The organism is Dyadobacter sp. HNCC25DJ187, from assembly GCF_056895255.1.
Map to the genome: position 1 here is coordinate 749,729 of NZ_JBXHAT010000002.1, position 230,686 is coordinate 980,414.

A 230,686-nucleotide genomic window follows, 5' to 3' on the forward strand; every position below is an offset into this window, starting at 1 on the left:
TAAACTTCCCAAATATTTGATGGAAATATTTAACTCTTCCGCTACGTATTGAACTGTCGGCAATCCTTTCGACATTAAATCTCTGTTGTTAAAATAATCGGTCAGTACTTCTTCTACACGGTTTAAAATTTTACTACTGGTTATTTTTCGTGTGATAAACTGCCTTTCGTAAAAACGCTGTGCATAGGTAAACAATACTTCTAACTGTGCTATGATTACATCCTGACTGAACTTGTCAATATTGGAACTGTACTCGTGTCGGATATTATCAATAATGGTATTGACAACTGCTTCTTCTTTATCAGAAAGGAACAACGCCTCATTTGTTGAGTAGCTGAAGTATTCGTACTGTCTGATTTTTTTTGCCAGCGATGTGTTCCATAAAAAGTCGGGATGGATGAACAGCATCCAACCGCTCAGATTATCCGGCATACCACTTTCTTCGCCACGCAGTATTTGCCCCGGAGCCAGAAAAGCCATTACCCCTTCGTCAAAATCATATTTCTGTTGCCCGTAAAAAAGCTTATTGCACCCCCGCTTCATGGACACGACATAAAAATCAAATATTACAGACGTAATTTCTGTGCTATTGGACAAACCTTCCAGGTTTAAAATACTGATGAGTGGATGATGCGGCTTGGTGTATCCTGCTACGCGGTGCAGTTCTGAAATGGATTGTAATCTGTATGGAGTGGAATTTTTCATCTGTAAAGTCAATTTAATTTCTTCAAATACATGTTCCACCCGCATGAATGGTCGCTTGTCTATAAAATTAGTCAATCCAAAATAACTGTTTCTCCGGTTTTACCATTTTTAGCTGTTGCTTTACTTTGTTTTCCTCATCCACGGTACGCAAAATAGTATTCGGTTCCTACAAGGTTCGTCTGCCATATCGAACTTGCCGTAATAGAATCGTCATTCTTGCCCGTGTATCAACAAATGCATTATCATCGAGCTTGTATTACACATACCAAGCTTATTTAATGTTTACCCAAAGTTCTTCAACGTTGAAACTGATGAGAGAAATCTTGGTTTTATCGGGCATCTCAATAGCTGTGGCGCTTCCGTCTTTGATAATCTTCGTGTATTTTATTAATTCTTCAAGACTTATCTTGTCTTCTTTTGTCCATTTCCCCTTGCCGAAATCCAGCACTTTTTTCCTCTCTATCCGTAACCCATTCAAGGAATCCTTAAAAGCCGCCGGATGGTTATTTTGATAAGAACTGTCCACCAGTAAAGTAATGGGGCTATCCGTTTTGTTACTGATGTATACTGTTTTGGGGGCATTACAAGATAAAAGCATCATTGCGAATATTGAGATGAAAAATACTAGTTTCATGGCTTATTTTTAATTCCAAATATGGTAATGGAGAATTTAAAAAGGTCTGTATTAATCAAATGAAAGCTTGAAAATGCAGGCGCTAAAATTCAACTTTGGCCAGCACTTGTGATATCTCCCATAATTTTAAAGAGGCATTCAGGTCCTCTGCCTGTCCGGGCATCTTTGCTACAGTCGGAAAACCCCTTGTTTCACTCATCTTATCCGGACCGTAATATTGGCCACCTTTAGCCTCTGGAGAAGTGGCTGCATATAATGTTGGCAAGGCCCCTTGTGCAGATGGCTGGAACAAAAACGGAAGAAAAGTTCTCGCCATTCCTGCTACACTCCATCGCCCTGCACCGGTAATAAGCAGATTTGTTCGGGAAACACCTGGATGGGCGGCCATACTCGTAATACCCCAACCGTGCTTTTCACTTTTTCGCTGAAGTTCGGAAGCAAACATCAGGTTCGCCAATTTCGCCTGACTGTATGCTTTCCCCGGAGCATACGAGGACTTTGACTGAAGATCATCAAAATTGATTATGCCTTCACGATTCGCTATACTTGAAACGGTTACAACACGAGCATCTGGTGATTTACGTAATAACGGAAGCAATTGTGCTGTCAATGCGAAGTGACCAAGATGATTTGTACCAAACTGTAACTCAAAGCCATCAACCGTTTCAAGCCGCTGTGGTGGCGTCATTACACCCGCATTATTGATCAGAAGATCAACAGCTTGCCCATTTGAAATCATTTTTGAGGCAAAGGTTTTGATTGATGACAGGTCTGCAAGGTCTATTTTTTCAAAACTTACTTTTGCCTTTGGGATTTTCTGTTGAATTCTGGCCATTGCGTCAGCTCCTTTTTCAGGATTACGCCCCATCATGATCACACTCCATCCTGCGGATGATAACGCCAGTGCATCTTCATATCCAATACCCTCTGTACTACCTGTAATGATAGCTAAACCACTATTCCTTAGAGGAATATCAGCTGTTGTCCAATTTTTCATTTGCTTTCGTGTTCTAATGTTTTTGATAATGCAAAGATGGACAGCAATTAAAAACCGGATGTAGCCAAAAATCGCATTGTTGTAGTGGAAAGTAATGTATCCACAAAAACAGTCAAGTTTTTGAGTTGGTGTGTGGGTTGGAATGAAGCTAATCTATGCGGTCATTTTTACTTTTTTGCAGGTATGTAAATGTCTACAATTATTCCATCAGGTTCAGACCTGGTAGGATACCACCGAACTGATTCAATTGCGCATCATCCCGCAATGAACTCGACATATGTAGCGTGGGAATTCATCTTTACAAATCTGGAATAAGAAGCGTAAAGGTCGTACCATCTTCTGCTGTACTATCCAGATTCACAACGATATTTGCTGATGCGGCAAACCTGGCTACCAACCTTATACCAATTGTGTTGAGATCAGAGGGTTCATTTTGCAGACATTGCTTTACTAACTGCTGCGTTTGCGGCAGCATAGCCGGGCCACTGTTATGAATCAGAAACGAATTCAATTCCTGTTGTTTACAGAACATCAAGCTCACCTGACCGTTATCCGGAGCATTTTTTATAGCATTGTCCAGCAGATTCCTGACAATGACTTCGAAGGCATGTTTTTGTGTTTTTAACATGAGTTCTTTTGGAATATCAATGATCAGGTCAATTTGTCGTGATAGGGCAATAGTACTGTAAACATTCAGTATTGGCTTTAAGAGATCATCAACATTAAATATGGACGGAGTATATAAATGTTCAGCACTACTTTTTTCACTTTCCAATAAATTTGTCAAAAGTCGTTGCGTATCGCTCAGGGATCTGCTCAGTTCCTCTTCAAAGTACTTCCGGTCATTTTCTCCAAGTCCGTACTGTCGCACAATTTCCAGATATTTTTTAATGCCCAGCAAAGGGGATTGAAAGTCATGAGCTACAATCCTGAGCAATGTAGACTTTTCATCATGTAAACGGTCAAGTTCAATTACCCAGGATTCTACTTTTTCCCGTTCTTTCCGGTAGTTACTGATAATGTAAGTGATACATGCGAAAAGCAAAACCATTGTGACCACATACGTCGATACCCAGTCTACGATACGTTGTTCTTTGTTTTCGTACGTATTAATGACCAGTTCGGGCCAATGATACTGCAGCAGCACAACTGCGCTAATAATTAAAAGATTAATTAGTGACCATATAACGTAGTGCCTTTGTTCCGAAACGGCCAGGCTTAGAAAATAAACACTTAAAAAAGACAACAGTGACGGCCCCTCCAGACCACTGTTCCAAATAAAGTTCCACCCAAAAAACACATACACCACCAAAGTATAGACTGTAAATGATAGATAAGTCAGCTTTTTGAAGCGGGATAAATAAAACAAAATCAGTTGTAACGGAACAAGGCCTGTCGCAATCAACCCGGCAATGAACAGATGGTTGGCATAACTGAATGCCGCGACATACACCATGACTGCCAATGTAACGATGCAGATGGAATGATAAATACGGGCCTGCAACGAATGATCATCACTATCTCCTTTTAGATTTTCCCACACATTACAGACTCGTACCAAAAGGGATGCCCCATGTAGTTTTTTCATTAGTTAGTATATATTTTCTCGGAACGTTTAAGCAGGAATTCCCTCTTATTAAATTATATGCGGTTGCAGTTATGAGATGCGCTGTCTTCATCTACAATAACTGATAGCATCCAGATTGATCCAACCAGCATGGGTTACCTTGAATCGAAGCCTATTATGAGTTGCCTGAACTCTTCTAAAAATTTTATAAGATCGCTCAACAGTCCAAATGTACAACCAGCTCCTGTGCTCTGCAAGACAGACATATTTGTACTGGGGACTTAGATCACTTTCCGGGTAAGATGCACCAGCTTTATATTAAACTTCAGTATAGTTCATTTGATTGGCAAAATGCACATACATCGCCGATTGACATAATAAAACACGCTGGCTGACCGAATCCAGGCATCCGATTGCAAACAGATAAGTTTGACCGGGTAGCTGGTTTAGAAGAAATGAAATTATTTTTTAATTCTTGATCTATACCGCAGGCACGGAAATTTACAATGGCGTAGTCATATTAACATACTTTAAAACCAAATTATTATGGCACATACAGTAATTGGAATTTTCGAGAATGAATCCGATGGGCAACAGGCGCAGAATTACCTACTGGATAATGGGTTTGCCGACGGCGATGTGGATATCAAAACTGCGTCCTATAAGTCGCACACGACTGAGGCGTCCGATAGACATACCACTGCTGAAGACAATGACATTTTAGCTAAAATAGGCAGCTTTTTCAAAGATCTTTTTGGAGAGAATGAGCATGAAGCCAAACTGTATTCGGAAGCCGGAAAACATGGAACAATTGTCACCGTACATGCACTGACTTCCGCCGAAGCGGATGCCGCGGCAGATGTGCTCGATCAATTCGGCGCTGTAAATGTTAAAGAAAATGCCGCCAGACATTCCGCCAGCCCGATATTTACAGACGGCGCATTCAGTGGTGAAGGCATTCCAAGTGATGCACACCGGCTTGACGCTTCTGATCCAAATACCCATGATACCTATACCCGTAATAGTCCGGCTGATCCTTTACCAACCTCGGACCAGCAGCTAAGGTCCGATCGTCAGGAAACGCAGGAGCCGATACTAAGGCACAGAAGCCGTATTTTCGAGCGTACTCTTCAGGATCATATCCGTCTCAGACAGCAGACCCAGTCGCATAACCCGACGCCGTTGAGCACGAGCTCTAACGATCCGGATCTGCAGACCTACCGCGATCTGGATCAGACAGTGGCAGACAGCGATCAAAAAACAGATAATGATTTACCGACAAGAACAGGTAATCAGCAGCTGAGCGATGAGGAAAGATTAAGAAGATTAAATCTTGGATTATAGATTTTGCAAGAGCATCTTATTTGAGGGCATCAGCATAGGGCTGATGCCCTTTTTTTTATGCATGCAGCTATACTTCGACTTAAATAACATCATCATTGCGGTTCTGCTATTGTATCAACGGATCATCAAAGTGTACTAGAAAACCCCTGTTGACCATCTGAATCTACAGTCATCTCTAAGAATTTAAAAGAAGCAATTTCAAAAGCGAAGCACGTTCGCTTCAATAACCTGTATCCATTTATATCTGCACAATCCCGCCTGTAGGAATGAAGTAAGTGAGGCGGTATACGCGGTAGATCTACCTGCGCATACAGGGAATATGATAAAGCCGGAGTTGCCTCTCAGCTGTAAGGCGAGAGCCTTACGGTGTTAAACCAGTAATGAGTCAGTTCACGCGCGATCTTCTCCAAGCCGGGGTAACTTTGAGGTTTGACAATGAAGCTACTGGCTCCCAGATCATAGGAAGTACCAATAGAGTTAATATCAGATGTGGTAGTTAATACAATAACAGGAATTTTAGCAAAAGACTTGATGCCGCAGAAACGAATCAAAAATTCAAATCCATTCATCACCGGCATATTCAGGTCCAGCACAATCAGATCAGGTCTGTAACCAGCCTTTTCCATCAGTTCAAATGCTTGCTTACCATCTGCTGCAAATTTCAAATCGCATTCGCAATTGCTACTTTCGAATGCATCGGACAAAAGTAGCTGATCATCGAAATCGTCATCGATCACCAGAATTTTTCGGTCGTACATATATGAATTTTGTCTATCACCTGGCAAAGATAATAGTTCGCCCGGACATAATTAAAATACTAAAAATTCAATGACTAAAAACCTTACAACTCATAGTAGTAAATTATGATATCTTTGTCGATGTATGACGGCATGCACAACAAAATAGCTGGTACCTCATAACTGTGGCCTGGTTTTTTATATTTTTTTAATAAACATCAGCAAACATGGAAAACGGACCGGTTTTATACGTAGGAGGAGACGAAGATGATCGTTACCTGGTAACAGATGCATTGGCAGCAATTGGATGTAGCAGTGAGGTAGTCAACTTTGACGATGGTGATCTACTTATTGAATACCTGACATCTTCTGCTGAACGCCCCTTTTTCATCTTATGCGACCTGTATCTTCCTAAGATGTCAGGCTTGGAACTCAAAGAACTGATTAACGCTGATGACCAGCTGAAGCGACGGGCAATACCATTCATATTTTTATCAGAATCCGTCAGTGAAGTCGATGTCGAAGAGGCTTATATGTCTCTGGTGCAGGGATTCTATGTGAAGGCTCCTACCTATCAGGGTTTGAAAGATCAGCTTAAAGCAATCTGTCAGTACTGGGAACTGGCCACCTTGCCTCACTAATTTGTATTGATTTCATCAGATTGAAAATCAGCTAACAGCCCTAGGCTGACAACAAGGAAGCCCGTGCGGCATTTCCGAAAACCTAAGTCCATTATTTATAAGCATTTAGTATGGCTACTACCTAGGCATAGCTGTTCAATACTGAACGTCATATTGTGCAGTATTGAACAACTTCCCCTGTACAAAATACCCTTTCAAGCTGTTCTGGTCGGTTTTGCGCCTCTGGCAGGTTATTTGTCAGACATTTACATAACTAATAGCATGTTATGAAAGGTACTTACCTGGGCGAGTTCGAAGAAGTGGTTTTGCTGGCCGTTGCAATCCGTACGGGTGATGCATACGGAGCAGCTGTGGTAAATGAAATCGAACAGCAGCTCTCACGGCCGGTCAACCTGGGGGCTGTGCATACTGTACTGCACCGTCTTGAAGAAAAAGGACTTGTCAATTCTGAAATGGGTGGCGCAACTGCTGAGCGGGGTGGGCGCAGCAAACGGCTCTATACCGTGACTGCAACAGGCCGCCGCGCACTGGAAGAAATCAGACAGTTGCGTAATCAGATGTGGGATACGATTCCTGAAATTGTCTGGTCATGAAAGCCGCTAAACATCATACCCCTCCCAGATGGGCAACGCTGTTGCTACAAAGGTTCTGTTCTGCTCACCAGGCTAATGAACTGGAAGGTGACCTGTATGAACTGTTCCAGATGCGTGTATCCTCACTGGGCCTGCGCCGGGCAAGGTGGCGCTATGTGAAGGATGTGCTCAGTTTGATGCGACCATCTTTGTTGAGAAGTGAACCCAATCAGTATCCAAACTCACGCCATACAGATATGTTACAGAACTACATTAGGATCGCTTTTCGTAATCTTGCCAAAAACCGCACTTACTCCACTATCAACATCATTGGCTTATCGGTCGGGATGGCTACGGCCATACTGATCGGACTTTGGATGTGGGACGAACTCTCTTATAACAAGTATCATCAGCACTACGACCGTATTGCACGCGTCATGCAGCATCAAACCTATAATGGCACCACCAATACGACCCCAGCCACGCCGCTTCCCATGCGCGCTGCTTTAGAAAATGAACATGGCAGTGAATTCACTCACATCGCGTCTTCATCCTGGACTGAGGACCACATTTTGTCCTCGGGTGAAAAGACAATTTCCAGAAAGGGCAACTGCGTTGAGCCGGACTTTACTTCCATGCTATCGCTCCGTATCCTTAAAGGCACCGCAACCGGTCTTGATAACCCCACTTCTGCCCTACTCTCAGAGTCAGTTGCAACGGCTTTGTTCGGCCAGGAAGATCCCATTAACAAAACCATCAAGGTTGATAACAAAAATTACTTCAGGATTACGGGCGTATATGAAGACCTGCCGTATGGGACCGAATTCCGGGAGGTGTCTTTTTTACTTCCCTGGAAATACTTCTTAGAACAAACACCCTGGGTAAAACGCTCAGAAACCAACTGGGGCAATAATTCTTTTCTGTTGCTGGTGCAGATTATACCTCATACGAGCTTTGAAAAGGTGAGTGCAAAGATAGAAAAGATCAAAGCCCGGCATGCCAAGGATGAAGCTAGGTTTGACCCAAAAGCATTTCTGCAACCGATGAGCCGGTGGCATCTGTATTCCGAGTGGGAAAACGGAGCGGCAGTCCGCGGACGTATTCAGTTTGTCTGGCTTTTTGGCACTATTGGCGCATTTGTGCTTTTGCTGGCCTGCATCAACTTTATGAATTTATCTACAGCGCGGTCACAGAAACGCGCCAAAGAAGTCGGCGTACGTAAAGCAATCGGATCTTTGCGTAGTCAGCTGGTCGCACAGTTCCTTTGTGAATCCATCGTGATGGCAATGATCGCATTTGTATTTGCCTTGTTAACGGTACAGGTGTTACTGCCATGGTTTAACCAAATCGCCGACAAACAAATTAGTTTCCCCTGGACTGATCAGAAAAGCTGGCTGATTGGATTAGGCTTTACACTGCTGACAGGCCTTCTGGCTGGCAGTTATCCTGCACTATACCTATCAGGTTTCCGGCCTGTCAAAGTGCTTACCGGAGTTGGTTCTTCATTGCAGTTACGTGCTGGCCGCTTCGCCGCTTTACCGCGCCAGACGCTGGTTATTATTCAGTTTACAGTATCGATTACAATGGTGATAGGCACACTGGTTGTACTTCGCCAGATCCAGCATGCTAAAAACAGGCCGGTGGGTTTTGATCGCTCAGGATTATTGTCTGTTGACATGAACACACCGGATCTGCTGGCAACTTCTCATGCACTTCGTCATGATCTGCTACAAACCGGTGCCGCTACAAATATGGCCAAATCTTCAAGTCCAACCTCTGAGGTGTGGAGCAGCGATGCCAGTTTCAGCTGGCCGGGTAAAGACCCGGATCAGCTGGGCAACCTTGGGACGGTAGGCATCACTCCCGAATATGGTAAGACAGTTCATTGGCAAATCAAACAAGGCCGCGACTTCTCACACGCTCTTTCAACGGATAGCCTCTGTATGGTCATCAATGAAAGTGCTGCCAGGTTTATGGGACTCAAAAAGGCCGTCGGCACCCCTGTTCAGTGGAACGGTGCACAATATACAATCATTGGGATCATTTATGACGTGGTCACCGGGTCACCTTTTATGCCCATTCAGCCAACCGTGTTTATGTTAAGAGAAGACTGGGCTTCGTTCATTCATATCCGTCTGAATCCTGCTCTTACTACAACAGAAGCACTTTTAAAGCTTGAACCTATTTTCAAAAAATACAATCCCGGAAGTCCCTTTGAATATAAATTTGCCAGTGAGGAGTACGACTTCAAGTTCCGGGCAGAAGAACGGATCGGACAGCTTTCTACCACCTTTGCATCTCTGGCCATTTTTATCAGTTGCCTGGGCCTTTTCGGGCTGGCTTCCTTCTTTGCCGAACAACGCCAAAAGGAGATCGGTATTCGGAAAGTCCTGGGCGCCTCTGTAACCAGCCTATGGCAACTGCTTTCAAAAGACTTCTTAATCCTGGTTACGGTTGCTTCGCTGTTGGCAATGCCTATTGCTTACTATGTGATGCATGATTGGCTGCAGCACTACACTTACCGGACCACCATATCCTGGTGGATTTTTGCTGCAACGATGTTCGGCGCTATGCTCATCACCCTTATCATTGTCAGTTTTCAGGCGGTGAAAGCTGCCTGGCTGAACCCGGTGAAGAGCTTACAGAGTGAGTAATGTGTTTTCGGTAGAAATCTATGATCTGCTCTATGACCAAGCCAGGCTGGTCGCGGGGAATATTATGTGAACTTCCTTTGGCCAATAGCAGATTCCGATTTTTACCGGCCTGAATGAAGTTTTGTTGATCCTTCTTAAAACGCTCATTATCGCTTTCTTTATCAAAGGGCCCGGTTTCAGCCATGATATCCAGAATAGGAATACTTGCTGGCATCGGTACCTGCCTGACATAATTACTGGTACGCTCCATGTTGGCAAGCAGGTAATACAAACTCAAGTAATCAGGTTCAAAATCTTTGCGATTAAGCGTCTGAGAATAGTCTCTTGCAAATTTAATGTCTTCAAGGGATGGTATACGCGGATCCAGTAAAACAATTCCTTTTACCTGATTGGAATGCCGGGCTGTAAAAACGCGGTTGTAAAAACCGCCCAGAGAATGCCCAACCAGGATAAAATTCGCATCCCGGTAACATAGCTTTTGAAGACCAAGCTCCAAATTTTTGATCTCTTGTAAAATATCATTGTGAGCTGTATCGAGGCTGCTTTTACCAAAACCGGAACGGTCGTAAGTGATCACCGTGGCATCAAGGCGTTGGTGTACCGCAGTTGCAATAGAATCCCATTGCGAAGCATCAAGCCCGCCACCGGATTCGAAAAGTATGGGTGAATACGCTCCCTTTAAAATTTTAAAATGAAGCTGACAGGATCTAAGATCAATTAATGTATCAAGGAGTTGTGCATGGGCAACGCGAGCTGCAAGCAGAAGGATCATAAAAAAAGTTGGCTTGAAAAGCTTCATGGCACTTTAAGAAATTGAAATGTTAACGCCGGCCTGTGATGATCGACACGCTTGATTTATTCAAACAATCAAAACAAGGATATCTTGTTACCGCTCTTGTATTCCTTCTTCTTTCATAAGCGACGGCAGTTGCTTTTTATACTCGACGGGGTTCCAGACAATGCCCCATCTTTTCACGTACAGCCTTAATGGTCCCAGGCCCATACCTGCCCTGCGGGTGTCGACGTGATCCGGATCGGCAAGAGGCAATACATAAGCTTTACCAGTACTGTCTTCACCAATCTGACTTCCATAAGTCTGAAGGCGTTTTTCACCCAACGCAACCCGGTCTTCCAACAGGGCAAGCGCATGAGGCTGTGCCCTGCTCATTTTTACAGCTTCCCGCATAAGCGGCAGGTAGGTTTGCTGTGTACTCAAATCTGCATGTTGGATGACCAGGAACAGCGCAGAGTTGGCCTTAGGCCCGACGCTCTGCTCTCCCACCCAACCTTCTGAATCAAGGATTTCCTTTACAAGCACCAAATTGATACTGTCAGTTATTTCAATCGTTTTCCAAAGCGCACTCATCTGTTTTGACTCGAATCCATACCAACTGCCGATTTGCTCACTTTGCAGCCGGTATTTTTGGTCGTCCTCATAAATTTTAAGAAGTCTGCGCTGTAGCGGTTGATCATAGGTGGCCTGGAGCTGATCCACTTTATGCTGCATGTCTGCTATTAATAATTTCCATTCTTTCAGATGATGGAGCATGTGCAGGTCTGAATCCTTTTTCACGTGCTCAATGTTTATGTATCCATTGTAGAAGGCCTTCCGTAACCATTGGATGGCCAGTTTCCTTTTGCCTCCAAGCGCAGCTGAGCATGCTGCACCATACAAATCGTATCGATTGTTATCTGCAATCATGAAAGCCTGCCGGTAAAGGCTGATTGATTCAGCATATTGCTCTTCTAAGTACTCGTCTTCTGCACTTGCGATTAAGCCGACATAATCCTGAGCAAAACCACCAAAGCTAAAAAGGATACAATTTATTAATACAAGGATGCGCATCTGATTGGATGAAAGTTTAAGCCAATATAACTAAATAAATAGTTATATCAATATCCATGCAGTACCTATATTACTTGTCACTTCCCGGACTGCAGTTCAGCGGCGCGGTCCATATCGCAGGCATCACCAAGCGCCTTTATACTGATCCAGACAAAACACAATCATCAGTATGCGATCAGCTTATTTGCCATCCACTCCAATAAAGTCACCTTACTGATAGATGGCAACCTAAGATATCTGCATTTCCGCTGATGCAGCACAGGCCGTCATATATCGGAATACAATCATAAATCCCTCTGAACGGCCAGACGTGTACGCTAACAGTCTTTAAAAATAAGAGTTTTATCTAAGCCGTAAATTTGTTTATTTTGTAAGTTAATTCTGCATGATCAGCCCCATACAGATCACTCCATAATCTGAGGTAATGAAAGAAAGAAAAGAGGAAGTGCTCATTGGCGTGAAGGAAATTGCCAGAAGGGCCAATACTTCAATAGGCACTGTCGACCGTGTTATTCACAACCGATCGGGTGTAGCGCAAAAGACAAGAGAAAATATTCTTCGCATTATCAGTGAGTTGAACTATCAGCCCAATTTGCTTGCCAAAAGGCTTGCATCCAGAAAAACACTGAGACTGGCCACGCTGATACCGAAAAATTCTACCGAGACCAGCTTCTGGAATGCACCTCTGCAAGGAATTGAACAGGCAGATGCTGAGATTAACCAATTCGGCATCGTTGTGGACAAATATTTTTATGACCAGAACTCGATAGGCTCATTTGTTGAGCAAACCGGCATCATTTTGCAAAGCAAGCCAGATGGCATTCTGCTGGCTCCTTCTTTCATCGAAGAATCGGTCAGTTTTACAAAAACCTGTCAAAAACTGAAAATACCCTATGTGCTGATTGATTCAGACCTTCCCAATCAACAAAGTCTGAGCTACATCGGTCCAAACCTTTATCACAGCGGCTATCTGGGTGCACACCTGATCAGTTACCTGACCAAGCCGGCAGACAAAGTATTGATTTTGAATATCTCCAGGGAGATTGATGATCACCATCATTTACTGAAGAAAGAAGAAGGGTTTCGTGCCTATTACGAGCAAAAAGAGAATAGTCCTGTTATTCTCAAGATGGATATACGACAGACAGATCCGCAGTCTATAGAGACCTACCTGTCTGCCGCCTTCAAAGAGCATGGACAGATCAAGGCCGTGTTCGTTACCAACTCAAGAGTCTCTGTGGTAGCCAAAGTCCTGGCAAAATATGCTCAGGGCGTTCTACTGATTGGCTATGACTATGTGCAGGAAAATTTGGAATGTCTCCGGGAAGGGACGATCGATTTTCTGATCTGCCAAAAGCCCATGGAGCAGGCCTACCGCGGGGTGATGTCCTTATACCAGCACTTGGCATTCTCAGCGGCGATAGAGAAAATCTATTTTATGCCTATCGATATTATTACCAAAGAGAATTACAGCTTTTACCGGAATTAAAACAAGCCCAATCCCGGCAAAAGCCCTTCTCACATTTCACATTTTACTTCTCACATCTCACCACCTACCCATTTTCTGAATGCTGTGGTGCCCAGTAGGTACAGTAAGCCCCGGTATAAACCGGGCCTTTGAACAGCTGACAATTACCGCAACTTTTCCCCTCCTTTGGCGGCAACCACAACTGACAGTTGCCGCATTTTGAATCCTGAATCGGAGATGCTTTTACGTAACCCAGCTTTTTACGGGCATCCAGGTCCTTTTCGGTCAGCACGGAAAAATCCTCGCAGTCATCTGTTTTACTTCCAGTGGCTTCGGGCGTATTTTTTTGCTCCTGATTTTTTTCACCGCAGGATGAAATCAAAATCGCCGCGCCCGTAACCGCCACAGCGGAAGAGATAGCCTGCATAATAAAGCTTCTTCTGCAATAAGTTTCTTTTGTCATATCAATTCATTTACAAACAGCCAGACCTACAAAGCAGCATTGATTTCCTTTAGAAGCGTCTGTGTTTCCGCATCAGCGCCTTCCATCTTTTTAACAGTAGCCACAAGTTCAGCATCCGGCTTTTTATGATCCGGTTTTTTCACATACTTTGCCATTCCCTTCAGCACCGGCACTTGCCAGTCAGCACCGGATTGAGACGTCAGCGAAATCAAGCGGCTCATTTCACCCTTTCTGTTTGCTGAAATTATCGTATAAGAAAACTCCTCAACAAACTTTTTCTTACCCTCCGCATCGTTTTTCAGGAACGCTTTTTCTTTCACCAGATATTGAAAAAATGCAAGCGATGAACCTGTTTCAGAGCTCAAAACAGCCATGCGAAACCACGGATCATATACATGTTTATCCAACACCCCGGATATGGCAGGTAGTGTAGCCCCGGATGGAAACTGCCCCAAACTTAAAGTTGCCTGCATAACCACCCGTGCAGATGGATCCTTTGTTTTTTCAAGCAACACGGGCAGCAAAGATGCATACCGCTCGGCAAGGATAACGCCATGCTCACGGACTCCTGCATGTGCATCATTCAAAGCCAGTTTGACCAGATCCGCGTCCAAAGCGTCCAGTCCTTCGAGCGTGTACAAAGCGTGAAGCCGTGTTCTTGGATCTGTATGTGTTTTAAATAATGCTGTTAATGAATTAATTACAGTTTTATCCTGACGCTCGACCAGTAAACGCTGCGCCTGAATTCTGTTCCACTGATTCGGGTGCGTCAGCATCTGTACATACTGTTCCGAAGTCATTTTGGACAAATCTGCCGTCAGCTTTTCTTTTGCCTTTGCATTTTTGGGTACGATTCGCCAGATACGTCCGTACTGTTTTCCGTTGTCAAAATCCATATCCTCTTTCAGATCATCAGGAATGGAAACCGGCGTTTCTATATGCTGGTGATACATATCCAGTACATACAGATTTCCGTCCGGCCCGACCGAGAAATTAACCGGCCTGAACCATGGATCTTCTGACGCCAGGAATTCTCTGCTTTTATCAGATTCAGCTCTTTTGGCATGATAAAAAACGCTGTCAGTATGCATAGTGAGCACATCGCGGTGTACCAGGTTTCCAGCCACATCGCCGGTAAAGATACTGCCGTAATAACCATCCGGGAAAGCATGTCCGCCATAATGCGTTCCGCCTGAGGCTCCGGTAAAATGTCCTTCTGCATATTCCTTTCTGTCAAGCTTTTGCTCGGCATATTGCTCTTGCCGGCGCCGGGTGCGTTCTGCGCGCCAATAAGGTGCCGGCGTACGCTGAAACATGATTCCTTCGGGATCTCCTACATTTTTCACACCTCTGATCACAGGCAGGTTTTCGTGGCGGTGAATGTAGCGCCAGGGAATAACAGACTGCTGAATATAAAGTGTATTTTGTGTGAAAAACCGGTGATTCCAATCATTCAGAGTTTGTCCAAACTGTGCCGGACCTGTTTCCACTTCAAACAAACCTTTGTCCAGCCTAAACCGGAAATCACCACCTTTTACAGAAATGGCACCAGCATCCGGTTTTCTTTTAAAAGTAATCTCCCCTGCCTGTCCGTGGTTGGATGCATAGATCCAGTTGTCGATGCCGTAACGCAGACTGGTGATCTGGGTTTCAGAGTTATTTTTGAAAAACCCTGTAAAAACAACCTCTTTCAGATCGGCCCGGAAATCTCCGGTTGTATCTTTCATGTAAAAAATATCCGGTGCAGCCGTCACGAGCAGTCCGCCTTTATAGGGCAAAATACTGGTTGCTTCCGAAAGACTATCAGCGAAAATAACAGACTGATCGATCCTGCCGTCACCATCCGAATCGATCAGTTTACGGATACGTCCCGTCCCCTTTCCTTCCTCAGGTCTGTAAGGATAATCAGGCATTTCAACCAGATAAATGCTACCGAACTCGTCGAATACCATTTCAACCGGGTTGGTGATCTGAGGCTCAGCGGCAAATAGCTCAGCAGTGAAATCCTTGTCCAGATCAAAGCTTTCCATCTCCTGCTCCGGCGTGAGTGCATCTTTGTATCTTTTTTCTGTGCAGGAAACTGTTACCAAAAACAGCAGTAGCAAAACTGAAATGGTATTACGATTTATCATCATCATTTGAAAAGAAAACAGGTTTGGGGATTGATCAGGAATTGGTAAACGGATTGGGAATTTTGATCAGATCCTGGATCTCATTGCCCTGATGATCAAATCTGGCCAGTGTATAAACACAGCCGTCTGCCCCGATAGCAATTGAGTTTACATAGGTTGGCCTTGAACCATCCGGATAGAAGACCGGTCCGTGATCTGTGTAGCTGTTAGTAGGGATATGATACGTAACCAGATGCAGGTTTTCCAGGCCCTTGGCAGCACCCTTAGCGATCTGATCCGCCCCTTTTACGCGCTTGCCATCAATGTAAATCGGTCCTCCGGTCAGGTAATAAATAGTTTCCCCATCTGGCCCGGGCTGAAATCCCAGATAACCATAACTAAACTGATCAAACATCCCACTTTTCTTTGAAGGAGCAGAAGCAATGCGGTCGACGATTTCAATCTCAAGTTTTAACGGATCAAACCGGAAAAGGTAGCCCGAGTTTCCATGTACACCATAAGCGGCTTGCTGGCCTTCATGCCAGAAAATTTTCCGCCAGTTGTAACCCATTGAACCCGGACGCGTCGGATCGTATTCCCCGAAGTAATCCAGTCGCAGATCGATCCCTTCCAGTTTTTTAAATGAATCCATACCCGGCTGGTAATACAGGATATCACCTTCTCCGGTTGAGAAATAGACTGTACTGTCCCTGGGATCCACAAACATTGACCGGCAGATTACCCGGTAATCTTCACCCACGATACCGCCTTCACCTTTTCCGCAAGGCAAACCCAGATTTTTTAGCTCACCGGTTGCCAGGTTAAAATCAAGAAAGTAGCCCATCGGCCAGGTCAGCGCATAAATATGTTCACGCTGTTTGTCGATGGTCATCGTCAGCAATCCCTCACCATAGGGCGCCAGCGCCAGATCTTCAAACTCGCCGGTTGTCAGGTCGTAGGAAATAATGTGGCCACCCGGATACAGGTCATAACCTTCGGGAGCATGCTCAGGAAGACGTTCCATGCCATCGATCATTTCATACACCCCGATATGCGTGACGAAATACAATTTGCCATTACTCTCATAAAAACGTACATGGCTTTTTCCCTGAGGAATCGCCTTCTTATATTTTTCCCCGCATATTTCTGTCAGGTCGGCCAAAAAGCTGGTCTTGTCAGTAAGCGGATCATATACGTATATTTTCCCGCCGGTATCGTAGGACTCGGATGAAAGAACATAATAGATCTTCCCGTCACTGGCCGCACTGATCGCATTGTAGGTATCGTGTGCCAGTGCAAAACCGGAATAGTAGGGTGTGGCTACCAGGAATTTATTTTTTGTCTCCTGTAAAGTTTCGAGACTATTATTTGTGATTCGTGTCATTTTAAAGAATTGATTTATTACCTCAGGAAATCTTATTATAATCTGAATAGTTTTTTTGCATTCCCGTAGAGCAACTTCCGCTCAATGGTTTTGGTTGGTGAAAGTTTACGGATCGCAGCGATGGTCTGTGCTCCCTGGCATTTCGGACCATGACCTTCCTTGTCCAGACAGTCGCTGCCGTACAGCAGTTTATCCTGATGGCGTTCCAAAAATCCACGTGCATGCTCCTCGTCGCGGGTCAGCGCATTCAGTCCCGAACCAGCCGACATATCTGCATAAATATTCGGGTAGTCAGACAAAAGCCTGTCTGTCAGTCCGCCGGCGGTTACCTTGCCTTTGGGATAAAGTATGTTCTGATCTTTGTGCTCCTTATCAATATTTGCCCACCAGGTTTGCGCATGTCCGATGAAATTTACTTTGGGATACTTTTCAAGCATTTTATAAAAACGCTCAAAATCATAGTTATACATCGTATGCTGCCAATGCATGAGCACGGGAACGTTGTAGGATTGTGCCAGTTGATATATCTTCTGCATTTCGGTCGAATCACACTCCACTCCGAACTTGGATTCACCGATGATGGGAGCGCCCAGTTTTAGATATTTCTCTATTTCTTTGACAGCATCCGGCAGATCCGGGACTTCATTGGCTCCGAACAGATAAGCTTTCGGATTCGCTTTGGCCAGGTTGTAGCAGGCATCATTGCCGCTGCATTTAGCCTGAAGCCCGTTGGATTCACCTTTGTGCGTAGAAAGTCCGAAAGCCGGTGTTCCTGCTGGAAGCAAAATGGTGGTGGTAACGCCCATGGCCAACTGATGTGCAAGCAGCTGATCGTTGGTGCGGCCCATGTAATCAGTATGCTGGTGAATATCGATGATCGGTTCAGCGGCGGGCTTTGAACTACCTACTTTCAAATCAAAAGCAGCCGTTGCCAGCAGCACACCTGTACCTGCCAGAAAACCTCTGCGCGAAACCGATGCCGGTATTTTTGTTTCCTTCATTCTAAATAAAAGTTAAGGCGCTTTCACACCTGCTTGTTCTGCAACTTTCTTTACTTCCGATAAAATAGTCTCCTCAATGGACGCATGCCAGGGCCCCGGCATGCCATATACCATTTGCGAAGTAGCACCTTCATAACCTCCTTCACGCAAGATGGTCGCGGAAGGAATGTAGCCCATCACATCATTGGCATAACCCATCACAAATATATTCAGACCAAAAAGTTGCCTGATCTTGATTCCATATTCGACGACCAGTTCTCCACCTAAAGCCAACAGCGGCTGACCGCCCAGACTCCATACCTGAACTGGGTAAGGATAACTCACAGGAACATTTTCACCACGTTTTTGTTTTTCCAGCATACGACTGGCCCAGCGCTTGTAGTAGGGTACTTTTGATTCGTTTGCCATCGTCGTAAGTTCTTTCTCAGAAGGAAGTGCTGTCAGCAAAAGATCTGCTTCCGAATAGGCCATGGAAAGATTTGCTTCCAAAGGTTTCATTTGCTCTTCCAGCACCCGCTGTACGGCGGCGGCCAGCTCCTTTCCATACTGTCTGGCCAGCGCGACCGAGCCGCGTGGAAGCGGATTCTGGTCTGCTCCGGCCCCCTGAAAAAACATCGCCTGCACGCCGGGATTAGCCTTTTCAAGTTCCAGCTGCGCAAATCCTACGTAATCTCCCGAAAACTGATAACCGTCCAAAACGACCGGGTGACAGGCATAACTAAAAATGACTGCCTTTAACTTCCCCTCGCTGTTCAGAAGTTTGATCACCGGCACTGCGTAATCATTCGGACCATTCAGATCGGTTACCTTGGTTAAAGTGGCGACAGGATTATTTCTTCGGTTGACCTGAAAACGGGTAACGCCGCTTTCGGCATGTAGCGTTACCTTCTCCATTTTTTTGAATGCATCCCCTGCGAGTTGGATCAGCTGTTTTTCCAGCAATCTTGAATAATGACTGATCCTGGCGGTTTGCGCTTCGTCCAACGGATAAATATCGGTAAGCGCATTTTCGAGTACCGGGCCTGAATGCGTATGCGATGTACTGAGCATCACCTGCTCTTTGCCAAGACCATATTTTGCTTTGATCTGATCGCGCACATGATCTGAAATGGCTTTTGGAATTCCGACCAAATCCATGGTGATCATCAGCGCCTTTTTTCCAGAGACGTCTTCCAATGCGACCGCTTTCGCCCATAAATCGTGCAAAGTGCCCTCAGACGGATGATTACGCGAAGCAAACCCGCCCATCCACATGGGTTGAGTAGGCGTAATGACCGTTTTGGCGACACCGGCCTTCCAGCCTTTTTGTGTACTTTGTCCCAATACGTCAGTAGCTAAAACCAGCAGAAACAGCAGCCCGAAAACCATTTTGTGTATCCTCATTTCTGACTCTGCTTTTTGATCTGCTCTGCGTTTTGATGCACTTTCTCAATCGCAGAAGCAATCGCATCCATATCCTGACGTGATCCTAAAAGCATGTTCTGGGTAAACCAAACCGCTTCCGTGCACAGTTTATCATTTTGAGGACAGCTGTTGCGCTCATTGTATTTCTTTATATCCAGAAGTTCCCTGGGATAAACCTTCTGGTACGCTTTGCTTTGAAAAGTATCGTTGAGAAAAGCCTGCGTATTCAGGACCGCGTAACCCGATGAGCACGGAATGTCTTCCGCACGCAGTGCTTTCAGGAAATTTTCTCTTGATAAACCCTTGAAACCTTCGGGATTGTAGCGGAATGGGAAAAGATGAAATGCCCCTCTTGTCACTTTATTATAAAGCTCATAAGGCATGATGCCGGGAATATCCTTGATCTTCGATTTCAGATACGCCGCATTTTCATTGCGGGTTGTGGTTTGTGCATCCAGCCTTTTAAGTTGCGCCAGACCGATCGCTGCCTGGTACTCAGTCCACCGGAGTTTGGTTCCCTGCATCACCGCGCCGGTACTCACTGCGCCCACGGCCGTTCCGTATGGATTTCCGAAATTGCAGTAAGAAAAAGATCGGTCCATGAAAGCATCGTCGTTACTGACAATGGCGCCGCCTTCACCAATCGCCAAATTCTTCGAATTTTGGAAACTGAAACAACCTGCATTGCCTATGCTGCCCACTTTCTTGCCGCTGTACTCGGCCAGATGTGCCTGACAGGCATCTTCGATCACAATCAGATTGTGCTTTTTGGCAATGGCCATGATCGGATCCATATCTGCCGGCAGCCCCAAAATGTGAACCGGAATAATGGCTTTTGTCCGGGACGTGATCTTGGCTTCTATTTTTGACGGATCCATTTGAAAAGTTTTTGGATCCACATCCACAAATACGGGAAGCGCGCCGTTACTCAGCACAGCCGTAACTGTGGCGATAAAGGTATACGGAGGCACAAGCACCTCATCGCCAGCCTCTATGCCAAACTGAGAGATGGCCGTAACGAGTGCATTTGTACCATTGACAACCGTCAGACAGCGTTTGGTGCCAACAGCATCACCCCACTGTTTTTCAAAATCACGCACGACATCACCACGCGACCAGATGCCGCTTCTGACCACTTCGATGAGCTGTTTCTCATCTGTCTGTGGATTCCACTGCGGCCATTTGGGCCAGCTGAGCTTACTCCATGCAGACGACCCGCCCAGTACGGCTGGTATCGCATGTTTTGATATCTGACCTGCGAACAGCGGCGCCGACAAACCGGATGCAACAGCGGTACCCAGACCAGCCAGTGCATTTCGTTTGATAAATTCCCTTCTGGAAACTTGTTTGCTTTCGTTATTTTTCATGAAGAATCTGGATAATGAATTTCTTACTCTGCAATCTTGACATCAACCTGTTTTACAACCACTTTACTTGCATTGACATTGGCATTCTGCGCTACGAAATAAGCTTTGTATGTACCTGCTTTTGCATAAGTATAAGTGTAGCTGTCTAGTTTTGTACTGGTAACTCCTTTAATCGCAACCGGTCTGTCGGGCCCCACATTGACACTTTCCCAATTGATGGGCGCGCTGATCGCCCAATGTTCGGACGCAGGATCATTTGCGGCAGTAAACGTATTGCCAAGCAGCGTAATTCTGCTGGTAGTTGCAGTCGACCGCGCGGGTGATGTTTTTGCATTTTCATCAATAATTCTCATCCCGGCAGTGAACATGTCTAACGAAGTGACATTGCCAACTGCGGTCACACTCTGATAGGTAATTCCCTGCACCATCCATGTTCGGGCGTCGCCGTTTGCTGTCTGCGGTTTGGTCGTATACTTAAATGCGAGATACAAAGGCTTGCCCGGAACGAGCAGATCTGTTACATCTTTGGCAGTTGAAGCTGTGAATGCGGTGGTCGTTCCGAGCGTAAACCTTGAAGTAATGTCTGTCCAGCTTGCCTTTTTTACCTCGGCGATATCGCTGTAATCACCGCTAAAATTGCTTGATGCCATGACGGCAAACTGATTGGCTTGCGTGCCTCCGGAAACAGCTGAGGTAAAAGCCAATGTACCGCCAGTGGCTTTTTCAGTCCGGCCGTCTTTCGATTCATATTGTTTTAAAGGTTCACCGGAATAAAACGAGATCAGCCCTGCGTCGCCGGTGAGTTTAAAAGTTACCGGCGATCCCTTTTTAAATTCAGCATTCAAAGGCTCAACATTGAAGTCAGGGGTGCCGCCATTCAAAACGAGATCATTCTTACAGGCCGACAAAATCAGGCAGCCCAGCAATAAACTATATGGTATGTATTTCATAAATCTGTTCGTTTGAGCGTTCATTAATTCCAGCCTTCATTCTGAACCATAGCCCGGTTCAGGGTCAATTCTTTCGTTGGTATCGGCCAGACATTGTGGCGGTCGCTTACAGCACGAAAACGTTCCAAATAGGTTGGCGTACCTACATCCCGCATAATGTCGTCTGCTACCTGACGCATGGCCTGCACAAAAATGCCCCAACGGATCAGATCGTGTTTGCGAAGACCTTCCTGATTGAATTCACGCAGTCTTTCGTCCTGAATAAAGCGGAGAAAACTTTCTTTTGAAGTGGTCGCGCCCGCAGGCATATCAGCCTCTGCGGCAGAGAAAATAGTGGCCGTTGCCATAGCACCACTTCCGCCTCCGCCACTAAAACTAATGCTAGGCACAGCCGTAAAACTTCCGTTTTTCACACCCGTCACCGCATCTGGTGCAAATACAATCCCAGTTACCTTGCCATCTGCAATGGTGGCTGTCGCCTGCGCATCGGATCCGCCACTGATCAACACGGTAGGCGCACTCGTATACCCCGCACCTGCATTTGAAACAGTCACTGATTTAATGCCCGTCGACCAGGCACGGCGCCTGACCTGATTGACTGCCTGAATGGCTTCCTGGGTCGGTCCGTTGATTTGATTGATGGCTTCGGCATACATGAGCAGGATGTCAGCATAGCGCAGGATCGGCCAGTTCTGAGGACTTGAATTAGCATTTTGCGGCAGTAGTGTTTCATATTCACGTCGATACTTGCCTGTATTTTTGAGATACACACCTGCCTGAGTAGGCTCAGCTACAAATGTTTTTGCTCCCCTTTCCCCAGTCGTGTTATACGTGAAATTCGGAATGCTCCAGTATTTGCGCAGATCTGCGGATTCGAAAGCATTGTAAAGCTTACCGGTAACATTCAGATAAGCCACACTGGTACCCGTGTTCGGATTTGCAGATGAAGGGCCGTTGATACGTGCATTATTTCCAGCCATAGAATAAGCATCAAAGCTATTGCCCCAGAATTCTGCTTCCCAAATACTTTCTTTAAGGTCATACTCATCCCTGGCAATTTTGATGAAAATATCCGAATATTTGGGATTGAGCTGATGGGCTGCCGCAGCGTCGTCGATGACCATCTTACACCATTTCCTGGCTTCCTCGTATTTGCTTGCATCATTTAAAGGGCTTCCGGCCATGTGCATATTTACTCTTGCCAGCAAACCCCTTACGGCAGACTTATTGACCCGGCCGGATGAGCCGCCTACCTGAATAGCAGCAACAAGTGCTTCTGCTTCTGTCATGTCTTTGATCACCTGATCATATACTTCCTTCACAGAAGCCCGTGGCACTTCCACCGCATCCACAGATGAAGTGGGCTGTGTCAGAACCGGTACACCACCAAAACTTTGTACGAGCAGGAAATGATAAAACCCTCTCAGAAACAATACTTCTCCTCGAATTCTGTCTCTGACCTCTATTTTTATAGCCTGGTTATTGTCGATATTCTGCAAAAGCAGATTAGCTCTTGATATACCGCTGTAACATCCCGTCCAAAAAGCCTCAATGGTCGTATTGGTCGCTGTGTAGTCGTAGGTAAACGGATAGTTGATCAATGTGGGCCTGTTGATATAGGCCTCATCCGCTTCAAAGCCATTCAGGTAAACAATTCCGCTGCGGTACAATCCTACATGGGAAAGAATATTGTATACGCCTGCCTTGGCTGCTTCCAGCTCTGCTTCAGACTGATAGTAATTGGCAGGAGCCAGAAAATCTGTAGGCGTCGTAGACAGGAACTCATTACATGAACTCAGAGTGAGCGTGAATCCCAGGATCAGTAAATAATATATCTTTTTCATGAACTTGATGCGATGATTGGTTTAAAATGTAGCGTTGATGCCAAACATGACCGTTCTTGCTTGTGGATAGGCCGAGAAGTCAAAGCCTGGCGTCAATACCGAATTCCGCGCAGAGACTTCCGGATCCAGACCTGTATACCTGGTCCATGTCAACAGATTCTGCCCTGACAAATTCAGCGTGATATCAGACACAGCCAGTTTACTGACCAATCGTTTAGGGATACTGTAGCCCAATGAAACGGTTTTCAAACGCAGATAGGAGCCATCTTCCAAGACACGGGAAGAGTGGTAACCAATTGGTCCGTGCCCTCCGGTTCTGTAATTTTTATTGGTTTGATTCTCCGGCGACCAGCGGTTGCTATAGCTGGCGTATTGATTTAACTCGTGACGGGCGTTGCTGTTGCCTTCAAAAGTCAGACGGTTTGCATTGTAGATCTGGTTACCATAAGACCACTGCAGAAACGCATTCAAACTAAATCCCTTGTAGACAAAGTTGTTTGAAAAACCACCTGTGTGAATCGGCTGTCCGCGGCCGATCACCATCATATCCTGACTGTTGACCACACCATCTCCATTGGCATCCCGGTATTTGATATCACCCGGCTGAATCGTATTTCGGGTATTACCATTGGTTGGAATTTCATTTTTCAACACATAGGTGCCCGGTGCAGGATTATTGAAGTCTGCGTATTGGTACACACCGTCAAAAACATAGCCGTAAAACATACCCGCAGGCTGGCCGATGGCAGACACATACAACGGAGAGGAGAACTGCGATTCAAATGAAACTGCGTTTTGCAAGAGCTGCTGGCCCTGTGTCAGTTCAAGTATTGTATTTTTGTTAAAACTGATATTAAAACTGCTGCGCCAGCTGAAATTCTTTGCAGCAATATTGACCGTACTCACGCTGAACTCAATTCCTTCATTTTTGAGTTTGCCAATATTTTTGAAAGCGGAACCAAAGCCGGTTGTAGGCGGTAAATCCGCGCGCAAAAGCAGATCATTTGTCACTTTCCGGTACAGGTCCACAGTCAGTTCAACTCTGTTGCCAAACAGCCCAAGGTCATAGCCAATATCGGTCTGGGTTGTTTTTTCCCATCTCAGGTCGCCATTAGCGATATTTGCCGGATTGATCGCTGCGGTAGGCGTAGCATTATCATAGGAATAACCATTGATTGTCTGGGTTAACCGCTCTGTCCAGTCAAAATCCCCTACCCGGTTGTTTCCGGTAATCCCATAGCTGAATCTGAGTTTTGAATTGGAAATCGAAGTGAGCGACTTCATGAAATTTTCATTGGACATATTCCAGGCGACGGCTGCGGACGGGAAGTAGCCCCAGCGGTTTTTCGGCGCAAACTTCGAGGATCCGTCACCGCGAAACGTAACGGTGAGCAGGTATTTGGATTGGTAGTTATAATTGGCACGGCCGAAAAAGGAAGCAAGTGTATTCTGACCCGAATAAGCACTTCCTGAAAAAGGAACGCCTTCGTCTAGACCACTCATGACCAGTGATTCGTTTGGCAAATTTTGTGCGGCATAGCCGTAGCCTTCCGATCTTGACTTTTGAAAAGATAGCCCGCCTACCAGATTCAAATTGCTTTGGGATGAAAAATCTTTGTTATAGGTCAATGTATTTTCACTTGACATTACATTGGCTTCTGCATAACTGACCGATCCGTTGACACCCCGCAAATTGTTCGGATTCAGCGGGCTGCCCTGCGGTGTGTTCGAATTGTAATAACGATCGGCCCTGCTCAGTCGGCTATTGGCAATTCCGGTCAATCTCAGCGTGAGATAATCCGTAATATTAAAGCTCAGATAGGCATTGGCGGTCAGGTCAGTTGAGACGTCTTTGGTATAATCGTTTCTAACTGTGATCAGCGGATTAAGACGAACGTCAGAGGCGGTGATATTATCCGGGTCTGCAATTTCTTCAACAAGATTATATCCGTTTCCTGAAAGCGGACGGTAAGCCCATACCCTGAACCACAAATACGTGGACATGGAGTTGGATGCCGGATTGGAAGCCACCGGCTGACCGAATGTATTCATCTTGCTATAGTTAACCGTCAAACCGGTTTTAACCTTGCTGTTAATTTCCTGGTCAATGGTAAACCGGCCCTGGTAACGCCCATACTTGGTATTGGTTACCACGCCTTTCTGGTCAACAAATGAACCGGATACGGCATATTGCGTTTTATCTGTTCCTCCTCTGATAGCAATATTGTTGATAGACATCGCCCCTTTGCGAAGCACTTCATCCTGCCAGTCCACTGCTTGCTCATTTCGGTAGAATTCCAGATCTCGTCCGTCTGTAAAATATTTCTGCGCCGTAACCTCGGGCCTGCGCTCATACTGGTATTTGATGAATTCATAGGGATTCATCATATCAATCGTTTTGCGTACTTCCTGAAAGCCATAGGAAGAATTCAGGGTAATAACTGGTTTGCCACTCTTTCCTCTCTTGGTTTGGATTACGATCACCCCATTTGCTGCTCTTGAGCCGTAAATAGCAGTGGCCGATGCATCCTTCAAAATGTTCATCGACTCGATTTCATCCGGGTTGATCGCCGCATTATTTGGATTTTCAACCGGAAAGCCATCAATCACATATAAGGGCGAATTATTCTGGGTAAGTGAGTTGGCACCACGTATAATAATATTGGGTGCAGAACCAGGCTGACCATCATTGGAAGATACACGTACACCAGCCACACGACCTGCCAGTGCATCGGAAAATGAAGTAACAGGCGCCTTTACCAGATCTTCTATTTTAACCTGACTGACAGATCCGGTCAAATCGGTTTTACGTACCGATCCATACCCGACCACCAGCACCTCATCCAGGCCTGCATCCGAAACTTTCAGCGCAATCTGCAGATCAGTCCTGTTGTTTACCGGCTCCTGATGCGATTCATATCCGACAAATGAGAACACCAGTATGTCGCTTGCGGCGGCGGATATACTAAACCTGCCGTCTTTATCGCTGGAGGTTCCCGTCGAACTTCCTTTAATGAGCACGTTTGCGCCGGGGATCACTTCACCCGAACGCTCATCCTTGATAACACCTTTCACTTCAACGGATCCCTGCGCGCTCAGCCATCCACTTTTAAAAACAAAAAGCATCAGCAGCAGTAGCACAGCAAACTTCTCAGTACATCGACGTTTTTTCATAAGGGTTTTACTTAGATCATGTTTGCTAAAAATTTAATACAGATGCGGCTATAAGTGTACGTACACGTAAAAATTGTACATTGAGCCCTTTATGGCTTACTTTAAATAATTAAAACCTCGATGGTTCGGATATCAGGTATGTTTTGGCAATTTGATAAAGTGATAGTAGCTATAGCTTCAATTATTCGGAATACGCATTAAGCGCAGCTATTTCAGAATCAAAATTTGAATGACTTTACAATTTGTCTTCGTGTACGTAAACGCAAATATATACAGAAAATATTATTACCAATAAACTTCGCAATTTTTTAATACAAAATTTTACAATGCATACTTATGGCAAGGTTATAGGTATGACTAGATATATAAAGACAGAATTAAGTTCTGAACAGGTCGTCACAATCAGTAATGAATGAGCAGACCGTAGACTGCTGAGATAGACCGTGTCCCTGAATACAAATTATTGTATGCAATCCAACCCAAGGACAGATGACTATCCTTAGGTTGATGTTGTTGATGATGAGCATGCTAAAATTCATGCAACCCGCCTGTTTGCTAAAAGCAAAATGTACTGCTACATTGATGCTACCCGGCACCTATTAATGCAGTATATATACATGTAATCAAAAAGCATTGCCTGCTCCATGGCTTTTACTCATCATGTAACCTACATGTTAGGTCATACAACCCAACCAACAAAATTTAGTATATACATCATAAATAGTTCGCTAAAAGCACTTCACACCTCTATATTTTTACAATTTTGTGTCATTTAAGCAAAACAAATTTTGTACGTCAAAATATGTTGATATATTTGCGGGTACGTACACGAAATTTTCGTGATCACGACTATTCCTAAACACAGCCTTATCTTTCCTATTTATGCAGCCTTTTAGCAGACGTGCATTTCTTCTCACATCAGTAGCAGCCGGCACAGGTCTGGCACTTGCTCATACAGGCCAACTGTTAGCACAACCTCTGGCTGGCAAACGAGTCGGTATCATCGGGCTTGACACTTCGCACAGTATCGCATTTGTAAAAGCGCTCAATGCAGATTCACCCGATGCAGTCTATGATGGCTACAAAGTGGTAGCCGCTTATCCTTATGGTAGTAAAGAAATCGAATCGAGCGCCAAACGGATCCCTGACTACATCCAGCAGGTGCAGGCACTCGGTGTGCAGATTGCAGATTCTATTGAAGAGCTACTGAGCAAAACCGATGTGATCATGCTTGAAACAAATGACGGCAGACTACATCTGCGACAGGCACTGCAGGTTTTCAAATCAGGCAAACGTGTATTTATTGATAAGCCGGTAGCAGGATCCCTATCCGATGCACTTGCTATATATGAAGCATCAAAAAAATACAGCGTTCCGTTCTTTTCTGCATCTTCATTGAGGTATATTACAGGCATCGAAGCCATCGATAAAGCAAAGGTACTGGGTGCAGATACTTTCAGCCCTGCCGTGCTTGAAAAAACACATCCGGATTTTTTCTGGTACGGTATTCACGGTGTGGAGACTTTGTTTACCGCCATGGGTGCAGGATGCAAAACTGTGACGAGGATCCATACTCCTGATACCGATGTCGTCGTCGGGGTTTGGAAAGATGGCCGCACCGGTACCTTCCGTGGAACCAGAACCGGGAAGCATGATTATGGCGGCACTGTCTTCACCCAGGACGGAAACAAAATCTTAGGCCCATACAAGGGCTATCAACCTTTGCTTAAAGCGATCATTACCTACTTTCAGACAGGTCAGATGCCCGTTGCGCCGGAAGAGACCATAGAGATATATGCATTTATGGAAGCGGCCGATGAAAGTAAAAGACTGGGTGGCAAAAGTGTTTCATTAGAGAGCGTTCTGCAGAAAGCAGCAAAAAAATAAAACACGGCACTGCCCCCGACCGGTATGTATCTTATTACAGCAATGCCACTTCGAAATGGGCCGGTTACGGCATGCTGTCAAGCGGAATACATGCGCCCGGTCCCAAAGCCCATAGAACACAACGAGCAAAAAATATGAAACCTGAGACACTTGCCATTAAAGTTGAGGATCTTTCCAAAAAAGAAACAAACCTGTCAATTCTGCTGATCGGTGTGATGTTTTTTATATTTGGATTTATTTCCTGGGTCAATTCCATCCTTATCCCCTATTTTAAAATTGCGTGTGAACTGAGCAGTTTTCAGGCTTACCTGGTGGCATTTGCATTTTATATTGCCTATTTCGTCATGTCAGTCCCTTCCTCGTTTTTACTTAAAAAAGTAGGTTTCAAAAAGGGAATGATGTTTGGGTTCTGGGCGATGGCACTGGGTGCCTTCATTTTCGTACCTGCCGCAATGAGCCGTACGTATGAAATCTTTCTGCTGGGCCTTTTTACAATTGGGATCGGACTGGCCATACTGCAAACTGCCGCAAACCCTTATATTACCATTCTCGGACCTAAACAAAGTGCCGCACAACGCATCAGCATCATGGGGATCTGCAACAAGGCCGCGGGCATACTATCGCCTATCATCTTTGCGGCTGTCATTCTCAAACCTACCGACACAACACTTTTCGCGCAACTGGGCTCGATGACTGACCTGGATAGAAGCGCCGCATTAGACGAGCTCATACGCAGGGTTATTACACCTTATGCTGCATTAGGCACCTTCTTGTTTGTACTGGGCATCCTCGTATACAAATCTCCTCTGCCTGAAATTGATACCGAGCAGGAAAGTGAGCACATTGCCAGTGCGAATGCCAACAAGACCAGCATTTTCCAATTCCCTCACCTGATATTGGGCGCGCTTGCCATTTTCCTGCACGTAGGCACACAGGTGATTGCCATTGATACAATTATCGGCTACGCCAATTCGATGGGCATTGATCTGCTGGAGGCAAAGGTATTTCCCTCCTATACGCTTTTCTGCACGATTTGTGGCTATCTGATCGGGATCACAATTATTCCCAGATGGGTCAGTCAGGTCAATGCGCTGCGTGTATGCACCCTGCTGGGTACCTGTTTTACGTTGCTGATCATTTTCGCGAAAGGACCCGTTGACCTGCTTGGCCATCAAACGGATATCTCTATATGGTTTGTGGTGCTACTTGGGCTTGCCAATTCATTGGTGTGGGCCGGCATATGGCCGCTGGCTCTGGATGACCTGGGCAGATATACCAAACTGGGCGCCTCGATTATGATCATGGGCCTGTGCGGCAATGCCATCATGCCATTATTTTACGGCTATTTTGCTGACCAGCTCGATGTGCGGCAGGCGTATTGGGTGCTTTTTCCCTGCTACCTTTACCTGGTGTTTTATGCCATTAAAGGCCACAAGCTGCGTAGCTGGAGCTAGGTTTGCGTTTTAAAAACGGCATAAGTCCAGCCAGGATTACTACACCTTAACATCATGTAACTATTAAATACGCACTCAAATGCAAGCAGATAAATTAGACATACAAGTCCTGGAATCAAGACAGGAAATGGGCACGCAAGCAGCACATGCTGTAGCAGACAAAATCATAGAATTACAGCAAACAAAAGATTATCTCAACATCGTGTTCGCCTCCGCGCCGTCGCAAAACGAATTTCTGGATGTCTTAAAACAACAGAGCGGGATCGCCTGGGAGAGAATCAATGCATTTCACATGGACGAGTATGTAGGTGTGGCACAGGATGCAGCAGAGAGCTTCGGTCATTTTCTGAAGGTCAGACTCTTTGACCACAAGCCGTTGCGCTCAGTCCATTACTTGAACGGCAGTGCACAGGATGTAGATGCAGAATGCGCGCGTTACAGTCAGCTTTTACTTGACTATCCCATTGACATCGTGTGTTTGGGAATTGGTGAAAATGGTCATTTAGCATTCAATGATCCACATGTTGCTTTTTTTAATGATCCTTTGATCGTGAAACAGGTAGAATTAGATCAGGCCTGCCGCCAGCAACAAGTAAACGACGGATGTTTCCCTGATTTTGACAGCGTTCCAAAAGCTGCATTGACGCTGACGATTCCTACGCTGATGAAAGCTGCTTTTGTATTTTGTATGGTGCCCGGTGAGAAAAAAGCCCAGGCAGTCTACAACACGATCAACGAAAACATTGACCAACAATTTCCATCAACCATTATGCGCCAGCACCCGCATGCAGTTTTGTTTATCGACAACGCATCTGCCTCGCTGCTAGAGGTTGGCAAAATAGCCAAATCACTTTTGTAGATAGTCTCAGGCGAGTTGCTGGGTGCGATTGGGGCTCAGATCAAGAAATCAAATTCTGATGCAATGGCAACAGGATGCTGAATCTGGCTCCGGCTCCCAGCCGACTTTCTGCCATGATGTGACCCGCATGTTTTTCGATGATCTTTCTTGTAACTGAAAGTCCGATACCCGAGCCTTCGTAGCTTTCCTTGGTATTGAGCCTTTCAAAAAGGGAGAATATTTTTTCGTGATATTGCATATCAAAACCAATACCATTGTCCTCCACAACGATGCAATGCATCAATTGATCCGGTAAGGCATCTGCTGTCTGACCAGACTCAGCAAAAATCTTGATGACGGGTGCCTTGTCAGGACTGGCAAATTTGATCGAATTACCAATCAGATTTTGAAATACCTGTTTGATCTGCGAGCGGTTACCTTCGATTTCAGGCAGTGGTCCGATCACCAGCTGCACCCGCTTTTCCTGTATTACAATTTCGTAGTCCTCTTCAATTTCTTTGATAACTTCTCCCAGATCGAACAGCTCCGGATTGACTTGCCCACCGGAAAGCCGGGAATATTTAAGAATATCCTCGACCATTTTTCGCATCCGTAACGAAGATGAGGTTATTTTCCCAAGATAAGTCTTTATCTCCGTATTTGTTTGCTCACCATAAGCTGTTGCGAGAAGATTTGAGAAAATAAGTATTTTCCGCAAAGGTTCCTGCAAATCATGGGAGGCTACAGAGGCAAATTGCTGCAGATCATGATTACTCGCTTCCAGCTGCGCATTGGTCTGTTGGAGACGTGTATTGTTTTCCCGTAGCAGTTTCTGAGTATGTTTTTGGAATGAAAGGTCTGTGATAATGACGCTCAACAGTTCACGGCCATCCAGCTCGAGGGTAGCGACAGACAACTGGCAGGGTATACCGATGCCAGCCTTGATGATCGATAACTCCCTTTTTACATCGCTGGTCCATCCGGATGTGATCATATCTGCAAAATCGGACTGGCAATCTTCAGCAATAAAAGACTCCAGATGCGTACCTACCACGCCGGATAAGGACATGCCCACCATTTCAGCAAACATAGAGTTGCAATAAAGTACTACACCCTGTGCATTGATGGTCACAGCGCCTTCATTCATTTTTTCAATGAAGATCCTGTAGGTTTGATCCGCTGATTTAAGCGTATACAATTGCTGACCTGCGACAGGATCCTTTACAATGATCGCATCTACCTGTCCGGTCCTGATCGCCTCGATGGTATCGTTCAGCTCTTCCAGTTGCACAGATAGTTGTCTGTTTTCTTCCAGAAGCTGCTCGTATGTTTTTTTATTATTCATTTATGGCACTATTCCGTAGTGATACCCAAGCCCAGTAAAACTTTCGCCGTATCAGACATATCGCCTATTAATTTTCTTTCAGGATAGGGGCTGATTTTAACCAGCAGCGGCAGAGCAAGTAACTGATGATCAAAAACCTGATGTTTTTCCTGGTGCACATCAATAATCTGCAAGCTATAATTCCCACTGAGATAGCGCTCACAAATTTCTTTCAGATTTACAATCGCCCTGGTTGAATTCGGCGAAGCACCCGCAACATAAAGCCGAAGCACAAATGCCTGGCTGTCAGCGGGGTCGTGATGCTGATCCTGTGCGTGAGATTCGTCTGCGCTCATCGCAATAGATTAGTCGAGCGAATATCCAGACCAACAAGCACTTTTTCTTCATTTGATAAGTCTCCAATAATCTTTCGAATTGGCTCAGGGACTTTCTTAACCAAAGTCGGAACAGCTAAAATCTGATCACCCTCTGCCAGTTGCGGATGCACCAGCAAATCAATCACTTCGATGGTATACTTACCCTTCAAATGCTCTTCGCAATACTTTTTCAAATTGGAAAGCGCTGCAACCGACCGGGGCGTTTGTCCGGCGATGTAAAGCCTCAGTTCCCATAGTCCATGCGTTGGTTCACTATTGAATTGATCAGCAATCATTGCATATCTCTTTTTTGAGTGAGCTCTTGTCTGTTTTCTTCCATGATACTTTTCTTGAGCTCTTCTTCAATATATGTTTTATTGAGTTCTTCCTGAATTGATTCAAACTCCTCTTGAAGCGAAGCGATCTTGGATTGAAGAACCAGCCTTTTCCGTTCAATCTCTCTGTCCTTACGTGATACCGCATGATCGCGGATCGCCACACCGGTTTTCTCAATGAGCTGCTGGGCTTGACGTGCTGAGCCGGTCAATACACCGTCAGGACCTAAAAATACATCAACGAGTTTTATTCCATCATCCGAGATGATAAATTCTCTTACCTGATTGGAGTGCTTCATCCCACGTGATTTCATGACGTATAGTCCTCTGTTTCGTTCTCCGTTGGACTCGATATCTCTGACCAGCAGCCACGCATCGACCAGCGAAGATACGCCTTCATCGGTTTGCTCTGATTTATTATCAACCAGCGCCAAAGCCGTAAACATCACCGTGATCTGTTTGGACTGCAGATAATCAATCAGTCTTGTGAGTAAACTTTTCACCTCGCTATTGGACCCAACCGTAATCAGATTGGTAATCGGGTCAACGACCACCACCTGTGGTTTTACTTTTTCCACCAGCTTGATCATAGACAGCAAATGAAGTTCAAGTCCGTAAAATGTAGGCCGTGAGGCGCTAAAATGCAGCAGACCTGCATCCACATGTGTTTGCAGATCGATTCCTGTTGATCGCATGTTACGGACAATCTGCTGAGGTGATTCCTCAAATGCAAAAAAGATGCAGCGTCTTCCGTCTACGCATGCCTGGTTTACAAAATTACCGGCAATACTGGTCTTACCCGTACCGGCTGTCCCGGAAACCAGAATGCTGCTGCCTTCGAAAAATCCTTCACCGCCCAGCATTTTATCCAACGAGGGTATTCCCGATGAAATCCTTATTTCAGATACTTCATTGTTGAGCATCAGGGAGGTAACGGGTTGCACTGATATGCCCTCCTCGTCTATCAGAAATGGATATTCATTGGTACCATGTACGGTTCCGCGGTATTTGACAATACGCAGTAAACGAGTAGACACTTTATTCTCTATGCGATGATCCAAAAGAATGACGCAGTCAGAGACATATTCCTCCAGTCCCTGCCGTGTCAGGCTGGCATCACCTCGTTCACCGGTAATGACTGCAGTTACCTGCCTATCCTTGAGCCATTGAAAAAGTCTCCTGAGTTCAGCCCGCAGAATGGCCTGATTATCCAAACCTGAGAAAAGGCTTTCAAGCGTATCCAGAACTACCCTTTTAGCACCAATACTATCAATGGCATATCCCAATCTTATAAAAAGGCCTTCCAGATTATATTCTCCTGTCTCAGCAATCTCACTGCGCTCCACATGCACATGATCGATCTTGATCAGCTTATCCTGTTCAAGCTGTTTCAAATCAAATCCGAGGGAAGCCACGTTCTGTGCCAGTTCCTGTGATTTCTCCTCAAAAGCAACAAACACACCCGGCTCATTGAATTTGCGGGCACCATGTACCAAAAACTCCATAGCCATCAATGTCTTTCCTGAGCCGGCACCACCGCAGATCAGCGTTGGCCTTCCCTGTGGAAAACCACCAAAGGTAATTTGATCCAAACCATCAATACCTGTTTGCGCCTTAGGCAATGTTGGCATATTTAACTTATCAGCTCCGTAACCCATAGAGTTGTCAGCAGGTTTTATTCGATTAAAGTAAGAATTTTGTTTGTATTATCTCAATCAGCTGTCCAAATTCCTGAATAGAATCCGGCTTTTTATATACGGCTGAAACCCCTGCCTGTTGTGCATCATCTTTTAGTTGCTGACTGGGTGAGGTAGAAATAATCACTATTGGAACGGCCATAGCAGCTGGAATCTTATGAATGATCAGCGCCGTTTCCATGCCATTCATTTTTGGCATATTCATATCAACAATGATCAGCGAGGCCTTTCGCTGGGTATGTTCGAGCATCGCAATCAGCTCAATTCCGTTTTCAGCCTCAATTATTTCGGCCTGTATCCTGGCAGAAGTAATGGCATTTTTGATAAAAAAACGATCATCGCTGTCGTCGTCGGCTATAAATATTGCTTTGTTGGAAGTGGGCTCGCTCATTAACAGAATCCTGGAATTGCAAATGCAAACTTTGTCTATACGTTTATCGGTGATCATTTCGCCGGACGCAGGCAAAGTTACGCGAATAATCCAAATAAATTGTCTCACCTATTCCACCGAGTTGTGAGCTATTGCTGCTTCAGAATCATTATAAACTATGGACTATGAGTTAAGGCAATTCAAACGCGTTCATCATACACTTTGCATCAGATAAAACACCAGCACGATACTGATCAACACGATGATACTTGTTAAAATCGTCGTCAGTAAAGTCGAAGGCAGATAGTTACCACCATTGATCTGACTATAAGTTTTACGGTACTGCAAAAATGATAAAACAATTGAGATCACTCCGATAACTACCAATACTATCCCAATTGCAGCCGAATAGCCCCCGGGGGGAATCTTTACAGGCGCTCCCAGAGCCAGCCCGATCTGCTTTACGAACAAAGAAAATTTAACCACTACAAAGCCAAACGCCATAATGCCGATTCCTGTGCGGATCCAGGCCAGGTAAGTTCGTTCGTTGGCCAGATGTTCATTTATTTTGGGGTCAGCATTACGGTTTGGTTGATCCATGTATTCAAATGTTCTTCAATTGGAAAAAATCAGTGCAGAGTCAGTGCGATCTGAAATAATCTGGGCCTATAAGTGAGATCACTCAATAATGCCCGGCTCAGAAATCTTGTAACTCGAATTCTATCATTGCTGTTAAGCGTTATGTATCAATTTACTGACCCTATTTTGTTGTCAGGATAACCTGTCCGTTAGGGTGAGTGATATCCGCCTTATTTTCAGCAGTTATAAAAAAACCTGTTGGTTCGAACGGTGTAGCAGTTTTCAGTTCACTCTTCAATTTTTTTGAAAAGAGCCCAGATGCATTTTTGAGCTGTCCCAGGTTTTTCACTCCGTTACTCCTTGTATTGAGCCATACCACGTACGTATTTCTGGATTCGACAAGTCTGGCAGGATCGGATAAGTTTCTGACCAAAAGATTTACTGCATAATTGTCATTCTTATCTTTTTTAGATTTCACATGGCCCTGAGCAGCAGGAACGATGACAGATTCGGAAAAAGTGAATCTTCTGGAACATGAACATATGGTAAGGACAAAGAAAACAAGAATAGTAAGCGATGCTGCTTTGATATGGGAATTGTGATGCTTCTTCAATTTTGCTAATGTTTAATTAAAATTTGTCTGCCCACATTGAATGAATTTCAGAATGCGGGTATTGTCAAAACCAGAACAGCTATTTTCATGCCAGGACCTGTAAGTCTCATATACAGCTTGCTTTATATCTTTCGCCTGGCCCGCTACTCATCTCACACACCTGTGATCGCAGACAGTTGTCTACAAAATACCAATATCATAGCTGATAGCAGTGGACTAAAGCTGCCAGAGTCAGACAATCAAATATGACCTTTCTTCGGACATGAGCAGAGGCTCCCATGCAAAGAGTGATTTCACATTTAATTCAAAACATCATTTTACACGTTCAAAGACCGTAAATATCTTTATCCGGGTCGCTATTACGTTATCTGAATATTACATATTTATGTTAAACGAGTTTAGCCCGGGCTTCGCGGCTTCGGACCGATGACTCCTTTTTTCTTTTGCCCCACCAGATGTAAAACCCGGTGACAGGTAATGCGGAGCATACCAAGGCCGCAAAGAATGAGAGCATTTTACCAAACAAACCCATATATGCACCCGTATGCAGATCAAAATTGAGCTGATAGGCCTTATCGCCGTTATTAAGGTTTTGAAAGGAAGTATTGGAAAGCATTTTTCCTGAATACCGGTCGTATACGATCAGCAGGCGGTCGAAGCGATTCCAGGCTTTTTTATAGACCAAAGTATTGATTGTAGATGCAGCTTTTGCAGGTAATAATACCAGGTATGCATACGCATCAGGATAGCGCGCGGCAGTTGTCACGAATGCCTTATCCAATCCTGAAACAGCTTGTGGCTGCAATGTATCTGAAACCAAAAGGGCGGGCTTTTCTATATTCTTGCCTCCATTCGCAACAAAACGCACAGTATCCTGCATCCAGTCAAATGCCCAGACAAGCCCGGTGAGCGCGGTCAATAGCAGTACAAAAAATGCGTAGAGTCCAAGTATCTGATGCAGGTCATAATTGAGTCTTTTCCATTTTGCGCTCCATTTAACAGTGAAATTATTCTTAATGCTTTTGGCCGTCCATTTCTTGGGAAACCACAGAAAGAAACCGGAGAGCAGCACAATCACAAAGCTGAGCACTGAATATGCGACAACATAATGGCCTACCTTTTCTCCGAAAAGCATTCGCATGTGCAATGCAAGCACAAGCTGAAAAAACTCATTTTTTGAATCTTCAACATAAATGACCTTTCCGGAGTATGGATTGATGTATACCCGGTAATAATATTCAAAATAGTCCCAGTGGGTCAATCCATCAGGATTATTCTTTTGCGACCTGAATGTCACGGAACGGTCGGGGGAATTACCTATCTCGATCCTGGTGATGATCTTGTCCTTCCCAAGCGTATGTTGGGCAATGCCCAGCAACCGAGTCAGGGGTAGTTTTTCCTTATTTTCTGGCGTAACAAACAAGCGCTCACGGTAAACAATGGGTTTGAGCTCGTCGGCGAAAGTATAGATACAGCCGCTCAGCGCGATCAAAAACACAAAAAGCCCGGAGACAACTCCGAGCCATAGGTGTAAAAAGCTGACTACTTTTTTAAACTTCATACTTGCTAAAAGCGGTACCCTACCGTAAGGTTAAATCTGCGCCCGTTGCCTCTCCGGTAATCTATGGCTGTGCCGTAAAACTGTGCAATAGACGGATAATAAACCGTATTAAGCAAGTTTTCAATACCCAGATCGGCTTTCAGGTTCTCCGTGATTTTGTATCCCAAAGACAAATTGAAAGTATTGTAAGACTCGATTGGCCCCTCCCCGATGGAATATACGCCTTTTTCATTAGGTTTGAACCTGTCTCTTTTTCCTACATACAACCAGTTCAGGTCAGCATTAAACCTGCCCTGATTGTAGCGGGCGTAGGTCGCAATTTTTGCCGGCGTAATGCGGTTGGAGTTGAGATATTTATCCGTCGGGCCGTTAAAATTTCCGTCACCGTCCTTATCCCCTTTACCTTCTACAAAAGCATAATTACCTCCTAAAACAAAGCTGTTGGTGACCTGATAATCGACCTGTAACTCGTAGCCCCAAACCCGCTCCGGCAGTCTTTCGGCCACGTATTTACCATCCACCAGAAGCAGATTGGAACCCAGTTTCGATGTACTGTAATAATACGCTGCCGACACGCTCAAAGGCCCCAATGCGCTGCTGAAACCCACCTCATAGTTGTTAACAATGATCGGTTCTGTCTGCAGACCGGCCACTGTATTTTCGTTCGCAGCTCTTAATATTCTCCCAAGATCGAAAATAGAAAATGATTGTGAATAGCTTACGAATGGGTTAAACCGCTTAAATTTTGAATACCGAAGTCCTGCATTAAATACAAAAGCATTATAATCCAGCTTTCCGCCCTTTACGTCAATACTTCCAGCACCATCGGGACCGGTTGCCAAAGTAGCGTAATCGGCAATATCCATTTTAATATTCTCAGCGCGCAAGCCTGTTTTCAGATTCAGGTAATTAAACCACTGCGTGGTAAGCTGCGCGTACGGAGCCAGGTTGTTCATATTGATCCGCGGCACCCAGGCGCGGCCGTCAACCAGGTTTTGCTCCGTTTGATCATTTAATATATCCACGCCATAGGTCACATCTCCAGATAGCTTGGAGGATATCGCAAAAGGCGTATTCATGTTGAGTCTGAAACCTTTCTTGGTTGAAATAATAGCTGATTGCCCGCTGCCAAAAAATGATTCTGAATTGGAATAAACCGTCCAGAAATCCTGCAGATATACATTGGCTGACAAAGAAGTCCGACCAAAAATATTCTTGTTGGTATACTGAATATTGGCATTGTGATTGTAGCGGGTCCCCTCGTCAATTCCTTTGCGAGCTCCCCACACCCCGATTGCAGGAGACTGTCTGTAAATACCGGCTTTGGCTACATAAGCCGAATGCTGGTTGGAGCTGTAATAGTTATACATGGCCTCTATGCGCTGAGAACCACTGAAATTATAACCCACCTTCGCAAATGCATTGTATATTTTGGTTTCGCCGAGTCCGTAGTCAGGCGATATCACCAGTCCTTTCGGATCACGGTAAACACCGGTTTTTTCGTACATCCCGCTTACCACATAGTCGAACCTGGCTATACGTCCGTACAGCTGTTGTGAAGCACGGAAGCCCAATGTGCTGTCTCCCCTTGTATTGCCTGTTAGACTTAACTGGCTGTACCCACCAATTTTTTGGTCTGTCTTTGGCGTTTTGGTGATGTAGTTGATCAGTCCGCCATCGGCACCGTTTCCGTAAATGGCTGTGGCGCCTTTAATGACCTCCACCCGCTCGATCACCGACGGATCAATTGTACGGATATCCCGCCCTCCGGCCCTTAGCGGAGTTGATTGTGGTATGCCATCAATCAATACCAGCAGATTACGACCACGCAATGTTTGTCCCGAATTCCCGGTTTGATTGGTGGATGCTCCCAAACCAGGAACCGAAAACGCAAGAATGTTAGCGATGTTAGGACTTATCGTTGAGAGCGCGCTGATCTCTTTTGCATTTACGACTGTAACCGATGACGGCGTTTCGGCCAGCGACTCTACCCTGCGTCCTGCGGAAACTATGACTTCGTCAAGCTGGGAAGAACTTTCTTTTAGTTCAAAATCCAGGCTTTGTTCAGTGCCTGGGTCAAGTGTAATGTTTTTATCCTGAATCGTATATCCGATGAAAGAAGCTCTGATTGAAACGTTTCCTTTGGGTAAATTACCAAGCCGGTAAATTCCGTCACTGTTTGCAGTAGTACCTATATTAGTCCCTTTCACAATAATAGTAGCGAACGGGACCGGCTGCTTATTGGCGTCCATCACAACACCCCTGACAAACCCCGAATCAGATTGAGCGTAAGTGAGCTGCAAAGGACAAATGGAAGCGAGAAAGAATAGTATTGATTGTAATCTTGTTTTCATCAAGCGAACGTTATTTTCCGGCAAACATAAGACTATTTATACTAATTAAAAATAAATTTAATAAAGGCACATTGTTAATTAGAATTGTCATTCTGCCATCTGCGCAATTTCACTGTCATCAAACTCATTGACGACATTGGCTTTGATGCGATCAATGGCGGTCGGCTTTCTGATTCGTGGAGACAGCAGCCGGGCGAGCCTGCCTACTGCCAGGACCTGAATAAAGACACCTTGAAAGCTGCTTTGCATAAAGCCGATATCAGTAAACGCACTGAAAACCTGGCGGCTGCAGATGAAATGGCGCGACCGTATTTATAAAAATGAGATTTTACAACCGGCCAGAGTAAAGAAAATGAATACTCTTAAACAATCAGTCAAGCTGATAGTTTTACAATGGTAAAAAGCTTCCTGAAATGGTTAGTAAAATGAATTTTACTGTCAAGAAGTCAAAGCAGAAAATTCCGAACTACCTATTTTTCCACTTGGACACAATACTTGCGTTTCTTACTGTCAGGGTACCTGCAGTAATGCCTTTGCCGCCTGGTAGCGGGGCAGACTGATCCCTAGCACTTCTGCAGATATCAAAACATCCCTGCAATAGGATTTAGTCTCAACAGGATTGGAATGTCCGGTCAGTACTGCTTTTAAAGGTGGTACATAATTGATAGCTAGCTTCATGATCAAACTAATGCTCCAAGACGGCAGGTTCATGATCTTTAGCTCGGAGCTGGCTGTAATATCTACATTTCTTGCTTGCAATAACGGCAACAATTCCTTGCCATTTTGCAAGACCTGACGCCAATACGATGACTTTTGCATGTCTTCAATAGATGCCGCTGACAATCCTTTGCCAGCTTTCACGCCCTCAAAATGCAGTGCTGCATTCAATATAAAATGGGAGAACAGATATGAACGGAAGTCTGTGTATAATTTTATTTTGAAGCCTGAAGAGCTGAGCAGATCCATAACCTGCAACTCTCTTTCAGTTGGTTTTTCCGCAGACATGCCCATATTCACGCCGCCAAGCGAAGCCCCATTCAATACACCCTTTTGGTCAAAACCGCCCCCTGCCTGAGGAAAACCCCAGACCACTTGGTTTGCAGGAAGACCTGCTACTGCAGTCGCTGGTTCTTCCCACAGGTTATTAAATATGAGCACCGTTGCATTTCCGATTCTATCTGCTAAAAAATTGACGGCATCAGGAAAATGATAATGTTGCACGCTTACGATTATCAGGTCATAACCTGAATTCAGATCTTCTCTTAAAGTCACTTTCCAGTCTTCATCCACCAATACGCCGCGTATTTTTTTACGGGCATCGTAAATATTTAAAGTAACCTTCTCTCCTAATTCGGATTTTCTTCCCGGTCTTACATAGAACTCTACGGAATGGCCCGCCTTTTCGAAAGCCCATCCATATTGCGTTGATATTACTCCCCGACCAAACATTAATATTTTCATCTGTACCATTTAGTTACCCGGTAAAGGTATAGTAACTTTGATCCTCAAACTACACTGGTATACCGGAGTATACAACATCAGAAAATTGTATGTACAAGAATATTGAACTCGCTCTAGACCTCAAGAATTGCAGTCGGGAGGACGGCCTGGCGATGCTGGATGTACTGAATATCTTTTCCGGAAAATGGAAGATGATCATTGTCTGCCTGTTGTTTGACCATGACATCCGGTTCAGTGAGATCCAGCGATTCATTCCGTCTATTACCAGGCGAACCCTCTCCAAAAAACTGAAAGAACTTGAGCTGAACGGAATTGTAAAACGCACGGTGGTAGATGCAAACACGGTAAAATACGGCATTACCGAATCAGCAATGGGACTGAAGGAGAAAATAATCGGATTGGTTGAATGGGGAGTAAAACATAGACAAACCGCTTTTGCAAGCTAGTTGATAGCTGGAATGATCGCTGAAGGGCTTTTGATGATAGCATACACATGTCATGGTCTGCTATAATTTGCTGGGCGTATGCCCCTCCTTTTATTGCCGCATTCACACCAAATACTTCATTTCCAGGCGCAAAGCGATTGCTTGTAGACTCAATGACAATTCCACTGAAATCGCTTTCCAACAGCTGATCATCAAATAAACCGGTGATAAGCATTGTCTTCACCTGTCTGACTAATGTATCGACTGGGTTAACTGACGAAGCCTTATTATGGGTCAGGACTTGTCCCTTTCTAATTTTGAGAGTCGGAAAATCCTTGATCTTGAACTCGCCAGGTGAACCACAGTGTTCTATAACTGCTGCTTTCACGGGCTCTTGATTAATGTGACAGGATTTGCATGTTTTGTAAGACCTGAGATTTTTATAAGTGCACCTTCGGGAAAACAATCATACCAAAACCTTTCGGTTCACCGGTTTGATTCGCCCCGATAAAGACCATATTCACCGCTGATTTTTATACGCATAAAAAGGTAGTAAGACGACGCAAAACAAAAGACTGTGGCTGCCAGCAAACCGCTTAACTGCGGACAGACAATCACCAGACTTTCTTTTATAGGGCAGCGGCGAGGGCATAGCAAGCACCATTTACTCCATTATTAAAAAACCTAAACTGCGAACGGATGGCATTGGCAGTGTTGTTGTGTAATCAAATTCCTGTCGCTTTTACGATGATAGGCAAGATCCGGGCGAGAACGATTTTTTTTAAAGGTTCGAACAACTGTGTCTTGAATCAAATCACCACAAACTTGAATATAGAAAAAAATGATCTTAATGCTACACAGTTGTTACCATGGGTAACGGCTGTAGCTATGTTTATTCAGTCACTGGATGGCACCATATTGAACACATCGCTTCCATCCATAGCAAAGGATATGGGATATTCGGCCACACAGATGCATTCGGTAATTGTTATCTATACGCTGACCTTGGCTTTGTTCATCCCTTTATCCGGCTGGCTTTCTGACAGGTTTGGCTCGCGGACAATGTTTATGATTGCTGTAAGTCTGTTTATAACAGGCTCTTTATGCTGTGCCCTTTCTGTCGACCTACTCACTTTTAATATGTCCAGGGTTTTGCAGGCGATTGGTGCTTCGATGATGGTACCTATTGCTCGTCTGGCGATTTTGTACCAATTCCCGCGTGCCGAATTGCTTAAAACCATGAATTTTATAACTGTTTTTGGATTATTAGGCATGGTTGTCGGACCAAGTCTTGGAGGCTTCCTTTCGGAATATTTGTCATGGCACTGGATTTTTTTAGTGAATGTTCCTGTCGGAATTATAGGAATAGCTATGGCTTACCGCATTATGCCCAACTTTAAACATGCCGTTGGAAGGTTTGACTTCAGAGGACTTGTCTATTTCAGCCTTGCGCTGATTGCCATAACCATGTTGCTGGAACTTGTCGGAACAGGGTTCAGTCATTTAACCGTGATTCTTGGCCTACTATTCCTGTTTGGTCTACTTTCATTGTTTTACTACTGGCATTTTAAGAAAACAGAAAAGCCGTTAATTGACCTTAGACTTTTGAATATTAATAGTTTAAAGGTAGGCCTATCAGGCAGTCTGATAACCCGTCTTGGGATTGGCGGTCTGCCGCTGCTGTTACCGCTAATGCTTCAAACCAGCTTTGGTTATTCACCATCCGTTTCCGGGCTGCTGTTACTGCCTTCCGCATTGGCGAACATAGCAGTAAAACCATTCATTGTCCGGATTATTACATCTTTTGGTTACAGGACCGTGTTGATAAGCAATACCATATTATTAGGCCTATGCCTGGTTATACTCGGATTTGTAGAGAAAGATACCCCCTTGGGCTATTACATACTGCTCATGGTATTCTATGGATTCTTTACGTCCATACAGATGTCTGCCATGAATACAGTCACCCTTTCAGAACTGGATGAAAATTCGGCAAGCGGTGGTAATACAATGCTTGTCATTTCTCAACAGCTTTCAATCAGTTTTGGTATTTCCGTATCAAGCCTTGTGCTTTCATTTTTCAGTTCAGGCGCACTGGAAACGAATTTATCACAGGCGTTTCATTATACGTTTATCACGCTTGCCATTCTTACAATTGGTTCAAGTTATGTGTTCACAAAATTAACCAAGGCATCAGAAGCTAATTACATTGATCAGTTATAAGGCCATAGATGCAATAGGCGAACCAAAGAACCATCCGCAATCTATTTGTATTCAGCAAGCTATTCTCTTCCTGAAACAGAGCTCTCCAATTGCCCAAACGCCATAATTTCCGATACCAACAGAAGCAATTTTAAGAAGGGTTGCAAAAATCACTACCCTATTCCATCGTTAAACAGGGATTCGCCGAATATGTTGGTTTCCGCATTTTTTTGAAGGTTTGCTTCTTTTAAGATGCCCATGACAGATAAGACTGTGGGTAAAATCAAGGCGCCTAACATCAGACCATAAATGATCGTTAGCGGTTTATCAGCAGGTCCATCAAAAACTAAAGCCCATATTCAACCAGTACACTGGAGACAATCGGACCTAACCACAGCGAAGTCAGCGATTCTCTTGGAAAATTTTTTGAGATCTTCCAGGATAACATGATGTGCCCCAGCAAACAACAGTAAGCTCAGGAGCATGCCAGCGAGGGTAGTAACATTCCCAGACACATATCCGAGAGTGATCACTCCAATCGAAACAACTTCCCATAAGCACTAGGCTCATGCCGCAAGGAAGTTTCAGCATTCTGACATTAATACAAGCAACAACGCAACAAGGGTAATTAATACCGAAAAGAGCGAAAAAATCTCCATTGAAGTAGCCATTCATAATTTCCCCTCGTTCTGGTTTCCAATAAATATCCTAACAGACAGGCACCTAAGTTAGAGTAATGGAAAATTTCTCCCGGAATCGATGTTTTCAAGCCGGATCTAAGGTATTTATTTAGTTTTTGTGATTATAGCCAGCACAAGGGATACCTGATCATCCTGGGAGGGACCATTTTAATCCTGCTACTCACAGTAAATATGCCGGAGATAAATTAGGTCAGCCGCAAATAGTTAAGCCCGAAACCTGGTATGCCAAACTTATGATTGCTCTCCAGCGAATTTTAAAGCCCTGATTTTTTAGGTAGTCCGATGGTAATTTTTCGGTGACATAGATCGTTCTGATTTTGAATGATGCTTCGGATTTAGCGATAAAATCTGGCATAAATCTTTATATTTTATTTATTTCATTTTACCCGCCATGATACAATTTATTAAAAAATTTACCTGCTTGAATACATCTCATTTTGTTTTCCTATCGCTTGTACTGCTATCCCTTACCTCATGCAATAAAAATAAGACGCCGGAAATAGTACCTGCAATTCCTGCATTTGAGGGGCCTGGAGGGTATTACTTTGATGGTGATTCTGTCAGTACGCCGGAAAAACCTATGAACTTTGAAGTAACGAGGTATTTAACAAAAATGGACACTACGTATAGTATTGACAGTGTTTTAGTTATGATCGGATCCATTACTGTTGGTAATCCGCCTGCGATCAGATGGTCAGGCACTTCAAGTCTACCCATTTCGCTTAAATACAGTAGGGGATGGAGTCAAACCTACCAAAAGTGGGTAGCCGTCGATCAGATGAAGATCAGTTCGAAAACTGAATTTAGTAATCAGCCGATCGGTTGTGTGCTCACATTTGAAAATGGAAAAACAGTAGAAAGGAGTACAACAGTAAGTCTTCGACATAAGAATCAAGTGAACGATCTGTTCAGAATAAGTTTTGGAATGAACAGAGCACAAGTAAAAGAACATGAAGAAAGCCGTAAAATTGGAGCATTCGACTGGAAAGAGTACAGCCCGGATCTGGTGCAGAGCAACTCAAAGGGTAAGGTGGCAGAGCGTATGCAGTTCCAGTTTGTGAGTAATCAGCTTACAACCGTAAGTGAATATAACATGGATATCACGTCCAACAAGTTCAATGATGCTATCAAATTGATGGGTAGTTCAGCTAATTTCAGGCGTGTTAATGGTGCTATACAGCCATCACTTCCTCAAAGCTGGACCAAAAATGGTCTGAAATATACGGTTCAGAAAAAGGACATAGAAACTGCAAACGGCAAGCAGGCGATGGAAGTGCTGACCTATGAAAAAGTGATTTGATCGCTCTGCATCTGCGATCCGCCTTTACTCTGGTGCTTAAATCCTTGAGTTGCTTCTGAATATTCGCTTAACAAATGCATCATTCCTGTTAAACGGATTGAAACTAACCGATCTGTTTAACAACAGTTAGCTAATATCATTAATAAAAAAGCACGCTACGCTGTCGCCACTACGCACTCAAATCAGTTGACTATTATTATGACATGGCAGGATATCAACAATGTTTACTATCTATCAAAAAAATGGCTTAGGTTTGAACATTTAAATTTAAAAATGAGCCGTCAGTGATGTTACTGCGAGCCATTGGTAAAGGCGCCAGCATGGATTATTAATTAAAGCGGCAACTGAGACATGAAGTATCCCAAGATTAAATTCACTTACAGATACGTAATTAAAACATAAGGATATGTCGGTTCCCAAAAATAAGCAAGAACTGCAGAAAGCGATCAAAGAGAATTACACGAAGTTAAAAAGTGAATTGTCAGAAATCCCCCTTGAAATGACAACAATTTACGAGTTGGATGGGCATTCGAAAGGGATATCTATGAGCATCAATAATCTTGTGTCATACCTTATTGGCTGGGGAGAATTGGTTCTTAAATGGAATTGCAGGAAAGCTGGTTTACTGCATGTGGATTTTCCCGAAACCGGCTTTAAATGGAATGAGTTGGGAAAGCTTGCGCAGAAGTTTTACAGTGATTATGAAACAGAAACGTACTTCTCCCTACTTCACAGGCTTGATAACGTTGTGAGCAAGATTGAATTGCTTATAGAAAGCAAGACGAACGGGCAGCTTTATGAAGAACTATGGTACGATAAATGGACATTGGGAAGGATGATCCAGTTCAATACATCTTCGCCCTACGCCAATGCGAGGCTCAGGATCAGGAAATGGAAGAAAGAAAAGGGATTGTCGTAAACTATAATACAACTGATGTATCCTCCGACATCTGAGTTGTAAAATTGCAACAATCATATTTATCAGCCGCTTATTATTATGCGAAATGGCTTGCCAACAGAGCCAACCTGCTGAGTGAGGCGGTTAAACTATAATATATTTTACATGGAAAAAGATAAATTAAACAACCCATGCTGGTATGCTCTCAGCGAAGCGCATCGGGATTTTGCAGTAGAATATGATGGCATCCAATTTTATCAACCGGATTATTGTCCATTTGGTGGTTTCGAAAATCCAGAGGCAACCGAAGCCGGAATTGACACATATGCATCACTGACAAACACTTTTTTTGTCATCGGCAACCAGCCTGCTTTCAGCAGCAGGGTCCAACTGGAGAATGAGCTGGTTTGCAATCAGATGATTCTGGAAAACCGTATTGCTATTGAAGTTGACGAGCACATTACAGAATTAAGAACAGATGATCATAAAGCTGATCTTTTTGGCCTTATCAATCTTGTACAGCCTGGTTACTTCAGGGCAAGTACATCGGCTCTGGGAAACTACTATGGTATCTATCAAAACAATATGCTTGTTGCAGTTGCAGGTGAACGAATGAAAATGACAGGATTTACTGAGCTTAGCGCTATCGTAACGCATCCTGCACACACCGGAAAGGGATATGCAAAACAATTGATTACGCATGCGAGCCATGCCATTTTTAACGATGGCAAAATGCCATATTTACACGTTGCAGATAGTAATGCAGGGGCCATACGGTTATATGAAAAACTAGGGTTCAGCACCAGACGCAAAATTAGCTTCTGGCATTTTACAACCTGTAAAAATGAATGTGTTCATTAAATAAGAGCAACAGTATCTGTCCCGATAGGCCTTCTCAAAGTACATCTCTATGACAGAAATGTGTGTTGGATGTCCTCAGACATGCCCATTTAGAATCATGAACGATTAACCGAAGAAATTAAAATGAGAATAGTTTCTATCAGGCAGGAGCCTGATTACAAGCAATCCGCAATAAAGTATTTCCAGGAAAGCTGGCCGGATATAGCCCCAATCCTATATGAAGATAGCATCTCTCACTGCATTCATGCAGAGCAGTTCTTGCCGCAATGGTACCTGTTGCTTAAAGATGATACAATAATCGGATGCGCTGGTTTGATTACGAATGACTTTATTAGCAGAATGGACCTATACCCATGGATTTGTGCCCTTTTCATAGATCAGCAACACAGAGGAAATCGGTATGCCGAACTTCTTGTGAACAAAGCTAAAATGGATGCAAAATTGGGTGGATTTAAATATCTGAACCTGTGCACAGATCTTGACGGGTACTACGAAAGATTCGGATTCAACTACATAGGGCAAGGCTATCACCCATGGGAGGCAGAATCCAGAATCTATCAGATCAAATTGTGATAGACCGGTATATCTTCTTACCAGTAGCTGATGAATCTCAGACTATTTATCAATCCGCATTTGCTCCAGAATACCAGTTATTAGGCTTTCCGTGTTTCTTTCTTTCCAGTATTTCCTGATACCCTCATCTCCCTTCCTATGCGCCCATTGGTTCAACACTTCCCGCTCACGATTGTAATCCATAAATGGAACTGCCATGCCATAAGAGGTTTGTACCATATTCACTTTAATATCAAAAATTTGTCTTGCACCTATCATGGCTGGAAAGTGGGTGATGTACCCATTCCACTACGAATCATATGAATGATAAACGTGAACTTTGCTTTATACCAGTAAACGGGTAACGCTGCCCGGTAGTTTCGTTTTGTAGAACGTCACCAAGACAACAGGGTATTTCTTGTAGTTCCGCCTTTACAGACTTGGAGCAAACAGGTGATTAGTTATTTTTTACGGTTTGCTGCTTCTTTATTAAATTCAGCGTAAACTTTAAAGCGTCCCGGTATTCTACCTGATGATCCGGAATCACTCCCCTGAAATCAGTCTCTTTGGCGCCCATGTTGTAATATAAATTGTGCGATATGGTCAGTTCCATGTTGGTTACCGGAAGGTGCGTGGTGATAATGTCTCCAAAGCTTACAATCAGTCCGCCTGTCTGCTGCCCCACTACTTTTCCGAGTTTGTAATGATGTATAGCCTGGATAAAATCAGCAGCAGACGAAAAGGTAAAAGGGCTTGTCAGTACAAACAGCTGTCCATCAAACCGGTTTGAAAGTTCCTTTTTTTTGATAAGTGCATAGTCTTCCACTTCGATACTGCCATTTTTTTTATTCATCATCACTTCATAAGCATTGAAACCGGTACCCCACACCAGAGCCTATTTTATCCTCGGTAAGAACTTTCGGGCCTTAGAAAACATGATTAAAAAACAGCATGAAACACCTGCCCACAAAACCAGTTGCTTTTTGAACCATCCGACAACACCTCCCACGCTCCCAATTACCGGTTAATAAATATTTCCAGGTCTACACCACTTTTATCAGAACTAATTTGCTACTTAGGGTTACAATCTCACCTTCCCTATCTATGATAAAGTTATTGAAAACTGCCTGTTTGCTTCTTTGTAGAAAGTCTTCCTTAAAATTTCTTGGTATACGTTAGCTTTTTCTTTTTTGGAATTGGTGGTTGCTATTCTGCGCTTGATAGGTTTGAGCTCTGTTGGGTGGTGGTGGAGGACACTGCTTGGTTTTTGGCGAATTATTGATGTGTTTATTTATATCTTTCCTTTTAATTATTCAATTAAATACGATAAGTATGACAGAACTTTCGCATATTACATAGCTAGCGGTAATGCTAAAAGACACGACTAACAATAAAATTTGAAACAATAATTATGTCAGACATAACAATTATAAACCCAGAAAACGAAAGCCAAGAACCTAAAAACTTTTCAAAGGGTTATTTGACTTTTCCTTTTGACGGAGAACAATTTAAGGACTTCATAACAGGACTTCTTGGTAAACCGCAGACTATTTCAAAACGCATTTCAGGTAATTTTGAAATTCATCTTAGCGACTTACAAAGTTTATTTGACTTAGTAAACCAAAGAGTGACCCAGCAGAACAATGGACATTTAATACAATTTACTGCAAAAATATTTTTTACTGACCGTTCCTCAGTCCAACTTGGTAGTTATGACGAATTGGTAACTTATAATGAAGTAAAACCAATAATATCAGAAGCAGTAAAGCTTACTTGGGATTATCTAATTCATTTTAGCGATAAGACACATCCTGAAAAGCAAGTAATAGAATTGCTTATAATTTCGGCAACTGAAAGAATAACAGTTGAAGAAAATGATATGCCCGTATTTTTATTGCCGTCAAAAGGATAGTTTAGAATAAATATTGAGCATACCGCAAGAAGTTGGGGGTCCGACATAGAGAATATGCTTACAAAGCAAATAAAGTCATTACTTAAAGAAGAAAATAAGTTCAAGCGATTTATTAGAAGACAAAGCAGTAAAATTAGTTTAGGATTTTCTGTTTTATTTTTTCTGATGTGTATTATCGGAGCATTTAAAATAACAAGTAACTTTATCAGTTCCCAAGTTAGTAAGGTTCAAGAGTTTTCAAACGGAACAAACACAACGGACGAGAAGATAAACTATTTAACTTCTTATATCGCAAGCGGAGTTTCATCACAGCATTATTTTCAAGTAGCTATCTTTATTTTAATAGCAATCATTCTTGCTATTGTCTTTGGAGTTTGGATAGACGAGACATCCAGTAATAATAGCGAACCTAGTTTTGTTGTATTGACAAGAAAAGCAAAAGAACATAGAGACCATATTAGAGAAAAATTAAAACATAAATGGACTTGGTTTTGTGTTTCAATTGGAACAAGCATAATAACAGGAATTGTTGCAAATTTTATCTTTAAATGGATAGTAGAATAGAAGCACATACCGCCAACAGGCGTTTGGCACAATGGTGGGTGAAGTGGTTAACTGAACATTCTACCTCGCATCAACTTTTATGGTGTATTGACAGTTTTGTGCTCCGAAATCCGCCACTGCGCCAAGCGCCAATACGTTAGCACTCATTTTAAAAAGACACAGAACATAAATAATGACGACATATTTAGAGACAGTTCAACAGAGCAAGAATTACAATAATTACAAGCTGACTGCTGACAAGGTTATTCAAATCTTATCAGAAGTTAGAAACGAAAGGACTAAATCCCGAAGAAGATGGATTTGGGAATTAATGCAAAACGCAAAGGACGTCCCAAGCATTTATGGTGGTGTGACTATTGAAATCACATTAAAGAAAAATGAATTTATTTTTAGTCATAACGGAAACCCTTTCAGAGTAGAAAATATTACCGGACTAATCCAACAAGTAAGTTCAGGGAAACCTTCTGACAGCACAAACAAGAGAATAACAGGCAAGTTTGGAACGGGTTTTATTAGCACTCATTTACTTTCAGACACGGTAACCGTAAAAGGAATTGTTGAACAAAATGGACTATTACCAAAGACTTTTCAATTTGAACTAAATAGAAAAGCGGAAAAATCAGAAGACTTAATCACTTTTATAGCCGAAGAGCTTGACAAAATTGAGAAAATTGAAGACGAACATATTTTCCCAACAAGGCACAATTATCATTCGCAAAAAAAAGAAACAGATTTTGACACTGTTTTTATTTATCCTTTAGAAAATCCTGAATCAAGAGAAGCTGCAGTAGTTGGAGTTGAAGACCTTGCTTCTACTTTACCGCAGACCCTATTTTTTGTTGAAGAACTTAAAAAGGTCATAATCAATAATGAGATTACGGGAAAGCAAATCACTTATGAATTGTTTGAAAACAATAATAATGGTGATTTCTACTTTCCAGTTATTAAGGAAACTATTAACGGAGCAACACAAGATTTATGCTTCATTCACTATAAGGACGATAAACTGGATTTGGCTATTCCTATTAACAATCATACGGAAAGAAGTATTAAGATTATAGAGAAATCAGCAAGACTGTATCGTGATTTCCCATTAGTCGGAACAGAGCACTTTTATTTTCCATTTATCCTAAATGGTCTAAATTTTTTCCCAACTGAAAAAAGAGATAGTGTATTACTAACCGACACAGCAAGTAATAGTGTTTTAGTAAACCGTGACATTTTTATTCAAGCAATAAATAAAGCTCAATTATTCGTAGAATGGCTTAAAACAAACAATGCAAAAAATTTAAGTATGATAGCTCAAAGTAGAATTCCAACTGCTTTGACTGAAATAGAAGTAATTAATTGGTTTAAAGACAATATTCAAAAACCATATAGACATTTTCTCATAGAACAAGAAATAGTAGAAACAGCTTCGGGAAAAATAAAAATCAAGAATGCTGTTATACCCAAATTTTCTGGCACAAAAGAACAAAACGACTATTTTTGGAAAATACTAAACAATTACTTTGGGGGTAACAAGATTTGCAGAAAAGAGCAATTGATTTCTTGGCAAGACAATTTGGGGATTGAATCTGAAATTGAAACTTGGGGGCAAAAGGTTTTTTATACTATCGAAGATTTACTAAAAGAGATTCAATCCAAAATCACACTTGATAGCATAACCGTTCAAGGAAGTCAACAAACCAATGTTCAATGGCTCAATTCGGTCTACAAGTTCTTAATTGACAACGAGCTAATTAAGCATTTCAAGGAGTATAAAATAATTCCGACAATTAAGGGGACTCTAAAATCCTTAAATGATGACATTTACATTGAGAAGGAAACTAAAATACCGAATGAATTCATTTCAATTTTTAAATCACTTAAAAATGAAGACTGGAACGACATACTCATTAACAGGGATTTAATTGCCATTGACAATTCCCACGCTTCAAAGATAGTAAAAGATATTTCTGATGAAATAAATAAAATCCTAAACTATGAAGAAAAGAATCAATACGGTCAGGTTCAAAGAACTTACATTGATAGAGTCAATGCCGAAGTTGTATTGCTTGACATATTAAGTATCTCAGCCTCCAATTCAAATGATTCGTTTCAATCTAAACTCTTTAATTCGGCGAAACTCTTTTTTAAATCAGAAAAACAGCCTATTGTCATAAATGGTATTTCTGATTTCAATTTCAATCCAGCCAAACGGCAACTTATTAAATTACTTCACCACAAAATTGAAGCAGCAAATAAACTTACAAACTTGGGGCTTGAAAATTCAGAAAAATGGCTCCTTGACCATTTACTATTACTTCAAGAAAGTTCAGAATTTAAAACCTTGTTAGAATTTGGAAACATAATTCCAAATCGAAAAGGTGATTTCTGTGCATTTGTAAATGATATTTTTGCTTATGGAACGAATGAAAACCCATTAGATGATGATTTGATAAAAATACTATTTGAACTCAATAATGCAGAAGATTGGGACAAATTCATAGTTAACGATTATTTCAGAAGCTTAAAATTGCCTGCAAAAACAATTGAAGAGCTTGCAACAAAGCTAAAAGAAGAACTTGAAAAACTTAGAATTGACAATGCATTTTCAACAAAAAGTGGAGCAATTCTAAAATTGATTCATTGGTGCTCTGACAGTAAAAACAAATTTGTTGCTGACAGATATTTCGATTGGTTTATATCCCAAAAGGATAAAATTTTCGTAAACATATCTCTTGAAGATTCAGAAGTTGGTGGAAACATTGTAAAACTCTTATCAAACAAGGAAAAACTAAATGACTTGGTTGCCTTAGCAGAATCAGGCATAAGCCTAACACAACTTTCTGAAATAGCTGAAATAGCCAAATCAATAAGTATTGAAGAAATAAAGAATCTTGCTCAACAGCTAAAAGACGAGCAAGACGATTTTGAATTTAAGAAAAAAATTGGCGAAGCAGTAGAAAGAGCTTTCATTGAAGCATTTAATTCAGTGAACCTGCCTTACAATATTACTTATCAAGGAATCGGGTCTCAAGATGTGGTAATTTCAAATCCAACTAATTCAAAATCATTCTTCATTGAACTTAAATCACTCTCACCGACAAATTGGGATAAGAGTTTAAAACTTGCCGTATCACAAGCGAGAAAAGCGGTGGAACAAGTTAATGAAGGAAATTATGTTGTGTCAGTATTAGTTAGACCAAGTAACTGGGAACTTGCGACAGCAGACTTTATTAAAACAAACTTAAATAGTCAGTTTAATATTGGTTCAATTCTTTCCAACGTAGTAGAGAAAGACAAAACATTTGAACAACTGTTAAGTTCTTCGGGCGACATTGACCTTGCTTTTGAAGACACAAGAAGAAAAGTTAAAATAGCAGAGCAAATATGGCGACAAAATGGACACCCATTTAACTCTCTTATTGACAGACTAAAACAATATCTCGGATGAGAAAAACGAGTGCTAACACGGGTTTTGCGTCAGGCGGGGTGACGTGCAAACTTGGAGCTTTGTGCTTTTATTCAGGTTCAGTGCTAAACCGTGACATATGTCCTCACAGGACAATTGCCAAACACCATAAAGACGATACTATTTTCCAGGCACACGGTATATTGGCTGGCGTGCAAAGCCGGGCATAAAAAATCTTGGCTTTTTTACCAGCTCTCCAAATGGCCAAATTTCTGATTTATCAATGACCAGGGAAACACAGAGATTGCTTTAAAACAGCCTCCCCCCTCTTATTCTATGCTCTCTTACATTACATAACAAGTGGTTATGAAACAGATTTTTAGAACCTATTGGATGTGTCCAAGTTAATCCTTAAATTTAGACAGATAAACCCTTGTACTTTTCCATGAGTATAGTCAAAAATCTGTTTAAGAAATTAGTTACTGAAAGACTACCTCCAACAGTAGAAGCAGAAGAATTCAATAGGCTGGAATTTTATAAAGAGAATTACTATAAAGAGCTTGAAAGACGCAATAGCTTAACAAGTGAGGTAGCTTTGCAAGGGACAGTGATGATAGCCTTGATATCTGGAATATTTTGGCTTCTGCAATCATTTAACACGTCAATACCATATTCGGGCGATCTGTTCAAATTGTCGGTATTTATCGAGCTTATCTTGATTACTTGTACAGGCTACCACCTCTTTGACAGCTATTACAAATTTTCTAAGAATGGTAGACCAAGTGCATTTTTACCCAGGTTGGAAGATATCGATAAGTATTATGATGAGTGTAAAGGGAAGGCTGATCAGCCAGAGTTTGAAGAATACTTAAAAAAAACATTTATTAGGCTGTCCGATACACAGTTTCTCAATAATAACGACAAGACCGTTGGGTTAACCAGAGCTTCAAAATGGATGACAAGGTCTTTTGGTTGTGCTGGTGCAGTCGTGTTCATTTTTTTTATAAATTTCGCCGCAAACCCATATTATATTAATTATCAGAAAAATAAAGTAAAAAATGAGCGATCCAAAAGAGCAACCACGCCAGGAGCCGGTGGAAAGTCCACAACAATTGCCATCCAACCCACCCGAAGTGATAGTGTTGAACGAAAGAGGTTTGACAATCGAGATACAAACAAAACCCGAACAGGTAACCATAATCACAAAGAACGAGTAATGCCGGCCAAATAATCGAACGCCTTACTTGCCTCACTGGAAGATTGTGCGTTTGTTATCAGCCAGCAGTTCGAACCATCCGGTCATGTATTGAGCATGGTCAGGGCAGGGTGCGTCCGTTATTCCGCAATCGGCAGATAAAAAAGCGGACCCAATTTCGCCAACAATCCCTTCACCCTCAACCGAGGCCTATATCTTCACAGAACCATTGCCAAACGCCATCAGACGACCATAAAAAATTAAAAACAAGTACCATCGTGTAACAACGATGACTGCCGGAGCAATGAAGCCGTCCGGGCAGCATGGCTTTAACGGAGTGTTGGGTAAATCTGATTTAAATTATTTAGGAAACAATGACCTGTTTAAACCCGGAAGTAATGTAAGGGCATTTTTGTAATAAACCTTTTTTAGTATCTGGTCGCTTAGTCTACATGTTCCAGTGTGCGCGGTATTTTTTGTGATAAGGAAAATACTCGTCATTGGTTTCCAGCACGCGAAAATAGGTGTTATGACGGCTCCACATTCAGTATACATATTGGGAAGCTCATCCATGAGCAAATCCGGCAGATGGCCAATTTCGGAAGCTTTTAATCTCTATTTTTTTACTGTATTCCCTTTTGCGTAATACTTCTGAACAAAACCAATCCAATCTTTTTCTCCTTCCGGTATGCTTACATCGGGCTTAAAGCCGACGTTATCAATCCTAAAATCCTTCACCCAGCCATTTCGTCCCCATGGTGTAGCTAAGTTGTATATCCCGTCACAGATTCTAAAATCCTGATCGCTTCCGTAATCCATGACACCATAAGAGTTTGTACCAAAAAGCGTAACCTTTTTGCTTTGTTTACCTTCAAAAATGAAGAATTCGGTAGCACTTCCACTTCCCTTATCAATCAGAAAGGCGATTTGCCGGGGATAGCTTTGCGGATTTACGTCCAGGGTGCGAACCAGGTCACCGGAGTCTTTCACCATTTTGCCAGGGTTCGCTTTTGCGGCATTCAGTAAATTCACCACACGTTTGTAGTAGGGGTCGGTTGTATCCTTATAAGCTTTTAACTCCCGTTCTTTGGATTTGATGAATTCTTCGCTGCTGCGATAATCCCATGCCGGATATACGATTGGATTGGTATAAATGAGTCTGGCCATTTCGTCGGAAGTGCTGGTGTTGCCGCCACCGTTTCCTCTTAAATCCATAATCAGATACGGGGTTTTGGCCAGCAGTTCCCGGTTTGCGGCCAACATACTATCGAGTTTACCCACTTCCCTCTGGTCGAAAACGGCAAGTTTCACATATAGAAAATCGTCATTTAATTTCCTGAAAGTCACGAGATCTGTCCTGTTTTTATTCGCCTCCATGTTTGATACCGCCTGTTTTGTGCCTCTCATCCATACCGAGGATACGTGGCTGTCCTTAAAAAAGCCGGTATAGGTTTGTAACACGGTCTGGCATGCTAAAGGACTATTAACGGAGGATGCTTTGCTTCTTAGATTTTTGATTAATTTGTCGTAGGCCGGTCGTGTTTTAGCGGGCACCTTGTCGTCGAATCCGGCATAAATCCGGGTTACTTTGTCAATCACTTCCTCCAAAGCCCGGGAGCAGGAACATGCATCAGGATTTACAGCTTTTTGTCCGAAATTTTCCTGCGCCTGGACAAATGTGTAAGTGAGGGCAAAAAATAGAGTAAGAAATGATATTAATTTCGTTTTCATGGACTGAGCTTGGTTTAGATATGGCTTTTGATTTAGAGAAAAAGCTTTGTTACTTTCATGATGATATGTCTTGATATACCACTGTTCAACTGCAGGCATTTTTATTTCTGATGATGACCAATACGCTTCGTTGTGTAATTATAGAAGATGAGCCGCTGGCTCAGGAACTCCTTGAAAAATATGTCCGTCGTGTCTCTTCGCTGGAACATGCCGCAACATTCGATGACGCCATTGTAGCTTATGATCAACTGCCCGCTATGCATCCGGATATTATTTTTCTGGATATCAACATGCCGGAAATGACGGGGATCGAATTCCTGCGGGCTTATCCTACCCCACATCCTGCGGTCATTGTGACAACGGCAAATCCGAATCACGCCCTGGATGGTTTCGATATGGGTGTTGCTGATTATCTACTGAAACCAATTACGTTTGACCGTTTCCTTAAAGCGGTTGGCCGCGCCAGGGAAAAAGTGAACGGCACTTCCCAGCCATTTTCTGCTGCTGTCACTCCTGAGAACTTACCGGTTTTGTCAGAAAAAGGTACACCATCAGATTTTATATTTTTCAAGACCGATAAAAAGCTGGAACAGGTTCATTTCGACGAAATCGTTTTTGTGGAATCGCTTGGCGACTACATCAAAGTTTTTCTTTCTGATCGTTTTCTTGTTACACTTGTCACAATGAAAAAACTCTGCGAGACACTTCCTGCCGATCGTTTCCTTCGTATTCACAGATCCTGTCTGGTGCAACTTCGCTATATCAAAACGCTGGAAGGAAACACGGTGATCATGGCTTCCGGTCAGGAATTGATTATAGGCCCTAACTATCGGGAGGAGGTAAAACTTGCTCTAAAAAAATGGTTGATTTCATAGTACCACTGTTTTGATTTAGCCTTCATCGACTATGTAAGCAAAGGTATCGGGTCAATGACAATCAGCTTTATTAATTCGATGGAGTCCATATTATTTCCGATGAAGATGTAAAATGGTTTTTATCGGATAAAACCGGGCTATCGTCGAAAAAAGTAACTGAAATACTTCCTGAACAGATTCCTTTGAAGAACTTTTAAAAGATTCAGGATTTCTCCAAATATTATCATGATCCGACTGGATATCGTTGCTGACAATACAAAATACCATGGCTGGACACGTGCAGGTTTTCATGCCCTGCTGATATCAGGTATTGTACTGCTGATATTTTCTGCATACGTCCCGTGGTTTTTGTATCCATCGGCGCCGCTCGATTATCCATTTAAAACGTACGCGGGCCCCATTATACGTGACGCATTTTGTGTGGTCGTTCAATATTATTTCCTTGTCTTTCTATTCACCCGTTATGCCCGAAAACCCTTGCTTCTGGTAATTGGGATGGCAGTTTACTATTTTATTCTATTTACCTGTTATTACTACACGTCCTATCTTGTTAAGCATTACTGCGGCTTACCGGATGATTACACAGGCTCCATCAGCCATTTCGACAGGACACCCTATTGGAAAGCATTGTTTCATCCGGCAACATTCTACCATTTGATGTTCATTATAGAACGGGCTTTTTATCCGCTGGCGCTGAAGTTGCTGATTGAGATATACAGGCGGCAGGTACGGAATGCCAATTTGCAACAGGACTACAACCGTCTCGAACTTGATTTTCTGAAAAACCAGATCAGTCCACATTTTTTGTTTAATGTCCTCAACAGCATTTATGCGCTTACTGAGGAAGAAAGCCCTCGTGCGGCAAAAATTGTACAGCAGTTATCCGGAATGATGCGCTATTCACTTTATGAAACCGCCGATGTTACGGTACCTCTGTATAAGGAACTGGCGTTTATCAGAAACTATGTGGAGCTGGAACAACTCAGAACTTCAAAAAGACTAACCCTTGAAACCAGTTATCCCCATCCAGTGGACGAGATGCTGGTAATCGCGCCATTTGTTCTGATCACATTTATTGAAAATGCTTTTAAGCATGGCGTAGGAAGTACCACCAAAAAGTCATTTGCTAAAATTGATCTCACATTGCGGGACGAAGTGCTTCATCTTTCGCTTGTAAATAGTAAACCCGTCAATGGCAAAAAAACAATTGGCGGATTAGGGTTGGTCAATGTACGCAAAAGACTGGCGGTGCTTTATCCCGATCACCAGTTGCAGGTACTGGATGATGCGCTGCAATATACCATGACTTTGACGCTGACTTTGTCCAAAAGCAAAATCCCTGCCGATGATGGCAAAAGAAATCCCGGGCGGTAAGTGAAGGCAGAATTTGTTACCCGCTATACCGGTGGGCATAACCCGTCCAAGCCTGTTATCACAATACGAGAAATAATACCCTGATCAATTGCAGTCTGATAATTTCTTCCGTCTGCCTTTTCATCAAAACAACGAAACAAATCATTCACATCTATCGCGATTTGCCGTCAATCACTACCGTCCTACTAAATTTATTAAAATGGTTGAAAACAGTATAATCTAAAAAAGCAATCTTTTATATGATATTAAATTACATATTACTATTTTAGTTATGCAGTCAATCCGAATTTCTTTTACTTTTTTGTTTATTGTTCTCTTAGCTACTCATGAAGTATGTAGCCAAGATAATCGCTTTTCAGAGTGCATCAAAAATGTGGTCATTCCACTTGACTCATCCGCTTTGTCAGATTATGCGCCCTTCGACCTGGCCGGTGAAATTGATTCGAATTTCAAAGTATTAGGGATTGGGGAGCAATCTCACGGCACTTCCGAGTTCTTCAAGGCAAGAATATCTCTGATTAAATCGCTGGTTAAGTCGGGTGGCCTGACTAAAATAGGACTCGAGGCCCCATTTGCAGAAGTGGAAAATCTGAATGCGTATATTTCAGAAGGAAAAGGGGACCTTCGACAAATACTAAAATCATTCAGATTGTTCAACTATGAATGTAAGGAATTTGTAGACCTGGTCGAAAACCTAAAGCGCTTGAATGCCTCAGTAAAAAGGCCGATCACTTTCTTTGGTATTGATATGCAATCCCCGTTTCAGGCATTGCAAAACTTATCAGAATCGTGTAATGCAAATGGCAATGCTACTTCAGATTCAATCAAAAAGCTGACTGAATACTATCGGCTCCTGGATAATCAGATATACAACCACGCGTTCAGCAAGGAAGATTTTGCAGAACTCTCAGAACTAAGCGATCACGTATTTAACAGGTTATCAACGGACGAATCAGCATGCTTTCAAAAAAGTCTTATTCGTAAAAGCAAAGAGAATTACGAGCAATTCCTGTTGCTGAACAATCCGGGTAATTCCTACATGGTACAGGCTACTCTGCGGGATTCGCTAATGGCAGAAAACGTCATCAATGAACTGGAGCCCGGCGATAAGATTTTAATTCTGGCGCATAACGGCCATGTACAAAGAACGCCAAATGCATATTCAAGAAGTATGGGTTTCTTCTTGTCCCGGAGATTAGGGGACCAATACCAATGCATTGCACTCACTACGTCAACCGGATTTTATACAGCTTTTACGCCCGCAGCTGGTAAAGTAACGGACAAGAATGCGATACCTGCCGGCGAAGCTGGTACGTTCGAATATGAATTTTCCAAAATCAAAAAGCCAGTTTTTTTCTTCAAAGCATCAACTGTCAAAAAACAGACTGGTGCAGGTACTCTGCCAAATAAATACAAATTGCTTCCGTTTGGCTTAACAGACCAGCCATTTGTAAGCGGAAACATACTGGACGACTTCAATTACATACTTCACATTGAAAGAACTTTTGGGAACCAAAGCTTCTATCTGACTAACGGGCAAAACTGATACTTTTACAATCATTCCTTTTGGTCAAGTTTCCATAGTTACATGGCATTTATTTGCCTAAGAAATTCTCGGGTAATTGTCTTACGGCATTCTCCAAAGCCAGGGTTTGAAACTGAGCGTTGTTTCGTTATTCTGGTAGCAAAAAAATATACATTTCCCTTTGATTCCAGGTAACCAACCCACCAGCCAATATCATTTCCTTCAACACGGGTCCATCCTGTTTTGGATCTCAGCGTATGGTCGGTCGTTTCTTCGGTAACCATCACTTTTTTTAAAATAGCAATGTTCTGTTTTGAAAAGATGGTCTTATTTTCATAGACACTGATCAAAAATTCGATCTGATTGCGCGGGGACACATAGAAATTTCCAAAATTCCAGAAATCATCTCCTTTTTCTGAAAGGTCTCCGTTACCATATTTTGACCTTCGCAGATATGTTTTATATTTTTCACGTCCCACTTGTTTAGCCAGCTCTATAAAGGCCCATCCGGCTGATAATTCAAATGCCTCTTTTACGGAGATGTCCCTGTAAATATTCGGGCGATAGCCATAAAGGGTGGTATCTGTTGTCCCAGGCCACTTGATTATTGCGTTTTCATCTTTAATTACGCCCGTTTCAAGCGCTATCAGCAGATTGATGATTTTAAAAGTAGAAGCTGGCTGACTACCTCTTCGGGAATCAGCTTCATCCGTGGAAATCCATTTACGATTATGATAATCGTAAATGGTAGTGCTTCCACTGACATGACATTTCTGAAAGGGAGTTTCAGAATTTTGAGCAGTGGCATGCAGTGCAAGAAGACAGCAGATCAGAAGTAGTCGAATTTTCAAGGACATAAAGTTAATATAATGGCTAATTTGATCTTACCCGGATCAGGGAGGTTAGATACGACAATTTGGTATCAGATTTATCAATACAGTACCAGAATTTAGCTGATCATTATGACTGTCGGTGTTTCCGCCGGAATTGATGTCGTCCTCCATATAGTTGTCAAGATAAAAGGACAGGCTATAGTTACCCAAACAGCTTGCCATATGGAATTTGATAAATGGAAGCCGGAGGAAGGACTCATTGCGAAGCAAGCGGATAAGGGAGCCTGCCGGATTTTTATTGTTTCTACTCCTCACGTACGAAATTATAGTCAATACTTTTACCGTCACCTGAAATCACCGCTTTTGCACGGTTGCCATTATGGTTATATGCTATTTTTTTAGGAAAGTCATGCCTGGGGTTTTCACAGGTAAAGCCATTATCAGTAATTGCGGTCAACTTGAAGTAGACGGGGTTTGTCTCACCACTGACTGTTACTACATAAAAAATATCATTCCCTTTCACAGTCAATTCCAGGTTCTCAGTAAAAATGACTTCTTTGCCTTTGAGGGTAATTCCTTTGCCGATCAGCTTCAAATCGGAAACTTTATTCCAAGTCTCATAACCGGATTCTCCTGCACTTGAATTAGTTCGGATCCATTTTCCGGTCAGCCATTCCAGTTTTTTGAATTTTTTCCTGTTACTTTCCTGTGCATGGCTGACATGCATCAACAGTACCAATGAGATAATGAAGAGTAGTTTTTTAGTGCTCATTTTGTTTTTTTAGCAAAAATAGACTGCATCTCAATTCCTGTATTGTATAAATCCGACAAGGATAGTTATTTATTGAGAAAAAAATTTGCCATGTTTTTCTCCCCGAAATAGTACGTAGAAGGATCTTCTCCTGTAAAAGCCTTGAAATTATGGATGAAATGCGATTGATCATAATAACCACACTGATAAACGACTTCCGCCCAACTGTTTTCTTTCGATTTAATTAATTGAAAAATGTAATTAAACCGGACAATCCGTGCGTAGTATTTTGGCGGTAGGCCTATATATTTTTTAAACAGACGTTCCAGCTGGCGTTCGCTAACACCAGCTATTGCTGCCATATCTGCCACAGTCACCAGCCCGTTGGAATTAAATATAAGACCCAAAGGTGCTTCCAGGGGATTTTCCGGCGCGGTATGAATAAGTTCAGCAAAATATTCGTCCAGGACTTTCTTTACAAATTGCTCTTCCCTGTTATACCCGAGCCTGACACAGTCGTCTATTATTTCCTTGAGTTTTATTAGTTGCGGACTTGGCAGCGAGTCCAGATCTACAATTTTATCCAGGTACTGATTCATACTGAAACCAAATAACTGAGTTAATGCTGCGGGTTTCAGTTTGACGGCAATAGAACCGGTACTGCCGGTATTCTGGAGATAAAAGAAAGTCCTGAGTTGTCCTGCCAGTAAATTGGGCGATTGCAATGTCCAGTCTCCGCTAATTTTTGATTTATAAACGTCTCCGTAATTGAAAATGATCTCTGTAAAGCCATCCGGAATGATCTTCTCAACCAGAGGCACTGAATCCTGACTGTACATCATCCAGTAACATTCAATAAATCCTTCCAGCTCGGGATGTGGGCTAATTCTGGTAAATTCCATTTCACTCGTTTTCAAATAGTAAGATAGATAATTAAATGATGCCTTAGCCAAATTTACTAATTTAGGCCTTCTGACCGGACGCCCTGTTGCACAGCATCAATGGCAATAAAGAAATGATTAACCTTTTAGGAATGATAAAATATATTTTCATACTTTTTTTAACACTCGTTGCGATCAGCAGCATTGAATGTAATGCACAAATTGCTTCGCCAAACAAAGTTGTATCCAGTAAGCCCGTAATCATCACCGGTGCAGACCAAACTGAAAAATACTTGCCTTACCTGAAAGGAAAACGAATTGGACTTGTTGCCAATCAGACTTCTGTGATCGGCTCAGTAAGTAGTGTTGACAGCTTATTAAGCCTGGGAATTAAAATTGTAAAAGTGTTTGGACCTGAGCATGGTTTCAGAGGCAACGCTAGTAACGGAGCTGTGGTCAGTAATGAGACAGATGCTAAAACAGGTATTCCCATCATCTCTTTATACGGCAAAAATCAGAAACCAAATAAAGAACAGCTGGCAGATATCGACCTTGTGGTTTTTGATATTCAGGATGTAGGCTGCCGCTATTATACCAATATCAATACGCTTGAATATGTGATGGAAGCCTGTGCAGAAAATGGTAAAGAACTGCTCATTCTTGACAGACCCAATCCTAATGCCTATGTTGTAGACGGGCCGGTGATGACAGATGATAGATTTAAATCAGCCATCGGGATCCATTATACGCCTATGACCCATGGCATGACGATTGGTGAATTCGCACAATATCTTAACGGTGAAGGGTATCTGAAAAACCCTTGTAGAATAAAGATTATTAAGGTTGCAAATTATAACCATGACATGACTTATGTATTGCCTGTAAATCCTTCACCGAATTTAAATACGCAGCAGGCTGTAATGCTTTTTCCGAGCCTGTGTATGTTTGAAGGAACGGTGATCAATGAAGGCCGGGGCACTTATATGCCATTTACCATACTGGGAGCACCCGCATTGAAAGGCAGGTATTCATTTTCATACAAACCGGTAAGCATTCCAGGAATGAGTGAACGCCCCAATCACAAAGACTTGGTCTGTTATGGCCTGGATCTTCGCGCTTATGATATTGATAAGCTTCGCAACAGCAGGCAGATTAATCTGTCCTGGTTAATTGAATTATACAATGCCTACCCGGACAAGGCTAACTTCTTTACCCCCGGAAGGGCAAACCAGGATATCTCAGCGTTTGATTTACGTATCGGTACCGACCAGTTGAGAAAACAGATCATCGCAGGCGTATCCGAAGCGGATATCAGAAAAAGCTGGGAACCCGGATTGTTGAAGTTTAAGGCAATACGGAAGAAATATCTCCTTTATCTGTGAGCAGCAATGCCTGCAACACCTATTTGAATAAAAACAGGACGAACTGGACAAAAATTTCGGTCAACGATCTGCGGATACTGCCTGGCTGACGACCACAGCCAGCCAGTATGTTTTAATTGAATTTCTGGATGGCTTCGGCTGTAACAGGCGTGAAAAAGTTCACTAAATTTCCGTCGGGATCGCGAAACAATAAAGACCGATTTCCCCACGGCATTGTGGTTGGCTCCTGCACAATGTTATCCACAAAATTCTTAATCCGTTCATAGGCCTCATCAACATTGTCAACATGGAATTCAATGATCGAATTTTTATTAACGCCCGGCTCTATAAGTCCATCCCCAAAAAGACCAATTGTTCGGACGCTTCCCAAAGCGAGGGTTCCATTCCTGGTCACTAACTCAGCAAACTCTTCCGTATACCATTTTGCCGGTAGTGCAGTTACTGCTTCAAAAAAATCAACTAAACGTTTGATGTCGCTGGTAATAATTCGTACTGATGTAAAATTCATAATAGCACCTGAGTTATAATTTATGGATTACTACGAAGGTAAAAGCGCTCTGTGACAGCAGTATGTCAGTAGTTATGGATTTTTTTAATTTTACGGTCTAAATAAGAGATAAGCATTATCTGGTGAGATTTAAAAGCCCGTTCAATCATATCAATTCTATGAGCATTGAGAAGATATTGACCTCGATCACACCTCTCACGCTGGGAGCATTGCTGGGCCTGTACGAAATTCTGCATGGACTGTTTTACGTGCACTATGGAACACCGGACCAAAAGCGGGACTATCCGCTCGAAATTGTTCTCGGGCTGCTGGTTATGGCTGTATGCCTTGGAGGACACTGGCTGATTCGACGGATCTCACATTCGAACACGCGCACCATCTGGATCACTGAATCCATACTGGTCGGTTTGATCATATACGGTTTTTATCGTTCGTAAGAATTAGAAATCAAATCTGAATGCAGATCGGCAGCACGCATATCCCGACAGTCAGGAAAAACTGCTTCAAGATCAGCTCACATCTCCGCTGGTAGTACCCGGCGCAGTAGTCGAAAAACGGCTTTAATGGTATTTAAAGTCCTTGTCTGAAAGCTGCAGGAGACAAGCCGGTCTTTTGCTTAAAAAGCTTATTGAACGATTGCGGATGTTCAAAACCTAATTGATAAGCCACTTCCGCGGTTGTCAGCGAATGGCTGGCCAGCAATTCTTTTGCCTTCTCCACAAGCCGGAGATGAATGTGCTCCTGCGTAGTTTTGCCCGTCAGAGATTTGAGCATATCCGATAAATAGCGCTGCGAAACTTTTAGATGTGCTGCGATTTCCCGGGTCGTGGGTAATCCGCTGTTGAGCGCTTGCTGGTTTGCAAAACGATCCTTTAGATACAGATTCATCTGATCGATCAAATCGTGATGCAGTACATGACGGGTGAGAAACTGACGGTTGTAAAAACGGTTGCAGTGATTCAGCAGCAACTCGATCTGCGACACCAGCACATCCTGACTGAAACGGTCAATTTGATTTTCAAGCTCAGTCCGAATGGATCCGAACAAAGCTGAGATTACTTCCTTTTCCTTTTCTGAAAGAAACAAAGCCTCCGAAACGGAATACGAAAAGAATCCATACTGGTGAATGCTCCTGACCAGCGGATACCGAAACAACAGGTCAGGATGAAAATACAAGGCATAACCTTCGTGTTCTTCCAGATCTGCCGATAATTCGACCAACTGGTTGGGCGCGACAAATGCGACGCCTCCTTCCTGAAAATCATAGGAGCCCGGCCCGTATTTTGCCTGCCCGTTAAACCTTGATTTGAACGCTATTTTATAAAAATGCAGCAGGTACTGGCTTCCCGCGTCGCTGACGTCTGGTTTGGTCTGGTCATAATGCACCAGGGCAATAAGCGGATGCAGCGGCTTCGGTAAATGAAGCCGCTGCATTAATGCTGAAATAGTATCAAAAACGATGGGCTGCATGGCGTAAAAGACTTAGCGTTTTCAAAAAAGTGAATGCACAATACCTCAATCCTGGACAGTCGGACGGATGATAATATCGCCTACATCCACATTGTCGGGCTGCCCGATCGCATAAGCAACGGCGTGGGCAATGGCCTGGGCCGGGATGGCAATTTCGTCCGCTTTGTTCTGAATAGCTGTTCGCATGCTTTCATTTCTGATATTACTGATAAATTCCGTAGCCACAAAACCCGGTGAAATGCCAGTCACGCGCCAGCGTCCAGCAGATTCCTGCCGGAGTGCTTCGCTAATCGTCCGTACCGCATTTTTTGTAGCCGCATACACACCCATTGTTGGCACAATGCTGATGCCCGCCGTTGAGATAATATTAACAATGTGCCCTGAACCCTGCGACTTAAATATGGGCAATGCTGCTGCAATACCATAAAGCACACCTTTTACATTGACATCGATCATCTGTTCCCAGCCTTCTACATCCAGTTCTTCCATGCGTTGCAGCTGGCTGACACCCGCATTGTTAATCATAACATCCAGCCTTCCAAATGTAGAAACAGCCAGTTCTGCAAGGTTTCTAACATCCTCCCTAAGCGTAACATCCATTTGCAGCCATGCCACCACACCACCTGCGCTTTTGATGCGTGTTGCCAAAGATTCCAGCCGATCTGCCCGGCGGGCGCCCAGCACGACTTTTGCTCCGCGGTCCGAAAGCAACTCGGCCATAGCCTCACCCATTCCACTGCTTGCACCGGTAATGACAACTACTTTACCTTCAATTCCATTTTTCATATTGTATCAAAATTTTGTTGATACAAAGCTCCACACGAACCAGCTATGAAGTGTAGCCTTGGTGGTCGAATCTGTAGTCATCATCGTTGCACCGGTGTGGTCATTACGTCTTTTGAACACGACGGAAAGTTACTAACCGGTTCATTCGCTTTATGTGCAAATCCAATCCGGAAGATTCACTGAGGGTACCTGAAAAGTCTTTTTTCAAAGCCAGACATACCAATCAGAACCAATCCGAAATGTATAAACCATCATACATATTTCTGACTTCTTCCAGACTATTAAAACTAAGTCTGTCTGATTCATCAAGTGTAACTAACGGGCAGAATGAATTTGCGTATTTGACTCTTTCTGCGGGAGATAAAAAACTTTTTGTAATGACAGGTTGGACTACCAGAATGAAAATGCGAAATCTTTATTTATCGACATTGTTACTTTTTAATCCGCCACAGATGCTGATAAACGCTTTTAAAGCAGGTGAAAGTGGCACATCTTTTCTGTAGACCAAAATCGTTGTCATAAGGCCCAACTCCTTTGGCAGAGGGAATGTTTTTATATTTCTACTACCATAAAACTTACTTATAATTTCTTGTGGCATCACACTAAATCCAATACCGGATTCGATGAAATTTACAACGCCTTCAATGGAATTCATTACTGTTTTATGATATTGGGCAATGCCTTTGCTTACAAGCCAGGAGTCAAGTTTAGCTCTAAAGACGCAACCTTGATCGAACACTATTGTTTTGAGCGGATTTTTTTTAAGTAGAATATCCAGGTTTTCACAATCTGCAGGAGCAACAATTACGACCCGTTCCTCCTTTATTTTAATTTGTTCAAGCTCAGCAATGTCAAGTGGAGCAGGGATAAATGCTGCATCTAGTTTATAATTCAACACATCACTAATTAAGCTGGCACTCATCGCGGATCTAAAATCCAGGTCAACAAAAGGGAATTTAGAAGCGAGTTCATTAACAAGTTCAGGCCCTTTCAGGGTCATCATCGTTTCCAAAAATCCAATTTTAATCTGTCCCTTTACGATATCACTTTTGCCAATCGACCTTTTTGCCTCATCCAGAATATGGTTGAGTTGCTTCGTATAACGAATAAGTATTTCGCCTTCCGGTGTCAATTCGACCTTGCGGTTAGTTCTGGTAAAAAGCAGTGCGCCAAACTCCTCTTCCAAACTTTTTATACGGGTAGTTACATTGGATTGAACTGTAAACATGGCTTCAGCAGCTTTTGTAAAACTGCCATAATGCGCAACGGCTTCAAATATATTAAGGTCATTTGTGTTCATAAATCTGAAATTGAGATATATGGTATCTTTATAAATCATTTTGAATGATCAAATGTCAGATTTACTTTTGAATAAAAAAAGTAACAATGAAAAAACTAAGAATAGCCTTCACGATCATGCTGACTGGCTTATTAGGGAGAACGGAAATCATGGCACAATCAACCACAGTTAAAACAAGTCCGGCTTCAGAAGCTGGGGTTGTTCATCACCGCAAGGTCAATGTAAACGGACTTGGCGTATTTTACAGAGAGTCAGGCCCGGCAGGAGCACCGATAATATTGTTATTGCATGGTTACCCAACATCATCACATATGTTCCGCGATCTGATACCGATGTTAAACAAAAAATACCACGTAATAGCCCCTGATCTTCCGGGGTTTGGAAATACTGATTTACCAGATCGTACAACGTATACCTATACTTTTGAAAATCTGGCCAAAACAATGCAAGGTTTTATAGATGAGTTAGGTTTAAAAAGGTTTGCCATTTATGTATTCGATTATGGTGCACCAACCGGATTTCGTCTGACACTGGCAAATCCAGAGAAAATTACGGGGATTATTTCGCAGAATGGCAATGCCTATGTAGAAGGACTGAGTACGGGCTGGAATCCGATTCAGAAATATTGGGAAAATGACACTCAGGAAAACAGAGATGCGCTCAGGTCTTTTTACAGCAAGGAGGGAACAGAATTCCAGTACTTTACTGGCGTTAGCGACTCATCGCTTGTAGCCCCCGAAGCTTACATTTTGGATCAGTATTTTCTGGACAGGCCAGAATCTGCAGAAATTCAGCTTGACCTGTTGAAAGACTACAAAACAAATGTTGATCTGTATCCATCGTTTCAAAAGTATTTCAGAGCCAATAAACCAAAATTGCTTGCTGTGTGGGGAAATAAAGATCCATTTTTTCTTCCAGCCGGCGCTGAGGCCTATAAAAAGGATATTCCTGACGCTACAGTAAAATTTTATGATACTGGCCACTTTGCGTTAGAAACGCATGTACAGGAAATAGGAAATGAAATACTGAAGTTTCTCTCCACCCTTCCAAAATAAGATTTTTGGGTGTGATACTGCCGGACTTTTTGCAAATAAATAAATCAAATGAAGTGATGGAAATTAAAAACCCAGTACCACCGTTTAGCTACGATTCTGCGGTGAAGAAAGTGATGCTTGCAGAGCAGACATGGAATAGCCGAAATCCTGAAGTAGTATGCATGGCTTATACCCTTAATACAGAATGGCGCAATAGGTCGGAATTTATCTCGGGCCGTGAAGAAGTCAAAGTATTTTTAGCAAACAAATGGCAGAAAGAACTTGACTATAAGCTTAAAAAAGAACTTTGGGCATTTACTGACAACCGTATAGCAGTTCGCTTTGAATATGAATGGCATGACCATCAAGGGCAATGGTTTCGCAGCTTTGGGAATGAGCTTTGGGAATTTGATCAATACGGGCTAATGGAGAAACGGTTCGCAAGCATCAATGATCTGGCCATTGATGAAAAAGATCGAATTCTATAAAATAGATAAACATTAATGTTTAAAAGGCGCTAATATATTGTTAGCGCCTTGCCAGTTTTCCGCGTACTCGAAAACGTCCGCTTTCTGCATGATGGCAAACAACAATTGGAAAAAGACAATATTAACTTATTAACGTGGATCAGCTGCCACCAAGGGAAATCGGTTGACTTTCTAAAAACCTTACATGCAGTATTCCCGACAACCTAAATTGATCATCCCATGATAGACATTCTAATTAGAAAATTAGTGAATGTTCTTCCCATCAAAGCTTTCGAATGTTTGTGATAACGCTTTAAAGTGCGGTATTGAATGAACCAGCCTGTGGAAAACATCTATGTTAAAACAGTGCAAAACAATTCTAAAACTTACAATGGAAAATTGAACACAACAAACCGACTTTTGATTACAAGTTGTTCACAGGCAGCTAGCTTCCTTTGTATTATCATATAATACAGAGAAAAAAAATGAAATATACATTGATAACAGGGGCTTCGGGTGGGATTGGTGAAGCTCTGGCAATCAAGCTGGCCGCAAAAAAGCATAACCTTGTTCTCGTCGCCCGTAACGCAGCGAAACTCGCTACGCTTAGTACACATTTACAGGACACATATGGCGTGCAGACCGGTTACATTGCTGCCGACCTGACCAAACAGGGGTCTGCATTTGAAATTTTTGACAAGACCCAAAAGGAAAATTGGGAAATAAACACACTGGTCAATAATGCAGGAATCGGCTCAGGTGGTGCGTTTTCATCCTTGAATTTGCAATCCGAACTGGACTTGATGCAGCTTAATAATGCATCCCTGGTCGCTATGACGCATCTTTTCATGCAACCGATGCGTGAGAGAAAAAGTGGTTCTATCATTAATGTCGCCTCCATGGCAGCTTTCATTCCGGTACCCTACATGGCAACCTATGCAGCGAGCAAAGTGTTTGTCCGGTCCTTTACCGAAGCGATAACAGAGGAATGTAAACCATATAATATTCAGGTTATGTTGTTTGCGCCGGGACTGACAAAAACCAATTTTAACGAAGCTGCGGGCATCAATAATGAAAAAGGGGTTGGATTAAGTTCAGACTATCAAACCGCTGAAACGCAAACACCGCAAGAAGTAGCAGACGAACTATTGAAAGCTTTGGACGCAAAAAAACATTTACAAATATCCGGAAGCAGGAACCGTATGGGCGCTCGTTTAATATCCTTGTTACCCAATGCAATGATCGCCAGATTCATGGCCAATTCGTATCGTAAAAAATCCGGTCTGATTTAGCTAACTTCGTAGGTATGGAAACGACAGCAACGGTTCACATTCAGTCGATCAGCCAGCTGCACCAACTTTTGCAGCTCCCGAAACCCAGGCATCCCATGGTAAGTCTGATCCGATTTGAAGATTTTCCCGAAATAACAATTGAACAGCGGACAAGGCTCTTAACCGATTTTTATCAGGTGACTTTGAAGACAGAATGCCCGTGTAAAATTCAATACGGCCAAAGCATCTTTGATTTTGACGAGGGTGTCATGTCCTGCTTTGCGCCACGGCAGGTCAGTTTTATCGATCAGGATTTCGTGTTTGCCAAAGCCGGCTGGCAGCTGTCCATCCATCCTGATTTCCTCCGTAATTCTTCTTTGGGCAGCAAGATTAAAGCCTATGGATATTTTGATTACGCCGTCAATGAAGCACTAATCCTATCCGATGATGAGCAGCAGACAATAGAGACGATTTTTATACAATTGCAGAAGGAGTTATCACTGCCCATTGACAATTTTAGTCAGCAGGTATGGATCGCCAATATTGAGCTGATGCTTACTCACTGCGATCGCTACTATAACCGGCAGTTTATCTCGCGTAAAACTGTCAGCAGTGAGCTTTTGAACCGAGTTGAAAATATTTTAGACAATTACTTTGAGTCGGATCAGGCAAACAATGGATTACCATCGGCGCAGTTCCTTGCAGGAGAATTACATTTATCTTCCAAGTATCTGAGCGATTGCCTCAAACAACTGACAGGCAGCACGACGCAACAATTGATCCACGAAAAATTAATTGAACGCGCCAAGGAAAGACTTTCGACTACACAGCTGTCAGTCAGCGAAATTGCCTATCAATTGGGTTTCGATTATCCGCAATCGTTTAGCAAGCTTTTCAAAACGAAGACCCGGCAAACGCCATTGGAATTCAGGGCGGGCTTTAACTGATGTTTGTGCTGGCAGTACTATCGATTTACTCAAAGACTGGGCAATAGACCCGGCTATCAGATTCTTAATTGTGGTTCTTCCTGTTGAGATTGCCAGCTTTTCATCCGGTTATGTTGTTGTGAATAGCCGGGTATTTACCAGGTTGTTTAGTAACGTTGTATGTTTCTGAAGGCATTGTATGACCACTTACCTTAATCGCATAGGGCACATATAAGTGAGCTATTTACCAAATTTTCCAACCAACTCACCTGATTTAGAATCCTTAAGGTTAAATCCAGTAAATTGTTAATTAAAGCTCTTACTACCGATGACAGAAAAAGAAATTTTGATCAGCCAGACTGCAAATGTTTATGATTGGACAAATAAGCTCATTGAGACGATTCCGCTCGAAAAATGGGAAATCATTCCGGATACGGTTGAATCCAGTATTAGTTGGCAGGTTGGGCATTTGATCATCAGTCATTACTTCCATTCCATTATGGTAATCAGGGGACATCAGATGGACATTCTGCAAGAACTTCCAATCAAGGATTATAGTGGCCTATTTACGGTGTCAGCACCGATACTTTCAGTAGGAAAAACGGACTCATCGAAATTATTACAGGATCTTAAAATTATGCAACAAAAGTCTATTGACGTTCTCGCAGCGCTATCTGATTCTGAACTCCAAAGCTCATTGGAACCCACGCCGACACCCCATCCCATCGCAACAACAAAATTTGAAGCAATTGACTGGAATATAAAACACACCATGTATCACTGCGGGCAAATTGGTATGCTTAGACGAATTGTTGATAAGCGTTATGATTTTGGTCTAAGGCTATAGTAAACAAAGTACATCCAGCTCAACCTGATCGCCGCCTATTTAACAAAATCTCTTGGTAGCCGCCAAGAAGAAAATTTATCAGAAAGCAAACTGATAAAAGTCATCATTTCTCTTCTTGGCAATATTTAAATTTACACAATCATCAATAGCAATTATACCCAGGTTCCTCCATCAATTCACCAGACAATAATAAAAATGCAGAAGCAAAATCCATACGAGGTTTTTCAAAAAGAATCACCGGAAGTATTTGAAGGTTTCAACGGCCTGGTCGAATCTCTTATGAATATCAAAGCGCTTGATCCGAAAACCAAACAACTAATATATCTGGGTATCAAGGCAGCTCAGGGAGATCAGACAGCCGTGATGTTTCACGTTCCGATGGCAAAAAAACAGGGAGCTAGCAGGGATGAAATAAAAGAAACGATTCTGCTGACATTGACTGTATGTGGATTAAAAGGCATAAATACGTGTCTGGAAGAAGCATTGGATATCTATGATCATGGATAAAAATGCTTTAAGTAAACGTTCAAGTAAAGCAGGGACGAATCAATTTTCATCGTATTGAAAGATCTACAAAAAAGATATCCTCATGCATAGAAAAGCACCAATTCTTGATTTCGATCAAGGCAATGGTTCAACGCTATCTCCTACTTTTGCCACCTGATCAATTTAACCAAGATACAAGTATGAATCATAACGCCAAATCGATCCGGCCATTCCTGGGAGCAAAAAATTTCGAATTATCCAGGTGCTTTTATAGGGATTGTGGACTTCACGAAATGGTGCTTTCGCCAGATCTCTCCGTATTTAAACTTGACCAGCTGGCATTTTATCTCCAGCGGGCTTACGTAAAAGACTGGATTGACAATACTATGATCTTCTTAGAAGTCGACAATGTGGAGCGTTACCATAAAGAATTATCAGCTTTGGAACTGGTCAGCAAATATGACGGAGTAAGATTATCTGCTGTCCGGATTGAAGATTGGGGAAAAGAATGTTTTTTACATGATCCATCCGGAATTCTCTGGCACATTGGTGAATTTCACACAAGGTGAGTTGAAACATCAATCAGTTTTCGAACAAATCGCATATACTTACAAAGATTTAGTACGCCAGATGCGAGCCAATGTTGAAAACTGACCTTGATAAAACCGGCAGATTCTCCCAGTCTGATTTCGAGCGACTGGAGAGATATCTGATGCCAAGACAATTGAGAAAAAACGAAATACTGCTTGAGCAGGGTCAGATCTGCCGGGCTGTTTATTTTATTTCGTCGGGTTCTGCCTACCAGTTCCGGTATGAAGATATCGATGAAAAAATAACGGATCTTCACCTTCCCAAAGAGTGGTGTCTGAATTATTCAAGTTTTATTTCCCAGACTCCTTCTCAAAATATGATTAAAGCAAACACGGAGACAACTGCGTTCGGGCTCAGTTTGACGGCTATACATGAACTGATTGCTCAATCACGTGTATTTCTCCAGCTGGGAAAAATTCTGGAGGGGGCAACAACTAGAACGCATTATCTGGACAATTCCATGTCGCCCTCTGAGAGATATAATAATCTGATTAAAAACCGTCCGTTGGTTCTGCAAATGTTCCCGTTAAAAATTATTGCATCGTATCTTAATATGACCCCGGAAACACTCAGCAGAGTCAGAAGCTGTTTCTAATAACCGGAATTTATTGATTTGCACCAAGCTGCATAGCATCCCAAGCCAGCTATATTTGTTGTCAAATTAACTGGTATCGAAATGCGTAAGTCCATATAATGTGGTGTCTGCTGATCATCCAAGCCCAGAAGCTTCCCAGAGCGGCCGGGTATGTTGTTTTATCACTTTTGGGTTGGCTTAAAAAATGATGAGAATTGAATTATTCACTTTTAAATGAAAAGTGAATAACGAATCCAACTGAATGGAATGCAGATGTGTCACTGGAAAACAACTAAACCTTTTTGTTATGAGAGCTACCCTGTTTTTACCTGCCTTTTTGATTTTGGGCCTTCATCTTATGAGCTGCAGGGTGGATCAGGATGAGCCGGCGATCGTTGGGCCTGAGCCTGAGCCGCGCGTTAACTATTTAGGCAGGGACAGCATTACAACCGGCAGTTACAGGAGTATTGCAATCAATGCATCTACCGACGATACTTTCGAAATACTGGAAGTATACCGGAAAAATAAGACGGTTGTTTATCTGGGTGCAGTCAATAATTATTTTGCAGATGTTACTGACCTGAAGGATCGTCTGCATTTTTTTGACTGGCTGGTGCTCGACGAGACCTTTGATACCCCAAACGGTGTGCAGCTTCAGCTTGCTTCTGGAAAAGTCAAAAGCATTCGTCTCAATAACGGAACACAGCTAAGCCAGTGGCCCCAAGCAGCCGATTTACAAAAGGCAATAGCGACTGACGACGCCTTGGAAGTCCTGTATGGAAAACTGGTTGTCCTGAGCAGCTCGCAGGACTACAAGTACAAATTTCAGCGCGTTATGTTGGGTGCCAAATATGATTACGCCTTGTATGATCCCAAGAAATCGGAATTGCCTTGGGCATTTGTATATGACACACAATCGCAGGGTATTACAGAACAGGTACACGTTTATTTTAAAGACAAAAAAGTTAATTACATCCTGGTGGACCGCTTTCAGCAACATTAAATCAGGATTGAGCCAGCATTTCCATACTATGGTTCAGTGTCAGGCTGATGCATGAGTCAAATTGTTGCTCAACGTCTGCCTGCCTCGTATTTGAAAAGCTCTTCAGGACTTACCTATTAGAACAGGATTACTGGAGTTTTTACCAAAATAATCTGGAGGATATCCTAGAGCAAAACAAAACTTATTCCGGAAAAAATCTCGCTAAAAATGTCCTGGAAAAACAACTGGATTATTTTTACTCCAATGCGGAAATGCAACAGGTGATCCAATGGGAAATCAGCGAAAAAAATGAAATATCCCGTGGTATATCCGATGGCCGCGAAAGATTGGGAGAAGAGATGCTTGGGCTGACGGATACTTACTTCAAAAATTCAGAAGTTAACTTTCGGGCGTTGCTAGCCTTACAGATTGCAGGTATCTATTATTTTGTTCTTCATGCGAAGATTAACGGAAGCACATTTTGTGGAATTGATATTAATAAAGAAGGCGATATGAACGAACTGCACAGAACACTGAAACAGGTTGTTGACTGGGGTTATGAAAAGGCGGCCAGAAAAATGGCCTGAAAATTTGATAAAACGTGGTTATTGTTACTATTCTCTGCCCTTGCATCTGAAATGAAGTAAGGGCAGTTTCATTTAGAACGTAATACCAGGCAATTCCAGCCACAGAGTAAGCTCAGTATTCGTTTCTGACTAAGTCCCAGGCCAGGATCAGAAAGATCATAAGTAGGGCGGATAAGGACTCAGGCGTAAAGACGAGTTTTATCGCAGCAAATTCCGGAAGAAATGAAACACTACGTTAATTTTTTTGCCAGAAGTTAGCTTCAACTGATTACGAACCCTATTATGAAACAAGACAGCAATAAAGCCGACAGAAGTTATTAATTCCAGCCGGCTTTATTAAAATTCTTTAGACAGATGGCTTCCACCCATTTTCATATTCTCTGGACCAAAGTTTTTGCGCATCCTTGTCACCGAGGATATGACCATTTTTAGGATTTATTTGCAGGTCTCTGCCTACCCGCCAGGCAATATTACCCAATTGCATGGATACCACACTTTTATGACCAAGTTCTACATCGCAATTTGGGCGGCGGTTACTTTTAATAGCATCCAGAAAATCAGCGACATGCAAACTATCCATACCCAGGCTTGGGCTGGCCAGGTTTCGACCCTGTACCTCTGCTTTCTCCTGTGATTTTACTTCTTTTATAAGCTTGCCGTTCAGATCATAAACTGCATACTCGTCACCGCCTGTGTCCAGACTCCCATTCTCTCCATAGAAAATAACGCCCCGCTCAAGTCCCTCAATTTTGCGACCGTTAGAACTTCTTGACTCCCAAATAAGAGATACACGACCCGGAAAATCCATGGCAACTATCTGCGTATCTGGCGTTTCCCAGTCATCTTTGAACTCATATCTGCCACCTATTGAGCTTACACGGGTCGGGAAATCTACGCCGAGCCCCCAGCGCGCCACATCCACTTCATGTGTACCGTTGTTCAAAGCTTCACCGGTTCCCCAATGCCAGAACCAGTGCCAATCGTAATGAATAAGCCCCTCTTTATAAGGCATTCTAGGCGCTGGGCCCTGCCATAATTCGTAATCCAGCCAGGGCGGCACATTACCGGGTTTCAGAACCGTCGCTTTACGGTTGTTGGTATACCATGTTTTGGCAAGATACACCCTGCCGATTATACCTTTATGCAACTCATTGATCCCTTCGGTAAGGATGGGTGCTGAGCGGCGCTGCGCCCCCATTTGCACCACACGATTGTATTTACGCGCTGCTTCCACGGCCAGCTCCCCTTCTCTGGGATTATGACTCAATGGCTTTTCTACATACACATGTTTCCCGGCCTGACAGCCCATGATTGTCAACGGAGCATGCCAGTGATCAGGCGTGGCAATATAGATCGCGTCGATGGATTTGTCTTCCAGTACTTTGCGGCAGTCCTTTTCCGACTTTGGGGTCTGTACTTGTTTTGCATCCATTACGGCCTTGATTGCCTTTGGAATCGCTCGCTCATCTACATCGCAGATTGTGGCAACTTCTGTATTTTTTTGCCTGGCAATCGTTGCACCCATACTTCTTCCGCGGCTGTTGACGCCTATTGTGGCCATCCTTACAAGTTCGTTGGCACCAATGATACGGTTATAACTTTTAGCACTAAACCCAAAAGCCGAACCTCCAATGGTCATAGCGACAGAGCCCGCAGCTGCTATCTTCAAAAATTCTCGTCTGTTTTGCATAACCTATAATTCTTTGATTTTAATGTTTTTAAAGTAAACGTCAGCTCCGTGTTCCTGTAAAAGGATATGCCCCTTGTCTACTGTTCCGAATGCGGGTACTGATTGGTTGAATTTGCTCAGTGCAACGGCATCGGTGAACTGCTTTCCACCCCTTGTAAACTCCAGGATTTTGATCCCGTTGAGCCAATGCTCTACTTTCTTGTCTTTGGCCACAACGCGCATTGTGTTCCATTGTCCCGGCGCATTGATTTTTTTTTGCGATTCATCCGGTGGCATAACATCGTAAAATGAGCCGGTCAGGTGATTGGCCTTTTTATTGTCTGCCGCCAGCTTATCATCCAGGATCTGATACTCAAATCCCAGGTTTCCACCGTTTTCATATTTTGTAAAAAAGTACTTAATGCCGCTATTCCCTGCTACAGAAATATTAAAGTCAGCCATCAGCTCAAAGTCAGCGTATTCGTCCGCACTGATGATATCGCCACCCTTGGCGCCTTTTTTTGCAAATAAAGTCCCGTCTGTAACTTCCCAGCCTGCCGGAACAGGTGAACCGCTGACCGTAGTCCAGCCTTTGGTACTTTTGCCATCGAACAGCAGCACCCAACCTTGTTTTTTTTCTTTATCGGTTAACAAATTGGCTTTCTGAGAAAACCCTGATAAGGGAATTATCAGCCCACCCAGAATACTGCTTAATATTAATTTTTTCATCATGTTATAGTCAAATTAGTAGCCTGGATTTTGTTTGATTTTTTCAGGGTTCGACTGAATCACCTGCAAAGGGATAGGAAACAAAAGCATATTGTTGTTCCATGCACCCGGATCAAAGCCGTTTTGTTCCTTTTGCTCCTGGCTCATTACCACCTGCGCACGCTCGGTACGCACCAAGTCGAACCACCTGTGGTTTTCAAAAGCAAGCTCAACGCGTCTCTCTTTTTCAATCGCGAGTAAAAATGCCGCATCGGATACAAATGGTTGATAGTCAGCCAATGCTCCCGTTCCTGCCCCGGGAGTATTTCTGGCGCGCTGACGGATTTTGTTAAGATACAGAAGTGCAGTCTGCTGTTGTTTTCCCTGCCGTACCAACGCTTCGCTGTAAAGCAGATAAACGTCGGCAAGTCTTAATTCAATCCAGTTGTTATCATTGTCCGGAGCCACAGAAAAGGAAACATCGTAGTATTTCTTCACATACTTTTCGTTGATCCTTGTACCGCCCGGATCAGATACATATCCGTCGCTCATCGATATCGTTTTTCGTGGATCGCCTGCTTCATATGCTGAAGACATCGAGGGTGTCGGTGCATTAAATCCGGACTTATCCCCCACCAAAACGACTTCCTTATTTGAAAATCTGGGGGCGAAATTATTGCTCCACGGACTCCCGGTGCCGGTCCCTCCTTTTTTATATTGTATTTCAAAAAGTGATTCCGAATTGTTTTTGTTGGTCACACTGAAAATCGCTTTATAGTCTGATACCAGCGCATACTGCGCATTATTAATCACTTCAAGTGCTTTTGCTTCGGCCAGTGCGTAATAAGAAGCTCCTTTTTTCAGCGGATAGCCTGCCATGGTCATATATACTTTTGCCAGAAGACCTTTTGCTGCTCCCTGTGTTATTCGGCCTTTATCGTTTGTAGCATAGATCAATGGCAGATTCGATTCTGCAAATGTGAGGTCCTCAACAATGAAATTATAGATCTGTTCGGCAGAAACCCGTCCAAGTGAATAGGCTTCTTCTACTGACAACTGCTTGTCCACTTTGGGCACATCTCCATAGACCCGAACCAGCCAGAAATAAGTCAGTGCCCGCAGGAATCTGGCTTCTGCTTTATACTGTGATTTCAGCTTTTCATCCCGGAAGGCAACAGCATCAATTTTGTCCAGTACGATGTTGGCACGCAGGATCGTAACATAGCTTCGGTTCCATAAGTCCAGAACGTTTTGATTATCAGAAAGCAGAATATCACCGAAATTATCAATCGAAGTCATGTCCTTGGAGCTGCCCGGCACCCACGAAAACGTGGTGTTATCGGAACGGACTTCGCCGGCAAATATATAAAGCTGGTTATAAACATCGCGTAGCGACGCATAGGGGGACATAACGGCCTGATTCATATCCTGCTCGGTTTTATAGAAATTACCGGCATTCATATCTGAAATTGGCTGAAGATCTATGAACTTGTCGGTACAGGAAAGTGAGGCTGCCACCAGCAGTGCGGCTATAATATATCGTTTCATTTTCAAAAGAAGTTAAGGGGAGTAATCAAAATGTGACGTTAACACCAGCAATCACAGTCCTTGCAGAAGGGTAACCCAGGTAATCACCGCCTCTGGACAAACCGGATTCGCTGCTGGTTTCAGGATCAAAACCCGGGTATTTAGTAAAGGTGTAAAGGTTTTGCCCGGTTACATACACTCTGAGTGCTCTTACTTTAATGCGCTGCATGAAGTCACTACGGAATGTATAGCCTAATGACACATTACGTACACGCAGAAACGAACCATTTTCTACCCAATAGCTGGACGGCTCTTTCTGAAGGCCTTTCGGATCACGGTTAGCACGCAGTATATCCCCTGATCCGGGCTCCTGCTCCGAACGCCACCGGTCTTTCAGTTTTGCAAGGCCATTTCTGTCACCATGATAAATACCGATCATCCGGTTAAAAAAGCTAAATAACTTCGCTCCCTGTGATCCTGTAAGCATCAGATTCAGATCAAACCCCTTATAAGAGAAGTCATTGCCAAAACCATAGATAAATTTTGGCTGGTTGCTGCCCAGGTATGTTTTATCTGCTGCAGTGATCTGTCCATCCTGGTTGACATCGATATACCTTGGATCGCCTGGCCTGTCATTGGCTAAATGGGGGGCCGCATCAAGCTCTGCCTGATTTTTAAAAATGCCGTCGTATTGGTAACCAAAAAAGGTGGCGATTGGCTGCCCGATAGTAGTGATGAAAGTATTGTTGGCATTTTGCGCCCCTGAGTAAATCGGTCGTTTGTCCGGGCCCAGTGCAAGAACTGTGTTGCGATTGAACGAAATGTTAAAGTCGGTTGACCATTTAAAATTTCTGGTTACATTTCTGGTTCTTACAAGAAACTCCATTCCTTTATTTTCTACTTTCCCAATGTTCTGCAATTGGGTCGCGTACCCACTGATGGTTGGAACCGGTACGTTCAGCAGCAGATCAACGGACTTGCTATTGTAAAAATCTGCTTCCAGACGGACCCTCTCTTTGAATAATCCGAGCTCAAGCCCCAGGTTCCATTGCCTTGTTTTCTCCCATCCAAGGTTCGGGTTTGGATAGTTGACCGGATTGACTGCATTGACCAGCGTTCCGTTCAATGGATAATATCCGCTCACCGTGCGGGCAATAGACTCGTAGTTACCGATTTTGTTGTTTCCCACCAATCCCCAGCTCCCCCTGATTTTCAGTTCACTGATCTGGCTGATGTTCTGTAAAAAAGGCTCGCTGCTTATTCTCCATCCGGCTGAAACGGATGGAAATGTGCCCCATCGGTTTTCTGAACCAAACCTGGACGAACCGTCCCTGCGTATGCTGGCCGAAAACAGGTATTTGTCATCATAGGAATAGGTCAGACGACTCAGATAGGAAATCAGTGAATTCTCGTCTTCCCTGCCATCTCCGCCAACAACCTGACCACCTTTGATATTACGCACAGCGTCGTTGGGAAAATTCTGAGCGTTAACACGGCTGTATTCCGAGAAAGATTTCTGGGCAGAAAAACCTGCCAGCAGGTTTACCGCATGCTTTTTAAACGTTCTGCTATAATTCAGCGTGTGTTCATTAAGCCAATTGGCCCCAAGCCAGCTTTCTGCCCTGGCAGTGGCGATCCGCGGCGCGCGTGAACCATCCACATCTACAAAAGAAGGCTGATAGAATTTCAGACGTCTGTTTTCCAGGTTTCCATTCAGGCTTACACGATATTTCAGCCCATCAATAATCTGATAATCAGCATAAACAGAGGCAATCACAGCATTTTTTTTGGTAAAATTGGTCACATTTTCCGCAATACTGACGGGATTGGAAACATCACCTGCCCATATTTCCGGATTCCTCACTTGCGAGCCATACGTCCCGTCTGCATTTCTAAGCGGATAGATAGGGGGCAGATAAAGGGCATAGGCAATCGGACTATCCTTACCGTTGGCCACTTCATTGTTTTCCGCGTAATAGGCACTTACCGCAACACCCACTTCCAGTTTCCGGGTAACATTGGTTGTCAGGTTTGTTCTCAGGTTATACCTTTTAAAATCGGTATGTATCTGGATTCCTTCCTGCCTGGTATAACTTCCTGAAACTGCATATCTGGTTTTTTCCGACCCGCCATTTACCGACAGTTCATGTTTTTGCGTCGAGGCTGTTCTGAATATTTCATCCTGCCAGTTAACGTCAGCAAAATTGCCAGGATCATTGAAGCTTTCCGGGATAATGTAAAAATTGGCATTGGTGTATTTGGACCTTACTTCATTGGGGTCATTAATTGTATGCGGCGCATTTCCAGGCATCGGTGTTCTGTCAAGCCAGGCCTGATTATGGCCGTCTTTAAAGAACTCCAGATATTCTTTGCTGTTCATCATATCAATCTTGCGCGCCACTTGCTGTACACCATAAAATGAGCTGAATGACACCCTGGGTGCTCCCGCAGTACCCTTTTTTGTCGTGATGATCACCACACCATTAGCCCCACGAGAACCATAAATCGCTGTGGACGAGGCATCTTTTAAAACCTGGATATTTTCTATATCAGATGTATTGACGAGTGAAAACGCGCTGCTGTCGATAGGATATCCGTCGATAACATATAGCGGCGAACTATTTGCAGAAATAGATCCCGTACCCCGGATACGAATGCTTAACCCTTCCCCGCCAGGTGCTCCGTTGACCTGCTGCACCTGCACACCGGCCATCTGCCCCACAAGCGCTTCTCCATAAGACACGGATGCCGCTTTTGATACAAGTTTATCAGCAGATATGGTAGCGATTGCGCCGGTTAAATCCGCCTTCTTCTGCGTACCATAACCCACTACGACTACTTCATTTAACGATTTGTTGTCTACTTTTAGAGAAATGTCGATAATAGTCTGATTTCCAACTATCTTCTCCTGAGAAGCATATCCTACAAATGAAAATACCAGTGTGGACTGACCGTCGGTCACATTCAGGGTAAATTTCCCGTCGGCATCGGTAACAGTGCCCTTTTGCGTGCCTTTTTCAACGACGCTCACTCCCGGCAGTCCCATCCCGCTTTCATCAACTACTGTTCCTGATACGGGCTGTTCCTGCTTTTTCGGTATGGTCAATACCTGGTCCTGGGTATTAAGCATGATCTGTCCGCCAATTACCCGGTATGAAATATTCAGTGGTTTTAAAATCATATTAAGTACTTCTGACAGTTTACGGTCAGAAACCGCCACACTTACTCTTCTGTCAGCCTTAATCGTATTGGAACTATACACAAATTTCACATGGGCAAGTTTTTCAATTTTATTAAGGACTTTACTGATCTCCGTATTTTCCATTTTAATGGAAATCGAATGGTCAAGCAAATCCTGCGTAGCCAATTCTCCGGCAAATACTGATGAGATGCCCAGCACGATCAATAATGAATGTAGCAATGTAATCCGCATGACTCGTTGCCATGGAGCATAATATTGTATTGGTTTTTTCATTAAGTTTGAATGGTTTTGTTAAGATTTAAAAATTTGACAAAATCCTCCCGATCATCTTTTCAGATGAGAACTGGCTAAGTTTCAGAAAGGGAAAAAAGACAGGGCCGGATGTGGTCTCAACACATTCGGCTCTTTTACTACGCCGGTGACTTCAGAACATAGTTATCATGGGGTTTAGAAGTTAATTACTGGAACAGCCTTTACCGCTGAGCAGGATCTTGGTACCAAGTACTTTATAGCTCGCATTCACCGAGGAGCTGATCAGGTCCAGTTGCGTAAACAAGGGTTGTTTATTGATATCTGCGGTAAAGAGGCATTTTTTAAGTTTCTCGTTTTCAAGTACGATCTCGATCCCGTACGCCTTTTCCAAAAGATCTGCCACCTTGGTCAGCGGCGTATCGGAAAAGACAAAAGCTCCGGCATAAGAATCAAGCATGACAGGCTCACTGACAAGTCCGGTCACAAAAGATTGGTTTTCGCTGGTATAACTGACACGTTGGTTCGGTACCAGGATCACGCCGTTGTCCCTGTTTCTTCCCGTGCCGTATGCATCTGCATCATGCTGAAAAACAGACACCTTACCTGTTACCACAGATACTTCCACTACACTGCTGTCATCGGCTGCGTCAACCCAAAAGCTAGTACCCAATACCTTGGTGGCAATAGCGCCCGTGTAGACGAAAAATGGATGCTCTGCATCTTTCGCGACATGGAAAAAGGCTTTTCCGGTTAAATAGACCTCCCTCTTTTCTGCACCGAACTGCAAAGGATATTCGATGCTGCTTTGGGGTGAAAGATTTACTGTACTGCCGTCTGCAAATGTCATGAACAACGGTTTTGTAGTATTATTCCTTTTGCTAACCATTCCTTCCGCTAACTCCGATGCGACTGATTCATTACCAATACGACCGGACTGCTTCAGCTGGTATCCACCCCAAAGCGTAATGATAAATACAGCTGCTGCCATCCATCTCCAGTTTAAGCGTAATGGAAGTGTCTTTCCTGTGAAAGACGATGTGCTCCGGCGGTTTCTCTGAATTGCATTCCATATTCTTTCTTCAACCTGCTTATTTTCCTGATGAGAGTGAGCCGTTTCATTCCCGTCAATAAGCGCAAACCACTGCTCCACCAAACGCTTTTCCTGTTCGGTACAGTTTCCGGAACGGTAATTGGTTAACAATTGATGGAGGTAATGCTTGTTCATGATCCCTGTATGTCTTTTCTATAAAGACTGGGAAATGTGCAATAACCGCAAAGCTGAAAACAAATTCACTGAATATTTATATACACATCATACCATATATAAAATATTCTTTAAAAAATTATATTGAAAAATATAGACAGACAAATAGCAATAAACTCCCTGAGCAGAATTTTGAGCGTTCGCAATGCTTGTGTGATGTGATATTCGACCGTGCGTTCGGGCAGATTCAGATCTGCGGCTATCTCTCTGACAGTTTTACCTTCAAACCGATTCAGCAGAAAAATACTTTTGGTTTTATCCGGCAGTCGCGCAATCGAATTTTGCATGATTGTTTCCAGTTCCTCTAGAAAAAAAGAATATTCCGGATCTGCCGCGGGTTCGATGGTATCAAGCTCTGAAAAAATTTTTTCCTTATAATGATCAATGACCCTGTTTCTTACACAAGTAAACAAGTAAGTTCTCAGGTTTTTAATTTGAAGCGATTGCCGCCTTTCCCATATGGTAACAAATAAATCCTGAATGATTTCCTCTGCAACATCCGTATCATGGGTTTTCAAAAAAGCAAAATCATACAAAGGTTGCCAATGCCTGCGATAAATTACCTCGAACGCCGAACGGTCATCATCTTTAACCCGGTTTAAAAGTTCGGTATCGTCCTGGAGTGGAAGCTTCATGGATCAGTGGCGTAACTATTCAAAATCGATACGCTAATATCCCAACATTTTTAAGAATATTCTATATTTCTCAATAAAATAACTAAAAAAAAACCAACTTCACGATACATTTTTACGCTGTAACAGGTAATAGTGCAATGTTAGATGATCACAAAAATTAAACGGTAATACATAAACGTTCTTACATTGGTCACCTTTGGTTATTGTTCCATTGTATTTGGAATAGAGGTTTAATGTAAGCGTCTGGCCTGTCATCTACCTGATCCGATTAATAATTCTGATTTTTGGGTGAAAAAAGGACAAAGTGAATCCCAACAAAGTTGTCAGCATCTTTCCCATCTTTGGCTTTGGAAAGATCGTGGCAAAGAATCCGGCTCTTTTGCCAGGAAGAGTCGATTAAGTACTCGACATTTCAGGTGCTGAATCAGCCGAATCGAATATGGCCCTTTCTTCCAGAAATAAATGGATAACCCCGAAACGAAGGTACTTCATCCTTTGGCAGAGCTGCGGCTAGTGGAAAAGGTACACTGATATTTTAGGAGTTACCCAAGCCGAGATGGAAACAAGTACTATATAGTAGTCTTAACCCGATGTTACCTTTATCCATTATCCATACGCTACTTTCTACACAGCCGTATATGCGCTCCGGCCGCTTGGTGGCGGACCACTTCAAGCTAAAAAGGGGACTTATTTCAAACAAAAGATTGTAAAGACGGTGGATCGAAAATTCATGGATTGCCCATTTTAACGTGTCGAACGTATAATTTATCTATTTGTGCAGTTTAGGTATCAGGTAGGGATTGTAAGTGTAATTGAAAAAGAATTCATTCTGCTCAAGAATACATGTCATCAAAAGAATTTGAATAACTTTTAGATATGCATAAAACTGCGGCTTAACATTTTGCCCTCTTTGTTGCAGCAATTCCAAAACCAATAAAACCTATTATTAGAACTTAACTCCTAAACACCTTCTTAATAGCCTGATGATACGCTAAGTGTATTTCTATTATTGATTTTAATCGTATGAGACGATAATTGATGACAGATCAAACCTACTAGAATTAATGTCCCACCAATCAAGAAAGCAGAAGCATCTGTGGTAAAACGCTTATCATCGATACCCTTGTTAAAAAAATCCGCCCCTATGTAGATTAAACCGCCAATTGGGAAATAATAAGCCGCTTCACTAATGAAAGGGACCCGTCTTGAAACCTTCAATAATCTTAAATCATTAAGCATAAATTCCTTTTGTCCGTTAATGGCATTGAAATCACAGGAGATTGTAAAAGATGAGTCGGTAATGCCAAGAATCTCTGCTTTAAAGCGCTTCTTATCATTTTTAATCTTGAAGTTCAAATACTGCCCGACTACGAACCGGTAGCGACGGAATCGGCCAATCGTTGGTGCTTTATTTAAAATCAGATACTTTTCTCCGACATCGGCAGGGATACTTTTGTATTTGTCCTTTTCAAAAGAAGCTGCTTGGCTGGCAACTGGCAGCTGCTGGCCACAAGCGTTTTGTATACCGGTAAACGAGTAGCCTACAATAAACACATGCAGTACGAGCGAAAGTATTTTTTTTATCATTAAGTGCGTCGTGAGTCCTTTGTAATGATGTTCGCTGAATGCCACGTTAATGTTGCAGATTAATCTTAAAAGTGACTATCTATTTGATAGTATTGGTTTTAAGGTATTTATTAAAGTGTGATATTGTATGGGTAGTAATGGTTTGGTACACTTTAGGAGCAGGGCACTTTCCGGATAATCTGACAATAGTTGGAAATGAAGAGAAATCTTGATGCCCGGCAGAGTCAATTTTTAAGACTCGCCTTATTTTTTTAACTTTTATTAAAAAGTTATAGATAGAATCTTTCTCAGATCTATTCGGTTCAGGGTTACTCTCTAACCGTAGGTAAGGCACCGACAAACCTGTTTTCTTAAAGAAGGGTGTATTGACAATATATTCAAAATCCTGATCCTCTGATTTTGAATAACCATAATGGTGAACCTCAGAACCGTCTAATGACACCATAGCATCAACGCCTTGCCGCCGCATGGCCCAGATGGTTCCGGCAAGTCCGCCCCAACTGTAACCTAATACACCAATTTTTGCTGTATCTATCCCAGCAATGAGTTTTAAACGGTTCATGATTTGATCAGCATCCCTGACCTGCTGCATCAAGTCTGCATTTTTCATCGTCATATCTCCAGGATAACGGCCAATTGAGTTAACACAAGCAATGATATAGCCCTGACTAGCGAGAGATTCAAAAAGCAGGTAATTCTCATAACCCATTGAGCCGAAACTTGCAAAGTAGAAGACGAGAGGGAATGGCCGGGATACTGGCTTGGCCTGATTGTATGTATGGGTAGGGCTTTGCAAAAGAAGGGCCGGTTGAGAACAGCCAAAATCATCACAAAATGACTTGGCAAAAGTTATGGGTAAACCGTAAAACTTCTGAGGAGCGCTGTAAAAATTAGCCCTGTCTTGCAACAATTGTAGAAAATACCTGAATTTCAGCGTTGAATCAAATTTACCCGGTCGGGCTGGGTACCACAGATCAATATCAATCGGTCGAAAGTACAAAGGATCGCTTGGATCGACACCTGGCCTGTAAGTTCTTGAACTGTCAACAAATGACATAGTTCGGTACCCTATCTGGTAAACCATTGTACTGTCCACCGACCTTTGGCGGGTATCATGGTCTGAAGTGCAGCCTGCCATTATTAACAAAACCAGGCATGCAGGAAGGTGAACAATTTTCAGCATGAGCCTTTAAATCTATTGTTACTAAAGATTCCCCGTTTAAGAAGGTATTGCTTGATTCATGAACTTAGCCTGTATTTGCTAAAGAGGCTGCACCAAGAACTCAAAATTCACCAGCCTTTTACCTACGGAAGTTTCCATAGCCAATCGAAGCGGATTGATTTCTACCTTATCGGATTTTATTAAGCCACTCTTTGCTAGTTTTTCCTGTGATGAAAACAATAAAGCCCGATTAAATAATTGGCCTTTTTTCACATCAATCAGTGGCTCTAGCTCGCATAATTTTCCATTAATCCCACTTTTAGTACTTAAAAGAACATTATTGATCCAAACCCGTTCGCCCTCTTGGACGTCTATGCTTAATTCAACTCTACCTCCAGTAAATTTTTCAATTATTTCAGTCCTAAAAAAGAGGTATCCATCATTCATGTATAAATTGGTAATGCAATCCTTACCTACTCCTCGGTCAATCGTGTTTTCAAATAGCGTACGATCATAGCGATCTCCAGGTTCAACACCCAGTAATCTACTAAGCTCGTCATCTGCATGTAACTTGTTGCCAGTCCACGTGATTTCTGATATGACAGGCGCAGAAGCCGGAGCAGAGATAATCCCTTGCTGGTAAGGTAGATTACTTTTTTGCTCATCGATGCAGGCAGACATTGACATCGCTATGCCAATAGTCGGAATCAGAAAAAGAAGTTTAAAACTTTCTGTAATGTTGGTCCTGGATTTGTGCAGCATAGTTAGTCGGCGAAAAAGTTGAGAGTTTGAAAAGGTATGTGTAATACGATTTGCGGGTACGCCTGAAGCTAGCTTAACCAATAGCTCCTGATAATCCGATGTTTTTTGAAGTCCTGATAAGGCCCATCGATCAGCAAGAAATTCATGGACATCCCTGATATTCTTTGCAAGCTTTCTTGCAAATGGGTTAAACCAAAAGATTACGTTGACAAATTCAAAAATCACATTATCTATGGTATGCTTTTGCAGTACGTGTGCTTCCTCGTGCCGACGAATAGCCGCTTGCTGCTGAGTTGATAATAATAGTGTATTAATATTCAAATAGATGTGTCGGCCAAAGGAAAAGCTTGGCATTCGTTTTTGTGTCCAGACGGTAGCAATATGGTCATGCTGTACTAATTCTGCCTCTTTTTTTATGATCCGCAGTTGATTGAAAGCCCTGTAAGACCGTATTAGCATAACCATAACACCCGACCAGTAAATTATGACTATTATCAACCAGAACCAATCAAAAGACCGCGTGGGAATAGTGGCTTCAACATCCACGTTATTGCCATACTTTTCAATACTGTTTATGAATAGCATGTTGAATTCACTGCCCCTGCCCTCATCTGCTGACACAAGCAGTTTGCCAATCATTTTGGATGATACCAATGGGAGTATTAAACAAACACAAGTACCGCCGATGAGTATAAGTCGGTTGATTTTAAAAAATGTCCAGCTCCTAAAGAAGCTTACATAAACCATCCATAACATCATCATCGAAAATGAAGCTTCAAACAGCCAAGTGAAAAAGGCCTTATCGCTTAGTATCATCGTCTGGCTTTGTTTGTTTTATTTGCTTGATGGCTCTTTCTATTTCATCTGCCGATAAATCCTGTTCTTCCAGCATAAAGGAAAGAACGTTGCTAGATGCTCCATCAAAATAATTTGTGACGAAGTTTCTGAAAGTGAAACTGCGATAGGTCAGTTTTGAGATTACCGGAAAATATTCGTGTGTTTTTCCATAGGCCTTATGGCTTACAAAGCCTTTCTTTTCCAGGATTCGTATTAGCGAGGATACTGTGTTGTAAGGCGGTGGCGTTTTACCCATGCGATCAATAACATCCTTAACAAACCCATGTTTTATATCCCATAGGATTTGCATGACGCGCTCTTCTGTTTTTGTTAGTAACTCCATACCGCAAACATATAACGTATTTTTCAGTTATACAACTTTATTTTACGTTATATAACGCATTGTGCAGTTACTCGACGATCGTAGTTACATTTTAGCTGGCCAACAACTTACTCTGTTTCAACAAGCAGGTGTAAAGAATAGCCTCCCATTCAATTTTGAAAGCAATCAAGTCACAAATCGACCACTAGGTCAAATTAAGCATGCTCTCCTTCAATAACCGTATAACGATTTCTAAGTATATAACCGGCTTGAGTCACTTTAAAAACAGCTAATTAACCTGTACTCAGCATGTAGATGAAAATTTCTTCTGTGAACTTAAGGGGTAATTCGCATATTTTTTCCAACATCAGATTGCCGTTGTAGGACATTAAATTTGAATGTCACTTTACACAAAAAAAGCAGACATCTTCTGGCGGCTTTAAAAACTTCTTTACTCCCCGCATAGGCTCTTCACAGGATTCGTCAACGCTGCTTTGACACTTTGAAGACTTACGGTTAGCAAGGCAACTCCTGTTGCCAGCACACCTGCTACCAAAAATATCCATAACTTGATGTCAGTTTTATACGCGAAGTCCTGTAGCCACAAGGTCATAGCGTACCAGGCAAGGGGCGAAGCTAACAGAATAGCCAGACCTACCGGCCTGAGAAAGTCCCTTAACAATAGCATGACGACGCTGCCAGTGCTGGCTCCCGCCACTTTTCGGATACCAATTTCCTTTGTACGATTTTTTGCCGTGAACATCGCCAAACCCAATAGACCTGAGCAGGCAATACTAATTGCTACTACAGCAAACCAACTAAACAGATCGGCTACCCGTTCATCCGATTCGTACTGCCTTTGGAAATGATCATCCAGGAAAAAAAATTCAAATGCATTACCGGGAAATGCTTCCTGATAGTCTTTTTGAAGCATTGCGATTGATTGCCCCGGATGATTGCTCCGTAATCCAATCGTCAAAAAGCTACTATTCCAGGGTATATGCTGAAAAATAATTGGACGATTTGGCGTTTTTAGGGATTGCTGACGGAAGTCATTGACGACGCCGACAATCTTCTTAGGTATCACGTCGCCAATTTCCTGATTGATTGCCTGTTCAGCGGATGCAAAACCAAAAGTCTTCAAGGCGCTTGTGTTAATAATAACTGATTCGTTATCAAGTGCTAAATCCTTGCTAAAATTTCGTCCCGCCAGCAGCTTAATGTTATATGTCGGTATAAAATCTTCATCAACAGCTAACATATTACACAGTTTAAAATCGGTGGTAGCCTGATGGAATCGTTGCCATTCTGCTGTCCAGAAAATTTCCTGCCCCGGAACTTCGGAGGAAGCAGTTACGTGGCGGATATCGGTATGCGATAACATCCGGTCTTTAAAAAAGAGAATGTCATTGGTAAAGCTGCCTGTTCGTAATATTTTGGGGGCTTTAACTATAAGCTGCTGGTTAATATTCATTCCCAGATCTTGCTGCTGCATAAAAGTAAGCTGTTGATTAATGACCAGTGTAGCAATAATCAGGAAAATCGAAGCTGTAAATTGAAATACTACTAAGGATTTACGGAAAGATTCACCTCCAGTTTGCTTAGGTAAATACCCTTTTAAAATTGCAATCGGTTTAAACGAGGAAAGGACAAAAGCAGGGTAAAGTGCAGAAATCAAAAACCCGAAAAAAATTACAGTTAAGGATACGATCCAAAATAAGGGATTCACGAGCATCGAAAAGCTACCGGTAGTCTGAATCCAGTCAGAGAAGATTACCAGCACGAGTGAAAACAGACCAATTCCGATGCACACAGATAACAAGTTAAAACCGAGAGACTCAAGAAAGAATTGCTGCATCAGTTGTCTTTTTTCACAGCCCAGTGCTTTGCGAAGACCTACCTCCTTAGCTCGTTCAATACCTCTGGCCGTGCATAGGTTTATAAAATTAAGCCAGCCTATGGCTAAAATCAGAAAAGCAACCAGAATAAGCACATAAACGATTCCAATTTTGCCGTTTGGTTCGATTTCTGATGCTGTTTGAGAGTAAAGGTGAATGGAACGCAGGGGTTGTAAAGTGAAAGTCTGCCTGACATTATATTTCCTTAATCGTTTACCAATATGCTTTTCTATTACACCAGACAGCCTACCCTCCAATGCATTTGGCAAGGTACCTGGTTTAAGTAACAGATAGGTATAAAAATTAGCCCAATACCAGCCCCCAGTGGCAAACTGCTGATTTTTAAGTAGATTCTGAATAGCAAAAACAAAATCGAAATGGATATGACTGTTCACTGGAATATCAGCAAACACCCCTTCCACGATGTAGTCACCTCCCTGCCAGTCTGAACTTAAAGAAAGCGTTTTGCCAATCGGATTTTGCCGACCAAAATACTTCCGGGCCATCGTTTCTGAAATCACAACCGACTCAGGCCGACGCAGCACCTGATTGGCAGCACCTTTTAGTAACGGGAACGAAAATACATCAAACAAAGAAGAGTCAGCATAAAATGCCTTTTTCTCATGATGGCTGACCAGTTCTCCCGATGGTTTTCGGTAACTGATCATACCATCTGCCCGGTGAAGCCGAACAAAATTCTCAACCTCAGGAAAGGTTTCTTTTATGGCCGGAGCTTCGGCGTGATAGCTGATTGTACTGCTGCTTGTAAGAATACCCTGTTTATAATCATCGAGTCGGATACGATAGATGTTATCTGCGCCGGTATGGAATTCATCATAGCTAAGCTCACAGAATACATATTGCGTAATCAAGAGAAAGGTAGCTATACTGACAGCTAAGCCGAATATCATAATAGACGAAATTGCCTTATTCTTTAACAGATTACGCCAGGCAACTGTGATGTAATTTTGTATCATAGCCATCGTGAATTTAAATAAGACAATGAGATTATGTCGTATCTTAATGATTACAAGTTAAATATATAACTTATTTATTAGTTCACAAACTATACCATTAGTTAACCGACGAAATCAATCTGTTGCTATAGAGCCTTTACATTCTCTCAACCTATGTTTGGATAAATCAGCCTGGCAAAATATCTCTGTTAAAGTATTGCAAAGCAATTCTGAAATTCACCAAGGACAGGGGCCGGGCTGATTTTGTTATGGTTACTAATCAGAAAAGGTTATGCTACGTGTAAACAATGCTTTCTCAACATGCTTTTTTAACGAAACTGGAAGTGTCAAGTCAAAGAAGAAAAAATTAGCCCGTCACAATTATGATAACACCTAGCCAATTCGAAGATGCTCAAATACTAAGAACAGCACTCACATAATTATCTGGTCAGCACTTTGCAATTAGCAGTATCAGGAAACGATTTAGTCAAGGATACCGGTGCAACCTTTGAATTTAAAATCGATGGCCAAAGGACACATTACAATACCATTTCACACAAGAGCAGATCGCCATGGTTTATATAGATGATGAGAAGTTCCATCGAGTCTGTATAATGATAATAGAAGAGCTGCGTAAACAGTATCCTCATGTCAGAACTAGAACAGTGATCAGGACCTTCACGATGGTGAGGTAGGAAATGAAACTACGGTCTAATTTATCTGCCATCTTTACGAAGAATTACCTATTTGGGACCTTTGATAAGTTATTAACCCATGATCTGCACCTATTACGATACAATCGTAATCATTGATCGGATACATCATACATTTTAGTCTTAACTTAATGACTTGAAAAAGAATAAGCCTACAGGACTTGGCCAGAAAAAAAGCCAGAATAATTACATATGTCTAAGCAAACCACGAAAAAGAGGCCCTCTTACCTGAATTTCAACCCGGAAGCATATAGCTGGAAGCCGGATGTTGATTACAGCCAACATCCCGAATTATACCGTGTTGGCAAAGGAGAACAAGGTGTATTGATATGCGAACCTTACAAATCGGAGATAGGTCAATTCTGGCGGTTCAAGACGAAAGCGATCGCTGAGGAAAGTAGCGAAAAGATTTATGGATTATTTCTGGATTATCTGGAAAAACAGGATTTTGTGGGGGCGGACATGGCGCGTAAATATCTGCAAATGGGCTTTACCCGAGCCCGTCGATATGCTAATTACAAAGGAGGTAAGAAATATGATAAGGATAAAGACTACCAACTCCGTGAAAAAGGAACGGGCCAGCAACAGAAGGCGCAGGCTGCTGCTGTTTTTTATAGCAAGTGGAAAGATGCCGAAAAAAATTCAGTTTATGCCCGTTTGAAACGCGATTGGAAGAATAATTATGGTTAATAAGAAATGGCTTAATCTTTGGATTTGGAACGACGGCATCTGTCACTACAGTATTTGACTTCTTCCCAAACCTTTTCCCACTTCTTCCGCCAGGTAAATTGCCTACCACAAACGATGCAGTCCTTATGGGGCAAATTTTGTTTTTTAACTGCTTTCATTCTGCAATCTTGTCAATCATCCCATTGAATATAAAATAGTGAAAAGGCAGTACCGCAAACCAGTAGAGCCGGCCACCCAGGCCTAATGGCCGGAATGTCGCGGTTTGTTTTATCTGGTCACCTTCGATACGGAATTCCAACCATGCCTCGCCGGGGAGTTTCATTTCGGCATACAAAAGCAACCGGCGCTCTTCCCTGTTGGCATAAATGACCCGCCAAAAATCCAGCGTATCACCCGTCGCGACTTCGCGCAGATTTTTCCTTCCCCGTCCCAGGCCCACCCCACCGAATAGCTTGTCGAGAAAACCACGGAATTGCCAAAGCCAGTCACCGTAGTACCAGCCAGATTTACCACCAATAGCAAAAATCCTTTCAGTTGAGCGCGAAACGTTGGCAGCTCGGCGCGTTTTTTTATCCTGATAAACGCCAAATTGCGGAGGACTCAACTGTTTGTCGACCATCTTTTTCGAATAAACGCTTCCCCAGGCATCTTTCCAGCTGGAAAGCACCAGATTTTGCTCAATTTTGTCAAACGCAATACTGATTGCCTGCTGATAGCTGACCGGTACAATTCCCAGCTGCTGGCAAAGATTGTTTTGCTGCGCTGTTACATCCACACTCATACTATCTACCAGATTTTTTGCCAGCACAAAAGAAGTGGAAGTAACAAGATAAAGCCAGTAGGAAGACAATTTCGGCGTCAAGACCGGCACTGTAAAAATATGCCGCTTCAGACTGCGGGCTTCGGCAAAACCCAACAGCATCTGTTTATAGGTGAGAATATCTGGTCCATAGATATCAAAATGTCGGTTATAGGTAAATTCCTTAAATAGCACTGACGACAAAAGTTCAATTACATTCCGTATCGAAATAGGCTGACAGCGGGTATGAAGCCATTTGGGTGCTACCATAACAGGCAGCTTTTCGACAAGGTCACGGATGATTTCAAAGGAGGCGCTTCCTGAGCCTACTATGATTCCCGCCCGCAATGCAGTCAGCGGAACGCTACCAGAACCAAGAACCTCTTCCACTTTTTTTCTTGATGAAAGATGCCGCGATAATTTCTGGTTGTTGACAATCCCTCCAAGATATATACATTGACGGGCCCTAGTGCGGCCTAACGCTTTAATGAAATATTTGGCCGACTTTTCTTCACTGGCAGAAAATTCCCCTGCGGCCGACATGGAATGTACCAGGTAGTAAGCTGCGTCGATATCTTCGGGGATCGCAGAAAGTGTGTCAGTATCCAGAAAGTCCACTTCAATCACGGTCAGCAAATGACTGTCCCCGAACCGGCCTGTGTCAAATCTGGACTCATCCCTTACTGCACATACCACCTGATGGCCCTGCTCCAAAAGCACTGGCAGCAAACGCTGGCCGATATATCCCGTAGCTCCTGTGAGTAAAATTTTCATTGTTTGTCAATGTCTGATATAGATCATTGATGATAAGATTACAAAATCCTTGCCTGGCTGGCTTTTGCTCTCAACAATTCACAACAATTGATCTACGGAAGTGCTACTGTTTTACCAGAAAAAAGTAGATATGATAGATCATCTAACTCTATCTGACCAATTTTGCCGGGACTTCAATGCTTGTCAGATCTGAAGCTGCTGACAAATAGGCATGTAGCTAACAGGTTGGCTGGAAAGACAGCCATGGAAAAATAGTGTTCATCGAACAGCCTCATCCGCTCTGAGAGCTTTTAGCATACTAGTAGGTATTTTCGTTTCAGACAGGTAGTCAGATTTTTTTGACTTATTGCAAGCCTTGATTGATTAAGCGAATTTTGTTCATTCTCTTTAAGAGAGCAAACCAAATCAGACAACAGTGCAAAAGAATAAGCTATCAGAATTGAGTATTCAAGATTTAGTAAAAAGGAGAAATCTATTAAAAGGGGTTTCCATCGGCATGGGACTTGTCTACATGGCTGCTATAGCTATAGTCATTTATCTATTTACTTCGAAGGGGTTTAAGAATGTTTCCTATGCTGCCCTGATCCCTGTTTTCGCGTTTCCTGTAACTTTCATACCGGTATTGTCAAATATGAGCGGTCTTGATAAAGAGATTAATTCCAGAAATTCAAAAATCTGAATCAGGGTTTCAGCAAGAATAATAAATTTTTCGGTATGCTATCAGGACAGACATGCAAGCAAGAAACCTTGTATTGTTTCACTTAAGGTTGAAGCAATACTAAAATTTCAATTGATCGTATTTGTTTTGCGCTGAAAAATAACCTGAAATTCCTGCCACCAGAAAAAATCTCAGTCTGTACCCCGGTTTTACAGTTTCCATTCATCTGTCCACTCCACGAAAGGCTTACCATTTTCAAAACTGATTGGCAACCAGATGTAGCGACTGTCCATCAGATCTTTGGGATTCCACTTGTCAGCCATAAAAATGAATGTATCCTTTTTCCCTTGAACCGGCTGAATGTAAGTAGACTGTCCGCCAAAAGTTTTCTCTGCAAGAGGTCCTCGCAAAGGATCTCCGGAAGGTTTCCAGGGACCGAATAAAGACTCTGCCACATGCAAAGTAGCGGCATTGGGATCCCAACCCGTGCATCCACTGGTGATCATAAAATATTTACCATCCTTTTTAAAAACAGCCGGAGCTTCGCGGTGATTGCTGAATAGTAACGTATCAGCCGTAGTTGCACTCAGATAGTCATCCGTCAGCTTAGTTACCCGTAGATCGTAGTTTTCTCTCGCCGAATAAATATGATAAGCCGATCCGTCTTCATCAACAAACAAAGTCATGTCCCGCGACATGTGTCCGTTGGGTCTAAAACTCTTCAAATACTTGTAAGGGCCCGTCACCTTATCGCTGATCGCGACTCCGGCACGCGCCGCGCTATATCCTTTACCCGGCAATTCAAGGTGAAACCACATCACGTATTTTCTGGTCTTCGCATTGTAGATTACCTTAGGTCGCTCCATGATGCCTCCGGCTGCAATCTCACTTTCCGGATCCGAAGATTTTGCCAAAGCCAATCCTTTGTTAGTCCAGTTATAGAGATCTTTCGATGCATACACCGTCACCCCCTGCGAAGCATGTTGGCCGCGCTTTTCGCCAAACCAATAGTAAGTGCCCTTATCGTAAAGGATTCCGCCTCCATGCGCATTGATAAGTTCACCTTTATCATCATACCACAGCTGGCCAGGTTTAAAATTGGCCAGCTGTGCATTTTGGGCATGGACGCCATTGATGGAAAACAAACTGCATAGCAAAAGCACAGCGTATATCTTAAAATGAGTTATCATAAGTAATTAAGCTTTGATTGATATAGTTAAAAAATGAGAGAATAATCGGTTTTAATGTCACAAACAGTAAAATGGCAGGAAGCCAACCACTGGAACGGCAGTTGGCTCTGTAAGCTATATTATCTTATACAACAGTATGTCACTTATTGAACTTTATCTTCATCAGCAACAGCTTCTTCCCATGTCTGCCAGGGAATAACTCCTGGATCGTAGCCGCTGTAACCAGGATTTTGGTTAAGCCGGTTTCCTGAATTAGCATTGATTGCAGACTGTGGTATTGGCCAGTTGATATTGTGCGCACCCATTGTATAGGAGCGGTTTCTGACAGTGACCTTGTTTTTGTTGTAAAAGTCGCTGTAATGCTCTATTCTCTGGAACCAATAGCTTTTTTGAGAGAGATTATTAACAGTATAGGTGTTTCCCCACTCATCTGCTTTTCCGGAGATTGCAAGAGAATAGGAGACGCGGCTCAGCTCTGTAAATCGCCACTCTTCCATGTGAAGCTCGCGCGCCCTTTCGTCCATAATATCTCCGATTGTCACAGCGTTATACAACTGTGTACACTTTGCACGCTGACGGATCGTATTCACATCGGCTGTCGCTCCGGCTATATCACCTTTGTAGAATTTGGCCTCTGCCCGTAATAGGTACGTTTCCGCCAAACGATACAGATACCAATCGCCTGCTCCTCCCCTATGGTTGGCTTCGTTCGCATTTTGTGTTTCGTTCGGATCTTCTATATAGTATTTATAATGTGGCCAGTCGAACCAGCATCTGATCGTATCATCCGTTGCCAACGCGCCCGTCGGAGTTCTCAAGTTCACCTTTCTCCCGTAATAAGTGCTGCTTGGATCATTGTATTTCAAAGAATCCATACGCGCCCAGTTTCCGGTTGCGCTACTATGTCTCAGATCCGTCTGGTCATCTTTGCCTCCGACGTACCAAAGTGACTTTTGCGCAAAGTAGGTCGGTCGTATATGAGCAATTCCCCGCCCTATCGCATGTACGTAATCATAACCAGCTCTGTAATTCGCATTCGATGAAGGAAAATATCTGAACGCCTGCTTACCATCCGGAGCCTTCGTTCCGGAGTAATCCAAAAATGGCACCCAGTTCCGCATGGAGTTCATCTTAATACCCATATCTGTATTGATACGGTTAAGCATGACCATAATGGTTTCTTTATTCGTTCCGATTGCTTTGTTTTCAGGGCGGTGAAGATCCCAGACCACATTGCGCGTCACAGGCCATGTAGCACCATAAGGTCTGATATCATTTCCGAAGTTATTCTGCATCAAAGAGTAACCAGATTGATTGATCAGCAGATCAGCTTGTTCAATGGCTTTGTCAAATTGGCCTGTTGCCAGATAACACTTGATCAATAATTGACGGCAAGCTCCTTTATTTACAAGACCTGTGAGCGCCATTTGCGATTGATTAGGCACCCACTCTACTGCCTTTTCCATATCAGCAGTAATCATCTTCAGTATTGCCTCTCTGCTTGTTGACCGGTAGTTCAACTTGGGAACCTCCAGGATTTTAGTGATCAGGGGAACATCTTTAAACTCAAAAGCAAGTGCCATATAACGGAACGAACGGTGAAAAAGAGCTCTTCCTCTATATTCGTTTTTGAGATCCTCACTCAAACCTTCTACATTTCCGATAAAGCTCAGAATCGTATTGGCGTATTTAATACCGTTATATGACTCTCCCCAAAAATAAGACAGTCTCTCGGGCAAATCGGTGGGAGTCAGTCGGGTGGCAACGTCTGCAAAGATGTTGCCGTCATCGGTTTTACTGGCCACTGCAATTTCAGAGAACATATACTCGGTGCTGATCGGTAGGCTAAGATCCGTGTATTCAAAGTACGTCCAGTAGGAGCGGATATGTCTGTCGCAAATGGCCAGCGCGGCATCCAGTCCACTTTTTGTCGAAAACGTTAATCCGGGCTCGAAAAGTGACAATGGCTCAGGCTTGAGATAATCTTCTTTACATCCTGTAACGCTGGCTGCCAAAGCACCCAAGGTCAGAAGCACCTTGCCCGGTCTTAAATTCATTCTTAATTTTTGATATATACTTTTCATTGTTGTAATTCTTTAAAACGACACATTTAACCCAAGATTGAACATGCGTGGAGCAATTCCTCCTGTTTCGATATCCCAGTAATCCCAGTTTTTATCCTTCTTCCATACTGCTACGTTCCGGATCGAACCAAAAACCCTCAGGTTGTCAATATGCCAGCCCGACAGTAGTTTAGATGGGACTGTATAGCCGATTGATATATTTTCAAGACGGATAAAAGATCTGTTGTAAAGCCGTCCCGGAGCATTCACTCCCGATGGTCCTTTCGCATCCAGACGTGCTACGTGATTCACAGGATTTTCCAAAGTCCAGTACTCTTTCTGATAGGCGTTAGCCAGGTTAGTAACCAGGGAGGTCCCATTATCCTGATTCAGATAGGCTGTCCCAAGGCTCTTATGCCCCATGTAAGAATACAGATTGAAAGAGAAGTTCAGATTTTTATAAGTAAAATCGTTTCTCAATGACCACATAATTGGCGGAGCCGTTTGCCCTAAAAACTGTTTGTCATTGTCATTGTAAACCGGCGTACTGCTTCCGTCTGCGCCAATTCTATCGTCTTGTATATAGCTGTTAGCCACTTTCGGATCACCAGGACGCTGACCATACTTTGCAGCTTCTACAGCTTCATTAGCCTGCCATATTCCGGTCACGTTATAGTTCCAGATCGAGCTGATAGGCTGTCCGATAAACCAACCGTTTGAAATATCATCTCTTTCCCTGGTGCCAGTGATGTTACCATCACTATCCAAAACATTGTCATAGATGTAATACAGGTGTTTGATGGTATTTTTATACTTCGAAAACCCGAATACTGAATTCCAGGTAAAGGATTTGGTAGCGATATTCTGTGAATTGATACTGATCTCAAAACCTCTGTTCTCTACTTTACCCAGGTTAGTCGTAATACTTCCAAACCCTGTAAACCCCGGCAATGTACGGTTCATAATCATGTCCACTGTAGGCGTGTTGTAAAAGTCGATTGTCGTCGAGATACGGTTTTTAAAAAATCCTAAATCTGCTCCGAAGTTGAATGCCTCCGTGCGCTCCCAGTGTAGATTCGGATTTGCAAGACGACCAACTGTCAGGTAACGGTATTGAATCAGGTTGCCACTTGCGTCCAGATAACCCATCGTAGCGCCTACACCAGCACCAAGGTTAGCCAAAGCAAGATAAGGATCCTCTAAAGATCTGTTCCCATTTTGTCCCCATGAGAGTCTGAGTTTACCATTGTTTAATGGCTCCCAATTAAAGAATTTCTCATTGCTGAATGTCCACGCACCGGCTACAGAAAAGAATGTTGCTCTGGGATTTGAAGTTCCAAATGCTGAGTAACCGTCGCGACGTACAGAAGCAGTGATCATGTAGCGGTCATCATAGGCGTAGAACAACCTTGCCAATAGTCCGTCGGCAGTCTCTTTTACATCATTGGCATCAAAGCTACTTCTGTTTTTATCTCCGTAGTAAGTTTCATGATATCCTAATGCGTCACTCGGCATAATGTTCCTGGCTTCTACGCGATCCATCCACGATTGTCTGTTCTCTGCCTCCTGAACTAGGGTTGCACTCACACGGTGAACGTTTGCGAAGGTATAGTCCCAGTTGATCGTGTTGTTCAACGACCAGTCGAAACGTTGTGTTTGTTCGCGGTTCACAAGCCCATTCGTAGTTCTCCAGTTGGGATGACTGGCCGATTCCCAATAACGGTCATGGAAATACTGGTAACGCGGAGAGAAATTAAAGGAGTAGGTGATATCAAACGGCAATTTCACCTTAGAGGTCAATATCGTATTGAATATCGTGTAACCTTTATCCAGGTCTCTGTACTTCCGGTCAAAATCATAGTTATAACCAAAGTTATTAACCATGTTATCACCCATCGGGCGAACAAGCAGATTCCCATCGGCGTCCTTGTAACTGGCATAAGGCGCATTTCTGATAATTTGGGTTCCCCAGTCTACGGCAAGGTCACCATCTGTACGATGCTGGAAATTTACATTGGCTCCGATGTCCAGCCATTTTGTAATTTTTCCTTCCACCTTCATGTTAGAACGAATAGCTCTATACGTGTTTCCCTTCGCAACCCCTTCGTTATTCAGGTAACCAAATGACATATAGTAGTTGATATTGTCAGTTGCACCTGATGCACTCAGGTTGTAATCCTGGTTTATTCCAGTACGGAAGCTATGTTTGTACCAGTCAAATGTTTGTCCCGTCAGGAAGTTATCAAGTGCAGTTCCTTGCAGCAAGAGCCGTTTCGCCCATATTTCCTGATCGCTTGCAGATCCGTTCGACGAACCGGTATAACCTCTCCATTGATCAAGACTCACACCATATTTGGACAGATTCGCATCTGTAGGCTGCACATGATACCCCGGTTGCGTTGCAAAGCCGGATCTATAGGCTTCATAATTTCCTGTGGCCGTGTTCAACCCATAAGTTGGCGCAGTATACCAGTCCTCTCTGTATTTCATGTAGCCGTCCGCGTCAAAAACATTACGGTTAGCGCCCATGGTAACAAAGCCCAGATTGGAAGTGAAATTGATTTTGGGTTTACCTTTCTGACCTTTTTTAGTACTGATGATCAAAACACCGTTAGCCGATTTTGCTCCATATACAGCCGCTGCCGAAGCATCCTTTAACACATCTATCTGACTGATATCGTCAGGGTTAATTTCCGACAATTCACCATAGAAGATCATTCCGTCCAGAACGATCAGCGGGTCATTATGCCCATTGGCTGTGTAAACAGAACGTTGCCCACGAATCTGTACAGAACCTCCCCCCTTCGCAGATGGATCAAAGCCGATTGTCACACCAGGCGTTCCTCTGAGAATATCCTGCGTAGTATTCGGGTTCTGATCCGCTATTTTGTCGGGACGAATCTGAACAATCGAACCTGTAAGGTCTTTCTTTCTCATCGAACTATAACCTACCACAACCACTTCGTCCAGTGATTTATCATCTTCAGCAAGTGTAAGATCAATGCTTTTACGCGTGCCGACACTTACTTCCTGAGCCACATATCCAACGTATGAAAATACAAGAACAGAATTCTGAGATGGCACTTTCAAAGTGTAATTTCCCTCGACATTTGAAGAGGTACCCTCCTTGGAGCCTTTCACCATGATGTTTACACCAGGCAGTGACTCGCCCTTCGCATCAGTCACGCGGCCGGTGACAGTAATTTCGCCAGCTTGCCCGAAACTGTTAAGGGATAAATGGCAATAAAATATGAGCAGGAAAAGCCCTATCCACCTTCTAGGGATGATAATAGTGCTCTGAACAAAATGCAGATGTCTCTTCATAAAGGAAAGCTGTTAGTTAAAGGATAAATAATAATTGGTTGTCTTTGTATCTGGGATATAGCAGCGCTCACGACGGTAAAAGCGCAGATGCTCAGAATTCAGAAATATTTTAAGATTTATAAGAGTACACTGTTTACTGTACACATGTCACTATTGCCAATGATCATGTAAGGGTTCAGGAATAATTTTTACACGAGTAAGGCAGATAACCATTACCTGAAAGAGAAATTTAATATTTGAATAGTGCAAAAATAGATGGAAGAATGCACAGTAGAGGGGGGATTTTCCGTCAAATAGCAGGGTGAAAATCGGCATAAGTGTCATTTTTTCATATTTATACTCCTTTAAGGGTACAACAGGTAAAATATATGTCACACATAAAAAAGCATGATCTTTGATAAATTTATTACAACAATAAAATCGTTAAACAGCTACTATTTCTGCACGGCCCGGTTAAAAATCCTCTATGCTTAAAAAGTTATACAAAAGTCTTCTATGTTTATTCCTGCTTGTTTTTACAATGCTGATAAGTATTGCTCAGCGTGTACCGGAGCAGTTCCGATTTGAACAGATAACAGTTGACCAGGGCTTGTCTCACAGTGATGCAATGTGTGTAGTCCAGGATAAAGAAGGCTTTATATGGGTGGGTACCAATAAGGGCCTCAACCGATATGATGGCTATAAAATTAGACGTTATGACTTATCGCTCGACGATCAGACCGGTATTTCTGCCAATAGGATCCGCTCAATGCATGTCACTCCCTGTGGAGTACTATGGGTAGGTGTTGAAAGAGCTGGTCTGTTCTGGTACGATGCGCTGCATGACAGATTCCTGCCTATCGCTCAAATGCCGGGTGCAAACCAGTTACCCGAAATTGTTAATTTTCTCTCTTCTACCAATGTAATGTCCATAGTATCCGACAAGCACAATCGGCTATGGGTGGGAACGCAGCGCCATGGAGTAATTGTTTTGCAGCTTGACGGTCAACAAAAAATCACCGGCGCCAACCGAATCCGTCTGGGCATCCGTGCGAGCGATCCACCCATCAGTAAGATTGTAAAAGATCAAACAGGAAATATATGGATTGGCACCCTTGCTAATGGATTGTGGTTTTACAAAAATCAGAGCACTGGTTTGAGTAAACAGGGTGCGAGACAGGTCCGTTTTCTGGGCGCCAGAGATATCAGGGCATTACATGCTGACCGGAACGGCGATTTATGGATCGGGGCCGAAAATCAGATCCTTCGTGCAAGTAAAGACAAGTTATCTGCTGCAGACCAGATAACTCCTAAAGCAGTCACACTGACATTTGCTCTGATTGAAAATCTTTTCGTAGATTCTCTTCACAGACTTTGGATCAGCACCAGACACGGCCTTCTTCTTGCCAGTAGGATCAATCCAACCGGATCTGATGCGCCTATTAATCAGCAGGAAATACGTACTTTCTTGCCTATGGATTCAGATCCATACAGTATTAATTCGGTGCGGGTGCATGAAGTGCTGGAGGACAGCTTCAATAATCTTTGGTTTGCTACTTCAGCCGGCGGGCTCAATCTTCTGAATTTGAGATCAAAACCATTCGGCCATTTGAGACGGCATGTCACAGAGAAGAGTACACCAGCAGATAATTACATCAATGCTATCTATCATAACCAGGCTGACAACAAGCTTTGGATAGGAACAAGAAATGGCTTTGCCAGCTACAATCCGCAAACAGAAACTTACCAGAACTACCTCAACAGGGAGTTGTCGGGTTCCACCAATGGAACAGATGTATCCTGTATCTACAAAGCTTCTGACGGAACGTTATGGATAGGCACACGTTATGGAGGGTTGTTTACTATGAAAAGTGATGGAAGTTCACCGTTGAAACGTATCCCCGCCTCTTCCGACTTTGCTCCCTGGTATAGCATCAGTATTGAAAGTATCGTCGAAGATAAGCAAGGTATAATCTGGATCGCATCTTTCAATGCCGGGATTTACTCCTATAATAAGAACGGAACATTTATCCGTGGATATAATAGCCATGATAAACTGCTTCCCACAGTTCAGTTCACATCCTTGTGCTATGACAGCCAAGAAAATATTCTTTGGGCTGCAACACGTGACGTCGGTCTTCTGAAAATGCAAACTGACGGTCGTCAGCTAAAGCTTATCCAACAATTCAGTCACGAGCCGGGCAATCCTAATAGTTTGAAGACCAATTATACCTGGCCCCTCTTGCTTGATAAACAATCAAACCTGTGGATCGGGACCATTGGAGGCGGTTTACATAAACTGGAAAAAGAACCATCAGGTAATCAAATTATAAAACGGTACAGTCTATGGATTTCTGAAACTGATATAGAGAGCCTGCTTCAGGATCAGGATGGTAACATCTGGATCGGAGGTGCAGGGCTATACCAATTCAACCCCGAAACAAAACGGGTATTCTATTACGATGTATCCGACGGCCTACAAAGCAATTCCTTCAAGATTGGGGCTGCTTACGCGGCAGACAATGGCAAGCTCTACTTTGGTGGGACAAATGGCATTACCTACTTTGATCCGAAACTTATTAAACCCAATAGTCTCCCGCCTGTAGTCCAATTCACCGAATTCAGAATACTCAATCAGTTAATCGGAATCGGAGATACACTCAATGGACGAGTCCTTTTACAAAAACCTCTTTCAGACTTACAGGATATCCACATTCAACCCAAGGAGAATGATTTTTCGATTGAATTCACAGGTTTAAATTTTGTCAATCCATCCAAGCAGCAGTACGCCTACAAATTGGAAGGATACAACCGGGATTGGATTAAAACTACTGCGGGACAACGCATGGCCACTTTTGCCAACCTTCCCGCAGGAAGCTATACTTTTCTGGTAAAAGCGAGCAATGATGATGGCATCTGGTCTGCAAAGCCGGCAACGCTACATATCATCGTGGCTCCTCCCTGGTGGAAAACCTGGTGGGCCTATCTTCTCTATATCCTTCTTGCGATGACAGCTGTTGCAATCTACCGTAGGATTGAAATGGCTCAGCAGTCCCTGAAAAGTAAACTGGCGTTAGAAACCTTCAGAGTTGAGAAGGAAAAGGAGATGACCGACAGCAAGCTTCGGTTTTTCACCAATATTTCTCATGAACTACGCACACCCCTGACGCTGATCCTTGGCCCTATGGAAGAACTTGTTTCTGAAGGGAATGACAATCAGAATACCTCGCGAGAGAAAATGATGCTGGTACACAAGCAAACCCACAAACTGCTTGAACTGGTGAACCAGTTAATGGAATTCCGAAAACTGGAGTCAGGACATGTGTCGCTCCGAGCACAGAAATCAAAAGCAGTTCGTTTCATTGAAGAGGTATTTCTGATCTTCAAACTAAAAGCACAGGAGCTCCATATTGACTACGCCATTCAAAAACCAGATATTGATCCTGAGATCTATTTTGATCATAACAAACTGGAAATAATTCTGGTGAATCTTCTATCAAATGCTTTCAAATTCACCCCTGAGGGCGGGAAAATAAGAGTTTATATATCCATAGAAGGAAATGCCGGTCAAGATGCGTTATTTGAGGCAAAAGCTCCGTTAGACAATTTTCTGCAAATCACAGTGCGCGACTGGGGGGTTGGTATGCAGCCCGGTGATGAGCAGAAAATTTTTGATCCTTACTATCAGGCTTCAGAAACAGAAACTTTGAGAATGGTCGGCACAGGTATAGGGCTATCACTGGTGAAACAGTTTGTGCTGGCGCATCATGGCAATATTACCGTCGAAAGCAAGCCATCTGAAGGATCAATGTTTACAATCAGATTACCCTTTGGAAGAAAACATTTGTCTGATGAGCAGATCATCGAAAGACAAGTCCAATCTGAACTACCTGCTCACGAGCTTATCCCGGACCTGGATAAAGCCGAACTGCAACAATTGGAAAGTGATCCAACTCAGTTAAACGCTTCCCGGTTGTTGATCGTAGAAGATAGTGAAGAAGTAAGAAATTATCTTATTGATCTGTTCTCATCTTCTTTTACGGTGCTCACCGCCGTTGACGGAATAGATGGTTGGGAGAAAACGCAGGAAACTGTACCTGACATTGTTGTCAGTGATGTAATGATGCCTCGTAGTGATGGACTGGAACTTTGCCAGAAGATCAAACAAAATCCTAAAACACAACATATTCAGGTATTGCTGCTGACTGCCAGATCTACCGCCGCCAACGAACTGGAGGGCATACAGATTGGTGCGGATGAATACATGGCAAAACCCTTCAATCCCAATTTGCTCTATGCTAAAGTGGTAGTAATGCTCAGGGAAAGACGTCGGCTAAAAGAGTACTATCAAAAGCAATTACTGATGCAGCCCACCGATATCGTTATTCCTGATTCTGACAGGCAACTATTGGAAAAGGCTATGTCCATTGTTGAGTCTAACCTGGCGATTCCCGAATTCAATGTTCAGTTTCTTGTCAGGGAAATGGGAATGAGTCAGTCCACTTTTTATAGGCATATCAAATCAATTACCGGTCAGTCCGTGGTGGAATTCATACGCGACATCCGCATAAAACGTGCCGCACAGCTTCTGGCTACAACTACATACAGGGTATCAGAGGTGGCGAATCTGGTGGGATTTGAGGATGTCAAACACTTCAGAAAGATTTTTCAGGAGCTGTATGAAATTTCTCCGTCTGAGTATATCAGGCAACATCGACGGTAGTCACGTATAATTTGAACCAGTCTGTAGTAATATGGTAACTTTTACCTGTGTTTATTTTCTGCAAACTTTATCAGAATGGCCACCTATCACTGGCCATTCTGATAATATGTGATATACACTTCTTAGACGACTGACCGATCTTCTAAGACCATTGGTTTCAACCCCAAAAGCGTAAACATCTTCTGATCATCCGCTAGTCGTGGATTGGGTGTCACAAGAAGCTCTTCGCTCTCACTTGTAAAAATAGAGTTTGCTCCCGCCATAAAACACCACGATTGTTCTTCTGTATTCATCTCCGAACGGCCAGCGCTCAATCTAACCATTGCCTTGGGCATAATAATCCTGGCAGTAGCGATCATTCTGACCATCTCCCATGTATCAACTTTGGGTAAATCAGCCAGCGGCGTCCCTTGTACACGAGCCAACGCATTCACAGGAACAGATTCCGGATGTACAGGTAAGGTAGCAAGTGTGTGTAACATACTGATCCGGTCCTCATGCGTCTCGCCAAGGCCGATAATTCCGCCTGAACATACAGATATTCCCGCCTTACGTACATGGCTCAGCGTTTTTACCCTGTCATCAAATGTCCGTGTGCTGATGATCTGATCATAATGATCCTGAGAGGTGTCCAGGTTATGATTGTATGCATATAAACCCGCTTTCTGTAAACGCTCAGCCTGGCTTTGTGAAAGCATTCCTAGCGTGCAACATACTTCAAGCCCCAACTCATTGACCCCTTCTACCATCTCCAATACTGTCTCGAAATCTCTGTTATCCCGCACTTCCCGCCAGGCTGCTGCCATGCAAAATCGGGAAGATCCCGCCTCTCTGGCTCTTTTGGCTATGGCCACCACCTGCTCTTTGGACATAAGCGATTTCACAGAAATGCCCGTATGATACCTGGCGGCCTGACCACAGTAAGAGCAGTCCTCCGGACACCCACCTGTTTTAATTGAAAGTAGCGTACAAACCTGCACCCGGCCAGCCTTATGAAAATGACGGTGTACAGTAGCCGCACGATATACCAGATCAAGCAATGGCTGCTTATAAACTTCTTCTATTTCTTTGACAATCCAATCGTGCCTAATATTAAAATCGCTGTTCATCATTTCCAATGGCTTATCTAAAATTACTCCAATCGTTCCCTCTCGTGGAATTGGAAGTCATACTCCTCCAAAAGTAAGGGCTACCCGGATTGGCCAAAGGTGCCAGTTTTCACTTATCTGGTAGTCCGGCTGGATACTCACAGCGAATCTTGCCGCTAAGAGGCTCATTATTAATGTAGAATTTTATGCAGGATTATTTAATGTTTAAGGATATGTAGGAAAGATGAATTACAGTCATACCCCTTCTCCAATAAGCCTTGATGTAATATCTTCATCATTAATAATATAGAATCGCAACACACCGGAATGAAGAAAATAATTACTATCGTTGACCTGTCCGATATGAACCAGTATTCTCCTTTTCGGACACGATAAGGAGAATACATAGAAGGAAAATAGACCTTCAAATGTGCGAACGTAGACGAGCCCAATGTATTATTAATAATTGTAGAGGTTTGGAATTTCTCATCGTTGAATTATATCTGTATAAAGTAGTCTTTCTGTTGTCGTATGACAACGAAAAGTATTGTCATACGACAACAGAAAGTGATGTTTAACAACAAGATATAGGTATACAGATTACATTTAAATTTGTAACTGATAAGTACATACAAGATACGCAACAACAAAACCACTATAAATGATATTATTTGTAATTATACAAGTTGTTTATATTTTGATAAAACAGTGTGTGATGGGAATTCACCAGAGTTAAAAGTGAGATACTTACAGAGTCGCAAAAGGTTACAAGAAAAACGCTTAAAGGACCAAAGGGGTTTAATATATTGTCTATACCATTTGAAGGATTTGAAAGTAACATCATCCGACTAATAAAAGGTTATCCTGGACTACTCGATAAGCCTGAATTTTTTTTTACAAAGTAGAACTTTGTCGGGCATCTGTCTCACCACTCGATTCCTAGGTTTCTTATCCAGCTATCAGATATTGCACCGATCCTTCACAATGTACTGAACTGCTATCTGCAATAAACCTGTGGTGGTCCATTAAAGAAGCTACTTGTCATCAGGAGTTAACTATACTCTAACAGTCACTTGTTTCTTTTGGCGTCGCTAATTACAAGAACCATTTCAGCTATGAGAGACATAACGTCACAAGCTTGTTTTAGCTTCATCTAAATGAGCATATCGACCGCTGTGGGTTCCAAAGGTGGAAATGCTCTAATTCCAACTCCTTTAAATCTTGTTCATACCTGCTCACGATTTGATTCCAAGTTTAGTTTTCTTTCCCATAAAACTTGGGATTTTAAAAAAAACCGGAACCTATAAAAAATGCTCCGGCTATTCAACAAATCTAAATTATCCATATTTCTACAATTACACTTTGGCTCTGAGCAAGTTTTATCACAGTTGAGAAAGAAGGCTAAGCAATAGGCTTGACAATAAGTTTTACACCAATATATCTTCTAAAAGATCCTACCTGAAATTCCTACCACCAGGAAAGATCTCCGTCTGTACACCGGGCTTTCTGACCTGGGTTCTTTTATTAACCGCCTGCGAAGCGTATTCATCTTTCTCATCTGCCCGTGAAAGTGTCTGAACAGCCGGATCAGTCTGGTTCTGGTGCATTTCTTTAAGAAGATAAGACATATCGTAGCAGTGCCGCACGATCACGTGCGTGACCTGCCCTTCTCTTTGCAGCTTGCCTTCAACCATCAGCAGTCTTGCTCTGAGAATCTCTTTTCGGTACTTCTCAAAAAGGCTTTCAAAGAGCACCAGGTTACAAAACCCGGTTTCATCTTCGATCGTGATAAAACAGACACCACCTGCAGTGCCCGGCCTTTGTCTGACCAGCACAAGCCCCGCTACGCGTAAGATCATGCCATCTTTGTACAGATCCAAAGCGCTGGTCGGAATAGCTCTTTGCTGTGCAAGCCCATCTCTGACAAAACTGACAGGGTGCGTTTTCAAGGAAAGTGAGGTGGAAGCATAATCCTGCACCACATGCTCTGAAGCGCTCATTTTGGGAAGAGCGACATCCGGCTCAAAATCACTTTGGGCCGGATGCCCTTTGAAAAGCCCATCCGGCCGGTCAGTGAGTGCTGTCGTTTCCCACAGCGCGCGTCTTCTGTCAAGGCCCATTGAGCGGAACGCGTCAGCATCAGCCAGTTTTTCAATCGCCTGTTGGGACACACCTGCATCCCGGATCTGGTGAATGCTGTTGTAGCAGCTGCTTCTGCAGGAGAGCAGAATCAGCATATCCGTTTGGGCAAGCCCTTTAACCTGACGGAAACCCAGCCGGATACTTTTGTATTTGTCCCCTTCATCTATCAGCGTGTTGTCCCAGTCAGACAGGTTTACATCAATAGGTAATACTTTCACACCATGCTTTCGGGCATCAATCACAATCTGAGCAGGCTGATAAAAGCCCATCGGCATACTGTTCAGAAGCGCTGTAGCGAACACATCAGGATAAAAGCATTTCATGTAACAGGACACATATACCAGCAGCGCAAAACTGGCAGCGTGGCTTTCCGGGAAACCATAACTTCCGAAACCTTCCAGCTGCTTGAAGATACGCTGCGCAAATTCAAGACTGTATCCGTTGGCCAGCATACCCTCGATCAGTTTCTTTTCGTACTGCGCCACCAGCCCCTTGGCTTTAAAGGTAGCCATGCTTCGGCGGAGCCCGTCGGCTTCAGCGGGCGTGAAGCCTGCCGCCACGATCGCTATTTTCATCGCCTGCTCCTGAAAGAGCGGAACACCAAGTGTGCGTTTGAGGATCTCTTCAAGTTCTTTGGAAGGGTACTCAATCTTTTCTTCACCATTACGCCTTCTCAGGTAAGGATGCACCATATCGCCTTGTATCGGCCCCGGCCTAACGATTGCTACCTCGATCACCAGATCATAAAAAGTCTTAGGCCGAAGCCTTGGCAGCATCGACATCTGCGCGCGGCTTTCGATCTGAAAAACGCCGAGTGTGTCTGCATCACTGATCATATCATAGACCTCTTTGAGATCCTGCTTTACATTGGCCAGTGTGTAGTGCTTGTCATAATGCTTTTTAGCCAGATCAAATGATTTTCTGATGCACGTCAGCATGCCCAGCGCCAGTACATCGATTTTCAAAAAACCCAGCGCATCAATATCATCCTTGTTCCATTCGATGTTGGTGCGGTCTGCCATGCGGGCATTGATCACCGGACACAGATCGGTGATCTTGCCTTCTGTGATCACAAAGCCTCCGGTATGCTGGCCGAGCTGCCGTGGAAACCCCATAAACTGAGAGGTAAGCTCCAGGACTTTTCTCAGGTGCGCATCATCCGGGTTAAAGCCGTGTTCACTGATTCTTTTTCCATCAAACCACTCATCGGTAAACTCCCAGATCGAGTTAGCCAGCCTTCCGATCGCATCCTGGGACATGCCCATCGCTTTGGCTACATCGCGGATCGCTCCCCGTTGGTGAAGCTGAGTGACCGTAGCCACGATCGCCGAACGGTCGCGGCCATACTTGTTGTAGATATACTGGATGACTTCCTCGCGCCGCTCGTGCTCAAAATCAACGTCAATATCAGGCGGCTCATTTCTGGCGGAAGAGATAAAGCGCTCAAAAAGCAGATCAAAATTGGTCGGGTTCACAGACGTGATGCCGAGACAAAAACAGACTGCTGAATTAGCTGCCGATCCCCTGCCCTGACACAAAATTCCCTGCTCCCTGGCAAAGCGCACAATATCATAAACCGTCTGAAAATACGAAGCATAATTCTTCTCTTCTATAAATTTAAGCTCATACTCCAGGGTCTGTTTTACTTTCTCAGGGATCGTGCCTTCAAAGCAGTCCGGCGCCATCTTCCAGGTCAGATACGTCAGCTGTTGCATGGGTGTTCTGCCTTCTGTAGTAATCTCTTTGGGATACTCGTATTTTAAACTGTCCAGTGAAAACCGGCAGGCATCTGCCAATACCTGCGTATTTCTGATAGCCTCCTTGTAAGCACGGAATAATCTGAACATTTCAGTTTCGGGTTTCAAATACCGCTCTGCGTTCTGGTGCAGTCTGAATCCTGCCTCGTAGATGGTACATTTCTCACGGATACAGGTAACGATATCCTGCAGCTGACGCCTGTCAGGGTGATGGTAGTGTACATCGTTGGTAGCCAGAAGCGGAATATCATAACGTTTCGAAAGCTGATCAAGCCGGAATAAGATTTTAGCATCATCCCCCCGGTAGGCTCTTCTTGCGGCCAGGTAAAGCGCAGCGCCCAGTCTTTGTTTATACTCTTTCAGATCATTAGCAAAACCTTCATCAAATTCAAAGGATTCATTCAAACTCTGAGGTGGCAGCACGACAAACTGAAGCCCTTCTCTGCAGTCGTACACATCGGCTTTGTAAAGCAGGCACTTCCCTTTTTCGGTGCGCGAATTACCCAGCGATAAAAGCGCGGATAATCTGCTATAGCCGGCTGTATCTACCGGATACACCAAAAGACTGGGTCCATCTGCCAGGTTCAGACGGCAGCCTACTATGATGCGGATCTTTCTGGCTTTGGCTGCACTGTGTGCCCGCACGATCCCTGCCAGTGTGTTATGGTCTGTGATGGCAATCTCACTGTATCCCAGATCAGCCTGAGCTATCAGCTCTTCAGGGTGGGAAGCCCCTCTTAAAAAAGTAAAATTGGTCGTGACTTCCAGTTCGGTATATCTCATCGCTGTTCAGGAAAAAAAACCATGTATAAACCACTCTGCCAGATCTTTTCCGTAATGCCCCAGGCGAAAAATCCAGTAGCGTGCGCCCTGATGGTCTTCGATGATATAATAGTCCCGGTGAAGGCCAGCTTGTATCCACCACTCCTGCTCTATACGCTCAGGGCCATCTGCCTTGATTACATTATGGATCGTGCCCAGGTAACGAAAAAGCATCGGCGGGTAATCCGGAACGGGCGCTGTTACATAGATCTTTTCAGGCGCAGACAAAAGGTTAATCGGCCTTGGCCTGTCAGTCCGCCATTTGAAAGCAGGCGACTGGGCCAGTGAGCTGGCCGGTTTCACAGAACGCTCCGGCCAGTAGTGCTCATCTGGCATATAGCGGTTGATGCTGTCCTGCCCTGTCTTATTGGTAATCGTATCCAGCAGCTCGGCGATCTGAGCGCCTGCGCCTGTGGCAGACTGGCTCCAAAGCATCTGGGTATGCTGCACGGTATCTTCCAGCATGAATGCTTCCAGGATAAAAAGCTCAAATCCCAGATCCGGGCGAAGCTTGGGAATTTGAAGGGCGAAAAGTTTAAACAAATGCGATGTACTGCAGGACGCAGCATGCGTACCGATCTGGATCTGCTGCTGAGTGCCATCCATTCTGTGAGCAGTCAATACTGCTTTTCTGAGCCCTTTGGACTGTTTGGAAAGCTTTTGACAAATCGCTTCCAGCAGCTTTTGCACCGCCATCTCTATGGCGGGTGCAGTCCGTACCGCGTCCATGCAAGGCAGGCTTTCTTTACAGGGCTCAACAGGCTCAACCTCTGTAAGCAGCTCGGGCGCGTGGCCCAATGCCTGGTCCAGGCGAAGCAGCAGCTGCGCACCGAACCTTCGTCTGAGCACTGCTCTGGGCATATGCATAAAAGCGCCGATCTGATAAAAGCCCAGTTTCTCCAGTTTTTCAATGACTGGCGCATCCAGTCTGAGCGCCGCCGGAGAAAGTCCTGCCAGTGCATCCGCCTGACCGCCAGGTTCTATGATGGCTTTCACCCGGCCGTAGCGGCTATTTGCCCAGGCAGCCGCGGGCGTATCCGCGATAGCACAGCGTACATGGTAACCCAGGGTTTTTAAACGCTGATTGATATCGATCAGATAAGGTTTTTCCCCTGACCATAAATGCGCACATCCTGTAACATCAAGCACCAGCCCGTCTGGCAGATCTACCGCTACAACCGGCGTATAGCGTAGTGCCCACTGTCCGATGCTGACCAGCAGCTTTTGGGCAAGGTCCGGCTTGTCTTCCAGCACCTTCAAATTCGGGAAGATAGCCCTGGCATCAGCCAGCACCATACCGGGCAGAATCCCTTTGCGCTCGGCCTCAATACTGCTGGCGGTGATCACCATACGTCCCCTGCTGGGAGCGGCCAGCACAAAAGCTGTCTCTTTCAGCTCTGGCGCGCGGACTGCGCGCTGATCAGCAAGCAGGTATCTAAACCAGATGGCTGCGTATCGGTTTGGCATATCAACCTATTTTTAAAAGCGTTTCTGACTGCAAAGTCTTGGCCTGATTGTGACTGAAATAGCCAGGCATCCACGCTATATTCCAGCTTCCCGGCTCACCGTTGCGCACTTTCAAAAGCTCGACATGCCAGTGAAAAAAACCTACGCCCGGCATCCCGCCACAAAGTGCGCTTGCCAAAGACGAAATTCTCCAGCGGGCTGCAGCTGCGGTATGGTTGATCACTGCCGGATTTATCCGGTGCATCAATCCGGTCACATGGCTTTGCTCTACGGCCAGCTGCAGGCGTCTTGATTCTGTCAATCCGATCTCTTTGAGCTCTGCGATCACGGCAGACAGCGCCTGGCATTTCAGACACTGCTCGATGATCCAAAGCAGATCCTTTTGATTTTTCACATCAATGAATATGACCCGGTCCGGATCCACACCAAAGAATTTCAATCCAGGCGGAAAAACGGTCCTTCGGCAGCTGACCCAGACACTCATGCCGCCGGGTTTCATGATCTTACCCAGCACGGCGGCCATAAAACCACTGGTGGCAGCGGCCTGCTCACTGCCCTGACTGATCAGCTCATGCACGCAGCCCACCGGAAACACGCCGTTTGGGAAAGCATTCTCCAAGGGCCCTAAACCGAAGTTCATCCGGTTGTTATGGGTAGCGCTCTGATATCCCTGACGCTCTAATATGTCCTGCCGGAGCTTGCTGATCAGCTCACTTTTTATGTTTGGCTGCTTCATATTTAGATTATTTAGTTATATTTGATACGATTTGTATCAAATTATTGATTGTAATTATAACAAACATATTATGGATAGTCAAAATATATTTTTCAATAGCAACATAAAATTCCTTCGGGAACGGCTAAAAATGAGCCAGGAAGCCCTGGCTGTAAAGGTTCATTTAACCCGTACAAAGCTCAATGCGCTTGAAAACGGGCATACCAAGGCGCCACAGCTGGCGGATTATGTGAACTACTCCAATTTTTCAAGATCAGTATTGATAGTCTGCTGCGCGTGGACCTTTCCAAACTCTCCGAGCTTAAACTGCGCGAGCTGCAGGCGGGAAACGATGTGTATCTGACGGGAGGAAAAATCCGGGTTCTGGCGATTACTGTCGACAGTGAGAATAAAGAAAACATCGAATATGTGCCTGTGAAGGCCAAAGCCGGCTACCGTGCAGGATATTCCGATCCGGAGTATCTGGCCGCGCTACCCAAATTTTCGCTTCCCAACCTGCCCGAAGGTACATTCCGTATGTTTCCCATCACAGGAGATTCGATGCTGCCGTTGCCAGATGGCGCGGACGTAATCTGTCAGTTTGTACAGGACTGGACTGCTATCAAGCCCGGCACCTTGTGCATCGTGATCCTTCGCGGTGAGCAGGAATTTGTTTTCAAAAAAGTAACAGTAGATGCTTCAACAGGAATATTTATTCTTGAATCTTTAAATACTGCGTATCAGCCCTACCAGGTGGGTCTTGACCAGGTGCTTGAAATCTGGAAATACCACAGCTACCAGTCCAGCATCGTTCCGGAAGCAGTGGCTGAGGTTCAGCATATATCAGCTACACTTAATGAAGTGCTCAAAAGACTGACGCTGATTGAAGGTAAGGTTCAGGGGTGATGGAATTATAATAATAAAACTGTAAATCGCCTAAAACCAGCACTGACCGTGCTTATGACCGCGTAAAGTTTCTACTTCAGCTTAAGGTCAGGATGCAGCATTATACGGACTATTTAGATAGTCTGTGGTATAGAATTGAAACCGAACAGTATGGGATTCTCAAACATGAGAATATTTAGCAATGGCATAAATGGATATACCATTCATTTTATGCCAGCCTTTTATTTATCAAATCTATATTTGCCTGACTAATACCGTATTCTTTTGCCAAAGTCTTCCACTTTCCCAAAGCAGCTTTTGTTTGTTCAATACTTTCATCTACAAGAGCTTTGGACAGACCCGCTTCAATACCCAGCTTTATAAGCTGCTTGCCGCCAGGGTTTTTTCCCTCTCCCATTACCATTGTACTTTGCTCTCCCCCTGGACCATTCGAAAACGTTAGATCATAAGCTGGTGATAACTTCCATTCCCCTTTATCATCCATTAGAAAACTAAAGTTTTTGGCATGGTCATCACGGTTATGGGCCAGCACATTGAATACAGCCAGTCTATACATTTTCTCAACTTCCCGGATGTCTTTAGTAAGCTGACCAGTTAGCGTCAGTAAATCTTCATAATCTAATGATGGTGTCCGGAAATCACTATGCAATAACCCGCTTACCGTATGCATATGATATCTTTTGTACCATCCCGATCAAAGCGTTTCGCTGCAAAATATCCGCATCCTTTACTAGCTGTAAATAAATGAGCTTCTGACATTGCAACACCCGCCTCTTTTGCCATCAGAGCATATAAATATTCAATAGCGCCAGAATCCAGTCCGTCTTGCGAATTCGGGAACTTGACCAGCCAAGGTTCAAATCCATTGGCAAGTTGCTTTGCTCCATGAGCTATGTTCTGACGTATCTTGTCAACCCCTATAAGTGCTTTGGGCTTTGCCCCGGCAGATGATCCATTTAAAGACAGTAGCTCCTGAATAATCTCTTCTGAACTTCATGTAAGAACTTCCCCAGCTTGCTGAGCAAGTTGATCCAGATCAATCAAGCCATCTTCTATATCCGACGAACTAAAATCCGGTTCATATACTAAGGCTCCCATTCCGTAAAATCCCACATGTGCCAAACGATCCAGTGGAGTAATATCGGGCGGCATTATGGTTGCCGCAAAAAGCTTAAATGCTCTGATCAACGGCAAAGCCAATGTTATCACTCCCACAAGTTGTATTTCATACCAAATCGATTTAATTATTTACATACGTTTTTGTATTATCGAGGTAAACATCTTTATTTACGAATAAATAAACCTCTCTTTACGTGTACCCTATGGTTACAGCTTTGATATTTCTAAAAATAAGTCTTTTCAGACTATCTGTAACCTTTAACACCCACCCTTGGATCCTTCTGTAAATTGTTTAGCTGCAATGTTTGCTGCACTGGATCTTGATGGCTAAACCGCTTAGTGTCCAACTCTGTTACAACGGGTGGTATCTCCCCATTTAAGCCGACCATGTGATTAGCAAAACAGCACAGATTCGTACAAACAAACCGTAGTCCGCCAAAGCAATTGCTATGTGCAGAAACAGCAGCGACTCAGTGACCCATCATCAGCAAAACCCAATAGCATCAATGATCAAATACAATTTCTTTCAATCAATTAAATACTCAATTTTTTAAATTTTTTATGAAAAACTTCTTCTTAATCGTTCTTGCAGTTTTTATTTACCAAAGTGCCTATTCGCAAAACAATGTGGGTATCAACACAGATAACCCGGATGCAAGTGCTGTACTGGATGTGTCCAGTACTCAGAAAGGATTGTTGATTCCCAGAATGACATTGGAGCAAAGGGGCTTGATTGCTACACCCGCCAAAGGTCTTCTGATATTTCAGATTGATGGTACACAAGGTTTTTATTTTTACAATGGTACTACCTGGACAACGTTGAACGGAATTGACGGTGCAACGGGCCCTGTAGGACCAAATGGCCAACCAGGTGCTACTGGTCCAGATGGACCTACAGGCCCAGCAGGCCCGGGCTTTGCGAATGGTTCTGCAGCCGCTCAGGTATACCTGACCTCTGGCGCAAGTCCTTTCGCACCTCAGTCACCGGTATCAGTCAGTGGTGATATTACGATCAATAGCTCTGGAAGTACAACTATTGCCAACAACGCAGTTACCACAGCTAAACTTGCAAACAATTCTGTAACGACACAGAAAATCAGTGCGACAGGTACAGCTGGTGCAACCACATTTTTACGTGGAGATGGGTCTTGGGCCGCTCCTTCTGCCGGTGCTTCTTCAAGCGGCCGATTTGCAAGACGTGCAAATGACCTACAAGTTGGTTCGTCGGACTATCAGGATGCGGTCAGTATCAATCTTGAGGCTAATAAAACTTACACGATCTACTCAAAGGTCGTTTTGCAAAGAGCGGGCTCGGTCAATGTAGATATGAACTGCAGAGTAAAATTCACTTCTGATGATGCCATCTGCCTTAGTGGCGGCGTTTATTACACTGGAGCCTTTAAAACAGGAACAAACTTTAGCAGTACTGGCGGGTTTGATTCAGATCCATTAACTGGTGTTGCCGCATCGGCTGTCGTTAATTCAAAGTTTATTGTAGAAACAGTCATTCAAACCGTTACTGCCGGAACACTCACAATTCAGGTGAACAGAAGATCATCCAGCACTGAGAGTTACTTCATCAGATCAGGCACATATATCACAGCTACTCCACTCAGTGAGTAAAACCAACCGCCCAAAATCGTAGATCTTATAAAAAATATGGAACTCGAATAACATGAATAATATATCATTTCTGATAATTTTGGCACTTTGGTTCTCCTGTGCCAGACAGGCCAGAGCGCAAAATGCACTGACGTTAAACAGTGCAAAAATAACAATCACAGCCGGAAGCACCCTGCGCGTGAATGGTGGAACCCGTTTGCTTAGCGGCAGTGATTTCAACAATAACGGCAGCTTTTCTTCATCCGGGAAACTCACTACCGATCAAACGATGGCGGCAGGTTCATTGGGAACTGTTACCTTTGATGGCACCTCCAAACAGACAGTTGACGGAAGCGGAATCTTTCTTGCAAAAAATGTTGTGGTTAACAACCCTGGCGGCATACAGTTAAACAGCCCATTGCAAGTGGAAGGCAATATATTGCTTACAAATGGCATTATAAGTACCTCCTCTTCATCTGCGTTGATTTTGACAGAGAGTGCCACTGTTACCGGTCCATCTGATATCAGCCATGTGAATGGGTATGTGCAAAAAGAAGGGATTGGTACTTTTAGTTATCCTGTGGGCAATGGAAGCAAAATCCAATCCATTGTAGTTGATTTGGACGCAAACAATAGTGGATTCCTGGTTAAATATATCACTGGTGATGCTGGTGCTGCTAGCTTTGGGACAACAGGAGCTTCAAACATAGCATTAGAAAGCTACAATGCGCAGGAGTACTGGGATCTAAAGCCAGTCAGTACAGCGTCAGGCCGGGTGACTGTGTTTTGGGATGAAATTAATAACGCCTCAATAACAACTTCGGAAAACATCAATGTTTTTAAAGTGGCTCACAAAACATCATCAGGCTGGCTGAATGAGGGATCTTCACTTGTTACAGGTACTATTGGCAGCGGATCAGTAACCAGTCAGACCATATCGAGCTGGAGTCCATTTACACTCGGGGCCATATCCGAAGCTGCTTTGCCGGTCACCTTGGTCGATTTTGGTGCGCGTCTTGTCGAAAAACAGATTTTGATCGAGTGGAATACGACCCGGGAATCAAATGCATCGCATTTTGAGGTTGAAAAAAGCGTTGATGGAAGGCGTTTCAGCGTAATTGGAGAAGTGGACGCTTCAGGCAATAGCACCTCATTGGCTCGATATTCTTACCGGGATGATAATACCATAGCTTCGGGCCGAATTTTCTATTACCGCCTGCGGTCAGTTGACATCGATGGGAGTTTCAGTTACAGCCGAATCACTTCCGTTAAAATTCCTGATCAAAACTTAACATCATCCGTTTACCCTAATCCGGTACTCAAAAAAGAAATGATAATTGTTGAGTCAAGTAGTGATGCTGATCAGGTTACCGTTTACAATCTACTTGGAACAAAGTCGCCTGCTACAACAAGGCGCTTGTCTGCCGGAAAGATTGAAATCAATACATCCCAACTTACCAACGGGATGTATTTAATCAGATTGGACGCAGCAAATAAAACAGTCTATCATAGATTGATCGTCCTGTAAGAGTTTTGAATTAAAATGCAGAAATGAAATCCACTTTCTGTTAAAGTAATCTGTCCGAAAAATTGTGATGCTTTTGAAGGGAAATCTGTTAATTACCTGAAAAGGCATCACAAATTATATAAAGTAAAACAGCTTCTGAAAAGCCAGACATGCGACGATCCGAAAAATCAGCTACGATTAATGAAGTACTTAAAGACTGACACTGATTGAGAGTAAAGTTCAGGGATTGTAAGTACCACATTTATCAGACAGCTATTTCTTTAGTTTTTAATTGTCGAGTTTTCGGGGGGGGAGGTCAAGGGCTAATGGAACCTCGCATCTTTTACATGAAACGGCAAGCAGAGATTACTGACCAACATTTAGCATACTGTATCTTTTGGGCTTAACGCCAATCATCTCCTCGAAGACTTTGCTAAAATGTCCCAGGTTCGAAAAGCCTAATTTATACCCTACTTCCGAAACAGACAACCGCCCTTCTTTGAGCATACGTGCAGCCTGCTGCATTCTGGCATGTTGAAAATAGCGGTATATGCTCCTACCGAAAACCTGACTGAATAACTTTTTCAGCTTGGTCTGACTCATTCCTGAGAATGCGGACAGCTCAGCAATTGAAGGTGCATCTTCAAAATTCTGCAACAGTAGCTCCTTAACCTGATAAAGCATATTTATATCAGCAACATTCACACTACTCACCTTTTTCTCATCCCGGCTGACCAATCCGATCAGCAACTGACAAATGAGCTCTTGGGCTTTGAGCCTGTAATAAAAGTCCGAAAGAGATACCGGTATTTTAGCGGTCACGATATCTTCGACCACTTCAAGTAGCGGCGCAAATACAAATTCTTCAAATAGCAGTGGCTTACTGTTTTCCAGAATGGTATTCACCAAGGGATGATTCAGCTGGTTTCCCAACAATTCCCTCAGGTAGCCCGCATCAATACTTAATGTAACAGTATTTTGAAAGGTGTTCTTCGGAACAAACTGCTCCGCATTTAAGCCCTGCGTGGCTATCTGTACAGATGGTAATGATTTACCTGAAGATATTTCAGACGAGCTGATGACATTTCTCAGACTGAAAATGAGCATGTCGGACGACTGATTTCTGCGAACGATGGCAAAATCCTGCTTCAGTTCGTAATGCAGTATGATCATCCTTAACCGGTGAGCGAAATTAAATCCCTGCATATAACCAATGCCAAACTTCTCAGGTACCTCTACCCTTCCGTTATCAACAGTACTTCCGACCTGTTTGGCGAATGCGTCCAGCATCCCGGTTCCGTCTTTGGATCTGATTTTAATTTCCATAAAGCCATTTACATGTATGAGCTTAGCAAATTAGCCAATTTTGCTCGACTAAGGCGCTGAAACCGCTATCAAAATTTAGTTGATGAAATAGCAGCCCACCGCAGGACACCTTATAGTGTCCTGGTAAGAAACTAAAACATATCAACCAACCTAAATTTGGCCGTTTACGATTATTTTTGAGCCTTATACGAATATTATAGCAACATAAGGCAATATAACTTTGCATCATAAATCAACGAAAAAGATTATGGTTAATAAATCAATTGCTATTATCGGAGCAGGGCCCGGCGGACTCACCCTTGCCAGACTGCTAGAGTTAAATGGTTTTAAGGTGAAAGTATATGAAAGAGATGCTGATCAAAACGTACGCCAGCAAGGCGCAACACTGGATCTGCACGAAGAGTCGGGATTGAAGGCTCTGATAGCAGCCGGCCTGCTGCAAGAATTTAGAAAACATTATCGCCCTGGCGCGGATAAATTGCGCCTGACTGACCATAACGCGATAATCCATTTCGATGACCATACTATTGAAACGCACCAGGAGCAAAGCAGTCCACCTTTCCGGCCTGAAATAGACAGAGGTCCTTTCCGTGATCTGCTGGTGGCATCACTGACAGAAGGTACCGTTGTATGGAACGCCAAATTTGCATCCCTGGAACCAAAAAACGAAGGCTGGAATATAATATTCGAAAATGCAGATACCGCGTATGCCGATTTTGTCATTGCAGCAGACGGGGCAAATTCCAAACTCAGAAAATACATAACCGGTATAAATGCTGTTTACTCAGGGCTGACCATCGTAGAGGGAAATATCTATAACGCGGCTGTTAATGCCCCGAATCTTTGGAAACTTGCCAGAGGCGGTAAAGTCTTTGCACTGGGAGAAGAGAAAAGCATCATTCTGAGCACCAAAGGAGATGGCTCACTGTCCTTTTACACAGGAAGCAAAGAGCAGGAAGAATGGGTAAAAACCTCCGGTATCAATTTCCATCACAAAGCATCAATCTTCGACTGGTTCAAAGTACGTTTTGCTGATTGGGGCAGTGAATGGCACGAGCTATTCGACAGCGATGAAAGTTACTTCGTACCCCGTCCTCAGTACCATTTTCCTTTGGACCAACAGTGGGAAAGCCTGTCAAACCTTACCATGTTGGGTGATGCTGCGCACCGTATGCCTCCCTATGCAGGGGAAGGGGTAAATATCGCCATGCTGGATGCACTCGAACTTGCAGAGCAGCTCACAGCAGCAGATTTCAGCAATATGAAAACTGCCATTTCAAATTATGAACATGAAATGCGCCGCAGAGCAGCTGAAATTACCGAAGTCACTTTACAATCCATGGAGAACATGCACCAGAAAACAGGGCTTCAATACCTGGTGAATACATTCCGTCTTATCCACTGACCAGGATCCAATCCCCGTATCTTCTTTATAAAAATGAACACCAAAATTTTTGTGCTGCATCTTGCAGTGGTAGCAAGCGCGGGCCTGCTATTTGTGAACCTTTACAACTCCATCGTTGATGCGCCTAACTGGGCGCATCAGCTACCGCAGTCGCTCACTGCTGCCAGAGGCTATTTTTCTTTTAAAGACCCCTCTGAATTTTTCAAGTTTGCCGGTCCTTTGATACATATAATCGGCATCAATTGTGTGATCCGGTTCTGGCGGACCGACAATAAAGTGCGCATCTACAACATTACTGCGTTGGGGATGATCCTATGTACGGATTTAATGACCTTTTTATTATTGTTCCCCTTAAATCAGGTTCTGTTTGGCAGCTCGCAGGATGTAACCATTATTGAGCATGCGGTGCAACAATGGAGCCTTCTGAATTGGCTCAGGTCACTTATTTTAGCCGGCGTGACAATCATGTACAGCTTATCACTGAGCAGGTATTACAGGTTGGTTTTGCAGAGCGTTTAGCAGGAAAGCAGAGCAATTGTGCGACTCTGAAGCAGAAAACCTGCCCGATCACCAGCTGTTCAGAATATCGTTGATGTAACTCTGTCTTCCGCTACTGCAGGTAACCAGTAAATCCCAACATGTTTCAGTCCGGATCCCTGAATTCGATTGCACATCCGGTGTGAATCCTGAACGAAGGTTTCAGAAAGTTGCTATCCTCTTTCAGCGTATCGTAGTTATCCCGGACAAACGTCACTTTCACCAGATTGTCGAAATTGCTATCAGGGAAAAACTTCATGTCTTTCAGCATGACCGCAGGCTCATTATCATCTACATTAAATGCCATCATACCCATGTCTCGGCAATCAAATTTCAAATCAAATCCTAAGGTATCCTGATAGAAAGACCGCGCATTTTCCATATCGTTCACTCCGATGAAAAAGTTATCGTAATCTTCATAACTATGTTTTTTTATAATTACTATGATTACGCTTCAGATTAGATCTGCCCATTGTAAAAGTCAATGTCGAGTCTTATCCGCATGTTTGTAGGTAAGTTTTATTCTAACGTCTGTCTGGTCCCATGATTTAATTTCTGTATAGACCAGATCAGGGTGTTTTTTACTTATGTCCCGCAAGGCATTTCCAACCGATTTTCTCAGGTATTCACTCTCGTCTGCCTTATGCTGACTGATCAGCCCAATAGCGATGTCGGGATGCTCCTTGAAGTAGGGACGGCTTGTCCAAATGCGTAGCCCTTCTACAACCGCCCTTTTCATATTGCTATTGTCAGTGACCAGCCATCTCCTGATCTCGGGCAAAGACTGCTCGTAGCCTTTTTGCTGACAATACCGGTCGATAGCTTTGGCGAGCATCTCCTGTACGCGCCAGTTGTCATCTTTGACAACTTTTGTTTCCAAGATCTTCAGTGCCCTTTCTTCTTTAGCAGAAAGCTCGCCCAACATGTAAACCCCTAACATCCTGACCTGATAACTATCATCTCTGAGGAAACCATCTGCTATATGGAGATGATCCATGTCAGATAACAACAGCAGTTGATTGCCGGCCTCGATGATGTGTGTGAAGCCATGCTCCACCCTGTTGATCTCAGAGATAATATTTCCTATGTCCATATCCGAGTGCATTGCAATAAATAGTACACAACAAATGTCAGATAAATCACCCTGGAAAAAGCTGATTTAAATCAGTTCCTTATCTCCTGTTATTTAGTTATCATCTGACTATTAAAATCCGGATTGGTCATAGTTATTGGCTCAGCTTTAATAGATTACGGGGACTAATCTTTCAAAAAAAATGCAGCTCCACTAAAAAGGTCCTCAGCAGATTAGTTTCTAGTTATTCAAACCTTCCACCCACCTCAGAAATTCGTTAGCCTTCGCCTTACTGACCACAATAGTTTCCGGGGTTTCCACGCTGAGTTTTGTAACAAGTTTACGCGAGAAATAGCGTTCAATACTCGCTACGAATTGCTTGTTAATCAAAAACTGACGGTTAGCCCGGTAAAACGAGCCCGGGTCGAGTACCCGTTCTATTTCATCAAGGCTGGAAGCGAAAGAGAAACTCTGGTTTGATTGAGTAGTGATTTTGACCATTGTTTTATCCAGATAGAAATAAGCGATATCCTTCACCCGCAGCGGGATTATCTTGTCCCTGTATTCTACGAGTAATGTTGTTTTAAACACATTTTTCAACTGCGAGGATACTTGACCAATGGCTTGCGCTGCATTTAACGGCTTAAATGCAGTCTTCATCTGATGGTATTGGTCCAATGCAGTCTCAACCTTTTCACTGGTGATCGGTTTAAGCAAGTAACTTACCGCATTCGTATCAAATGCCTCCATCGTGTATTCGTCGAAAGCGGTGCAAAATATGATTGGGCTGCTTACTCTTACCTGATCATAGATCTGAAAGCACATCCCATCGGCAAGCTGGATATCGGAAAATATCAGGTCAACAGATGGCTGTGTAGAAAGATAAGACACGCCCTGCTCAACCGAGTCAAGGATGGCAACAATAGAGAAGTCCCCATCAATCTCAAGCAAAATTCTTTCCAGCTCTTTGGCAGCCTTCTGTTCGTCTTCTATAATTAAGATGTTCATAGTATGATAATAGGAAGTTTTACGCTGAAGGTTTGCGCGGTTTTCTCGATAACAATGTCCTTGTTGAAAAGAAGGCGATATCGTTGTATAACATTATCAAGGCCTACCCCGGTCGAAAATGGCGTAAGCGACTTAGGCTGGTAGTTGTTGGCAACAACCAGGTCACTGCTTCCATCATTATAAATGCTGATGTTTAATGGCCGGGAAACCGAGGCTACATTGTGCTTAATCGCATTTTCAATCAGCAGCTGCAGTGTAAGCGGGGGCAACAGGCTTGATAAAAGTTGACTATCCACCTGTATCGCTATCTGTAAAGCTGTCTCCATTCTTGCTTTGACGATATACAGATACGATTGTATGAAAGTAAGCTCCTGTTGGAGCGTGGCCGAATCCGCCTTTTTATAAGTAAGTAAATAGCGGTAAACGTTTGCCAGCTCAGAGACATACTCCTTCACCTCTTTTTCTTGCGTGAGCGAACTAAGGGTATTTAGCGTATTAAAAAGAAAGTGGGGACTTAGTTGCTCTTTTAAAGAAGAAATATTAGCGGCCAGTTGCGCCTGTTTCAGCCTTTCGATCTCAAGACTGTGTTTTTGCTTTTCGGACAGAAGGTGTAGATAATAAGCGAGAAAATAATAAAATGAGCTAAGCAGCACAGCTCTGAAAAACATGATGAAGTATCTTTTAATGCCGGGCTCTGCAGCTTGCTGCAGTACATAGCCGGTGAAGTGGTTGAAGGCCCAGTCTTCGATGATAGCCAACAAAGCAATCAACGCGATTGAAGCAGCAATAAGAATCTTAGATTCCGAGTACCGCGTTCTTACGGGGTTGCTCAGCAACGCATTCATGGCTATCCATATAGAGATGTTATACACGAAGGTATATACAAGGCTTAGTACATGTAAATGCCATCTGCCATCAGTCGTGAGCGAAATTCGAAAGGAAAGCGTAATCAGCGACAATGCCGCGGCAGTACCCAGACCAAATTTCCAGTTGATATTATTCACAAATGCGAATTTAAATGATTAGATGGCAGGTACTGCATTAAAAGTTGGGAAGGCGGGCAGATCGGCACAGGAAGCGGACATTCCGGATTGCCAAAATGGGGATATTCATTTTTAGCCGCATGCTAATAATAGATTTAAAATGGCTCTAAGATGTGATGGTAAAAGAAATCTGTCCGTTTCCCAGTGTGTTTTGTCCGTTTCTTACAAGATCTACATTTCACCTAAACTGCCTGCCCGTTACTTTGCACTGTCAAAATAAAACAAGGCCCATCAATCCTGCTTCCGGGAGCCATTGTTCAAAATTATATCTTGCAGATGAAATACAAAATCCTTTTCAGTCTTCTTGCAGGTTGCATTAGTCAGCGTCAGCCACAAGACTTTTGTTCAGCTCAGCAAAGTATAGACTGTACCTTGGCAGCTGTTACTGAAATCAGGCATCTGCTTGATGCGGAGGATCAGACCCATACTTTCGAGAGTCTCGGATTCTTGTTAATTATCGCTATTGTATTGGCTTACATTAATCCTGGCAAGCATACACAAATGCGTTGTGTATCCACAATTAGGGGTAATCTTTTCAGAGTATCCCCTGCGTTAGTAGCCGCACTGCTGGCGATAGTATTGACGACGAACAGGCTTGCCGTTTTGAGGAGTCGTGGAGCCTAACCGGGGGCTGACCAGTTCATTCTTCGGTGCCTTTTTCCTTATCCTGTTAGTCTACCGGATTGTAGATTCGATCCAGTCCACGATGTAAAGCTTCAAAAAGAAAGACAGGTTTGTCCAGGCAAGTCACACCTCTCTCAACACAATACACGAATTCATAAAAGTATCTGCAACATCATGTTTACAAAATTTCGATTCCTGCTACCTCTGGCACTGACAGCAACATTAGCCGAAGCCCCTGCCCAGGTTTTAAAACTGGCTGGCGCAGACTATTTACACTACCCGAAGGTCAGACTAAGTGACCACGGCAATAGCCAACAGGTATCTTCTCTGGAATTCAATGCTTATATCAATGTTCCTGTGAAACTCAAAAACGATAAGACTTTTCTGATAAACGGGTTACAATTCGGTTCAATCAAAGCGACATCGTTTTCAGATATCACCACTGCAGAGCATAAGCAAAAATTTTACAAGATTACCTTTTCGTTTATGGTCATTCATCGCCTTGACGAAAAGTGGATGCTGATAGGCCGCCTTTCGCCCACACTGGCCGGTGATTTTGGTGAAAAACTGAACAGCGATGACTTTTTGATGCAGGGATTTCTCCTGGCGAACAAACAAATTAATCAAAAGCTGATGGCAGGAGGGGGATTGATTTATACCACGCGTCTTGGAAAGCCAATGTTACTTCCTGGCTTGCAGCTAAGATATGAACAAAGCAGGCATCAACTCTTTGTATTTCTACCTGCGACTATTGACTATAGCTACCAAGTAACCCAGAATGAGAAATTCTGGATAGGCTTCAAGACAGTGCTTAATGGAGCGAACTTTAATTCCAGCGTTGACAACTTCTCAGGATCAACCAGGGTAGACCGATTAAACTATGTTGCTGCAAACCTGGGACCGTTCATCCGCTATCGTTTTGCAAAAATGGTACAACTCGAAATCTCCGGTGGTCTTAATGCAATGCAACGATATCAGTTTGAGGACGCGCACAGCACCCTGCATCAATACAGTTCACAAAATAGCAGCTATTTAAGTGTTGGTCTGAGCATCGTTCCTCCGACAAGAAAAACTGTTGCACAAAGTCAGGATTAACACCAAAAAAACCATAAAAATGAAAAAGAAAACGATGATTTCGGTGCTGCTGATGATAGTATCAGCGCTTAGCTACGGCCAAAAGATTACAGACGATTTTTCAGGCAAATGGAAAACCCCGGAAGGAAAGATTATCCTGATAACAAAATCCGGTAAAGCATTTACCGGAACGGTTGAGCAGTCAAGTGAGAAAATAATGGAAAATGTCCAGTTTACGGATGGTCACTGGAAGGGAAAAATTTTCAAACCCGGTAGCAGCACAAAAGCTGATTGCGACTTGGTAATGAACGGCAGCAAACTAACAATCACCGCCCGAAAAATGACATTCTCAAAAACGATCATATGGACCAAATTGTGAATTCAGCATCACAGTAGGGTCACATAATGAACTAACCACCTGGTTTCTCTACCTAGGACATTAGAGCAAATCCGGTAGAGGAAACACCGCCGATTAATATGCTGAATAATTTTCATAGAAAAAATCTATGACTTTCACATGAAGTGGTTTCGGGCTCATTCTTTATTAGAATACCGAATGACACCTAACAACTTGGTTTTAAGACGTATCCATATTACTCAAATGACTACTCCCCGCAAAGCGGATTAACAGCTTGCGGTTTGAAACTGTCACCTTCCCTATTGATGATGAATGTCATCTATTTCACATTTATGTGAAATTTATCTTATATTTGTGTAATGAAAGATACTAAGGCGCAAATAGTGGAGTCTGCTATTATTATTTTTAACAAAGACTTTTCAGCTTCACTTGATATGGTTGCTGAAAAAGCCGGTGTTCACCGGCGGACCCTGCACTTGTATTTTGGTAGTCGGAAAGCGTTGATTGAGAGTTGCAAGGCTGAAATGATGACGACTTGCCAGCATGCTATGACAATGGCTTATCGAGCTTCGACTGATCCAATAAAACAACTTGAACTGATGCTGTATGCCGGTATTGATTGTGGTGCCAAGTATGCATTTTTGGATAAAATTTATGGTCACACTGCATATGGTGACGTTCCGCAGGATGAGAAAAATGGCACATATGACTCCATCAAGTCCAAGTGGTTCAACGTAGTTGTTTCCCTTCAGCAAAAGGGCATGATCAGCCAGCAACTTTCAATAGCGTGGATCTTTTCCTTATTCGGCAGCATGATCACGAACACGATCAATATAAGCAATTCTGGCGATGTTGCACAAAACGATATTAAAGGCTTTGCCTGGTATTCGTTCAGAAACAGCATCGGCTTGAAAAACGAATGCTGATGAATTTATACTTTTATTACAATAACGAACAACAAAATGAGTGATCAAGAGCTGATCCGGGCACTTCCGGGTTTTGAAAATAAGTATCTGGATGTCAATGGTACAACCTTACACCTTGTCGAAGGCGGTGCGGGGCAACCTTTGCTGCTGCTTCCAGGCTGGCCACAGACCTGGTGGGCTTACCATAAAGTTATGCCCATTTTGGCACAGCATTTCCATATAATTGCTATCGATGTGCGGGGTATGGGCAGTTCAGCTAAGCCCGAAACTGGTTATGACAAGAAAAATATGGCTCTTGATATTTACGAGTTGGTGCAGCATTACAAATTCGATAAAGTATATCTAGCCGGGCATGATATCAGTACCACCATCGTCCATAGTTTTGCTGCTCAGTTTCCTGATACTACCGCAAAAGCTGTTTTTTTAGACACTGTTCCCATTGACGAAAACATTCATCGTGTTCCTATGCTTGCCCCGGCAGGCTACCCGGAGGGCGCTATCTATCCCTGGTGGCTTGCATTTAATCAGGTTCAGGGTTTGCCGGAAAAGTTGCTTGAAAACCGCAGCCGTATTTTACTGGATTATGTGTTTGATAATCTAAGCTTTAACAAAAGCGCAATAACAGAAGACGACCGTTTGGTGTATGCCGCTTCTTACAACCAGATTGGCAATATCCGGGCTGCCAACAAGTGGTACCAGAACTTTCCGCAAGATGCCATTGATAGTAAAAGTTATCAGAAACTATCCATGCCGATCCTGGGCATTGCAGGTGAAGGAAATAATATGCTCGAAACCGGACTGCAAACAATCGCCGGGCACTATCAATGGCATACAATACCCAACACCGGCCATTTTCTTGTTGAAGAAAGCCCTTCTGAAGTAGCGGAACTGATAATCAGATTTCTTAACGGGTAATACAGGAAGGTACTACTGTATTAGAGGGACAGTATAATTTATGATAGTCGATATGTAAGTAGTCCCTAAAAATCAGACAGTTTGAAATTAGAGAATACACTAAGCTGAGGTGCTTATTTACCAAATGTTAAAAATGAAATGGGGCGTACACCAGCTCGCCGGCGGGTTGACTCGTAAGATGATCTTTCACAAATACCCTTATCCCTGCTTCTTTGCATTTAAATGCTGCCATTTTTTTGGTTTTAAGCCATAGCTTTTTTCAAACAATCTACCGAAATAGCTCAGGTTACTAAATCCTAACTGATAACCGACTTCGGAGACAGAAAGGTTACCCTGGCTCAAAAGTTCAGCCGCTTTTTGCATTCTTAAATGATTGTAATATTCATAAATCCCTTTACCAAAAACCTGCGTAAAAATTTTCCGGAGCTTCAGCTCGTTCAAGCCGCTGAGCTTAACCAGCCCATCTTTTAAAGGTGGTGTATCCAATGAAGATGCTATGGCATTTCGGACCAGATAAACCGCATTAATTTCAGCTTTGCTCAGGTCATGGTATTCTGTTTTCTCCCTGCCCAGTAAATTACTAAAAAGCATATAGATCAACTCAAGCGCTTTTAACCGATAAAAGGCTTGTGATAAGACATTCTCCAATGAAAGGTTGGCAAGCTGACCGACTAAAATCCCCATCTCAGGCGACATGAATTCTTCTATCCAAAAAATCTTATCGGTATCGAAAAGATAATACAATTTATTCCGGTCGGACCCCACGAAGCGTTTCAGGTATTGTAGTTCCACAAGGATAGTAATCTGCTGGACATGGATGTCTTTCGGAAACAATATCTCACTTTCCAGATGCGATGGCGTAATGCGTACATGTGGACGGCTGTCCGGATTTCCTGCTGTGATACCCGCCCCATCTCTCGGCTTATCTAAAATATTCTGAAATGAGATAAGCAATCCTTTATCTACCGCCTCAATCTGATTCCTTTTATACAAAAATGTCTCGCTGGAAATTAAAGAGCGGACCATAAGCAGCATCTCCGGCAACAGGTCCACAATCTTTAACTCGTTTAGCCGCAGATTTTTGAATTCTTCTTCGACAGCATCTACGGACACGCCGAGTTTTTCTGCAATCCGGAGCATCTCCCGCTTTTCATCATCCATATTTTTTTAGACTATTTTTAATTTAAATGGGGCTATTTTGTCTATAAAAGTAGAAATAATTTTGTGTCAGTAACAAAAAGGTGTAAACAATGAAACACAGAATTATAATCTCAGGCGGCGGGATAGCAGGGTTAACTGCCGCAAAATTTCTGACCCGGCAAGGGCATAGCGTCACTGTTCTGGAAAGGGCGTCATCCTTCAGTAAATCAGGATTTCTGATCTCCCTTAAAAGTTTTGGTATTTCCATTATGGACGAATTGGGACTGACAGACAAACTTGCCGAAGAATCATCACCATCGGAGTTTGTGAATTTCAGGGAATCGAATGACCAAATCATACAAGGTATCAGTTACGAAAAAATGAACCAGCATATCGAACGTTCTGTATTGATCACCAGGGGCGGTCTGCATCACGTTCTATATAACGGTCTGAAAGAAGATGTGGATTTCCGCTTCTCTGCCGGCATCGATAAACTAACCCAAAGCGACAAAGGGGTCAGCATAACCCTCCAGGATGGCGAGCAACTGGAAGCAGACCTGTTGGTCGTCTCAGAAGGGTTGCGATCTACAACCAGACAACGTTATTTTCCTGCAAGTGTATTAGAGGATTTTAATGTGCTCTACATGGGAGGACGTCTGAAAGGCCCCCATGCTTACGGTGTTGGCAAATTCGATATCTATTTGGATGTGGACAAGATGTTGTCCATTTATCCCATTGCTCAGGATGAAATAGCTATTCAATGCTACATCCACAGTCAGGGCGATGTGGCCTCTATCCAGAGCAGAGCCAATGAGCTGTTGATATCCTCATTTCAGGGTTACAACAAGGAAATTCAGCACCTGTTGAACCGTTTTGCAGAAGAAGGAATTATGTTCGCCGATAAAATGGGTATGATAAATTCCCCGGATCTGGTAAAGGGAAATGTTGTTTTGTTGGGGGATGCGGGATATTGCCCGACGGCATTATCAGGTATGGGTGCTTCTTTATCTATTTACGGGGCAAAGGCATTGGCTCATTTTATCAGGGAGAACAGCAATGATTTGAAAACAGCTTGCAGCAATTATAATACAGTAATGCAACCTGTGGTCCGCAAATTCCAGGCAAACGCCAAAAATAATGCGGCATCTTTTATTCCCAACAGCGAAGAAAAATTAAAACGGTTTGTACATTCTTTCCGGACTGCATCGGATCTCGAAGTGCAAAAAATAATGACAGCTCCCATTGTATTGACAGAAGATCAGTTGAATTTTAAAATAAGCTAACGATGAATCTTAGAAAAGTTATTTCCATACTGATCGGATTTGGAACGATAGGATTGTTAAGTTCTGTGTTGGCCAAGTTGCAGGGGATGTTTTTCCCTTCATCCTTGCAAATATTTACCGATCCAAATCTGGCTTCAACAGGCACTCTTCAGTTTACGATCAAACTATTGTGCGTATTGGTCAGTTGCGCCATCGGAGGGATGGTCACCACAGGTATTGGCGGCACGATAAGGGAAAACCTGATCGTTGGCGGCCTGATCATATTGGTAACAGCCTGGCTTTGGGTGTCGACAATACACCCCTTTATCTTTTGGCTGTCACTGGCTTCAGGAGTCCTGCCCGCTGTGCTTTTAGGGCGGAAGGTTATGTATACAATTTAAACCTTTGGCGCCGGTACCACGTAAATGTAATTCCGGCGCGGCCAGTTAAAGTTTGCCTGCTCTTATCGGTTTGTGTAAAGCCAACCGCACCGAAGTTAGAGGTAATTACTACCCGTCGAACACCCTCGCGCCTGGCAAACCTCAGGATACGCAAAATGCCTTCCACCGCAGTAAAGCCTTGCTCCACGTTCTTTACCTCAGAGAGGATATTTTCTGTGTGCATTGCAATACTACATAGTACACAATAAAAATCAGCCAAAGCATGTCCTTTTTCCAAGCAATTCCAGGGCTGATACGGCTCTGACCGGACAAAACTAAATTTGATCCCCACCTTTGATAACAGCTACTGAAGCAGTGTTTCGTACTGAGTTTGAGCCCCTATACAGCTGACCACTTTCATCGCAGCGTATCTTCAGGCACATAGGTCCTGTTATTGGTGAAATCGTGAAAACAATTGGTATGCATTGCATAAGCAATTACCTTCCCGCCCTTTGTTTTCACATATCCAAACTCAGAGAATTGTATTACCTTAATGGGTAATGGAACTGGCTTGAATGGTTTTGAGCTTTGCACAATCCTGACAATACGTCCAAGGCTGGAATCTGCCGGGATAAAGCCCAGAGAATCCAGGTGTCCAGTCAGATACTGCTTCAGAAACATGTCTTGCTTGTCGTATGGTATATGTTCACCATTTGCCAGATTGTATCCCTGACGGTGCCGGGCCGTAGAATCCCTGAAGACAGGATGTACAGACAGTAAAGCATCCGGTAAAATCACGTTACGTTTAGAACATGCAAACACCAAAGGCACCAAAGCGGAAAACATCCAGGATTTCATATTGATTCAGGGACAGATAATTCGGGTAGTTCATCGATATTGAAAGTGGATAGAATCTACATACGCGACCTGTTTTCCGGCGTATCCGGCTGTTTTTACAGCGGAGACCGGAAACTTTTTCGAATTATAACGGTATACAAAGTCATAATGAAAATCATAGTCGCTCTTGCCATAGCGGTAGCCGAAACGGCTTGAAGGGCTCTCTTCTCTGATAATTTCGTGTGTATATGTTTTAACAGGCATATTCACACCAAAGTCCAGCATATCGCTTGAAGGACTAAAGCCGGAATATTGTGTAAAATGATGCACCAGTGCAAAGCTGGAAGAAGTAAATGGTGAGCGGACGTATTTGGTATATTCCAATCCTGCCAGGGAAGGGATATGCAGTTGCTGTCCCTCTGTGGTTACCGAACTGAAGATGATTTGCTTGATATTGTTCTCATTGTCGTAGCTGAATGAAGAATAGTTACTCATAAATCCATTCTCGGTACCTCCCATCTGGATGATCTTATTGTCAGCACCGATCATCACAAGATTTTTATAGTCATCATTAGCCGGGTTCAAAGGTGGGAAAAACGGTACGGAGGTTCCGGCAGGTGTAATTTTAGAAATCCCGTTTTCCTTTCTGAAAAACCATACCATAGCTTTGCCCGGAGTGCCCTGAGGGGTATACCAGTTCATTGTCACCTTGCTGATCAAGCCGTCCAGGCCGTACTCCAGTTGTGTGGTCCTGGTCCTTCGGTAATCGTCAGCGTTATAGACACATTTGACCAGCCGGTTTTTCTGGTCATATTCGTAGCTGTAAACCGATTTGATCTTATAGGAAACGGGCGGATAATCCCCGTTATAGGTATAAACCGTGCGGTCGATTTGCATATTTTTAATCACTGTACCCTGCACAGAGGTCAGAGAATCATAAATTTCAAAAGCTGTCGTCGGGTTCATTTCTGTAATTTCAGAGGGTGGGATATCCTTGCTGCGGCTACAGGACAAAATGCAGGCAGCAAACAATGGGAAAACAAGTACCCGGACCGGATTGAACAGAGTGGAAAACATATGGCTAATTGATTTTATATTTGAGATTAAACGAAAAACCTACCTGATACGGCTGAAGCTGAAAACCTCTTTCGCTGGTATTTAACCTGTTGAGCGAATACTCAGCATACGGCCCTACCATCAGATAAGTGTTCTGGTGAAGCCAGACCTGGCGGCCAGCACTTACCGTTACCCAGAAAGCATTTTGTTTAGAGGTCAGTTCCCTTGAATAATCCAGCCCGGCACTGACAAAATAATTTTTAAGTCCGGCGGCTGTCAGGTCAATGTTCTTTTTGATCCCCAGGCCTGTAAATTCCAGAGTTTGATCAAGTTGTTTTTCTATCCCTTTACGAAGCGGGTTTTTCTGTGCATCCAGAACGAACTCGTCAGTAGCAAGTTCGTATTCAAAGATCTGCTTTACACGTGCATAATGAAGCAATAGCTGAAAGCCTTTATACTCTGCACCAGCCTGAACTTTCCACGCACTTTTCTGCGACGAAAAATTCTCCGGGAAATGAAAATTCTGATATCCCTGATGATTGGCAGAGTTAATTCTGACCAGATGGGAGGTGTTCATCGGCGTAAAACCCAGTACCAGACCCCACTTTTGTTTTAATACAGGAGTGCGCCGGCTCTGATGAACTGATTCAATCTGCGGAAGAGGAATTCCTTCGGAAGGCGCAGCCGGGCGGCTTTCCAGAAGCTTCAAATCAGGCATTTCCGCAAGTCTGCTGCCCGGATTATAGGGCGAAGAAGAAAAAGTACCCGTGACGGATTTTTCCGGATCTGCCGTCGCTGTGACAACACTGCTTGCAGAAGGCCTGTAAGACAGGATCTCTTTCTCTGCTGATGGGATAATGCCTCCCCTTGGCTGGTTTTCTCCAGTTCCATGTATCCTTTCAGGATTTACCGGGACATGTGATGCTTCTCTGCTGACCACTCTGGCTGGCAATTTCGGATCGTAAAGTGATATGGAAAAAAGCAGAACAAACAGCGCCGTAAGAATCCATCGGGCCTGTTGCGCCATCCGGTTTCCAGGTGCGACCGAGCCCAATACGATCCTTGCCAGGGCCGGATCCGGCTGGTCTTGAATCTGGCTGAATCTGGCAAGCAGCGCTTTGCGCAACCGCTCATTTATCTGGTCATCAGGGTATTTCATAACTATTAATGCCGTATTGCTGTAACTTTCTGATCAACAGGTTTCGTCCGCGATAAAATTGTGACCGGGACGTACTGTCGGAGATGTTTAACATTTCTGCAATTTCCACATGCGAATATCCGTCTATCAGGTGCAGGTTAATGATGATCCTGTAACCATCAGGCAGTTTGCTGATAATGTCTCTGAGGTCATTCAGCCGCATTGTTTCAATGATCCGCTCGTAGTCGTCAGATTCGATAGCTGCTTCATGGTCTTCTGGACCTGTAAAACGCAGTTCGTTTTTTGTCGTCCAATGGTAGTAATTAATTGCCGTGCGGACAACGATTGATTTGATCCATGCATCGATAGCGTTGGGATCTGCTACTTCTGAGAGGTTATTGAAAACTTTGATAAACGATTCCTGATAGATATCCTCCGCTTCTGCCTTTGTTTTTGCATAACGGCTGCAGATAGCGGTCAGCTCCGACTTATAGCGGTCATAGAATATTGTCTGCGCCTTTGGGTCCAGCCTCTGGCAGGCTCTTACCAATTCGGTTACATCGTTATATTTTCTGTTCAAAAAAAACTTCATCAGCTAAAGGCAGCCCCATTCTGGTGATCACAAATCAGGAGAGTCATCCTACAATTCCTCCCTTCATAAATTAACAGCAAGTGCGTAGCTAAATGACGGCCACCCACCGTTCTGGTCGAAGAAAAAATCGGCGGTTACCGTATCTGACCAGGTCAGTATACGGTAACCTGTGTTATTGTCTTCCTGGAATTTGCCGCTGAATACCGATGTCTGGTAATTCTGTGTGCCGAAATATTTTAATCTGACCTGTAACAAAAGCGGAAGTTCATCAAATGAATTATACCCTTCTATAAAGTTATATGAACCAATCAGAACGCCTTCATTGTCCAGAATCATGGCCGCGTCCCGGTTCTCCGGCACGAAATGGAAGTGCATTTTATTTACATCCAGTACCTTCGTTTTTAATTTTACCACGACGTATTGTGTCCGGTCCTGAAAAGCCTTCAATGCCGGCGGTAACGGCTCAGTACGGACATCGGTATCAAATTCGAAAATAGAGTATTCATGCATGGCGATCTGAACCCTGATTTTTCCATTGGAAGCACTACCGTTAAAATTCCATTTGACCAGGTAATCATTTCCGTCAACAGACAACATAGCCCTGTAGCGGGAGGTTTCGGTATCACCCTCAATGAACAGTTCCTGGCGGTAATCTGACAACTGGCCCGTCCTGGCCACCGGAATGTTACTGCGTATAATCCGGTCTATCGAATCCGGGACACTGCTACCCAGAAGCCGGTGCACCGCCAGGATTTTATCAGCCTGCAGCCCTGCATAATAAGAAACAGCACCCTGTTCGAAACGTGCTTCCCATAACCGGTCTTTATCGATGGTCCTGAATGTCACGTTCGCTGCATCCGGGAAACGGTCAGCAATAAGCGCAGCAGTTGCTTTCGAAATCTCCCCCTCTTCCGGCCGCAGACCCTCCACTCTATCGCAGGATAGGAGGCAGGCTGCCAATACGGTCATTAAATAAAAAAGTACAGTTTTCATCAGGATTCTCGTGCGAAAGTTTGACTTGTACACAGATTATAACAGATCGAATTGCCATTATCTACTCCTAAGACACAGGTGAAATACCGATACGATGCACGGTGGAGAAAAATTTATTCTGAACAGATCTGACATCAACAATCGGCGGATGTAATGATGAAGTCATTTATCGTTTAGGATAAAGCAAAAGGCCGATGTGGGCTTTTCGAATCACATCAATTATTTGAATACATTGCAGGTTCTGTTACAGGGTGTTTCGGCTACCGGCCACCTGTCGCAGCTTACGAAGTACCAAAGTATTTTACCTTAAAGCAGCTATTTGTCTCTGAACTGCATTTTTTCGGTCTCAGCCGGACATTGCAACCTAAACGTTCTGGAGTAATCTGCATCAGACAGCACATCAGCATTCGTTCCCCGGGGAGTATTCCATCCCCGGACCCCTTGGAAACCTTCCTGAACCCCAAGGTACTTTTGGTACCGTGAGCTTTAGGAAGGTGAGTTTCTCTGCGAATTCAGAAATCGTTAACAGAAAGCACCGAAATTCTTCAAGGAAGCCTATCGAAATTCATTTTTATGAAAGTCAAACATGCCAGACTTGTAATGAAGCGACTACCCGACTGCCATTTTTGCCATCTCTTTCCAAATATAATGGGGAGCAGACTCGCGTAATTCCCAATTGATACTCATCGGCTTTGCACCGTAATGATCTACATAGTCAGCTAACCCTAAAAAGACGTAGGCAATCGTATTGTTATATTCATCATTATTCCTCTCTCGGACAAAAAGTAGAATTGATTTTCCTGTTTCCCTCTGAGTAATATAGGAAAGTCCTTTGCCAGTCTGGGGTTTGGCAGTATTCTGCGACTGCCAGTGAAATATCTTCTCACTAACCGCGTAGTCATTATACAATGTTGTCGGAGAGTAATTAGCTTCTGTTTTTTCAAGTGTTATTAGCAGCAGTTCCGCATTCTTCGATTCTAGATTTACAACACCCTCCCGATTGCTTGATTTTCGTTCGAATGTACTATCTCCGAAAGCAGCTAGAATTTGTTCTCTTGAATACCTGCTGTGTACCTTCAGTGGTTGAACAAAAGGAAGATCAATATCCAGTTCAATGTGGGCGATCTTGTCAATCACTAAGGCAAGCAGTTCGACTATTTCCAACGTGAGCTGTTGATTTTCCCCAATCCTGGCTATGCTCTCGGCCAGGTTCTCAGCTCCCCCACTTGTCTGCCAGAAGTCATAATGCAGCATCGTCAGCATTAGTCTTTCCTGCTCTGACAATACATTGATATCCACACGGAAGTTCTGTCTTGCCAATTTCAAGACAAAGGACAAATAGCTAAATGAATTACAACAGAGCCACTTTTTCTCAATTGCTCTTTTTGTTTCAGTCTCGTTGATCATTGGTAGCTCATCCAGCCGGTTTGCCAGGTGGCAAAGTTTACTCCAAGTGCCTCGTTTATAAATCGCCTGCAATGGAATATTATGAAACTCAGTGAAATTTTTAAGCGATAGGGGAAGATTGGTTTGATGTTGAAAATTTGAGATCTTAGCCACTAACTGATTCGTATTCAATTGGCTCGCCGAACGAATGTTTTTTAAGATAATATCCTTGGCCTTTTTCTCTAAAACGATAGAGCATCCTAACGGCAAATGCGGAAAGTCACGTTCCAGTTCTTCTAAAGTCGAGGTGTTAGTCTTTCCTATCAATGCCCTAAATTTGCCCTCAAAATCGTACTCGGACCGTGCATTACCGACAAAGTCTAATACAGTCAGACATTCTTTCCCTTCTGACAATCGTAAACCCCTGCCGAGTTGTTGAAGGAACACAGTCAAACTCTCGGTAGGCCGAAGGAACAGTACGGTATCAATTTCTGGTATATCAACGCCTTCATTGAAAATATCGACAACGAAAAGATAATTGATATCTTTCCGCAATAGCCTTGACTTAATGGTAGATCTTAAATCCTCCCGATTGCCTCCACTTGTTAAATAATCCGCTTTTAATCCTGCAAGTGAGAATTTTTCTGCCATATACATTGCGTGCTCACGAGTCACACAAAATCCGATAGCTCTGACATCCTGATGATCTGTGAGATATTTTCTGCAGTGATTCACTATTTCCCCCACCCGAAGATCATTTTGAGTGTATATGCGTGTCAACTCACTGGGAAGATAACGCCCGTTCTGCCAACTCAAACCAGATAAATCGATGCTGTCACTAATTCCGAAATATTGAAATGGACAAAGCAATTTCCTATTCAATGCTTCAGGCAACCTTATCTCCGCAGCAATTGTATCACAAAAGTCTGAAAGAATATTAGCACCATCTGTCCGCTCAGGAGTTGCAGTCAAGCCTAAAAGCACCTTCGGTTTGAATTTGCTTAAAATGGGTCTATAACTATTAGCTGTAATATGATGCACTTCATCGACCACGATAAAATCATAATAGCTCTCTGAAAGTGGCAATTCCTCTATCCTGTTCACCAGTGTCATCACCGATGCAAACACCACATCATACCGGTCCGGTTCGATGCCATCCACCCAAAGTTCTCCAAAATTGTTGTCGCGAAGAATGCCTGCAAAAGTCGCCCTTGCTTGCACAAGTATTTCTTTTCTATGGGCTATGAAAAGTAGCTTTGCGTTAGGAAGAGTTTTTCGAAAGTTCTTAAAGTCAAATGCCGAAATTACCGTTTTGCCAGTCCCGGTCGCAGCCACAATCAAGTTTTTATTTCTGCCGTGAAGTTGCCGCTCTGCAAGGAGCCGTTCTAGTATTTCTTGCTGAAAGGGTAATGGTTTTATATCAAAGAAGGAATTTCCGGCACTCTCTCCCTTGTTTTTCTCCCTTCCTAGAGCGGTTTTCAGCTTCACTGAATGCTCGCCTGGTCGGAAGTATTCGAATTCTGAATCTTGCCAGTAAGTCTCAAAAGTCTTCGCAAATTTGTCTATGATGTGGCTGACTTCCTGAGTGGTAACTTTCAAGTTCCATTCTAAGCCGTTGGTTAATGCACTCCTAGAAAGATTTGAAGAACCGATATACCCAGTGTGAAAACCGGTATTACGAAAGAACAAATAAGATTTAGCATGAAGCCTCTCGTTTTCAGTGTTGTATGATACTTTTACTTCGCTATTTGGTAATCCAGCCAAAAACTCGACCGCTTTCAGATCAGTCGCGCCCATATAAGACGTAGTGATGATTTTAAGAGAATTACCTTTACGGGTAAACTCTTCAAGCTCTTTCTGAAATATTCTGATGCCGGACCACTTTATGAAGGAAACCAAAAAATATATCTTATCCGAAGAGAGGATTTCCTTTTTTAATTCGCTTTCATGTGAAAGTCCCACGTTTGAGCCGGTGAACAATTCGCTTTGCCCCAAGCCAGTAAATGGGGTAATCGTTTTAACATACTTTTCGAAGTCCGAGCTATCAGCATCGATTTTGTTAAATACCGCATTCAATATCTTTCCATTCACTGAAATCAAGTCATCCTCGAAATCGCGGTGATCTAATTCTTCTCGAAGTGCCCTGATAAGCTTGTTTGACAGTTCTATTTGCTTTTCAATACTGTCATCACCCGTTATCAAACTCAGACCATAGTTCAATAGATGGCTAACGTGTTGACTAAGCAAACGAGCTACTTCACTTTTTTCGACCGCCGTTTCTTTCACAAAGAACTGTTGTTTGTCCAAAGAGCTCAGCTTTGAGGCGATAAGCTTAGTAATTAGATTTTCGTAAAGGCCTTGCTGCATAAAACAATCGGGGAGGTATCAATAGGGCAAAGATGCAAGAAAGTAATATTTGTGCAAATGTCAAGTAACCTATGTGTTGTGACCTTAGCGGCAGAAAAGGACTTTATTTATGAGAGCAGATAATCTGCTTCCTTGAAAAAACAGTTTCCAAACTGGCATGGGGGTATTTTGCATGGTTTCTTTACGAGCCCGGTAATTCGATTAATCTTAGAAACAATCAGGAGCAGATTGTCAATGTTATTACCGAAGATTGATGCAAGATGGCATCTCACCCACAACTACATAATCAACTCTATGGGGGTCGTATTCAACCTGGTCACAGCAATCACAAGCATCAAAAGGATGCTGGCAGAGTCCTTCCTAGCGACAATCTTCTGGATTTACAATTTTATCTGTTACTGCACCTTTCTGGTAATTTGGTCCAAAGTAACTTCAATTTCCCGTATTATATCAGGGTGAGAGGTCTGCTTCCAGAATTCCAACAGGCTTTGAAGTATACGCACGCTGACCTCGAAATATTCAGGATAATTACGCAATTCAAAAATAATCGCCATTTGCCTCTGAGCCATAGTGCCCTTACCGTTACCGCCCACCAGATCATCAATCAGTCGATGATAGTTTTTGAAGCGCTTATCTTTCTCCTCCAGCTTTTTTTGACCCAAGAACTGCTTTATCGGCACCAATAAAGTGATCCAGGCAAGAGCCATCCCAATAATACTTATCACGATGGCGATTAACTCAACCAACTTAATACTATGATCCAAACTATTCAATTTTAGATTTCAAGATCATTCCCTACCCTTTTCTAAAACTTATCATTAGATCTTACAAAGAAGATGGGGCGGATATTTTTTTGGGGATAGATCACCGAGCCCACTGCGAAAAACAGAATGAAAAACGAACCCGTACTCTGATACATTGCAGATAGTTCGAATGCCTGCGAAAATGAAAAAACAGAAGCAAACCACATACTGCTTAATAGCCAAGTTACCATGAGTGGTTCGAGAAAGTTTGCAAGCCGCTCATGACGCGCAACAAAATCTCTTAACCAACCTGAATACCAAACAATTAAAGGAACAATCATTAAAATAAAGACGGTGTAGTCATTCGATAAAGAAAGCCATTGGGCGTCATCAAAGGATGACAAATATAACAGATAGAAGACTGGCAAATCACTGAAAGCAATTGAAGCTGTCTTGCACTCGTTATAATAAAGAGCGATCCGGCCAATTGTTGTTGAATATTTCATGAGTTTGCTGATTAGTTTGAAAGCAAATTATTAACTCTATCTACTAAATTTTATCACAATATAATGAACGGATGATTCCTAACAAGTAATCCGGTCCATTATACCGTATAATAAGTTTTCTGGCTCGAGATATCCTATAGTATCATGTACGTTACTATATTTAGCACATACCCGATCCTGTACAGATACCCTCATGCTCGATAGCAGCTATTTTGATGCTTATGATAGCAGCACTTTCCGAAATTTTGCGTAACTGTAAATAATACCTACTCTTTCGAGATTTCATCGAGTACAAGATACCAAACTACAACGATGTGCCTGATATGTTCACTGGATGTTATTGCTAATGCACTTTCTCTTCGCCAATGCAGATACAGAATGCTACATTAACCCCACTTTTCGCTAAATTTGTAATGTCTACACAGGATGTAGTGCTAGTTTACATCATACCGACAGTATAAAAATGCCTGTTCAAAAATCCTATGACACCATTGATGCAAGGCCTTTATCAAGGCTGATCAATAACGCTGCGCTGAAGGCGGTGATAACAGGAGACAAGTCAGGAGTATACATAAAAAAGATGAAAAAAATGCTTTCGTGGGACAACATGGGAGCAGATAAACCAAGGACAGTCAATGAATTAATTAACTACGCATATCAACATCTCTTATCTGAATATCGCTATGAGTACGTTTATAAATCTGCGCTACTCAATGATTTTGTTTTAAAAAATTATTCGCTCACAGACACTATTCTTTTGAATGAGTTTAGGATTGGGAAGTCCAAGGCGGATGCAGTGCTCGTTAACGGCACTAACAAAGTCTTTGAGATAAAAACTGAGCTTGACTCTGCTGAACGTCTGAATTCACAAATCTCGGACTATTACAAGGCTTTCTCCGAGGTGTATATTGTTACGCATGTAAGCCTGATCGAGAAATATGAGCAACTCGTGCAACCAGAAGTGGGTATATTATCCTTTGCGCAGAACGGCCGAATATCAGTCCATCGTGCTGCAAGGATCAACAACACAATGCTTGACTGCGCTGTGATGTTCAAATCGCTTCGTAAAAATGAATATATAGAAATGACCCGGCTTGTATGTGGATATATCCCGCACGCAACCCCTGTTAAACTTTTTGCTGAATGCCTAAATGTGGTCAGCCAATATGATACTGAATCTGTTCAGAAAAAGTACTTGCAGGTCATTAAGGGAAGAATTAACAAAGAAACAAACGACATAATTGTATCCGGAACATTGCCGGAATATTTAAAGTTTTCGTGCTACCATCTCAATCTCGATACAAATACTTATCTTACTTTAACTAAAAGATTGAACAGTAAACTTTAAATGACTCTCCATGTATTTCCCCTTTCTCCGTGGTAAACAATTTGAACTATTAGCCCTTCGTGAATTAGCGGCATTACCACTAGATCCGGAAAAAATATCACCTATTATTGAGCCGGTCAAAAAGGATCTAAAAAGCATATTGACTGCGGCAAAAACACTTGCCCGGCAAAAAATAGAAATACAGCTTATTGTAAATCCCGAGCATGGCGACCTCAAGGGAAATAAGGTAGAGGTAGCCGACTTTATAGGCAATTTACCTGAGCATGGTGTCACCAACGTTGTGCCCACCTTTATCATAAACAGTGAAAAAGATTTCGTTTTCTTCAGGTCTGCGATCGCTGACCGAGGCTATGATCAAACTGGATACAGTATTGTTCAACTCAATACAATTACATCCACTAACGAACTGGCAACCGTTGTAGGAAATACACTGGCAAAAAATGTTTTTATTCAAATCAATCATATTTTTGGTTTGAAAAGAAAGTACGATAAAACAATCGTCTCCTACCTCAACGATCCTTTTGTAAAGCAGAAAAAAAACGCAGACTACGAACAGTCTCCGGACGAAAACTTTTCGAACGATTATTTCTATTTCAATGAAGAAGGATACAAAGGCTTCGCTGATTATTTGACAATTGGTGGCGACTATATCGAAGGAGGAATGTTACCTTATGCTGTCGCTATTCACTTAACCTATAAAGATACCAATAGCGAAGATATCCGAATTTGTCATTTTCTATCTGATAGCAATGATGGTATCGAAGATACCGCGGGTAAATTCTACGAGGCATTAACAAAATTGGTAAAGTTTGTCAACAGCCGTAATTTAGATTCCCTGGCAATTCGCCAATTTAAAGATTACTACGAGCGGCAAGCTTTTCCAGGACTGGGAATTATAAAAAAACTGTCAATCATGCATCACATCGAACTGGTACAATCACTTCTTTGAAACACATGTATTGCAGCGCAAACTGTTTCTCCGATCATTATCTAAGGAATTTTATAGGGGCGATGTCAACCCATGTGTCTCTATGTCCGTTTTCGAATACGCCGTCTGTACCGGTAATTCATATTAGTCTTCTCGCAGATAAATTTGATAACCTGCTATCTACCTATGCAGTGGTTTCCGATTTCGATCCGGCAGATTCTCATGGAGAGCCGGTGATGATCTTTGATCATATATTATCCTACTGGCCTAACCTATTCGACACGCGTGTACTAGCGTTAGGGCAGTGTCAATTGCTTTTGCAAAGCATAGCAAAGGAATCTGCAAACTACGACCGTAGACTATTCGAAGAGTCCGTCTATTTCATTCCGCAGTATAACACTGATGCTCAGGAGCTGGGCTTGAAATGGGATGTATTTACAACTGAGATAAAAAGTACAAACCGGTTTTTTCTCACAGAAATGATAGATACCGATACACTCAGGTCTGTCTTTGAAAGGCTCAATAAAACCTATCAAAGCGGAATCACATTTTATCGAGGACGAATATCGGATAAGCAGCTCGCCAATAATGAAATGGGTAAGCCACCCAAAGAAAAGACGAATGCCGGAAGAGCAAACCCTGTTGGTATTCCTTATTTGTACATATCCAACGATCAAGAAACTACGCTTTATGAAACACGTATCAGCTTGCATGAGACCGTTACCCTGGCAGAATTTACCACTACGGCTCCACTTGTAGGCTTCCCCTTTTTAGGTCAATAGAAGTTTAGACTAAAGTATGGTTTTCAACAGTTAATTCTTTTTCTTTCATTGCCTCCTCTAGCAAGATACGCTTTTGATTTGGGGTAAGTCCTTTCATTGATCGATGGGGGTGTTTGCTATTGTAAGTTTCCAGCCATTGATCAGATAAAATTCTTAGTTGCTCTAACGTGTCAAAAAAATATGCATCCAATACATCTTCGCGATATGTTCTGTTCAGCCTTTCATTGTATCCATTCTGCATTGGTTTGCCTGGTTGAATAAACTTTTGCTCAATGTGATTTCTAGCGCACCACTTAGCTAATTTTTTACTAATGAACTCCGGCGGCCGCCGCGCGGTCCATTATCAGTTCTAAGTGATAGCGGCAGCCCCTTTTCCGGTTCTAACTGCTCCAAAACCTGGATAACTTTTTCAGCACAAATTGAATAATCTGCATATGCCGCAAGAGCCTCTCTATTAGCGTCATCCATGACAATCAAAACACGTACACGTCTACCGCTACTCAATGCCTCGCTGAGAAAATCCATGCTCCAGGTTTCATTTAGTGCTTTGGCGGCCACCAACGGTTGTTTGGGTCTTACTAAAATGCGCCTTTTCCTTTTACGTCTCAATTTGAGATTCATAGTTCTATAGATTCGCAGCACTCGCTTTCGATTCCAGAGCAGGCCTTTGTTCCTCAAATTGCCATAATACCAATCAAAACCTCTTGTCGGATGCGCCTCTGCCAGCTCATTGAGCATATCAATCACAGGAGTGTCATTTTTGACCGTTTTATAATAAAAAACGCTCCTGCTAATTTGCAAAACTCTACATGCCCGCTCGATGCTAACTCCTACTTCCTGACAAATATCGGAAGCAATCAATCGCTTCTGAGCAGGCTTTAAAGCTTTTTTTCGATGATCTCTTTTGCAAGCCTGTGATCCAGAGCCAATTCTGCATACATATGTTTCAAACGACGATTTTCCTCCTTCAACGCCTTCAATTCTGATAGCTCAGAAGCTCCCATGCCGCCATATTTTTTACCGCGGCGGCGGACCGTGCCAGTTGTACAAGGTGGCTTTTGAAACGCCATTTTCGCGGGCAACATCGGCCGCTAATTTGCCCGAATCCAGCTCTTTGAGGATTTTGACAATCTGTGATTCTGTGAATGTTTTTGCTTTCATAACAGATTAAAATTAGAAAATTTGTCTAATTCTTCACTGTCCTATTTTGAGGGAAGCGTACATTGGATTAGAAGAACCAACATCATATTCACCAAGACCTAATGTTTTTAAAAAGTAAAAAACAAATAGTGGATGATTGCCATGGAAGTCTTTAACCCAGAGTGTGGTGTCATGCGGCCAGTAATCATGGGCCAAATAATAGACTTTACCAAGAGTTCCTTTTCGTCCAATCACAACACCGGGCTGTCTAACTTTAAATTGATTATGCCAAGCAGTTGTTCCTGATGATGATACAATAGGATAGATGCCATCGATTAGATCTTTACTTGTAATGTCAAATCCACGTTGAAAAGTGACAACATCTCCCAACTTATATTCCTTCCACTCACTCATTTTCTACTATTTTCAATTTCTAATTTTAACTGGCCCTTGTCAATCATTGCTTCCCATTCCGCACGTTTGGCGTTGTTAAGTCCAAATTGGGTTTCGGCTTCATACACCCGGTAGCACTGCCTTGCGAACCGGTCGTACTTCTCAAATATCTTGTCAATTTTGTTCTGCCATCTGGCATTAATCTTCGCCTCGTTCACTTCCTTTTCCAGTTTTTGAGCAATATCTTCGCCTCGTTCACTTCCTTTTCCAGTTTTTGAGCAATTAGTTCTGTCATCTTAAATGAGTACTGCTGGTATCGCAGCATAGAGGTATCATTTTCAACCTTCATCCACGAACCGCTTTTGTAGGCGATGGCGTGTGCTTCATAGGTGCTATATCCTGTCCAGACATTGGTTTTCAGCCTGCGCATTTGTAGCGTCACAGATAAAAACGAACGGATGGAGTCGGCCCGGACGTCGGGCTTACCCTGGAAGTCGGCCAGTGTGAGGATATTTCGTTTGTTGTAATAAATCGTATCACTTTCCTGCGCAGAAGCAGTCAGCGACACGAGGAAAAGTATGATGAGGGTAAACGTTTTCATTTCAAGTTTCAGAGGGTTGTAGGTAATGCGGCTTAAAGATCGCCTAAGTTATTCTTCTTCATTGTGTCTCTTTCAATCAGTAATTTTTCCCGTTCAATTTCAGCTATTAATTCTTCTTCTGATGGCAGGTATAACCGGTACTTTGTCGCGAAAAGCTGTTCATTTTCTTTTAGGATGGAGTATTTTACCACGGTCTCGTCTTTTTCGCTGCACAGTATAATTCCTATGGTGGGATTATCCCCTTCGGTCATGTGCAGGTCATCGAACATGCGGATGTACATGTCCATTTGTCCGGTATCCTGATGCGTGAGTTTGCCCGTTTTCAGGTCGAAGAGCACAAAACACTTCAATATGTAATTGTAAAAAACCAGATCAATGTAAAAGTGAGAGGTTTCGGTACTGATACGGAATTGGCGCCCCACGAAGGAAAACCCTTTACCCAATTCGAGTAAAAATTGTTGAAGGTTTTCGATCAGCGAGGCTTCGAGGTTTCGCTCGCTGGTTGTATACGGTTCAGGAATGTTCAGAAATTCAAAAACGTAAGGATCTTTGATAAAATCATTGGTTGTATGTTTTTCTGTTGTTGTTTCCGGTTGAATTGAATGTCCTTTTTCCCTGGAAGAAAGTATTCGCTCGAAGTAAAATGTGTTGATGTTTCTTTCCAGAACACGGCTACTCCAATGCTGGTTAGCTGCTTCTTGTATATAGAAGTTTCGGGCTGCAACATTTTCTACACGCATGATCAGGCGATAATGTGTCCAGGTTAACTCGTTTCTCAGGTCAGCCAGTATAGCAGGATATTCCTTTGCCGGTAATTCGCTACGCAGTGCGTAGCTTTTTTCAGTATCCGGAAATGTCAGATAGAACTGACGGAAATTTTTCAAATTGGCATAGGAAAATCCCTTTCCGAATTCGCCAGAGAGCGATTTCGAAAGTTCTTTCAAAAGGAAATCTCCATACGAGGCTCTCTCTTTTCCACCTTGCTCTTCTTGCACAATTCGTTTGCCTACTAGCCAATAGGCCTGTACCATTGCAAAATTAACCGCCGTGTAAGCCTGTTTTCTCGCTCCGGCAAGAATTGTCCGTATGTCGTTAACCAGCGATTGTTCCATCTGTTACGGGTAAAATGATCTTTGCCAAATTCTCCTCAATCCGCCTGTTGAGTTCCGCTTCCTCTTTCATCTGAGCTGCCAGTTCCAGTTTCAGAGAAGCGAAGCGTTCAACGAAATTGAAATCATCCTCTTCATCAGCAAGCCCCACATAACGGCCAGGCGTCAACACGTAATTCAGCGCTGCCACGTCCTCAATGGATGACGATTTACAGAAACCTTGTACATCGGTATATTCACCTTCGCCGGTGCGCCATGCATGGTATATTCCGGAGATCCGATTCACGTCTGTCTCATTGAGTTCACGGTTTTTACGGCTTACCAAATGTCCTTCATTTCGGGCATCAATAAAAAGGATTTCACCTTTGCGATTTGTTTTGTTCCGGCGCACAAACCACAAGCAAGCCGGTATCTGCGTGTTCAGGAAAAGCTTGGTGGGAAGGTTCACGATGCAATCGATCAGATCTTCGTCAATGAGTTTCCTTCGGATATCACCTTCGCCGGAAGTATTGGTTGTGAGCGAACCCTTGGAAAGCACAAAGCCAGCCATACCGGTTGGTGCAAGGTGATACAAGAAATGTTGTATCCATGCGTAGTTGGCATTGCCGGGAGGCGGAACGAGGGCTTGTCCCAGAATGCTCCATCGTGCGTCTTCTCTGAGTAGCTCGCCACTCCAATCGGAATCGTTGAAGGGTGGATTGGCAATGATGTAATCTGCTTTGAGATCCTTATGGGCATCATTCAGAAAAGAACCTTCGTTGTTCCATTTCACATTACTGCTGTCGATCCCACGAATGGCGAGGTTCATCTTGGCCAGTCGCCAGGTGGTCTGGTTACTTTCCTGTCCGTAAATGGATATACGGTCGAGCGGATTCAACGCCAGATTATTGTTGTATTTTTTGTAATGGTCCTGGTGTGCGGTAATGAACTTGGTCGACTGCACAAACATACCTCCACTTCCGCAGCAAGGATCAAATACACGGCCTTCATACGGTTCCAGCATTTCTACCAGCAGTTGAACGACGCTACCCGGCGTGTAAAACTGTCCGCCCTTTTTACCTTCTGCCAATGCAAATTCGCCAAGAAAATATTCGAATACTTTTCCGAGCAAATCCTTGCTTTGCGCTTCCTTCGTCCCCAAAGTAGCCGTTCCGACCAGATCCACCAGTCCGCCAAGACTTTGTTTATCAAGCTTTTCCTGTGCGTAGGCCTTCGGCAACACACCACGAAGAGAAGCATTGTCTTTTTCAATGGCATCCATGGCATCATCCAGATCTTTTCCTATGGTAGGAAGTTTGGCGCGACCTTGCAGCCAGGTCCAGCGGGCAGATGGCGGTACGTAGAAAACTTTCTCCGCCAGGTATTCATTCCGGTCTTCCGGATCTGCATCTTCAAATTCACCTTCGCCTGCTTGAAGTTTGTTGAACAACTCTTCAAAGGCATCGGATATATATTTGAGGAAAATCAATCCTAAAACAACATGTTTGTATTCAGCCGCATCCATGTTTTTACGGAGCTTGTCTGCGGCTTTCCATAATTTTTTCTCTAACGCTTCTTCCTGTTCTTCTTTTTTTACCTTGGCCATTGTGGGTATTGTACGCGTACTGACTGGGTTGGTTTTGAAACTGAAAGTAACAAAAAATTTGTAATTATGTTTGAAAGAATTGAATGATTTTAGACTTGCGGATATCCCACACCTGGAATTGCTAACAGTTGAAATCACGATAACGCAATACCTGGGAAGGTTTTTGTTATCGTGCTGAAGTCTGGCAGAACAGCAGACCTACTACTTAGCGTTGCCCTGTACAATAATGTTTGATCCCTGGTTTTTGTTTGAATTTGTTAGGTTAAATGTGAAGCTCACAAATGCTCCCACCTTCCAGGCAGGAGATAGTACAACCGCCTGTGTAACCGGATACTCAATAGAATTTAGGGTCTTACCAACTGATTGTGAGTTCACTGGTACTTGTAATTGTGAACCGGCCAGACCGGCACTTATTACAAAACGTTGACTTCTCCCTTGCATCCACGATGCTCCCAAATAGTATTTGAGCGATTTACCATCCAAACCTGTACTGGCTCCTAAAGCCCCTCCCCAGTGTCCGCCGCGCTGGTAAAAGTGAAACAAATAGCCAATGTTCGGAACATAATTATTGGGATCATTTTTTTTTGAGACGATTACTTGAGTTTCGTCGTGCTTTTCAAAAAAGTACTCTGGTTGCGATAGGAAATTCACAAAAAGACCAGTACTGAAATCAATCCTTAGTCCTTTCCTAATAGGTAGAGCAAAAGGTACGTTTACTGCCTTTGCGGGCATTGAAAAGGTTGAATTTTGAACAGGTTCACCTACAATGGTATATCCAACCTCGGAAGCCTCGTCGTCAAATAGATAGCTCTGATGAGTCATTGTGAAGTTATGAGGGGTGATTGCATCGTAAAGCTTGATTGTGTTTTCAACGCAAGTTTTTAAAAGCTGTTGATCCACTTGTTTGTGATAATCCCTTACCTTATTTTCTTGATTCTCAGCAACAGTTTTGTACGCTTTAATTTCAACTATTTGCGAGGACAATGTAAAGTAAATCAGGTCTTGGGACGCCTCCAAATACTGACCTAGCTTCAAATCGACATTTTGTTTTCTGTCATTAAAAATTCTCAACAGATCAGGTTTCCCAACTATCCCAAAAGTCCTTTTTGTGAGATCTAATTTTAACGAATCAAGTAGGTTTGGAGGGATGCTTTGAGAATATGCCAACGCCAGAAGCTGATTGTAAAATAACTCAATCTCCTGTAGTTGAATTATAGACTTTTTGTACTCATTTAGAAGCAAAGATAATGTTTCGACCTTAAATTTTAGATCTGTATTGTCTTGGGTAGCCTTCCGATATTGAGTTTGGGCGGTATTCATATCAGTCAGGCTTGCAAGGGTTGATGCTCGCAGTTTAGTAATCAGATCATCCAACTTTTTCATTTCTTCATTTTTTGAATTTACATTGTCGTCGACAGCAACTTTTGTTGGGTCTGTGTCAGGAAGTTTTGCTTGCTCAACAGTCAGAGCAAGAATTTCTGAGTGTAAATTTTTTTTCTTAATTCAGCTTCTTTTAAGCTTAAAGTATCATTGACATAAGATGATCTGGTATGCTGAACCTTATCATCCGCATCCTGAACAGTCTGGGATCGACCTGCTTTTGGAACGTCGGCTGATAGATAGTTTAGCTGAGATAATTTACTAAAGTCAATTTGAGGCTGATTTTGTCCAAAGCTTGAAACCGGGTTTGCTAAGTTTTGACCTTCGTTTGCTATTAACAGGGTATTCTTATGTTGTTCTTTAATCGAGATTTTGTAAAGAAAAGGATTGACATTTACTAACTTAATAGTAACACCTTGTTTCCAATCAATGTCTTTACCCAACGGTCGCTCCCCCACAAATGAGTTGTTGTAAAGATCATACTCAATTTCAATAGGTTGACCTTGACCATAGGTATAAGAGCATATGGAAACAACCGCCAGAAGGGCGAATAGAAGTTTTTTCATTGCAACGTCATTTAGAGGTGGGGATGATTTTGATCACACTTTTTGTGTAATCGGAGCAATATAGAACTACTGCCACAAATCGTCAAAATATTTTGTACGATCTTATTTAACGGTAAATTCTATTCGTAATAGTGTTGAAATCAGAAGATAAATAGATCCTATAATGGCAGTTCAGGTAGGAAATCCTTTGGCGAACACTCCAACACCTTACTAAGTGCGTTAATGTGATTTACATTATACTTCGCCCGTTTGGAGGGAGATTCCACATGGGAAACGAAGCTGTCATTCATGTCGAGCTTTTGCGATAAAGCCAATTGCGAAAGACCGAGTTCTATTCGCCTTTCTTTGACCTTTTCAATAATATATAGCTCAATTTGTGAAATCACAGTTTGTTTTTTCACAAAGAGCCTTATAAATCAAAATTCTTGCAATGGTACATGTGCCATTAAATGTATTGTTTTGTATATTTGTTGTGACAATATCAGCCGTTTACGCAGTTTGATGTTGTTACCGCGATACTTCACAAAGAAATTTGAAGCATTCGCTTAGTGTCTCACATTAGAAAACTGGTAATTTTTGCAGCGAGACAACAAGCAGAATAGCTCACGACCTAGGCATGGGTTTTGCTTATACCTGCATGGTATACCAGTACCTCTAATGAGATAAGCCGAGTTCCACGCCTTTTATAGGCTTCCCTTACTGCCGCAAATCAGGGAACCGGCTTAGAGTTAATTTTTGTCGAACGCTGCCGTACCTACGGAAGCACAAACTGATTAACGCTTATGATTGCCATCATCACCCTTGTAATTTGTCCTCCGGACTAAGCGCAATTCTCATATACATGATCTTACCGTCAGTTGACGGCTAATGCATTGTCGTTTTCATCTTTTGAAAACGAGCAGGATTCCTATTGTTTTCACTCCAATCTTTTTTGCAATGAACTCACGTTTTTGCTCACCAGGTAAGCTATTGCCTTATCTTTTCTATCTTTTACTCTCATTTATCCTGATGCTGTGCTGGCGGCCCGTGAAGGCGCAGACAGGTGCTGCCCGCCAACTCGTGATCGGTGATACCGTGTCGGATATAACAATCCATAATGTTCTGAACTACGGAACACCGACGGCACAGATCTCTGATTTCAGAGGAAAGCTTCTGATCCTTGATTTCTGGGCAAGCTGGTGCAGCCCATGCGTTCAGATGGTCATACGCATGGACTCGCTTCAAAAGCAGTTCGAAGACAAGGTACAGTTCCTTGCAGTCAGTGCTGAGCCTGCCTCCAAAGTAGCCGCCTTCAGGGCCAGACATGAGAAGCGGTATGGCAAACGTATACAGCATCCGGAAGTGGTTGCCGATACGGTTTTAAGCAAATACTTCTACCATAATGCAGTGCCGCATTACGTATGGATCGGAAGCGACGGAGTGGTGAAGGCGATCACTGAAATGGACCAGATCAATGCTGAAAAAATCAGTGCTTTTCTGGCAGGTGAACAGGTGAAGCTCGCCGAAAAAAAGGACATCAGACCCATCCCCTATGATAAAAACCGGCCATTTCTTGCCGGCGGTAACGGAGGAGACGGAAGCCATTTGCTCTACCACTCGGTACTTGCCAGCTATACACCCGGACTCTCCGGTGGCTTTAGCTGGAACAATGATCCCAAGAGCGGCCGCAGGATTTCTGCGACCAACGTCAGCAGGTACTGGCTCTACCGGATTGCGTATGCTAAGCCCGGAGGTTTTCTGGATGAAGGCAGCGTGATTATTGAGTCGTCAAAACCGGAAAGGATTACATCTCAGCTCTACGGACAGCAGTTTCTGCAGTGGCTGAGCGAAGACAACGGCTTTTGCTATGAGATCATCGTGCCGGCAGGCATGCAGGAGAAGACCAACGGAATCATGCAGCGTGAGCTGGCCAACCTGTTCCCTGAATTCTCGGCCTTGATTGAAAACAGGGAGCGTGAATCCCTGGTTCTTTCACGACTTCCGGACGCAGTACTTCCGGTTTCGAAGGGCGGCAAAAAACAGATCAGTATCGACCCATTTGGCTGGAAAGCCGTCAATGTTACGCCTGCACAAGTGGCCGAACGCTTTAATCAGAGCCAGAACTATGCACTGAACATGGTTGACAGAACAGGCCATCCCGCGCCTTTTGACATCGAAATTGAAGGGGATCTTTCGGATCTGACCGGTTTTAACAGCCAGCTCGCCCGCTTCGGTATGGTGCTTGAAAAACAGGTCATCTCCCGGCCGATGCTTGTGATCCGTGACAACATCCAGGCGTCCAAATAACATGCAGATTCTGACAACCAAACAACGGCTTATCATGAAAACATATCTATATCTGCTTCTTTTGCTGGCCCCGCCTTCTTCAGCCCAGCAGCTGCTGGTTACCGGGACTATACGCTCATCGGACAGTAAAATGCCGCTTCCGGGAGCTTCAATCGTTCACAAATCAAGCCTTCAGGGCATTACCGCAGACTCTTCCGGCCGCTTTACAATCAGCATCCCGGCGGCTGATCCGAAAATTACAGTATCCTTTATCGGCTTTCTGAAAAAGGAGTTTCAGGTAAAAGCGGATACCAAACTGAACGTTGAGCTGGACGCTGATCCCAACCAGCTCTCCGAAGTGGTTATCTCCAGCGGTTATCAGGACATTGCCAAAGAAAGGGCAACAGGCTCTTTTGTGCACATGGACAACCACATGCTAAACAAACGTATCAGCGGCGATATAATCAGCCGCCTGGCAGACAATGTGCCCGGACTGATATTTAACCGAAGCGGCAGCATGCGGCCGGGAGCCCAGAGTGCGATCAGCATCCGCGGCCAGAACACCATATTCGGACGCGAAGACCCGCTGATCATCCTGGATAATTTCCCCTACAGCGGTGATATCTCACAGATCAATCCCAATGATATTGAAAGCGTCACCGTCCTGAAAGATGCAGCAGCTGCCTCTATCTGGGGGGCCCAGTCCTCAAACGGCGTGATTGTGATCAATACCAAAAAAGGCGCGTTCAACCAGCCCGTAAAGGTGTCTTTGAATTCCAATGTGACCATCGGGGCAAGGCCCGATCTGTTCTATCAGCCGGTCATCTCCACGTCGGATTATATCGATATGGAACAGACCCTGTTTGACAGAGGCTACTACAGGAGTTTTGAGAACAACGATGCCAGAACTGCACTTACGCCGGTTGTGGAGATCCTGATCGCGCAGCGTGACGGAAAGCTCACCGCTGATCAGGCACAGCAGCAGATCAATGCCTACCGGGACATTGATGTAAGAAACGACATCGACAGATACATCTACCGAAGCGCACTCAGCCAGCAGTACGCGCTGAGCGTGAAAGGTGGCGGCAGCAGCCACAGGTATTTTGTTTCGGCAGGGTTTGATAAAAACAGATCTTCGCTGACCGGTAACGGCAGCAACCGCACCACCCTGAATGCGAGCAACACCTTCAGCCTGCTGCGCAGCAAACTGGATGTGACCACAGCACTCTACTATACCACATCTGCCGGCAGCAACAACGGTATGAGTATGGGCAGAATGAACATCGCCAGCGGTAAACCGCTGCCTCCCTACATCCGGCTTGCAGACAGCTCGGGAAACCCGTTGCATATACCTCACACCTACCGTAACAGCTTTATGGAGGATGCCATGCAACAGGGACTTTTAGACTGGCGCTTCAATCCGTTAGAGGAAATCGCTAATGCCGACAATACCACCAGCCTTACTGACTACCGGCTGAACCTGAACGCCAGTTATAAACTCACCAACAAGCTAAACGCACAGGTGCTGTACCAATTCAACAATATTGATAACAGCAGAAGAAACCGCCAGGGCATCGGCTCCTGGTACACAAGGGACCTGATCAACAAATTTATACAGGTAGACGCAAACGGTGCGCTGACAAGACCCGTCCCTGTCGGCGATGTGCTGGACAGCTACCGGGCCGTCACCAAAAGCCATTCGCTCAGGGCGCAGCTGAACTACAGCGGCGAGCTGGGCAAATCAGGGAGCCTCTCCGCTCTGGCAGGGGCCGAGATAAGGGGGCTGAACACATTGGGGCAATCATCGGGCATGTACGGATACGACGACGAGATGGCCACCAACGTGGCGGTCGACTATGTAACGCCTTACAGGTCCTACGTCAATCCCCGCTCTGTAAACAACCGTATCCCCTACTACGGGTCAGTGACCGATCTGACGGACAGATACATCTCCTATTACGGTAATGCGGCCTATACCTATCAGGGAAAATATACCATTTCGGCGAGCGCCAGACTGGACCAGTCAAACCTGTTCGGCGTAAAATCGAACCAGAAGGGTGTCCCGCTTTATTCTGCAGGGATTGGCTGGAAACTCTCACAGGAAAAGTTCTATCAGCTTCCCTGGCTGCCTTATGTGAATGTGCGCGCTACCTACGGCTATAACGGCAATATAGACAAATCCCTGTCTGCCTTCACCACCGCGCAGTTCGTTGCAGCCTCACCTTTGACCCGCGTGCCGTTTGCAAGGGTGATCAACCCTCCCAACCCTCAGCTGCGCTGGGAAAGAACAAAAATCATCAATCTGGCAGCAGACCTGAAAACACGCGGCAACCGTATCGCTGCTACTTTTGAGTACTATTTCAAATCAGGCATTGACCTGATCGGTGATGCACCGTTTGCACCACAGACAGGTATACTGAATTTCCGTGGCAATACGGCCAACACCAAAGGCCACGGGTTTGATCTGAACCTGACCAGTGACAATCTGCGCGGTACAGTCAGCTGGCAGACGACATTTCTCGCCAGCTACGCCACTGACAAGGTCAGTAAATACCTGATCAAACCTGCTTCAGTCGGGAGCTATTTTACCGGTGGCGGTCTGGTACCGACAGAAGGCAGACCGCTGTATGCGGTCTACAGCTACCGGTCGGCAGGGCTTGATCCGGTAAACGGAGACCCGCAGGGTTATCTGGGAACAGAGCTCAGTAAAGATTACAACGCGATCCGCACCACTTCTGCTGCCGGCGACCTGGTGTTTCACGGCAGCAGCCGTCCGCTTGTATTTGGCGCGCTGCGTAACACGGTAAGTATGCATGGCTTCTCACTTTCGGCCAATATCAGCTACCGGCTGGCTTACTTTGTCAGAACACCCTCAGTAAGCTATGCTACGGTACTGCAGGGCGATGGTGGTCACGGCGACTTTTACAACCGCTGGCAGAAACCAGGTGATGAGCATCACACACACATCCCTTCAATGCCCGCTGTGATTAATTCAGCACGCGACGATTTTTACGCCAACTCTTCTGCACTTGTACAAAGGGGTGATCATGTCCGGCTACAGGACATACACCTCTCCTACACCTTCAGCAAAAGCAGATCCGGCAAACTTCCTTTCGAATCCTTGCAGCTATACGCCTATGCCAACAACATCGGCCTTCTCTACAAGAAGACAGCCGGGCGTCTGGACCCGGATTATCTCACGTCGGCACCTGCCGCCAGAAGTATTTCCATGGGTGTTAAAGTGGATTTTTAAACCTGATGATCATGAAGAAGTATATTTTAAAAACATTGCTGCTGCTGACTGCAGTTACCCAGCAGGCATGTGCACCGGATTTTCTGGATGTGAAGCCAGACAAATCACTTGTCGTACCTTCCCAGCTCAACCACTTTCAGGCGCTTCTGGATGCAGCGACCGTGGCGATGAACAAAGGGCCTGGACTCCAGATCCTGGCTACAGACGAATTTTATCATACCGAAAGCGCTGTGGCCAACCTGAACTTTATTGAACGCAACAGCTACCTGTGGGCAGACCAGATTTATGAAGGCAGGGGCGTCAGGGATTGGGAATATCCCTACAAGGCCATTTTCAATGCCAATATCGCACTCGATGGCCTGTCTCGGATCAAGCCCGATGCTGCCAGCCAACGGGAGTGGGACCATATCTACGCCAGTGCGTTATTTTACAGGGCCTTTTCCTTCTACAATCTGGCAGAAGTATTCGCAGCCCCTTACCGCGAGCAGACAGCGGGCAGTCTTCCGGGGATACCTCTCAGGCTTTCAATGGACGTCAATGAGCTCGTAGGGCGCGGGACTTTAAAACAGACCTATGAGCAGATCCTGAAAGACCTGACCGAAGCAGGCCGGCTGCTCTCACCTGAAATGACGCATGCGCACCGCCCGTCAGGTGCTGCTGTAAAAGCGGCACTTGCCCGGATGTACCTGGGTATGCAGCAGTACGAGAAAGCGGGACAAATGGCCAGCGAAGCTTTGCAGATACAAAGCAGCCTGATGGATTTCAATACCCTTGATACTGTTGTCGTACTTCCGTTCCCAAGGCCTTTATCGCTGGGTAACCCGGAAATCATCTTCCATTACGGCATGACTCCTTACGTACTGGCCAATTCACCCCTGACCCACGTGGATTCGGCCGTCTACAATGCCTACGAGGATAATGATCTCAGAAAAAAGCACTTCATTATCCGGCGGCCCAATAACGTAATGGGCTACAAGGGAAGTTATGGTGTGGGCGCGGATGGCTAGGGCGGGCTTGTTACCGATGAGCTCTACCTGATCCGTGCTGAATGCCATGCGCGAAGCGGGCGGGTGGAGCAGGCGCTCACTGATGTGAACACGCTTTTAAAAGCCAGGTATAAAACAGGGACTTTTAAAGAGCTGACAGCAACTGCGGACAACATTCTGGAGCTGGTACTGCGGGAAAGAAGAAAGGAGCTTTTGGGCAGGGGGCACCGCTGGTCAGATCTGAGAAGGCTGAATCAGGACCCCAGATTCGCAGTTACCCTTAAAAGGGTTGTGAATGGTGTAGAGTATACATTGCCTCCGAATGATGACAGGTATGTATTCCCCATACCCGATGACGAGATTGCAATTAGCGGAATTGAGCAGAACCCAAGGTAACAAAAGGCCTGCCGCCCCGCGAACACCGGACGGCAGGCTGCTTCAACAAGTGCTCAGCTTAGAACTGCTGAACGTAACCCTGAGTCACCGAGCCGGAGATAGCAGCAGCATCATTCTCTGCTTCTGTGTGCTCGCCGGGATCGTATCCGATAGCAAAATCTGCCTTGCACATTTTGTCAGACGCCAGGCACTGACTGTCCGAGGAAGGTTGCCAGCTGCCTGTGGCAGAGCCGTCCGGCGCAGTGCGCTCCCAGGTTTGCACAAGGGCATTTTTTGGTTTTTCAGGACTGGTGGTGGCGACAGCAGCCCCTGCTGCCAGAACCAATGCTGCCATAGGCAGATAGCTGATTTTAAATTGACTTTTCATAATTAACAGGTGTCTTTTCAAGACTTTGGATTAAAAAATGATTGTTATGCCTAGTCTGTTGACAGGTTTTCGGCACGTCATCTCTCCCTGGTACAGCCCCTGGTCCCTGGGACGCAGCGTTTGCAGCTTTACTTTCAATGCTCACTCTGTGCGGCCGGCACCTCCTTTCTTATCCGCGTGAAACATATATATACCTACCACCGATAGGATCAGAAAGAAAAAATTAAACACCAGGTGAGCACCAAACCCCATGTTTTTAATCACACCCCCGCAGCCGCAGGGAACCCTGTTGAAAACATTCAGATACACCAGTCCTATGTATGATGTAAAAACCACCATCATGATCAGCGCCCCGTAAAGTCCTGCCAGTCTGGTTTTCTTAAAAATCAGAAGCTCTGTGACAATGAGTTGTGATATGGGGATCAGCCAGAGCAGCGGAACAACTGCCCACCCAGGCAAGACCTGGTTTCTGAGCTGATTTTCAAACTGGCCAATATCCATCAGCTTGCTGAGAGCTGTGTAAAAAAACAGAATGACAAGCAAGCAGACGGTCAGCTGCAAAACGGTGTGAGATCTTTTCATAGCTTTCAGGTTGTGTTCCAGATAACTGATCACACACGTACACACGCCGTGTGATCATTACACAACAAAGCTATTCTTCCGCTTTGCGGGCGGCATGGCACGCAGCAGAGTAAATTTTTTCCGTTCCGGTAGGCCTTGATTAGGTAAAAAATTCTTAGGAGACTACCTTCTGCTTCTGAGTTCACTGATCCTTTTGGGATGAACACCCAGATAAGAAGCGACATCTTTTACAGGAATACGGTGCACGGGATAAATCTGTTCAAACTTGTGATAACCTTCCGCCAAGGGGAGCTTCAGCAAATGCCCGAGCACTTCGGCTCTGTCGCGGTCCTTATGAAAGAGCATGCCACGAAGTGTATGGGCCTCGATGAAATTTTTCAGACAGTAACCAATCACATGATCAGGCAGCGACAGCAGCAGCGTGTCTTCCAGCATAATCAGATAGTCTGCTGACGGAATGCTCTTATAAGCATTGGTTTCCAGAAGAATAATTTCATCCTCATGCCAGAATCTGGTTACATGCTCATTACCCTGCTGATCATAATAGGAAGCTTTCAGTATGCCGCTGGCCACAAACCATACCGAGGAGCTTCTGAGCGGTTCTCGTACTGCCCTGCCCTTTTTGAAGATATGCTGTTGCAGTTTTCTGGATAACAGGTCTTCAAATTCGGGTTGCAAAGCATGAAGATCCGACAGGTAGGTGATTAATCTGGATTTGTTCATCAGCTGGATTTAGTTAGATGGTGTCAAAGTTTTCAATAGCTGCCATCGCATTTTCCAGGATAGCAAGCACTTTTTTTTATCTTTATCCTCAGGTGCATAAGATCTTTTTCTCATGCTGTCCCAGGAAAGATCATTTCTTTCTTTGGATGACAGATAAGGTACCAGGTTCCTGAACACTGCATTCACAGTACCGCGCTCGAGTATACCCTGATTGGAAAACGCCCTGATCAGAATAGCAATCTGGTCTGCATTCAGCGCCAGACGCACCTTAAAATCAGCGCCCCCGGTCTTGCCCGTTGCGGAACGCATCTGTAAAGGGCTTACCTCCCATTGGTATTTTTTCTCCAGATAACTGATCTCCTGGGCAAACCAGTTGCCGATTACATATTTGACGCTTCTGTAATTGGGATTCAGTTTCACACCGGGCCTGAGGTGCATCTGGTTGAATTCCTTATAGGCCCATAACAGCTGATCGAGTTTGTCTGAAAATGATCCGAAAGAGTTAATCCGGCCCGCTATCTTCTCGGTGTAGTAGTTCAGATATGCCTTTTTGTTAAAGTTCATATAGATCAGATGCTCATTGATCGCTTTATACAATCTGGCTTCGGTCTTCAGCTCAGCCGCTTCCTGCAGGCCCCGGACCAGATCTTTCTGATAGACCACTTCTGCAAACGTAACCCTTCGGTTATCTTGCTTGCTGACGAATTGATACAGCGCTGTAAAAACGATATTGATCAGCGTTTTATCACTGATCCGGCGGCCTAATCTGAGTTTGAGCTGATCCACTTTGAGCTTTAATTCGTCCTTTGTTTTTTGCAGATAAACAATCGGAACGAGCTGCTCCATCCCCAGAAACTTCAAATAACGCTTTTCAAGAAAAGCGAGCAGTTCATCCAGATGATGCACGATCATTCGGGATAGTTTTTTCAGATGCTCTTCTGCTGGCTGCATCAGATGATGGTTCTCATAGGCCTGATCTGCCAGTACGATCAGATCCGAATGATAGCGTCTGACCAACAGCTCGATCTGAGCCTTGTTTTTCAGAGCATAAATTTCCCTTTTGACCTCTGCCAGCCATTTGTCTTTCTCCTCACCGGCTGTTTTTAAAATGGATTCTGTCTGCAATTTCGTGATGGCTTTCACATCTGTCTTTGCCGGATTCAGTGTAAGTGTGATCAGCAAATCATACCATTCGAGTGTATAACGATACCCCATGAAAACAGATTTTAATGAATGAAAAATCACTTTACTAACTTATTCAGGCCTGCCAGGATGGTCTGTGGCAGGGTCGCTACTTGTATTGGATTCAGTATATTAATGGTAAAACAGTCCTCAATTACACGCTAAACTTATTTTAGGTTTTATAGAATTTCGGCTAATCATCAATTTTTTCAGTTTATTCCGGCATATGCCTTTGATACAGAAAGCTTATCTGATATCAGTTAAACTGACCTTAACATGGACAGCAAAAACAAAGAAGAGACTGAGAAACGGCCGGTTTGGACGGCCGCAGAAGCTTTGCGCTCCGAAGGCTACAGGGTATCAGACCAGACAGGATCAGCAAACTGTCCGGCTTGAGCCAGCGTCTGATTGACCGATACTTCACACCACAGAATCTGTTTATACCTACACCGGACAGCAGCAATTCCACGGCTTGTACAGAGTCAATACTGAGCTGATACTTGCTGATAACAAGTATGATCTGACACAAGATCTGGCGAAAGGGATATTGAAAAAACAATTGAATTATTTCTTTGATGCGCCGTAAATGCAGCTGATGCCAGCAGGCTGTGGACCGATCGCATGAAAATACAGCCTTCTCTGCAAGATCAGTATAATACAGCAGATATATACAACTTTTAAATTGCAAGTAAATAATCATTGAAACTGAAATTTACCTGCATCTGACCACTTTAGCATACAATTGGGCAAGTCAGCCTACCGGGCTTTTACTACAGGAACTGATTTTATTCTGATCATCAGCCCTGAGCGGTTTTTAAAGATAGGTGGCGGTGTTATGCTGATAGCGAGCAGAAAGACATCTGCCCGATCCGTCTATTCCTATTATCCAAAACCAGTAATCAACGGTTGTAGATAAAAAAATGCGACAGGTAACAGATCCGGCAAGGTGATTATTGATACAGATACCGCGATGACTTAAGACCCACACAGCCACAGGTCATATCGAAAGTTACAGAATTCATTCTGACGGTTGGCAAGTCTTCGCCTTGCCGGCAGCTCATTTAGCCATCTGCTCTGAACCCTCCCGCCGTAAAGGATGTGCCGGACTTGCAACCAGGGGGCTTATGCCCCGTCAGCTTTCTTCTGTGCAGTGCCAGCGAATGCCCAGGGCAGGTGCCGGGCGCAATTGATTCTTTAAATCTTAGAGCGCATGAAAGCTACAGTTGAATTCCACATTTACGTTGGTACTTACGCCAAGTACAACAACGGTTCAATCTTCGGATCATGGTTGGATTTATCACAGTATCCGGGTTCGGAAGCATTTTATCAGGCCTGCAGCGAACTGCACAAGGATGAAGCAGACCCCGAGTTCATGTTTCAGGATTGGGAAGGAATGCCTGATTTTCTGATCGGTGAAAGTTATCTCAGCCCAGTATGCTTTCAGTATCTGGATGTAGTATCGGACATGGATCAGCGCCGCGCTGGAGCGTTTGAGATTTATTGCAGCCAGATCGTCAGCTGGTCCGGCGATAAGGGCCTGGACGGGCAGCTTTAGAATTTTGATGCATGCTATCAGGGGTATTATGCAGAGTCCGCAGCAGATCCTGAGCTGGAGTATGCATATGAGTATGTCGATCAGACGGGATTGCTGTCAGATGTTTCTCCGACCGTTCAAAGGTACTTTGACTACGAAGCGTTTGCCAGAGACCTTTTTATGGACGCATACACCCAGATTAACGGTCATGTGTTCCTAAGTTACTTACTAAAAGGGCTACGGCCCTTTTTTTGTTTTATGTCAGCAAAGACGCCACCAGCAAAAAAGCTACCTTGTAGCAATTATCACATCCAAGTTATGGATGTGACCGGCCGGTTTATCTTGACTTGGGACCTGTCGCTGACCGCATATATATCCATTGTATTGCCAGAACAACTGACAAGGCATGCGATTGACTTACCTTTCTGATTTGATCACGTGGTTCATTTATCTACACATACTTCTGTCCACATACGTCTTGTTTCCATTCCCGTTGATGTAGTAACAACCTCCTCGCGGACCAGTGATATAAGATCTGTCTGGCGCACTGTAGGTACGTTTCGCTGGGCGGTATTCTGCCGCTCTTTCCGGCAGAATATAACTCTGGGCTGAAACCTGGGGTGTAGCCATTTTTAAGTCAGCCACCTGGTCTGCCAGTATTTCAACCTGCCTTTTGTACTGCTCCATGGCCAGTTGAACATTCTGCTTTTCTTTGGTCCGCTCTGCGAGTTCCTTATCCCGGACGCGCAGGTCAAGCTTTACGCTGAAAAGCTCATTTTCACAATCAATTTTTCCGTTTTGCTCTTTTGTGGTAATCTCGGCATATTTAGTCTGGACCAATCGTTTCTCTTCTTCTGATGATTTTTTAAGCCTGGTGATTTCTGCTTTCAACTGTTCAATTTCAACGATCTGTTTACGAACGATGGTTTTCAGGTATTTACGTGTGTAGTCGAGCTTTTGAGAATAACCGGTAAAGCATGTAAGCAGTAATAATGTTGTAGTGAAAGTTTTCATAAAGGAGGATAATTAAGTATAATCCGGTAAACATACGTCCAATTGACCGCAGCTGTGCTACCGCTTAATCACTTCTTTCTGTATCTATCAAATACGTATCGGAAAACAAGTAATACAAAAAAGACCCCTGCACGACAGGAGCCCTTTTCTGGTTACAATTATATATTCCACTTCTCAATTTAATACGATACGGGTCTTTTTAGCCGGAACGTCACTTTTTTCGTCGAGCACTTCCAGGTAGTATGTGCCTCTTGGCAGGTCGGACACCCCTATTTTCAATACATTTTTGCGCGATACCTCTTTTGTAAATGAAACATTCTTAACGACCTTCCCTGATTTTTCACTGTATAACTTCGCGCTTTCGGGCAGTCTGGCTGATTCATCAGAGCCTACCATTTCAATGTTTATTATGTCAGATGCAGGATTTGGGTATGCCGACATTAACCATGGACCGATTCCCTGGAATGAAGTAATCGTGCTGATTGAGCCGCATTGATTTGTAAGTATCAGTGGGCTGAAATCAAGTGTTTGGTAGGGTTGCAGAATGAAGTCGTATCTCATTACACCAGCAGAACCTTGTTGTGGCCCTGAACTCCAAACCGGATTCCAGTTAATTACTGTCTGGTCAATATTGTAGAAGGCTACAAAGTGATTATCATAGGCCGAAACCTGATGGGTGTACGTCTGTGCCGGATTTCCGTAATCATATGTCAAATCGTTACGGTTGGGCAATGACATTTTTCTTACAGTTGCTGATACCACAGATGCGCTTTGTGTGGCGCATGCGGTTGAATACGCTCTTACAGTGAAGCTTCCATCGCCTACCGCGCCGACATTGGCTGTTGCTGATGTCGTGGTCACTGCCGAGCTACTACCATTGATTCTTACCCCACCAGACGGAGTCCAGATAAATTGGCCGGCATTAGCACCTACAACTGTTACAGCTTTTGTTTCGGTATCGGAGCATACTGCAAAAGCTGATGTGCTTATTGACGAAATCGTTGGTTGAGGTCTTATGACATTCACCTGGATTTGACTTTGGTATATTTGTCCGGTGATTTTGGCTTGCACTTTGATTGGTCCGGCTCCTCCTGCAGATGGTGTTGAAGTTGCGGAGGTACTGGTTGTTGTCACACTTGCAGGGCTCCATCCTGATGGAAATGTGAAAGTATAAGTTACAGGTTGAGACGCAGGATCGGTTGTTACAGCAGGGACTGAAACTGTTACCGGAGCAGTTCCGCATGCCCTGTCAACGCTTTGTCCGTTTGTACGTACTGTGCCAGCCACATTTACCGATGCAGGTGTGCTCACATATCTAACCGTAATATCCTGCTTGCTTCCCTGCTTGGAAAAGGATGTTGCATTGATTTTATAGTTAAGGGTAGGCGTAATGCTTTTAGGGGTATCTGAATCTTTGGTATTGCTCCATTTCAGACTAATTTTCCCATTTGTCGCACCACCTGCACCAGAGCCTACCGGATCGTAATTACTGTCTCTTCCTGGGTAGCTCCATGTAACATTTAAGCTGTGAGCGCCAATTGGCAAGTCGGTAAAACTCACTTCATAGCTGTACACTTGTCCGGGATCTAGTGCATTAAAAAGGCCCGATCCCATGATAATATTTTGACCATAGGAAGTCAGTGCAGCTATCAATGATAGCAATAATGTGGAAAAGGATAGTTTCTTCATGCTGTAAAGGGATTAGTGTAAATTGTGATTGAATAATGCTGCAACAGTGAGTTACATACACACCACATAGTTAAATATTTACTTGTTATTTTCCTATTGTAATGTAGAAATATTTTTACAATTCATCAAATTTATTCGTTATTCAATCATAAATATGATATCACTGCATGCACAGATGCATCAGTAAAACGATATGTTCTGGCTGGCGGAGAATAACCTTTTGACCTCTTTCCAGGTGGTAAGCCCCGACGAGATTAACCTATAGAAAAACCAGATGTTAAAAGTCGCGACATCTGGCACCGAATTTATACAGCTTATACCAGACCAATTTTGTTTAGTTTGCTATAACAACATCGTGGTTATGCGGTTAGAATTTAGATTTGGTATTGGAACCTGTATTTCAGCGCTAATTCAAGCAAACGTTAACCAATAGGAAGCTAGTGGCTGCAGTTATATAACACGTTAAGTTATCTATGAAAGAACATTTTGTTAGCCGGGAAGCAGTAACACTATGCACCGAAAGTTTTGGGAACCAAAATAACCCAACAATTCTACTGATCATGGGCGCCACTGCTTCTATGCTTTGGTGGGATCAGCAGTTCTGCGAGCAATTGGCCAATGAGGGCTATTTTGTCATACGCTATGATCATCGCGATGTAGGCAGATCGACAACCTTTCCTGCCGGTACGACGCCATATAATCTGGAAGATATGGCTGATGATGCAATTGCAATCCTTGACTCATACCAGATAAAACAGGCTCATCTGTTTGGGATGTCTTTGGGTGGTTTGCTTGGTCAAATAACTGCCCTTAAATACTCGGACCGGGTTTTATCACTGATATTATTCGCTACAGGACCCTTTGGCCCAAGCGAGCCATCTATCCCAGCAATGGATCAGCGGATTATAAGCTTTCAGCAAGAATCCGCACAACTAGACTGGACAGACGAAAATGCCGTTGTTTCTTATCTTGTAAAAGGCAACCAGCTGCTTGGCGGAACTGGACGCCATTTTAATGTTGATCGTGCGAGCGCCTTAGCCCGGAATGAGTTTAACAGGGCTAATAATTTCCGAAGCATGTATAACCACGCACAGCTCCAAGGAGCTGAACGTTACTTTGGTTTAATTGACATGATTAAGCAGCCATGTCTTATCATACATGGTACGGACGATAAAATATGGAATTACCAACATGCCCTATTTGTTAGAAATCATTTAGCGAATTCTACTTTGCTTACACTTGAAGGTGCGGGACATGAATTGCATGAAGCGGATTGGAACAAGATCATTTCAGCAGTTGCTCAGCATATCACTTCGACCCCATCGCGTGGTTAAATCTGAAAAAAGATGATTATATTCTTAAAAGGATGATATATTCTCTCTCCCATTACCCGATTTGTAATACACAGATGGTTGCAGGAATTTACAAACAGGGTAGATATGGGCTTAACCATATTTAGCTACACCCTTCTCAGCCTTGGGAATGCGTTATCGAAAGTCAGTAACCAAAGTATTACAGCGGATCTGTTAAATCCTATGGAACCATCTTGACATGTGCTGTAAATACGCATATGGTATATGCAATAGAGAAAGCAAAGCGGATAACCAAAAAATTGAAGTTACTTTCGATATCTGCATTCACGAAACGTAGTAAAGTTACACTGATCAAACCTTCTGAAAATCTTCAACCAGTTGAACTTTTTTGTAACCAGGACAGGTGAACTTTGTGCTATGGAAAATATAAAAAACTTAGTAACAGAATGAGAGTGGTAACTATTCCGGACACCGTGCCAGGCACAGGACCGGTATTAATGCTGAATATGCTTAAATTCGCAGACCGGCGCCTTTACGTGGAGGAATACCTTCCGACTTTTCACGGCGTGATGAAACAGTTAGGATTGGAAGCGAAAGTAAATCTGTTCAGTGACGTATTGGCCAGCGTGATAGCTGATGAAAGCGAAGACTGGGATGCCATCCTGCTTGTCGAATATGCTGACGTGGATGCATTTTTGACCGTTGCACAAAGCGACGCTTACCGTGAAATGGCCGAACCATTGCGCCTGGCCGCTCTGGCCGATATGAAACTGTACATGACGCGCCGGTTGTCCTTATAACAAGTATCATCCTTACACATGCACCAGCTTATCCTGAACAATTTTGCCATGCATATAGCGCTTGTTGCTGCCGAACAGCAGCAAGCGCTTGCTTTCTTTGAACTTATCGAGGTCAAGAAGCGCGCCTGGCTGCTGCATGCGGGAGAGATCGACCGTTATATTTATTTTGTAAAACGAGGCTGCCTGCGCATGTTTTACACCGATAAGAGCGGAGAAGAACATATCGTCGGTTTTTATCCCGAAAACTGGTGGACCTGCGATATTGTGAGCTTTTTCACTGTAAAGCCCGCAGCAAATTCTATTCAGGCACTGGAAGACAGCGAAGTATACTGTATTTCTTTACCCTTGTTGGAAAAACTGTTCGAAACTATCCCAAAGTTTGAGCGATTTTTCCGTATCCTTAACCAAAATGGCTTTGAACTTGATCAACGTCGCATAACCTCCCAACTTTACAAAACCGCCGAAGAACGTTACATTGAGTTCCGTAAGCGTCACCCAGGGTTGGAGCAACGCATTGCACAAAAACACATCGCCAGTTATTTAGGCATTACTCCGGTTTTTCTGAGCATGATGCGAAAGGAAAGTGGACTTTGATTTATATTCTGGTAACGGGCAGAATGCTGATAGTTTTTTTTCCCTACTAAACCTATACGATATCGCATGGTCTGACCAGTTTGCAAAAGGACTTGAATTGTTAGGTGACTATGATCATGAAAATCTTGATCAGAAAGGCAAGAAACACGCATCCTGCTACTTACCCGGACTTGCCAGACTGCGAAGACAGTTAAAACAACTTTTATTGTTGTTTCACTTAATGATACCGCAAATGATGTTTTTTTAGCCATCAAATAAACCACTTGTCAAGATATCTCAAACATCTATCCAGGCATGTGTCTGAGAAGTATCAGCGACAATAGCAAAATCAGCAGCGTCGATGAATTGATTTCCAGATGATCAAAAACCACTTTTATCATAAAATACCACACCACTTCTGTTGATCTGCTCAACCAAATCCGGATTCCCTATTTGATGCAAAAGTGCCAGATCGATTTTATAGGGAAGCAGCAAGTCATCAAGTTCCAGCTCTATTTTGAATAACTGGGATAAATTAAGTTCGGGACTTACGAGTACCAGATCAATATCCGATCCGTTGCGGTAATTTCCCTTCGCACGAGAGCCGTACAGAATAGCTTTTTCGATTTGGGGACATTTTGAAAATACAACCTGGATGGCAGTAATTACTTTTGCTGATAATCCATAGTTCGTTTGTAAGTTATCCATTTTGCCCTAATTGCTTTTTACTCATCATGTTGCCAAAATCGAGAAGAGCGGGTAAGTAAATGTCTATGATTCTTTTAAAAATAGCGTCTGCAACCTCCTCGTTGTAAGTATGAGAAGTTTGATTTCGGCTTTTGATCATCTCCATCCAAATCTCTCCATCTTCAATCAACTCAGCTGCAAATGCTTCTCTGGTAGCATCTTTCGATCCCAGGACCTTTATTTCTGCCTCATGCAACAAGAAATCCTTCATTACGTTCCAGGCAAGCTCGTGCGTGTACTCGAATCTCTGGATTAATCCTTCTTTTATGATATCATCAAGAAAATCGTCATCATTGATATTTCCATTTTCATCAGAAGGATACTCTCCATTAATTTTAGATACCGCCTGGTTTAGCTTATTCAACGCTTTCGTATAGTTATTAAAACGCTGCTGCCAACGGATGTCGTTATTATTCATCAGATCAATTATTTATACTGCCATTCAAGTAAGCTCTTTATTAGAGAAGTAATATGCATTCGCCTGATTCAACTTCAGAATAATCTCCTATTTCCCAATGCAGAACTTCCGGAATATGTTTTCTAAGAGGTCATCCGTCACAATAGTACCGGTAATCTCCCCTAAATGATGCAGGGAAAGCCGGATGTCCTGGGCCAGAAAGTCTCCGGTTACGCCCAGGGCCAGACCGTTGAGCACGTCGCTTAACGCAGCCTGTGTTTTGATCAGGTGTTCGTAGTGGCGAAGGTTGGTCACGACCGTATCACTGGCAGCTTGTTTGTTGACCTGTGCTACCAGGGTCGCGGTTAAATCCTGTAGTCCCTGTTGCTTTTGAGCAGAAATCAGGATTATTTCAGGGTTCGATGCTTTTAATTTTTCAGCCGCTTCAGCGTATAAATCCACCTTATTGACCACCCACAAGAGTACTTTGTCTGCAGCAAGCAGCATGGCGAGCTGTTTGTTTTCATCAAAGGTCTGCTCACTATCAGATAAAAAAATCACAATGTCTGCTTTTTCCATGGCAGCTTTCGAGCGCTCAATACCGATTGATTCCACCAGATCTGTCGTTTCACGGATTCCGGCCGTATCAATAAACCTGAATTTGAGCCCCTGCAATACGATCGTATCTTCGATCACATCCCGGGTTGTGCCTGCTATGCTGGTCACGATCGCTTTTTCTTCGTTTAACAGTGCATTCAGCAGTGTGGATTTACCCACGTTAGGAGAACCAATGATCGCTACCGGAACGCCATCCTTGATTGCATTGCCATAATCAAAGGATTCAACCAGAGGTGCGATCGTGTCCTGCAGCGATTCGATGAGTCTTTTCAAATCATCTCTTCCTGCAAACTCTACATCCTCTTCACCAAAATCGAGTTCCAGCTCAATCATCGAGGCAAAATGGATCAGCTCGGATCTGAGCGATGTGAGTTTTCTGGAGAAACCGCCTCTGAGCTGATTCAATGCCGTTTTGTGACTGGCTTCCGAATCAGCAGCAATCAGATCGGCAACGGCTTCGGCCTGTACAAGGTCAAACTGGCCGTTCAGAAAAGCCCGCTGGGTGAATTCTCCCGGCTTTGCAATACGGGCGCCTTTCTGCACCAGCAGTTTGAGTATCTGTCGGATGATATAGTCCGAGCCGTGACACGAAATTTCCACAGCATCCTCTTTGGTAAAAGACCTTGGCGTTTTAAAAACACTTACCAGTACTTCATCGATGATATGATCTGCTGAATATATTGTCCCGAAATGCACCGTATGCGATTCGGCATTTTCAAGATTTTTACCTTTAAAAACACTACTGACGAGTGCAATCGCCCCAAGGCCGGATACCCGGATAATCGCTATAGCTCCCACTCCTGAGGGAGTCGCCAAGGCGCAAATCACTTCCTGCTGATGTATTTGAATCGTATTCATGATGCAAAGATGCGATTCTATAAGCAAAAATACATCCGCAGCTTTTCGTATCTTTGGGGATTTTTCCGCCTTTTGGGTTGTTACATTCTTTCAACATCTATTATTTATTGCTGTGCTTACCGAAACATTACCTATCATCACCAGCCAGCTTCCTGTTATGGAGGCATTTTACACTTTGCAGGGCGAAGGCCAGCATAGTGGCAAGGCTGCCTATTTTATCCGCCTTGGGGGCTGCGATGTAGGTTGCCACTGGTGTGATGTGAAAGAAAGCTGGGAGGCGGATATTCATCCGAAAACAACCATTGAAAATATTGTGGCGGGCGCTGCTGCATTCCCGGGCCGACTGGCGGTAATTACAGGAGGAGAGCCGCTGATGTACAACCTGGATGCGCTTACTGGTGCTCTACAGCAAGCAGGCTTTCAAACCAATATAGAAACCTCAGGCGTGTACCCTTTTACCGGTAAGTGGAACTGGGTATGCTTCTCTCCCAAAAAGTTTAAAACGCCACACCCGGACATTTATCAAAATGCCAATGAGCTCAAAGCCATTATATATAACAAGAGCGATTTTGATTTTGCCGAACAGCACGCTGCATTGGTATCCCCCCAGTGTACTTTGCTGCTGCAACCCGAATGGAGTAAGCATCAGCAGATGTTGCCTTTGATAATTGACTATATCAAAGACAATCCTAAATGGAAAATGTCGTTACAAACTCACAAGTATATGAATATCCCGTAATGCGTTATTTCTTACTGAGCTTTCTATGCAGCATTTTCTTCACTTCACAGGTTCATGCGCAAAATGCACCCGCCAGCAAACGGGCACGCGATCACTACGAAAAAGCGCAGAAATCCTGGCAGGCACGTCAGCTTAGTGAAGCAGCGATACAATACGAAAAAGTGGTTGAAACAGAGCCTGCCCACAGCGACAGCCATCTGCGCCTTGCCCAGATTTACGAGCTGCTACGCAATCCCGTTCTCACAAAAAAACACTATTCACAGCTGGTAGCATTACAGCCCGAATCTTCACAATCAGCTACCGCTTATCACTGGTTGGGAAAGCACTTTTTTCAGCAGGAAAAATATGACTCGGCATTGATTTACTATCAGAAGGGACTTCCGCTTCTTCAGCCCAGGTCCAGCTTGTATAGCCTTACTGAAAAATCGATTGCTTCCTGTCGTTTTGCGATTAATGCCATTCAAAAACCGCTTGCCGTTAAAAAGCAATCTCTGGGTGACACTGTCAATTTTTTAGATTCGCAGTATTTCCCGGTACTGACCGCCGATGGAGAAACGCTGATCTTTTCGGGCCTGACTGCCCAGCGGGATGAGAACATCTACTTTACAACCCGTCAGAATAAAGGTTGGGACGTACCTGAGGAAATATCAAAGGCAATCAACACGACCAACAATGAAGGGACATGTGCGATCTCTGCTGATGGCAGAACGCTTGTCTTTACAGCGTGCAACCGTACTGATGGCTATGGCAGCTGCGATCTTTACATCACACATAAGCAAGGGGATGACTGGGGCAATCCTGTCAACATGGGCGAGCCGATCAATAGTCGCGACTGGGATTCACAACCTTCTTTGTCAGCGGATGGATATACATTGTACTTCGCATCTGACCGGAAAGGCGGAAAGGGCAGGAAGGACATTTGGGTGTCCTTCCTGGATCAGAAGGGAAAATGGAGTGAACCCAAAAACCTGGGTGCGGCCATCAATACAGCTGACGATGAGAACGCACCTTTCATACACGCCAACGGACAAACACTGTTTTATGCATCCAACGGTCTACCCGGTATGGGAGGCATGGACCTGTTTATGTCGCAACGTATCGATACGGTATGGTCTGAACCCCAAAACCTGGGTTACCCGATCAATACTGTCTCTGAGCAGGTAGGACTTTCAATTGCTTCTGATGGCAGTATGGCCTATTATTCGGATGATTTCTCTGAGAATGGTACAAAACGGTCGCTGCTGTACAACTTTGAGCTTCCTGAAAGTCTCCGGCACGCCATTTTACCTACCAGATATGCCAAAGGCAGGGTTTTTGATAAAACAACAGGAAACGCGATCAGTTCAGAAATTGACCTTTATGATCTGAAATCCAAAGAAAAAGTCTCTTCCTTCAGTTCAGATCCCAAAACCGGCGCTTTTCTGGCAGTACTCAACAGTGGTAGCCAGTACGCCTTTTATGTTTCCAAAACCGGCTATTTGTTTAAAAGTTTATCTTTCTCTGTGAGCGATTCAACACCATCGGTACAGGTTGATATTGCTCTTGAACCCATCGAAAAGAATAAGACAGAAGTGCTCAACAATATCTTTTTTGCTACAGGCTCATTTGAGCTCGACCAGAAATCGGCCGTAGAACTGGATAAGATGACAGATTTTCTGCAAAACAACAAAGCTGTCCGCATACAGATTTCAGGCCATACCGATGATGTAGGTTCTGATCAGGAAAACCTGGAGTTGTCCAGAAAAAGGGCGCTGTCGGTGCAGCAATACCTGATTAAATCCGGAATTCAGCAAGCGCGCATTTCTTCTGTAGGATACGGAGAGAGCAAACCTGTCGAATCCAATGAGACAGAAAAAGGGCGTCGTAAAAACAGGCGTATAGAATGGAAGATCGAGTAATGAAATTTGCATTCCGTGGTGTTTTTTCGCACTTTTGCGGTTCGGCCTGTGTTGTACTTTATGAGGATTCGCCGGTAGCCGCTACAATAAACGCACTAGGGTGACGATACCTTCGTCCTCGCAAAAAAGAAACCGATAATTGCATTCGTGCTTAACATTAAGTTTGGATAAAAATGACATCTGAAAAAGTTACCTGCCTTATAATAGGTTCCGGCCCTGCCGGTTATACTGCTGCTATATATGCTTCACGAGCGGGATTAAATCCTGTAATGTATCAGGGTGCGCAGCCTGGCGGTCAATTGACCATTACAACTGAAGTGGATAATTTTCCGGGTTACCCTGACGGAATTACCGGACCTGAAATGATGATCCAGTTTGAAAACCAGGCGCGTCGTTTTGGTACGGATATTCGTTACGGAATGGTAACCGAAGTGGATTTTACATGTTATCCCCACAAAGTGATTGTGGATGGCAAAAAAGAAATTATTGCTGACTCTGTAATCGTTTCCACAGGAGCTTCCGCCAAATGGCTGGGTATAGAAGGTGAAGAGAGACTCAATGGTCATGGAGTTTCTGCCTGTGCAGTTTGTGACGGATTTTTCTTCCGTGGACAGGATGTAGTTGTGGTAGGTGCAGGTGATACTGCTGCTGAAGAAGCGAGCTACCTGGCTAAACTTGCCCGTAAAGTTTATCTGCTGGTGCGCCGCGATGAGATGCGTGCTTCCAAAATCATGCAGAAACGCCTGGAAACACTTCCGAACATCGAAATTCTGTGGAACACCGAAACTATAAAACTGAACGGTGAACACGCACTTGAAAGTGTTGAGGTGAAAAACAATAAAACAGGTGAAACATCCGTATTGAATGCAACCGGATTTTTTGTAGCAATTGGCCACAAGCCTAATACTGACATATTCAAAGGTTATCTGAATATGGATGAAACCGGCTATATCCAGACCATCAAAGGATCATCCTGTACCAATATCAAAGGTGTGTTTGCTTGTGGAGATGCACAGGACAACGTGTATCGTCAGGCAGTAACTGCGGCCGGAACCGGATGTATGGCCGCTTTAGATGCTGAACGTTTCCTGATGGAACATGAAGTGGAAGTAATGCTGGAGGAAAGTGTTTCTTAACAGACCACTCACTCTGAAATAACCCCGATAAATTAAAAATTTAGATCAGGCTGCATCTGAATAATCCCATGATGTAGCCTGAATAGTGTATATACCTATGAAAGGAAAGCTTATTGTAAGTTTGCTAATGATGGTGTGTTTGATATCCTGGAACACGCAAGCACAAGAGCGAGGAAAATTTAAGAAAAATCCAAAAATTAACCAGTCTGGGAATGCCAGTGAAGGCCCCACGACAAAAGCTACTACCCCACAGCCGGAAGACGAATACCAGATCCAGACATCCGGCCTCAAATTTCAAAATCAGTTTGAACCTGTAAAACCACTCAATCCTGTTGTAAGTGAAGATACCACTACGGTTGATGAAGGCGAGACAGAGGTTGTGGAAGTGGTGGATTCGCTGCAGGTTGCTGACGAATGGGTAAAAGCTGCAGAATATTACGTAATCTGGGATGCAAGGGCCATCAACCCATACGGACTCAGTGCACTTGAATTCGATGAACCGGTGGAACTTACCCTGTACGATGAAAATATCAACCGCAAATGGAGCAATCCGCTGGATGCCATCAGGACGACATCTAACTTCTCGTTCAGATGGGGACGCTGGCATAATGGAACAGACCTTGATCTGAATACGGGCGACAGCGTGCGGACAACCTATGACGGAATGGTACGTATTGTTGCCTACGACGGCAGCGGATACGGCAAGTTTGTACTGGTTCGTCACTATAACGGTCTCGAAACCTTATACGGGCACATGTCCAAACAACTGGTTGAGTCCGGACAGCTGGTGAAGGCCGGCGAAGTGCTCGGGCTCGGTGGAAACACAGGAAGAAGTACCGGATCTCACCTGCATTATGAAAACAGGTATGAAGGAAACCCTTTCGATTCTCGCAATATTTTTGACTGGGAAAACAAACAGATCCGTGCTGATAAATTCATGCTCACCAGCAGTGTCTGGAATCACCTGAGAGGAAAATCTTCTTACCGCAGTGAATTCGAATCCGGTGATGCAGTGCCTGTCGCCCAATCACGCTCCATACTTCACAAGGTAAGATCGGGCGATACACTTTCCTCCATTGCAAGTCGTTATGGTGTTTCTATCAACTCGATTGCCAAGAAAAACAGAATTTCTACCCGGTCAACACTACGCCTGGGGCAGAAACTTCGAATCAAATAATCCATAAGACTATGAAATTAGATATCCTTGCCATTACTGCACATCCCGATGATGTAGAACTGTGCTGTGCGGGTACACTACTCGTGCAGATGGCGCTTGGTAAAAAGGTAGGCATCGTGGATTTGACAAGAGGAGAATTAGGAACCCGAGGTACGCCGGAAGGAAGAATCCAGGAAGCGGCAGATTCGGCAAGGATTCTCAATATTGATGTAAGGGAAAACGTCGGAATTGCCGATGGTTTTTTTCAAAATGATCAGGCGCATCAAAAACGAATAATCCCTTACATCCGAAAGTACCAGCCGGATATTGTGATTACCAATGCCATAGACGACCGCCATCCTGACCATGGAAGAGGAGCCAGACTCGTAGCAGACGCGTGTTTTTATTCAGGCCTGCGAATGATAGAAACATGGGATCAGGAAGGAAATCCTCAGCTTGCCTGGAGACCCAAAAATGTTTTCCATGCCATACAGGACAGATATATCAATCCTGATTTTATCGTAGATATCTCAGCTGTACACGATCAGAAAATTCAGGCAGTGAGGGCCTTCAAAAGCCAGTTTTTCAATCCTACTTACAATGAGAACTCCGACGAACCTCAGAGCTACATCTCTTCACCGGAATTCCTCAACTTTATCATTGCCAGAGCACAGGAAATGGGTCACGCGATTGGCACCCAATTCGGAGAAGGCTTTACGTCATACAAAAAATTAGGTATAAAAGATCTTTCGGTTTTTGCCTAGAACTTCCTTTGTCTGATTTATTGTTTAAATATTAGGATCTGCTTCAACTTTCAGATGTAGCTTGTCGTATATAAAAACAGACTAAACAATAACAACATGAGACATAAGATTGCGGTAATGCTTTGTGGAATCTCGGCCATGTTTCTGGTCAATTGTTACGGACAAAACTCAGCGAAGACCAAGCCTGATCAGAAAAATGAAGTCTATTCCAGAACAGACAGTGCTCCTGTTAAAGTATCGGACAAGGAGTGGGAAAAGATCCTTTCTCCTGAGGTATACAAGGTGGCCAGACTGAAAGGAACCGAGCGCCCGTTTACCAGTGAATATGAACATTCCAAAGAAGTGGGTACATTTTACTGCGCTGTATGCGGAAATGCGTTATTCCGTAGTAATGCCAAGTATGAGAGTGGTTGCGGCTGGCCCAGTTTCTTTGAGCCGATCAGTAAAAAATCGATTGTGGAAGCTGCTGATAACAGCTTGGGCATGCGAAGAGTCGAAGTGATGTGCGGACGATGCAAATCTCACCTCGGACACGTATTTGAGGATGGACCGCCTCCTACAGGCTTACGATATTGTATAAACGGCGTGGTTCTGGATTTCGAAAAAGCGCAGGCCGCCAACAAGAAATACAATTCAAAAAAGTAAAAAACAACTATTGAAAATCCCGCTTCCATCAGGCTGCGGGATTTTTTTATACACCACAGTATAACCATATGGTGATCATTTATACTGATTCTATATTAGTATAACTTCTACTTTGCAAATATTCAAATTTCTATATTTGTAACCGTTACGTAAACAACCTCAACCCTTTATGAAAAAATTATTCAAGATCCTGGGCTATCTGTGCCTGGGCCTGATCGCTGTTGCAGCCGCTTCGGTTATCTATGTCAAAGCGATGCTCCCCAATGTCGGAGACGCTCCACAACTTACCATCGATCCGACCCCTGCCCGCATTGACAGAGGTGAATATCTGGCCAACCATGTCACGGTTTGTATGGATTGTCACAGCACGCGCGCGGCCAACCTGTTTTCCGGGCCGCTGGTTGCCGGCAACTTTGGTGGCGGTGGCGAACGCTTCGGACCTGAAATGGGTTTCCCTGGTGTTTTCTATTCGAGAAATATCACGCCTTTCGGCATTGGTGACTGGACAGATGGCGAGCTGTTCCGCGCTATTACCACAGGTGTAACCAAAAATGGAGAGGCGCTCTTTCCTGTGATGCCCTACCACGCTTACGGACAAATGGATCCCGAGGATATATATAGCATCATTGCCTATGTGCGAACATTGAAGCCGGTAGAAAACAAACTTCCTCAAAGAGAACCTCAGTTCCCGGTAAACATCATTATCAATACCATGCCTACTGCTGCAACTCCCGGAAAGCGTCCGTCTGACGATGACCTTCTTGCCCGTGGCAGGTACATTACAGCAGCTGCGGCCTGTGTGGATTGCCATAGTAAAATGGACAAAGGCAGCAAAGTACCAGGTACGGAATACGGTGGAGGAATGGAATTTTCACTGCCATCCGGCATTGTAAGATCTCCCAATATTACCAGCGATAAAACTACAGGAATCGGCAGCTGGTCACAGGAAGAATTTATCAGAAGATTCAAGATGTACGCTGATTCGAGCTACATACCTCATCCTGTCGGTCTCAAAGATATAAATACACCCATGCCATGGACCATGTACGCACGTATGCAGGAGCAGGATTTGAAAGCTGTTTTTGCCTATCTGCAAAGCCTGCCCCCTATTAGTCATAAGGTAGAACGGTTCACCCCAGCTCAGTAGCTATTGGCCGGGATTCAGCAAACCCCAGCAGCTTTTTTACCCTGCTGAATTCCGGCTGATAATCCGCATGTATTTCCACAATCTCTTTTGTTACCGGGTGCCGGAAGGAAAGATAACATGCGTGCAGCAGCATCGTATTCATCGAAAATTTTTCCAGAAAATACTTGTTCTGTTTGTTGCAGCCATGTGGCCTGTCACCGATAATGGGATGAAAGATATGCGCCATGTGTTTACGCAACTGATGCATTCTTCCCGTGCGGGGATACAACTCCACCAATGAGTAGCGTGATGTGGGATGCTTTCCTACAGCAAAATCAACCTCTGTCCTTTCCAAAGTTTTAATCCGCGTAAAGGCGTCCTGCAGCGTACCGTCGTCTTTTTTTAATGGGTAGTCAATCTCAGCTTCATCCGGCGAATAGCCTCTTACAATAGCCTGGTAATGCTTGGTAACCGCTGATTCCATAAATTGCTTTTGCATCACGCCATTGAGTTCTTCCTGCAAGGCAAATAATAAAACCCCTGCTGTTTTCCGGTCAAGACGATGCAACGGATATACTCTTTTTCCAATCTGATCTCTGAGTAGCTGTACGGCAAATACATCTGCATCAGCTGCAATAAAGCTTTTATGTACCAGCAAGCCGTGTGGTTTGTTGATGGCAATCAGGAAATCATCCTGATAAACAATATCGAGGGGAGTAAAAGAAGACAAAGTCGAAGTAGCGGTGGTTGATGTATATCTCCTAGATCTTTTTTGTATATCTGATCCTGAATCTGATGATGGCCCATAATACCAGATACAGGATACCAATCAGCATACCAATTTCCAGTGCAAAAACCCAGGCAGTCCTATCCATTAAGCTTTCCAGCATGCTCTGAAAAATCAGTCTCGGCTCATGTATGATATCCCAGCTGTTCATTCTTCTCACACGCCCCAGGTACACACCGAAACCTGCCAGCGGCAGACTTAGAAAGAAGAAGATCGTGCTCATCTTGCGTGTAAAAACCTGACGCCATGCCTGGTGAATCCAGTAAAGGGAAACAAGACCATTAAAAAGACTCACTTCCGCATAAAAGAAAAGCATGATTGTGTCATGCCAGGTAAGATCTCTTTCATAATCCACAGTAAGATGTGCCAGGTCCGTAACCATATACGGCGCATTAGGGAAAAATGCCAACCAAAATAAACTGATAAGAATCAGTGTGAAAGGTATGTATCCGTAACGTTTGGTAAGATTATTCGCAATGAATGCTGCAATCAAAGGAATCCAACTCAGGAACAGATTCCAGTCCATCGAGAAGTCGACAGGAGAATCAAAATAAATTCGAATCAGGTGAAAAAAAACAGCGACCAGACTTAGCAGTACCAGAAGCAAAAGCGAAAACAATCCTTCCATAGAAACAATAGGTGGATTAGATACAGTAAACCTATAATTTCTTATCCATTCAATAAGTCGATCAATTACCATTCAGTCAAATTTTCATCACGTTATACCACCAGTCAGCAAATGAAAAGTAAAAAGATCATATAACCTGAATATCATAGCTATCGTCAAAATAAACATGGTAATCGTTATACTTTATTTTTATTTCTCTATCTGCTCTATAAGCTAACAAACACTTGATGGCAATAGTTATGCCTGAACCGGATTTTTCGGCCCCTTATTTTTAGGTCTACGTCTTTTATTATTGGCTGCCGGATCAGCATTTCCGTTATTTCTTGTACCGTCAGAACGTCTTTTTGTAGTCGAAGGACGGCCTCTTTTGGCATCAAATACAGGTGCATCACCTAATCCTAATTCTGCTGTTATGGAACGTTTTTCCAGTTCCTTTTCAAACAATCTTTCGATTTTCAATACATACTTTTGATCCTGCTCATTGATGAACGTAATCGCTATACCTTTGGACTCTGCCCGCGCGGTTCGCCCGATACGGTGCACATAATCTTCAGGATCTCTGGGCACATCATAGTTAACCACGTGGCTGAGATTATCAATATCAATACCTCTTGACAACACATCCGTTGCTACCAGAATCGGGAACTTCCTGTTTTTAAAATCCCTGAGCACAACCTCTCTTTCTGCCTGATCGGAATCCGAGGATATACCAAACGCGGCTACTTTCAGTTTTCTCAAAGCACGCACAATGGGATCGACGGTAGATTTCCGGGATGTAAACAAGACCATGCTGATATTTTCTACCCCGGTCAGCAGATGCGTAAGCAATGGCAACTTCTGATCGTCCTTGGCCATGTAAAACTGCTGGTCTATACGATCAGCTGGTCGTGACACTGCCAACCTTACTTCCTGCGGATCATGCAGAATGCGTTTTGCCAGATCTCCAATCTTCGAAGGCATGGTCGCTGAGAACATCAGCGTTTGTCTCTTGGCAGGCAAAAAGCTCATGATTTTTAAAATATCCTGCAGAAAACCCATATCCAGCATACGATCCGCTTCATCCAGTACCAGGTGTTTGATACCTTTAAAGTTGACGTAACCCAGCTGTAAATGCGCGATCAGCCTTCCGGGAGTAGCGATGATAATATCAGCGCCTTGTGTGAGTGCTTTCTTTTGCTGGTCCCACTCCGGACCTTTGTTGCCCCCATATACCGCTATACTGGTAGCTCCGACAAAATATCCCAGACCTTGGATCTGTTGATCAATCTGCACAGCCAGCTCACGTGTGGGGACTAATATAAGCGCAGCAGTATCTGAATTGGACTCATGCGCTACTTTATCAAGTATCGGAATAAGGTAAGCAGCTGTCTTTCCTGTTCCTGTCTGAGCGCATGCCAGAAGATCAGCTCCTGAAAGAATGTGTGGTATGGCTTGCTCCTGAATAGGAGTAGCCAGCTGGTAATTCATAGAGTCCACCGCGTTGAGAACGTCCTGGTGGAGATCAAATTCGTTAAAATTCAAAGTTCAGCTTTTAAATAATTCATACAGAAATACTTCCGTAATGAACCGTTGATAATAATTATGAGCTGACTTTAAACTATCCCAGTCAGCAAACCGCTTGATTTCAGACAAATGTAAACAATATATCTTAAAAACGGAAGCCGGGATATACAATGCAAGGCCCAGGGCATGTCTTTGTAACGGGTGAAACAAATATGCTGTCGTCGGTGCATCTAGGCCAATTCTGCAAGCTCCTGTGCTTCTTCCGGCGTATACAATCGTGATTTGGTCACAAAGCGAATACCCAAAGGAATTTCAAGTGAGAAGCTTGAACCACGGCCCGGCGTGACATCTATAGTAAGCTGTGTATGCTTCCAATATTCAAACTGATCACGGCTCATGAAAAAATCACAGCCGGCAATCTGGCCTAGCAGCACATCACTATCGCCGGTCCTGAATTCACCTTTTTCAAAACACATGGGCTGCGACCCGTCGCAACAGCCTCCGCTCTGGTGAAACATCAATTCGCCATTTCTTTCCCTGAGCTGATTGACAATAGCTTCAGCTTCAGGAGTTATCAGTACCCTGGGAGTCATAATTTGCTGGTTTTGACAGAAGAAATCAAGCTATGGGAAGACGACCAATCCCCTTACCTTTAGACGGAAACTAAGTTTCTGTATCAGGCTACCGCTTTGGTTGCGTATGCCTTTTTTTACAGGTAAGGGGCTTTCATTGGCCGCAAATCATTCTCCTAAATTATCAAAAGAATCCGAGTTTATTCTTATCGTACGAAATAAGCATGTTTTTTGTCTGGCGGTAATAGCCCAGCATCATTTTATGATTCTCTCGACCGAACCCGGATTTTTTATATCCGCCAAATGGCGCATGTGCCGGATAGGCATGGTAATTATTCACCCACACACGCCCTGCCTGAATCGCTCTTGGCACTTGATAAATCTCGTGTGCATCACGCGTCCAAACACCCGCTCCCAGCCCATAAAGCGTATCATTGGCAATACTGATGGCTTCTTCGGTGGTTTTAAAAGTGGTCACACATACGACGGGTCCGAAGATTTCTTCCTGAAAAATCCTCATCTTATTATGCCCTTTAAAAATGGTAGGCTGGATGTAGTATCCTCCTGAAATACCATTTTCAAATTTATGTGCGTCTCCGCCTGCCAGCACTTCTGCACCTTCTTCTTTTCCGATTTTCAGATACGAAAGAATTTTTTCGTACTGGTCATTCGATGCCTGCGCCCCCATCATGGTAGTGCCGTCTAGCGGATGTCCCATTTTAATGGCCTTTGTACGCTCAATGACACGGCTGATAAATTTGTCATAAATGCTTTCATGGACTAATATTCTTGATGGACAGGTACATACTTCACCCTGATTCAGGGCAAACAATACCGCTCCTTCTATCGCCTTATCAAAATAAGCATCGTCTTCATCGGCGACAGACGGAAAGAATATATTCGGCGATTTACCGCCCAGTTCCATCGTAACCGGGATCAGGTTTTCAGAAGCATACTGCATAATGAGTCGTCCGGTGGTAGTTTCCCCGGTAAATGCCACCTTGGCCACTCTCGGAGAGGAAGCCAGCGGTTTTCCTGCTTCCACACCAAACCCTGAAACCACATTCAGCACACCTGGCGGCAGTATATCCCCGATTAATTCCATTAAAACCATAATCGAAGTCGGCGTTTGCTCCGCCGGTTTGACCACCACGCAACATCCGGCTGCCAACGCAGGAGCAATTTTCCATGTTGCCATCAAAAGTGGAAAGTTCCAGGGAATAATTTGCGCAACAACGCCGAGAGGTTCATGTATATTAATACAAACGGTATTTTCATCATGCTCAGAAACACTGCCTTCTTCTGCCCTTATCACACCTGCAAAATACCGGAAGTGGTCTACACACAGTGGTAAATCGGCTGCCCGCGTCTCGCGGATTGCCTTTCCGTTATCTATTGTCTCGACTATCGCCAGGTACTCCAGATTATCCTCTATGACCTGCGCAATTTTCAGCAGCAGGTTACTTCTTGAAGTGGCTGATGATTTGCTCCAGGCGGGAAAGGCTGCATGCGCGGCATCAAGTGCTGCCTCTATATCTTCTTTTGTAGAACGGGCTGCCTGCGTGAATACCTGCCCGTCGATCGGGGAAATATTATCAAAATATTCACCTTTTACAGGTGCTACAAACTGCCCATTGATATAGTTACCATAACGTTCTTTGAAATCGGGACGTTTGGCCAGGTTGTCATTCACATGTATTGCTGATTTTGGGTCTTCGGTGATCGTATCCATAATTAAAAAAGTATTTTTAAATGAATTATTAATACAAATCTATCCGTATCACGCGTTATTGAATGGCACAATCGTTCCAGATTGTAGCATAATTATCTCATTATTTAGGAAAATATTTACATTTATACATTTATACCCTAACTTCCCTGAACTGAACGAATCATGCTCTGAAAGCCAATTGTTTACAGAGATAATAAAACGAAAAACTTTAACCCGGCACTTTCATGTCAACAGGATATAAGCTGAACCAGATTGCTATCTCGGAGGAGAAATCGATGAAAACGCTGGTGGAGAACCGAAGGGCATTCACTTTGGAAAACTGCGAGCTCAATGTCTTCGAAACCCTGCAGGCTTCCGCCCTGGTACCACTTACCTTTTCAGATTTTGTGGTGACAAGTATGCTCAGAGGCAAAAAGGTGATGCATTTGTTTGACAAGCCCGGCTTCGACTACCTGCCCGGTGAGACAGTGCTGGTGCCGGCGAATGTGACCATGAAGATCGATTTCCCGGAAGCATCAGAAAACAATCCTACACAATGTATTGCACTTGCGCTGGACCATGTCAAGATTCAATCCATCGTAGACCGGCTCAATGAGCAGTACCCATTGTCTGGAAAAGACCAGCACTGGGCACTAAGCCACAACGAATACCATTTTTTGAACAATGTAGATATGGCCCAAAGCCTGAACAAACTGATCAGGATCTGCTCGGGCAATTCTTTGGGTAAAGATATTCTGGCCGACCTGACGCTTCAGGAACTGGTGGTACATATTATACAAACCCAAAACCTGTCACTGGCCAGTGATCCGAATGCCGGTCAGGACAATCCGCTGTCTTACGTGATCAGCTATATCAGAACCAACATCAGCGAGAAAATACAGGTGGACGACCTGAGTGAAAAAGCGTGCATGAGCCGCACTTCTTTTTACCGTGCTTTTAAAAGAGAGTTCAACCTGAGCCCGCTGGATTTTATTCTGAAGGAGAAAATCAAAAAAGCGAAACAACTGCTCAGCGAGTCTAAATCCAGTATTTCTGACGTCTGCTATCAGCTCGGTTTTTCAGATCTGAATTATTTCGGAAGGCAATTTAAAAAACTGGAAGGCATATCTCCATCCCAGTACCGCGCAATGAGCGCCTCTGCACACTAATTGTAAAAACTTCTTAAATCTCGCCCCGTTTCAGCCTGTTGATCATCATGATGGCCCTATCTACGCGCACCTGTACAGATTTGGCAGAAGCGATATAGTGTATGATGCCGCGCTGTTTGCTGGGTAGGATTTCATGAAAAAGTGTATTCCCCTGCTCATCCTGGCTCAACAGTTCTCCGAGCTCCTCAGGCATATCCCTTCCGTATACGCTGTCATCTTTTTTTACAGCGGCTTTCACCTTTTGCCCCAATACCACCCGCGCCTGATTTCTGATCTGCGTGGCCACATTGATATAAAATCCGGCACCGGATATGGGACGAATCGCACATTGAAACTCAACTGTCCCGTTCAGCACGCAGCGAACACGTTCAGGTTTACGGCCCGTCACAAAAATGGCCGCCACTTCATCCGGAACCGTGATATAATAACTCCCGGCTTTTCCATCGAAGCGGTCTATTCTGGTTTCAAAGTTTACAAATTCTTCCAATGCCTGCTTTGCTATAACTGGTATTACTCAGTCAGAGGTCGTACCATAATGTCTTTATACAAAACTACGCTTTTAGGATCATGCGCCTGCAATGCGAACGTTCCGCTTCCAAGTATTTTTCCTTTGCCATTCACAGAGCGTTTGTCTGCGTCACTTTCTTCGTAATCCACTACCACCTTGTCGTTGATCATGATGGTGATGTGCTTGCCTTCCACTTTGATATACTCAGTATACCATTCATTGTCTTTCACGTAAGTTTCTTTCACATCCACTACGTCATACAAACTTCCGGTTCTTTTCCAGTCGGTGTGTGAGTTATTCACCTGCACCTCATAGCCTTGCGAAGGCCAGCCATCTTCCTGAAAAGTCGTATGTATAAAAATACCGGAATTCGAACCCGGGCGTGTCATTACTTTTGCCTTAAACTCAAAATTTTTGAACATGTGATTCTTCACAGGCCCCTCATAGAACAGATGCGCCCGGGGTCCGGCTACCTGTATTGCTCCATCAACGATCGAAAATGAAGAAGCGTTGACTCCTGCCTTCCAGCCATTCAGATCTTGACCGTTGAATAGGGAAACCCAACCATCCTGCGCGAGCACTTTGGCCGGAACCAAAAGAACTAACAATGCCAATATGCTTAAAACAGATACTAATCGTCTCATAGTAAAACAGATTCAGGTTATCAAAAAGCGGACAACATTTTAGTGTATAAACCTGATAACAGCTAAAAACTACTTATTTCTCAAAGCATTCAAACTGTTAAGCATGCATTGGTGTTATGCATCAGCCTGCGCGTTTTCATATATTTGCCGGCAGAAACCATACCCATGCAAAATCCTTATATTTCGCTGTTAGCCACTGCCTGGCGCTATGCACGCAGCCAACGCAAACAATATTTACTGGTGTACGGTATGTTCATTCTGGCTAATATTGTGCTGGCTATGCATCCGCTCTTGCTGGGCTGGTTTATTCAGTCCATTCAGAGTGAGCCAGGTAACATTCCCGATAATGTGCTTCTTTTTGCGGCAGGATATATGGGTCTGACGCTTGGAGAATGGGTCTTCCACGGACCAGCCCGAATAATGGAAAGAAAACTGGCTTTTGATCTGAGCAGAAATTTTCTGGATGAAATGTATCATCAGGCACTGCATCTGCCTACCAAATGGCATCAGGACCATCACAGCGGTTCCACGATCAACCGCATCAGAAAAGCATATGAGGCTTTACGGGACTTCTTTCAGAATGGCTTCATGTTTCTGCATGCCTTTGCCAAGTTTCTGTTTTCTTTTGTGGCTATCGTCTGGTTCTCTCCGCTTTATGGCAGTATCGGGATTCTGATCGGGATCGTTACGATGAGAATCATATTTCTTTTTGATAAACCTTTTATCAAAGCACTCGACGAGACCAATGAAAGAGAGCATGTGGTATCTTCAACCCTGTTTGACAGTCTTTCCAATATCATCACCGTCATCACACTGCGACTGGAAAAGCGCATGAAAGCCGGACTGCTTCAAAAAGTGGCAGAAGTCTTCCCGCCATTTCGCAAGACCGTGGTGATCAATGAATGGAAGTGGTTTGTTGCCAGTATTTTTATCGCCATCATTTACATTGTGGTCACACTGGGATATGTATATCAAAACTATACACCCGGCCAGGTTTTTCTTGTAGGCGGGCTGGTTACATTATTAGGTTATGTCAATCAGTTCACCAGTGTGTTTCAGGATGTAGCCTGGCAGTATACGGAGATCATACGCTATAACACCGAAGTACAAACCGCGCGCAGTATAAGTCAGGCTTATGCGCACCAGCATATACCGGAAGCCACCATTCCGCTTCCTGCTGACTGGAAGCAGATTCAGATCAGTAATCTGAGTTTTTCTCATGGCGATACTTATTCTGATCAGAAACTGTCTCACAGTCTTCATGATTTGCAAATCAGGATCAGACGGGGCGAAAAACTGGCATTAATCGGCGAGAGTGGAAGTGGTAAAAGCACACTTTTATCAGTACTTCGCGGACTGTATCAGCCGGAAGATACAGTGAGGGTGGAAGTTGACAATCAGCTTAGTGCTTCCATGGGTACCTTGGCCGATACGGTTACTTTATTCCCTCAGGATCCTGAGATTTTTGAAAATACAATTGAATATAACATCACGCTGGGACTTCCTTTCTCAAAAGAAGAAATCATGGAAGTATGCAAGGCTGCACATTTTGCAGATGTACTCGACAAACTTCCCAACCATCTGGATTCCAATATTCAGGAAAGAGGGGTTAATCTTTCAGGCGGACAAAAGCAGCGGCTGGCACTGGCAAGGGGAATTCTGGCTGCCCGATTAAGTGACATAGTGCTTCTTGACGAACCTACAAGCAGCGTAGATCCTAAAACGGAATCGCTGATCTATGACCGCATGTTTGCTCAGTTTCAAAACAAGGCAGTCATATCTACTTTGCACCGTTTACACCTTTTAACCAAATTTGACTATGTGTATGTACTCAAAGATGGCAGGATCGTAGATGAAGGTACTTTTGCTTATCTTAAAGAACAAAGTCCGGTGTTCAGAGATTTATGGAAACATCAGGAAAACCTGCATGCATAAAAATCATCAGCAAAACCTGGCTTAACTAATGAGATAGCAAAACAGACGGAAGCATTTACATGATAAAAAAATCATCTAGTTTTTTCTTAACCTTGATTCTTCCAGATCCAGATTGTGCTCCATATTTCTGATAATGCTGTCGTCATACTTTTTGTCAAGCGCCATTCTGAAAAGTCCTTCCCTTCTATGCTCGACCAATTCGAGCATGATTTCCCGATAAAGCTGGCGTACTGATCCCAGTGCTGCTTTGTTATCTTCAACAGCCGCTTTTTCGGTGGCTCTTATGCTTCTCAGTAACTGCTCCTTAATCCGCGAAATGGTTTCATATTGTGACATTTCTTTGGAATAATGACGATCCATGTATACTACGGACTCTTTGGCAAGTTGTAAACGGATGGCTTCAATCTGCTCCTCCGCGGGTTCAAACTCATCGACTTCCTCCACTTTCAGAAAACGCAGGAACAGCGGTAAAGTTAATCCCTGAAAAACCAGTGTGATTAAAATGACAACAAAAGTGATAAACAGAATCAGATTTCTGTGCGGAAAAGCTTCGCCGTTGTCCAATGTGAGCGGTATAGCCAGTGCAGAAGCCAGCGATACGACACCTCTCATACCTGCCCATCCGATAATGAATGGCAACTTGAGCCCCGAACTCTTTTCCCGCCGGCGGATACCGGGAAATAACCGCGGTATGTAGGCAGACAGATATACCATAATGACCCGTACCACGATCACAATCACGCTGATCATCAGCGCATACTCTATCGCCTCTTGTCTTGAATAATCACCCAGGCCTTTTACGATAATGGGCAGTTCCAAGCCTATCAGTATAAACACAAAACCATTCAGCAGGAAACCAACCGTTTCCCAAACTTCTTTGGTTTGTATTCTGGTGTGATAATTCAGGTAATCTTTGGAACGAAAGGATAAAAACAGCCCGCCACTGACCACTGCCAATACACCTGACCAGTGAAACGCTTCCGCTACCAGATACATCAGATAGGGAGCAATCAGTGTAATAGGTGTTGTAATACTTGACGATTTTGCCAGGAATCTGAGGATAAAATATAGAATATGTCCGATGGCCACTCCGACCAAAACACCCATAAAAGACAGAACAACGAAATCAGAAGCGGCTTTTTGCAGTACGAACTGACCGGTAAGAATGGCAGCCAGTGCAAAACGAAAGACGGTCAGCGATGCAGCATCGTTGACAAGACTTTCACCTTCCAGAATGGTTGTGCCTCTTCTGGGCATATTCATTCCTTTCAAAACGGATGTGGCCGCCACTGCATCAGGAGGAGAAATAATACCACCCAGAAGAAATCCCAATGCAAGTGTAAAATCCGGTATCAGGTTCACTGAAAAATAGGCGATGGCCAGTGATGTAAAAAAGGTAAGTCCAAAACCCAAAGAGAGAATCGACCTTTTCCATTTCCAGAAACTGTTCCATGAAGTATACCAGGCGGCCTCAAAAAGCAATGGCGGTAAAAAGATCAGGAAAACAAGTTCCGGATTAATGTTAATATCCGGGACTGCAGGAATGAAAGAAATACCTAATCCTCCGATCACCAGTAATATCGGATAAGAAATTCTAAGTCTCTGACTAAGTAAATAAAGAAGCGCCATTGCAAAGAATAGCGCCAGGATCAAAAGCAAATTTTGATGAATCATAAAGGCATTATATCGTCTGCAATAAAATTAGAAAAATATTAAGACAATCAGACAGCCCGATTTCACCAAAACCTTGCTTTCGATACCATTCACGGTCTTTTTCAGCAAGATGAATCTCACGCATGCTGCTGAATTCTAATACAATATTAATAAAATCAACCAACCCCTCTGAGCAGTAAAAAATAATCTTACATCCTGTGAATCGAAACAATTTGCAATCTTTGTAGGCAGTCGCACACAGAGCAGACCAGATCAAATCACTGAAAAGCTTGAGCACGTTCCGATAATTACAGCAACATTTAAGGATCGGCAACAGCAGTGAATTAACAAACACATATGAAGATATTAGTTGTAGAAGATGACGTTCGTATCAGCAGTTTTTTACTGAAAGGATTATCAGAAGCGGGCTATCAGGTAGAACTGGCCGGTAACGGATATGAAGCACGTGACAAAATCCTTGGCCAAACCTGGGACTTGTTTATTCTGGATGTTATGCTACCGGATATGGACGGTTTGCAACTCGCACAATTAATTCGTTACAAAAAGCTCGATACACCCATGCTGATGCTAAGTGCTTTGGGTGAGTCTGAAGACAAAATTAAAGCACTGGATCTGGGAGCGGATGATTACCTTGTCAAACCCATTCATTTTCCTGAGCTGCTCTCCCGTATCAATGCGCTGCGCCGCAGATACGAACTACATTATTCCAGAGATCAGATTCTTAAATGCGCCGATCTGGAAGTGAATATGGAATCGAGCCTGGTTGAGCGTGCCGGACGCCCTATTCAATTGTCGGCTAAGGAATTTAAATTATTAGTATTTTTCCTTGAAAACAAAAACAAGATCATTACCCGTACCCAGATTCTGAGCAGCGTATGGAACACGAATATGGACACATATACCAACGTTGTTGATGTTTACATTTCCTACCTGAGAAATAAAGTCGACAATGATTTTGATCAGAAACTCATCCGGACTTTGAAAGGTCGTGGCTATATGATCTCAGATAATCCATGAAAATTCAGCACAAACTGACACTGAACTCCTCATTGGTTTTCGGGTTGGTATTTACGATATCTTCGATTCTGATCTATCTCAATTTTGTCAAATCAGCTGAGAATGTATTTTTCGCTGAATTATCCAGAACTGCTTCGTTAACAGCTCTGTTTTATCTGGAAGAAGATGAACTGAGCACGAACGAATACCGTAAAATCGAAAAGAAATTTCTGACTGCTACTGCCAATCAGGAAATACGACTTTATGACAAACAAGGTAAAATTCATTACGGAGAAGCCGACCCAGACAGCAACATTACACTTAAAATACTAAAAACGATCAGGGCTAAAAGTCAATACAGTTTCAAGGTTGACGATTCGTTTTACTACGCGATCTATTACCGCGATAATCAGGGATCTTTCAGCGTGATCATTAAAGCGAATAATCCTGCACTCAAAGCTCAGAAAGCCGAATTTGTTAAAATATTATTAATAGCATTACTTATTGGAATGGTGGTGATTGTAGCGTTAAGCTACTCGCTTTCCAAAATAGCTTACTCTCCCGTCAGAGAAATTATTGATCAGGTAAAAAAGATAGATATGACCGGGCAACGTCATAAACTCTCCTATCCCGAGACCCGAGATGAGCTCGAAGACCTGTTCAAAGAATTCAATGCGATGCTCGAAAAAGTGTATCAGAATGTGCAGATACAGAAAAACTTCATCAGTCACGCATCCCACGAATTGAAAAGTCCACTGGCATCTATCGTCGGAAATCTGGAAGTTTTATTGCAAAAAGAGAGGCCGGTTATTGAATACCAGCAAGTGAGCAGCAGTGTGCTATCCGATGCAGGCAGGCTGGAAAATATTCTTCAGAACCTGCTTGTACTGTCCGGCCTGGAACAGGATAAAAAACAGTTACTTCAGCCTGAACGTATCGACGAGATTCTCTGGGAAGTACTTGACCGACTAGCGATCGATTACCCTGAAACGAAGGTAAATCTGCATTGGGAGCTATCCGATCAGGACACCGCGCTGCTTGATTTCGATTGTGTTAAAACACAGCTGTATATGGCTATTTATAACCTCACAGAAAATGCAGCCAAGTTCTCTTCCTGCAAACCAGTTAACGTTACCCTTGATAAAATTGCGAACAGGATTCGCCTGATTATCAAAGATGAAGGGATTGGTATTTCGTCCGAGGATCTTATACATATTTTCGAACCTTTTTACAGGGGCAACAATGTGGCTGGCGTGCACGGAAACGGACTTGGAATGGCTATTGCACATAAAATCCTGACCAACCATGGCATTCAGATCGCTATACATTCACAGAAAGAGATAGGAACTGAGATTTCCCTGCTATTCTGAATCTAGGCTCTTATGTTTTTTTAATGTATTCGTGAGTTTATTATAATTTACCTCGAAGAATCCTCTAATGTACCGGTTCTAATTTTGTAATCACAACAAAAACAGAACCTGGTGAAACAATATATTTCATTAGGCTTCTTTCTCCTCGTCAGTATTTGTTCCTCTATTGCCCAGCAAACGCAGGAAGATACCTTGCGACTTACCACGAAAGAAGCCGAAGCATTATTTTTAAACAACAACCTTGACCTGGTTGCTCAAAAACTCAGCATACGACAGTCTGAGGCGGCAATCATCCAGGCACGGCTATGGCCTAATCCGGAATTCAGCGTCTCAGAACTGAATCTTTGGGCTACCAAAGGGCAATTGTCATCTGGAGAATCACTCCCCCCTATTGCCGGCAACTTTGGTAAAAACAGACAAATCGCGGCCGAGCTGGAGCAATTGATCGAGACCGGTGGTAAGCGAAAAAAACGCGTTGCCCTGGAAAGCCTGTCTCGCGACATGGCGCTGGAATACTTCACAGAACTGATCAGAAATCTGAAGACAGATCTGCGCAACAACCTGACAGCACTTTCCTATCATCAGTCTTACGCTCAGACTCTCGATATACAAAACGACGCATTAAGAAAGCTGGTTGCCTCCTACGAAAGACAATATGCCGCGGGAGATCTCAAAAAGCCAGACTTATTCAGACTCAAGGCGCTTAAACTGGAATTAGGACAACAGATCATTGAGACTAAAAAAGAGATTACTGCGATTCAGAAAGAACTGATCGTCTTACTTCACATTCCTGCCAGCAGTTATATCATGGCCGACGCAACCCTACCAGTCCCTGCCCTGGAGAGATTACAGTCACTGTCTTTTGCGCAGCTCATAGAAACGGCTGTGAACCAACGCCCTGATGCAAAGATCAGTGAACTGGAGATGACATTTGCCAGACAAAATCATGAGCTGGAACTGGCCAACAGAAAGCCGGATTTGACTTTGGGTGCCAACTATGACCGTGGCGGTAACTTCCTTCGCAATTTTATTGGTTTCAGTGTGAGCATGCCTTTGCCCATTTTTAACCGCAACCAGGGCGCTATTCAGGAAAGTAAGATTGGCATTGAAAAATCACAGGTACTTGCGAATCAAAAGATCCGAAGTATTGAGAGCGAAGTGGGCGAAGCGTTCAGAAATCTGAAGACAGATTTAGGTGCTTACCAGGGAATTGAAGCGGGCTACGCAGAAGATCTGGATGAGGTATTCAACAACTATACGCGCTACTTTTCAGAGCGCCGCATCAATATGGTGGAATATCTCGATTTTTTTGATGCCTACCTGGCCAACAAACGTACCCTACTGAGCACGCAACGTCAACTGGCAGAAAGCTGGGAAAACCTGAACCGCGCAGTGGGAACCGACATATAAAAACTGCCACTATCATTCGAAAGCCAACACAAATGTTAAAACTAACACATTTTATTCCGGTGGCACTATTTGCCGCCGTTACCATAAGCTCCTGCTACAAAGCTGAAGAAAAGGAACAAGCCACACCGGCTGAAAAGAGAGCCATCAATCTGACCAAGATTGTCACTTATACTACAGTATCTGAGCCGATTACCCAATCGATCCGACTGAACGGGCAAATTGAATACAATCCCAATCAGGTAGTACGGTATGCCAGTCTTGTCAACGGACTGATCACCAAAACCAATTTTTCACTTGGAGACAAAGTCTCAAAAGGACAAGTTCTGGCTGAAATAAGAAGCAGTGAATTAACAGAACTGACTTCTCAGAAACGGACGCTGGCATCACGGCTGACTGTCGCCAAAAGAGCGCAGGCACTGGCAGAAGAGATGTTCAAAGACCGGATCGGTTCAGAAAAAGAGCTGATAGAAGCACAGAGTGAAGTTGATGTGATCGGTGCCGAAATCGATAAGATTGATTCAAATCTGTTACTCTACAATGCCAGCAGTGAAAACGGTGTATTCCAGATCAAAGCACCGGTAAGCGGTTATGTGGTAGAAAGCAATATCTCCACAGGTACGCAGATCAGCGGCAGCGATTCTGATCTGTTTACCATCTCGGATCTTTCTGATGTATGGATCACCACGAATGTATACGCGGTAGATCTGCCTTTTGTCAAAAAAGGAATGAAGGCAGTGATCAAATCAAAAGCCTACCCTGACGAAACCTTCGACGGAGTCATTTCAGAAATTTCTCAGGTTTTTGATCCGCAAGAGCGTGTACTGAAGGCACGTATCCGTATGCCGAATAAAGATCTCAAATTGAAGCCAGGACTTGCCATTGAAGCAGTAGTGAGAAAAGACGCAACCGGTGAAGCTATAGGCGTTCCTGCCAAAGCACTTATTTTTTATAACAATGAAAATTATCTGCTGATTCAAAAGGCGGATTTGTCACTGGAGGCACGCAAGGTCACCATCCATGCAAAGGACAACGACCGGGTGTTCATCAAAGACAGTATTGTAGCCGGCGAAAAAGTGGTGACAGACAATCAACTGCTACTTTTTTCCGAAATAATCGATTCGGGTAAATAATTCTAATCCCATGCAAAAATTAACACAGAGCATCGTTGCTTTTTCGCTAAAAAACACGATGCTGATATTCTTTATGACGGCCGTCCTGGCCGTGGTCGGGGTGGTGAGTTATATCCATACCCCTATTGAAGCATTTCCGGACGTAACCAATACCCGTGCCCGCATCATCACGCAGTGGCCTGGTCGTAGCGCGGAAGAGATTGAGAAGTTCATTACGCTGCCAGTGATGAAGGAAATGAATACGATTCCTAAAAAAAGCGAGGTTCGTTCCATTTCCCTATTCGGGTTGTCGGTGGTAACAGTTTTGTTTGAAGATAACGTGGAGGATTTTTATGCACAGCAATACGCATCCACCAGGCTTAGAAACATTGACTTACCAAAAGGCGCGGAGGCGGAGATAGAACCTCCGTATGGAGCGACCGGAGAGATTTTCCGATATGTTTTGCAAAGCAATAAACCGGTAAAAGAATTAACGGCGCTACAGGAATGGGTGATTGAACGTGAGTTGGTGGCGGTTCCCGGCGTGGCTACTGTTGCGAGCTTTGGAGGGGAGGAAAAGATCTATGAAGTAAGGGTAAATCCCGCACTTTTGGCACAATATAACCTTACACCCTTGGATGTATACGAAGCCGTTGAAAAGAGCAATATCAATGTTGGGGGTGATGTAATTCAGAAGGGTGACCAGGCGTATGTAGTGCGTGGTGTCGGACTGCTGGAAAGTACTCAGGATATTGAGAACATATTAATTAATGTAAAAGGCTCGACACCCGTTCATGTAAAGCAGGTGGCAGAGGTAAACATTACCGCTAAACCCCGCCTGGGCCAGGTTGGTCTGGATGAAAAAAATGATCTGGTAGAAGGTATAGTGGTGATGCTGCGTGGTGAAAATCCGAGCGATGTCATTGTCAGGCTTCGCAAAACAATCGATGACCTCAACACACGTATACTTCCAGCTGATGTAAAAATAGTACCGGTCATTGACCGGACAGAACTGGTAGACGCCACTGTCAATACAGTAACGCATAACCTGGCAGAGGGAATTGTACTCGTCTCGGTGATTGTGTTTGTTTTTCTATTCAACTGGCGCACTACCCTTACGGTTGCGCTGGTGATTCCGCTATCATTTCTGTTTGCCATAACGATGCTGCGTATTCAAGGGTTACCGGCTAACCTGATTTCCCTAGGAGCAATTGATTTTGGTTTGCTTTTGGAGGGGACCATGGTGATTGTGGAAAAGATATATGTAGATCTTGAAAAAAACTCCGTCAGACTTGGCGCTGAAAGGTTTAGTAAAATGTCCAAACTGGGTCTGATGAAGCGTAGCGTAAAAAACGTAGCTTCGCATATTTTCTTTGCCCAGATCATCCTGATTATTGCATTGCTACCCATATTCTCTTTCCAGAAAGTAGAGGGAAAAATGTTTGCACCTTTGGCATTTACGTTAGGTTACGCGTTGATTGGCTCGTTGATACTAAGTCTTACTTTTGTACCTGCCATGTGTAAGGTATTGCTGAAAGGAAAAATTAAGGAAGTCAATAACCCGATCGTTAATTTCTTTCGCAACAACATCTTCAAGTTATATCAGTGGAGTGATCGGCACAGAAAACTGGTCATGGTTTCCTTTGGTGTTTTGTTCGCAGTATGTATATTCAAATTTATGAACTACGGCACAGAGTTCATTCCCAAGCTTAATGAAGGTGCTATTTATGTCCGGGCAACACTGCCAAACAGTATCAATCTGGAACAATCCGTTCGCACAGGAAATGCGTTACGCGATACACTCAGGTCTTTTGAGGAGGTAAAATTTGTCATGAACCAAACCGGCCGGCCCAATGACGGAACCGATCCAACCGGTTTTTTCAACAATGAATTCCATATTCAGCTAAAGCCCGAAGGTGAATGGAAAAGACATATTACCAAGGAGGAACTACTCCGGGAAATGAAAGAAGTGCTGTCTTCTTATCCGGGTATTTCGCTTGGGTTCAGCCAGCCGATTCAGGATAACGTAGAAGAATACGTCGCAGGTGTAAAGAGTTCTTTGGTGGTAAAAATCTTTGGTGAAGATTTACAGGATATGGAAAACCTGGCCGATCAGGTGGCTGATAATCTGCAAAAAGTGCAGGGTATTGCTGACGTACTGGTGTACCGCAACATTGGTATTCCCGAACTTGCAATACAACTGGACGAAGCCAGGATGGCACGTCATGGTGTATCAATGGCCGATGCACAGGCCGTGATTGAAATGACCATCGGAGGTAAGGCGGCATCGGTTTTTTATGAAAACGACCGCATGTTTGACATCACAATACGTTATCAGAAAGAATACCGTGATACCGAGGAGGAGATTGGTAATATCCTCATTCCCTCACTCGACAACCATGAAGTTCCCTTAAAAGAAATCGCCAGAATCGGGACTAAAACCGGCCCGGCATTTATTTACCGTGAAGGTAGTAGCCGCTACATCGGTATTGGGTTCAGTATTGATGGCAGGGACTTAGGCAGTACCATTGCGGAAGCACAGAAAATGGTGAAAGAGAACGTCGAATTCCCCGAGACCAGCAAGGTAGTCTGGGCCGGTGAATTTGAAAGTAAGGAACGGGCAACAGCTCAGCTTACGGTCATTATTCCGGCGGCACTGATCATGATCATTTTCTTATTGTATGTCAATTTTGGAAACGCCAAAGATACTGCTATCTCACTGATCACCATCCCTTTTGCATTTATTGGAGGATTTCTGTCACTTTGGATTACCGGTACTATTTTTGGTATATCGGCAGGTATCGGCTTTATCATTCTGTTTGGGGTCTGTACCATAGACGGGATCATACTTGTACACGTCATGAAGGATAACCTGCTGAAAAAAATGCCATTGAAACAGGCTATATCAGATGGTATTTACGGCAGGATCCGCCCTGTTACCATGATTGCACTGATGGGTTCACTCGGACTGCTTCCTGCTGCATTATCAAACGGAATGGGCTCTGAAATCCAAAAGCCACTCGCTATTATGATTGTAGGTGGTTTGCTGATCTGTATGTTTCTGTCATTTACCGTACTACCACAAATATTCTACTGGGCCTATCGTAAGGTTGACAAAACTTCCTAAAATATTACATCAACAACTAAAACCAAAAGCCCGGCTACTTATAAAGTAGTAGCCGGGTTTTGTCATTTTTGCCCTATCCTATCGTATTGTTAATCCTTCCCTTTCAATCCTCTCAATGCATTTGCCGCCTCGATGGGATAATCGGATTCCAATATGCCTGCACCATCCGCGGCAATAGCCTGATATGCTTCCATACGTTGCTGAGCATCTTTTAATTTGTCATATGAAGAAGCCGCAGAAATCATACACATCGTTCCTCTGGCATTCAGCCATTGATATAACTCTTTATTCTCCGGCTTCACTGTCGGGCCGATATACGCGATCATTTGCGTGAAAGGAATATTTGCATTCACATATGCATCAAAGTCATTTTTGTTTTTGATAAAAGCTGAAAACATGCTTCCTTTATTTTCATTCAGGTAAAATCTTGCTTCCTGCGGACTATGGACAGTCAGCATTACAAATGCTTCTGCATGATGCTTTCGGATCAATGCTGCGGTCATGGCAAGCGGAACATCTTTGTGATCCAGATTCAGGATTGTTTTCCCTCTTGCCCATTCGATCACCTCCGACAGTGTCAGGATACTGTAGGGTGTGACGTTTCCTTCCGAATCCTTCAGGCGAATATCTGAAAGTTCTTTATAGGTATACTCTGAAAGTTTTCCTTGACCGGTTGTCGTACGCTCCAGCGTGGCATCATGCATCAGTACGATCACGCTATCTTTTGTCAGGCGTGGATCTATTTCAAAAAATGCCGGCGTATGGTTCAGTGTATTTTCGAATGTTGCGATAGAATTCTCGGGAAAACCCGGTACAATACCTCCTCTGTGACCGGATATAATGACAGGACGTTTACCGTCATATCTAAAGAATTGATGCAGATCAGACGCCTTATCCAACCGAACCACATGTGTTTGTGCCATGCAAGGCAATGAAAAACACCATATGAACAGTATCTTGGGAAACCAGTAGTTTTCTTTTTGATTCACGAGAAATTGTATATCATTATTGTATAATCAACACATTAACCCAAACTTACAATCCGGATAAATGATCTTACTTTGGAATGGTTAGTTAGCATTTCAAACTTACAAAAAACAACTATCTGTATACCTTTCCGCTTTATTACGATTAAATTAATAATAGCTCACCATATAGTATGCTAAAACTGTCATAGAACCGTTCTATTTTTGTAGTATCACTTTTTTAACAGATCTGCTACAGATCCCTCCCCTGACTCATGATAAATGAAAACTCAACCAAGCCGCAGGATCGTGATGGGTTACCTCCATTTGCCAAAAACTGGCGTCAACTATATATGCTACTGATCGGCACTCTGATTTTCCTGATCGTTTTCTTTTACCTTTTCATGATCAGATACCAGTAATGTGCTTATAAAAATTCACTTTTTAGACATCTTGTTGCGGTTTTTTACCGTTTTTTGAAGGAAATATTTTTTATACGGCTTCCGGAAAACTTGTAGCCGTTCATTTTCCTCTGAGCGCCTCTTGTAAACTGAATGTAGCCCAGATCGCAGGAGAAAAGATCCGGTAGCGATGGATCAGGTGATAGCAGCGTTTCTCCCCCACGGCGGTGACTTAATTCCAACTTGCCTTCCTTTAAGTCAATTTTATATTCAGATGCTAATTCCTCGCTGTAATAAGTTCCGATATACTCTGAGAAAGTCCTCAGGTCAGCAACCCATGGCGTAACTCTTTCAACGTTAAGATTTCTGTATCTGAACATGGTAATCTTTCCTGCTTTACTCCTCACAAACGTTAAAGGCGCTCCATAGGCTTCAATCCAGACTGTCGAATCCGACTTGGCTTCGGTTGGAAACTTTGATTCACCGGTCGCCTGCGTCATTAATTTCCCATCTTCATAGGTAATCGTTATCAGCTTTCCGGGCCTGAGCAAATAGGTTCCAACGTACTGTTTTACCAATAATGAGTCCAGAAAAATTGTTGGCGTATCCCGTATTGGATTCGCAGTTGGTAATGCGGTTTTCCATTCACTATTAAAAAAAAGATCTGCAATCTCAGATGCATACCGACCAGGGTCAAAGTCAGCCGAATTACTCAGAATAATAATGGACGTCGATTGTTCAGGATAATTTGAAATAATGCTCCTGTAGCCAGCCCAGCTACCGCTATGCGATATGTGTTTAAGACCTCGATCAGTACCGAGTGCAAGGCCATAGTTATAAGGAATGTTATCTTTGTTATTTAATACTCCCTCAGTGAGCATATTCAGATATACCGGGTTCTTCAGTTTAACCTGTCTGTCAAAATGAATCACCCACTTACTCAGATCTTCCACGGTTGAAAAAAGAGAACTGGAGCCATATGCTGTAAGAGCTCCAGGAATCTTTCCAAAGCTTTTGTCCATTGGTCCATAGGAATATGCAAGGTTTTTAATGACCACATTATAATCATCCTGAAATCCTGACGAACTCATCTGCAACGGCTTAAAAATGTTTTGATCAGTCCATGAGCTGAACGATACACCACTCACTTTTTCGACAATCGCTGCAAGCAGATTATATCCCGTATTGGAATAAGAGTACTTGCTACCAGGCACAAAATCCAGTTCCTTTTGTGCTTTTACCATTCGCATAATGTCATCAAAAGAAAAAACTTCATCCCAACGCCATCCTGCCAATACCAGTGCTTCCGGCCAATCTCTCAAACCACTCGAATGGTGTAGCAAATGATCAATAGTAATGGCCTTGCCAAAAAAAGGGACTTCGGGCAGATACTTGCGGATATCATCGCTGGCAGCAATCTTACCATCCTGAATCAACCTGGAAATTGCGTAACCTGTAAATTGCTTGGAAACTGATGCAATATCGAAGACTGTGGATGGCTTGATTTGCACCTCATATTCAAAATTGGCCATTCCAAAGCCTTTACTCAATAGCACTGTGTCATTTCTGATAATAGATACTGCACAGCCGGGGCGGTCCATCTTATTATACGTTTTAAAAATACTGTCAATTTTTTGAATAAGTGAATCCGGCTGACCGCTTGCATTAAAAGCTATCAACATACATGTAAAAAGAATCAGATAAGGACAGGATTTGATCAGCTGCATGCTATACGTTTATGGTAATTAACTGAGGTAAAAGTACCCGAACATCAGATTCCGGAATCGAGTTAAAGGTTGCATAGAGATTGCCCGACACGTCAAGTTTGCATTCTTCCAAGCCATAACTAAGTCGTACATGCTTCTGCGTATTGTTAAAATCCACTGAGAATTTTTACTGGGTAGTTATGTACAGATGGTGTTCATAGGCCTCAGCCTCTTTCCCATAAAGGTAAACTTTTATATACGCTCCGCCCGTTACGAACGTTCCATTTCAAGAAGGGTTATTTATATACGTAAGTGGCGGCACTGTGAATATTTGAGGTTGAATAAATCCCTATAAAAGGTAATGAATGCTGAATCTGCTGGTTGTAAGTTTCAAACTTATATCCGCACACACTAATTTCTTAGTCAAACCAGCCTACTTGTTGGTCTGATACACCAGAATACTAAAGTTAAGCTTTACTTTCCTATTTTTACAATTATCAATATCAGGTTTAGCAACAAAAAAACCGATTCTCCTGATGTTCTGTGAAATCAGTCAAGCAGGAAAACCTGGTGGAATTACCTGAATTTGTATAATTGGTTAGTGACCGATATTACTATAAAACTATCCTAAAATCCTAAAAAACGCCCTTTTGCATTGCGCTAAACCTTTATGAATTATCTTGATTGGATTGTACTTGGCCTTACTCTAATATTTGTAGTTGCATACGGAATCTATCGTAGCCGCGAAAAACATACGATGAACTCATTCCTGCTGGCAGGACAGTCCCTACCCTGGTATCACGTAACGTTATCTCTGATGGCCACACAGGCCAGTGCCATTACCTTCCTCTCCGTTCCGGGTCAGGCATATACAGACGGAATGCGGTTTGTTCAGTTTTATTTCGGACTTCCGCTCGCTATGGTTGTGCTTTGTATAACCTTTGTTCCAAAATTCCATAAGCTAAAAATATTTACTGCATACGAATTTTTAGAAACCCGCTTCGACCTCCGTACACGAACGCTCACCTCCTTCCTTTTCCTGTTGCAAAGAGGTTTATCAACCGGTTTATCTATCTATGCACCTTCTCTGATACTGTCGACGATACTGGGTTGGGACATTACCTTAACCAATATCATTTCCGGCGGTATTGTGATGATATACACCATCACAGGCGGTTCAGGCGCTGTTTCGCATACGCACATGCAGCAAATGACGATCATTACCATCGGGATGGTTGTGGCCGGATACATGGTAGTACATCAGCTTCCTGAAAGTGTTTCGTTCACGGATGCCTTACATGTTGCAGGAAAAATGGGCAGAACCAATGTGATCGACTTTACTTTTGACCTTAACAATCGTTATAATGTATGGTCAGGATTGATAGGTGGTTTTTTTCTGCAGTTATCCTATTTCGGTACGGATCAATCGCAGGTTGGACGTTTCCTGACAGGGAGTTCTGAGGGACAAAGTAAACTGGGGCTTGCTATGAACGGTTTACTCAAAATTCCAATGCAGTTTCTCATTTTACTGGTAGGTATTCTGGTCTTTGCCTTTTATCAGTTTACTACCCCTCCCTTGTTCTTTAACCAAACCGCCGTAGATAAGGTCAGAAATACGGAATATGCTTCTCAGTATAAAGAACTTGAAAATCGCCACAACCTGATCCAGGAGTCGAAACACCAGCAGGTGATGTCTCTGACAAAAGCAGTTAAAAATGATGACCAACCTCAGATTGACCAGCTCCGATCGACGCTTACTGCCTCTGAAGATAAGGTGACTGAAATCCGTAAAGAAGCAGGAATTATACTCACCAAAGCGAATGGTAGTGATGTCAATGACGTCAACTATATTTTCCTCCGATTTGTAATCGATTACCTTCCTGTGGGAATGGTAGGACTTCTGATTGCTGTCATTCTGCTGGCATCAATGGGTTCGGTGGCATCAGCTTACAATTCCCTTGCTTCATGTTCTGTAGTAGATATCTACAAACGGATGTACCGAAAAGATGATGATGCAGGAAATTATGTAGCCGCTTCCCGATGGGCCACATTTTTTTGGGGTATTTTTTGTATTGCAGTGGCGCAGTATGCTTCTCGTCTGGGAAGTATGATTGAGGCTGTAAATATCTTAGGATCATTATTTTATGGTGTAATACTAGGTATTTTCCTAGTTGCTTTTTACTTTAAGAAGATTGGCGGCCGCGCTGTGTTCTGGGGAAGCATTATTGGTGAAATCTTCGTGATCATCAGCTATAATCTTGAACTCACCGCATTCCTCTGGCTTAATCTGATCGGCTGTGTTCTTGTCATCACCTTTGCTTGGATTATTGAAACCATCTGGCCACAGTTGAAAGTCAGTCAGGCACTTGATTAAAGTCATGTGCTGTTAAACAACTTTCACAAAAACAACAATTTATTATAGAAATCAAATAATCGTTTGACATAATCAAACAAACGTTTGATTATGTCAAACTTAAGCCTACCTTTGCCATTCCAAATTCTGCATGAAATATTCTCGTTATGCTATCAGTGTAAAAAATGGAATACAATCAAAAACAATTACAGATTATTAGCGTAGCCGAACGACTTTTTGCTGCGAAGGGATTTTCTGGCACCTCAGTTCGTGACATTTCGCAGGAAGCAGATATTAATGTGTCTATGATTTCCTATTATTTTGGTTCAAAAGAGAAACTCATAGAAGCACTTTTTGAAGTGCGGGCCCGTGAATTTGGCGCCCGGCTGGATGAACTGCTACGCGATTTGGGGCTATCTCCTATGCAGCGTGTCAACCTGATGGTCGACGGTATGATCAACAGAATATTTGAGAAACAGTGCTTTCACAATGTTCTGCTTCGTGAGCAACTTTCCCCGGACCGGCGAACACCAGTTATATCCGAGCTATTAACAGAGTTGAAATTAAAGAACCTTCGAGCAATGGAGAGCATCATTCATGAAGGACAAAAGCTAGGGGTATTTCGGAGCGAGGTCGATGTTCCTATGCTTTCTACCACTCTATTCGGAACTGTCAATCAACTACTTAGTACCAAGTCATACTATTGTACTGTATACGGCATTCAGGATTTATCAGAAGAGGAACAAGAAGTGCATATGATTGAAAAACTAAAAGGCCATTTCAGAAAAATATTTCAGGAAATGATCAAACCGGAATTAAACGCCCCTGTAACGAGTTAATCCTGCTACGCTGTCTTCACCAGACCTAACACCATAAATCATTATCTAAAATAAAAAACTCCTTTTCATGGATTTTAAATTGAAGGCTAAAAGGATACGACTTTTAGCAATTTTTGTATCAATGCTTTTCCCCGGACAAGCACTCGTTTTTGCCCAGTCGCAAGGTAATCCACCCAGTGGACAAAATACCATTAACAATGCTACACTTGAAGAAGTGATTCAGTATGCAATAAAGAATCAGCCTCTGATCCAGCAATCTTTAATTGACGAAAAGATCACCGAAAATACAATTAAAAGCAAATTGGCTGACTGGTATCCGCAAATCAACTTTGCTTACAATCTACAGCATGCCTTCATTGTACAAACCAACATTATTGCCGGAAATCCTGTAAAATTAGGGGTAGCGAATACATCTGCGGCTCAGTTTACACTCAGTCAGGCACTGTTCAACAGAGACGTACTGCTGGCAAAAAGAACCAGAGCTGATGTACGCACCCAAGCCAGTCAAACGACAACAGCCAATAAAATTGACCTGGCAGTGAATGTGTCCAAAGCGTTTTATGATGTGCTGGCTACAACGCAACAGATAGAGGTATCTACCGAAGATATTCAGCGATTAGAAAGAAGCCTGAAAGATGCGGAGAATCAGTACAAATCCGGTATTGCAGATAAGATTGACTACAAACGGGCTACGATCTCGCTGAACAATACCAAAGCCGCTAAGGTCAGTAATGAGGAAATTTTGAAAGGTAAGCTTGAATATCTGAAAGCTCTGATGGGTTACCCTGCCGATCAGGCTTTGAAGATTAGCTACGACAGCTTACAGATGGAGCGCGACATATTGCTTGACACCGTTCAGAATCCACAAATCGCGTCCCGGATCGAGTACCAGTTGCTGAATACCCAAAAAAGACTGATGGAAGCGAATCTGCAATATAACAAATGGAGTTTCTTGCCGACTGTTTCTTTAAACGGAGCTTACAACCTGAACTATCTGAACAACAATTTGACTGATTTGTACACCAATAATTTCCCCAACTCATTCGCTAACGTCACTTTAGCTTTGCCGTTGTATCAGGGAGGAAAACGTAAGTACAATATTAATACAGCCGAATGGCAGGTTAAACGAACGGATCTGGACATCAAAAACCTTCAGATGAGTGTCAATTCAGAGTATGCCAACGCACTGGGTTACTACAAAGGAAGTCTTACGAACCTGATGGCACAAAAGGAAAATGTAGACTTGGCCAGGGAAGTGTATGATGTGATTCAGCTGCAATACAAATCCGGTATTAAAACCTATCTGGAAGTAATCACTTCTGAAACGGATCTCCGACTGGCCCGCATCAATTATTACAACGCCCTGTATCAGGTTCTTGCTAACAAAATTGATGTACAAAGAGCACTTGGTCAGCTAAACTATTAATTATCGAAACCTTATTAGTAACATGTTTTCAAATAAATCAGCTTATTATATAGCCACACTTTCAGTACTTGTATTGGCCTCATGCGGTAAAAAAGAAGAGCAGGCAGGGCAACAGGCTCCTCCTGCTGTTAACGTAACAGTGGAAGAGGTAAAAGCAACCGATGCTGTTTACCACGACGAGTATCCCGCCAGCATCACTGCCTTAAACCAGGTAGAACTTCGTCCTCAGGTGACAGGTTTTATCACTGGCTTACATTTTCAGGATGGAGCGCGTGTAAAGAAAGGGCAATTACTGTATACAATTGATGCACAACTTTATTCTGCCAATTATGAGCAAGCTGTAGCCAACCTTGCGGTACAGGAAGCGAATGTAGTAAAAGCTCAAAAGGATGCGGATCGCTACCATGAGCTGGACAAAAATGACGCCGTTGCCAAGCAACTCGTAGACAATGCAGATGCGGCACTGGAAGTGGCAAAAAGACAGGCACAGGCAGCCAAAGCAAGCATAGCTGCAGTATCTACGAATGTTCGCTATACTAAAGTTTTTGCTCCGTTCGATGGTACCATCGGTATTTCACTTGTAAAAGTTGGTGCAGCTGTAACGGCAGGACAAACTGTACTTAATACCGTTTCTTCTGACGGTCAGCTGGCCGTTGATTTTAATGTAGATCAGAAAGAAATTTACCGCTTCTCCAATTTACTCAAAAATAACAAAGGAGCCGACTCAACTTTTACACTTGCATTTGGCAGAGACATTTATCCGCAGCCTGGAAAACTGCAGTTACTGGACCGTGCCGTAGATCCTCAGACAGGTACGATCAAAGCCAGACTTGTATTTCCGAATAAAGAAAATACGCTTCGTGCAGGTATGACAGGAACCGTTCGCGTACTGAACAGTGCTTCTACCGAAGCGGTAATGATTCCTTACAAAGCAGTTACAGAGCAGTTGGGTGAATTCTTCGTGTACGTAGAAGGAGACAGCAGCAAGGTAAGTCAGCGTAAACTGGCACTTGGCCAGCCAATTGGTTCGAATATCATCGTAAAAGAGGGCTTGAAACCAGGTGAAAAAATCGTGGTAGAAGGTGTTCAGAACCTGCGTGAAGGTGCTGTTATTAACACACAACCTGTAGCTGCCCCTGCCGGAGCTCCTGCAACAAAATAATGATAAGGATTTTGTGATGCACTGCATCCTGATTCCTGATGATTCTCTAAATAACTGAACAAATGATTGCAGATATTTTTATTAAACGACCCATTACCGCAATCGTTTCGTCGATTGTAATAGTGCTGGTCGGGCTGATCGCCTTAACAACGCTGCCCGTAGCGCAGTATCCCGATGTTACCCCTCCTACGGTAACTATTTCCGGAACTTTTACCGGAGCTGATGCTCAAACGATTGAACAAACCACAACTACCGCGATAGAAACGCAGGTGAATGGTGTACCGGGCATGAGTTATATGTCCAGTAACAGTACCAGTAGCGGACAAAGTAGCATTAACGTTGTATTCGATGTTGGAACAGATGTAAACATTGCAGCACTTGACGTGCAAAATCGTGTGAGTGTGGCTGAACCCGCCCTTCCTGATGCGGTAAAACGGCTGGGTCTTACTGTAAGAAAACGTCAGCCAAGTATCATGGTCGTACTTGCACTGTATTCTCCTAATGGAACCCATGATGCACAATTCATCGGTAACTTCGCAAACATTTATGTGAAAGATGCCTTGCAACGGGTGAAAGGTGTGGGTGATATTGTTTCGCGTGCGGATGACTTCGGGATGCGCATCTGGCTCAATCCTGAGAAACTCGCAAGCATGAATATGACGCCGGGCGATATTTCTGCTGCGCTTGCAGAACAAAATCTTCAGATCGCGGCAGGTACAGTGGGTGGGAATCCTCAGCCTAACACGCAGAGTTTTGAATATACAGTACTGACTAATAGCCGCCTGAACACAAAAGAAGAGTTTGAGAACATCGTTGTGCGCTCTTCTCCTGCACAGGGAAGTGTGGTATACCTGAAAGACATTGCCCGTGTCGAATTAGGTAAGTTTGATTACGGTGTAAATGCATTCGTTGAAGGAAAACCGGCTGCCTTTGTACTGATTTACCAGGCTCCGGGTGCAAATGCACTTGAAACTTATGATGGTGTGATGAAGGCGCTTACAGAAATGAAGAAGACCTTCCCTAAAGATATCGACTACGTGATACCTAATGAAACAGCTACCGTTGTAAAGGTTTCGATTGAGGAAGTACTTCATACGTTTGCAGAAGCAATGATTCTGGTAATTATTGTAGTATTCCTGTTTCTTCAAAACTGGAGAGCTACACTTATTCCTATCCTTGCCATTCCGGTATCTCTCATCGGTACGTTTATATTCTTTATACCGTTTGGGTTTACCATTAATACACTGACCTTGTTTGCTTTCGTACTTGCCATTGGTATTGTGGTGGATGATGCCATTGTTGTGGTTGAAGCTGTTCAGCATAATATTGACCATCACAGAATGTCGGCACGTGAAGCGACTGTCAAAGCGATGAAAGAAATTTCCGGACCGGTAATCGCCATTGCGCTTATTCTCGCAGCGGTATTCGTTCCGGTGAGTTTCGTACCAGGTATTGTAGGTCGCCTTTATCAGCAATTTGCAATCACCATTGCCGTTTCTGTATTGCTTTCTGCGTTTGTAGCACTCTCACTTACACCGGCTTTGTGTACCATTATGCTTAAACCAAGTAAAGGAGCTGGTGAAAAGAAAAATATGTTGGAAAAATTCTTTGACCGTTTCAATAAATGGTTCGACCGATTATCCAATTCCTATACAAGAGGTGTTTCGAAATGGATCAAAGGCACTCCTTATGTAATGATTATGATGGTCTGCCTGATCGTTGGTCTTGTATTTTTATTTAAAAACAAACCTTCCGGATTTATACCGGTAGAAGATGAAGGACGTATGTATGTGACTTACGAGATGCAGGAAGCGACTTCTACTACCCGTAACATTGCGATGATGAAAGAAGTAATGAAACGCGTTACTTCTATTCCTGAAGTACGTGTAGCGGGTGGTATTGCCGGCCTTAACGCGATTAGCTTTTCAAACAAATCCAATGTAGGTACACTTTTTATCAGTTTACATCCTTGGTCTCAAAGAAAGGGAGCCGAACAACATGTACAGGCAGTTATTCAGAAAATTCAGAAAGCAACTGCAGACCTGAAAGAGGCACGTGTCATGGCCATTGCACCACCTGCGATCCCTGGTCTTGGTAATACATCCGGATTTACATTCCAGTTACAGCAAACAACTAGCACTGATAATATACAGCAGTTTGAGGCTGTAACCCGGAAATTCCTTGGAGCTGTGAATTCCCGTCCTGAAATCGGAATGGCATACACCTTCTTTAACGCACGTACGCCTGGTTACCAGATCGATGTGGACAGGGATAAAACCAAAAAGCTGGGTGTGCAGGTAAATGACGTATTCTCTTCTTTATCAACACTTTTGGGTAGTAGTTACGTGAATGACTTTAACCTTTATGGAAGAAACTTCCGTGTTATGGTACAGGCTGACAGCAGCTTCCGTTCTAACCTGGAGCAGGTCAATAAGTTTTATGTCCGTAACCGCGAAGGCAATATGATTCCGCTCAGCGCTCTGATTACTTCCAAAGTGGTAGAAAACCCGGCATTGATTTCTCACTACAACATTTATCGTTCGGTGGAAATCAACGGAACACCAAAACCTGGATTTAGCTCCGGACAGGCCATTGAGGCACTCAGAGAAGTGGCAGCGACAACATTACCAGCAGGATACGGATATGAATTTTCGGGTATGAGTAGTGAGGAGATCAAAGCGGGTGACAGTACAGTTGTTATTTTTGCGATCTCGATTGTCTTCGTATTCCTGTTCCTGGCAGCGTTATATGAGAGCTGGTCTATTCCGTTCTCTGTACTCTTTGCCGTACCAATCGGAGCCTTCGGATCTATCCTTACACTGACTTTCCTTCCTAATTTGTCAAACAACATTTATGCGCAGATCGGTTTGATCACGCTGATTGGTCTTGCTGCCAAAAATGCGATTTTGATTGTGGAATTTGCCAAGGAACGTGTGGATGGCGGTATGCCGATTGTGGACGCCACACTGGATGCGGTAAGACTACGTCTTCGTCCGATCATCATGACCTCGCTTGCATTTATACTGGGTGTACTTCCCCTGGCTTTCGCAAGTGGCGCCGCAGCCGAATCACGAAAAACCATAGGTTGGACAGTATTTGGAGGTATGTTAGCTGCGACTTCCCTCGCTATTTTCGTAGTGCCGGTTTTATTTGTGGCTATAGAAAAGTTTGTTTATAAAGGGAAAATGAGAAAAGAAGAAAAAGAGTCCAGACTCATTTAACAGGTCAAAAAATGAGTTCATAAGTATTTTCAACGAAGCGCGGAGCCACTGTTCCGCGCTTCGTTGTTTTATAGCCTATCTGGTACAATTATTTTTAATTCTCTTTAATATTTCAAAATTTATAAGCACCACTTACATGTACGTAACGCAAGTCTTTTCCCTTTGGCGACTGCTTAAACACTTTTGGCTCGGAGTAGTGGCAGTAACCTGTTATGCAGGTATTGTATTTTACCTTTATCAATATCAGAATTGGCACTTTCTTGTATTTCCAATCTCCATTATCTCTGTGGTGGGAACAGCGCTTTCGCTGCTACTAGGCTTTCGGACGAATTCGGCCTACGACAGATGGTGGGAGGCACGTCAGGTGTGGGGAGCAATTGTGAACGACAGCAGAACATTGGTAAGACAGGGAATATCCTTCATAAGCCCTGCTACCCCTGATAGAAAGGCAATTATTGACAACCTGGCACATCTGCAAATTGCCTGGTGTTACGCGCTCAATCATTCTTTACGAAAAGAACCAGTACTACCAAACGCCAGCCTGCATCTGACAAAGGCTGAAATGAATTTCATCAAAGGACACGACAATATTCCGAACGCTATTATTCACCTTATGCAAACCAAAATGACGGAGGTGTACAACGGCGGATACATAGATCACATATTGTTTCAGAGCCTTGACGATACCTTCGTGCGGTTGTGTGATTCAATGGGAAAATGTGAAAGGATCAAAAATACGATATTCCCTACCCAGTACAGCTTTTTTGTGCATATGATCATATTTGTGTTTACCATCATTCTGCCCATGGGTCTGATTGACAGTATAGGCAGGATCGCCATTCCTATTACCTTCGTAATATCCTTTCTGTTCTTTTATGTTGAGAGTATATCTTATACCATGCAGAATCCTTTTGAAAACGTACCGAATGATATACCTATGACCTCCTTATGCCGTACTATCGAGATCAACATTCTGCAATTAATAGAAGATCCGATTATACCGGAAAAGATTTTGCCTAAAAATGGTTTTATTATGTAACAAAAAAGCGATCTGCAACAATGAGTTACAGATCGCTTCAGCTCAGCATGCATTCCGGTAAACCTAGTTTGTATTGATGCTGGTATATTTGATTTCCAGCTTTAATCTCCCTTGAGGATTCGATTGATTTGCGAATACAGCCCTACTGAAACTTTTTGAAAATTCTGTATTTACATCATAAACGTTATTGCTTAAAGTAGCGGGAGAAGTTCTTAATAATAACCCGATCCCCTGGTCAGAATCGCTCTGTATAATGGTACGTACAAACTGACTGATATCTATGGTATAATACTGCCTGTCATTAATGAAATCGTTTTCCAAACGGGCTACTACTGCATTACCTGCCAGATCGGTAACCGGTAAAGGTTGGCCTCCGCTAAGAATGTAGTCATTATTCCGATCACAGAGATACACATATATCTGCGGTAGGTAATAGGCACTACTGAATGAATTTCGCACCGGCTCCAAGATCAGGTTCGCACTATTTGCAAAAGTATAATTCTGCTGATATTTCATCTGGCGTACAGAGGGCAAATCCACGCGCGTCATGATACCCGTTCCAGCCTGAACAAAGGACATATTACCTGACTGTGCTGAAGGTAATGCAATCCGGTAAGTATTAGGAAGTTTTTCTAAAATGGTTCCTTTCCGATCAGCACCTGTATTATTGTACACACCTACCAGCGATACAGAGATTGAATCCTTGTCAATTCCTTCTACCGCATCCGGCGTATGATGATAAAGCTTAAGTGCAGTACCACTTGTAAAAAAACCTATGATTGCATTGTTATCGGTAGCTGCAGGCAAAATTGTCAGTCCCTTCAAAAGGTTTACAAATTCTGCATTGCTTGTCAGCTTCCCGGCTTTGGCCATATCAAAAATCTCTTTTCCCAAAACATCAGACAGCTTGATATGAAGATCTGTCCTTCCTGTAGCCGTGCCGATTGCTCCGGCACCTGGTCTTGGATTAGGGTAAAAGCGTTTGGTGCCTATGGGCGTTTTTTCGTAAGGAGTTTGGTCGTTATTGTAATATATCGTTTTCTCCATCATGTCCGACAAATGCCTGTGCACTGTTACGTTCATTACTTTTGTGGTATCACCATAATAGTATCCATCATAACGAAGAGACAAGGCAAGTGAGTCATACACTGCTGTTTCGGGAACTGAAAGTGAACTAAGGCTTCCTCCCAATCCTACTTGGATAAAGGAAGTAGCATGTACTTTCCCGAAATAAGGGTCTGTATACCTGCCTACAAGTTGCCGGCTTGCAGAGCCCGTCATCATCGAATCAGTAGCAACTGTGGACAGCATCACTGTGCTGGTATCCGAAAACAATGCTGTAAAATCATCCACATTTGGCTGAACAAGTGCATCCACCTGGTCTCCCCATTGGCAAGAAGCAAAGGAAACGGCAACTACCGTTGCTACCAGAAATTTAGAAACAGCTGGAGAACAAGTTTTGAAATAATAAGAAATAAATTTCATTTAAGGCAAGAACAGTAAAAGTGCAAAATTATCAGATGTAACGGTAATTGCAACATGATTCATTTATTAAGCCTAATAATTTGTGAACCTGCAACAAAACACCGGGTAGTAACGTAAAGGCTAATGATTTCGAGGAAAAGTATCACTGTATGAATAATTCAAGATGTCTAGCCTATTCTACTCAGCTGTACGCACCCCTGGAAACAAGAGTGGCAAGCTGTTGAAAATAAACGTAAAAAAGACCATAACTATTTTAGTTTCCTAATAATTAAGGAGTTCAAGAGCTGTTGCAGTCAGTTGGATTTGTAACTCCTCTTACTTTATGACAACAACATTCTTTGTTTTGCGTTTATTATCCAGGCAATATTTGCAACTTTTCATTAAAAAGTAAATCGATAATTTCTGTTAGCAGGTTCAAGATGTTATGTTTGCAAAAAATTTGATTGAAATAGTTTCGTGTTGTCTGTTACCCGATGCACCCCGCACGTGATACTTTCTTAATTAAACCAAAAATTATTATTTCATTTGTAACAATTAGTCAAACCATAATTTTTCATGTTTAATACTTTAAAGAAGACCTCATTAGCCATCTTAGTTGCATCTGCCTCTTTACTTCAGTTTAGTTGTAATAATGATGATCCGGAAGCTGACAAACTGGGAAACTGGTACAGACAAGGTATTCCTGATTTCGGGGGAACGCCAAGAAGCGGAGCAGTAAGCTTTGTTGTAGGAGAAAAAGGATATATCGGTACGGGTCGTACAAACGAAACCACCAATGCGCGTTCGAAAGATATGTGGTCATTCACCGGAACTACATGGACACAGGTTGCCGAATTTCCTGGAACGGGTCGTCAGGATGCGATTGCTTTTGTAATTGGAAATAAGGCTTACGTAGGTACGGGTTATGACGCCATCAATACTGTGGATGGTGGCTACAAAAAAGATTTTTATGAGTACGACGCTACTGCTAATAGCTGGAAAAAGATTGCTGACTTCCCAATGCTTCGTAGTAATGCATCCTCTTTTGTTCTTGGAAACAAAGGTTATGTAGGTTTGGGTAGCATCAACATCTCAACTATGTATCAGGATTTTTATAGCTACGATGCTACTGCAAATACCTGGACTGAGGTCGCTAATTTTACAGGTGGAAAGCGTAAAGGAGCTAACGCATTTGTACTTGGAGGAAAAGCTTACGTAGGATTCGGACAGAACAACTCTCAGCAAGCAACCAAAGATCTTTATTCTTTCGATCCTGCTGCCAATAGCTGGACACGCCTTGCTGCTACGAATGATGCACTTACTGCCAGAGCATTCGGATCTACACTCGTCATGAATGACAGAGCATATATCATCGGAGGTACAGGATCCTCAGACGTATGGGAATACAACGCAGCTGATAATAGCTGGGTAGCAAAAACGAACTTCGAAGGTGGTGCAAGAAGTTATGCTGCCGGTTTCACATTGAAAGGAATCGGATATATCGGTACCGGACTGGCTGGAACTTTGAACAGCGACGATTTCTGGGCTTTTGATCCTACAGCACCATCAGTATCGGAAGATTAAGATATAATATAAGTGAAAATCAGTAACACCTTAAAAGTCGTTCTGATTTGCCTGATAGCCTTCGCCGGAGCAGCCTATTTCTATTTTGCAAAACGTGCGAAAAATGGAATAGACTCTACCAGCGAAGGCTTTGGTAATTTAAGAACAGAAACGGTCGCGTTGCCCAATGGATGGGGCTACCGTATTATGCAAGATACATCTGCACTTATTGAGCAGTTTAACATTCCAGGTGTAGTTGGAAACAATTCTTTCCGTACTGAGCAGGAAGCCCAATCCGTAGCTGATCTGGTGATGAACAAACTGGAAAGAAAAGTTTTTCCACCCACCGTTGAAATAAGGGAACTTGATAGTCTCAGGATTACCTACAAATGAAAAAGCCTGAATACAATGCCCCCAAAAAGTTAGACACATTTTGGGGGCATTTTTATGGGTAAAATATAGAAAACACATTTCATTTTACTCCCGAATTACCTGGTAGGTACCCATGACAGGGTAATGGTCAGAGTATTTCACTTCATTAATGGTTTTAAAATCTATCAATTTTAAGTGCGCCTCGTCATAAAACTGATGGTCTATTCTGATAAAATAAGGCATTTCATTGAAAGTAAATCCAAATCCACTTCCCTTATTTTCAAATGTACTGGCAAGAACTTCCCTGATTTTTCCATACACATAACTGTAAGGCGTTTCGTTGAAATCGCCGCCTACAATTACAGGATATGGAGATGAATGCACCCATGCCTTAAGTACCTCAGCCTCGCGTGCATGCTTCAAAAAACCCATTTTAATAGAACGGGCGGTAGATTTTACCTCCCTGATAAGCCCCTTAGACGTACGCTGACTTACTAATGCTTTCAGCCGTAGCGTCATTGAAAAAAGATGAACCGTTATAACCCTCACTGTATCTTTACCCATTTTAATATCCGCCTGGATCATTCCATTCTGCGCTTCAAACACTGTATCTCTTGATGCTAAAATAGGATATTTAGAAAAAAGCACCATTCCATAGTAACTGTTACGACGAGTATGCTCTTCGGATTTGAAATGTACAACATCTTTGTATCCTTCTTTACTAAATGCCGCTGTTACATCCATCACACCAGCACTTTTGTAGTTAATATATTCCGGCATACAAAGTAAGTCGGCCCCGGTATTCACAAGCCAATCTTTCATCCTGGCCTTTTCATCATTACGTAAATCCAAGGGCATTTCCCTATTGTGCTGAAATCCATGTACATTGTAGTGAAGGACAGTCAGTGTTTTTTGAGTCTGATCTGCTTCTTCAGGATTATTTCCCCATTGAAACGTACGAGGCAGAAATAATCCTCCAAGTGCGAGAATTATTAACGGAAAAAGAATGTTCTTTTTTTCACGGGAAAGTATCGCCATGACCAGAATAAACAGGTGGATTACGATAACTATGGGGAAAGACATCATAATAAAGCCCCAGAACCATCCCTTTAGCGGACTCCAGTAGATCAGTGCATAGCAGACGAGTGTGTATAGGACGAATAGATAATAAAAAAACGAAAAAGTACTTGCAATTTTTTTCATGGAGGTCTTCAAGGATGTTGGCAACAAAAATAGCTTAACCCTGATTTCTAAAAAACCATAACTTGTACAAATCATAAAATAGTTTTACCTTTGCATCATTATTTAAAGATGATCGGTTGAGTGAGGGGGTCTACAATCCCCTTTTTTATTTGTATCAAGCCTTACATGTCAATAAAAGAACAATTAGAAGCATTACTGAATCCAATGCTGGAGGAAGACAGATTATTCATTGTAAATATTCTGATCAAGCCTTCCAAGACCAGCCAGAAAGTATCCATCCTAGTCGACAGCGACGAAGGAATCACCATTCAGGAATGTACTTCTATAAGCAGACGCCTGGCAAAGCAACTCGAAGAGCTTGATTTGTTTGCAGATGCTTACACATTGGAAGTATCCTCTCCTGGTCTGGATCAGCCGCTCACACTGGTTCGTCAATACCGGAAAAACCTTGGAAGAAGTATCAAAGTGACTTTAAAGAGCGGAGATATTATCACAGGACAACTGACAGATGTGCAGGAAGAGCAGATAACTTTGCAGTTGCCTGAGCCAAAGAAGAAGCCAAAGGTGCCTGTAGAACCATCAGAGATGATCAAGATTGTCCGTTTGGAAGATATTTCCAAGGCTATGATTGAGATTTCATTTAAATAACTTGTGCATTCCAGGCATACACCTGATTTGTAATCAAATGTATAATATGTTTAACTTAGTATCAGCAAATATTCTTTAGCATAAAATGGATAGCGGAGTATTAATAGAATCATTCGCGGAGTTTGCCAGTTCAAAGAACATTGACCGTCCTACGATGATCAGTGTATTAGAGGAGGTGTTTCGTACGATGATCCGTAAAAAGTATGGCACAGACGACAACTTTGACGTGATCATTAACCCGGAAAGCGGTGACCTTGAAATGTGGCGGACACGTGAAATTGTTGATGATAACTCGGAAGATATCTGGGAATACAACAAAATTCCGTTGGAAGAAGCTCGCAGAATTCAGAGTGACTTTGAAGTTGGAGAAGAGGTAGCCGAAGAAGTTAAACTTATCGATTTCGGTCGCCGTTTGGTACAAACTGCCCGCCAGACTTTGATCCAGAAGATCAAGGATATGGAGAAAGAAATCATGTACGAAAAGTACAAGGATCAGGTGGGTGAGATGATTACGGGAGAAGTGTATCAAACACTCCGTCATGAAGTTATCATCGTGGACAGTGAAGGAAATGAACTTTCAATGCCTCGTACAGAACAGATCTCCAAAGATCGTTTCCGTAAAGGAGAGTCAGTGAAAGCCGTTATTCATAAAGTGGATATGAACAATGGTTCTCCCAAGATAACATTGTCAAGAACATCGCCTGTTTTCCTGGAAAGACTGTTCGAAGTTGAAATTCCTGAGATCTACGATGGAATTATTTCAGTAAGAAAAGTCGTTCGTGAACCAGGGGAACGTGCAAAGGTTGCAGTAGAATCGTACGATGACAGAATTGACCCGGTTGGAGCTTGTGTGGGTATGAAGGGATCAAGAATCCATTCTATCGTACGTGAACTCGGTAACGAGAATATTGATGTAATCAATTATACCGATAATCTTGAACTGCTTATTAGTCGCGCATTGAGCCCTGCCAAAGTGAGCTCTATGCAGATTGATCGCGATTCTAAGCGCGTATCGGTATTTCTGAAACCAGATCAGGTTTCTCTTGCAATTGGTAAAGGTGGGCAGAATATTAAACTGGCCGGCAAACTCGTAGGCATGGAAATTGACGTGTTCAGAGATATTGAGGAACAAAATGACGAAGATGTTGATTTGTCAGAGTTCTCCGATGAAATCGAAAGCTGGATGATCGCTGAGCTGCACAAAATAGGTCTTGATACAGCAAAAAGTGTATTGGCCCTGAATAAGGAAGAATTAGTAAGACGTACGGATCTGGAAGAAGAAGCTGTCGAGGACATTCTGGATATCCTGCGTAAAGAATTTGAATAATCTATTTGGATGATCTGACAATGGTGTTAGGTTGTCCGCAAATGCAAAACTTTTTTCTATTTAATTGCTAATATGGCAGAAGATAAAATGATGCGCCTTAGCCAAGTGGCACGGATCCTGAACGTAGGAATTACTACGATCGTGGATCATCTGTCTGCCAAAGGGTATAAGGTGGAAAGTAACCCTAATACCAAGATTAATTCTGATCAAATCGAGTTTCTTGCAAAGGACTTCAAATCGGACGACCTAAAAACATCGCTTGTTCCGAAACCTGCTCCGGTAGAGGCTCCTTCGGAACGCAAAGAAGAGAAAGTAAGGAGCAACAATGATGAAATTCTTTACTTCAGAAACAGTGCTGCAAAACCGGCAGAAGAAAAACCTCAGGTGGAGGAGAAACCAGAACCTGTAACTCCTGTTCAGGAAAACAGATTACCTGGAATTAAAGTGGTAGGTAAAATTGACCTGGACGCAAAGAAACCCGTCTCAGCTCCTGCTGCTGCTCCCGAAAAAGCACCTGTAGCGGAAACTCCCAAACCGGTTGTGGAAGAGAAAAAACCTGAGGTCGCAGAGGTAACCCCTCCTGCTCCGAAAGAAGATATAGCACCTGTACAAACGGCACAGGTTGAAACAAAAGCACCTGAACAACCAGTACTGGAACCTAAGCAGGAAAAGCAGCCTGAAGCTGTAGTAGAAACGACTTCGGTAAAAGCAGCGCCTGTTCAGGAAAAAATAGAAGCTCCTATAGTAACACCACCTGTTACTGCAGTTGAAAAACCTGTAGAAACAACTTCTGAAAAACCAGCCCCGGTTGTACAGGAGGAGAAACCTGTAGCTGATACACCTGTTGCAGAAGGTACAGGGTCAAACCTGATAGAAGCACGTGGTGAGCAACTAAGAGGACTTCGTGTGGTTGGTAAGATTGAATTACCTTCCGATAAGTTTAAGAAAAAAGACCCCGTTGCATCCAGTAGCGATACAGCGGCGGACAAGAAACGTCGTCGTAAGCGCAAGCGTATTCGTGACGGTGTAACGACACCTGGTGAAGTAAAACCGGCTACCGCAACGACAACTACCGGCGATAGCACAGCAGCGCGGCCAAAAGACGCTAATGCTCCTGCTACTACAGGTAACAGAAGTGGTAATCGTCCGGCTACCGGCACAACCGGTAATACAGGAACTGGAACGCCAGGCACTAATAATGCTGGCACTGCAGGTGCAAAAGGTGCGAGCAGCAACCGTGGTGGTAGCAACCGACGCGGTGGAAAACGTGAAGAAGTATCTGATAAAGAAGTTTCGGACAACATCCGTGCAACAATGGCACGTATGGGTGGAGGGAGCAATGCCAAGACAGGTGGAAGAGGTAGAGGTTTGAGACGTCGCGATCGGGCAGATCAGAATGATCCGAACGCAATGGATGACAGCGAAACTAAAGTATTGCGCGTAACGGAGTTCGTTTCTGCAAATGACCTGGCTTCTCTGATGGACGTTACGGTACAGGAAGTAATTTCGGTTTGTATGAGCATGGGTATGTTCGTCTCTATCAACCAGCGTTTGGACGCAGAAGCCATCACTTTCATCACAGATGAATTCGGTTTTGAAGTTGCATTCATATCAGCAGAAGAAGAAGTTCAGAACGACGTAGTTGAAGAAGTAGACTCAGAAGAAAGTCTGATCGAAAGGGCTCCTATTGTCACAATCATGGGTCACGTCGATCATGGTAAAACTTCCCTTCTCGATTACATACGTAAAGAAAACGTTGCAAGCGGTGAAGCAGGTGGAATCACACAGCATATAGGTGCCTACAGCGTTAAAACCAAGGTCGGTAAACAAGTTACATTCCTTGATACTCCGGGTCATGAAGCCTTTACAGCGATGCGTGCACGTGGTGCCAAAGTAACGGATGTTGTTATCATCGTAATCGCAGCTGACGATAGCATCATGCCTCAGACGCGTGAAGCAATTAATCACGCACAGGTTGCAGGTGTTCCAATTGTATTTGCTTTTAGTAAAGTAGATAAGCCTGGTGCAAATACCGAAAAGATACGTGAGGAACTTGCTAACATGAATTTGCTTGTAGAAGAATGGGGTGGTAAATACCAGACTCAGGAAATCTCATCCAAATCAGGTCTGGGTATAGATGAGTTACTTGAAAAAGTATTACTGGAAGCTGAACTTCTGGAATTGAAAGCGAATCCTAACCGTCGTGCAAATGGTACGGTAGTTGAAGCTTCACTTGATAAAGGACGTGGATATGTTACCACGCTTCTGGTAGAAACAGGAACTCTGAAACTTGGTGATGTGGTTCTTGCAGGAGCTCACTTTGGGAAAGTGAAGGCCATGACGGATTACCTTGGAAGAAAACTCAAGACAGCAGGACCATCCATGCCTGTGCAGTTACTGGGACTAAATGGTGCTCCTCAGGCTGGTGATCGTTTCAATGTTTTCGAAAACGAGCGTGATGCCCGTGAGATTGCAGTAAAACGTGAGCAGATACAGCGTGAACAGACAATCAGAACACGTAAACATATCACTCTTGAAGAGATTGGTCGTCGTAAGGCAATTGGTAGCTTCCGTGAATTGAACCTGATTGTTAAAGGTGACGTGGATGGATCGGTTGAAGCACTTTCCGATTCGTTACTGCAACTTTCAACATCTGAGGTTCAGGTTAACATCATCCATAAAGGTGTAGGTCAGATTTCTGAATCAGACGTAAACCTTGCAATTGCTTCGGATGCAATCGTAATCGGATTCCAGGTTCGTCCTTCTGCCAATGCTAAGAAGATGGCCGAGCAGGATCAGATCGAAATTCGTCACTACTCTGTAATTTACAGTGCTATTGATGAAGTGAAAGATGCGATGACGGGTATGCTTGCTCCTACAATTGAAGAAGTTATTACTGGTAATATCGAAGTACGTGAAGTATTTAAAATCAGTCGTATCGGAACCATTGCAGGTTGCTATGTTACGGATGGTTTCGTGAAGCGTAGTAATAAAATCAGAATTGTACGTGACGGTATCGTATTGCTGACAGGTGAGATTGATTCGTTGAAACGTTACAAAGATGATGTTCAGGAAGTAAGAAACGGTTACGAATGTGGTTTGAGTATTAAGAACTTTAATGATATCGAAGAAGGTGATATCATTGAAAGCTTTGAACTACGTGAAGTGAAAAGAACATTGTAGTACCAATGTTTAGATATAAAAGCAAGAATGGCCCGGCAGAAATTTCTGCCGGGCCATTCTTGCTTTTAATGAATTAGTGTGTGTTCTTGCCTTTATATATCGTGTGTGTTAGTTATTGCTGATTTAAACCGCAACCGCTCCTATTGTAGATCGAAGCAGATTGGATAATTGTCCTATTGTATTTTGTTTCTGAAGTACCTTCTTCACCCCGATTTGAGTCAAATATTTCATCTGATCATAAGGAGCACACCCAGAAAGTGTATAGACTGCAATGTCCTGCATATTAGGTATAAGCCTCAACTTTTGCAGAAACTCCTCAGGTTCCATCTCCGGCATATTCAAATCCATAAATATGAAATCCGGCTTTTCAGTAACCAATTTCAATCGGTCAAGTGCTTCCAGTCTGTTAAATGCAAATTCACATAGTGCCTTAGGATATGCTATGTGCATTGCCCCGGAAAAAATTTCATGATCGTCCTGGTCGTCATCAATTACCAAAACACTGATAGGATTGTTCATGCTACAGTTTATTAACCTCATTCTAATAGTTAACACTGAGTTAAAATATTGTACCATGGCACGGTAAACGCGCAGGGTGCTCCCTCTTTCCTATTGCCCGAACATACACACAAATAAACGTGTAACAGAATCCCCATAAGTATTCCACACTCAATCCTTTCTCTAAACGGATCAACATTATTTCTGCGAATCAAGTCCAAACCGATACACCTTTCGGGATGGAATGCGTGCGAGTAAAAACAGACCAAATACAAAAATGACCAGAAGTGCCAATATGCTGTTGCGCATACTACCTGTAAACTGTTCTACAAATCCATAAATGAATGTTCCCAACACAATGGCTAGTTTTTCAGTCACATCGTAAAAGCTAAAGTAAGAAGCTGTATCTGTAGTTTGTACGGGAAGTAGTTTGGAATACGTTGCCCTGGAAAGTGACTGCAGTCCACCCATCACCATGCCAACCGTGCACGCCAGCACGTAAAACTCTATGGCCTCGGTCGTATAATAAGCACCTGCACAGATTCCTATCCAAATCACAACTCCGATCATCAGTGCATATATATTACCGATCTGACCGGAAAGCCAGGCAAAGCCAAATGATCCTACAATACCCACCAATTGAATGAGAAGAACTGTGATAATCAAACTCTGTGAAGGAAGCTTTAGCTCAGTAGCACCAAATATAGTAGCCACATACATCACAGTCCTTAAACCCATTGTATAAATAAAAAATGCGGAAAGGAATTTTGCCAGGTATGGCTGATTCTGCAATTGGGCATACACCTTTTTGAGTTCCTGAAAACCATTAAGGATCACACTACGAGTCACCATTCCGGAGCCACTCCTACCCTCCGGCAAATAATAAAACGGGATCTGTGCAAACAAAATCCACCAGACTCCCACTGTAAAGAATGAAATACGCGCAGGAATTGCCTTATTCTCTATACCGTAAAAATGCGGGAACAAGACCATACTCAGATTGAACAGCAATAAAAGTACACTACCAAAATACCCCATCGAAAACCCTCTGGCGCTATAGCGGTCATAATTACTTTCTGTTGCGATTTCAGGAAGATATGAATCATAAAATACGATGCTGCCACTCCATCCTACCAGACTAAGCCCGAATAACAACAGGGACGGAATGAGCGTATCCTTGGTGAAGAAAAATAGCAACATACAACTGATTGCTCCCAGATAACAAAAGAATTTCATAAAGCTTTTCTTTCTTCCTGTGTAGTCTGCAATAGCGGTACACAGGGGTATCAAAGCTGCAGTAATCAAAAAGGCACTGGAGACTGTATAAGAAAAGAGGACCGAACTTTTTACATGCCATCCGAAAAAATTAATTTCCGGACTGCCTGATGCACTAAGGGCAGTCGCACTAAAATAAACAGGAAAAATACTGGAAACGATAACCAGGGCGTGTACCGAGTTGGCCCAGTCGTACATACACCATGCGTTGATGATGCGGGGATTATTCTTTTGCATGTAAAAGGAATTTGCTGCAAAATAAAGAAAGCGGCGAATCAAATCCGCCGCTTTCCTTACAAATTCTTATACAGTACCTATTATATTTTGATACTCCGATTATCTTACAACCGGAGCAAATACCATGATTGCTTCCTGCTCGACACCACTAACAGGCATCAACTTTTTTAATCGCATCGTGCTGTTTGTTAGCTCCACAATATCAAAAATGCCGGCAATCATACTAACATTGATATCCAAACCTTTATTATCTTCGGTTAAGTACCACGTTCCTCCATTGGCAACCTGCGAATCCCCTATTCCTCTTGCCAGAACCTTATTTCCTGCCTGAAATTCAATATTCAAATTAGGTAATATAGTTCTGGTTACAACATCAAGCTGATTAGTTGGAATCGTTTTGCCTGCCAGATCTGTAACACTTGTAAGATTCCATGGATAGGTTACAAGAATTTTACTCATTTCGGTAGGCTCTGGAGTTGCATTCTTATCTTTGTCCTTGCAGGAAGAAACAAAAAGAAGAACAGCCAGTAAGGGAATCAGATTAAAAATGCGTTTCATTTGATTTGTTTTTATTTAAAAATTCTCAGGAATCAATTCGTCGCTTCCCGATAAATGGTTAATTTTTCTCATACTGGTTTCTGTAAATACAAAATCACCATTTGACACAAAACTAACGAATTTGTTTGGTCAATCTTATGAACAGCAATACAAAAATGACTTTACGGCTATACACAACAGGAATTATCCTTTTGATAATCAATTCCATACAATTACAAGCCCAGAATTGTGAGCCTTCTTACAAGTTGTCTCCTGTAACCAATAACAATAATATTGAATGGAATAAGTTTCCGGAATTCTCTCTGCCATTCAAAGTGATTTACAGTGGACCCAGGTTTGGTGACACCCAATCTCAACCTCTCAAACACGGATTCAGTCACCTTGCAACTTACAGTGGTAATGAACCAGGATCTCTTCCTATTAAAAATCGTGCAGTATTATGGTACGGTGTAGCCACCAATGCCGGCAATTATCCATGGGCTGATAATACACTGCGAAGTCCCTGGGGAAATGACACAACTGCTTACAGAAATTACTGGGACGCTTATGCAAGTAGTGTAGATGCAGACATAGTTTGTCTGGACGTGGAACGTTTCCAGCGCGAGGACAGAGATATCCTTCAGCTAAAATCAAACACCCAGATAGCTCAGGAATACAGAAATCTCCCGGATGCCCAATTTTTAAATACCTACAAGCGGGATATGCGATGGTGGCACAGAGAGGCAATAAACAGGTTAAGGATGAAAATAGGAAACGGCCCTCTGGTTTCAGCCTACAGCGATGTCCCTGTCAGAAATACATGGCTTAATATCACTTCCAATACCTGGCAAGACTGGACGACCAATACGGCAAGAACACATTACCTCACCCAAAATGACGCCGGTAGCGTAGGCGGGCCTTATTATGATGGAATGGATGCGCTTTCCCCTTCACCGTATTATTACTATGGCTATGATAATCCTTTTGGTAAAGATTATCTTACCTATTTGTTATTTCATGTGGAAGTAAATCGCGCATGGAGTGATAAACCGGTTATACCCTTTGTATGGCTGAGAGTTCACGATAGCTATGATAAAAATACGCCCTTTATCACCCCATTTATGGCGGAAGCTACTGCCATCTTCCCATTTTTTTCCGGAGCAGCAGGCTTGTGGATATGGGAAAATCCCTTTTTCCCCGGCGATAGGCAGGAAAACTATGCACCGTACGAACACTTTATTTATGGTCTTTATCGACTGTCTGAGTTCAAAGATATGTTTGAGGGACAACATGAGCTTGTGATACCTACTACAGCCAGGGACTTAATGGCTCAGCATCAGGGTACAGTATGGCGTGGCGTTGTAAAAGACAACCACATTCTTGTAGCCGCTCATAATGCTTACGCAGGAGATAATGAGGAAACGTTAGTCCACTTTTACCATGGAAATTGGCATAAGACAGTTACTCTCAAGGGCAAAGAAATATTACTTTGCAAATATGATCTGAATGATGTGATCTTAGGCGAAGAATCACTTCTAGCGGAAGTAACACTATATCCAAACCCGGCAAAAACCGAGTTGAACATCAAATTGATTGGCGTGAATGGCATGAGTGATGTCGCTTTTTCCCTGCTCAATACGAAGGGACAAATAGTCACGCAGAAAAATATAAAATCATTTTCCGGCATGACTAATGAATTTATTCCTTTACCAGCTCTTTCCGCGGGCATATATTTTGCCAGGTTTGTGTCCAAAAATCAGGTCATTACCAGGAAGATAATTATCAACCAATGATATCTACGGATATCAACATTACTTAATCAACGATACTATGAACCGCCTGAGCAAGGAAACAAGTCCATATTTACTGCAACATGCCCATAACCCGGTAGACTGGTACCCATGGGGGCCCGAAGCTTTACAAAAAGCCGTAACAGAGAATAAGCCCATTCTGGTAAGCATTGGTTATTCAGCCTGCCACTGGTGCCATGTGATGGAGAAAGAGTGTTTTGAAAAAGACGATATAGCAGCTGTGATGAATGACTTTTTCATATGTATTAAAGTTGATCGTGAAGAACGTCCGGACGTTGATGCTGTATATATGGATGCTGTGCAGGCTATGGGTGTCCGTGGTGGCTGGCCGCTGAATGTGTTTCTTTTACCTGATGCAAAACCGTTCTATGGTGTGACGTATTTGCCGGCTCAAAACTGGGTACAGCTTCTGAAAAGCGTCAACAACGCATTTCAGAATCACTATGATGAACTGTCTGGTTCTGCCGAAGGTTTTGTGCAAAATATGACTTTGTCAGAATCAGTTAAATATGGGCTGTCATTTGAAGAGCGTCCTTATAGTATAGAAGAACTGGATATGATGTTTGAACAGCTTAAAAAGCATTTTGACATCCAAAAAGGTGGGATGGACAGAGCTCCTAAATTCCCGATGCCTTCTATTTATAAGTTCCTTTTACGCTACTTCGACCTTACTCAAAATGCGGAGGCACTTGCCCAAATAGAATTGAGCCTCACGCGTATTGCCGTTGGTGGTATTTATGATCACGTGGGTGGAGGATGGACCCGTTATTCGGTTGATGAAGACTGGTTTATACCGCATTTCGAAAAAATGCTCTATGACAACGGACAGCTCCTCAGTATTTATGCGGAAACTTATGCACTTACCCGCGACGAATTGTATGCTGATAGGCTGCGTCAGACTATCAAATGGCTGGAGAATGAAATGCTGCACCAAAAAGGCGGTTTTTACTCTGCGTTGGATGCGGACAGCGAAGGTATTGAAGGAAAGTTCTACATCTGGACTTATGAAGAATTGCAAACGATATTGAAAGACGATTTTCTTTGGTTTGCGGATCTTTATAATATCAGCAGAGGAGGTAACTGGGAACATGGAAACAACCATCTTCACCTGACCAACGAAGTAAGCAAGACTGCTAAAGCACTAGGGATTTATGACGAGGAATTTATCGTGAGATATAACCATGCAATTGCAAAACTGGCAGCGAAACGTCAGGAAAAAATAAGACCCGGATTAGATGATAAAATACTTGCTTCCTGGAATGGTCTCCTTCTGAAAGGACTAACCGACAGCTATAAAGCACTTGGCGACGAGCAAATAAGGAAGCTGGCTGTTGACTGCGGAAATTTCCTGCTTACAGCAATGACCGTTGATGGTAAGCTCAAACACAGCTACAAAAATGATAAAGCTACTATTACCGCGTTTCTGGAAGATTACGCAGCTGTTGTTGACGGATATATAGGATTGTATCAAATCACCTTCGACGAAATTTGGATCCACCAGGCCCGGTTGCTTACTGACCATACAATATCCAATTTTTATGATGAAAAAGAAGGCTACTTCTATTTCACAGACTCTGAAGGGGAATCCTTGATTGTCCGGAAGAAGGAGTTGTTCGACAATGTAATTCCTGCTTCGAATTCCATCATGGCTACAAACCTCTATACACTCGGCAAAATTTTGGACAGGGAGAATTACAGCCAAATTTCCGACAAAATGCTTTCTCAAATGCACAAAATACTAACTACTGATGTGCAATGGGTTACCAACTGGGCTGCTTTGTATTGTATGCGAGCAGCTCCCACACCAGAAATTGTAATCGTTGGAGAAAATGCGGATGAGATCCGCAAAGATCTCGACCGCTTTTTTATTCCTAACAAAGTGATACTAGGTTCCACCAGTTCATCATCTCTTCCATTAATACACGGAAAAACGGGTAAGGATGGCAAGGCATTGATTTATGTTTGCTTCAATAAAACTTGCCAATTACCAGTCAGTTCTGTAGAAGAAGCTTTGATACAGATGGGTGGGTAGCTAAAAAATTCAATGGTATTTATAGAAATGGCAACCGAACATGATTCTTCGGTTGCCGTTTCTATATCATGGAACAAGACAGTACCGGATTAGACTATTGAATTTTATATAGCTCATTAAAAAGTAATTTGAAAGTTCCATGTGCCTGGGCGCGAAAGGTTATCTCGGGTCCGAATGCATATAGTTTCCCTTTCCCCACCCTGGCTTCGAAAGCGACAACACCATTTTTAAGGTAGGTCTCACCCCATGCCCAGCCACTCACAAGCGGTTTATCTGTACCAAACCAAGCCAGAGGTTTCAATCCCTTCAGCGCGGCATCGGGACCCAGTCTGAACACAGGACTATTATTAAATACGACATGAGCCTCTTTGCTCATTCCCCAATTTGCAGGCAGGGATGTATCAAACGAAACTTTCAGAATACTACCTGGGATATAAAATCGCTCACTATTCAGATTCTTTTCCTCGCCTTTTGCAGTTACTTCAACAAGTGCATTACTCACTGGCAAACCAAAATGATACGCCAAAGCAGTGCTGCTTCCCACTGTCACAACCTGTCCTCCGGCTTCTATGAACTTTTTAAGCTCAGGAACGGATTTCGCCACAGTAATACTCCCTAACCATGGACGGAACTCTTCAGCTACCTCCTCTGGTTTGGGTTGACGTCCACCTCTGAAACCCTCTGAGCCAACAGCATTCACAGACGGAATACCTCCGCTAATAAAAAGAATCACATCATATTTGGATGCCAGCTCACCTTGGTCAATATCCTGAGGATATACAACCTTAAAAGGGAAATTGTACTGTTCCATCATCCAGCGTACCCAACCGGAGGGCATCGAGCCCCCATAATTATCAAAAAGAGCTATTCGTGCAGGGCGTATCTTTACGGCGCCTGCCGGCTTTGCAGCTACAGCAATTCCTGTTACACCATAGTTTGCACCTGCCTTTTCAAGAATTTTCTTGCCCTTCGCAGAAATGAAGAAAGAACCTGCCGGAGCATTTGCTGTGCTATCTTTTATACGATATACCTCAACGCCCCCTTTCAACAAATCGTTTACAGCATTGAATGCATTATTAACTCTTGTATCTAAGAGGTATCCACCTTTTGAACCAGGGCTGGTCACGACAGGTGGCGATTGTATTTCGCCATAAGGTATTCGCTCAAACGGACCGTCGAAGCTATTCAAAATCCTATCGAACTTTATGCCCATCTGAAATGCCAGCGTCCATCCTGCAGCATCGTAAGGACGTATGGGCGGACCACCCGGATAGGCAAAA

General features: G+C 43.4%; 199 protein-coding genes and 2 pseudogenes (2 of these 201 cut by a window edge). 88 read left to right on the forward strand and 113 right to left on the reverse strand.

All coding sequences use genetic code 11. From position 1 onward, the window contains the following. The 4 genes from AC1XUE_RS14100 to AC1XUE_RS14115 all read right to left on the reverse strand — a co-directional run. Positions 1–705: the 5' portion of a helix-turn-helix domain-containing protein gene (locus tag AC1XUE_RS14100; RefSeq protein WP_483356621.1), read on the reverse strand. Its footprint begins 204 nt before the window's first position; 705 of the gene's 909 nt are visible here — the first part of the coding sequence; its start codon is at positions 703–705; its stop codon lies off the left edge, out of view. 271 nt (positions 706–976) lie between these two features. Next, the gene (locus AC1XUE_RS14105; protein WP_483356622.1) at positions 977–1,339 is read right to left on the reverse strand and encodes a hypothetical protein; all 363 of its coding nucleotides are present in this window, start codon (positions 1,337–1,339) and stop codon (positions 977–979) included. A gap of 82 nt (positions 1,340–1,421) precedes the next feature. Next, complete coding sequence (locus AC1XUE_RS14110) at positions 1,422–2,336, reverse strand: SDR family oxidoreductase (protein WP_483356623.1); 915 nt, start codon at positions 2,334–2,336, stop codon at positions 1,422–1,424. 298 nt (positions 2,337–2,634) lie between these two features. Continuing rightward, entirely contained in the window at positions 2,635–3,924 is a 1,290-nt protein-coding gene (locus AC1XUE_RS14115) for a sensor histidine kinase (RefSeq protein WP_483356624.1), read from the reverse strand. A gap of 525 nt (positions 3,925–4,449) precedes the next feature. Between AC1XUE_RS14115 and AC1XUE_RS14120 the strand changes: the two genes are divergently transcribed. After that, positions 4,450–5,247, forward strand: coding sequence for a hypothetical protein (locus tag AC1XUE_RS14120; protein WP_483356625.1), 798 nt, complete (start codon positions 4,450–4,452; stop codon positions 5,245–5,247). Positions 5,248–5,588: 341 nt separating this feature from the next. Here the strand turns inward: AC1XUE_RS14120 and AC1XUE_RS14125 are convergent, their stop codons facing one another. Beyond that, complete coding sequence (locus AC1XUE_RS14125) at positions 5,589–6,005, reverse strand: response regulator (protein WP_483356626.1); 417 nt, start codon at positions 6,003–6,005, stop codon at positions 5,589–5,591. Positions 6,006–6,211: 206 nt separating this feature from the next. Between AC1XUE_RS14125 and AC1XUE_RS14130 the strand changes: the two genes are divergently transcribed. From AC1XUE_RS14130 to AC1XUE_RS14140, 3 genes are all read left to right on the forward strand, one after another. Then, positions 6,212–6,625: a response regulator gene (locus tag AC1XUE_RS14130; protein ID WP_483356627.1), complete on the forward strand. Its 414-nt coding sequence runs from the start codon at positions 6,212–6,214 to the stop codon at positions 6,623–6,625. A 266-nt stretch (positions 6,626–6,891) separates the two neighbouring features. Continuing rightward, positions 6,892–7,218, forward strand: coding sequence for a PadR family transcriptional regulator (locus AC1XUE_RS14135; RefSeq protein ID WP_483356628.1), 327 nt, complete (start codon positions 6,892–6,894; stop codon positions 7,216–7,218). Further along, positions 7,215–9,851 (forward strand): ABC transporter permease, encoded by a 2,637-nt coding sequence (locus AC1XUE_RS14140; protein WP_483356629.1) that lies wholly within the window; start codon positions 7,215–7,217, stop codon positions 9,849–9,851. The genes AC1XUE_RS14135 and AC1XUE_RS14140 overlap by 4 nt, the downstream gene beginning before the upstream one ends. Here the strand turns inward: AC1XUE_RS14140 and AC1XUE_RS14145 are convergent. After that, positions 9,790–10,650 (reverse strand): alpha/beta fold hydrolase, encoded by an 861-nt coding sequence (locus AC1XUE_RS14145; protein ID WP_483356630.1) that lies wholly within the window; start codon positions 10,648–10,650, stop codon positions 9,790–9,792. The two genes, AC1XUE_RS14140 and AC1XUE_RS14145, sit on opposite strands and share 62 nt — an antisense overlap. 87 nt (positions 10,651–10,737) lie before the next feature. Then, complete coding sequence (locus AC1XUE_RS14150) at positions 10,738–11,697, reverse strand: DUF6624 domain-containing protein (protein WP_483356631.1); 960 nt, start codon at positions 11,695–11,697, stop codon at positions 10,738–10,740. A gap of 424 nt (positions 11,698–12,121) precedes the next feature. Here AC1XUE_RS14150 and AC1XUE_RS14155 point away from each other — a divergent pair, with 424 nt between their 5' ends. Further along, a complete protein-coding gene (locus AC1XUE_RS14155) occupies positions 12,122–13,186 on the forward strand; it encodes a LacI family DNA-binding transcriptional regulator (protein ID WP_483356632.1) in 1,065 nt (354 codons plus the stop codon). A gap of 64 nt (positions 13,187–13,250) precedes the next feature. Here the strand turns inward: AC1XUE_RS14155 and AC1XUE_RS14160 are convergent, their stop codons facing one another. The 9 genes from AC1XUE_RS14160 to AC1XUE_RS14200 are packed head-to-tail and all read right to left on the reverse strand — an operon-like array spanning position 13,251 to position 26,863. Continuing rightward, the gene (locus AC1XUE_RS14160; RefSeq protein ID WP_483356633.1) at positions 13,251–13,628 is read right to left on the reverse strand and encodes a high-potential iron-sulfur protein; all 378 of its coding nucleotides are present in this window, start codon (positions 13,626–13,628) and stop codon (positions 13,251–13,253) included. A 26-nt stretch (positions 13,629–13,654) separates the two neighbouring features. Then, positions 13,655–15,766, reverse strand: coding sequence for a PVC-type heme-binding CxxCH protein (locus AC1XUE_RS14165; protein WP_483356634.1), 2,112 nt, complete (start codon positions 15,764–15,766; stop codon positions 13,655–13,657). A 28-nt stretch (positions 15,767–15,794) separates the two neighbouring features. Next, the gene (locus AC1XUE_RS14170) at positions 15,795–17,123 is read right to left on the reverse strand and encodes a hypothetical protein (protein ID WP_483356635.1); all 1,329 of its coding nucleotides are present in this window, start codon (positions 17,121–17,123) and stop codon (positions 15,795–15,797) included. Positions 17,124–17,158: 35 nt separating this feature from the next. Next, positions 17,159–18,124, reverse strand: a complete 966-nt coding sequence (locus AC1XUE_RS14175) for an amidohydrolase family protein (RefSeq protein ID WP_483356636.1) — start codon at positions 18,122–18,124, stop codon at positions 17,159–17,161. Positions 18,125–18,136: 12 nt separating this feature from the next. Further along, positions 18,137–19,507, reverse strand: a complete 1,371-nt coding sequence (locus AC1XUE_RS14180; RefSeq protein WP_483356637.1) for a neutral/alkaline non-lysosomal ceramidase N-terminal domain-containing protein — start codon at positions 19,505–19,507, stop codon at positions 18,137–18,139. Next, positions 19,504–20,895, reverse strand: a complete 1,392-nt coding sequence (locus AC1XUE_RS14185; protein ID WP_483356638.1) for a DegT/DnrJ/EryC1/StrS family aminotransferase — start codon at positions 20,893–20,895, stop codon at positions 19,504–19,506. Before AC1XUE_RS14185 ends, AC1XUE_RS14180 begins: the two co-directional genes overlap by 4 nt. A 23-nt stretch (positions 20,896–20,918) precedes the next feature. Beyond that, a complete protein-coding gene (locus AC1XUE_RS14190; RefSeq protein WP_483356639.1) occupies positions 20,919–21,845 on the reverse strand; it encodes a DUF5017 domain-containing protein in 927 nt (308 codons plus the stop codon). 23 nt (positions 21,846–21,868) lie between these two features. Next, positions 21,869–23,689: a RagB/SusD family nutrient uptake outer membrane protein gene (locus AC1XUE_RS14195; RefSeq protein WP_483356640.1), complete on the reverse strand. Its 1,821-nt coding sequence runs from the start codon at positions 23,687–23,689 to the stop codon at positions 21,869–21,871. A 21-nt stretch (positions 23,690–23,710) separates the two neighbouring features. Further along, complete coding sequence (locus AC1XUE_RS14200) at positions 23,711–26,863, reverse strand: SusC/RagA family TonB-linked outer membrane protein (RefSeq protein ID WP_483356641.1); 3,153 nt, start codon at positions 26,861–26,863, stop codon at positions 23,711–23,713. A gap of 882 nt (positions 26,864–27,745) precedes the next feature. Here AC1XUE_RS14200 and AC1XUE_RS14205 point away from each other — a divergent pair. From AC1XUE_RS14205 to AC1XUE_RS14215, 3 genes are all read left to right on the forward strand, one after another. Continuing rightward, positions 27,746–28,750 (forward strand): Gfo/Idh/MocA family protein, encoded by a 1,005-nt coding sequence (locus AC1XUE_RS14205; protein ID WP_483356642.1) that lies wholly within the window; start codon positions 27,746–27,748, stop codon positions 28,748–28,750. A gap of 134 nt (positions 28,751–28,884) precedes the next feature. Beyond that, positions 28,885–30,204, forward strand: a complete 1,320-nt coding sequence (locus AC1XUE_RS14210; RefSeq protein WP_483356643.1) for a sugar MFS transporter — start codon at positions 28,885–28,887, stop codon at positions 30,202–30,204. Positions 30,205–30,283: 79 nt separating this feature from the next. Further along, positions 30,284–31,063: a glucosamine-6-phosphate deaminase gene (locus AC1XUE_RS14215; RefSeq protein ID WP_483356644.1), complete on the forward strand. Its 780-nt coding sequence runs from the start codon at positions 30,284–30,286 to the stop codon at positions 31,061–31,063. Positions 31,064–31,103: 40 nt separating this feature from the next. Here AC1XUE_RS14215 and AC1XUE_RS14220 read toward each other — a convergent pair whose 3' ends face one another. From AC1XUE_RS14220 to AC1XUE_RS14260, 9 genes are all read right to left on the reverse strand, one after another. Next, positions 31,104–32,387, reverse strand: coding sequence for a sensor histidine kinase (locus AC1XUE_RS14220; protein ID WP_483356645.1), 1,284 nt, complete (start codon positions 32,385–32,387; stop codon positions 31,104–31,106). An 8-nt stretch (positions 32,388–32,395) separates the two neighbouring features. After that, positions 32,396–32,722, reverse strand: coding sequence for a circadian clock KaiB family protein (locus AC1XUE_RS14225; protein ID WP_483356646.1), 327 nt, complete (start codon positions 32,720–32,722; stop codon positions 32,396–32,398). After that, the gene (locus AC1XUE_RS14230) at positions 32,719–33,039 is read right to left on the reverse strand and encodes a circadian clock KaiB family protein (RefSeq protein WP_483356647.1); all 321 of its coding nucleotides are present in this window, start codon (positions 33,037–33,039) and stop codon (positions 32,719–32,721) included. Before AC1XUE_RS14230 ends, AC1XUE_RS14225 begins: the two co-directional genes overlap by 4 nt. After that, positions 33,036–34,736 (reverse strand): circadian clock protein KaiC, encoded by a 1,701-nt coding sequence (gene kaiC, locus AC1XUE_RS14235; protein ID WP_483356648.1) that lies wholly within the window; start codon positions 34,734–34,736, stop codon positions 33,036–33,038. The genes AC1XUE_RS14230 and kaiC overlap by 4 nt, the downstream gene beginning before the upstream one ends. Positions 34,737–34,761: 25 nt before the next feature. After that, positions 34,762–35,274, reverse strand: a complete 513-nt coding sequence (locus AC1XUE_RS14240) for a response regulator (RefSeq protein ID WP_483356649.1) — start codon at positions 35,272–35,274, stop codon at positions 34,762–34,764. 84 nt (positions 35,275–35,358) lie between these two features. Continuing rightward, a complete protein-coding gene (locus AC1XUE_RS14245; RefSeq protein ID WP_483356650.1) occupies positions 35,359–35,745 on the reverse strand; it encodes a YidH family protein in 387 nt (128 codons plus the stop codon). 160 nt (positions 35,746–35,905) lie between these two features. Then, a complete protein-coding gene (locus AC1XUE_RS14250; protein ID WP_483356651.1) occupies positions 35,906–36,337 on the reverse strand; it encodes a hypothetical protein in 432 nt (143 codons plus the stop codon). Positions 36,338–36,725: 388 nt separating this feature from the next. After that, entirely contained in the window at positions 36,726–37,898 is a 1,173-nt protein-coding gene (locus AC1XUE_RS14255) for a PepSY-associated TM helix domain-containing protein (RefSeq protein ID WP_483356652.1), read from the reverse strand. Between the two features lie 5 nt (positions 37,899–37,903). Continuing rightward, on the reverse strand, positions 37,904–40,252 hold the full coding sequence (locus tag AC1XUE_RS14260) for a TonB-dependent receptor (protein ID WP_483356653.1): 2,349 nt from the start codon (positions 40,250–40,252) through the stop codon (positions 37,904–37,906). An 84-nt stretch (positions 40,253–40,336) separates the two neighbouring features. On the opposite strand from AC1XUE_RS14260, the gene AC1XUE_RS14265 reads away from it, so the two are divergent. Continuing rightward, the gene (locus AC1XUE_RS14265; RefSeq protein ID WP_483356654.1) at positions 40,337–40,570 is read left to right on the forward strand and encodes a hypothetical protein; all 234 of its coding nucleotides are present in this window, start codon (positions 40,337–40,339) and stop codon (positions 40,568–40,570) included. A 192-nt stretch (positions 40,571–40,762) separates the two neighbouring features. Here AC1XUE_RS14265 and AC1XUE_RS14270 read toward each other — a convergent pair whose 3' ends face one another. Next, positions 40,763–41,713, reverse strand: a complete 951-nt coding sequence (locus AC1XUE_RS14270; RefSeq protein WP_483356655.1) for a ketopantoate reductase family protein — start codon at positions 41,711–41,713, stop codon at positions 40,763–40,765. 89 nt (positions 41,714–41,802) lie between these two features. On the opposite strand from AC1XUE_RS14270, the gene AC1XUE_RS14275 reads away from it, so the two are divergent. The 6 genes from AC1XUE_RS14275 (at position 41,803) to AC1XUE_RS14300 (ending at position 48,673) form a co-directional block, all read left to right on the forward strand. Continuing rightward, complete coding sequence (locus AC1XUE_RS14275) at positions 41,803–42,159, forward strand: winged helix-turn-helix transcriptional regulator (protein WP_483356656.1); 357 nt, start codon at positions 41,803–41,805, stop codon at positions 42,157–42,159. An 804-nt stretch (positions 42,160–42,963) separates the two neighbouring features. Further along, positions 42,964–44,361: an MFS transporter gene (locus AC1XUE_RS14280; RefSeq protein ID WP_483356657.1), complete on the forward strand. Its 1,398-nt coding sequence runs from the start codon at positions 42,964–42,966 to the stop codon at positions 44,359–44,361. Positions 44,362–45,462: 1,101 nt separating this feature from the next. Continuing rightward, positions 45,463–46,341: a hypothetical protein gene (locus AC1XUE_RS14285; RefSeq protein ID WP_483356658.1), complete on the forward strand. Its 879-nt coding sequence runs from the start codon at positions 45,463–45,465 to the stop codon at positions 46,339–46,341. A 406-nt stretch (positions 46,342–46,747) separates the two neighbouring features. Further along, positions 46,748–47,260: a ClbS/DfsB family four-helix bundle protein gene (locus tag AC1XUE_RS14290; protein WP_483356659.1), complete on the forward strand. Its 513-nt coding sequence runs from the start codon at positions 46,748–46,750 to the stop codon at positions 47,258–47,260. A 144-nt stretch (positions 47,261–47,404) separates the two neighbouring features. Then, positions 47,405–48,100 (forward strand): GNAT family N-acetyltransferase, encoded by a 696-nt coding sequence (locus AC1XUE_RS14295; RefSeq protein WP_483356660.1) that lies wholly within the window; start codon positions 47,405–47,407, stop codon positions 48,098–48,100. A 123-nt stretch (positions 48,101–48,223) separates the two neighbouring features. Then, the gene (locus tag AC1XUE_RS14300) at positions 48,224–48,673 is read left to right on the forward strand and encodes a GNAT family N-acetyltransferase (RefSeq protein WP_483356661.1); all 450 of its coding nucleotides are present in this window, start codon (positions 48,224–48,226) and stop codon (positions 48,671–48,673) included. Positions 48,674–48,715: 42 nt separating this feature from the next. On the opposite strand, the gene AC1XUE_RS14305 is transcribed toward AC1XUE_RS14300, so the two are convergent. After that, complete coding sequence (locus tag AC1XUE_RS14305) at positions 48,716–48,871, reverse strand: hypothetical protein (RefSeq protein WP_483356662.1); 156 nt, start codon at positions 48,869–48,871, stop codon at positions 48,716–48,718. 238 nt (positions 48,872–49,109) lie between these two features. Next, complete coding sequence (locus AC1XUE_RS14310; protein ID WP_483356663.1) at positions 49,110–49,508, reverse strand: S41 family peptidase; 399 nt, start codon at positions 49,506–49,508, stop codon at positions 49,110–49,112. 555 nt (positions 49,509–50,063) lie between these two features. Between AC1XUE_RS14310 and AC1XUE_RS14315 the strand changes: the two genes are divergently transcribed. From AC1XUE_RS14315 to AC1XUE_RS14335, 5 genes are all read left to right on the forward strand, one after another. Next, on the forward strand, positions 50,064–50,564 hold the full coding sequence (locus AC1XUE_RS14315) for a hypothetical protein (RefSeq protein ID WP_483356664.1): 501 nt from the start codon (positions 50,064–50,066) through the stop codon (positions 50,562–50,564). Between the two features lie 54 nt (positions 50,565–50,618). Beyond that, on the forward strand, positions 50,619–51,128 hold the full coding sequence (locus AC1XUE_RS14320; protein WP_483356665.1) for a hypothetical protein: 510 nt from the start codon (positions 50,619–50,621) through the stop codon (positions 51,126–51,128). A 172-nt stretch (positions 51,129–51,300) separates the two neighbouring features. After that, the gene (locus tag AC1XUE_RS14325) at positions 51,301–54,567 is read left to right on the forward strand and encodes a sacsin N-terminal ATP-binding-like domain-containing protein (RefSeq protein WP_483356666.1); all 3,267 of its coding nucleotides are present in this window, start codon (positions 51,301–51,303) and stop codon (positions 54,565–54,567) included. After that, positions 54,564–54,755: a hypothetical protein gene (locus AC1XUE_RS14330; RefSeq protein ID WP_483356667.1), complete on the forward strand. Its 192-nt coding sequence runs from the start codon at positions 54,564–54,566 to the stop codon at positions 54,753–54,755. The genes AC1XUE_RS14325 and AC1XUE_RS14330 overlap by 4 nt, the downstream gene beginning before the upstream one ends. Before the next feature lie 215 nt (positions 54,756–54,970). Next, positions 54,971–55,756 (forward strand): hypothetical protein, encoded by a 786-nt coding sequence (locus AC1XUE_RS14335; RefSeq protein WP_483356668.1) that lies wholly within the window; start codon positions 54,971–54,973, stop codon positions 55,754–55,756. An 18-nt stretch (positions 55,757–55,774) separates the two neighbouring features. Here the strand turns inward: AC1XUE_RS14335 and AC1XUE_RS14340 are convergent, their stop codons facing one another. The 3 genes and pseudogenes from AC1XUE_RS14340 to AC1XUE_RS14350 form a co-directional block, all read right to left on the reverse strand. Then, positions 55,775–55,909: a zincin-like metallopeptidase domain-containing protein gene (locus AC1XUE_RS14340; RefSeq protein WP_483357995.1), complete on the reverse strand. Its 135-nt coding sequence runs from the start codon at positions 55,907–55,909 to the stop codon at positions 55,775–55,777. Positions 55,910–56,080: 171 nt separating this feature from the next. Further along, positions 56,081–56,258 (reverse strand): annotated as a pseudogene (locus AC1XUE_RS14345) (amidohydrolase family protein); the annotation flags it as partial. 77 nt (positions 56,259–56,335) lie between these two features. Next, positions 56,336–57,451 (reverse strand): S41 family peptidase, encoded by a 1,116-nt coding sequence (locus AC1XUE_RS14350; RefSeq protein ID WP_483356669.1) that lies wholly within the window; start codon positions 57,449–57,451, stop codon positions 56,336–56,338. Positions 57,452–57,561: 110 nt separating this feature from the next. Here AC1XUE_RS14350 and AC1XUE_RS14355 point away from each other — a divergent pair, with 110 nt between their 5' ends. From AC1XUE_RS14355 to AC1XUE_RS14365, 3 genes are all read left to right on the forward strand, one after another. Further along, positions 57,562–58,326, forward strand: a complete 765-nt coding sequence (locus AC1XUE_RS14355) for a LytR/AlgR family response regulator transcription factor (protein WP_483356670.1) — start codon at positions 57,562–57,564, stop codon at positions 58,324–58,326. Between the two features lie 225 nt (positions 58,327–58,551). Further along, positions 58,552–59,700, forward strand: coding sequence for a sensor histidine kinase (locus AC1XUE_RS14360; protein ID WP_483356671.1), 1,149 nt, complete (start codon positions 58,552–58,554; stop codon positions 59,698–59,700). Positions 59,701–60,073: 373 nt separating this feature from the next. Continuing rightward, positions 60,074–61,246 carry an erythromycin esterase family protein gene (locus AC1XUE_RS14365; RefSeq protein ID WP_483356672.1) on the forward strand — a complete coding sequence of 391 codons (1,173 nt, stop codon included), beginning with the start codon at positions 60,074–60,076 and terminating at the stop codon, positions 61,244–61,246. Positions 61,247–61,284: 38 nt separating this feature from the next. On the opposite strand, the gene AC1XUE_RS14370 is transcribed toward AC1XUE_RS14365, so the two are convergent. The 3 genes from AC1XUE_RS14370 to AC1XUE_RS14380 all read right to left on the reverse strand — a co-directional run bounded on the left by AC1XUE_RS14370 (position 61,285) and on the right by AC1XUE_RS14380 (position 63,711). Further along, positions 61,285–62,082, reverse strand: coding sequence for a penicillin-binding transpeptidase domain-containing protein (locus AC1XUE_RS14370; RefSeq protein ID WP_483356673.1), 798 nt, complete (start codon positions 62,080–62,082; stop codon positions 61,285–61,287). 280 nt (positions 62,083–62,362) lie between these two features. After that, entirely contained in the window at positions 62,363–62,830 is a 468-nt protein-coding gene (locus AC1XUE_RS14375) for a DUF6265 family protein (RefSeq protein WP_483356674.1), read from the reverse strand. A gap of 65 nt (positions 62,831–62,895) precedes the next feature. Then, positions 62,896–63,711, reverse strand: a complete 816-nt coding sequence (locus AC1XUE_RS14380; RefSeq protein ID WP_483356675.1) for a DUF6597 domain-containing transcriptional factor — start codon at positions 63,709–63,711, stop codon at positions 62,896–62,898. 131 nt (positions 63,712–63,842) lie between these two features. Between AC1XUE_RS14380 and AC1XUE_RS14385 the strand changes: the two genes are divergently transcribed. Next, entirely contained in the window at positions 63,843–65,072 is a 1,230-nt protein-coding gene (locus AC1XUE_RS14385; RefSeq protein ID WP_483356676.1) for an exo-beta-N-acetylmuramidase NamZ family protein, read from the forward strand. A gap of 112 nt (positions 65,073–65,184) precedes the next feature. Here AC1XUE_RS14385 and AC1XUE_RS14390 read toward each other — a convergent pair whose 3' ends face one another. Further along, complete coding sequence (locus AC1XUE_RS14390) at positions 65,185–65,580, reverse strand: VOC family protein (RefSeq protein ID WP_483356677.1); 396 nt, start codon at positions 65,578–65,580, stop codon at positions 65,185–65,187. Positions 65,581–65,702: 122 nt separating this feature from the next. Between AC1XUE_RS14390 and AC1XUE_RS14395 the strand changes: the two genes are divergently transcribed. Then, on the forward strand, positions 65,703–66,017 hold the full coding sequence (locus AC1XUE_RS14395) for a hypothetical protein (protein ID WP_483356678.1): 315 nt from the start codon (positions 65,703–65,705) through the stop codon (positions 66,015–66,017). 133 nt (positions 66,018–66,150) lie between these two features. Here the strand turns inward: AC1XUE_RS14395 and AC1XUE_RS14400 are convergent, their stop codons facing one another. The 3 genes from AC1XUE_RS14400 to AC1XUE_RS14410 form a co-directional block, all read right to left on the reverse strand. After that, complete coding sequence (locus AC1XUE_RS14400; RefSeq protein ID WP_483356679.1) at positions 66,151–67,050, reverse strand: helix-turn-helix domain-containing protein; 900 nt, start codon at positions 67,048–67,050, stop codon at positions 66,151–66,153. 45 nt (positions 67,051–67,095) lie between these two features. Further along, entirely contained in the window at positions 67,096–67,836 is a 741-nt protein-coding gene (locus tag AC1XUE_RS14405; RefSeq protein WP_483356680.1) for an SDR family oxidoreductase, read from the reverse strand. Between the two features lie 415 nt (positions 67,837–68,251). Next, positions 68,252–69,136, reverse strand: coding sequence for a LysR family transcriptional regulator (locus AC1XUE_RS14410; RefSeq protein WP_483356681.1), 885 nt, complete (start codon positions 69,134–69,136; stop codon positions 68,252–68,254). A gap of 86 nt (positions 69,137–69,222) precedes the next feature. Between AC1XUE_RS14410 and AC1XUE_RS14415 the strand changes: the two genes are divergently transcribed. The 10 genes from AC1XUE_RS14415 to AC1XUE_RS14460 all read left to right on the forward strand — a co-directional run bounded on the left by AC1XUE_RS14415 (position 69,223) and on the right by AC1XUE_RS14460 (position 76,901). Further along, entirely contained in the window at positions 69,223–70,191 is a 969-nt protein-coding gene (locus tag AC1XUE_RS14415) for an alpha/beta fold hydrolase (protein WP_483356682.1), read from the forward strand. Between the two features lie 56 nt (positions 70,192–70,247). Then, a complete protein-coding gene (locus tag AC1XUE_RS14420; RefSeq protein WP_483356683.1) occupies positions 70,248–70,658 on the forward strand; it encodes a DUF1348 family protein in 411 nt (136 codons plus the stop codon). A 464-nt stretch (positions 70,659–71,122) separates the two neighbouring features. Then, entirely contained in the window at positions 71,123–71,929 is an 807-nt protein-coding gene (locus tag AC1XUE_RS14425) for an SDR family NAD(P)-dependent oxidoreductase (protein ID WP_483356684.1), read from the forward strand. A 14-nt stretch (positions 71,930–71,943) separates the two neighbouring features. After that, positions 71,944–72,855 carry a helix-turn-helix domain-containing protein gene (locus AC1XUE_RS14430; protein WP_483356685.1) on the forward strand — a complete coding sequence of 304 codons (912 nt, stop codon included), beginning with the start codon at positions 71,944–71,946 and terminating at the stop codon, positions 72,853–72,855. 307 nt (positions 72,856–73,162) lie between these two features. Beyond that, positions 73,163–73,681, forward strand: a complete 519-nt coding sequence (locus AC1XUE_RS14435; RefSeq protein ID WP_483356686.1) for a DinB family protein — start codon at positions 73,163–73,165, stop codon at positions 73,679–73,681. A gap of 195 nt (positions 73,682–73,876) precedes the next feature. Beyond that, positions 73,877–74,188: a carboxymuconolactone decarboxylase family protein gene (locus AC1XUE_RS14440; RefSeq protein ID WP_483356687.1), complete on the forward strand. Its 312-nt coding sequence runs from the start codon at positions 73,877–73,879 to the stop codon at positions 74,186–74,188. Positions 74,189–74,367: 179 nt separating this feature from the next. Then, positions 74,368–74,736, forward strand: a complete 369-nt coding sequence (locus tag AC1XUE_RS14445) for a VOC family protein (protein WP_483356688.1) — start codon at positions 74,368–74,370, stop codon at positions 74,734–74,736. Between the two features lie 71 nt (positions 74,737–74,807). Beyond that, positions 74,808–75,353, forward strand: coding sequence for a Crp/Fnr family transcriptional regulator (locus AC1XUE_RS14450; protein WP_483356689.1), 546 nt, complete (start codon positions 74,808–74,810; stop codon positions 75,351–75,353). A 286-nt stretch (positions 75,354–75,639) separates the two neighbouring features. After that, a complete protein-coding gene (locus AC1XUE_RS14455) occupies positions 75,640–76,335 on the forward strand; it encodes a hypothetical protein (RefSeq protein WP_483356690.1) in 696 nt (231 codons plus the stop codon). 47 nt (positions 76,336–76,382) lie between these two features. Then, positions 76,383–76,901 carry a hypothetical protein gene (locus tag AC1XUE_RS14460; protein ID WP_483356691.1) on the forward strand — a complete coding sequence of 173 codons (519 nt, stop codon included), beginning with the start codon at positions 76,383–76,385 and terminating at the stop codon, positions 76,899–76,901. A 346-nt stretch (positions 76,902–77,247) separates the two neighbouring features. Here the strand turns inward: AC1XUE_RS14460 and AC1XUE_RS14465 are convergent, their stop codons facing one another. From AC1XUE_RS14465 to AC1XUE_RS14515, 11 genes are all read right to left on the reverse strand, one after another. Further along, positions 77,248–78,591 carry a Gfo/Idh/MocA family protein gene (locus AC1XUE_RS14465; protein WP_483356692.1) on the reverse strand — a complete coding sequence of 448 codons (1,344 nt, stop codon included), beginning with the start codon at positions 78,589–78,591 and terminating at the stop codon, positions 77,248–77,250. A gap of 3 nt (positions 78,592–78,594) precedes the next feature. Beyond that, complete coding sequence (locus AC1XUE_RS14470; protein WP_483356693.1) at positions 78,595–79,302, reverse strand: 3-keto-disaccharide hydrolase; 708 nt, start codon at positions 79,300–79,302, stop codon at positions 78,595–78,597. Between the two features lie 12 nt (positions 79,303–79,314). Next, the gene (locus AC1XUE_RS14475; RefSeq protein WP_483356694.1) at positions 79,315–80,826 is read right to left on the reverse strand and encodes a RagB/SusD family nutrient uptake outer membrane protein; all 1,512 of its coding nucleotides are present in this window, start codon (positions 80,824–80,826) and stop codon (positions 79,315–79,317) included. Positions 80,827–80,851: 25 nt separating this feature from the next. Beyond that, complete coding sequence (locus AC1XUE_RS14480) at positions 80,852–84,280, reverse strand: TonB-dependent receptor (RefSeq protein ID WP_483356695.1); 3,429 nt, start codon at positions 84,278–84,280, stop codon at positions 80,852–80,854. Positions 84,281–84,461: 181 nt separating this feature from the next. After that, positions 84,462–85,484, reverse strand: coding sequence for a FecR family protein (locus AC1XUE_RS14485; protein WP_483356696.1), 1,023 nt, complete (start codon positions 85,482–85,484; stop codon positions 84,462–84,464). 110 nt (positions 85,485–85,594) lie between these two features. Continuing rightward, a complete protein-coding gene (locus AC1XUE_RS14490) occupies positions 85,595–86,158 on the reverse strand; it encodes an RNA polymerase sigma-70 factor (protein WP_483356697.1) in 564 nt (187 codons plus the stop codon). A gap of 972 nt (positions 86,159–87,130) precedes the next feature. Then, a complete protein-coding gene (locus AC1XUE_RS14495) occupies positions 87,131–87,790 on the reverse strand; it encodes a hypothetical protein (RefSeq protein WP_483356698.1) in 660 nt (219 codons plus the stop codon). Between the two features lie 34 nt (positions 87,791–87,824). Further along, entirely contained in the window at positions 87,825–88,541 is a 717-nt protein-coding gene (locus AC1XUE_RS14500; RefSeq protein WP_483356699.1) for a dienelactone hydrolase family protein, read from the reverse strand. A gap of 465 nt (positions 88,542–89,006) precedes the next feature. Next, positions 89,007–90,485: a M56 family metallopeptidase gene (locus AC1XUE_RS14505; protein ID WP_483356700.1), complete on the reverse strand. Its 1,479-nt coding sequence runs from the start codon at positions 90,483–90,485 to the stop codon at positions 89,007–89,009. Continuing rightward, positions 90,469–90,849: a BlaI/MecI/CopY family transcriptional regulator gene (locus AC1XUE_RS14510; protein ID WP_483356701.1), complete on the reverse strand. Its 381-nt coding sequence runs from the start codon at positions 90,847–90,849 to the stop codon at positions 90,469–90,471. Before AC1XUE_RS14510 ends, AC1XUE_RS14505 begins: the two co-directional genes overlap by 17 nt. 430 nt (positions 90,850–91,279) lie before the next feature. Then, a complete protein-coding gene (locus AC1XUE_RS14515; protein ID WP_483356702.1) occupies positions 91,280–93,703 on the reverse strand; it encodes an ABC transporter permease in 2,424 nt (807 codons plus the stop codon). Between the two features lie 884 nt (positions 93,704–94,587). Between AC1XUE_RS14515 and AC1XUE_RS14520 the strand changes: the two genes are divergently transcribed. After that, on the forward strand, positions 94,588–95,085 hold the full coding sequence (locus tag AC1XUE_RS14520) for a DUF4385 family protein (RefSeq protein ID WP_483356703.1): 498 nt from the start codon (positions 94,588–94,590) through the stop codon (positions 95,083–95,085). A gap of 11 nt (positions 95,086–95,096) precedes the next feature. Here the strand turns inward: AC1XUE_RS14520 and AC1XUE_RS14525 are convergent, their stop codons facing one another. The 5 genes from AC1XUE_RS14525 to AC1XUE_RS14545 form a co-directional block, all read right to left on the reverse strand. Beyond that, positions 95,097–95,243, reverse strand: coding sequence for a DUF2256 domain-containing protein (locus AC1XUE_RS14525; RefSeq protein WP_483356704.1), 147 nt, complete (start codon positions 95,241–95,243; stop codon positions 95,097–95,099). Beyond that, complete coding sequence (locus AC1XUE_RS14530; RefSeq protein ID WP_483356705.1) at positions 95,240–96,658, reverse strand: SDR family oxidoreductase; 1,419 nt, start codon at positions 96,656–96,658, stop codon at positions 95,240–95,242. Before AC1XUE_RS14530 ends, AC1XUE_RS14525 begins: the two co-directional genes overlap by 4 nt. A gap of 867 nt (positions 96,659–97,525) precedes the next feature. After that, a complete protein-coding gene (locus tag AC1XUE_RS14535; RefSeq protein ID WP_483356706.1) occupies positions 97,526–98,506 on the reverse strand; it encodes a glycoside hydrolase family 43 protein in 981 nt (326 codons plus the stop codon). 143 nt (positions 98,507–98,649) lie between these two features. Continuing rightward, positions 98,650–100,590, reverse strand: a complete 1,941-nt coding sequence (locus AC1XUE_RS14540) for a RagB/SusD family nutrient uptake outer membrane protein (RefSeq protein WP_483356707.1) — start codon at positions 100,588–100,590, stop codon at positions 98,650–98,652. 12 nt (positions 100,591–100,602) lie between these two features. Next, positions 100,603–103,893 carry a SusC/RagA family TonB-linked outer membrane protein gene (locus AC1XUE_RS14545; RefSeq protein ID WP_483356708.1) on the reverse strand — a complete coding sequence of 1,097 codons (3,291 nt, stop codon included), beginning with the start codon at positions 103,891–103,893 and terminating at the stop codon, positions 100,603–100,605. 466 nt (positions 103,894–104,359) lie between these two features. Between AC1XUE_RS14545 and AC1XUE_RS14550 the strand changes: the two genes are divergently transcribed. Beyond that, the gene (locus AC1XUE_RS14550) at positions 104,360–108,595 is read left to right on the forward strand and encodes a hybrid sensor histidine kinase/response regulator transcription factor (RefSeq protein WP_483356709.1); all 4,236 of its coding nucleotides are present in this window, start codon (positions 104,360–104,362) and stop codon (positions 108,593–108,595) included. 122 nt (positions 108,596–108,717) lie between these two features. Here AC1XUE_RS14550 and bioB read toward each other — a convergent pair whose 3' ends face one another. From bioB to AC1XUE_RS14570, 4 genes are all read right to left on the reverse strand, one after another. Next, on the reverse strand, positions 108,718–109,707 hold the full coding sequence (bioB, locus tag AC1XUE_RS14555; RefSeq protein WP_483356710.1) for a biotin synthase BioB: 990 nt from the start codon (positions 109,705–109,707) through the stop codon (positions 108,718–108,720). A 1,430-nt stretch (positions 109,708–111,137) separates the two neighbouring features. Further along, entirely contained in the window at positions 111,138–114,365 is a 3,228-nt protein-coding gene (locus tag AC1XUE_RS14560) for an error-prone DNA polymerase (RefSeq protein WP_483356711.1), read from the reverse strand. 6 nt (positions 114,366–114,371) lie between these two features. Further along, on the reverse strand, positions 114,372–115,871 hold the full coding sequence (locus tag AC1XUE_RS14565) for a Y-family DNA polymerase (RefSeq protein WP_483356712.1): 1,500 nt from the start codon (positions 115,869–115,871) through the stop codon (positions 114,372–114,374). 1 nt (position 115,872) lies between these two features. After that, the gene (locus tag AC1XUE_RS14570; protein WP_483356713.1) at positions 115,873–116,607 is read right to left on the reverse strand and encodes an ImuA family protein; all 735 of its coding nucleotides are present in this window, start codon (positions 116,605–116,607) and stop codon (positions 115,873–115,875) included. Between the two features lie 130 nt (positions 116,608–116,737). Here AC1XUE_RS14570 and AC1XUE_RS14575 point away from each other — a divergent pair, with 130 nt between their 5' ends. Together AC1XUE_RS14575 and AC1XUE_RS14580 are read left to right on the forward strand one after the other, a co-directional pair. Next, positions 116,738–116,950: a hypothetical protein gene (locus AC1XUE_RS14575; RefSeq protein WP_483356714.1), complete on the forward strand. Its 213-nt coding sequence runs from the start codon at positions 116,738–116,740 to the stop codon at positions 116,948–116,950. Further along, on the forward strand, positions 116,884–117,492 hold the full coding sequence (locus tag AC1XUE_RS14580; protein ID WP_483356715.1) for a S24 family peptidase: 609 nt from the start codon (positions 116,884–116,886) through the stop codon (positions 117,490–117,492). Before AC1XUE_RS14575 ends, AC1XUE_RS14580 begins: the two co-directional genes overlap by 67 nt. A 208-nt stretch (positions 117,493–117,700) precedes the next feature. Here the strand turns inward: AC1XUE_RS14580 and AC1XUE_RS14585 are convergent, their stop codons facing one another. From AC1XUE_RS14585 to AC1XUE_RS14595, 3 genes are read right to left on the reverse strand one after another with little or no spacing between them, the layout of a single operon-like run. Next, entirely contained in the window at positions 117,701–118,162 is a 462-nt protein-coding gene (locus AC1XUE_RS14585) for a type II toxin-antitoxin system HipA family toxin (RefSeq protein ID WP_483356716.1), read from the reverse strand. Further along, positions 118,150–118,473, reverse strand: a complete 324-nt coding sequence (locus tag AC1XUE_RS14590) for a HipA domain-containing protein (RefSeq protein WP_483357996.1) — start codon at positions 118,471–118,473, stop codon at positions 118,150–118,152. The genes AC1XUE_RS14585 and AC1XUE_RS14590 overlap by 13 nt, the downstream gene beginning before the upstream one ends. Before the next feature lie 12 nt (positions 118,474–118,485). Further along, entirely contained in the window at positions 118,486–118,707 is a 222-nt protein-coding gene (locus AC1XUE_RS14595) for a hypothetical protein (protein WP_483356717.1), read from the reverse strand. Positions 118,708–119,172: 465 nt separating this feature from the next. Between AC1XUE_RS14595 and AC1XUE_RS14600 the strand changes: the two genes are divergently transcribed. Then, entirely contained in the window at positions 119,173–120,234 is a 1,062-nt protein-coding gene (locus tag AC1XUE_RS14600; RefSeq protein WP_483356718.1) for a collagen-like triple helix repeat-containing protein, read from the forward strand. A 52-nt stretch (positions 120,235–120,286) separates the two neighbouring features. Next, positions 120,287–121,741 (forward strand): T9SS type A sorting domain-containing protein, encoded by a 1,455-nt coding sequence (locus AC1XUE_RS14605; protein ID WP_483356719.1) that lies wholly within the window; start codon positions 120,287–120,289, stop codon positions 121,739–121,741. Between the two features lie 345 nt (positions 121,742–122,086). Here the strand turns inward: AC1XUE_RS14605 and AC1XUE_RS14610 are convergent, their stop codons facing one another. Further along, positions 122,087–123,046, reverse strand: a complete 960-nt coding sequence (locus tag AC1XUE_RS14610) for a helix-turn-helix transcriptional regulator (RefSeq protein WP_483356720.1) — start codon at positions 123,044–123,046, stop codon at positions 122,087–122,089. 247 nt (positions 123,047–123,293) lie between these two features. On the opposite strand from AC1XUE_RS14610, the gene AC1XUE_RS14615 reads away from it, so the two are divergent. Next, positions 123,294–124,451, forward strand: coding sequence for an FAD-dependent oxidoreductase (locus tag AC1XUE_RS14615; protein ID WP_483356721.1), 1,158 nt, complete (start codon positions 123,294–123,296; stop codon positions 124,449–124,451). Between the two features lie 33 nt (positions 124,452–124,484). Then, complete coding sequence (locus AC1XUE_RS14620) at positions 124,485–124,970, forward strand: hypothetical protein (protein WP_483356722.1); 486 nt, start codon at positions 124,485–124,487, stop codon at positions 124,968–124,970. 124 nt (positions 124,971–125,094) lie between these two features. Here AC1XUE_RS14620 and AC1XUE_RS14625 read toward each other — a convergent pair whose 3' ends face one another. The 4 genes from AC1XUE_RS14625 to AC1XUE_RS14640 form a co-directional block, all read right to left on the reverse strand. After that, positions 125,095–125,379: a VOC family protein gene (locus tag AC1XUE_RS14625; protein WP_483356723.1), complete on the reverse strand. Its 285-nt coding sequence runs from the start codon at positions 125,377–125,379 to the stop codon at positions 125,095–125,097. Positions 125,380–125,469: 90 nt separating this feature from the next. Then, a complete protein-coding gene (locus AC1XUE_RS14630) occupies positions 125,470–126,081 on the reverse strand; it encodes a HEAT repeat domain-containing protein (protein WP_483356724.1) in 612 nt (203 codons plus the stop codon). A 219-nt stretch (positions 126,082–126,300) separates the two neighbouring features. After that, positions 126,301–127,068 (reverse strand): LytR/AlgR family response regulator transcription factor, encoded by a 768-nt coding sequence (locus tag AC1XUE_RS14635; protein WP_483356725.1) that lies wholly within the window; start codon positions 127,066–127,068, stop codon positions 126,301–126,303. Next, on the reverse strand, positions 127,065–128,072 hold the full coding sequence (locus AC1XUE_RS14640) for a sensor histidine kinase (RefSeq protein ID WP_483356726.1): 1,008 nt from the start codon (positions 128,070–128,072) through the stop codon (positions 127,065–127,067). Before AC1XUE_RS14640 ends, AC1XUE_RS14635 begins: the two co-directional genes overlap by 4 nt. A 315-nt stretch (positions 128,073–128,387) precedes the next feature. Here AC1XUE_RS14640 and AC1XUE_RS14645 point away from each other — a divergent pair, with 315 nt between their 5' ends. The 5 genes from AC1XUE_RS14645 to AC1XUE_RS14665 all read left to right on the forward strand — a co-directional run bounded on the left by AC1XUE_RS14645 (position 128,388) and on the right by AC1XUE_RS14665 (position 132,008). Continuing rightward, positions 128,388–128,735, forward strand: coding sequence for a hypothetical protein (locus AC1XUE_RS14645; RefSeq protein WP_483356727.1), 348 nt, complete (start codon positions 128,388–128,390; stop codon positions 128,733–128,735). A 174-nt stretch (positions 128,736–128,909) separates the two neighbouring features. Then, positions 128,910–129,830: a DUF6268 family outer membrane beta-barrel protein gene (locus AC1XUE_RS14650; RefSeq protein WP_483356728.1), complete on the forward strand. Its 921-nt coding sequence runs from the start codon at positions 128,910–128,912 to the stop codon at positions 129,828–129,830. A 19-nt stretch (positions 129,831–129,849) separates the two neighbouring features. Then, complete coding sequence (locus AC1XUE_RS14655) at positions 129,850–130,188, forward strand: hypothetical protein (protein WP_483356729.1); 339 nt, start codon at positions 129,850–129,852, stop codon at positions 130,186–130,188. A gap of 338 nt (positions 130,189–130,526) precedes the next feature. After that, entirely contained in the window at positions 130,527–131,093 is a 567-nt protein-coding gene (locus AC1XUE_RS14660; protein ID WP_483356730.1) for a TetR/AcrR family transcriptional regulator, read from the forward strand. A gap of 36 nt (positions 131,094–131,129) precedes the next feature. After that, complete coding sequence (locus AC1XUE_RS14665; RefSeq protein ID WP_483356731.1) at positions 131,130–132,008, forward strand: alpha/beta fold hydrolase; 879 nt, start codon at positions 131,130–131,132, stop codon at positions 132,006–132,008. A 198-nt stretch (positions 132,009–132,206) separates the two neighbouring features. Here AC1XUE_RS14665 and AC1XUE_RS14670 read toward each other — a convergent pair whose 3' ends face one another. Continuing rightward, on the reverse strand, positions 132,207–133,169 hold the full coding sequence (locus AC1XUE_RS14670; RefSeq protein WP_483356732.1) for a helix-turn-helix transcriptional regulator: 963 nt from the start codon (positions 133,167–133,169) through the stop codon (positions 132,207–132,209). An 89-nt stretch (positions 133,170–133,258) separates the two neighbouring features. On the opposite strand from AC1XUE_RS14670, the gene AC1XUE_RS14675 reads away from it, so the two are divergent. Both AC1XUE_RS14675 and AC1XUE_RS14680 read left to right on the forward strand, forming a co-directional pair. Beyond that, positions 133,259–134,431 carry an FAD-dependent oxidoreductase gene (locus AC1XUE_RS14675; RefSeq protein WP_483356733.1) on the forward strand — a complete coding sequence of 391 codons (1,173 nt, stop codon included), beginning with the start codon at positions 133,259–133,261 and terminating at the stop codon, positions 134,429–134,431. A gap of 2 nt (positions 134,432–134,433) precedes the next feature. After that, complete coding sequence (locus AC1XUE_RS14680) at positions 134,434–134,811, forward strand: hypothetical protein (protein WP_483356734.1); 378 nt, start codon at positions 134,434–134,436, stop codon at positions 134,809–134,811. Here the strand turns inward: AC1XUE_RS14680 and AC1XUE_RS14685 are convergent. The 9 genes from AC1XUE_RS14685 to AC1XUE_RS14725 form a co-directional block, all read right to left on the reverse strand. Beyond that, complete coding sequence (locus AC1XUE_RS14685; RefSeq protein ID WP_483356735.1) at positions 134,795–135,088, reverse strand: hypothetical protein; 294 nt, start codon at positions 135,086–135,088, stop codon at positions 134,795–134,797. The genes AC1XUE_RS14680 and AC1XUE_RS14685 overlap by 17 nt on opposite strands. Before the next feature lie 119 nt (positions 135,089–135,207). Beyond that, on the reverse strand, positions 135,208–135,648 hold the full coding sequence (locus AC1XUE_RS14690; RefSeq protein ID WP_483356736.1) for a hypothetical protein: 441 nt from the start codon (positions 135,646–135,648) through the stop codon (positions 135,208–135,210). A 30-nt stretch (positions 135,649–135,678) separates the two neighbouring features. Beyond that, positions 135,679–136,704: a hypothetical protein gene (locus AC1XUE_RS14695; protein ID WP_483356737.1), complete on the reverse strand. Its 1,026-nt coding sequence runs from the start codon at positions 136,702–136,704 to the stop codon at positions 135,679–135,681. A 4-nt stretch (positions 136,705–136,708) separates the two neighbouring features. Further along, a complete protein-coding gene (locus tag AC1XUE_RS14700) occupies positions 136,709–137,842 on the reverse strand; it encodes a hypothetical protein (RefSeq protein WP_483356738.1) in 1,134 nt (377 codons plus the stop codon). Continuing rightward, positions 137,829–138,413, reverse strand: coding sequence for an RNA polymerase sigma factor (locus AC1XUE_RS14705; RefSeq protein ID WP_483356739.1), 585 nt, complete (start codon positions 138,411–138,413; stop codon positions 137,829–137,831). The genes AC1XUE_RS14700 and AC1XUE_RS14705 overlap by 14 nt, the downstream gene beginning before the upstream one ends. A 63-nt stretch (positions 138,414–138,476) precedes the next feature. Further along, on the reverse strand, positions 138,477–139,406 hold the full coding sequence (locus AC1XUE_RS14710; RefSeq protein ID WP_483356740.1) for a hypothetical protein: 930 nt from the start codon (positions 139,404–139,406) through the stop codon (positions 138,477–138,479). A 609-nt stretch (positions 139,407–140,015) separates the two neighbouring features. Further along, positions 140,016–143,159 carry a DUF3427 domain-containing protein gene (locus AC1XUE_RS14715; protein WP_483356741.1) on the reverse strand — a complete coding sequence of 1,048 codons (3,144 nt, stop codon included), beginning with the start codon at positions 143,157–143,159 and terminating at the stop codon, positions 140,016–140,018. Positions 143,160–143,554: 395 nt separating this feature from the next. Then, the gene (locus AC1XUE_RS14720; RefSeq protein ID WP_483356742.1) at positions 143,555–143,923 is read right to left on the reverse strand and encodes a hypothetical protein; all 369 of its coding nucleotides are present in this window, start codon (positions 143,921–143,923) and stop codon (positions 143,555–143,557) included. A 41-nt stretch (positions 143,924–143,964) separates the two neighbouring features. Next, entirely contained in the window at positions 143,965–144,408 is a 444-nt protein-coding gene (locus AC1XUE_RS14725; RefSeq protein WP_483356743.1) for a hypothetical protein, read from the reverse strand. 463 nt (positions 144,409–144,871) lie between these two features. Here AC1XUE_RS14725 and AC1XUE_RS14730 point away from each other — a divergent pair, with 463 nt between their 5' ends. The 3 genes from AC1XUE_RS14730 to AC1XUE_RS14740 all read left to right on the forward strand — a co-directional run bounded on the left by AC1XUE_RS14730 (position 144,872) and on the right by AC1XUE_RS14740 (position 147,466). Beyond that, positions 144,872–145,756 carry a sce7726 family protein gene (locus AC1XUE_RS14730; RefSeq protein WP_483356744.1) on the forward strand — a complete coding sequence of 295 codons (885 nt, stop codon included), beginning with the start codon at positions 144,872–144,874 and terminating at the stop codon, positions 145,754–145,756. 10 nt (positions 145,757–145,766) lie between these two features. Continuing rightward, complete coding sequence (locus AC1XUE_RS14735) at positions 145,767–146,705, forward strand: sce7725 family protein (protein ID WP_483356745.1); 939 nt, start codon at positions 145,767–145,769, stop codon at positions 146,703–146,705. A 62-nt stretch (positions 146,706–146,767) separates the two neighbouring features. Next, positions 146,768–147,466, forward strand: a complete 699-nt coding sequence (locus AC1XUE_RS14740) for a hypothetical protein (protein WP_483356746.1) — start codon at positions 146,768–146,770, stop codon at positions 147,464–147,466. Between the two features lie 4 nt (positions 147,467–147,470). Here AC1XUE_RS14740 and AC1XUE_RS14745 read toward each other — a convergent pair whose 3' ends face one another. The 12 genes from AC1XUE_RS14745 to AC1XUE_RS14800 form a co-directional block, all read right to left on the reverse strand. Further along, positions 147,471–147,779, reverse strand: a complete 309-nt coding sequence (locus AC1XUE_RS14745) for an integrase core domain-containing protein (protein ID WP_483357997.1) — start codon at positions 147,777–147,779, stop codon at positions 147,471–147,473. Continuing rightward, positions 147,764–148,327, reverse strand: coding sequence for a DDE-type integrase/transposase/recombinase (locus AC1XUE_RS14750; protein ID WP_483356747.1), 564 nt, complete (start codon positions 148,325–148,327; stop codon positions 147,764–147,766). The genes AC1XUE_RS14745 and AC1XUE_RS14750 overlap by 16 nt, the downstream gene beginning before the upstream one ends. A gap of 17 nt (positions 148,328–148,344) precedes the next feature. Then, positions 148,345–148,470: a hypothetical protein gene (locus AC1XUE_RS14755; RefSeq protein ID WP_255699441.1), complete on the reverse strand. Its 126-nt coding sequence runs from the start codon at positions 148,468–148,470 to the stop codon at positions 148,345–148,347. Between the two features lie 13 nt (positions 148,471–148,483). Beyond that, complete coding sequence (locus AC1XUE_RS14760; RefSeq protein ID WP_483356748.1) at positions 148,484–148,627, reverse strand: transposase; 144 nt, start codon at positions 148,625–148,627, stop codon at positions 148,484–148,486. 33 nt (positions 148,628–148,660) lie between these two features. After that, positions 148,661–149,020: a restriction endonuclease subunit S gene (locus AC1XUE_RS14765; RefSeq protein WP_483356749.1), complete on the reverse strand. Its 360-nt coding sequence runs from the start codon at positions 149,018–149,020 to the stop codon at positions 148,661–148,663. Next, positions 149,017–149,217 carry a hypothetical protein gene (locus AC1XUE_RS14770; RefSeq protein WP_483356750.1) on the reverse strand — a complete coding sequence of 67 codons (201 nt, stop codon included), beginning with the start codon at positions 149,215–149,217 and terminating at the stop codon, positions 149,017–149,019. The genes AC1XUE_RS14765 and AC1XUE_RS14770 overlap by 4 nt, the downstream gene beginning before the upstream one ends. Further along, positions 149,214–149,600, reverse strand: a complete 387-nt coding sequence (locus tag AC1XUE_RS14775; RefSeq protein WP_483356751.1) for a hypothetical protein — start codon at positions 149,598–149,600, stop codon at positions 149,214–149,216. Before AC1XUE_RS14775 ends, AC1XUE_RS14770 begins: the two co-directional genes overlap by 4 nt. Positions 149,601–149,632: 32 nt before the next feature. Next, positions 149,633–150,712, reverse strand: coding sequence for a PDDEXK nuclease domain-containing protein (locus tag AC1XUE_RS14780; protein WP_483356752.1), 1,080 nt, complete (start codon positions 150,710–150,712; stop codon positions 149,633–149,635). Further along, positions 150,693–152,294, reverse strand: coding sequence for a type I restriction-modification system subunit M (locus tag AC1XUE_RS14785; RefSeq protein ID WP_483356753.1), 1,602 nt, complete (start codon positions 152,292–152,294; stop codon positions 150,693–150,695). Before AC1XUE_RS14785 ends, AC1XUE_RS14780 begins: the two co-directional genes overlap by 20 nt. A 201-nt stretch (positions 152,295–152,495) precedes the next feature. Then, positions 152,496–153,677, reverse strand: coding sequence for a hypothetical protein (locus tag AC1XUE_RS14790; protein WP_483356754.1), 1,182 nt, complete (start codon positions 153,675–153,677; stop codon positions 152,496–152,498). A gap of 80 nt (positions 153,678–153,757) precedes the next feature. After that, positions 153,758–154,240, reverse strand: coding sequence for a hypothetical protein (locus AC1XUE_RS14795; protein WP_483356755.1), 483 nt, complete (start codon positions 154,238–154,240; stop codon positions 153,758–153,760). Positions 154,241–154,398: 158 nt separating this feature from the next. Next, positions 154,399–154,641, reverse strand: coding sequence for a helix-turn-helix domain-containing protein (locus AC1XUE_RS14800; RefSeq protein WP_483356756.1), 243 nt, complete (start codon positions 154,639–154,641; stop codon positions 154,399–154,401). A gap of 535 nt (positions 154,642–155,176) precedes the next feature. Here AC1XUE_RS14800 and AC1XUE_RS14805 point away from each other — a divergent pair. The 4 genes from AC1XUE_RS14805 to AC1XUE_RS14820 are packed head-to-tail and all read left to right on the forward strand — an operon-like array spanning position 155,177 to position 161,140. Beyond that, positions 155,177–156,526: a TlpA family protein disulfide reductase gene (locus AC1XUE_RS14805; protein WP_483356757.1), complete on the forward strand. Its 1,350-nt coding sequence runs from the start codon at positions 155,177–155,179 to the stop codon at positions 156,524–156,526. Between the two features lie 34 nt (positions 156,527–156,560). Further along, entirely contained in the window at positions 156,561–159,758 is a 3,198-nt protein-coding gene (locus AC1XUE_RS14810; protein ID WP_483356758.1) for a SusC/RagA family TonB-linked outer membrane protein, read from the forward strand. 11 nt (positions 159,759–159,769) lie between these two features. Then, positions 159,770–160,765, forward strand: coding sequence for a RagB/SusD family nutrient uptake outer membrane protein (locus AC1XUE_RS14815; protein WP_483356759.1), 996 nt, complete (start codon positions 159,770–159,772; stop codon positions 160,763–160,765). Positions 160,766–160,795: 30 nt separating this feature from the next. Beyond that, positions 160,796–161,140, forward strand: coding sequence for a RagB/SusD family nutrient uptake outer membrane protein (locus AC1XUE_RS14820; RefSeq protein ID WP_483357998.1), 345 nt, complete (start codon positions 160,796–160,798; stop codon positions 161,138–161,140). Positions 161,141–161,198: 58 nt separating this feature from the next. On the opposite strand, the gene AC1XUE_RS14825 is transcribed toward AC1XUE_RS14820, so the two are convergent. The 4 genes from AC1XUE_RS14825 to AC1XUE_RS14840 all read right to left on the reverse strand — a co-directional run bounded on the left by AC1XUE_RS14825 (position 161,199) and on the right by AC1XUE_RS14840 (position 164,027). Then, positions 161,199–161,507, reverse strand: coding sequence for a DUF6520 family protein (locus AC1XUE_RS14825; protein ID WP_483356760.1), 309 nt, complete (start codon positions 161,505–161,507; stop codon positions 161,199–161,201). Positions 161,508–161,648: 141 nt separating this feature from the next. After that, on the reverse strand, positions 161,649–162,089 hold the full coding sequence (locus AC1XUE_RS14830; RefSeq protein ID WP_483356761.1) for a MauE/DoxX family redox-associated membrane protein: 441 nt from the start codon (positions 162,087–162,089) through the stop codon (positions 161,649–161,651). A 162-nt stretch (positions 162,090–162,251) separates the two neighbouring features. Further along, entirely contained in the window at positions 162,252–162,812 is a 561-nt protein-coding gene (locus AC1XUE_RS14835; protein ID WP_483356762.1) for a Crp/Fnr family transcriptional regulator, read from the reverse strand. A gap of 9 nt (positions 162,813–162,821) precedes the next feature. Continuing rightward, a complete protein-coding gene (locus AC1XUE_RS14840; RefSeq protein ID WP_483356763.1) occupies positions 162,822–164,027 on the reverse strand; it encodes a hypothetical protein in 1,206 nt (401 codons plus the stop codon). Between the two features lie 1,177 nt (positions 164,028–165,204). Between AC1XUE_RS14840 and AC1XUE_RS14845 the strand changes: the two are divergent. Continuing rightward, positions 165,205–165,957 (forward strand): annotated as a pseudogene (locus AC1XUE_RS14845) (antirestriction protein ArdA). An 18-nt stretch (positions 165,958–165,975) separates the two neighbouring features. On the opposite strand, the gene AC1XUE_RS14850 reads toward AC1XUE_RS14845, so the two are convergent. Together AC1XUE_RS14850 and AC1XUE_RS14855 are read right to left on the reverse strand one after the other, a co-directional pair. Beyond that, positions 165,976–166,542 (reverse strand): hypothetical protein, encoded by a 567-nt coding sequence (locus AC1XUE_RS14850; RefSeq protein WP_483356764.1) that lies wholly within the window; start codon positions 166,540–166,542, stop codon positions 165,976–165,978. Between the two features lie 174 nt (positions 166,543–166,716). Next, positions 166,717–168,231 carry a T9SS type A sorting domain-containing protein gene (locus AC1XUE_RS14855; protein ID WP_483356765.1) on the reverse strand — a complete coding sequence of 505 codons (1,515 nt, stop codon included), beginning with the start codon at positions 168,229–168,231 and terminating at the stop codon, positions 166,717–166,719. A 473-nt stretch (positions 168,232–168,704) separates the two neighbouring features. On the opposite strand from AC1XUE_RS14855, the gene AC1XUE_RS14860 reads away from it, so the two are divergent. The 3 genes from AC1XUE_RS14860 (at position 168,705) to AC1XUE_RS14870 (ending at position 170,938) form a co-directional block, all read left to right on the forward strand. Then, positions 168,705–169,565 carry an alpha/beta fold hydrolase gene (locus AC1XUE_RS14860; RefSeq protein WP_483356766.1) on the forward strand — a complete coding sequence of 287 codons (861 nt, stop codon included), beginning with the start codon at positions 168,705–168,707 and terminating at the stop codon, positions 169,563–169,565. 425 nt (positions 169,566–169,990) lie between these two features. After that, positions 169,991–170,344 (forward strand): hypothetical protein, encoded by a 354-nt coding sequence (locus tag AC1XUE_RS14865; protein WP_483356767.1) that lies wholly within the window; start codon positions 169,991–169,993, stop codon positions 170,342–170,344. Between the two features lie 18 nt (positions 170,345–170,362). Further along, positions 170,363–170,938, forward strand: a complete 576-nt coding sequence (locus AC1XUE_RS14870) for a Crp/Fnr family transcriptional regulator (protein ID WP_483356768.1) — start codon at positions 170,363–170,365, stop codon at positions 170,936–170,938. 360 nt (positions 170,939–171,298) lie between these two features. Here the strand turns inward: AC1XUE_RS14870 and AC1XUE_RS14875 are convergent, their stop codons facing one another. The 3 genes from AC1XUE_RS14875 to mnmE all read right to left on the reverse strand — a co-directional run bounded on the left by AC1XUE_RS14875 (position 171,299) and on the right by mnmE (position 173,537). Next, positions 171,299–171,625: a nucleotidyltransferase domain-containing protein gene (locus tag AC1XUE_RS14875; protein WP_483356769.1), complete on the reverse strand. Its 327-nt coding sequence runs from the start codon at positions 171,623–171,625 to the stop codon at positions 171,299–171,301. Next, positions 171,618–172,082 carry a nucleotidyltransferase substrate binding protein gene (locus AC1XUE_RS14880; RefSeq protein WP_483356770.1) on the reverse strand — a complete coding sequence of 155 codons (465 nt, stop codon included), beginning with the start codon at positions 172,080–172,082 and terminating at the stop codon, positions 171,618–171,620. The genes AC1XUE_RS14875 and AC1XUE_RS14880 overlap by 8 nt, the downstream gene beginning before the upstream one ends. A gap of 87 nt (positions 172,083–172,169) precedes the next feature. Continuing rightward, on the reverse strand, positions 172,170–173,537 hold the full coding sequence (gene mnmE / locus AC1XUE_RS14885; RefSeq protein WP_483356771.1) for a tRNA uridine-5-carboxymethylaminomethyl(34) synthesis GTPase MnmE: 1,368 nt from the start codon (positions 173,535–173,537) through the stop codon (positions 172,170–172,172). A 157-nt stretch (positions 173,538–173,694) separates the two neighbouring features. Between mnmE and AC1XUE_RS14890 the strand changes: the two genes are divergently transcribed. The 7 genes from AC1XUE_RS14890 (at position 173,695) to AC1XUE_RS14920 (ending at position 181,022) form a co-directional block, all read left to right on the forward strand. Continuing rightward, positions 173,695–174,276 carry a 7-carboxy-7-deazaguanine synthase QueE gene (locus tag AC1XUE_RS14890; RefSeq protein ID WP_483357999.1) on the forward strand — a complete coding sequence of 194 codons (582 nt, stop codon included), beginning with the start codon at positions 173,695–173,697 and terminating at the stop codon, positions 174,274–174,276. Continuing rightward, positions 174,276–176,174 carry an OmpA family protein gene (locus AC1XUE_RS14895; RefSeq protein WP_483356772.1) on the forward strand — a complete coding sequence of 633 codons (1,899 nt, stop codon included), beginning with the start codon at positions 174,276–174,278 and terminating at the stop codon, positions 176,172–176,174. Before AC1XUE_RS14890 ends, AC1XUE_RS14895 begins: the two co-directional genes overlap by 1 nt. 173 nt (positions 176,175–176,347) lie before the next feature. Then, on the forward strand, positions 176,348–177,310 hold the full coding sequence (gene trxB / locus AC1XUE_RS14900) for a thioredoxin-disulfide reductase (RefSeq protein WP_483356773.1): 963 nt from the start codon (positions 176,348–176,350) through the stop codon (positions 177,308–177,310). Positions 177,311–177,407: 97 nt separating this feature from the next. Continuing rightward, the gene (locus AC1XUE_RS14905; RefSeq protein ID WP_483356774.1) at positions 177,408–178,487 is read left to right on the forward strand and encodes a peptidoglycan DD-metalloendopeptidase family protein; all 1,080 of its coding nucleotides are present in this window, start codon (positions 177,408–177,410) and stop codon (positions 178,485–178,487) included. A gap of 11 nt (positions 178,488–178,498) precedes the next feature. Further along, complete coding sequence (gene bshB1, locus AC1XUE_RS14910; RefSeq protein ID WP_483356775.1) at positions 178,499–179,230, forward strand: bacillithiol biosynthesis deacetylase BshB1; 732 nt, start codon at positions 178,499–178,501, stop codon at positions 179,228–179,230. A 96-nt stretch (positions 179,231–179,326) separates the two neighbouring features. Then, entirely contained in the window at positions 179,327–179,875 is a 549-nt protein-coding gene (gene msrB / locus AC1XUE_RS14915) for a peptide-methionine (R)-S-oxide reductase MsrB (RefSeq protein WP_483356776.1), read from the forward strand. 169 nt (positions 179,876–180,044) lie between these two features. Then, positions 180,045–181,022 carry a c-type cytochrome gene (locus tag AC1XUE_RS14920; protein WP_483356777.1) on the forward strand — a complete coding sequence of 326 codons (978 nt, stop codon included), beginning with the start codon at positions 180,045–180,047 and terminating at the stop codon, positions 181,020–181,022. On the opposite strand, the gene AC1XUE_RS14925 is transcribed toward AC1XUE_RS14920, so the two are convergent. From AC1XUE_RS14925 to AC1XUE_RS14945, 5 genes are all read right to left on the reverse strand, one after another. Further along, positions 181,006–181,731, reverse strand: a complete 726-nt coding sequence (locus AC1XUE_RS14925; RefSeq protein WP_483356778.1) for a pseudouridine synthase — start codon at positions 181,729–181,731, stop codon at positions 181,006–181,008. The two genes, AC1XUE_RS14920 and AC1XUE_RS14925, sit on opposite strands and share 17 nt — an antisense overlap. A gap of 31 nt (positions 181,732–181,762) precedes the next feature. Then, positions 181,763–182,416, reverse strand: a complete 654-nt coding sequence (locus AC1XUE_RS14930) for a DUF1361 domain-containing protein (protein WP_483356779.1) — start codon at positions 182,414–182,416, stop codon at positions 181,763–181,765. A gap of 237 nt (positions 182,417–182,653) precedes the next feature. Beyond that, the gene (locus tag AC1XUE_RS14935; RefSeq protein WP_483356780.1) at positions 182,654–183,937 is read right to left on the reverse strand and encodes a DEAD/DEAH box helicase; all 1,284 of its coding nucleotides are present in this window, start codon (positions 183,935–183,937) and stop codon (positions 182,654–182,656) included. 212 nt (positions 183,938–184,149) lie between these two features. Continuing rightward, positions 184,150–184,512 (reverse strand): DUF779 domain-containing protein, encoded by a 363-nt coding sequence (locus AC1XUE_RS14940; protein WP_483356781.1) that lies wholly within the window; start codon positions 184,510–184,512, stop codon positions 184,150–184,152. A gap of 163 nt (positions 184,513–184,675) precedes the next feature. Then, a complete protein-coding gene (locus AC1XUE_RS14945; RefSeq protein ID WP_483356782.1) occupies positions 184,676–186,223 on the reverse strand; it encodes an aldehyde dehydrogenase family protein in 1,548 nt (515 codons plus the stop codon). A 224-nt stretch (positions 186,224–186,447) separates the two neighbouring features. Between AC1XUE_RS14945 and AC1XUE_RS14950 the strand changes: the two genes are divergently transcribed. Next, on the forward strand, positions 186,448–187,371 hold the full coding sequence (locus tag AC1XUE_RS14950) for an AraC family transcriptional regulator (protein ID WP_483356783.1): 924 nt from the start codon (positions 186,448–186,450) through the stop codon (positions 187,369–187,371). A gap of 13 nt (positions 187,372–187,384) precedes the next feature. Here AC1XUE_RS14950 and AC1XUE_RS14955 read toward each other — a convergent pair whose 3' ends face one another. Continuing rightward, positions 187,385–187,858, reverse strand: a complete 474-nt coding sequence (locus AC1XUE_RS14955) for a DUF1905 domain-containing protein (protein WP_483356784.1) — start codon at positions 187,856–187,858, stop codon at positions 187,385–187,387. Between the two features lie 23 nt (positions 187,859–187,881). Beyond that, the gene (locus AC1XUE_RS14960; protein ID WP_483356785.1) at positions 187,882–188,523 is read right to left on the reverse strand and encodes a 3-keto-disaccharide hydrolase; all 642 of its coding nucleotides are present in this window, start codon (positions 188,521–188,523) and stop codon (positions 187,882–187,884) included. A gap of 165 nt (positions 188,524–188,688) precedes the next feature. Here AC1XUE_RS14960 and AC1XUE_RS14965 point away from each other — a divergent pair, with 165 nt between their 5' ends. Further along, positions 188,689–190,458, forward strand: a complete 1,770-nt coding sequence (locus AC1XUE_RS14965; RefSeq protein ID WP_483356786.1) for an ABC transporter ATP-binding protein — start codon at positions 188,689–188,691, stop codon at positions 190,456–190,458. Between the two features lie 75 nt (positions 190,459–190,533). Here the strand turns inward: AC1XUE_RS14965 and AC1XUE_RS14970 are convergent, their stop codons facing one another. Beyond that, a complete protein-coding gene (locus tag AC1XUE_RS14970; RefSeq protein ID WP_483356787.1) occupies positions 190,534–192,132 on the reverse strand; it encodes a Na+/H+ antiporter in 1,599 nt (532 codons plus the stop codon). A gap of 336 nt (positions 192,133–192,468) precedes the next feature. On the opposite strand from AC1XUE_RS14970, the gene AC1XUE_RS14975 reads away from it, so the two are divergent. The 5 genes from AC1XUE_RS14975 to AC1XUE_RS14995 all read left to right on the forward strand — a co-directional run bounded on the left by AC1XUE_RS14975 (position 192,469) and on the right by AC1XUE_RS14995 (position 200,144). Next, on the forward strand, positions 192,469–193,149 hold the full coding sequence (locus tag AC1XUE_RS14975) for a response regulator transcription factor (protein ID WP_483356788.1): 681 nt from the start codon (positions 192,469–192,471) through the stop codon (positions 193,147–193,149). Then, positions 193,146–194,498 carry a HAMP domain-containing sensor histidine kinase gene (locus AC1XUE_RS14980; RefSeq protein WP_483356789.1) on the forward strand — a complete coding sequence of 451 codons (1,353 nt, stop codon included), beginning with the start codon at positions 193,146–193,148 and terminating at the stop codon, positions 194,496–194,498. The genes AC1XUE_RS14975 and AC1XUE_RS14980 overlap by 4 nt, the downstream gene beginning before the upstream one ends. 111 nt (positions 194,499–194,609) lie before the next feature. Continuing rightward, entirely contained in the window at positions 194,610–195,908 is a 1,299-nt protein-coding gene (locus AC1XUE_RS14985) for a TolC family protein (RefSeq protein WP_483356790.1), read from the forward strand. A gap of 32 nt (positions 195,909–195,940) precedes the next feature. Continuing rightward, a complete protein-coding gene (locus tag AC1XUE_RS14990) occupies positions 195,941–197,038 on the forward strand; it encodes an efflux RND transporter periplasmic adaptor subunit (protein WP_483356791.1) in 1,098 nt (365 codons plus the stop codon). Between the two features lie 10 nt (positions 197,039–197,048). Then, positions 197,049–200,144 (forward strand): efflux RND transporter permease subunit, encoded by a 3,096-nt coding sequence (locus AC1XUE_RS14995; RefSeq protein ID WP_483356792.1) that lies wholly within the window; start codon positions 197,049–197,051, stop codon positions 200,142–200,144. An 89-nt stretch (positions 200,145–200,233) separates the two neighbouring features. Here the strand turns inward: AC1XUE_RS14995 and AC1XUE_RS15000 are convergent, their stop codons facing one another. Beyond that, positions 200,234–201,067: a glycerophosphodiester phosphodiesterase family protein gene (locus tag AC1XUE_RS15000; RefSeq protein WP_483356793.1), complete on the reverse strand. Its 834-nt coding sequence runs from the start codon at positions 201,065–201,067 to the stop codon at positions 200,234–200,236. Between the two features lie 508 nt (positions 201,068–201,575). Then, positions 201,576–203,237: a serine hydrolase gene (locus AC1XUE_RS15005; RefSeq protein ID WP_483356794.1), complete on the reverse strand. Its 1,662-nt coding sequence runs from the start codon at positions 203,235–203,237 to the stop codon at positions 201,576–201,578. A gap of 649 nt (positions 203,238–203,886) precedes the next feature. Here AC1XUE_RS15005 and AC1XUE_RS15010 point away from each other — a divergent pair. The 6 genes from AC1XUE_RS15010 to AC1XUE_RS15035 all read left to right on the forward strand — a co-directional run bounded on the left by AC1XUE_RS15010 (position 203,887) and on the right by AC1XUE_RS15035 (position 213,256). Further along, on the forward strand, positions 203,887–205,590 hold the full coding sequence (locus AC1XUE_RS15010; protein WP_483356795.1) for a sodium:solute symporter family protein: 1,704 nt from the start codon (positions 203,887–203,889) through the stop codon (positions 205,588–205,590). 164 nt (positions 205,591–205,754) lie between these two features. Next, positions 205,755–206,408: a TetR/AcrR family transcriptional regulator gene (locus AC1XUE_RS15015; protein ID WP_483356796.1), complete on the forward strand. Its 654-nt coding sequence runs from the start codon at positions 205,755–205,757 to the stop codon at positions 206,406–206,408. 67 nt (positions 206,409–206,475) lie between these two features. Then, the gene (locus tag AC1XUE_RS15020) at positions 206,476–207,834 is read left to right on the forward strand and encodes a TolC family protein (RefSeq protein WP_483356797.1); all 1,359 of its coding nucleotides are present in this window, start codon (positions 206,476–206,478) and stop codon (positions 207,832–207,834) included. 22 nt (positions 207,835–207,856) lie between these two features. After that, on the forward strand, positions 207,857–208,996 hold the full coding sequence (locus tag AC1XUE_RS15025) for an efflux RND transporter periplasmic adaptor subunit (protein ID WP_483356798.1): 1,140 nt from the start codon (positions 207,857–207,859) through the stop codon (positions 208,994–208,996). Positions 208,997–209,058: 62 nt separating this feature from the next. Next, positions 209,059–212,217, forward strand: a complete 3,159-nt coding sequence (locus AC1XUE_RS15030; protein WP_483356799.1) for an efflux RND transporter permease subunit — start codon at positions 209,059–209,061, stop codon at positions 212,215–212,217. 136 nt (positions 212,218–212,353) lie between these two features. Next, a complete protein-coding gene (locus tag AC1XUE_RS15035; protein ID WP_483356800.1) occupies positions 212,354–213,256 on the forward strand; it encodes a bestrophin family protein in 903 nt (300 codons plus the stop codon). 63 nt (positions 213,257–213,319) lie between these two features. On the opposite strand, the gene AC1XUE_RS15040 is transcribed toward AC1XUE_RS15035, so the two are convergent. Next, on the reverse strand, positions 213,320–214,741 hold the full coding sequence (locus tag AC1XUE_RS15040) for a DUF4270 family protein (protein ID WP_483356801.1): 1,422 nt from the start codon (positions 214,739–214,741) through the stop codon (positions 213,320–213,322). Between the two features lie 555 nt (positions 214,742–215,296). On the opposite strand from AC1XUE_RS15040, the gene AC1XUE_RS15045 reads away from it, so the two are divergent. Together AC1XUE_RS15045 and AC1XUE_RS15050 are read left to right on the forward strand one after the other, a co-directional pair. Continuing rightward, the gene (locus AC1XUE_RS15045; protein ID WP_483356802.1) at positions 215,297–216,304 is read left to right on the forward strand and encodes a Kelch repeat-containing protein; all 1,008 of its coding nucleotides are present in this window, start codon (positions 215,297–215,299) and stop codon (positions 216,302–216,304) included. Between the two features lie 12 nt (positions 216,305–216,316). Continuing rightward, the gene (locus tag AC1XUE_RS15050) at positions 216,317–216,676 is read left to right on the forward strand and encodes a DUF4907 domain-containing protein (RefSeq protein WP_483356803.1); all 360 of its coding nucleotides are present in this window, start codon (positions 216,317–216,319) and stop codon (positions 216,674–216,676) included. Positions 216,677–216,760: 84 nt separating this feature from the next. Here AC1XUE_RS15050 and AC1XUE_RS15055 read toward each other — a convergent pair whose 3' ends face one another. Next, a complete protein-coding gene (locus AC1XUE_RS15055) occupies positions 216,761–217,858 on the reverse strand; it encodes an endonuclease/exonuclease/phosphatase family protein (protein ID WP_483356804.1) in 1,098 nt (365 codons plus the stop codon). Between the two features lie 165 nt (positions 217,859–218,023). On the opposite strand from AC1XUE_RS15055, the gene AC1XUE_RS15060 reads away from it, so the two are divergent. From AC1XUE_RS15060 to infB, 3 genes are all read left to right on the forward strand, one after another. Further along, positions 218,024–218,506 carry a ribosome maturation factor RimP gene (locus AC1XUE_RS15060; RefSeq protein ID WP_483356805.1) on the forward strand — a complete coding sequence of 161 codons (483 nt, stop codon included), beginning with the start codon at positions 218,024–218,026 and terminating at the stop codon, positions 218,504–218,506. A gap of 85 nt (positions 218,507–218,591) precedes the next feature. Next, positions 218,592–219,833 carry a transcription termination factor NusA gene (gene nusA / locus AC1XUE_RS15065; protein WP_483356806.1) on the forward strand — a complete coding sequence of 414 codons (1,242 nt, stop codon included), beginning with the start codon at positions 218,592–218,594 and terminating at the stop codon, positions 219,831–219,833. A gap of 72 nt (positions 219,834–219,905) precedes the next feature. Further along, positions 219,906–223,016, forward strand: a complete 3,111-nt coding sequence (gene infB, locus AC1XUE_RS15070) for a translation initiation factor IF-2 (RefSeq protein WP_483356807.1) — start codon at positions 219,906–219,908, stop codon at positions 223,014–223,016. Positions 223,017–223,139: 123 nt separating this feature from the next. Here infB and AC1XUE_RS15075 read toward each other — a convergent pair whose 3' ends face one another. From AC1XUE_RS15075 to AC1XUE_RS15085, 3 genes are all read right to left on the reverse strand, one after another. Further along, positions 223,140–223,535 (reverse strand): response regulator, encoded by a 396-nt coding sequence (locus AC1XUE_RS15075; RefSeq protein ID WP_483356808.1) that lies wholly within the window; start codon positions 223,533–223,535, stop codon positions 223,140–223,142. Positions 223,536–223,712: 177 nt separating this feature from the next. Further along, a complete protein-coding gene (locus tag AC1XUE_RS15080) occupies positions 223,713–225,026 on the reverse strand; it encodes an MFS transporter (protein WP_483356809.1) in 1,314 nt (437 codons plus the stop codon). Positions 225,027–225,125: 99 nt separating this feature from the next. Further along, positions 225,126–225,584, reverse strand: coding sequence for a hypothetical protein (locus AC1XUE_RS15085; RefSeq protein ID WP_483356810.1), 459 nt, complete (start codon positions 225,582–225,584; stop codon positions 225,126–225,128). 137 nt (positions 225,585–225,721) lie between these two features. On the opposite strand from AC1XUE_RS15085, the gene AC1XUE_RS15090 reads away from it, so the two are divergent. Further along, positions 225,722–227,356, forward strand: coding sequence for a T9SS type A sorting domain-containing protein (locus AC1XUE_RS15090; protein ID WP_483356811.1), 1,635 nt, complete (start codon positions 225,722–225,724; stop codon positions 227,354–227,356). Between the two features lie 37 nt (positions 227,357–227,393). After that, positions 227,394–229,406: a thioredoxin domain-containing protein gene (locus AC1XUE_RS15095; protein WP_483356812.1), complete on the forward strand. Its 2,013-nt coding sequence runs from the start codon at positions 227,394–227,396 to the stop codon at positions 229,404–229,406. 94 nt (positions 229,407–229,500) lie between these two features. Here the strand turns inward: AC1XUE_RS15095 and AC1XUE_RS15100 are convergent, their stop codons facing one another. After that, on the reverse strand, positions 229,501–230,686 hold the end of the coding sequence (locus tag AC1XUE_RS15100; RefSeq protein WP_483356813.1) for a M14 family metallopeptidase. Its footprint extends 1,565 nt past the window's final position; the window shows 1,186 of its 2,751 coding nt (coding positions 1,566–2,751); the start codon falls outside the window, past its right edge; the stop codon is at positions 229,501–229,503.

Coding starts and splice junctions, on each gene's coding strand:
- AC1XUE_RS14105 (WP_483356622.1), bottom strand. CDS start 1,339: ATGAAACTAGTATTTTTCATCTCAATATTCGCAATGATGCTTTTATCT.
- AC1XUE_RS14110 (WP_483356623.1), bottom strand. CDS start 2,336: ATGAAAAATTGGACAACAGCTGATATTCCTCTAAGGAATAGTGGTTTA.
- AC1XUE_RS14115 (WP_483356624.1), bottom strand. CDS start 3,924: ATGAAAAAACTACATGGGGCATCCCTTTTGGTACGAGTCTGTAATGTG.
- AC1XUE_RS14120 (WP_483356625.1), top strand. CDS start 4,450: ATGGCACATACAGTAATTGGAATTTTCGAGAATGAATCCGATGGGCAA.
- AC1XUE_RS14125 (WP_483356626.1), bottom strand. CDS start 6,005: ATGTACGACCGAAAAATTCTGGTGATCGATGACGATTTCGATGATCAG.
- AC1XUE_RS14130 (WP_483356627.1), top strand. CDS start 6,212: ATGGAAAACGGACCGGTTTTATACGTAGGAGGAGACGAAGATGATCGT.
- AC1XUE_RS14135 (WP_483356628.1), top strand. CDS start 6,892: ATGAAAGGTACTTACCTGGGCGAGTTCGAAGAAGTGGTTTTGCTGGCC.
- AC1XUE_RS14140 (WP_483356629.1), top strand. CDS start 7,215: ATGAAAGCCGCTAAACATCATACCCCTCCCAGATGGGCAACGCTGTTG.
- AC1XUE_RS14145 (WP_483356630.1), bottom strand. CDS start 10,650: ATGAAGCTTTTCAAGCCAACTTTTTTTATGATCCTTCTGCTTGCAGCT.
- AC1XUE_RS14150 (WP_483356631.1), bottom strand. CDS start 11,697: ATGCGCATCCTTGTATTAATAAATTGTATCCTTTTTAGCTTTGGTGGT.
- AC1XUE_RS14155 (WP_483356632.1), top strand. CDS start 12,122: ATGAAAGAAAGAAAAGAGGAAGTGCTCATTGGCGTGAAGGAAATTGCC.
- AC1XUE_RS14160 (WP_483356633.1), bottom strand. CDS start 13,628: ATGACAAAAGAAACTTATTGCAGAAGAAGCTTTATTATGCAGGCTATC.
- AC1XUE_RS14165 (WP_483356634.1), bottom strand. CDS start 15,766: ATGATGATGATAAATCGTAATACCATTTCAGTTTTGCTACTGCTGTTT.
- AC1XUE_RS14170 (WP_483356635.1), bottom strand. CDS start 17,123: ATGACACGAATCACAAATAATAGTCTCGAAACTTTACAGGAGACAAAA.
- AC1XUE_RS14175 (WP_483356636.1), bottom strand. CDS start 18,124: ATGAAGGAAACAAAAATACCGGCATCGGTTTCGCGCAGAGGTTTTCTG.
- AC1XUE_RS14180 (WP_483356637.1), bottom strand. CDS start 19,507: ATGAGGATACACAAAATGGTTTTCGGGCTGCTGTTTCTGCTGGTTTTA.
- AC1XUE_RS14185 (WP_483356638.1), bottom strand. CDS start 20,895: ATGAAAAATAACGAAAGCAAACAAGTTTCCAGAAGGGAATTTATCAAA.
- AC1XUE_RS14190 (WP_483356639.1), bottom strand. CDS start 21,845: ATGAAATACATACCATATAGTTTATTGCTGGGCTGCCTGATTTTGTCG.
- AC1XUE_RS14195 (WP_483356640.1), bottom strand. CDS start 23,689: ATGAAAAAGATATATTATTTACTGATCCTGGGATTCACGCTCACTCTG.
- AC1XUE_RS14200 (WP_483356641.1), bottom strand. CDS start 26,863: ATGAAAAAACGTCGATGTACTGAGAAGTTTGCTGTGCTACTGCTGCTG.
- AC1XUE_RS14205 (WP_483356642.1), top strand. CDS start 27,746: ATGCAGCCTTTTAGCAGACGTGCATTTCTTCTCACATCAGTAGCAGCC.
- AC1XUE_RS14210 (WP_483356643.1), top strand. CDS start 28,885: ATGAAACCTGAGACACTTGCCATTAAAGTTGAGGATCTTTCCAAAAAA.
- AC1XUE_RS14215 (WP_483356644.1), top strand. CDS start 30,284: ATGCAAGCAGATAAATTAGACATACAAGTCCTGGAATCAAGACAGGAA.
- AC1XUE_RS14220 (WP_483356645.1), bottom strand. CDS start 32,387: ATGAATAATAAAAAAACATACGAGCAGCTTCTGGAAGAAAACAGACAA.
- AC1XUE_RS14225 (WP_483356646.1), bottom strand. CDS start 32,722: ATGAGCGCAGACGAATCTCACGCACAGGATCAGCATCACGACCCCGCT.
- AC1XUE_RS14230 (WP_483356647.1), bottom strand. CDS start 33,039: ATGATTGCTGATCAATTCAATAGTGAACCAACGCATGGACTATGGGAA.
- kaiC (WP_483356648.1), bottom strand. CDS start 34,736: ATGGGTTACGGAGCTGATAAGTTAAATATGCCAACATTGCCTAAGGCG.
- AC1XUE_RS14245 (WP_483356650.1), bottom strand. CDS start 35,745: ATGGATCAACCAAACCGTAATGCTGACCCCAAAATAAATGAACATCTG.
- AC1XUE_RS14255 (WP_483356652.1), bottom strand. CDS start 37,898: ATGAAGTTTAAAAAAGTAGTCAGCTTTTTACACCTATGGCTCGGAGTT.
- AC1XUE_RS14260 (WP_483356653.1), bottom strand. CDS start 40,252: ATGAAAACAAGATTACAATCAATACTATTCTTTCTCGCTTCCATTTGT.
- AC1XUE_RS14270 (WP_483356655.1), bottom strand. CDS start 41,713: ATGAAAATATTAATGTTTGGTCGGGGAGTAATATCAACGCAATATGGA.
- AC1XUE_RS14275 (WP_483356656.1), top strand. CDS start 41,803: ATGTACAAGAATATTGAACTCGCTCTAGACCTCAAGAATTGCAGTCGG.
- AC1XUE_RS14290 (WP_483356659.1), top strand. CDS start 46,748: ATGTCGGTTCCCAAAAATAAGCAAGAACTGCAGAAAGCGATCAAAGAG.
- AC1XUE_RS14295 (WP_483356660.1), top strand. CDS start 47,405: ATGGAAAAAGATAAATTAAACAACCCATGCTGGTATGCTCTCAGCGAA.
- AC1XUE_RS14300 (WP_483356661.1), top strand. CDS start 48,224: ATGAGAATAGTTTCTATCAGGCAGGAGCCTGATTACAAGCAATCCGCA.
- AC1XUE_RS14305 (WP_483356662.1), bottom strand. CDS start 48,871: ATGGCAGTTCCATTTATGGATTACAATCGTGAGCGGGAAGTGTTGAAC.
- AC1XUE_RS14310 (WP_483356663.1), bottom strand. CDS start 49,508: ATGATGAATAAAAAAAATGGCAGTATCGAAGTGGAAGACTATGCACTT.
- AC1XUE_RS14315 (WP_483356664.1), top strand. CDS start 50,064: ATGTCAGACATAACAATTATAAACCCAGAAAACGAAAGCCAAGAACCT.
- AC1XUE_RS14320 (WP_483356665.1), top strand. CDS start 50,619: ATGCTTACAAAGCAAATAAAGTCATTACTTAAAGAAGAAAATAAGTTC.
- AC1XUE_RS14325 (WP_483356666.1), top strand. CDS start 51,301: ATGACGACATATTTAGAGACAGTTCAACAGAGCAAGAATTACAATAAT.
- AC1XUE_RS14330 (WP_483356667.1), top strand. CDS start 54,564: ATGAGAAAAACGAGTGCTAACACGGGTTTTGCGTCAGGCGGGGTGACG.
- AC1XUE_RS14335 (WP_483356668.1), top strand. CDS start 54,971: ATGAGTATAGTCAAAAATCTGTTTAAGAAATTAGTTACTGAAAGACTA.
- AC1XUE_RS14350 (WP_483356669.1), bottom strand. CDS start 57,451: ATGAAAACGAAATTAATATCATTTCTTACTCTATTTTTTGCCCTCACT.
- AC1XUE_RS14355 (WP_483356670.1), top strand. CDS start 57,562: ATGATGACCAATACGCTTCGTTGTGTAATTATAGAAGATGAGCCGCTG.
- AC1XUE_RS14360 (WP_483356671.1), top strand. CDS start 58,552: ATGATCCGACTGGATATCGTTGCTGACAATACAAAATACCATGGCTGG.
- AC1XUE_RS14370 (WP_483356673.1), bottom strand. CDS start 62,082: ATGTCCTTGAAAATTCGACTACTTCTGATCTGCTGTCTTCTTGCACTG.
- AC1XUE_RS14375 (WP_483356674.1), bottom strand. CDS start 62,830: ATGAGCACTAAAAAACTACTCTTCATTATCTCATTGGTACTGTTGATG.
- AC1XUE_RS14380 (WP_483356675.1), bottom strand. CDS start 63,711: ATGGAATTTACCAGAATTAGCCCACATCCCGAGCTGGAAGGATTTATT.
- AC1XUE_RS14385 (WP_483356676.1), top strand. CDS start 63,843: ATGATAAAATATATTTTCATACTTTTTTTAACACTCGTTGCGATCAGC.
- AC1XUE_RS14390 (WP_483356677.1), bottom strand. CDS start 65,580: ATGAATTTTACATCAGTACGAATTATTACCAGCGACATCAAACGTTTA.
- AC1XUE_RS14400 (WP_483356679.1), bottom strand. CDS start 67,050: ATGCAGCCCATCGTTTTTGATACTATTTCAGCATTAATGCAGCGGCTT.
- AC1XUE_RS14405 (WP_483356680.1), bottom strand. CDS start 67,836: ATGAAAAATGGAATTGAAGGTAAAGTAGTTGTCATTACCGGTGCAAGC.
- AC1XUE_RS14410 (WP_483356681.1), bottom strand. CDS start 69,136: ATGAACACAAATGACCTTAATATATTTGAAGCCGTTGCGCATTATGGC.
- AC1XUE_RS14415 (WP_483356682.1), top strand. CDS start 69,223: ATGAAAAAACTAAGAATAGCCTTCACGATCATGCTGACTGGCTTATTA.
- AC1XUE_RS14420 (WP_483356683.1), top strand. CDS start 70,248: ATGGAAATTAAAAACCCAGTACCACCGTTTAGCTACGATTCTGCGGTG.
- AC1XUE_RS14425 (WP_483356684.1), top strand. CDS start 71,123: ATGAAATATACATTGATAACAGGGGCTTCGGGTGGGATTGGTGAAGCT.
- AC1XUE_RS14430 (WP_483356685.1), top strand. CDS start 71,944: ATGGAAACGACAGCAACGGTTCACATTCAGTCGATCAGCCAGCTGCAC.
- AC1XUE_RS14435 (WP_483356686.1), top strand. CDS start 73,163: ATGACAGAAAAAGAAATTTTGATCAGCCAGACTGCAAATGTTTATGAT.
- AC1XUE_RS14440 (WP_483356687.1), top strand. CDS start 73,877: ATGCAGAAGCAAAATCCATACGAGGTTTTTCAAAAAGAATCACCGGAA.
- AC1XUE_RS14445 (WP_483356688.1), top strand. CDS start 74,368: ATGAATCATAACGCCAAATCGATCCGGCCATTCCTGGGAGCAAAAAAT.
- AC1XUE_RS14450 (WP_483356689.1), top strand. CDS start 74,808: ATGTTGAAAACTGACCTTGATAAAACCGGCAGATTCTCCCAGTCTGAT.
- AC1XUE_RS14455 (WP_483356690.1), top strand. CDS start 75,640: ATGAGAGCTACCCTGTTTTTACCTGCCTTTTTGATTTTGGGCCTTCAT.
- AC1XUE_RS14460 (WP_483356691.1), top strand. CDS start 76,383: ATGCATGAGTCAAATTGTTGCTCAACGTCTGCCTGCCTCGTATTTGAA.
- AC1XUE_RS14465 (WP_483356692.1), bottom strand. CDS start 78,591: ATGCAAAACAGACGAGAATTTTTGAAGATAGCAGCTGCGGGCTCTGTC.
- AC1XUE_RS14470 (WP_483356693.1), bottom strand. CDS start 79,302: ATGATGAAAAAATTAATATTAAGCAGTATTCTGGGTGGGCTGATAATT.
- AC1XUE_RS14475 (WP_483356694.1), bottom strand. CDS start 80,826: ATGAAACGATATATTATAGCCGCACTGCTGGTGGCAGCCTCACTTTCC.
- AC1XUE_RS14480 (WP_483356695.1), bottom strand. CDS start 84,280: ATGAAAAAACCAATACAATATTATGCTCCATGGCAACGAGTCATGCGG.
- AC1XUE_RS14485 (WP_483356696.1), bottom strand. CDS start 85,484: ATGAACAAGCATTACCTCCATCAATTGTTAACCAATTACCGTTCCGGA.
- AC1XUE_RS14490 (WP_483356697.1), bottom strand. CDS start 86,158: ATGAAGCTTCCACTCCAGGACGATACCGAACTTTTAAACCGGGTTAAA.
- AC1XUE_RS14505 (WP_483356700.1), bottom strand. CDS start 90,485: ATGATACTAAGCGATAAGGCCTTTTTCACTTGGCTGTTTGAAGCTTCA.
- AC1XUE_RS14510 (WP_483356701.1), bottom strand. CDS start 90,849: ATGGAGTTACTAACAAAAACAGAAGAGCGCGTCATGCAAATCCTATGG.
- AC1XUE_RS14515 (WP_483356702.1), bottom strand. CDS start 93,703: ATGATACAAAATTACATCACAGTTGCCTGGCGTAATCTGTTAAAGAAT.
- AC1XUE_RS14520 (WP_483356703.1), top strand. CDS start 94,588: ATGTCTAAGCAAACCACGAAAAAGAGGCCCTCTTACCTGAATTTCAAC.
- AC1XUE_RS14525 (WP_483356704.1), bottom strand. CDS start 95,243: ATGAAAGCAGTTAAAAAACAAAATTTGCCCCATAAGGACTGCATCGTT.
- AC1XUE_RS14530 (WP_483356705.1), bottom strand. CDS start 96,658: ATGAAAATTTTACTCACAGGAGCTACGGGATATATCGGCCAGCGTTTG.
- AC1XUE_RS14535 (WP_483356706.1), bottom strand. CDS start 98,506: ATGATAACTCATTTTAAGATATACGCTGTGCTTTTGCTATGCAGTTTG.
- AC1XUE_RS14540 (WP_483356707.1), bottom strand. CDS start 100,590: ATGAAAAGTATATATCAAAAATTAAGAATGAATTTAAGACCGGGCAAG.
- AC1XUE_RS14545 (WP_483356708.1), bottom strand. CDS start 103,893: ATGAAGAGACATCTGCATTTTGTTCAGAGCACTATTATCATCCCTAGA.
- AC1XUE_RS14550 (WP_483356709.1), top strand. CDS start 104,360: ATGCTTAAAAAGTTATACAAAAGTCTTCTATGTTTATTCCTGCTTGTT.
- bioB (WP_483356710.1), bottom strand. CDS start 109,707: ATGATGAACAGCGATTTTAATATTAGGCACGATTGGATTGTCAAAGAA.
- AC1XUE_RS14560 (WP_483356711.1), bottom strand. CDS start 114,365: ATGAGATATACCGAACTGGAAGTCACGACCAATTTTACTTTTTTAAGA.
- AC1XUE_RS14565 (WP_483356712.1), bottom strand. CDS start 115,871: ATGCCAAACCGATACGCAGCCATCTGGTTTAGATACCTGCTTGCTGAT.
- AC1XUE_RS14570 (WP_483356713.1), bottom strand. CDS start 116,607: ATGAAGCAGCCAAACATAAAAAGTGAGCTGATCAGCAAGCTCCGGCAG.
- AC1XUE_RS14575 (WP_483356714.1), top strand. CDS start 116,738: ATGAGCCAGGAAGCCCTGGCTGTAAAGGTTCATTTAACCCGTACAAAG.
- AC1XUE_RS14585 (WP_483356716.1), bottom strand. CDS start 118,162: ATGCATACGGTAAGCGGGTTATTGCATAGTGATTTCCGGACACCATCA.
- AC1XUE_RS14600 (WP_483356718.1), top strand. CDS start 119,173: ATGAAAAACTTCTTCTTAATCGTTCTTGCAGTTTTTATTTACCAAAGT.
- AC1XUE_RS14605 (WP_483356719.1), top strand. CDS start 120,287: ATGAATAATATATCATTTCTGATAATTTTGGCACTTTGGTTCTCCTGT.
- AC1XUE_RS14610 (WP_483356720.1), bottom strand. CDS start 123,046: ATGGAAATTAAAATCAGATCCAAAGACGGAACCGGGATGCTGGACGCA.
- AC1XUE_RS14615 (WP_483356721.1), top strand. CDS start 123,294: ATGGTTAATAAATCAATTGCTATTATCGGAGCAGGGCCCGGCGGACTC.
- AC1XUE_RS14620 (WP_483356722.1), top strand. CDS start 124,485: ATGAACACCAAAATTTTTGTGCTGCATCTTGCAGTGGTAGCAAGCGCG.
- AC1XUE_RS14630 (WP_483356724.1), bottom strand. CDS start 126,081: ATGGACATAGGAAATATTATCTCTGAGATCAACAGGGTGGAGCATGGC.
- AC1XUE_RS14635 (WP_483356725.1), bottom strand. CDS start 127,068: ATGAACATCTTAATTATAGAAGACGAACAGAAGGCTGCCAAAGAGCTG.
- AC1XUE_RS14645 (WP_483356727.1), top strand. CDS start 128,388: ATGAAATACAAAATCCTTTTCAGTCTTCTTGCAGGTTGCATTAGTCAG.
- AC1XUE_RS14650 (WP_483356728.1), top strand. CDS start 128,910: ATGTTTACAAAATTTCGATTCCTGCTACCTCTGGCACTGACAGCAACA.
- AC1XUE_RS14655 (WP_483356729.1), top strand. CDS start 129,850: ATGAAAAAGAAAACGATGATTTCGGTGCTGCTGATGATAGTATCAGCG.
- AC1XUE_RS14660 (WP_483356730.1), top strand. CDS start 130,527: ATGAAAGATACTAAGGCGCAAATAGTGGAGTCTGCTATTATTATTTTT.
- AC1XUE_RS14665 (WP_483356731.1), top strand. CDS start 131,130: ATGAGTGATCAAGAGCTGATCCGGGCACTTCCGGGTTTTGAAAATAAG.
- AC1XUE_RS14670 (WP_483356732.1), bottom strand. CDS start 133,169: ATGGATGATGAAAAGCGGGAGATGCTCCGGATTGCAGAAAAACTCGGC.
- AC1XUE_RS14675 (WP_483356733.1), top strand. CDS start 133,259: ATGAAACACAGAATTATAATCTCAGGCGGCGGGATAGCAGGGTTAACT.
- AC1XUE_RS14680 (WP_483356734.1), top strand. CDS start 134,434: ATGAATCTTAGAAAAGTTATTTCCATACTGATCGGATTTGGAACGATA.
- AC1XUE_RS14690 (WP_483356736.1), bottom strand. CDS start 135,648: ATGAAATCCTGGATGTTTTCCGCTTTGGTGCCTTTGGTGTTTGCATGT.
- AC1XUE_RS14695 (WP_483356737.1), bottom strand. CDS start 136,704: ATGTTTTCCACTCTGTTCAATCCGGTCCGGGTACTTGTTTTCCCATTG.
- AC1XUE_RS14700 (WP_483356738.1), bottom strand. CDS start 137,842: ATGAAATACCCTGATGACCAGATAAATGAGCGGTTGCGCAAAGCGCTG.
- AC1XUE_RS14705 (WP_483356739.1), bottom strand. CDS start 138,413: ATGAAGTTTTTTTTGAACAGAAAATATAACGATGTAACCGAATTGGTA.
- AC1XUE_RS14710 (WP_483356740.1), bottom strand. CDS start 139,406: ATGAAAACTGTACTTTTTTATTTAATGACCGTATTGGCAGCCTGCCTC.
- AC1XUE_RS14715 (WP_483356741.1), bottom strand. CDS start 143,159: ATGCAGCAAGGCCTTTACGAAAATCTAATTACTAAGCTTATCGCCTCA.
- AC1XUE_RS14725 (WP_483356743.1), bottom strand. CDS start 144,408: ATGAAATATTCAACAACAATTGGCCGGATCGCTCTTTATTATAACGAG.
- AC1XUE_RS14730 (WP_483356744.1), top strand. CDS start 144,872: ATGCCTGTTCAAAAATCCTATGACACCATTGATGCAAGGCCTTTATCA.
- AC1XUE_RS14735 (WP_483356745.1), top strand. CDS start 145,767: ATGTATTTCCCCTTTCTCCGTGGTAAACAATTTGAACTATTAGCCCTT.
- AC1XUE_RS14740 (WP_483356746.1), top strand. CDS start 146,768: ATGTCAACCCATGTGTCTCTATGTCCGTTTTCGAATACGCCGTCTGTA.
- AC1XUE_RS14755 (WP_255699441.1), bottom strand. CDS start 148,470: ATGGGAGCTTCTGAGCTATCAGAATTGAAGGCGTTGAAGGAGGAAAAT.
- AC1XUE_RS14760 (WP_483356748.1), bottom strand. CDS start 148,627: ATGAAAGCAAAAACATTCACAGAATCACAGATTGTCAAAATCCTCAAA.
- AC1XUE_RS14765 (WP_483356749.1), bottom strand. CDS start 149,020: ATGAGTGAGTGGAAGGAATATAAGTTGGGAGATGTTGTCACTTTTCAA.
- AC1XUE_RS14775 (WP_483356751.1), bottom strand. CDS start 149,600: ATGAAAACGTTTACCCTCATCATACTTTTCCTCGTGTCGCTGACTGCT.
- AC1XUE_RS14780 (WP_483356752.1), bottom strand. CDS start 150,712: ATGGAACAATCGCTGGTTAACGACATACGGACAATTCTTGCCGGAGCG.
- AC1XUE_RS14785 (WP_483356753.1), bottom strand. CDS start 152,294: ATGGCCAAGGTAAAAAAAGAAGAACAGGAAGAAGCGTTAGAGAAAAAA.
- AC1XUE_RS14790 (WP_483356754.1), bottom strand. CDS start 153,677: ATGAAAAAGTTGGATGATCTGATTACTAAACTGCGAGCATCAACCCTT.
- AC1XUE_RS14795 (WP_483356755.1), bottom strand. CDS start 154,240: ATGAAAAAACTTCTATTCGCCCTTCTGGCGGTTGTTTCCATATGCTCT.
- AC1XUE_RS14805 (WP_483356757.1), top strand. CDS start 155,177: ATGAACTCACGTTTTTGCTCACCAGGTAAGCTATTGCCTTATCTTTTC.
- AC1XUE_RS14810 (WP_483356758.1), top strand. CDS start 156,561: ATGAAAACATATCTATATCTGCTTCTTTTGCTGGCCCCGCCTTCTTCA.
- AC1XUE_RS14815 (WP_483356759.1), top strand. CDS start 159,770: ATGAAGAAGTATATTTTAAAAACATTGCTGCTGCTGACTGCAGTTACC.
- AC1XUE_RS14825 (WP_483356760.1), bottom strand. CDS start 161,507: ATGAAAAGTCAATTTAAAATCAGCTATCTGCCTATGGCAGCATTGGTT.
- AC1XUE_RS14830 (WP_483356761.1), bottom strand. CDS start 162,089: ATGAAAAGATCTCACACCGTTTTGCAGCTGACCGTCTGCTTGCTTGTC.
- AC1XUE_RS14835 (WP_483356762.1), bottom strand. CDS start 162,812: ATGAACAAATCCAGATTAATCACCTACCTGTCGGATCTTCATGCTTTG.
- AC1XUE_RS14840 (WP_483356763.1), bottom strand. CDS start 164,027: ATGGGGTATCGTTATACACTCGAATGGTATGATTTGCTGATCACACTT.
- AC1XUE_RS14850 (WP_483356764.1), bottom strand. CDS start 166,542: ATGAAAACTTTCACTACAACATTATTACTGCTTACATGCTTTACCGGT.
- AC1XUE_RS14855 (WP_483356765.1), bottom strand. CDS start 168,231: ATGAAGAAACTATCCTTTTCCACATTATTGCTATCATTGATAGCTGCA.
- AC1XUE_RS14860 (WP_483356766.1), top strand. CDS start 168,705: ATGAAAGAACATTTTGTTAGCCGGGAAGCAGTAACACTATGCACCGAA.
- AC1XUE_RS14865 (WP_483356767.1), top strand. CDS start 169,991: ATGAGAGTGGTAACTATTCCGGACACCGTGCCAGGCACAGGACCGGTA.
- AC1XUE_RS14870 (WP_483356768.1), top strand. CDS start 170,363: ATGCACCAGCTTATCCTGAACAATTTTGCCATGCATATAGCGCTTGTT.
- AC1XUE_RS14875 (WP_483356769.1), bottom strand. CDS start 171,625: ATGGATAACTTACAAACGAACTATGGATTATCAGCAAAAGTAATTACT.
- AC1XUE_RS14880 (WP_483356770.1), bottom strand. CDS start 172,082: ATGAATAATAACGACATCCGTTGGCAGCAGCGTTTTAATAACTATACG.
- mnmE (WP_483356771.1), bottom strand. CDS start 173,537: ATGAATACGATTCAAATACATCAGCAGGAAGTGATTTGCGCCTTGGCG.
- AC1XUE_RS14890 (WP_483357999.1), top strand. CDS start 173,695: ATGGAGGCATTTTACACTTTGCAGGGCGAAGGCCAGCATAGTGGCAAG.
- AC1XUE_RS14895 (WP_483356772.1), top strand. CDS start 174,276: ATGCGTTATTTCTTACTGAGCTTTCTATGCAGCATTTTCTTCACTTCA.
- trxB (WP_483356773.1), top strand. CDS start 176,348: ATGACATCTGAAAAAGTTACCTGCCTTATAATAGGTTCCGGCCCTGCC.
- AC1XUE_RS14905 (WP_483356774.1), top strand. CDS start 177,408: ATGAAAGGAAAGCTTATTGTAAGTTTGCTAATGATGGTGTGTTTGATA.
- bshB1 (WP_483356775.1), top strand. CDS start 178,499: ATGAAATTAGATATCCTTGCCATTACTGCACATCCCGATGATGTAGAA.
- msrB (WP_483356776.1), top strand. CDS start 179,327: ATGAGACATAAGATTGCGGTAATGCTTTGTGGAATCTCGGCCATGTTT.
- AC1XUE_RS14920 (WP_483356777.1), top strand. CDS start 180,045: ATGAAAAAATTATTCAAGATCCTGGGCTATCTGTGCCTGGGCCTGATC.
- AC1XUE_RS14930 (WP_483356779.1), bottom strand. CDS start 182,416: ATGGAAGGATTGTTTTCGCTTTTGCTTCTGGTACTGCTAAGTCTGGTC.
- AC1XUE_RS14940 (WP_483356781.1), bottom strand. CDS start 184,512: ATGACTCCCAGGGTACTGATAACTCCTGAAGCTGAAGCTATTGTCAAT.
- AC1XUE_RS14945 (WP_483356782.1), bottom strand. CDS start 186,223: ATGGATACGATCACCGAAGACCCAAAATCAGCAATACATGTGAATGAC.
- AC1XUE_RS14950 (WP_483356783.1), top strand. CDS start 186,448: ATGTCAACAGGATATAAGCTGAACCAGATTGCTATCTCGGAGGAGAAA.
- AC1XUE_RS14960 (WP_483356785.1), bottom strand. CDS start 188,523: ATGAGACGATTAGTATCTGTTTTAAGCATATTGGCATTGTTAGTTCTT.
- AC1XUE_RS14965 (WP_483356786.1), top strand. CDS start 188,689: ATGCAAAATCCTTATATTTCGCTGTTAGCCACTGCCTGGCGCTATGCA.
- AC1XUE_RS14970 (WP_483356787.1), bottom strand. CDS start 192,132: ATGATTCATCAAAATTTGCTTTTGATCCTGGCGCTATTCTTTGCAATG.
- AC1XUE_RS14975 (WP_483356788.1), top strand. CDS start 192,469: ATGAAGATATTAGTTGTAGAAGATGACGTTCGTATCAGCAGTTTTTTA.
- AC1XUE_RS14980 (WP_483356789.1), top strand. CDS start 193,146: ATGAAAATTCAGCACAAACTGACACTGAACTCCTCATTGGTTTTCGGG.
- AC1XUE_RS14990 (WP_483356791.1), top strand. CDS start 195,941: ATGTTAAAACTAACACATTTTATTCCGGTGGCACTATTTGCCGCCGTT.
- AC1XUE_RS14995 (WP_483356792.1), top strand. CDS start 197,049: ATGCAAAAATTAACACAGAGCATCGTTGCTTTTTCGCTAAAAAACACG.
- AC1XUE_RS15000 (WP_483356793.1), bottom strand. CDS start 201,067: ATGGCACAAACACATGTGGTTCGGTTGGATAAGGCGTCTGATCTGCAT.
- AC1XUE_RS15005 (WP_483356794.1), bottom strand. CDS start 203,237: ATGCAGCTGATCAAATCCTGTCCTTATCTGATTCTTTTTACATGTATG.
- AC1XUE_RS15010 (WP_483356795.1), top strand. CDS start 203,887: ATGAATTATCTTGATTGGATTGTACTTGGCCTTACTCTAATATTTGTA.
- AC1XUE_RS15015 (WP_483356796.1), top strand. CDS start 205,755: ATGGAATACAATCAAAAACAATTACAGATTATTAGCGTAGCCGAACGA.
- AC1XUE_RS15020 (WP_483356797.1), top strand. CDS start 206,476: ATGGATTTTAAATTGAAGGCTAAAAGGATACGACTTTTAGCAATTTTT.
- AC1XUE_RS15025 (WP_483356798.1), top strand. CDS start 207,857: ATGTTTTCAAATAAATCAGCTTATTATATAGCCACACTTTCAGTACTT.
- AC1XUE_RS15030 (WP_483356799.1), top strand. CDS start 209,059: ATGATTGCAGATATTTTTATTAAACGACCCATTACCGCAATCGTTTCG.
- AC1XUE_RS15035 (WP_483356800.1), top strand. CDS start 212,354: ATGTACGTAACGCAAGTCTTTTCCCTTTGGCGACTGCTTAAACACTTT.
- AC1XUE_RS15040 (WP_483356801.1), bottom strand. CDS start 214,741: ATGAAATTTATTTCTTATTATTTCAAAACTTGTTCTCCAGCTGTTTCT.
- AC1XUE_RS15045 (WP_483356802.1), top strand. CDS start 215,297: ATGTTTAATACTTTAAAGAAGACCTCATTAGCCATCTTAGTTGCATCT.
- AC1XUE_RS15055 (WP_483356804.1), bottom strand. CDS start 217,858: ATGAAAAAAATTGCAAGTACTTTTTCGTTTTTTTATTATCTATTCGTC.
- AC1XUE_RS15060 (WP_483356805.1), top strand. CDS start 218,024: ATGTCAATAAAAGAACAATTAGAAGCATTACTGAATCCAATGCTGGAG.
- nusA (WP_483356806.1), top strand. CDS start 218,592: ATGGATAGCGGAGTATTAATAGAATCATTCGCGGAGTTTGCCAGTTCA.
- infB (WP_483356807.1), top strand. CDS start 219,906: ATGGCAGAAGATAAAATGATGCGCCTTAGCCAAGTGGCACGGATCCTG.
- AC1XUE_RS15075 (WP_483356808.1), bottom strand. CDS start 223,535: ATGAACAATCCTATCAGTGTTTTGGTAATTGATGACGACCAGGACGAT.
- AC1XUE_RS15080 (WP_483356809.1), bottom strand. CDS start 225,026: ATGCAAAAGAATAATCCCCGCATCATCAACGCATGGTGTATGTACGAC.
- AC1XUE_RS15085 (WP_483356810.1), bottom strand. CDS start 225,584: ATGAAACGCATTTTTAATCTGATTCCCTTACTGGCTGTTCTTCTTTTT.
- AC1XUE_RS15090 (WP_483356811.1), top strand. CDS start 225,722: ATGAACAGCAATACAAAAATGACTTTACGGCTATACACAACAGGAATT.
- AC1XUE_RS15095 (WP_483356812.1), top strand. CDS start 227,394: ATGAACCGCCTGAGCAAGGAAACAAGTCCATATTTACTGCAACATGCC.